This window comes from Niastella sp. OAS944 (genome assembly GCA_024809215.1).
Lineage (GTDB): Bacteria > Bacteroidota > Bacteroidia > Chitinophagales > Chitinophagaceae > Niastella.
In genome coordinates this window covers 1,384,116-1,592,743 of sequence record JANUBW010000001.1, presented here as the reverse complement: position 1 = coordinate 1,592,743, position 208,628 = coordinate 1,384,116, and the positions used below count along the sequence as shown (strand labels likewise).

The 208,628-nt window shown below is 42.8% G+C and carries 176 protein-coding genes, 4 tRNA genes and 1 riboswitch (1 of these 181 only partly in view); of the genes, 103 read left to right on the top strand and 77 right to left on the bottom strand.

Going from position 1 to position 208,628, the window contains the following annotated elements:
* Positions 1-1,519 (top strand): glycoside hydrolase family 28 protein (locus GGD38_RS06250; RefSeq protein WP_375303780.1); only part of this gene is annotated, 1,519 nt, incomplete at its 5' end.
* 98 nt (positions 1,520-1,617) lie between these two features.
* Positions 1,618-2,868: an erythromycin esterase family protein gene (locus GGD38_RS06245; protein ID WP_375298877.1), complete on the top strand. Its 1,251-nt coding sequence runs from the start codon at positions 1,618-1,620 to the stop codon at positions 2,866-2,868.
* Between the two features lie 47 nt (positions 2,869-2,915).
* Here GGD38_RS06245 and GGD38_RS06240 read toward each other — a convergent pair whose 3' ends face one another.
* From GGD38_RS06240 to GGD38_RS06225, 4 genes are all read right to left on the bottom strand, one after another.
* The gene (locus GGD38_RS06240) at positions 2,916-3,464 is read right to left on the bottom strand and encodes a carboxymuconolactone decarboxylase family protein (protein ID WP_375298878.1); all 549 of its coding nucleotides are present in this window, start codon (positions 3,462-3,464) and stop codon (positions 2,916-2,918) included.
* Between the two features lie 122 nt (positions 3,465-3,586).
* The gene (locus tag GGD38_RS06235) at positions 3,587-4,438 is read right to left on the bottom strand and encodes a helix-turn-helix domain-containing protein (RefSeq protein ID WP_375298879.1); all 852 of its coding nucleotides are present in this window, start codon (positions 4,436-4,438) and stop codon (positions 3,587-3,589) included.
* A gap of 87 nt (positions 4,439-4,525) precedes the next feature.
* The gene (locus tag GGD38_RS06230) at positions 4,526-5,023 is read right to left on the bottom strand and encodes a DUF6496 domain-containing protein (protein ID WP_375298880.1); all 498 of its coding nucleotides are present in this window, start codon (positions 5,021-5,023) and stop codon (positions 4,526-4,528) included.
* Positions 5,024-5,066: 43 nt separating this feature from the next.
* Complete coding sequence (locus GGD38_RS06225; RefSeq protein WP_375298881.1) at positions 5,067-5,699, bottom strand: DUF4142 domain-containing protein; 633 nt, start codon at positions 5,697-5,699, stop codon at positions 5,067-5,069.
* A gap of 144 nt (positions 5,700-5,843) precedes the next feature.
* Between GGD38_RS06225 and GGD38_RS06220 the strand changes: the two genes are divergently transcribed.
* Positions 5,844-6,032 carry a hypothetical protein gene (locus GGD38_RS06220; RefSeq protein WP_375298882.1) on the top strand — a complete coding sequence of 63 codons (189 nt, stop codon included), beginning with the start codon at positions 5,844-5,846 and terminating at the stop codon, positions 6,030-6,032.
* An 88-nt stretch (positions 6,033-6,120) separates the two neighbouring features.
* Here GGD38_RS06220 and GGD38_RS06215 read toward each other — a convergent pair whose 3' ends face one another.
* Positions 6,121-6,657, bottom strand: coding sequence for a GNAT family N-acetyltransferase (locus tag GGD38_RS06215; RefSeq protein WP_375298883.1), 537 nt, complete (start codon positions 6,655-6,657; stop codon positions 6,121-6,123).
* Positions 6,658-6,685: 28 nt separating this feature from the next.
* A complete protein-coding gene (locus GGD38_RS06210; RefSeq protein ID WP_375298884.1) occupies positions 6,686-7,513 on the bottom strand; it encodes an SDR family NAD(P)-dependent oxidoreductase in 828 nt (275 codons plus the stop codon).
* Positions 7,514-7,631: 118 nt separating this feature from the next.
* On the opposite strand from GGD38_RS06210, the gene GGD38_RS06205 reads away from it, so the two are divergent.
* The 3 genes from GGD38_RS06205 (at position 7,632) to GGD38_RS06195 (ending at position 9,266) form a co-directional block, all read left to right on the top strand.
* Complete coding sequence (locus GGD38_RS06205) at positions 7,632-7,847, top strand: YwbE family protein (RefSeq protein WP_375298885.1); 216 nt, start codon at positions 7,632-7,634, stop codon at positions 7,845-7,847.
* Positions 7,848-7,959: 112 nt separating this feature from the next.
* Entirely contained in the window at positions 7,960-8,994 is a 1,035-nt protein-coding gene (locus GGD38_RS06200) for a RagB/SusD family nutrient uptake outer membrane protein (protein ID WP_375298886.1), read from the top strand.
* Positions 8,991-9,266 carry a RagB/SusD family nutrient uptake outer membrane protein gene (locus GGD38_RS06195; RefSeq protein WP_375298887.1) on the top strand — a complete coding sequence of 92 codons (276 nt, stop codon included), beginning with the start codon at positions 8,991-8,993 and terminating at the stop codon, positions 9,264-9,266. Before GGD38_RS06200 ends, GGD38_RS06195 begins: the two co-directional genes overlap by 4 nt.
* A 40-nt stretch (positions 9,267-9,306) precedes the next feature.
* On the opposite strand, the gene GGD38_RS06190 is transcribed toward GGD38_RS06195, so the two are convergent.
* Together GGD38_RS06190 and GGD38_RS06185 are read right to left on the bottom strand one after the other, a co-directional pair.
* A complete protein-coding gene (locus GGD38_RS06190) occupies positions 9,307-10,041 on the bottom strand; it encodes a hypothetical protein (protein ID WP_375298888.1) in 735 nt (244 codons plus the stop codon).
* Positions 10,042-11,268: 1,227 nt separating this feature from the next.
* Positions 11,269-11,667 (bottom strand): response regulator, encoded by a 399-nt coding sequence (locus tag GGD38_RS06185; RefSeq protein WP_375298889.1) that lies wholly within the window; start codon positions 11,665-11,667, stop codon positions 11,269-11,271.
* Between the two features lie 104 nt (positions 11,668-11,771).
* Here GGD38_RS06185 and GGD38_RS06180 point away from each other — a divergent pair, with 104 nt between their 5' ends.
* Positions 11,772-13,112 (top strand): serine hydrolase, encoded by a 1,341-nt coding sequence (locus GGD38_RS06180; protein WP_375298890.1) that lies wholly within the window; start codon positions 11,772-11,774, stop codon positions 13,110-13,112.
* Between the two features lie 60 nt (positions 13,113-13,172).
* Here GGD38_RS06180 and GGD38_RS06175 read toward each other — a convergent pair whose 3' ends face one another.
* The 3 genes from GGD38_RS06175 to GGD38_RS06165 all read right to left on the bottom strand — a co-directional run bounded on the left by GGD38_RS06175 (position 13,173) and on the right by GGD38_RS06165 (position 16,005).
* Positions 13,173-13,754, bottom strand: a complete 582-nt coding sequence (locus GGD38_RS06175; RefSeq protein WP_375298891.1) for a CAP domain-containing protein — start codon at positions 13,752-13,754, stop codon at positions 13,173-13,175.
* A gap of 56 nt (positions 13,755-13,810) precedes the next feature.
* Positions 13,811-15,349 (bottom strand): S41 family peptidase, encoded by a 1,539-nt coding sequence (locus GGD38_RS06170; RefSeq protein ID WP_375298892.1) that lies wholly within the window; start codon positions 15,347-15,349, stop codon positions 13,811-13,813.
* Between the two features lie 80 nt (positions 15,350-15,429).
* Positions 15,430-16,005 carry a sugar O-acetyltransferase gene (locus GGD38_RS06165; RefSeq protein ID WP_375298893.1) on the bottom strand — a complete coding sequence of 192 codons (576 nt, stop codon included), beginning with the start codon at positions 16,003-16,005 and terminating at the stop codon, positions 15,430-15,432.
* 160 nt (positions 16,006-16,165) lie between these two features.
* Here GGD38_RS06165 and GGD38_RS06160 point away from each other — a divergent pair, with 160 nt between their 5' ends.
* The 5 genes from GGD38_RS06160 (at position 16,166) to GGD38_RS06140 (ending at position 21,992) form a co-directional block, all read left to right on the top strand.
* Positions 16,166-18,043, top strand: a complete 1,878-nt coding sequence (locus GGD38_RS06160; protein ID WP_375298894.1) for a 3-oxoacyl-[acyl-carrier-protein] synthase III C-terminal domain-containing protein — start codon at positions 16,166-16,168, stop codon at positions 18,041-18,043.
* Positions 18,044-18,075: 32 nt separating this feature from the next.
* Positions 18,076-18,966: a hypothetical protein gene (locus tag GGD38_RS06155; RefSeq protein WP_375298895.1), complete on the top strand. Its 891-nt coding sequence runs from the start codon at positions 18,076-18,078 to the stop codon at positions 18,964-18,966.
* An 18-nt stretch (positions 18,967-18,984) separates the two neighbouring features.
* Positions 18,985-19,746: a DUF72 domain-containing protein gene (locus GGD38_RS06150; protein WP_375298896.1), complete on the top strand. Its 762-nt coding sequence runs from the start codon at positions 18,985-18,987 to the stop codon at positions 19,744-19,746.
* A 57-nt stretch (positions 19,747-19,803) separates the two neighbouring features.
* On the top strand, positions 19,804-21,042 hold the full coding sequence (locus GGD38_RS06145; protein ID WP_375298897.1) for a PQQ-dependent sugar dehydrogenase: 1,239 nt from the start codon (positions 19,804-19,806) through the stop codon (positions 21,040-21,042).
* 164 nt (positions 21,043-21,206) lie between these two features.
* A complete protein-coding gene (locus GGD38_RS06140; RefSeq protein ID WP_375298898.1) occupies positions 21,207-21,992 on the top strand; it encodes an acetolactate decarboxylase in 786 nt (261 codons plus the stop codon).
* A gap of 73 nt (positions 21,993-22,065) precedes the next feature.
* On the opposite strand, the gene GGD38_RS06135 is transcribed toward GGD38_RS06140, so the two are convergent.
* Complete coding sequence (locus GGD38_RS06135) at positions 22,066-22,500, bottom strand: PepSY-like domain-containing protein (RefSeq protein WP_375298899.1); 435 nt, start codon at positions 22,498-22,500, stop codon at positions 22,066-22,068.
* 181 nt (positions 22,501-22,681) lie between these two features.
* Here GGD38_RS06135 and GGD38_RS06130 point away from each other — a divergent pair, with 181 nt between their 5' ends.
* Complete coding sequence (locus GGD38_RS06130) at positions 22,682-23,077, top strand: winged helix-turn-helix transcriptional regulator (protein WP_375298900.1); 396 nt, start codon at positions 22,682-22,684, stop codon at positions 23,075-23,077.
* Here the strand turns inward: GGD38_RS06130 and GGD38_RS06125 are convergent.
* The 3 genes from GGD38_RS06125 to GGD38_RS06115 form a co-directional block, all read right to left on the bottom strand.
* Positions 23,074-23,961 (bottom strand): NAD(P)-dependent oxidoreductase, encoded by an 888-nt coding sequence (locus GGD38_RS06125; protein WP_375303812.1) that lies wholly within the window; start codon positions 23,959-23,961, stop codon positions 23,074-23,076. The genes GGD38_RS06130 and GGD38_RS06125 overlap by 4 nt on opposite strands.
* Positions 23,962-24,118: 157 nt before the next feature.
* The gene (locus GGD38_RS06120) at positions 24,119-26,215 is read right to left on the bottom strand and encodes a cellulase family glycosylhydrolase (RefSeq protein ID WP_375298901.1); all 2,097 of its coding nucleotides are present in this window, start codon (positions 26,213-26,215) and stop codon (positions 24,119-24,121) included.
* A gap of 268 nt (positions 26,216-26,483) precedes the next feature.
* Complete coding sequence (locus GGD38_RS06115; RefSeq protein WP_375298902.1) at positions 26,484-27,080, bottom strand: WG repeat-containing protein; 597 nt, start codon at positions 27,078-27,080, stop codon at positions 26,484-26,486.
* A gap of 293 nt (positions 27,081-27,373) precedes the next feature.
* Between GGD38_RS06115 and GGD38_RS06110 the strand changes: the two genes are divergently transcribed.
* The 8 genes from GGD38_RS06110 (at position 27,374) to GGD38_RS06075 (ending at position 45,354) form a co-directional block, all read left to right on the top strand.
* Complete coding sequence (locus GGD38_RS06110) at positions 27,374-28,891, top strand: FecR family protein (RefSeq protein ID WP_375298903.1); 1,518 nt, start codon at positions 27,374-27,376, stop codon at positions 28,889-28,891.
* A gap of 10 nt (positions 28,892-28,901) precedes the next feature.
* Positions 28,902-32,327: a TonB-dependent receptor plug domain-containing protein gene (locus GGD38_RS06105; protein WP_375298904.1), complete on the top strand. Its 3,426-nt coding sequence runs from the start codon at positions 28,902-28,904 to the stop codon at positions 32,325-32,327.
* A 23-nt stretch (positions 32,328-32,350) separates the two neighbouring features.
* The gene (locus GGD38_RS06100) at positions 32,351-33,715 is read left to right on the top strand and encodes a RagB/SusD family nutrient uptake outer membrane protein (protein ID WP_375298905.1); all 1,365 of its coding nucleotides are present in this window, start codon (positions 32,351-32,353) and stop codon (positions 33,713-33,715) included.
* Between the two features lie 83 nt (positions 33,716-33,798).
* Positions 33,799-36,336 (top strand): M1 family aminopeptidase, encoded by a 2,538-nt coding sequence (locus tag GGD38_RS06095; protein WP_375298906.1) that lies wholly within the window; start codon positions 33,799-33,801, stop codon positions 36,334-36,336.
* Positions 36,337-36,573: 237 nt separating this feature from the next.
* The gene (locus GGD38_RS06090; RefSeq protein WP_375298907.1) at positions 36,574-37,521 is read left to right on the top strand and encodes a T9SS type A sorting domain-containing protein; all 948 of its coding nucleotides are present in this window, start codon (positions 36,574-36,576) and stop codon (positions 37,519-37,521) included.
* 320 nt (positions 37,522-37,841) lie between these two features.
* Positions 37,842-40,265: an AsmA-like C-terminal region-containing protein gene (locus GGD38_RS06085; protein WP_375298908.1), complete on the top strand. Its 2,424-nt coding sequence runs from the start codon at positions 37,842-37,844 to the stop codon at positions 40,263-40,265.
* A 377-nt stretch (positions 40,266-40,642) separates the two neighbouring features.
* Positions 40,643-43,651 carry a SusC/RagA family TonB-linked outer membrane protein gene (locus GGD38_RS06080; RefSeq protein WP_375298909.1) on the top strand — a complete coding sequence of 1,003 codons (3,009 nt, stop codon included), beginning with the start codon at positions 40,643-40,645 and terminating at the stop codon, positions 43,649-43,651.
* An 11-nt stretch (positions 43,652-43,662) separates the two neighbouring features.
* A complete protein-coding gene (locus GGD38_RS06075) occupies positions 43,663-45,354 on the top strand; it encodes a RagB/SusD family nutrient uptake outer membrane protein (protein ID WP_375298910.1) in 1,692 nt (563 codons plus the stop codon).
* A gap of 193 nt (positions 45,355-45,547) precedes the next feature.
* Here the strand turns inward: GGD38_RS06075 and GGD38_RS06070 are convergent, their stop codons facing one another.
* Positions 45,548-46,018 (bottom strand): DUF2335 domain-containing protein, encoded by a 471-nt coding sequence (locus tag GGD38_RS06070; protein ID WP_375298911.1) that lies wholly within the window; start codon positions 46,016-46,018, stop codon positions 45,548-45,550.
* Complete coding sequence (locus tag GGD38_RS06065; protein ID WP_375298912.1) at positions 46,005-46,268, bottom strand: hypothetical protein; 264 nt, start codon at positions 46,266-46,268, stop codon at positions 46,005-46,007. Before GGD38_RS06065 ends, GGD38_RS06070 begins: the two co-directional genes overlap by 14 nt.
* Positions 46,269-46,658: 390 nt before the next feature.
* On the opposite strand from GGD38_RS06065, the gene GGD38_RS06060 reads away from it, so the two are divergent.
* A complete protein-coding gene (locus GGD38_RS06060; RefSeq protein ID WP_375298913.1) occupies positions 46,659-47,186 on the top strand; it encodes a hypothetical protein in 528 nt (175 codons plus the stop codon).
* A 172-nt stretch (positions 47,187-47,358) separates the two neighbouring features.
* On the opposite strand, the gene GGD38_RS06055 is transcribed toward GGD38_RS06060, so the two are convergent.
* The 6 genes from GGD38_RS06055 to GGD38_RS06030 form a co-directional block, all read right to left on the bottom strand.
* Entirely contained in the window at positions 47,359-47,652 is a 294-nt protein-coding gene (locus tag GGD38_RS06055) for a hypothetical protein (RefSeq protein WP_375298914.1), read from the bottom strand.
* A 179-nt stretch (positions 47,653-47,831) separates the two neighbouring features.
* Positions 47,832-49,160: a glycoside hydrolase family 105 protein gene (locus GGD38_RS06050; protein WP_375298915.1), complete on the bottom strand. Its 1,329-nt coding sequence runs from the start codon at positions 49,158-49,160 to the stop codon at positions 47,832-47,834.
* A gap of 57 nt (positions 49,161-49,217) precedes the next feature.
* Positions 49,218-52,145, bottom strand: a complete 2,928-nt coding sequence (locus GGD38_RS06045) for an SBBP repeat-containing protein (RefSeq protein WP_375298916.1) — start codon at positions 52,143-52,145, stop codon at positions 49,218-49,220.
* Positions 52,146-52,465: 320 nt separating this feature from the next.
* Positions 52,466-52,530, bottom strand: a tRNA-OTHER gene (locus GGD38_RS06040).
* A gap of 1 nt (position 52,531) precedes the next feature.
* Positions 52,532-53,998, bottom strand: coding sequence for a hypothetical protein (locus GGD38_RS06035; RefSeq protein WP_375298917.1), 1,467 nt, complete (start codon positions 53,996-53,998; stop codon positions 52,532-52,534).
* A gap of 96 nt (positions 53,999-54,094) precedes the next feature.
* Positions 54,095-54,298, bottom strand: coding sequence for a hypothetical protein (locus GGD38_RS06030; protein WP_375298918.1), 204 nt, complete (start codon positions 54,296-54,298; stop codon positions 54,095-54,097).
* A gap of 225 nt (positions 54,299-54,523) precedes the next feature.
* Here GGD38_RS06030 and GGD38_RS06025 point away from each other — a divergent pair, with 225 nt between their 5' ends.
* On the top strand, positions 54,524-54,763 hold the full coding sequence (locus tag GGD38_RS06025) for a hypothetical protein (protein WP_375298919.1): 240 nt from the start codon (positions 54,524-54,526) through the stop codon (positions 54,761-54,763).
* Between the two features lie 99 nt (positions 54,764-54,862).
* Here the strand turns inward: GGD38_RS06025 and GGD38_RS06020 are convergent, their stop codons facing one another.
* Positions 54,863-55,252 carry a hypothetical protein gene (locus GGD38_RS06020; protein ID WP_375298920.1) on the bottom strand — a complete coding sequence of 130 codons (390 nt, stop codon included), beginning with the start codon at positions 55,250-55,252 and terminating at the stop codon, positions 54,863-54,865.
* A 272-nt stretch (positions 55,253-55,524) separates the two neighbouring features.
* On the opposite strand from GGD38_RS06020, the gene GGD38_RS06015 reads away from it, so the two are divergent.
* A complete protein-coding gene (locus GGD38_RS06015) occupies positions 55,525-55,935 on the top strand; it encodes a hypothetical protein (RefSeq protein WP_375298921.1) in 411 nt (136 codons plus the stop codon).
* A gap of 416 nt (positions 55,936-56,351) precedes the next feature.
* Here GGD38_RS06015 and GGD38_RS06010 read toward each other — a convergent pair.
* A tRNA-Met gene (locus GGD38_RS06010) sits at positions 56,352-56,425 on the bottom strand.
* A 642-nt stretch (positions 56,426-57,067) separates the two neighbouring features.
* On the opposite strand from GGD38_RS06010, the gene GGD38_RS06005 reads away from it, so the two are divergent.
* From GGD38_RS06005 to GGD38_RS05955, 11 genes are all read left to right on the top strand, one after another.
* Positions 57,068-58,924, top strand: coding sequence for a UvrD-helicase domain-containing protein (locus tag GGD38_RS06005; RefSeq protein ID WP_375298922.1), 1,857 nt, complete (start codon positions 57,068-57,070; stop codon positions 58,922-58,924).
* 83 nt (positions 58,925-59,007) lie between these two features.
* Positions 59,008-59,595, top strand: a complete 588-nt coding sequence (locus tag GGD38_RS06000) for a TetR/AcrR family transcriptional regulator (protein ID WP_375298923.1) — start codon at positions 59,008-59,010, stop codon at positions 59,593-59,595.
* Positions 59,596-59,666: 71 nt separating this feature from the next.
* Positions 59,667-60,413, top strand: a complete 747-nt coding sequence (locus tag GGD38_RS05995) for an SDR family oxidoreductase (protein WP_375298924.1) — start codon at positions 59,667-59,669, stop codon at positions 60,411-60,413.
* 99 nt (positions 60,414-60,512) lie between these two features.
* Complete coding sequence (locus GGD38_RS05990) at positions 60,513-61,397, top strand: oxidoreductase (RefSeq protein ID WP_375298925.1); 885 nt, start codon at positions 60,513-60,515, stop codon at positions 61,395-61,397.
* 34 nt (positions 61,398-61,431) lie between these two features.
* On the top strand, positions 61,432-62,229 hold the full coding sequence (locus GGD38_RS05985; protein ID WP_375298926.1) for a helix-turn-helix domain-containing protein: 798 nt from the start codon (positions 61,432-61,434) through the stop codon (positions 62,227-62,229).
* Positions 62,230-62,346: 117 nt separating this feature from the next.
* A complete protein-coding gene (locus GGD38_RS05980; RefSeq protein ID WP_375298927.1) occupies positions 62,347-62,787 on the top strand; it encodes a hypothetical protein in 441 nt (146 codons plus the stop codon).
* A gap of 675 nt (positions 62,788-63,462) precedes the next feature.
* Positions 63,463-64,707, top strand: a complete 1,245-nt coding sequence (locus GGD38_RS05975) for an exo-beta-N-acetylmuramidase NamZ domain-containing protein (protein WP_375298928.1) — start codon at positions 63,463-63,465, stop codon at positions 64,705-64,707.
* A gap of 32 nt (positions 64,708-64,739) precedes the next feature.
* Positions 64,740-66,734 carry a TonB-dependent receptor gene (locus GGD38_RS05970; protein WP_375298929.1) on the top strand — a complete coding sequence of 665 codons (1,995 nt, stop codon included), beginning with the start codon at positions 64,740-64,742 and terminating at the stop codon, positions 66,732-66,734.
* Complete coding sequence (pnuC, locus tag GGD38_RS05965; RefSeq protein ID WP_375298930.1) at positions 66,731-67,363, top strand: nicotinamide riboside transporter PnuC; 633 nt, start codon at positions 66,731-66,733, stop codon at positions 67,361-67,363. Before GGD38_RS05970 ends, pnuC begins: the two co-directional genes overlap by 4 nt.
* Complete coding sequence (locus GGD38_RS05960) at positions 67,356-68,342, top strand: AAA family ATPase (protein ID WP_375298931.1); 987 nt, start codon at positions 67,356-67,358, stop codon at positions 68,340-68,342. The genes pnuC and GGD38_RS05960 overlap by 8 nt, the downstream gene beginning before the upstream one ends.
* A 524-nt stretch (positions 68,343-68,866) precedes the next feature.
* The gene (locus tag GGD38_RS05955) at positions 68,867-69,079 is read left to right on the top strand and encodes a hypothetical protein (RefSeq protein WP_375298932.1); all 213 of its coding nucleotides are present in this window, start codon (positions 68,867-68,869) and stop codon (positions 69,077-69,079) included.
* An 80-nt stretch (positions 69,080-69,159) separates the two neighbouring features.
* Here the strand turns inward: GGD38_RS05955 and GGD38_RS05950 are convergent, their stop codons facing one another.
* The 3 genes from GGD38_RS05950 to GGD38_RS05940 all read right to left on the bottom strand — a co-directional run bounded on the left by GGD38_RS05950 (position 69,160) and on the right by GGD38_RS05940 (position 71,505).
* The gene (locus GGD38_RS05950) at positions 69,160-70,353 is read right to left on the bottom strand and encodes a pyridoxal phosphate-dependent aminotransferase (protein ID WP_375298933.1); all 1,194 of its coding nucleotides are present in this window, start codon (positions 70,351-70,353) and stop codon (positions 69,160-69,162) included.
* A 232-nt stretch (positions 70,354-70,585) separates the two neighbouring features.
* Positions 70,586-71,041 carry a DUF1573 domain-containing protein gene (locus tag GGD38_RS05945; protein WP_375298934.1) on the bottom strand — a complete coding sequence of 152 codons (456 nt, stop codon included), beginning with the start codon at positions 71,039-71,041 and terminating at the stop codon, positions 70,586-70,588.
* A 14-nt stretch (positions 71,042-71,055) separates the two neighbouring features.
* The gene (locus tag GGD38_RS05940) at positions 71,056-71,505 is read right to left on the bottom strand and encodes a DUF1573 domain-containing protein (RefSeq protein WP_375298935.1); all 450 of its coding nucleotides are present in this window, start codon (positions 71,503-71,505) and stop codon (positions 71,056-71,058) included.
* Positions 71,506-71,732: 227 nt separating this feature from the next.
* Here GGD38_RS05940 and GGD38_RS05935 point away from each other — a divergent pair, with 227 nt between their 5' ends.
* The 3 genes from GGD38_RS05935 (at position 71,733) to GGD38_RS05925 (ending at position 75,366) form a co-directional block, all read left to right on the top strand.
* A complete protein-coding gene (locus GGD38_RS05935; RefSeq protein WP_375298936.1) occupies positions 71,733-74,126 on the top strand; it encodes a thiamine pyrophosphate-dependent enzyme in 2,394 nt (797 codons plus the stop codon).
* 137 nt (positions 74,127-74,263) lie between these two features.
* A complete protein-coding gene (locus tag GGD38_RS05930) occupies positions 74,264-75,055 on the top strand; it encodes a PhzF family phenazine biosynthesis protein (protein WP_375298937.1) in 792 nt (263 codons plus the stop codon).
* Positions 75,056-75,066: 11 nt separating this feature from the next.
* Complete coding sequence (locus GGD38_RS05925) at positions 75,067-75,366, top strand: hypothetical protein (protein WP_375298938.1); 300 nt, start codon at positions 75,067-75,069, stop codon at positions 75,364-75,366.
* 299 nt (positions 75,367-75,665) lie between these two features.
* Here the strand turns inward: GGD38_RS05925 and GGD38_RS05920 are convergent, their stop codons facing one another.
* The 3 genes from GGD38_RS05920 to GGD38_RS05910 all read right to left on the bottom strand — a co-directional run bounded on the left by GGD38_RS05920 (position 75,666) and on the right by GGD38_RS05910 (position 78,671).
* Positions 75,666-76,076, bottom strand: a complete 411-nt coding sequence (locus GGD38_RS05920) for a thiol-disulfide oxidoreductase DCC family protein (protein ID WP_375298939.1) — start codon at positions 76,074-76,076, stop codon at positions 75,666-75,668.
* A gap of 80 nt (positions 76,077-76,156) precedes the next feature.
* On the bottom strand, positions 76,157-76,879 hold the full coding sequence (locus GGD38_RS05915) for a YebC/PmpR family DNA-binding transcriptional regulator (protein ID WP_375298940.1): 723 nt from the start codon (positions 76,877-76,879) through the stop codon (positions 76,157-76,159).
* A gap of 97 nt (positions 76,880-76,976) precedes the next feature.
* Complete coding sequence (locus tag GGD38_RS05910; protein WP_375298941.1) at positions 76,977-78,671, bottom strand: amino acid permease; 1,695 nt, start codon at positions 78,669-78,671, stop codon at positions 76,977-76,979.
* 201 nt (positions 78,672-78,872) lie between these two features.
* Here GGD38_RS05910 and GGD38_RS05905 point away from each other — a divergent pair, with 201 nt between their 5' ends.
* From GGD38_RS05905 to GGD38_RS05890, 4 genes are all read left to right on the top strand, one after another.
* Positions 78,873-80,381 carry a dicarboxylate/amino acid:cation symporter gene (locus GGD38_RS05905; protein ID WP_375298942.1) on the top strand — a complete coding sequence of 503 codons (1,509 nt, stop codon included), beginning with the start codon at positions 78,873-78,875 and terminating at the stop codon, positions 80,379-80,381.
* A 140-nt stretch (positions 80,382-80,521) separates the two neighbouring features.
* Entirely contained in the window at positions 80,522-81,496 is a 975-nt protein-coding gene (locus GGD38_RS05900) for a DedA family protein (RefSeq protein WP_375298943.1), read from the top strand.
* Positions 81,497-81,499: 3 nt separating this feature from the next.
* Positions 81,500-82,720 carry an MFS transporter gene (locus tag GGD38_RS05895; protein ID WP_375298944.1) on the top strand — a complete coding sequence of 407 codons (1,221 nt, stop codon included), beginning with the start codon at positions 81,500-81,502 and terminating at the stop codon, positions 82,718-82,720.
* A gap of 21 nt (positions 82,721-82,741) precedes the next feature.
* Entirely contained in the window at positions 82,742-83,755 is a 1,014-nt protein-coding gene (locus tag GGD38_RS05890) for a glycosyltransferase family 9 protein (protein WP_375298945.1), read from the top strand.
* A 4-nt stretch (positions 83,756-83,759) separates the two neighbouring features.
* On the opposite strand, the gene GGD38_RS05885 is transcribed toward GGD38_RS05890, so the two are convergent.
* The 5 genes from GGD38_RS05885 to GGD38_RS05865 all read right to left on the bottom strand — a co-directional run bounded on the left by GGD38_RS05885 (position 83,760) and on the right by GGD38_RS05865 (position 88,271).
* Positions 83,760-85,046, bottom strand: a complete 1,287-nt coding sequence (locus tag GGD38_RS05885) for an RNA polymerase sigma factor (protein WP_375298946.1) — start codon at positions 85,044-85,046, stop codon at positions 83,760-83,762.
* A gap of 3 nt (positions 85,047-85,049) precedes the next feature.
* The gene (locus tag GGD38_RS05880; RefSeq protein WP_375298947.1) at positions 85,050-85,412 is read right to left on the bottom strand and encodes a YciI family protein; all 363 of its coding nucleotides are present in this window, start codon (positions 85,410-85,412) and stop codon (positions 85,050-85,052) included.
* A 238-nt stretch (positions 85,413-85,650) separates the two neighbouring features.
* On the bottom strand, positions 85,651-86,436 hold the full coding sequence (locus tag GGD38_RS05875; RefSeq protein WP_375298948.1) for a T9SS type A sorting domain-containing protein: 786 nt from the start codon (positions 86,434-86,436) through the stop codon (positions 85,651-85,653).
* 278 nt (positions 86,437-86,714) lie between these two features.
* Positions 86,715-87,644 (bottom strand): malate dehydrogenase, encoded by a 930-nt coding sequence (gene mdh, locus GGD38_RS05870; protein WP_375298949.1) that lies wholly within the window; start codon positions 87,642-87,644, stop codon positions 86,715-86,717.
* 111 nt (positions 87,645-87,755) lie between these two features.
* Positions 87,756-88,271 (bottom strand): TlpA family protein disulfide reductase, encoded by a 516-nt coding sequence (locus GGD38_RS05865; protein WP_375298950.1) that lies wholly within the window; start codon positions 88,269-88,271, stop codon positions 87,756-87,758.
* Between the two features lie 202 nt (positions 88,272-88,473).
* Between GGD38_RS05865 and GGD38_RS05860 the strand changes: the two genes are divergently transcribed.
* From GGD38_RS05860 to accC, 5 genes are all read left to right on the top strand, one after another.
* Positions 88,474-88,842, top strand: coding sequence for a BlaI/MecI/CopY family transcriptional regulator (locus GGD38_RS05860; RefSeq protein ID WP_375298951.1), 369 nt, complete (start codon positions 88,474-88,476; stop codon positions 88,840-88,842).
* Positions 88,843-88,989: 147 nt separating this feature from the next.
* On the top strand, positions 88,990-90,945 hold the full coding sequence (locus GGD38_RS05855) for a M56 family metallopeptidase (protein ID WP_375298952.1): 1,956 nt from the start codon (positions 88,990-88,992) through the stop codon (positions 90,943-90,945).
* 101 nt (positions 90,946-91,046) lie between these two features.
* Positions 91,047-91,613: an elongation factor P gene (gene efp, locus GGD38_RS05850; RefSeq protein ID WP_375298953.1), complete on the top strand. Its 567-nt coding sequence runs from the start codon at positions 91,047-91,049 to the stop codon at positions 91,611-91,613.
* Positions 91,614-91,788: 175 nt separating this feature from the next.
* The gene (accB, locus tag GGD38_RS05845; protein ID WP_375298954.1) at positions 91,789-92,283 is read left to right on the top strand and encodes an acetyl-CoA carboxylase biotin carboxyl carrier protein; all 495 of its coding nucleotides are present in this window, start codon (positions 91,789-91,791) and stop codon (positions 92,281-92,283) included.
* A 95-nt stretch (positions 92,284-92,378) separates the two neighbouring features.
* Positions 92,379-93,716, top strand: coding sequence for an acetyl-CoA carboxylase biotin carboxylase subunit (gene accC, locus GGD38_RS05840; protein ID WP_375298955.1), 1,338 nt, complete (start codon positions 92,379-92,381; stop codon positions 93,714-93,716).
* Between the two features lie 35 nt (positions 93,717-93,751).
* On the opposite strand, the gene GGD38_RS05835 is transcribed toward accC, so the two are convergent.
* Positions 93,752-94,048 carry a hypothetical protein gene (locus tag GGD38_RS05835; RefSeq protein ID WP_375298956.1) on the bottom strand — a complete coding sequence of 99 codons (297 nt, stop codon included), beginning with the start codon at positions 94,046-94,048 and terminating at the stop codon, positions 93,752-93,754.
* A gap of 52 nt (positions 94,049-94,100) precedes the next feature.
* A complete protein-coding gene (locus GGD38_RS05830) occupies positions 94,101-95,330 on the bottom strand; it encodes a 4-hydroxy-3-methylbut-2-enyl diphosphate reductase (RefSeq protein ID WP_375298957.1) in 1,230 nt (409 codons plus the stop codon).
* Between the two features lie 307 nt (positions 95,331-95,637).
* Between GGD38_RS05830 and GGD38_RS05825 the strand changes: the two genes are divergently transcribed.
* Complete coding sequence (locus GGD38_RS05825) at positions 95,638-96,909, top strand: alpha-amylase family glycosyl hydrolase (RefSeq protein WP_375303779.1); 1,272 nt, start codon at positions 95,638-95,640, stop codon at positions 96,907-96,909.
* 298 nt (positions 96,910-97,207) lie between these two features.
* On the opposite strand, the gene GGD38_RS05820 is transcribed toward GGD38_RS05825, so the two are convergent.
* The gene (locus GGD38_RS05820; protein WP_375298959.1) at positions 97,208-98,704 is read right to left on the bottom strand and encodes a trypsin-like peptidase domain-containing protein; all 1,497 of its coding nucleotides are present in this window, start codon (positions 98,702-98,704) and stop codon (positions 97,208-97,210) included.
* A gap of 269 nt (positions 98,705-98,973) precedes the next feature.
* A complete protein-coding gene (locus GGD38_RS05815; protein ID WP_375298960.1) occupies positions 98,974-99,972 on the bottom strand; it encodes an acyl-CoA reductase in 999 nt (332 codons plus the stop codon).
* A gap of 81 nt (positions 99,973-100,053) precedes the next feature.
* On the opposite strand from GGD38_RS05815, the gene GGD38_RS05810 reads away from it, so the two are divergent.
* The 6 genes from GGD38_RS05810 to GGD38_RS05785 all read left to right on the top strand — a co-directional run bounded on the left by GGD38_RS05810 (position 100,054) and on the right by GGD38_RS05785 (position 105,008).
* On the top strand, positions 100,054-100,401 hold the full coding sequence (locus tag GGD38_RS05810; protein WP_375298961.1) for a 4Fe-4S dicluster domain-containing protein: 348 nt from the start codon (positions 100,054-100,056) through the stop codon (positions 100,399-100,401).
* A 385-nt stretch (positions 100,402-100,786) separates the two neighbouring features.
* Positions 100,787-101,134, top strand: a complete 348-nt coding sequence (locus GGD38_RS05805; RefSeq protein WP_375298962.1) for a 4Fe-4S dicluster domain-containing protein — start codon at positions 100,787-100,789, stop codon at positions 101,132-101,134.
* A gap of 113 nt (positions 101,135-101,247) precedes the next feature.
* Positions 101,248-102,240 (top strand): D-alanine--D-alanine ligase, encoded by a 993-nt coding sequence (locus GGD38_RS05800; RefSeq protein WP_375298963.1) that lies wholly within the window; start codon positions 101,248-101,250, stop codon positions 102,238-102,240.
* Between the two features lie 660 nt (positions 102,241-102,900).
* A complete protein-coding gene (locus GGD38_RS05795; RefSeq protein ID WP_375298964.1) occupies positions 102,901-103,647 on the top strand; it encodes a PASTA domain-containing protein in 747 nt (248 codons plus the stop codon).
* 19 nt (positions 103,648-103,666) lie between these two features.
* Positions 103,667-103,975, top strand: coding sequence for a rhodanese-like domain-containing protein (locus tag GGD38_RS05790; protein ID WP_375298965.1), 309 nt, complete (start codon positions 103,667-103,669; stop codon positions 103,973-103,975).
* Positions 103,976-104,210: 235 nt separating this feature from the next.
* Positions 104,211-105,008: a PASTA domain-containing protein gene (locus GGD38_RS05785; protein WP_375298966.1), complete on the top strand. Its 798-nt coding sequence runs from the start codon at positions 104,211-104,213 to the stop codon at positions 105,006-105,008.
* An 89-nt stretch (positions 105,009-105,097) separates the two neighbouring features.
* On the opposite strand, the gene GGD38_RS05780 is transcribed toward GGD38_RS05785, so the two are convergent.
* Complete coding sequence (locus GGD38_RS05780; protein ID WP_375298967.1) at positions 105,098-107,524, bottom strand: TonB-dependent receptor; 2,427 nt, start codon at positions 107,522-107,524, stop codon at positions 105,098-105,100.
* A 131-nt stretch (positions 107,525-107,655) separates the two neighbouring features.
* A riboswitch (TPP riboswitch) is annotated at positions 107,656-107,761 on the bottom strand.
* Between the two features lie 103 nt (positions 107,762-107,864).
* Here GGD38_RS05780 and GGD38_RS05775 point away from each other — a divergent pair.
* Positions 107,865-108,575 (top strand): head GIN domain-containing protein, encoded by a 711-nt coding sequence (locus GGD38_RS05775; protein ID WP_375298968.1) that lies wholly within the window; start codon positions 107,865-107,867, stop codon positions 108,573-108,575.
* A gap of 261 nt (positions 108,576-108,836) precedes the next feature.
* The gene (locus GGD38_RS05770) at positions 108,837-109,241 is read left to right on the top strand and encodes a hypothetical protein (RefSeq protein ID WP_375298969.1); all 405 of its coding nucleotides are present in this window, start codon (positions 108,837-108,839) and stop codon (positions 109,239-109,241) included.
* 57 nt (positions 109,242-109,298) lie between these two features.
* Here the strand turns inward: GGD38_RS05770 and GGD38_RS05765 are convergent, their stop codons facing one another.
* A complete protein-coding gene (locus GGD38_RS05765) occupies positions 109,299-109,562 on the bottom strand; it encodes a helix-turn-helix domain-containing protein (RefSeq protein WP_375298970.1) in 264 nt (87 codons plus the stop codon).
* Positions 109,563-110,089: 527 nt separating this feature from the next.
* Between GGD38_RS05765 and GGD38_RS05760 the strand changes: the two genes are divergently transcribed.
* Both GGD38_RS05760 and GGD38_RS05755 read left to right on the top strand, forming a co-directional pair.
* Positions 110,090-110,353 carry a type II toxin-antitoxin system HicA family toxin gene (locus GGD38_RS05760; protein ID WP_375298971.1) on the top strand — a complete coding sequence of 88 codons (264 nt, stop codon included), beginning with the start codon at positions 110,090-110,092 and terminating at the stop codon, positions 110,351-110,353.
* The gene (locus GGD38_RS05755) at positions 110,346-110,711 is read left to right on the top strand and encodes a type II toxin-antitoxin system HicB family antitoxin (protein ID WP_375298972.1); all 366 of its coding nucleotides are present in this window, start codon (positions 110,346-110,348) and stop codon (positions 110,709-110,711) included. Before GGD38_RS05760 ends, GGD38_RS05755 begins: the two co-directional genes overlap by 8 nt.
* 113 nt (positions 110,712-110,824) lie before the next feature.
* Here the strand turns inward: GGD38_RS05755 and GGD38_RS05750 are convergent.
* A tRNA-Met gene (locus GGD38_RS05750) sits at positions 110,825-110,896 on the bottom strand.
* A gap of 124 nt (positions 110,897-111,020) precedes the next feature.
* Positions 111,021-111,092 (bottom strand) — tRNA-Met (locus GGD38_RS05745).
* Between the two features lie 274 nt (positions 111,093-111,366).
* Here GGD38_RS05745 and era point away from each other — a divergent pair.
* From era to GGD38_RS05730, 3 genes are all read left to right on the top strand, one after another.
* Positions 111,367-112,236, top strand: coding sequence for a GTPase Era (gene era / locus GGD38_RS05740; protein WP_375298973.1), 870 nt, complete (start codon positions 111,367-111,369; stop codon positions 112,234-112,236).
* Positions 112,237-112,255: 19 nt separating this feature from the next.
* Complete coding sequence (gene der / locus GGD38_RS05735; protein ID WP_375298974.1) at positions 112,256-113,572, top strand: ribosome biogenesis GTPase Der; 1,317 nt, start codon at positions 112,256-112,258, stop codon at positions 113,570-113,572.
* Between the two features lie 137 nt (positions 113,573-113,709).
* Positions 113,710-115,572 (top strand): hypothetical protein, encoded by a 1,863-nt coding sequence (locus GGD38_RS05730; protein WP_375298975.1) that lies wholly within the window; start codon positions 113,710-113,712, stop codon positions 115,570-115,572.
* Positions 115,573-115,634: 62 nt separating this feature from the next.
* Here the strand turns inward: GGD38_RS05730 and GGD38_RS05725 are convergent, their stop codons facing one another.
* The 4 genes from GGD38_RS05725 to mgtE form a co-directional block, all read right to left on the bottom strand.
* Positions 115,635-117,878: a DUF4954 family protein gene (locus tag GGD38_RS05725; protein WP_375298976.1), complete on the bottom strand. Its 2,244-nt coding sequence runs from the start codon at positions 117,876-117,878 to the stop codon at positions 115,635-115,637.
* A 182-nt stretch (positions 117,879-118,060) separates the two neighbouring features.
* Positions 118,061-119,902 (bottom strand): glutamine--fructose-6-phosphate transaminase (isomerizing), encoded by a 1,842-nt coding sequence (gene glmS, locus GGD38_RS05720; RefSeq protein WP_375298977.1) that lies wholly within the window; start codon positions 119,900-119,902, stop codon positions 118,061-118,063.
* Positions 119,903-120,209: 307 nt separating this feature from the next.
* A complete protein-coding gene (locus GGD38_RS05715; RefSeq protein WP_375298978.1) occupies positions 120,210-122,582 on the bottom strand; it encodes a prolyl oligopeptidase family serine peptidase in 2,373 nt (790 codons plus the stop codon).
* Between the two features lie 79 nt (positions 122,583-122,661).
* Complete coding sequence (gene mgtE / locus GGD38_RS05710; protein ID WP_375298979.1) at positions 122,662-124,044, bottom strand: magnesium transporter; 1,383 nt, start codon at positions 124,042-124,044, stop codon at positions 122,662-122,664.
* A gap of 147 nt (positions 124,045-124,191) precedes the next feature.
* On the opposite strand from mgtE, the gene GGD38_RS05705 reads away from it, so the two are divergent.
* The gene (locus tag GGD38_RS05705; protein ID WP_375298980.1) at positions 124,192-124,575 is read left to right on the top strand and encodes an SET domain-containing protein; all 384 of its coding nucleotides are present in this window, start codon (positions 124,192-124,194) and stop codon (positions 124,573-124,575) included.
* 51 nt (positions 124,576-124,626) lie between these two features.
* Here the strand turns inward: GGD38_RS05705 and GGD38_RS05700 are convergent, their stop codons facing one another.
* The 3 genes from GGD38_RS05700 to GGD38_RS05690 all read right to left on the bottom strand — a co-directional run bounded on the left by GGD38_RS05700 (position 124,627) and on the right by GGD38_RS05690 (position 128,272).
* Positions 124,627-126,117 (bottom strand): outer membrane beta-barrel protein, encoded by a 1,491-nt coding sequence (locus tag GGD38_RS05700; protein ID WP_375298981.1) that lies wholly within the window; start codon positions 126,115-126,117, stop codon positions 124,627-124,629.
* A complete protein-coding gene (locus tag GGD38_RS05695) occupies positions 126,098-126,688 on the bottom strand; it encodes an RNA polymerase sigma factor (RefSeq protein ID WP_375303778.1) in 591 nt (196 codons plus the stop codon). The genes GGD38_RS05700 and GGD38_RS05695 overlap by 20 nt, the downstream gene beginning before the upstream one ends.
* Before the next feature lie 162 nt (positions 126,689-126,850).
* On the bottom strand, positions 126,851-128,272 hold the full coding sequence (locus GGD38_RS05690; RefSeq protein WP_375298983.1) for a DUF4403 family protein: 1,422 nt from the start codon (positions 128,270-128,272) through the stop codon (positions 126,851-126,853).
* A 163-nt stretch (positions 128,273-128,435) separates the two neighbouring features.
* Between GGD38_RS05690 and GGD38_RS05685 the strand changes: the two genes are divergently transcribed.
* Positions 128,436-129,521, top strand: coding sequence for a M48 family metallopeptidase (locus GGD38_RS05685; protein ID WP_375298984.1), 1,086 nt, complete (start codon positions 128,436-128,438; stop codon positions 129,519-129,521).
* A 6-nt stretch (positions 129,522-129,527) separates the two neighbouring features.
* On the opposite strand, the gene GGD38_RS05680 is transcribed toward GGD38_RS05685, so the two are convergent.
* The 4 genes from GGD38_RS05680 to GGD38_RS05665 all read right to left on the bottom strand — a co-directional run bounded on the left by GGD38_RS05680 (position 129,528) and on the right by GGD38_RS05665 (position 134,084).
* The gene (locus GGD38_RS05680) at positions 129,528-130,409 is read right to left on the bottom strand and encodes a bestrophin family protein (RefSeq protein ID WP_375298985.1); all 882 of its coding nucleotides are present in this window, start codon (positions 130,407-130,409) and stop codon (positions 129,528-129,530) included.
* A 154-nt stretch (positions 130,410-130,563) separates the two neighbouring features.
* On the bottom strand, positions 130,564-131,895 hold the full coding sequence (locus tag GGD38_RS05675; protein WP_375298986.1) for a hypothetical protein: 1,332 nt from the start codon (positions 131,893-131,895) through the stop codon (positions 130,564-130,566).
* Positions 131,896-132,459: 564 nt separating this feature from the next.
* Positions 132,460-132,921, bottom strand: a complete 462-nt coding sequence (locus tag GGD38_RS05670; RefSeq protein ID WP_375298987.1) for a hypothetical protein — start codon at positions 132,919-132,921, stop codon at positions 132,460-132,462.
* A 95-nt stretch (positions 132,922-133,016) separates the two neighbouring features.
* Positions 133,017-134,084 (bottom strand): TolB family protein, encoded by a 1,068-nt coding sequence (locus tag GGD38_RS05665; RefSeq protein ID WP_375298988.1) that lies wholly within the window; start codon positions 134,082-134,084, stop codon positions 133,017-133,019.
* 204 nt (positions 134,085-134,288) lie between these two features.
* Here GGD38_RS05665 and GGD38_RS05660 point away from each other — a divergent pair, with 204 nt between their 5' ends.
* The 6 genes from GGD38_RS05660 to GGD38_RS05635 all read left to right on the top strand — a co-directional run bounded on the left by GGD38_RS05660 (position 134,289) and on the right by GGD38_RS05635 (position 139,415).
* A complete protein-coding gene (locus GGD38_RS05660) occupies positions 134,289-135,299 on the top strand; it encodes a tetratricopeptide repeat protein (RefSeq protein WP_375298989.1) in 1,011 nt (336 codons plus the stop codon).
* Positions 135,300-135,647: 348 nt separating this feature from the next.
* Complete coding sequence (rpe, locus tag GGD38_RS05655; protein ID WP_375298990.1) at positions 135,648-136,298, top strand: ribulose-phosphate 3-epimerase; 651 nt, start codon at positions 135,648-135,650, stop codon at positions 136,296-136,298.
* A gap of 4 nt (positions 136,299-136,302) precedes the next feature.
* The gene (locus GGD38_RS05650) at positions 136,303-137,049 is read left to right on the top strand and encodes a class I SAM-dependent methyltransferase (RefSeq protein WP_375298991.1); all 747 of its coding nucleotides are present in this window, start codon (positions 136,303-136,305) and stop codon (positions 137,047-137,049) included.
* A 137-nt stretch (positions 137,050-137,186) separates the two neighbouring features.
* Positions 137,187-138,269: a Gfo/Idh/MocA family protein gene (locus tag GGD38_RS05645; protein WP_375298992.1), complete on the top strand. Its 1,083-nt coding sequence runs from the start codon at positions 137,187-137,189 to the stop codon at positions 138,267-138,269.
* Positions 138,270-138,343: 74 nt separating this feature from the next.
* Positions 138,344-138,931, top strand: coding sequence for a hypothetical protein (locus tag GGD38_RS05640; RefSeq protein ID WP_375298993.1), 588 nt, complete (start codon positions 138,344-138,346; stop codon positions 138,929-138,931).
* 124 nt (positions 138,932-139,055) lie between these two features.
* Positions 139,056-139,415: a hypothetical protein gene (locus GGD38_RS05635; protein ID WP_375298994.1), complete on the top strand. Its 360-nt coding sequence runs from the start codon at positions 139,056-139,058 to the stop codon at positions 139,413-139,415.
* A 180-nt stretch (positions 139,416-139,595) separates the two neighbouring features.
* Here the strand turns inward: GGD38_RS05635 and GGD38_RS05630 are convergent, their stop codons facing one another.
* Positions 139,596-139,952, bottom strand: a complete 357-nt coding sequence (locus GGD38_RS05630; RefSeq protein WP_375298995.1) for a hypothetical protein — start codon at positions 139,950-139,952, stop codon at positions 139,596-139,598.
* Between the two features lie 916 nt (positions 139,953-140,868).
* Between GGD38_RS05630 and GGD38_RS05625 the strand changes: the two genes are divergently transcribed.
* From GGD38_RS05625 to GGD38_RS05610, 4 genes are all read left to right on the top strand, one after another.
* Positions 140,869-143,355 (top strand): carboxypeptidase-like regulatory domain-containing protein, encoded by a 2,487-nt coding sequence (locus tag GGD38_RS05625; protein WP_375298996.1) that lies wholly within the window; start codon positions 140,869-140,871, stop codon positions 143,353-143,355.
* A 423-nt stretch (positions 143,356-143,778) separates the two neighbouring features.
* On the top strand, positions 143,779-144,045 hold the full coding sequence (locus tag GGD38_RS05620) for a T9SS type A sorting domain-containing protein (protein WP_375298997.1): 267 nt from the start codon (positions 143,779-143,781) through the stop codon (positions 144,043-144,045).
* Positions 144,046-144,410: 365 nt separating this feature from the next.
* On the top strand, positions 144,411-144,674 hold the full coding sequence (locus GGD38_RS05615) for a hypothetical protein (protein ID WP_375298998.1): 264 nt from the start codon (positions 144,411-144,413) through the stop codon (positions 144,672-144,674).
* Between the two features lie 87 nt (positions 144,675-144,761).
* On the top strand, positions 144,762-145,478 hold the full coding sequence (locus GGD38_RS05610; RefSeq protein ID WP_375298999.1) for a pyridoxine 5'-phosphate synthase: 717 nt from the start codon (positions 144,762-144,764) through the stop codon (positions 145,476-145,478).
* A gap of 65 nt (positions 145,479-145,543) precedes the next feature.
* Here GGD38_RS05610 and GGD38_RS05605 read toward each other — a convergent pair whose 3' ends face one another.
* Complete coding sequence (locus GGD38_RS05605) at positions 145,544-145,822, bottom strand: GNAT family N-acetyltransferase (RefSeq protein WP_375299000.1); 279 nt, start codon at positions 145,820-145,822, stop codon at positions 145,544-145,546.
* A gap of 434 nt (positions 145,823-146,256) precedes the next feature.
* Here GGD38_RS05605 and GGD38_RS05600 point away from each other — a divergent pair, with 434 nt between their 5' ends.
* The 14 genes from GGD38_RS05600 (at position 146,257) to GGD38_RS05535 (ending at position 158,978) form a co-directional block, all read left to right on the top strand.
* Positions 146,257-147,690, top strand: coding sequence for an anthranilate synthase component I family protein (locus GGD38_RS05600; RefSeq protein ID WP_375299001.1), 1,434 nt, complete (start codon positions 146,257-146,259; stop codon positions 147,688-147,690).
* A gap of 33 nt (positions 147,691-147,723) precedes the next feature.
* Complete coding sequence (locus tag GGD38_RS05595; RefSeq protein ID WP_375299002.1) at positions 147,724-148,293, top strand: anthranilate synthase component II; 570 nt, start codon at positions 147,724-147,726, stop codon at positions 148,291-148,293.
* A gap of 40 nt (positions 148,294-148,333) precedes the next feature.
* On the top strand, positions 148,334-149,326 hold the full coding sequence (trpD, locus tag GGD38_RS05590) for an anthranilate phosphoribosyltransferase (protein WP_375299003.1): 993 nt from the start codon (positions 148,334-148,336) through the stop codon (positions 149,324-149,326).
* Between the two features lie 83 nt (positions 149,327-149,409).
* The gene (gene trpC, locus GGD38_RS05585; RefSeq protein WP_375299004.1) at positions 149,410-150,195 is read left to right on the top strand and encodes an indole-3-glycerol phosphate synthase TrpC; all 786 of its coding nucleotides are present in this window, start codon (positions 149,410-149,412) and stop codon (positions 150,193-150,195) included.
* Between the two features lie 44 nt (positions 150,196-150,239).
* On the top strand, positions 150,240-150,878 hold the full coding sequence (locus tag GGD38_RS05580) for a phosphoribosylanthranilate isomerase (protein ID WP_375299005.1): 639 nt from the start codon (positions 150,240-150,242) through the stop codon (positions 150,876-150,878).
* An 11-nt stretch (positions 150,879-150,889) separates the two neighbouring features.
* Positions 150,890-151,408: a GNAT family N-acetyltransferase gene (locus tag GGD38_RS05575; RefSeq protein ID WP_375299006.1), complete on the top strand. Its 519-nt coding sequence runs from the start codon at positions 150,890-150,892 to the stop codon at positions 151,406-151,408.
* Positions 151,409-151,429: 21 nt separating this feature from the next.
* Positions 151,430-152,155, top strand: coding sequence for a hypothetical protein (locus tag GGD38_RS05570; RefSeq protein ID WP_375299007.1), 726 nt, complete (start codon positions 151,430-151,432; stop codon positions 152,153-152,155).
* An 11-nt stretch (positions 152,156-152,166) separates the two neighbouring features.
* A complete protein-coding gene (gene trpB / locus GGD38_RS05565) occupies positions 152,167-153,414 on the top strand; it encodes a tryptophan synthase subunit beta (RefSeq protein WP_375299008.1) in 1,248 nt (415 codons plus the stop codon).
* A 76-nt stretch (positions 153,415-153,490) separates the two neighbouring features.
* Complete coding sequence (gene trpA / locus GGD38_RS05560) at positions 153,491-154,261, top strand: tryptophan synthase subunit alpha (protein WP_375299009.1); 771 nt, start codon at positions 153,491-153,493, stop codon at positions 154,259-154,261.
* An 11-nt stretch (positions 154,262-154,272) separates the two neighbouring features.
* Positions 154,273-154,869, top strand: a complete 597-nt coding sequence (gene hisH, locus GGD38_RS05555; RefSeq protein WP_375299010.1) for an imidazole glycerol phosphate synthase subunit HisH — start codon at positions 154,273-154,275, stop codon at positions 154,867-154,869.
* 1 nt (position 154,870) lies between these two features.
* Positions 154,871-156,004 carry a 1-(5-phosphoribosyl)-5-[(5-phosphoribosylamino)methylideneamino]imidazole-4-carboxamide isomerase gene (hisA, locus tag GGD38_RS05550; RefSeq protein ID WP_375299011.1) on the top strand — a complete coding sequence of 378 codons (1,134 nt, stop codon included), beginning with the start codon at positions 154,871-154,873 and terminating at the stop codon, positions 156,002-156,004.
* A 248-nt stretch (positions 156,005-156,252) separates the two neighbouring features.
* On the top strand, positions 156,253-157,014 hold the full coding sequence (hisF, locus tag GGD38_RS05545; protein WP_375299012.1) for an imidazole glycerol phosphate synthase subunit HisF: 762 nt from the start codon (positions 156,253-156,255) through the stop codon (positions 157,012-157,014).
* 271 nt (positions 157,015-157,285) lie between these two features.
* Entirely contained in the window at positions 157,286-157,888 is a 603-nt protein-coding gene (gene hisIE / locus GGD38_RS05540; protein ID WP_375299013.1) for a bifunctional phosphoribosyl-AMP cyclohydrolase/phosphoribosyl-ATP diphosphatase HisIE, read from the top strand.
* Position 157,889: 1 nt separating this feature from the next.
* Entirely contained in the window at positions 157,890-158,978 is a 1,089-nt protein-coding gene (locus GGD38_RS05535; RefSeq protein WP_375299014.1) for a redoxin domain-containing protein, read from the top strand.
* Between the two features lie 384 nt (positions 158,979-159,362).
* On the opposite strand, the gene GGD38_RS05530 is transcribed toward GGD38_RS05535, so the two are convergent.
* The 3 genes from GGD38_RS05530 to GGD38_RS05520 all read right to left on the bottom strand — a co-directional run bounded on the left by GGD38_RS05530 (position 159,363) and on the right by GGD38_RS05520 (position 166,350).
* Entirely contained in the window at positions 159,363-160,472 is a 1,110-nt protein-coding gene (locus GGD38_RS05530; RefSeq protein WP_375299015.1) for a DUF2911 domain-containing protein, read from the bottom strand.
* A 145-nt stretch (positions 160,473-160,617) separates the two neighbouring features.
* Positions 160,618-163,017, bottom strand: coding sequence for a transglycosylase domain-containing protein (locus tag GGD38_RS05525; protein WP_375299016.1), 2,400 nt, complete (start codon positions 163,015-163,017; stop codon positions 160,618-160,620).
* Between the two features lie 234 nt (positions 163,018-163,251).
* The gene (locus tag GGD38_RS05520) at positions 163,252-166,350 is read right to left on the bottom strand and encodes a tetratricopeptide repeat protein (RefSeq protein WP_375299017.1); all 3,099 of its coding nucleotides are present in this window, start codon (positions 166,348-166,350) and stop codon (positions 163,252-163,254) included.
* Positions 166,351-166,487: 137 nt separating this feature from the next.
* Between GGD38_RS05520 and GGD38_RS05515 the strand changes: the two genes are divergently transcribed.
* From GGD38_RS05515 to GGD38_RS05500, 4 genes are all read left to right on the top strand, one after another.
* The gene (locus GGD38_RS05515) at positions 166,488-166,883 is read left to right on the top strand and encodes a hypothetical protein (RefSeq protein ID WP_081149241.1); all 396 of its coding nucleotides are present in this window, start codon (positions 166,488-166,490) and stop codon (positions 166,881-166,883) included.
* A 19-nt stretch (positions 166,884-166,902) separates the two neighbouring features.
* Positions 166,903-167,343, top strand: coding sequence for a polymer-forming cytoskeletal protein (locus GGD38_RS05510; RefSeq protein ID WP_375299018.1), 441 nt, complete (start codon positions 166,903-166,905; stop codon positions 167,341-167,343).
* 421 nt (positions 167,344-167,764) lie between these two features.
* On the top strand, positions 167,765-168,169 hold the full coding sequence (locus tag GGD38_RS05505; RefSeq protein WP_375299019.1) for a hypothetical protein: 405 nt from the start codon (positions 167,765-167,767) through the stop codon (positions 168,167-168,169).
* Entirely contained in the window at positions 168,162-168,776 is a 615-nt protein-coding gene (locus GGD38_RS05500; RefSeq protein WP_375299020.1) for a SprT-like domain-containing protein, read from the top strand. Before GGD38_RS05505 ends, GGD38_RS05500 begins: the two co-directional genes overlap by 8 nt.
* Positions 168,777-168,926: 150 nt before the next feature.
* On the opposite strand, the gene GGD38_RS05495 is transcribed toward GGD38_RS05500, so the two are convergent.
* A complete protein-coding gene (locus GGD38_RS05495) occupies positions 168,927-169,412 on the bottom strand; it encodes a GNAT family N-acetyltransferase (RefSeq protein WP_375299021.1) in 486 nt (161 codons plus the stop codon).
* Positions 169,413-170,937: 1,525 nt separating this feature from the next.
* Between GGD38_RS05495 and GGD38_RS05490 the strand changes: the two genes are divergently transcribed.
* The gene (locus tag GGD38_RS05490; RefSeq protein WP_375299022.1) at positions 170,938-171,399 is read left to right on the top strand and encodes a hypothetical protein; all 462 of its coding nucleotides are present in this window, start codon (positions 170,938-170,940) and stop codon (positions 171,397-171,399) included.
* A gap of 187 nt (positions 171,400-171,586) precedes the next feature.
* On the opposite strand, the gene sucC is transcribed toward GGD38_RS05490, so the two are convergent.
* Positions 171,587-172,798 carry an ADP-forming succinate--CoA ligase subunit beta gene (gene sucC, locus GGD38_RS05485; RefSeq protein WP_375299023.1) on the bottom strand — a complete coding sequence of 404 codons (1,212 nt, stop codon included), beginning with the start codon at positions 172,796-172,798 and terminating at the stop codon, positions 171,587-171,589.
* A gap of 224 nt (positions 172,799-173,022) precedes the next feature.
* On the opposite strand from sucC, the gene GGD38_RS05480 reads away from it, so the two are divergent.
* Positions 173,023-173,844: a purine-nucleoside phosphorylase gene (locus tag GGD38_RS05480; RefSeq protein ID WP_375299024.1), complete on the top strand. Its 822-nt coding sequence runs from the start codon at positions 173,023-173,025 to the stop codon at positions 173,842-173,844.
* A 75-nt stretch (positions 173,845-173,919) separates the two neighbouring features.
* Complete coding sequence (locus GGD38_RS05475; protein WP_375299025.1) at positions 173,920-175,977, top strand: putative porin; 2,058 nt, start codon at positions 173,920-173,922, stop codon at positions 175,975-175,977.
* On the opposite strand, the gene GGD38_RS05470 is transcribed toward GGD38_RS05475, so the two are convergent.
* The 6 genes from GGD38_RS05470 to GGD38_RS05445 all read right to left on the bottom strand — a co-directional run bounded on the left by GGD38_RS05470 (position 175,974) and on the right by GGD38_RS05445 (position 181,036).
* Entirely contained in the window at positions 175,974-176,657 is a 684-nt protein-coding gene (locus tag GGD38_RS05470) for a hypothetical protein (protein ID WP_375299026.1), read from the bottom strand. The two genes, GGD38_RS05475 and GGD38_RS05470, sit on opposite strands and share 4 nt — an antisense overlap.
* A gap of 250 nt (positions 176,658-176,907) precedes the next feature.
* The gene (locus GGD38_RS05465; protein WP_375299027.1) at positions 176,908-177,786 is read right to left on the bottom strand and encodes a LytR/AlgR family response regulator transcription factor; all 879 of its coding nucleotides are present in this window, start codon (positions 177,784-177,786) and stop codon (positions 176,908-176,910) included.
* Between the two features lie 4 nt (positions 177,787-177,790).
* On the bottom strand, positions 177,791-178,108 hold the full coding sequence (locus GGD38_RS05460) for a cupin domain-containing protein (RefSeq protein WP_375299028.1): 318 nt from the start codon (positions 178,106-178,108) through the stop codon (positions 177,791-177,793).
* Between the two features lie 15 nt (positions 178,109-178,123).
* On the bottom strand, positions 178,124-179,317 hold the full coding sequence (locus GGD38_RS05455; RefSeq protein ID WP_375299029.1) for a hypothetical protein: 1,194 nt from the start codon (positions 179,315-179,317) through the stop codon (positions 178,124-178,126).
* Between the two features lie 138 nt (positions 179,318-179,455).
* Positions 179,456-180,301, bottom strand: coding sequence for a GMP synthase (locus tag GGD38_RS05450; RefSeq protein ID WP_375299030.1), 846 nt, complete (start codon positions 180,299-180,301; stop codon positions 179,456-179,458).
* Between the two features lie 63 nt (positions 180,302-180,364).
* The gene (locus tag GGD38_RS05445; RefSeq protein WP_375299031.1) at positions 180,365-181,036 is read right to left on the bottom strand and encodes an SGNH/GDSL hydrolase family protein; all 672 of its coding nucleotides are present in this window, start codon (positions 181,034-181,036) and stop codon (positions 180,365-180,367) included.
* Between the two features lie 231 nt (positions 181,037-181,267).
* Between GGD38_RS05445 and eat the strand changes: the two genes are divergently transcribed.
* The 3 genes from eat to eutC are packed head-to-tail and all read left to right on the top strand — an operon-like array spanning position 181,268 to position 184,687.
* Positions 181,268-182,557, top strand: coding sequence for an ethanolamine permease (gene eat, locus GGD38_RS05440; protein WP_375299032.1), 1,290 nt, complete (start codon positions 181,268-181,270; stop codon positions 182,555-182,557).
* Complete coding sequence (locus GGD38_RS05435; protein ID WP_375299033.1) at positions 182,557-183,933, top strand: ethanolamine ammonia-lyase subunit EutB; 1,377 nt, start codon at positions 182,557-182,559, stop codon at positions 183,931-183,933. Before eat ends, GGD38_RS05435 begins: the two co-directional genes overlap by 1 nt.
* On the top strand, positions 183,926-184,687 hold the full coding sequence (gene eutC / locus GGD38_RS05430; RefSeq protein WP_375299034.1) for an ethanolamine ammonia-lyase subunit EutC: 762 nt from the start codon (positions 183,926-183,928) through the stop codon (positions 184,685-184,687). Before GGD38_RS05435 ends, eutC begins: the two co-directional genes overlap by 8 nt.
* 23 nt (positions 184,688-184,710) lie before the next feature.
* On the opposite strand, the gene GGD38_RS05425 is transcribed toward eutC, so the two are convergent.
* The 3 genes from GGD38_RS05425 to GGD38_RS05415 all read right to left on the bottom strand — a co-directional run bounded on the left by GGD38_RS05425 (position 184,711) and on the right by GGD38_RS05415 (position 187,621).
* Positions 184,711-185,244 (bottom strand): hypothetical protein, encoded by a 534-nt coding sequence (locus GGD38_RS05425; protein WP_375299035.1) that lies wholly within the window; start codon positions 185,242-185,244, stop codon positions 184,711-184,713.
* Between the two features lie 177 nt (positions 185,245-185,421).
* Entirely contained in the window at positions 185,422-186,534 is a 1,113-nt protein-coding gene (locus GGD38_RS05420) for a carboxylate-amine ligase (RefSeq protein ID WP_375299036.1), read from the bottom strand.
* A 100-nt stretch (positions 186,535-186,634) separates the two neighbouring features.
* Positions 186,635-187,621, bottom strand: a complete 987-nt coding sequence (locus GGD38_RS05415) for a RimK family alpha-L-glutamate ligase (RefSeq protein WP_375299037.1) — start codon at positions 187,619-187,621, stop codon at positions 186,635-186,637.
* Positions 187,622-187,762: 141 nt separating this feature from the next.
* Between GGD38_RS05415 and GGD38_RS05410 the strand changes: the two genes are divergently transcribed.
* The 3 genes from GGD38_RS05410 to GGD38_RS05400 all read left to right on the top strand — a co-directional run bounded on the left by GGD38_RS05410 (position 187,763) and on the right by GGD38_RS05400 (position 192,475).
* Positions 187,763-188,575: an alpha/beta hydrolase gene (locus GGD38_RS05410; RefSeq protein ID WP_375299038.1), complete on the top strand. Its 813-nt coding sequence runs from the start codon at positions 187,763-187,765 to the stop codon at positions 188,573-188,575.
* A gap of 1,063 nt (positions 188,576-189,638) precedes the next feature.
* Positions 189,639-190,499 carry a hypothetical protein gene (locus GGD38_RS05405; RefSeq protein ID WP_375299039.1) on the top strand — a complete coding sequence of 287 codons (861 nt, stop codon included), beginning with the start codon at positions 189,639-189,641 and terminating at the stop codon, positions 190,497-190,499.
* A complete protein-coding gene (locus GGD38_RS05400) occupies positions 190,496-192,475 on the top strand; it encodes a T9SS type A sorting domain-containing protein (protein ID WP_375299040.1) in 1,980 nt (659 codons plus the stop codon). Before GGD38_RS05405 ends, GGD38_RS05400 begins: the two co-directional genes overlap by 4 nt.
* Before the next feature lie 78 nt (positions 192,476-192,553).
* On the opposite strand, the gene GGD38_RS05395 is transcribed toward GGD38_RS05400, so the two are convergent.
* Positions 192,554-195,859, bottom strand: coding sequence for a carboxypeptidase regulatory-like domain-containing protein (locus GGD38_RS05395; RefSeq protein WP_375299041.1), 3,306 nt, complete (start codon positions 195,857-195,859; stop codon positions 192,554-192,556).
* A 667-nt stretch (positions 195,860-196,526) separates the two neighbouring features.
* Here GGD38_RS05395 and GGD38_RS05390 point away from each other — a divergent pair.
* Positions 196,527-197,729, top strand: a complete 1,203-nt coding sequence (locus GGD38_RS05390) for a bifunctional 3,4-dihydroxy-2-butanone-4-phosphate synthase/GTP cyclohydrolase II (RefSeq protein ID WP_375299042.1) — start codon at positions 196,527-196,529, stop codon at positions 197,727-197,729.
* A gap of 162 nt (positions 197,730-197,891) precedes the next feature.
* On the opposite strand, the gene GGD38_RS05385 is transcribed toward GGD38_RS05390, so the two are convergent.
* From GGD38_RS05385 to GGD38_RS05375, 3 genes are all read right to left on the bottom strand, one after another.
* A complete protein-coding gene (locus GGD38_RS05385) occupies positions 197,892-202,592 on the bottom strand; it encodes a translocation/assembly module TamB domain-containing protein (protein WP_375299043.1) in 4,701 nt (1,566 codons plus the stop codon).
* A gap of 481 nt (positions 202,593-203,073) precedes the next feature.
* Entirely contained in the window at positions 203,074-203,199 is a 126-nt protein-coding gene (locus GGD38_RS05380; RefSeq protein WP_375303811.1) for a type II toxin-antitoxin system RelE/ParE family toxin, read from the bottom strand.
* A gap of 35 nt (positions 203,200-203,234) precedes the next feature.
* Entirely contained in the window at positions 203,235-204,596 is a 1,362-nt protein-coding gene (locus tag GGD38_RS05375; RefSeq protein ID WP_375299044.1) for a T9SS type A sorting domain-containing protein, read from the bottom strand.
* A 14-nt stretch (positions 204,597-204,610) separates the two neighbouring features.
* On the opposite strand from GGD38_RS05375, the gene GGD38_RS05370 reads away from it, so the two are divergent.
* Entirely contained in the window at positions 204,611-204,754 is a 144-nt protein-coding gene (locus GGD38_RS05370; protein ID WP_375299045.1) for a hypothetical protein, read from the top strand.
* 79 nt (positions 204,755-204,833) lie between these two features.
* On the opposite strand, the gene GGD38_RS05365 is transcribed toward GGD38_RS05370, so the two are convergent.
* Together GGD38_RS05365 and ggt are read right to left on the bottom strand one after the other, a co-directional pair.
* Complete coding sequence (locus tag GGD38_RS05365; RefSeq protein WP_375299046.1) at positions 204,834-205,379, bottom strand: DUF1572 family protein; 546 nt, start codon at positions 205,377-205,379, stop codon at positions 204,834-204,836.
* Between the two features lie 234 nt (positions 205,380-205,613).
* Positions 205,614-207,326, bottom strand: a complete 1,713-nt coding sequence (gene ggt / locus GGD38_RS05360; protein WP_375299047.1) for a gamma-glutamyltransferase — start codon at positions 207,324-207,326, stop codon at positions 205,614-205,616.
* 451 nt (positions 207,327-207,777) lie between these two features.
* Here ggt and GGD38_RS05355 point away from each other — a divergent pair, with 451 nt between their 5' ends.
* Positions 207,778-208,628: the 5' portion of a M14 metallopeptidase family protein gene (locus GGD38_RS05355; RefSeq protein WP_375299048.1), read on the top strand. The gene runs 1,684 nt beyond the window's last position; the window shows 851 of its 2,535 coding nt (coding positions 1-851); the start codon lies at positions 207,778-207,780; its stop codon lies beyond the right edge, outside the window.

Genomic DNA, 208,628 nt, shown 5'->3' with positions numbered 1-208,628 from the left:
CACGTTTTACGTTTCGCGAGGCCATTCACGATTCACGATTGCCGATTGCCGAATGATCAAGCTGCCTATTATGAAAATAATCGTTTACATCTTTTTGTTTCTGGTGATCACCTCACCCGTAACCGCACAATACAACATTATTGACTATGGCGCCAAAAACGACACCAGCCAGTTAAGCACAGAGGCTATCAATAAAGCAATTGCAGCATGTAACAGCCATGGGGGTGGCAGGGTAGTGGTGCCTGCGGGCAATTATAAAAGCGGCACCATCATAATGAAAAGCAACGTGGAATTGCATTTAGAAAGCGGATCGGTTATATATGCCAGTACCGATACCAACGATATTACCCGAAGGGCGCAACCGGCATACCGTTCGCAAAAAGACCCCGGCGGCTGGTATGCATTGCTATACGCCGAAGGGGAAACAAATATTCGCATAACAGGTTATGGGACCATAGACGGACAAGGGGCAACACAAATACCACGATCTCACTCTGGCGGCGACCTCGATGGCAGGCCAAGGAACTTACTATTTATATCGTGCAACAATGTACTGGTAGATGGAATTACCATGCTGAATGCCGGCATATGGAATCAGCATTACCTCAATTGTGAAGATGTACAGATAAGTAATATCAGGGTGTATAATCACTGCAACCGCAACAACGACGGATTGGATATAGACGGTTGCCGCCGGGTAGTGGTATCCAATTGTATCATCGATTCAGACGACGATGCCATTGTACTGAAAAGCACCGGTAAGGCCGGTTGCGAAAATGTGGCCATCATCAACTGCATTGTAAGCAGTTTTACCAATGCCATTAAATGTGGCACCGAATCAACAGGAGGTTTTAAAAATATAAACATTGGTAATTGTATTGTAAAGCGATCGAAAAGTAAAGTGCCGCCAATTTTCGGCAGAACGAATATTGGCATAAGTGGTATTTCGTTGGAGATTGTAGATGGCGGTATTATGGAAGGGGTGCAGGTGCACGATATTGTTATAGAAGAAACAGAGTGCCCCATATATGTTCGGTTGGGCAATAGGGCGCGTAAACATAATCCTGATGCACCGGCGCCGCCATTAGGTACCATGCGCAACATCAGCATTACAAATATTACAGCTTATAATACGGGCAATTATACTGCATCCATAACAGGGGTAAGCGCCGCTAAGATCGAAAACATTTCGTTGAGCCGCCTTCGCCTGGTGAACAGGGGTGGCCTGAAGCCGGGCGAATTTATTTCAAAGGTCGATAGCGTGGCAGAAGATGAAAAAGGATATCCCGAACCCACTGTTTGGAAAAATTTACCCGTGTACGGGTTGTTTATGCGGCATGTAAAAAATATTTCAATAACAGATATTTCGTTGGTTAATATGCAGTACGACCCAAGGCCGGCCTTTGCTGCTATTGATATCGATCACCTCAGCATGCAGCAGGTGAAGGTAGAAGGTAGCAGCAGGCCACCAGGCCTTATAACAAAAGATGTGAAGAAGCTTGAAGTTCGCGATTACTGAAAGGTCACGAAAATCTGCATCCCTTGCCAATTGCAAATTGCCCATTGCCTATTGGCTTAAGGTGGCGCAATAATTGCGGCAATTGCTTAAATAAGAAGATGTATAATTTAAGCAACGCAAAAGATCTGGATGCATTGATAAATGCTGCTGGTGAACGAATGGTGGTAATGCTTGGAGAAGCATCGCATGGCACACATGAATATTACACATGGCGAACAGCCATTTCAAAAAGATTGATAGAAGAACATGGTTTCAACTTCATTGCCGTGGAAGGCGATTGGCCAGATTGCTACAAAATAAACCGCTATGTAAAAGGCTATAAAGATGCCGGAAACAATACCCGGGATGTACTGCAGGCCTTTGATCGCTGGCCTACCTGGATGTGGGCCAATTGGGAAGTGGCAGCCCTGGCCGAATGGTTACGTGAATATAACAGCCATAAAAGTATAGATAAGAAAGCCGGTTTTTATGGTTTGGATGTTTACAGCCTTTGGGACTCCATGGAGGCCATGGTAAACTACCTCGATAAAGAAGATCCTGCCGCTTCCGCTTCAGTAAAAAATGCTATCCATTGTTTTGAGCCATTTAGGGAACGTGAACATACATATGCTTATTCGCTAAAAGAGCATAATTGTCGCGATAAGGTTTTGTCAATGCTTAAAGAGGTTAGTATGAAGGCGCAATTTCTCGATGGTGATCGCGAAGCAGGTTTTAATGCAGAACAAAACGCTCTTATTGCAGTAAATGCCGAAAAATATTACAGCAGCCTGATAGGCTTTGATAATGAAAGCTGGAACATCAGGGATACCCATATGATGGAAACGCTGGAGCGGTTAATTGAGTTTCATGGGCCGGGAACAAAAGGTATAGTGTGGGAACATAATACCCATATTGGTGATGCAAGAGCCACAGATATGATGCATGCAGGTATGATAAATATTGGCGAACTGGCCCGTAAAAAATATGGCGATGATGACATTTATCTTGTTGGCTTTGGAAGTTATAAAGGTACTGTTATAGCGGGCGATGCATGGGGCGCACCCATGGAAGAAATGGATGTGCCGCCGGCCAAAAAAGAAAGTATAGAAGAACGGTTACACCGGCTTGGTACAAACGACAGGTATATGCTTTTTGACGAAGAAACGGATGAAATGTATGATACGGAAACAGATCACCGGGCCATTGGCGTGGTATATCACCCCGGCAGAGAAAAATATGGCAACTATGTGCCTACTGTTATGAGCCAGCGATACGATGCATTTATATACATTGACTCAACAAAAGCCCTGCATCCATTGCATTTATCTACGGGGCATCAAATGCCGGAGACATATCCGTTTGGAGTGTAAGAAGGAAAAGGGTGAGCCCCCTTGAAGGGGGACCCACCTTTATCGTATTACGCAACCTCACCCACCAACGCTGGCGCCGCAGGAAAATCAACCGGAACTTTGGTGGCGCCATACAGATAATTGGTGATGGTTTTATCGCCAATTAATATAATGGTATCAACCAGGTTCTCATTGGTATAACCCACTTCAAAAAAGTTATTCAATATTGATGCATTGGGTTTACCAAAGTTCTCAACAAAGCTTTTGGCAAGTGCAGCCAGTGCATTGTATTTATCATTGAAAGAAACGGCGCCCGATCTGATCTCGAGTATTTGCTCATTGGTAAAACCATTTAACTTACCAATGGCAGTGTGGGCCGCTAAACAGTACTCACAATTATTAGCCTGGCTGGTAGCCAAATTCACTACTTCTTTTTCTTTGGCAGTAAGTGAAGAGGGGCCATTGGCCAGGGTAAGGTAGTTGGCCAATCCGTTATTTGAATAAGCCATAGTGGCAAACAGGTTTGGTACCACGCCTAATTTCTTTTTCAGGGTATCGAAAATAGCTTGGTTGGCTGGTGAAACTTCTTCTCTTGTAGGAACTGTGAACGTTTTCATTTTATTTAGTTTTTTGATTTGCTTGTCGTTATTGACGATGTAAAATTGCAAATCAAAAGGCCTTGTAAAAATGGACACATTTCCCGAAGACTTGTAGTTTTTTCCCTTGACCTGGTTTTTTGTTAGGAAACTACCCCGTTACTGCGAAAATCGGAGGGGGTAAACTCGGTATTCTTTTTAAAAAAGTTGCTGAAGTAGGCTGCATCTTCAAAACCCAGGTCATAAGCTATTTCTTTGGCCGATTTATCGGTATACAGCAAAAGTCGTTTAGCTTCCAGTACAATGCGGTCCTGTATAATGGTGAGGGGCGATTTGTTATTATATAAAGCAAACAGGTTCGAAAGGGTTTTGGGCGAGCGGTTTATTTGGTCGGCATAAAACTTAACGCTATGTTCTTTTTTGTAATGCGTTTCAACCAGCACGTTGAACTGGCGAATGATATCCAGCTTGGGGTCGTTTATAACCTGTGCGGGAACATACTGGGTCTTGGCCAAACGGGTGGCAATAATGATCAACCTTTTTAACAGCATGCGAAGCATGTCTTCCTGGATGTTGTCAACAGTTTCAAATTCCTCAATGAACATTTGTTGTAGCAGGTCTGTCTTATGGGTGTTCTCTGGGTTCAGGTTAATGAACATCTGTTGTTGCGTGTTAAAGAATAAAAAACCAACACAACTAACTTCCTTATCGTGGTCGATGATACAATAAAATTCCCGGTTGAACTGCCAGGCAACGATATCGGTTGAATGCGAAAAATGAAAGGTTTGATTGACCATCAAACTCAGGATGGTATTGGCGGGGAAATCATATTCAATATTGTCGATGGTAATCTTTTGCGCCTCGCCTTTATTCCAGGCTATTGTGAGTAGTATGTCCTTGCGGTCTCTTCCATAGAACTGCCAGTCAAATGCCGGTTCTTCAAATATCAGCCGGCATTCGCCGGTGGTCTTAAAATTCTTGTACGACAGTTTCATGTGTGGTAGAATAGGGGAGCAAATTAAGTAAAAAAGATGGGTCATTCACCAATTGGTAAATGACCCGCTTTTTTATATTGATAGCCCTTATGACAATCTACGCTTCCTGGTACGGGCGGCTTTCTTTGCAGCAGCTGATCGTACACGAGGTCCTTTTGTTCGGGCTGCTTTTTTTGCGGCAGCAGAACGGGAGGTGGCCGAGCGTTTCTTCGCTGCTGTTCTTGCCTGTTTTGAAAGCGCATCATGCGAAACGGTAGACGTTGGCTCGCGCTTCAACGCTTTTACTCTTGCTTGTGACCGTTTCCTGGAAATAGGTTCGTGTTTCTGACCTTTTTCATAGGCACGTTCTGCACTCTTACGGGTTTTTTCTGAAGTGGTACCCTTTTTTGGTGGCTTCAGATCAACACCCGCACGCCGTGCTTCCGACAAGCCAATAGCTATTGCCTGCCTGGCCGATCTGGCGCCATGTTTGCCTTTTCTTATCTTTTTTATTTCATCATGCACAAACTCGCCCGCCTGCGTGCCTGGTGATTTGCCCTGGCGTTTATCACGTTGCGCACGTCTTATCGTCTTCTTCTCTGGCATAACTATGTTTTAAATAATGGATTGCAATTGATATGCCATTGCATTATTTATAATAAGGCACTGGTGTAGGTTCCTGAGTTCCTGTAACAAACAATTTGTCGAGGGCGTTGGCTGAATCACGATGTTTCTTTAGTATAGGTAATGTTTCTGTAATGAAACTTTTCAATGCCGGGTCTTTACAATCCTTTGCCATGTTCTCAAACTTGTCAATGTCATTTTTATGATCGGTAACCATCATGTTTATATACGCTCTGTCAAAGTCTGCCTTATCTTTTTTACTAAGCTTTTCTATATCATTTTTAGCTTCATCGCTTAGAGCTTGCGGTAACGTAATGTTTTTAGCTGTTGCTATTCTTTTAAGTTCCGCATTGATCTTATTATGGTCTTCTATCATCATGGCTGCAAAATTTCTAACTCTTTTATTTACTGCTTTTGTTTTAGCCAGTGCTGCCAATTGAACTTCTATCATATTACCATTGGCTGCTTCAACTGAAAAATCGGCTTCTTTTTTTTCAACAGCTAAAGTGGTTGACTCCTTATCCTCATTCATGGAGATGTTTGAGCCTGTGTCGGCTTTGTCTTTATTAACTTCCTTGGCAATTCTGACACTGTCTTGCTGTTTGTCCTTACATGCCACAAAACCGGCTATAAGCATTATACAAATTAATTGTCTCATAGTTAAACATTTTAATAGTATAAAATAGCGTACAATTCTCCTTGTATAACCCTCAAAAGCCAGGCCATATGAATGGCGGAACTATGAATAATGGCAGTAAGTGTATGGCAAATAAATTGATACAATAATATAAATGAATATTGTATGAAAAAGAATGAAACAATGCCATCGCCTAACGCTAAAGTGCAAAAAGACAGGCATATGCGACCGGAAAATAAAGATAATCTTGATAGTAGGAAAAACGAAGAGCAGGAGACAAAAGGTGATGATACTACCCACAATAAGAAAGACCATAGAAGCGAGAAACCATCGCAAAATAAAGATCATCAATAACGGTTGGAAATATTACCCCGTATTGAGTAATTAAGGCAACCTTTAAAACTAAGTAAAGGGGCAGTCTTCGTGCAACGACTGCCCCTGTTTATTTACGTTCAAAAGTTACGCGATCAATTTTATACCAGTTACATGGAATGTTATGGTGTACAAATGATTCTATAAATATCAGCCCGGTTCGGGTTAGTATTTTATTGGAAGCAACATTGTCAATGTGAGCATGCGCATATACTTCATTAGCCTGCATTTCATTAAACGCATACGCAACTGATGCTATTGCTGCTTCGGATGCGTAACCCTGTCCCCAGTGTTTCTTTATAAACCGGTAACCCAGGTCGAGGAAATTATTGTGGTTGTTGATTGGTTCGGTAATAAGTTTAAGGCCGGCCCACCCCAGGAATTCATTTGTTTTTTTATTGATCACTGCCCAGCGGCCAATGCCATTATCAATATATTGCTGCCTTATAAATTGAATAGCAGCTGCTGCCTGTTCTTTCGTTTGTAAAGGCTCGTTACCTACATAAGTATGCACGTCGGGGTCGGAGTCCATTTCAAAAAATCCGTCAACGTCAGAGGGGAGTATTTCTCTTAAGATCAGTCTTTCTGTTTCGGCAAAGGTTTTCATTGAGGCAAAGTTAGCAGAAAAGCCTTATTTACGAAGCAAGGGTTTGGCTATTGCGGGCATTGGTTAAAGCACTAACCCTGTAGTTAAGAGCGGCAGTGGTGCCACAGGTAACATCAATAGTAACGCCGGTTATACCGGCAGCCATGTCAGAAGATAGAAATACCGCAACGTTGGCAATGTCGGCCATCAGGGGCATTTTTTTCAGCATCGTATCTGCTTTCATTTTATTGAGAACAAGCTCCATTCCTTGCGGGTCGTTGCTAATTGCATCTTTAAAAACCTGGGAATCGGGTGAGCCGCCGGAACGCATATTTACGACACGAACGCCATAAACGCCTAATTCGGAAGCCAGGTTTTGTGATAGCGTTTCAATGGCGGTGCATGCCGGCGCGAACCCACCGGTATAAGGATAACCAATGCCGCCGGGCGTTGCAGTGAGCGATAATATAACGCCTGAGCTCTGTTGCATCATGATCTTCCCTGCGGCAACAGCGGTCATAAACCGTGTTCGCATCATATTGGTAATGGGATCAATAAAATCATTTACGGTCATATTTACCAGGGGAATATTCTGCACCACCTTTGTGGCGGTTGCGTTAAAAGAGATGTCTACAGTGCCTGCCTGTTGCAGCACTTCATTCAAATGATTGGTAATAGCAATTTCATCGAGCGCATCAACAAGAGCCACTGCGGCTTTGCCGCCTGCCGAACGAATTTCGCCGGCAATTTTCTCCAAGGGCCCTAATGTGCGGCCGGTTAAAAATACATGGGCGCCGGCCCGGGCAAGTGCTTTGGCAACGGTTCCGCCCAATGAACCGCCGGCTCCGTATATTACGGCATTTTTATTTTGAAGCATAGCTAAGATTATCTACGTAAACCTACAATTTAAACGTTTTTTAAAAAGGGCATATCCCGACAATCGCAGGGGGATATTGCGACAAACTGTATTTTTGCGGTTGTTAAAAACAATTATCATGAACGGTCAATATAGAAAAGACATTTATCCAGGTTTGGAAGTGGCGATCATTCTCAAAAAAGACCAGCGCAGTGGAAAACTAACTTATGGCATCGTAAAAGACCTGTTAACCTCCGCAGCTTATCACTCAAGAGGAATAAAAGTGCGGTTGGAAGATGGGCAGGTTGGCCGCGTGGCAGAGACAGACGTTGTTGATCCTGATGGTGAAGATTAACGGTTGCGGGTATTGGCAGTTCATGACAACTTTTTATAAATCACTCAAAAAACAGTAACGAAGCTGCAACGAAATACCCTATTTTCAGCATCAGGTAATCAAACCATTCTCTATGCAAAAAAATTATCCTGTACTCAAAACGCTGGTGGCAACGGCGTTGTTGGTCTTAGGCCTGCAGGCATGTAAAAAAGATAAAAAAGCAGATCCACCACCACCTCCGGCACCCCCGGCGCTAAATCTTACCAAAGAACAGCTGAATGAATTAACTACCAGCATGGTCCTCGACATGCGTCTTTCACTGGATACTTATTTTGATGCTACAGGTATAACAGGCCGTGAGATATACCGTTTTTCACCTACTGAAGTACGATATACAACAGACCTGTTAGGTAGTGGCAGCGTAACGCTAAGTAATAATCAATTTTATATTACGGCTCCCTGGCAGGCCCGCTATAAAGTGGTAAAAGAAGCTGTGAATATAATTGTAGAAGCTGGCCGGTCAACCAGAATTACAGATGCAGAAAAACGGGGGTATACTGGCATTGCAAAAACCATTCTTGCGCATGAGTTGCTCATGAATTTAAATCTCACGAATACCAATGGCATTTACATAAATCTGTTGGGCGGCAGGCCCGATTCGGCAACTGTGGTACCAGCACCGGCAGCACTTGATTCAGTAGCCCGTTTTCTTGATGAAGCTAAAGTTGTGTTAACAGGTTCTGCTTTACCTCCCTTACCAACCGGCTTCCAGGATTATAGCGATGCATCAGGATTTATTAAGATCAATCGGGCGCTGGCCGCAAGAGTGGCCGTTTATCGTCAACAATGGGCAGCTGCATTAACTGCATTAAATGAATCGTTCTTTAATTTAAATGGTGATCCTAATGCTGGCCCAAAACATGCGTTTGCAACTTTCCAGGGCGATATATTGAATCCCTGCTTTATTACAAAGAACGAAACGGAGAATGTTCGTTTGGCACATCCATCGTTTGCTACAGGTATAACTGCCGGCGATGACCGCATAGGAAAAACAAGTTTACGCACTAGTACAAAGAGCCAGGACGGATTAAGTTCCAATCGCGACATCTGGATCTATCCTGTTAATGTAACAAGCATACCGGTCGTTCGAAATGAAGAGTTGTATTGATATATGCGGAAGCAAAAATTCAAAACAATCAGTTTACAGATGGATTAGTTGCGCTTAACAGGATAAGAACAGGCCATAACCTCTCACCATATGCCGGCGGTATATCGCAGGCTTCATTAATAAATGAAATGTTAAACCAGCGCCGTTATTCACTTGCATTTGAAGGGCATTATTGGGTTGATATGCGTCGTTACAACCGGTTAAATACTTTGCCTATAGACAGGCCGAATGATGATGTGTGGGAGAAGTTTCCGGTGCCGGGGGTGAATTAGAAGAAAATAATTAATTAAAAGGCTCCATATAAGGAGCTTTTTAATTGGGTTTAAATGTAACTTTCACCACCGAAAAAACGGCTTCAATTTCATTTTGAGCTAACGTTATGTATGGATATTTATTGGTTTCCGCCATCAGTCGATATGTTCCATCTCCATTATGATAAATTCTTCTTAGATGCGTATGATTGTCTATATCGATGATATAATGATATTTTCCCCACTCGCAGTTTTTTATATCAATCCTTTTGATAGCGATCTTCCACCCAGCCCTAATTTCGGGTTCTGCGGACGACTCTTCTGTTAAAAACTGGCAATCTGCATCTTTAAATTGATCAGAATCAATAGGCTCGCCAATAATTGCTTTATACCCGTTAAACACAAAGGGAACTCCCAATATTTTCCATTCACCATGATAAGGCTCTAATGCTTTGTCTAATTGTAAAGGAACCAGCACCCACGATAATAATTCCTGTTCTTCAACCCGGGAGGGAGGTTTTGATTTAAGCCCCCGGTTGGTAGCCCTGATTGGATCTTTTTCCAATTTTTTTTCATTTTCCAATTTTTGCAGATCAAGCGCCATTTGTCTAACCAGCTCAGGTTTAGTTTCGGGCAGCTTTCCTATTGCGTATTTAAAGAAAGAAGTAGCTTTTACTCCTATTTTATATGCTATCTGGCTGGTAGTCATTTTATAATGAGCCTCCAGGCGTTTTGTTGTAGATACAATTATATTCTTCAGCTCTTCAAAATCAGGGAATTCCTTTCTTTTGGCCATGTTGAGATTTGCTGATTTGGAAATCGGTTTTATTGAGAAAAATCAATTATTTTCCAATTATTCTAAACGTGTTTTGGAAAATGGAAAACTTTCTTATCTTTGAAATACTGGTAAAGCCAGTAGCTCCAATAGGGCGCCGGTCCAGTTTGTCAGTTTTCTCTGCGTTTACCATACTCAAAAGTTTGGTAGGTGACCTTTTATAAGATCACCCCAATAAACACATGAAAATAAATAATTGATTGCTTTTAAAAAAGAGCAATCAGGTTTGTCATTAATAAAACAGGAAAAACACCTGAAGAAACGATCTCCAGGTGTTACATAACTATAAAAAAGTAGTATCCTTTACTACCAACGCTCGATCATCCTTGCCAGGATGCATAATATAATTATGACCATGGCAATGCGCATGAATTTCTTCATGGTAATTGTTTTAAGTATTATAAATGTGGTTGTGTTGTTTCCCGGGAGTATTGTAAATATCGCTTTCCCTTCTTTCTCGTACAAAAAAACACCGCGTTGTTTTGAAACTTATTGATGCTTGTCAATGTGAGCGTATTTTCATTACCGTTTTATCAGCGTTTTACTGTTTCCGTTAGCGCAGATTTGCTGTACTAATTTGTTGTGCAGGTTATGTAGTTCAAGTTTTAAACTATTCGCTTTATTATTGCACCCGTGTTTCCAAACATTGAATCGTCCTCTGACTTTATGCGCCATCAGTAACCAAGAATGATCCGTTAGTAGCTTATGATGCAACGTTAGTAACTTATGATGCATCGTCGGTAACTAACTATGAGTTACCAGTAGCTTTTTGGGGAGTATTTGTATCTAATGTTAGTTCATTGGTGCGCAATTTCAATTCATCAATTTGATTTTATGCCACATAAATAGCCAAATAAGATCGTAAGGTGGGAACATACGATCGTAAATTAATTACCAAAGAGCCATAATTTGCCCGCGAACGTATAATGTTTGCTACTGACGACTCATAGTAAGTTCCTGATCCATTTTTTAAATTAGGGAAATACTATACTAACTGCGGAGCGATCCATAATAAACAACGAATAACTTATAATTAGCCAGGGAAATTGTATAAATAGCAACCGGTATGGAATAAATAGCAACTTAAGAAAAGCGTATGTGACCCGACTAAAAAATATTAAGGCTCCATTACGGAGCCTTTCTTGCTTATATTGGTGTAACTAATAGTACGAAATTAATACTGCCAGCTTACGCAGTTTGTTTTTCGTTATTCAAAACTTCACTTACCGATTTAAACAACTCAGCGCGCGTAAACGGTTTTTTGAGGAACACATCGGCGCCATTCTCAAGGGCAACGTCGCAGGCTGCTGCATCAACCCCGGAGATCATAATTATCTTCGTTGACGGATGTTGTTTTTTTATAACACTTATATAATCGATCCCGAACCCGTCGGGTAAACGATTATCGAGTAATACCAATGAGGGTTGTTCCTGTTGCAGAAATTCTTCGGCTTTGGCCAGGCTTTGCACATGCTCCACTTCCATCCCTTTTCCATCGAGTAATATGTTCAGTAATAAACAAAGATCGCCTTCGTCTTCAACGATCAGTACTTTTTTGGGGGCAGCTTTTGCAGTTTTAGCTTTCATATGCTTAAGAATGTGGTTTGTAAAGTACCCAATTAAAAAAGTGTGCCAGGGACTGTAACAACATTGGGGAATTTGCGTCGAATAGGTACGCTTAAATATTTCATATGAAAAAATATACTATTGTATTGGTTGCCCTCTGCAGTTCTTTGGTGAGTTTCTGCCAGGATATATCCCCACGGTTAGATACGCTACTACAGGCTTATACTGCTCTAAATAAATTCAATGGCACCGTGCTGGTATCAAAAGGCGGTACCGTTTTGCTTGACAAGGGTTACGGTTACCGGAATGTTGCCAACCACGTTTTGCACGACAAAAACTCCATTTTTCAAATTGGGTCGGTTACCAAACAGTTTACTACGGCCATTATTCTCAAATTGCAGGCAGAAAAAAAGCTGAATGTTCAGGATCACATTAGTAAATACTTTCCAAAATTCCCCAAAGGCGATAGTATTACCATCGAAAACCTGATGCTGCACACTTCCGGTATTTATAATTATACCAATGACGGAATGTTTATGAAGAACGAGGTCACCAAACCGGCCAGTAAGGAAAAGTTGATGCCGCTGTTCCAGGATAAACCACTCGATTTTTCGCCCGGCACCAAATGGAGTTATTCAAACAGCGCTTATTTGTTGCTTGGTTATATTATTGAATCGGTAACCAAAAAGCATTATGAGCAGGTGGTGCATGATTACATCTTTACCCCACTTAAAATGACCCACAGTGGTTTTGATTTTACTCACTTACAGAGTAAAGAAAAATCAACCGGTTATTTTGCCGTAAATGAAAAAGATACCCTCACTGCGCCCATCGTTGATTCCTCAGTGTCTTTTGCGGCCGGAGCCATTTATTCAACAACAGGTGACCTGCTACGCTGGCACCAGGGTTTGATGAAGAATATAGTGCTTACCAGCGCCCAACAGGAAAAAGCGTATACGCCTGTAATGAACAAGTATGGCTATGGCTGGGGAATTGACAGTTTATATGGAAAAAGAGTGATGATGCATGGCGGTGGCATTCATGGGTTCACCTCTAATTTCAGCCGCCTGCCTGCAGATGATATTTGCATCGTATTATTATCAAATAACTCTTCACCAGCCCTTACTGAAATAACAAATAATATTTACGCCATTCTGTACAACAAACCATATACAATACCCCAGGCCAAAAAGGCGATCACCTTACCCGAAGAAAAACTGAAACAATATGTTGGCGAATATACCATCAAAGAAGGATTAGATCTTTCCATAACATTAAAAGATGGGCAGCTGATAGCCAGTCCAACCAATCAGCCGTCATCTGTTTTAAATGCCGAAAAGGAAGATCATTTTTTTGTAAAAGAACATGATATCCGCCTTAAATTCACCCGTAACGATAAACAGGAGATAGATGGGTTTATTTTATACCAGCGTGGAATGGAAGTAAAATGCCCGAAGATCAAATAGATTATGATAAAAAAATCCCCGGTACAGCCGGGGATCTTTTTATCATGTAAAAAGAATTTATTAGCGTTTGGCGGGCCTTGCGGGTTCACCCTCCTTATCGATTTCATGACCAAACCATATGACCGCATAATTATTATAAATGCCAATTCCCATGGCATTCCATTTTGTTTTATAGGGGCCTGCATTTAAAAGGGCGGCATTATGAAACTGGCTAGCTTTCCACAGGTCGAGCGCTCTTTTTGCATCCATACCTTCTGAATACTGCGCAGCTATTTCAAAACCCTTACCCGTATAAGAAGTGAGTTCTGCCGGCTTATTCCACATGCAAAGTTTTTGCGCATGATCGGCTGTGTAGCAACAGCTTTGCCATTTGCCTTTGTTAGACCAGCTGTGCATGGTGCAGTTGCCTGTATCAGGACGATTCTCATCAAGATCTTTGGCGTGTATTTGAGCAACAAATGTTAATGATGTTGAAAGCGGAATGGCGGGTAACCCATTGGCCGATCTGTAAGCTGTTACAAGATTATACAGTTTCAATTCTTCTGCGGTCAATTGAGCTTTATCGGTTACCTGTACCGGTTTACCGCTCAGTAAAAAAGCGGTACTAATGATCAATAGGCAATATGCCAGCATTTTTTTCATAGTTGCCGGTAAAATAAAATAAGATCCTGATACAGGCAATAGGGAATAGTTAAAATTTATTTATGTTCATTGATCAGCTTCAAAACAAACTCCATTTGTGTATCGCGGTTCTGCATAAAATCATCAAAGGTGGGCCATACTTCGTGGTCAGGCATAGTTCCTCTTCCTTCGGGTTGATCGGGTTTTACCACCGCATCCTGCACCACGTATACGATGGAAAACTTGGTTTTTATTTTTGAGTTGGGCAGCTCATAAATAAGCGACATATGACCATTATGATAATAATAACCGCCAATGGTCTCAACCCCAACAATGGTTGTGTTACGACCATAGGCTTTTACCAATGAAGCCAGGTGCGAAGCGGCAGAAGCGGTGTTTTCATCTATCAATAAATACAGCCTGCCATTAAACGCCGGGCTTTTGGGGTGGTAAACAGGATTGTATTTTTCGTTCTGTACATTTCTGCCGTTTTGTAAAGAAGGAAAATAATCTTTGAGCATCTTTTTTCCTTCTGTTAATTCCTGTGCGGTTATTCTTGAAGCTGTTGAGGTGCCCCAGAAGTACTGTTGGTAAGGTAAGCTATCAAATATGATATACGCCAGATTGTTTTCTTTAAACGTTTTATCTGTAAGGTACATCATCGGTTGCTCAAAAGTAGGATCGCTGCCACCGGGATTGCTTCGTATATCCATAATAAGGTTATACACCCCGTTCTTATTTAGTTCATTGAAAACACTATCAATAAAACGAACATATACGGCAAATGCAGGGTCATCACTACCGGTTGCCATGCTGAAAATGCGTAAGTTCAGCAAACCCGTTGTAGGGTTTATCATTCGAAAGCTATACTTGGGCTGTACTCTGTAATCAATAACACTGTCGACCCGGGCGCTATAACGCTGCACCAAATTTTTCTGGCGTTGTTCAAGCGATACGCTGGGAACAGTAACCGTTTTCTTCAAAGTAGAACCGGGTGCCTGAAAGGTGATGGCAAAACTGTCTTTAAGGCCATATTCCAATAGATAGCGAAGCCCATAGCTGCCGTTAACACTACCTGTTAATTTTTGCGATACGGTAAAACCATCGGCCGGCATATATTTATAGAATGACTTCATAAGGTCGGTATCAGCAATGCCATTGATGCTTGTAATACGGCTGCCTACCGGTATTTGATCGGTAATGCTATTGAAGATCATTTTGCTTTCAATATATTTCACTGCATAAGGAAAAAATGCGCGCTGCCGGTTTAAATAACTTACCAGCGAGGCTTCTACCTCGGTATAATTGTGACAACTGCCTTCAATATCGGTCAGTTGTAAAATGATCTTGTAAAAGTCTAGTGTAGAAAGTGGCTTTTTTATTTCTTTAAAAGCCCATTGGTAAATGCTGTCAATTTGTTTTTTAGTTCTGTAGCGGTATAAACCGGAGTTCGCCTTTTCCCTGATGTCCCTGAACAACTTCAGGTCCTGTTTCATTTGGTCGGCCGACAGTTGTTTATTAAAGATGGTAAGGCTGTCAACCGGTTTGGTATTTTCAGTTTTTGGTTGTGCCCATACCTGTTGGCCTATGAATAAGAGAAGCAGTAGCTTTTTCATGTGACTGTGATATGTCTTGTAATTGATATGCGTTTACGCAAACGCGTTCGCATGAAATTACGGAAATATCATCAGTAATATTATTTCGCCTGTTCCTCCTCCGTCAAATGCCTGATCACCTTGCATGGATTACCTGCTGCAAATACATCGGCGGGAATATCCAGGGTCACTACGCTTCCGGCGCCAATTACGCTTCTGTCGCCAATGTTTACACCCGGGCAAATAACCGCACTACCGCCAACCCATACATCTTCACCAATGGTAATGGGTTTGGCAAATTCAAGTCCCGAAGCTCTTACTTTATGATCTATGGGGTGGGTGGCTGTATAGATCTGTACATTGGGGCCAAACAGGGTACGGCTGCCGATGGTTACCTGTGCTACATCGAGCACCACACAATTGAAATTGAAAAATACTTTTTCACCCAGTTTGATATTATAACCATAGTCGCAATAAAATGGTGGTTGTAGCCAAAGGCCTTCCCCGGCATTGGGAATAAGTTCTTTTAAGAGCCGAAGGCGTTCTGTTGTTTGGTCTTCACGCGAGTCGTTCAATTCTTTAATGAGCAGTCTGGCTTTTAGCCTGTCTTCAGAAAGTTGTGCATCCAATGCATCGTACAACTCGCCCGCAAGCATTTTTTCTTTTTCTGTTTTCATGTTGTTTTATCCGTAAAAATCGTGCCCGCTTAATTATGCAGAACGCTTAACATTTATTTAAGTAATACCCCCGGCTTTTTTCGACTTATATCAGATATTGCTGCAATATATTCTTTCTTAATAAGTTAATAGCAGCGGTATCTAAAACACTATTTAATTTATGAGCTCCCAAAACCCTGTTTATATTACAGCGGCCGGCGCCTATTTGCCCGGTGCGCCCATTTTAAATGATGAAGTAGAGGAATACCTTGGTTATCTGTTTGGCAAACCCTCTCGTACCAAACAAAAAATGCTGAAACAAAATGGAATTACCACCCGCTATTATGCCATCGATAAAAATCAGCAAACTACGCATACCGTAAGTGGTATGACTGCCACCGCCATTCAAAGCTGTTTACAAAAAGCCGGTATTGCAAAAAAAGACATCCGGTTTTTGTCCGCTGCTACCACTCAGGGCGATCTTCCTGTGCCCGGTTTTGCCAGTATGGTACATGCTGATGCGCAATTGGAGCAATGCGAAATTGCCAGTCACCAAAGTGTATGCGCAGCCAGTATGATGGCCATAAAAAATGCCTGGCTGCATGTAAAAACAGGTGAGGCTGCCAAAGCCATTGCCTGTGCCGGCGAATTGCCCAGCCGCATGTTTAAGGCACAGCGTTTTGAACAACAGGAATTGGTGAAAGAGAAAAATGCGTTGGACCTGGAAACAGATTTTTTGCGCTGGATGTTGTCTGATGGTGCCGGCGCCCTGTTGCTGGAAAGCCAGCCTTCGCGGCATCAATTAAGTTTGCAAATTGACTGGATAGATATTCGTTCGCATGCGCATTTGTTCGATGTGTGTATGTATGCGGGTATTAATAAGAAAAATGGAAAAGGAAGCTGGATGAACTACAACTCATTCAGCGCTGCTGATAATGATTCGGCCATAAACCTTAAGCAGGACCTGAAATTGGTACAGAACATTGTACCATTGGGTGTACAACATTTCTTTCAACTGATCGATGAAGGGCGGATAGATCCTAACCAGCTGGATTGGTTGCTTTGCCATTATTCATCAGAATACTTCAGACCACAGATCGTTGACCTGTTACAAAAAGGCGGTTGCACTATTGCGCCCGAAAAATGGTTTACCAACCTGCATACAAAAGGCAATGTAGGTGCTGCAAGTATTTTTTTGATGCTGGAAGAACTGTTGTACTCGGGCAAACTAAAGGCCAACCAAAAACTCATTTGCATGGTGCCTGAAAGCGGGCGCTTCATTACCTCCTATATGCAATTAACGGTAGTTGCACCTGCGGCGGCCGTGCCTGCTGTTTCAATACATACCACTGATGTTATTGAAGCGCCTGTTATTCGCACTGCGGGGCAACCTGTGCAGGAATGGCTGGTACGCCAACTAACTTCGGTATGGGTTGATTTTGAATCCAGCTTACGGCAGGTGCCCATTGTACAAAAGATCTACAACGGTTCGCTAACCCTCGATGATTATAAATTATTACTGGTGAACCTGCGGCAACAGGTTATTGACGGTTCGCAATGGATTGCCCGCGCTGCTTCGAATATCACTATAGAATACTTCGACATTCGCTCTGCATTCATTACCCATTCGCGCGATGAGCACCGCGATTACCAGATATTGGAGAAGAATTATCTTGCATGTGGCGGCACCAATGAAGAATTACGCCAGGGCGAAAAGAATATTGGCAGCGAAGCATTAAGCGCATTTATGTTTCATAAGGCCAGTCAACCCAATCCATTCGATCTGTTGGGCGGTATGTTTATCATTGAAGGCTTGGGTAACAGGCTGGCTGGTAAATGGGGAAGGGCCATTCAGGAGCAGTTGCAATTGAATGACGACCAGGTGTCGTTCTTTATTTACCACGAAACAAGCGATGCCAACGATAACCATTTTGAACGTTTTGAAAAAGCCATTCAATCTGATCTGTTACAGGAAGCCATAGCTGCTAAAATTGTAAAGACCGCTAAAATAACTGCCCGGTTATACACCATGCAATTGCAGGAGCTGGGCAATTATTAAGTTTGAGCAGCGTTAACAAAAAACAATTCTTTATGCTACATAAACGCGAATACTTTGAGAAACTGGTAAACGATCCCCGGGACCCCAGTCACTGGCATGCCCTGTTCCTTGATAAAAGCATTCCGTTCAGTCCCGATGCCAAAGCGGCGTTCCTCTACGATTCAAGTCGCAAAACAAAGCAATTCCTGTATCCATTTGTACGGGTGTTTGCGCGGTTGGGCATTATGTTGCTGCAGGTGTTCAAAGCCATTGTGCCCAATGTGATAAATGCGCCAAAAATGTTGCACCGGAGTTTGTATGTGGGTATGAAATACTTTATAACGCCCGAAGCAAATTACCTTATCCTGCGCCATTTTGTATTGGGGTCAGAAGTGTTGCGGTTTATAAAGGATAACGTAAAGAATATAGAGGATATACCCATGCATCCTTTAAAACCGATGGACCTGAATGCGGTAAAAGATAACCTGTTCCTGCAGCACGATCTGAATTTGTATAATTTCATTATCAATCTCAATAAGGCCATGGAGAGTAGTGGTACCACTATTCAAAAAGTTGAAGCGCCCGATTACAGCGCCATTACCACCGACGATAGTTTTCCCTTTGCACACTTTCGCGATAAATGGACCAACTGTCTTGATCTGGCAAATGCCATTGAGATCTTCACCCCGGTGTATCAATTTTTTTTAACGGATAATGATTTCTGGCGCGCGTCAAACTCATTGCAGCTCGATGAAGTGATTGGGTTATATGCTGCTACTATATTGAACTGTCCTGAGAAATTGGTGGCGTTAAATAACAAACATCCCATGATCCCTTTGCCTACAACAACGGCAGCGTTCAGGCTTACGCTACATGGACTGTCAACAGAAGTGTTACATGCATTATTGGTGCAGAAGAAATTGGAAGCGCAGCGGATGGCATAGTTTTTTTGTGTTTATTATATGGCCAGAGCGAGCATATTCATAGGCACATCGGGATGGCATTATAAACATTGGCTGGGGACATTTTATCCCATTGGTACCAATGTAAAACATCAGTTCGAATATTATACCAATCACTTCGATACGGTTGAAATAAACAATTCATTTTACAAGCTGCCGCCCAGGGAAGTGTTTGAAGGCTGGTATAAAAATTCTCCGCGGAACTTCTTATTCGTCATAAAAGCAAACCGGTTCATTACCCATAATTTAAAACTGTTAAGGCCAAAAGAACCATTAACAAGACTATTCAACAGCATTCTGGCGCTAAAAGAAAAATTAGGCCCCATTTTATTTCAGTTGCCACCAAAGTGGAAAGTTAATCATGAACGGCTGAGGGAGTTCCTTGCGGCGTTGCCAAAGGGATATGATTATGTATTTGAATTTAGAAATGAAACATGGTACACTGAAGAGGTTTATAAACTGTTACAAGACTATAATTGTGCTTTTTGCATTTATGAATTGGGTGGGCACATATCGCCGGTAAAAGTTACAGCCAATTTTGTTTATGTGCGTTTGCATGGCCCTGCCGAGAACAAATATCAGGGAAGTTATAGTAAAGCCGCCCTCAAAAAGTGGGCTAAACAATGTTGGGAATGGCAAAGGCAGAAAAAGACCGTGTATGTTTATTTTGATAACGACCAGGAAGGATATGCGGCGCTAAATGCCGTTACCTTAAAAGCGCTGGTCAAAAAGCTTTCTGCCCCTGCACATAGTAAGGTGTAAACATTGATGCTAAATACATTACCTTTAAATATCGCCCTCAAATAAAAAATCATTAATATGTTTAAACTCGGACTAACGATCGGTTTTGCAATAGCAGTGGCCTGTAGCGATGGTAGCCAGCCAAAGGTTGAAGGCGCCAATCCTGATGCTGTGAATGGCAGCGATACGCTGTCGCCTGTGGAAACCCAAAAGCCCAATTCAACTTACAAACCTGCCTTTAAGGGACAAACGCGTATTGGCCGCGTGATCACAAAAACGCCGTATGAAGGAGTGGTGATCACTTCTGATCTTAAAAATCCGTGGGGTATTGCAGTAATGCCCGATGGGCGTTTCCTCATTACCCAAAAGGGGGGCACTATGCGCATTGTAACAACTGAAGGAAAAGCGGGTAACCCCATTACCGGTATACCGGAAGTGAACAGCAGGGGACAAGGCGGTTTGTTGGGTATAACGCTCGACCCTTCTTTTGCCAAAAACAGAATGGTGTATTGGGTATTTTCTGAAAATGCTGGTAATGGAACACAAACAAGTGTTGCAAAAGGCAAGCTGGCCAATGACGAACAAAAAATTGAAAATGCTACAGTCATTTATCGTGCTACTCCCTCGCATAATAGCAATCTGCATTATGGTGGACGCATTTTATTCGATAAATCAGGTAACCTGGTAGTAAGCACCGGCGAACGCTCAGATCTTGAAACAAGACCGCAGGCGCAATGGCTTAATTCGGGACTGGGTAAAATAGTTCGTATAACTACAAACGGGCAGCCGGCGAGTGGAAATCCTTTTGCGGGTAAGAAAGATGCAAGACCAGAGATCTATTCGTATGGGCATCGCAATGTACAGGGACTGGCCTGGAACCCTGTAACCGGTGATTTGTGGGAGAATGAATTTGGTCCCCGTGGCGGCGATGAAGTAAACCGTATTGTTCCCGGAAAAAATTACGGCTGGCCAACCATCACCTATGGCATTGAATACAGTGGTGAAAAAGTAGGCGAAGCCAAAACCCAACAGGCAGGGCTTGAGCAACCGGTTTATTACTGGGACCCGGTTGTATCGCCCAGCGGCATGACCTTTTACACCGGCAACAATATGCCCGAATGGAAAAACAATTTGTTTATTGGCGCATTGAGCGGTAATCACATTGTGCGACTGGTTATTAAAGACAACAAAGTGGTTGGTGAAGAAAGGATCCTTGACAAGGAAGGTCAGCGTTTTAGAGATGTTACTGTTGGTAAAGACGGCGCATTATATGCGGTTACTGATGCGGGTAGAATGTACCGGATAAGAAAGAAATAATTCTTTTTATAGAAGGTGGGTCTTCTTGATAGCGACGCTGTCGAGAAGACCCACCTTTCTTTATTTAAGGAATGTCTACTTTGTTTATCAGCCGCCGCCAAACCACTATAACTTCAATTTATATTATCAGCGATATATTTGCGTTCTAAAATATTACTGTATACATGCGTGTAACAATAACTTTATTAGCAGCGATCTTTTTTACTGCTGTTTCATATGCTCAGGTAGCTCATAACAATCTGTTTACAGTAGGCATTGGCGCCGGGTTAATAGGCGGGCTTTACGATGGTAACTATCCTTATAGCTCACTTAAACAGCATGGTAATTTTGGCCTTGGTGCGCCTGATAAGCTCGATGGGGAGTTGGTGGTATTCCAGGGCAGGATCTATCAAACCCAGCATTCAGGCAAGACTTTTCCCGTAGATGACCGTCAGTTAACGCCTTTTGCTATGGTCAACTTCTTTAAGGCCGATAAAAAGATCGCCATCAACAGCGCCCTTAACAAAGAAGGGCTTTTACATTTATTAGATAGTGTTCTTACAAATGTAAATGGTATGTATGCTATTCATATTAGCGGTAAGTTTAATTACATAAAAACGAGGGCCTTCCCACCGGTAAAGGCACATGATCATACGCCACTTGCTGCTATGTTACCTTTGCAACATTTTTTTGAGTTCAACAATGTACAGGGCGATCTGATAGGTTATCGCCTGCCTTCATTTATGGATAACACGAATATCTCGGGTTATCATTTCCATTTTTTAGCTGCACAAAAAGATGCCGGCGGACATATCATCGATGTAAAGGCTGAAAACATCACCATTGAAATTGATGTGCTCGACAGTTATACGGTACATGTACCACCGAGCAGAGATTTTGAGCAATTCGATTTTAAAAAGAACAGGGCGGAAGATATCAAAAGTGTAGAACGCGGCGATAAGAAGCAATAAAGACCATAAATAACAAACTCCGGGGATGTGAAACCTCCCGGAGTTTGCTTAAGTAATTTTTTAGCTGTTGTACTTAGTCCATTTTTGCTACCTGGCCATCAGCGGTATATAAAACCTTTGTTTCAGGATCTCCTTTCAATTTCACCAGGTAAAAAGCTGCGCCGTCTTTATCTACTCTGTATACATCATCAACCATTCTTGCTGCATAAGCCTCTTTTACGGCTGCTGATACGGCATTAGGTATTTCAGATGTTCTTATCTTCATTCCTTTGGCAATTAGCTTACCATCGGCGCCATACTTTGCAAAATGGTCAAGACCGTTTACTTCAAACTTAGCTTTGTATTTGCCATCCTTCAGTTTCCACTCAACATCTTTGGCATTGGGGAAGCCGCTTTTAAAACTTGATTGAATGCCCGCAGGAACATCTTTTTCTTTCACGTTATCCTGAGCATATGCACCGGCCATTAAACCTGCAGTCAACAGGCCTGCAAAGAATATCTTTTTCATACGCATCTTTTTACTGATTTGAATTACAAATAGTAAGCCAAGGAAACAGGAGAGTTGATGATAATTTTACACACTAATGAATTAAATGATATATGTTAAAAATAAGGAGGGACAGGGAAAAATTTTTCCCTGTCCTTTCCCTGAATAGCAGATATTATCTTTGATGCAAATAGATGATCTTATGTACCAGAGAAAAATACCCGAATTGCTGGATTGTGGGCTGGCAGTTTCCATTAAGGTAATTGGCGGAAAATGGAAGGCCTGGATACTTGATTGCATCAGGCGCGACATCAGGCGGCCGAGCGCCATTCACCGTGAAATGCAGGAGGTAAAGCCAAGGATCATTAATCTGCACCTGAAAGAACTTGAGGACTACGGAATAATTTACAAAGAGATCTATGCCGAAGTGCCTGCCCGGGTAGAATACTATTTTACCGAAGTAGGTAAAAGTCTGTTACCTGTTATTGACGTGCTTGAGCTATGGGGTAACACGAATAAGGAATATATTAACCGAAAGCACGCTGATTATAAGGAAGGGTCCTGTGTAATGCTTCCTGAATCGCAACGGCAGAATTAACTGGCGCTGCGCATTACTTTTATAATGGCGGCGTGTTCTTCTTGTCCGAATCCGGCATCTATTGCCCGTTGAAAAATATTTGCTGCAAATTGAGGAAGCTCTTTACTGATCCCTGCTTCTTCAGCTTGTTGCACAAGCAGGTGAAGATCGAGACCAGTAGTGTTGATGGTGCTTTCGGGGTCGGTAAATTTATTATTTTGGATCACCTGACCCATATGTTTTGATTCTGTTGCAAGAATGGGGGAGATGTTATGGATGAGCTCGCCAAATGCATCTGGCCTAAAGCCTTCATTTTCGCAAATAAGCGCACCGTGACAAAAGCCAATCCAATTGCCTGCGAGGTAAGCCATTACTGCCGAAAACAGGACTGCGGAAGTGCCAGGTTCTTCGCCTACGAAGTTTATATTTCCGGCGAGACCTTGTAATTCGGTTACATGTTGACTGAAAATTTCATTATCGCCGCTAATAGTAATGGTGGCCTCATTGGTACCAATCTGGCGGGGCCATGCAAGAATATCTCCGTTTAAACAATTGGCGCCATTTTGTTTTGCCCAGGCATCCAATTCCCGTGCTTCCTTTGGTGTGCCGGTGCTAAGCTGTACAATTGTACGCCCTGCTAATAATTCTTTAACGCCGGCTTCTGCAAATATTTTGATGGTGGCTTTATAGTCCGATACACAAACCAGCAATAGCTGACTGGCTTTAATAGCATCTGTAATGCTTTCTGCAACAAACGCGCCTTTTGCAGCGAGCGAGGCAGCTTTTGATTTGTTCCTGTTCCACACCGTTACTTTAAATTGTTTTGCCAGCATAGCGTTTGCTAAAGCAGAACCCATTGCTCCAAGCCCTATTACGGTTACGCTCTTACTTGTCATTGTATTGATTTTTGATGTTATGATTGAGGCGGCAAATTAGCGCCCCTTGTATTCATCATCAATACGGGATAAAATATTCAGGTAGGGGATAATATTTATCTATATGAGAAGAGGCGCCTGGAAAGGCGCCCCTATTGTGAGAATTCTACTGCAAATAAAGGCTGAACTATTTTTTTACGATCCTTTTAATGATCTTTTGATTTCCGTTAATAAGCTGTACTACATATATACCTGCAGGATATTTGTTGATATGCAATTTGTGCACACTGCCCGATGCAACTCCTGTGTAATATGTTTTGCCGGTAAGGTCTGTTACTACTACCTGCGTTTTTTGTGTTAACTGAGGCAGGGTTATAGTTACTTCATCTTTTGAAGGAACAGGATACACCTGGATCTGCTGCGCCAGTTTGCTTTCTTCAGCAGCTACAGACGTTGTTGTGGCCATACGGGTAGTAGCCGCTGTTCCATACACTTCCAGTTCATAAATAGAATAACCATAAGCCGAACCACGGGCGGTACCGTACATACGAACATACCTGCCTGTAGCCGACAAACCAGTATGGTCATTAGTGAGTGATGTGTTGCCGGTGATCGTTTTTATAGTCGTCCAGTTGGCATTGTCTGCTGATACCTGCACCAGGTAATCTTTGGCAAAGGCGGCTTCCCATACGAATTTGATACGGGAGATGTTATACGACGCGCCCAGGTCAACAGTGATCCACTGCGGATCAACATACATGGTGGCTGACCAGCGGGTGGAGGTATTACCGTCAACCGCATAGTTCCCTTCGAGCCCGGGTTCTTCAACAGACGATACGGTTACGTTCTTATTGAGTGCGATATTGGTTGAAGCGCCTACCAGGGTGCCATATACTTCAAGATCATAAATAGAATAACCATACGTAGTGCCACGGGCGGTACCATATATGCGTACATAACGGCCAGTGCCGTTCAAACCTGTGTAGTCGTTGCTTAATGATGTATTGTTTTGTATATCTTTTAATGTGGTCCAGTTGCTGTTATCGGTAGATACCTGCACCAGGAAGTTTTTACCATAGGCCGCTTCCCAATTGATCTTAATGCGGTTGATGGTATATGTATTACCCAGGTCAACAGTTATCCATTGAGGATCTACACCCAGGGTGCTGGCCCAACGGGTAGTGCCATTACCGTCCACTGCATTGGAGCCGGTAAGCGTACCATCTTCAATAGAAGAAACCGTAACGGTTTTGTTCAGCGCTATATTTTGAGTTCCTGGTGTTCCGCCAAAATCATCGGCAGGGCTAAGCATGTTGTTACGAATGAATAAACCTGCTTCTTTCAGACGGCTGGTTGTCCAGTTGGTGCCAGAACAGGTGCCGCTTGTCCATACAGCGCCGCTTCTTGCATCATCACTGAAATTCCAGTTTGCCCAGCTGATCTTTTTGGTACGCATCAGGTCCATATACCGTTGCGACATGGCAAGGTCATTGGGGCCGTCGCCCGATGCTTCCTGTGTTCCAAATTCAGTAACGAAAATAGGCAGGCGATCGCTGGCCCAGTCGAGGTGGCTTAGGTAAGAATCGCGGTGGTCCTTGGCGTAAAAGTGAAAAGTATACAGCACGTTTGAAAAGGTTAGCGGATTGTTTAAGATCTCCTGGGCGGTGCTGCCTTCCGACAAACCAAGCGAAGACCAGGCGCGGGTGCCTACAATGACAGGTGCATCGTTATCGATGGCCCTTATAACGGGGATCACCTGATCTGCATAGTTCTTGATGGTATTCCAGGTTACGTTGCCATTGGGTTCATTGCAGATCTCATAAAGGATGTTGTTATTGTTCTTGAAGGTGTTTGCCATCTCTGTAAAAAAGGTAATGGCGCGGCTGGTGTTGTAATTAGGATCGCCAGGGGTAAGCATGTGGAAGTCGATCAACGCGTACATACCACGGGCGGTTACTTTGTTCACCAGTGTTTTTACCAGGTTGGTGTAATAGGTGGGATTGGTTTCGTAACCATCTTCCTGAATATACATGGAAATACGGAATACATCTGCGCCCCAATTATACGCCACGGCATCGAGTGAGGCATCGGTAAGGCACTGGTTGTACCATTGTATCCCGTGCGAGCTCATACCGCGCAGCTGAATAGGATAGCCGTTTTGGTTGGTTAATTTAGTGCCAACTACTTTTAGCTGGCCATTGATGGAAACGGGTGTTTGTGCAAACCCCCAGGCACATAGGAAAAGGCTTACAAGCAGGACAATTGGTTTCTTTGGTGTTTTCATGAATCGTTTTATTTACATGGTTCGGAAAAAGACATAGGGGTTGGCCTATCCGGTTAAGGAAAGCGAACAAGTGTGCAAGGGGGTATTAGTGTAAAGGCTGTGAAGAAGGTAACAGTTTGAGAATACAGCTTAGTTTGGCTGTAGGGGTTATAGGGAGCACAAATGTAAGTAAACAGTGCTTACTAACTTTATCTTGTGGATAATAAAAAAATAAAAACGGGCATATTCAAAACAAATTGAATATGCCCGTAAGGCGTGTTAGGATCGTTTATTGCATAACGAATGTTTTGGTTATATTTCCCTCCTTATCTATTGTATGCCAGGTGGTATTTATTAAAACACGTGCAGTACCCTCGGCAAATGAGGTGGCATAATTGTAACGATAGGGGATCACTTCTTTGCCCGCTTTATCAATGTATCCCCATTTCCCTTTTTTGTTGCAAACCGATGCAAAGCCGTCGGCGAAACCATGAGCGTTTGTATAAAGTATGGGTATAACAACAGTGCCCACAGAATCGATGAAACCAAATTCATGTCCGGTGCTAACTACAGCAAGCCCTTCGTGAAATGAATACACTTCAGAATAAGTGGGCTTTACGATCTCATTGCCATGCTTGTCAATAAACCCCCATTTGCCGCCAACTGATATGGCTGCGCGATCTTCGTTAAATGCCAGCGCTTCGTCGTAGATCAGTGGAATAATTACTTTTCCCTGTTCGGTTACAAAACCAAACTTACCGTCTTTTTTTACAAGAGCCAGACCGCAATTGCATGCGTCAACACGGTCGTAATTTTTAGCCCAGGGCTGCGCAACGGCGTAAATGCTTGTTGCGAACAAACATATAAGCAGATAATATTTTTTCATACAATGTGCTTTAAATGCACAGGGAAGTTACTCTGCAAATAAAAGGCAGGGCATGATTTGAAGCAGGAGGTAAGTTGATTGTGGTAAGGCGTAATAATGACATAGTGTTATCGTTACGTAGTTTTAAATTTTCCTCATTTATAGGTTATTTGTAAATATTGTTGTTGATTTGTGGGTCGGACTTTTTGGCAGTATGCCCTCCCAACCATCTAATCGCAACGACTCCCATTTTGTGTCTGCTACACATTAATTATCCCAAGTTTAAGTAAACCAAAACCAAGATCATAAATTATATGTTCTGGAAAAACTCGGCCTATAAAGATTTTTGTTCTAAGTATTATTTGTGCTACATCTATGCCCAATGTCTGCTGCAAAATCAGCATGATGCTGAAGAAGTTGCGCTTCATACATTGTTAGAGATAAGTTTTAATGAGGGGTTGCGCAACGAGGAGGCCATCACTGCGGCGATACGGCGGATCGTTACCAATAAATGCTTTGAAAAAAAGCCCCACCTGAAGGCGTATTATGAAGATGACCTGGCCAATAATACGCAGAGTACAGGAAAGCTTGCAGGCAAATATGAAAACGCCCTTCGGATGGAAAAGAAGTTAACGGCCTGGAAACTATTATCGCGCGCTGAACAAAAAGAGAAAATAAGGGAGTATGCTTCACAATTTAATAATACTGTTAGCCAATACAGCGATCCATACATCACGGATACATGCTTTGAAGAAGACCTGATGACTACTGAGAATGAAGGGGGGCATTTCATTAAAGAGGAAGTAATAATAAAAAGGTTACAGGACCTCGTAAAAATTAAACCTGGTTGCCATTGGAAACGTTTTAAAGAGCAATGCGATTCAGCGAACCCCAAAAAAGTGAATTACCTTAGTATGGCTGCGGCAGCGGCAGCGATAGCAGCGGTAGTAATACCAGTTGTATATCATATATCCATTCAACGGCAGTTTACCCATACCGAATCTGCGATACCGGTTAAACAATATGCTGCCACAGAGCAAGAACCTGAACTTATTTTTCAGGATGGATCTGTCATTAAACCTGATAGGTTGCCTGACGACGCCTTTATTGCTGCAGGCATGCCATTTAAGAAACATGGATCAACATTGGCGTATGTGCCATTTGTACTTAGTGATGAAGTCGCAGACCCGGGCATCATAATATTATCTATTCCGCCATGCAGGCAATATCAGATAACGCTTGCAGATGGTTCTGTGGTAGATCTCAATGCTTCGAGTCAACTACACTTTCCTCTTAAATTTTCTAAAAATGAACGGCGGGTAGAGATGAATGGCGAGGCCTTTTTTAAGGTAAAGGCCAATCTTGAAAACCCATTTTTCGTTAAGTTAAAAGATCAGGTGACTATTAAAGTAACCGGCACCTCGTTTAATATTGATGCATATCGCGAAACCGATTATATAAGAACATCTCTGATTGAAGGGCGTTTACAAATTATCTCAAACGGCAGCAGGGAATCTAAGTTATTACTGCCAGGGCAGCAGGCCAGTTATTCAAAAGGAAGATTTTCAGTTAATAACAGGTTGAATGAAGACCAGATAACGGCGTGGAAAGAAGCGTGGTTTTATTTTGACGATAAATCTATTCCTGAAATTATAGAGGAAATTGAGCACTGGTATAACGTGAAGATTATATACAATGGCATACTGCCTACTGGGCATTTTACTGGTAAGTTTCGAAGGTCAACGCCTCTCCAGGATTTAATTAAGAAGATTTTAAAAGACAGGGAAATTAAAATCGGAAAAACCAGCGACACACTAATCGTTTCAAAGTAATATTAGAAACATGCGTGTGCGTTATATTTTAGGTGTTTTGTTTATGCACTTTTTCATTACAGGAATATCACAACCGATAATTACCGAAAATGAAAACAGAAGAATTACGCTTTCATTCGAAAATGTGCCCCTTTATAAAATCGTTAAGGAGCTGAAATGCGCTTTTTACGCACCTGCAGAGCTGATGGACATTCCCGTGAGTATTCATGTAAAAGATACAAAATTACAGGATGTGCTTGATCTTTTATCGGCCAGGCTTCCGGTTAGATTTTCTTATGCTGATGACATGTTAAGCATGCAATGGAAGCTACTCAATGTTACGGGGGTGGTAGTGGATGTAAATGGCGATCCGTTGCCGGAGGTAATGGTTAGTAATTTAAGAAACCGGGAAAGCGTATATACCGGTTCGAAGGGGCAATTTGAATTGCAGCGTGTTTGTCCGCTTGATACACTGTTAGTTACCCATTTAAATTATGGAAGTAAAAAATATCTGATAGGAGATCACTCAACTATCATAATCGAACTTTCAAAGGTCGTTAATGAACTACCTCCTGTTGTTGTTGTGCATACCGGTTACCAGGAGATACCTCAGGAAAATGTTACCGGTTCCTATATGGTGCTTAGAACGCCTCCGTTTGTTGCTGCACAAGTGCCGACTTTTAATGTGCAAGAAAGTTTTAAATATGGCTTCAGTGGCTATTTACCTGCATTACAAACAAATCCGGGAACAATTGTGAATATGGGCTCCATTCGTGGCCGTAGTACCATTTACAGCAATGCACAGCCATTGGTGGTCCTTGACGATTTTCCTTTTTACGGTGATCTGTATATGCTGAACCCAAATGATATTGAAAGCATCACCATCGCCAAAGATGCATCTGCAACCGCCATTTATGGTACCCGAGCTGCGAACGGTGTTTTTATAATTAAAACTAATAAGGCCAGCAAAAATCAACCTTTAGAGTTTTCGGTCAACAGTTTTTTAACCTATAGTCACCGGCCTGATGTTAATTATATGCCTGCTGTGCAGGCGAAAGATTATGTTTTGCTGGAAGAAAATATGTTCGAAGATCACGTTTATAGAGCTATTGAGAGGTTTAATTTGAATGTACCTGTTACTCCGGTAATAGAAACATTAATTAAGTATAAAAAAGGATACTTTACTGCCGAACAGAAAGATGCCATTCTAAACGATTTCAAAAGCAATGACATCAGGAAGGATATAAAAAAATATTTTTATCGGCCTGCCTTTACGAATCAAAATGCAGTAAGTGTATCAGGTAGCTGTGATAGTTTTACTTATTATGGTTCTATGAGTTATGGCCGCTCTTTCTACAATGAAAAGGGGAATGAGCACAGACGTATAACAGTGCAGGGAAATATGCAGTACCGCAACAAGGCATTTTCCTATAGCACCAGTGTATCTTATTCAGGTAATCGTATCCTGGATAACTTTGTATCACCTCCTGATGGCCCTTCTTATCTGCGGTTGGCAGATGCTGATGGAAGACCTTTGCCTGTGCCTTATCAGTTTCGGAGCACCTATATAGATACGGTAGGAAATGGCAATTTGCACGATTGGCGCATGCGCCCTTTACAGGAATTACGTCTTGCCAATAATGTAAGCAGGAATCAATACTTAATGACCAATGCAAAGGCCGGCTATAAAATTTTTCCTGCACTGCAATTACAGACCTTATACCAATTCAGCCAGTTAAAACTCGATCACGAAATAGAACATAATGCCAGTTCTTATTATGTGCGCAACCTGCGGAATCAATTTGCCCAGGTTACACCATCAGGTATTGTAATGCCCATTCCGGCGGGGGCTATACTTGATGAATATAAATCAAACACCAATGTTAATAACTTACGGGTACAACTGAATTATAATCCCCGATGGAAGAATAATGAATTCACCATTATTGGGGGAACTGAATCGCAAAGATTGAATAGCCGGATCAATACAAGTCGCTTTTATGGCTATAATTTGCCTTACACGCAAACGCCCATCGATTTCAAAACGTATTTTCCACAATATACAAACCCGGCTACACGCAATCAGGTACCCGCAGCTGCGGGACGAAAAGATTCAGTCGATTATTATGTCAGCTATTTTGGTAATGCTTTTTATAACTGGTCAAAGAAAATAACGGTATCATTTTCTTTTCGCCGCGACAAATCGAACCAGTTTGGTAGCAATACTAATCGACACTTTATTCCATTATGGGCTGCAGGGGCGCTGGTACATCTTCATGAATTTAGTTTTTATCCGGAAGAATTTCCTTATTTAAGGCTGCGCGGCTCAATTGGCAAAACCGGCAATGGCAGCTTGCAAACACCATGGAGCGCTACAATCAGCATGGTGAACGATCCTGCAAGCGATCTGCCAATAGCATATATTAATAATCCCGGTAATGCAAACCTGCAATTTGAAGAAATGCGTATGCTCAATATAGGGATCGATATAGTAAACCACCACCATCTTATAAAGGTAAGTATTGATGCTTATAGGAAAAGGGGAAATAAGCTGTTAGATTATTTTAATGCTGACCCAACTTCAGGTATGGGGCTGATAAAAAGTAATACCGGCCGTTTAAGCGGATTTGGTATCGATGTGAATATATATACCATTAATCTGCGAAGCGGGAATATCAGTACATCGAATAAAATAAAAAGGGGATTTGAATGGGAAACAAAGGGGTGGATGAGTTATACTACCAACAAGGTGCAATCGCGGGAACTACTGTTGAATGAAGCCTGGCAATATGTTAACCCTGCTACTTATATTCCGCGTAAGGGATATCCGGTAGATGCCATTTTTGCTTTTCCAATGCGAGGCCTTGATGGCTGGGGCGACCCAATTGGTTATATTGACAATATGGCGAGTGAGGATTATTTGCGTATTATCACTTCGCCTGATCCCCGATCATTAAAGTATATAGGACCCGGTACGCCAAATTTTTTTTGCAGCATTACGAATACCTTACGTTATAGGGACCTAATGCTCTCATTTCAAATAACCGGTAAGTTCAAATATTATTTCAGGCGTACTTCTCTAAATGCTTTTGACCTGTTGAATGGCGCCAGTATACACGGAGATTTTTATAAACGCTGGAAGACGCCAGGTGATGAAAGAATTACTACTGTTCCAGCCTTAAAACCTTACTTTGACGCAAATAGGGAGTTTTTTTATCAATACAGTGAAACTTTAATAGAACGCGGAGACCATATCAGGTTGCAATACCTGCAGTTGATGTATAATTGGAGAAGCCAAAAAAGCAGACAAAACAATACCCGGTTGCAATTGGGAATTACATTGAGCAACGTTGGTATTCTGTGGAGCGCAAATAAGAAACAGCTTGATCCTGATGTCGTAACGGGCATGCTGCCCGATCCCCTCAATGTAAGTTTGTCTGTTACAGCTCATTTTTAACCTGTCATACTTTTAAAACCACAATGAATTACTTCCAACCCATTTTGCTGCTTATCTGTACGTTTGCTATTATCGCCTGTAGCAAGAGAAAATACCTGGAGATTGATCCTAATTCATCAACCATCAAAACCCTGGCCGATTGTCAAAGCCTGTTAAATAATAAAGCTGTTTTTAACGAAACGCCTGTATTGGGTGAAACTTCGACGGATAGCTATTATATAGAAACCCGCCTTTTTTCGTATGTAAGCAAACCAGAGCAAAATGCATATACCTGGAAGGTTGATATTTTTGAAGGGCAGAACAATGTTCCTGATTATTCCATCCCATATTCGCAGGTATACATTGCCAATGAAGTGATAAATGCACTATTGGATATAAATGTGAGCGACATAGAACAAGCTGAAAAGAATAATATTGAAGGCTCAGCCTGTTTTTTACGGGCTTATGCCTTTTATAATTTGTTACAGGTGTTTGCAGTGCCCTACGAAAGTACCACCGCATTGAGCGATAACGGCATTGCACTACCTCTTACGCCCGATATCAATTCTGTATACTCAAGGGCTTCCATGAAGGCCAGTTACGAGCAGGTGATCGCCGACCTGCTACAGGCAAGAAGGTTGCTAAGAGATAAGGTATATCCCAGCCAACCCTCTAAGCCGGCAGCCTATGCTATGCTGGCCAGGGTATTTCTTAGTATGAGAGACTATACGAAAGCTGGTGCTTATGCTGATAGCTGCTTACAACAGTACTCTAAACTTATGGATTATAATTCGCTGAATTATGCAGTAGTTTTTCCAATTTCAAATTTGAATGACGAGATCCTGTATAACAGCAACCTGCTGAGTAGTAATGGGTTTATAGTTGCAAGAACGGGATATGGTTGTATGGTAGATAGCGCCTTATACGCGTCCTACGCTGTTGACGACCTTCGAAGAAATGCTTTTTTTAAGCCATACTCCAATAATCAGCATATATACAGTTCCAGCTATACAGGAAACCAGTTTTCTTTCAGCGGTCTTGCCACCGACGAAGTATACCTGATCAGAGCAGAGTGCAGAGCCCGGATCGGTAACATACAAGGGGCATTGGAAGATCTAAATATCTTATTAAAGAACAGGTACGCAACAAACTCATTTCAACCTTATAGCGCAGCTTCCATAAGGAACGCTGTACAACTGATCCTTGAAGAACGCAAAAAAGAACTCGTATTTCGTGGACTCCGCTGGACAGATCTGAGACGCTTAAACAAAGAAGGCGCCGGAATATGGTTACGCCGCAAAGTGAACGATAATTTATATCAGCTTCCGCCAAATGATCTTCGATATACTTTACCAATACCTGAAGACGCTATCACCGGTAGTAAGATCGTTCAAAACCCAAGAGAATAAAGAATTGTGTGTATTAACGGGGTATTACGTTTTGAAATAATGCCCAAACCGGCTAATATTGCTGCTGGCAACTTAAATTACACATGATCCAGATTTTGAGAAATATATGCCTGATGCTCGTCATCGGCTCTTCTGCTATTGCACAGCAAACCGTAACCACAGGCGTTTCAAGCGAATTGGCAATCCACCGTCGTGCAGAGATAACTGATATTCGTTACCAGCTCGACTTTACAATTCCCGCTACCCAAAACGAAAGTATACAGGCTGCAGAAACTATATACCTGAGTTTGAAAACTAACACACAACCGCTACAGATCGATTTCAAACAGCCGGCCGATCATTTACAAGCATTGACCGTTAATGGCAAAACGATTACGCCGAAGCTCGAAAATGAGCATATTGTTATTGCGCCCACGCATTTGCATAAAGGCAATAATACCATTGGGCTACAATTTACCGCTGGCGATGCTTCGCTGAACCGCAATGCAGATTACCTGTATGCACTGTTCGTTCCCGATCGTGCCCGTACCGTTTTTCCCTGTTTCGATCAGCCCGATCTGAAAGCACGTTTTGCATTGACCTTGCGTGTACCAGCCGACTGGAAAGTATTGGCCAACGGTAAATTGAAAGACAGCGCCCGCAACGGTTCACAAACCATTTATAATTTTACCGATTCAGATCCATTACCTACATACCTTTTCTCTTTTACCGCCGGAAAATATACCCGCGCGCAAAAACAGGTGGGGCGGTATAATGCAGAATTTCTTTATCGCGAAACTGACCCCGGTAGCAATGTAGATTCCATATTTCAGGCTCATGCCGATGCGCTTCGTTTTTTGGAAGCATGGACGGGTATTCGTTATCCTTTTCAGAAAGTTGGTTTTGTGGCCATTCCCGATTTTCAGTTTGGCGGTATGGAGCATCCCGGTGAAGTGCAATACAAAGCGGTATCACTGTTTTTGAAAGAACCTACGAAAGACCAGCTGCTTGCACGCACCAATCTTATTTCGCACGAAACAGCGCATATGTGGTTTGGCGATCTGGTAACCATGCAATGGTTCAATGATGTGTGGATGAAAGAAGTGTTCGCCAATTTTATGGCCGATAAAGTGATTGAGCAATTGATGGGGAAAGAAACGTTCAATTTACAATTTCTGCAAGATCATTATCCCGCCGCTTATGGCGTTGATCGTACGCCTGGCGCCAATCCCATTCGCCAGCAACTCGATAATCTGCAGGAGGCGGGTAGTATGTATGGTAACATCATCTATCATAAAGCTCCCATTATGATGCGGCAGATGGAATTACTGATGGGGAAAGAGAATTTTCAGAAAGGTATAAAAGAATATCTTCATAAATATTCCTACGCCAATGCTACCTGGAACGATCTTGTGCAAATCCTTGCCAAATACAGTAAGTACGATCTTATAAGCTGGAACAAGGTATGGGTAAATCAACCCGGTCGCCCCGTTTTCGATTATACAGTAAGTTATAAAGGCGATAAGATTGATAAACTCAATATAACTCAACGTCCCGAATCGGGTGCGGCGCGCATTTGGCCACAGGCTTTTGCGGTAACGCTGGTGTATGCTGATAGTATTAGCACCATTCCCGTTCATATGAATACTGCCAACATGCAACTGAAAGCTGCGACAGGACTGGCTAAGCCACAGTTTATATTGTTCAATGCAGATGGAATAGGGTATGGACTTTTTCCGGCCGATAAGATCATGCAGGAGCAGATCTTCAGTCTGAAGAGTGCGGTGAGTCGTGCATCTGCTTATGTAAATGTTTATGAGAATGTATTGTCGGGCCGGTATTTGTCGCCCAAAGAATTGCTTGCATTGCTCACCAAAGGTTTAATCAGTGAAAAGGAAGAGACCAATCTCAGAATTCTTACCAGTTACATCACCAGTCTTTATTGGGCGTTTAGTAAGCCCAATGACCGTGCCGCATTTGCGTCGCAGTTAGAAGAGGCATTGTGGAAAGCTATGGAAGAACAAACGCAGCCGAATAATAAAAAGTTATTGTTCAGGGCTTATCAAAATGTGTATACCAGTGAAGTAGCAGGCAAGCGCATGTATGAGGTGTGGAAACAACAGCAGCCGCCTGCAGGTATTAAACTGGCAGAAGAGGATTATATTTCACTGGCGCTTACTATTGCATTGAAGAATGATACTGCATCATCGGTTATAACGCAACAGTGTGACCGCCTGAAAGATGCCGATAAAAAAGCACGCTTAGATTTTCTGTTGCCGGCATTATCGGCCAGCGTTGCAGATAGGGACAGTTTCTTTGCCAGCCTTGCTGAGCGAAAGAACAGGGCAAAGGAAGCCTGGGTAGGAACTGCGCTGGCATATCTTCATCACCCATTACGCCAATCAACCTCATATAAGTATTTGCCTCAAAGTCTTGAACTGGTTGAAGAGATCCAACGCACGGGCGATATCTTCTTTCCGCAAAACTGGTTGAGTTCCACGTTCGGTTCATACCAAACAAAGGAAGCCTGGCAGGTGGTGCAGCAATTCCTGTTAAAGTATCCCAACTACAATCCGAAGCTAAAGGCGAAGATCCTGCAGTCGACCGATAATTTGTACCGGGCGCAGAAGTTGTTGCCATAAGCTATTGCGGGTGGGCGATGGATAATTTCCGATGGGAATATATAGGGCGCCTGTAAGCCACATATGTTGGCGGGTAAGCGTATTTAAACTATTTCGCCGGTTTACAACAGGGCTCTAAATGATCTACACGATTATTGGCTAAATCTGCACGCCTATTGCTAAAACTGCACGCTTGTTAACTCAACCTGCCCTGTAAAACTGATGTAATTACCTTTAATAAAAAACTGGAATTACATTATGAAAACATCTATACTTTATTCTAAAGCCAGAACAGCATTGGTTTTGCTCTCAGGCATTTTTCTTTCACAAGCTGCACAGGCACAATGGGGCACAAATGGTAGTAATGTTTATTATAACAGCGGTAGTGTAGGTATTGGCACAACCAACCCTGTTAGATTACTGCACATTGCTAATAACGGGTATTATCCCGATGCGAATTTGGCGCTTACCGGTTCGGGACCATCTATATTGTTTTCTGCAACACATACCTTGCCGCCCTCTAATTGGGCCAAAATTGGTCTTGCTACTGCATCAGGACATTATAGCCCCACCGCAAAGTCGGGCGATTTTATAATTCAATCTATCACTCCGGGTGGCAATATCCTGCTTACTACAGGTCCTAACACCACCGAAGCATTTCGGGTTACCAGCGATGGTTATATTGGCATCAATACCATTGCACCTACCGCCAGGTTACATACTAACGGCAGTGTTCGGTTCGAAAATTTGCCGGCCGGTACTGGTAATGCGCTGGTTGTTGGCAACGATGGTAATGTTTATGTTAGCAGTCAAACTGCAGTAACTAATGCAAGTACAATAACTGCGTTGCAGGAAAGAATTGAAAAGCTGGAAAACACTTTGCAACAACTGCAACAGCTGTTAACCATTACCAATGGCCGTATAGAAATAGATGTTGTAAAAACCAGCAGCCTGGATGTAAGCCCCAACCCGGTAACATCAGGTACTACTATCAAGTATAGCTACCCCTCAGGAAGCACCAATGCTTTTATAAATATCAGCGATCAGGCAGGCAAGGTGATCAGGCGGTTTGATGTTAAACAGGCAAACAGCAGCAGCATAACCTTTACGCTGGGAGAAAGTACAGTGGTTTCCGGTATTTATATTGTCTCCCTTGAAGTGAATGGTAAAACAGTTCAGAGCAAACAGATTGTTTTGGCTAAATAGTTTAGTCGACATAAACGAAAATGCCGCTTCGAAATAGATGGGGCGGCATTCTAATTTTACAATTCCTTACCTTGAATAAAAATAAAACTATACCATGTTGCCATTGACCGCACCTGATATTTGGAAACAACTTGAAACCCCATATGGCGCCCCCGAAGAGGTGCCTGCTTTAATTGAAGAATTTAATGGCGTGAGCGGGCCATTGGCGTAAAAGATAAACCAGGCGGGCATGGTTTTTTATATTCTTAGAGGTAATACATTATCACCTCTAAATTTTCCGTCTGAAAAAACATCTTACATATCTTGTTAGGATATTAAAATTGTTTCTGGCGGTTGTATTGGTACTGGTTATTACTGTTGTTATATATGTATCGGCCAATAAACAAAAGATCATAAGGCAGGTTACCCTGGAAATTAGTAACCAGATAAATGGTCGGGTAAATATTGGAAATATTGAACTAAGCTTTATCAGGAACTTCCCACATGTATCGGTTTTACTTCAGAATGTTAATATAACAGACTCGCTTTTTAATCTTCATCATTATACGTTTTTTAAAGGGAAGGAGATATTTGTCAGCATAGATGTGTTAAAACTGATCGATCATCGGCCGCCCATAAAAGGCATCTGGCTTAGGAACTGCGAATTATATTTATACACAGATTCAACAGGTTATACCAATAATTATCTGCTTCAGGTAAAAAAGGATTCGGCAAATAGTAATGAGCAAAGCGAAGTAAGAAATGAATTAAAGAACATAGTTTTAAAAAATGTTCGCTTTACTGTTGATGACAGGAAGAAGAAAAAATTGTATGACCTGGTCATTAATCAGCTTAAGGCAGGAGTTTATAGTAAGGAAGATGGTATTGTATTCTCCACCAAAACCAACATCCTGGTAAAAAGCCTTGCCTTCAACACAGTAAGGGGAAGCTTTTTGAAAGACAAGGTTTTCGTTGGCCATTTTAATGTGTTATATCAAAAAGAACCAAAAATCCTTTCCTTCGATAGTATTAACATCCAAATATCCGGCCATCCTTTTAATGTGAGCGCACAATTGGAATTGGCAAGCGCGCAACCGCAATACAATCTGCGCATACATACAAGCAGGGTTTCATACGATTTTATAAGATCGGCCCTGCCACAAAAGCTGGCCAACGCTCTTTCCATTGTTGATATCAATAAGCCACTGAACGCAAGCGCGGCTATAAACGGTGCGCTTAAAGGTGGCGACCCTAAAGTTTACGTAACATGGCAGGCGCGGGATGTTAATTTAAAAACTCTGTTCATGGATTTTGAACAGGCTAACTTCAATGGCTTTTACAGCAATGAAGCGGTAGCAGGCCTGCCCCGAAAAGATCCAAATTCAGAAATTGAATTAAATGACTTTACAGCGAACTGGCATGGGCTGCCTGTTCAATCAAAAAATATTAAGATCCTCGATCTGAATGAACCTTTGCTTAGCTGCGATCTCACTTCCAATTTCCCGCTTACCCAATTAAACGAACTAATAGGAAGCAAGACCTTGTATTTGAACAAAGGCGAAGGAAACGTACAATTGAATTATGTTGGACCGTTGGTGAAAAACGATAATACAAACTCTTTTTTAAACGGTACAGTTTCATTTAAAGATGCACTCATTGAATATATTCCGCGAAAGGTAGAAATGAAAAAAGTGAATGGCAGGCTGGTTTTTAAAAACTCGGATGTGTTTGTAGAAAACCTTCAATGCGAGGTGTTAAACAATGCCATAACTATGGATGGACAGGCCAAAAGCCTGCTTACACTCATTAATACCCAACCCGATAATGCAAATATCAACTGGAACATTCATATGCCCGTCATGAACCTGGGCCAGTTTTTATACATGTGCAAATCAAAAGAATCGGGCAGGCGGCAATCGGCAAAAAAGTCTACGTTGCAAACCATTGCCGATAAGCTCGATGATTTTATAGAAAGGGGAAGGTTTCAGGTGAAATTAAATGCAGGTAAGCTTATTTATAAAAATTTTGAAGGAAGAAATGTCCTGGCCGATGTTACACTCCTTAATGATCGCTACATTATCAATAACGTAAGCATGGACCATTCAGGTGGGCATTTCGCCGTTAAAGGTGACCTGTTAAGCCGAACAAATTTTTATCAGGCTAACCTGGAAGTACACATGGATAATGTGGATGTTAGTAAGGTATTTGCCGGGTTTAATAATTTTGGACAGGATGGCCTTACGGCCCAATGCCTCGAAGGAAAGCTAAGTACAGATATTGAGGCTTCCATGAAAATTGACAATGACGGCCATGTTATTCCTTCCACCATCGTGAGCCAGGTAGATTTCTCCCTTAAAGATGGCGCCCTCAATAATTATGAACCTATAAAAAAATTACAACGGTTTATATTTAAAAAAAGAAATTTTGACAACATCAGGTTTGCTGAATTAAAGAACCGGCTTGAAATAAGTAACCAGGAAGTAAAGATCAACCGAATGGAAATTCAGTCCAGTGTTATGTCGATATTCATAGAAGGCATATACAACAAAAAAGGCACTACCGATTTAAGTATACAGGTGCCTTTGAGCAACCTTAAAAAACGTGATGACGATTATAACCCGGAGAATATTGGCGTTGATAAAAAGGGAGGTAAAAGCATTTTTATACGCGGGAAGCCGGGTGAGGATGGAAATATAAAATTCAAACTTGACCTTTTTAAAAAGTACAACAAAGAAAAGAAAACCGATAGCAGTTCCGGGGTATAACTCATTCTGCCTCAATCGCGCCAGACATGGATTATCTTACGAAATCGGTTTCGTAAAATATCCCTGCTGAAATGTAAAAAAGGCTATATTAGTAGTGCGATTGTCAGTTCATTCTAAAACTGCTTGCTATGATATACACACCAGAGCATAACTGCATTATCTCTCCCTCTGTATTCTATTGTCCATTCATTAATGCCTCTTCATAAAATATTGTATCATACCGGTCCGGTTAATACCCCATGCATAACTATTAATTTGTTGTGAACCTGATCCTGTTGAATTAATTACCTGCTTACTTCTGGTTAACTATCCGCAACGCTGAAAACGGATTGCTTTTTTGCGCGCTTTTATTCTATTACCAAAATTAACTGCTACAAATGAACAGACTTTATCAATCAGGCTACTGCTTACAGCTTCTATGTATATTGATGCTTGGCAGTATTTGTTTAATTATCCCCGACCGTGCAGCCGGTCAGGAGGCTGCTATAAAAAGATCGGAGGTCTCGGGGTCCGTTAAAGACGTTAACGGGCAGGGCCTGGCGGGTGCAACCGTCAGATCGAAAAACGGCCCACAGGCTACAAGTACCGATGTAAATGGCAAGTTCAAGTTAAATGTAACCGGTGCCAATCCAATACTGATAATAAGTTTTATAGGGTATTTATCTAAGGAAGTGCCGGTAGAAGGCAACGCTGCCTCACTTGATGTGATCCTGAGCGCCGACCAGGGCGAGTTGGCCCAGGTTGCTGTTGTTGGTTACGGAACGCAAAGTAAAAAAGATGTTACAGGTTCTATAAAAACATTAAAAGCTGAAGGGTTTAATAAAGGCATCATCAATTCACCGCAACAATTGCTGCAAGGTAAAGTGTCTGGAGTGAACGTGACTTCTGCAACTGGCGAACCTGGCGGCGCATTGTCAATCACTATTCGCGGCCCAGGTGGTATCAGGACCAACAGTACGCCGTTGTTTGTGGTAGATGGATTACCGCTCGACAATTCAGGCACCGGTGGCACTGGCGACCCGCTCGCTTTTATCAATCCGGCCGATATAGAAACCTTTGACGTTTTGAAAGATGCATCTGCTACCGCTATTTATGGCGCCCGTGGCGCTAATGGCGTGGTCATTATTACCACTAAAAAAGGAAAGGCCGGCAGTTCAATAGCAGAAGTTTCTACCAGTTACGGCATTTCTAAAATAGCACGGCCAATAGATGTGTATTCAGCCGACGAGTTCCGCAATAAGGTAGTTGAATCGGGTGGGGTACTTGATGATAAAGGCGCCAATACCGATTGGATGGATGAAGTGACCCGTACCGCCCATACAGAAAACTATAACCTCGGTTTAAGAGGTGGTTCAAATAAACTCATCTATTACGCTTCCTTTGGTGCGCAAAAGCAGGAAGGTATTTTGAAGAAAAATTTCATGGACCGTTATTCAGGACGCTTCAATGCCACACAAAAACTGTTAGATGACCGGTTGGTGATCGATGCAAACCTGAATGTTAGCTATACACGCAATGAGCGCCCGCCCATTACCACATTGATTGGTGATGCGCTGGCTAATAACCCAACCTATGCACCTTATGGCCCCGATGGTAAACCGGCCACTTTCATCTCTATGAATAACCCGCTCCTTAATTTGGATCTCGATAAAGACATATCCTCCATAACGCGGGTGATCGGTAACATTACGCCCTCCGTTACCATTATAAAAGGGTTGGTGTTTAAGCTGAACTTTGGTATAGACAGGTCAGATGGTGCACGGGATGTGGAATCATTGCCCTTTGTACAACCGGCACGGGATGGAAGGCTTGAAACCTTTAATACTTATAACAGGAACACGCTGCTTGAAAATTACCTGACCTACAATACGATCAGGGGCAAACACAATATTTCTGCACTGGCTGGTTACAGCTATCAGAAAATATTCCTGCAGGGCAGGAACTATAGCATCAACAAGCTGCCTATTATACCAATAGATCCTATATATAATCCAGGTGTAGGTACAGAGCTCACACTTGCCAATAACCGCCCCGGTGGTTATGCCGTGAACAGTGAGCTGCAATCTTACTTCGGCAGGGTCACTTATCAGTATGATAACAAATACCTGCTTACTGTTAACTTCAGGGCCGACGGCTCAACCAAGTTCGGTGGTAACAACAAGTATGGTTATTTCCCTTCTTTCTCTCTCGGCTGGAAGATCTCTGAAGAAGAATTTATGCGCAACTCCATTTTTAGCACCCTGAAATTAAGAGCAGGCTGGGGTGTAACCGGAAATCAGGAGATCCCGCCCCGGCAAACGCAGGGATTGTTCGTTTCTTCTACCGGCGCCGGCTTCAGCTATCCACTCTATGCCACAGGCGCTTACCCATCGGGCATCGTTTACAACAGGCTTGCCAATCCCGATCTGCAATGGGAAGAAAGCAAACAAACTGATATCGGGTTGGACTATGCACTATGGAATGGTGAGCTCTCTGGTTCTGTCGATGTGTTCAGTAAAGTATCCACCAACATCCTGATGCTGGTGAATCCCGCCGATCCCATTCAACCAGCTGTTACCGGTTACACCAATGTAAAGGATATGGAAATCGTTAACAAGGGGCTTGAATTCGATATCGATTACCGCAAAAAATCAAGCTTCGGTGTTACTTTCAATGTAGGCGGTAATTTCACTTATATTAAAAACGAAGTAAGGAATTCTCCTTATTCTATTATTCCGTCTGGTTCAGCCCAGGGCTCTGGACTTACATCGGCTACTATTAACGGTTATTTGAATGGCGAACCCATCGGTACTTTTTACTTACTGCAATGGACGGGCATTGACGACAATGGTTTAAGTACCTTCTTCGATAGAGACAAGGATAACATTACATCCGATAAAGACAGGATGGCGCTGGGAACTGCTTTGCCGAAAGTATTGTACAGCTTCTATGGCGGTGCTTCCTGGAAGGGATTCGATTTGAACGTAAACTTTAATGGAACTGGTGGTAATAAGATATATGATAATACGGCCAACTCATTTTTCTATAAAGCGAAAATTGCAAAGAACGTAAATACTACTTCAGCGGCCAATGAGTTTCCCAATGAATCTATTAACAACCCTGCCCGGGTAAGCAGCCGTTATTTGAAGAATGCCAGCTATCTGCGTTTGAACAATGCCTCGCTCGGCTACCAGGTAAACCCCGATAAACTGGGCATTGGCAAGTGGGTAAATGCTTTGCGTTTGTCTGTAACGGGACAGAACCTGTTTGTGATCACCAAATATGATGGATTTGATCCGGAAGTAAATATCGACCGGCAGATTGATAACGTGTTTTCCTATGGCGTCGATTATCTCAGCTATCCTAAAGCACGGTCATTTATTTTCAGTTTAAATGTTACATTCTAAGATCTTGAATTATGCAAAATAAAATATTCATACTGTTCATGGTTCTTGCTGCAGCCACCATCAACAGTTGTACTAAATTAAATGAAACAGTGCTGGATGAGTATTCGCCCACCAGCCTTACCGATCAACAGGTTGCAGAAGGTTTGATAGCCCCCGTATATGCCAAGCTGGAGGACATCTTCCTGCACACCAACTATCTGGCATTACAGGAGATCTCTACCGATGAGGCCATTTTACCCTACCGTGGTGGTACCGATTGGGGCGACAATGGTATTTATATCTCACTGCATCAACACGTAACTACCAGTACAGACCCCAACGTGCGTAATACATGGAACAATCTTACCGTGGCCATTTCAAGAGCGCTTACTGCGATATCGGGATTGAAATCGAATGTTGATCCCAGCGCCAAATTGTTCATTGCAGAGGCCAGGGCTATGCGGGCGTACTACAACCTGATGCTGCTTGATATGTTTGATGTAGTGTTCCAAAAAGAAGATCCTAACGGCATATCTAAGGTCTTGCGTGGTGAAGATGCCGTTGAATACATCCGCGATGAACTGGAAGCTGCGGAACCTGTATTGGAAACTACTTCTACTGGTCCGGGTCGTTTGACAAAGGCCGGGGTATGGGGTCTGTTGGCGCGTTTACACCTGAACGCTGCTGTTTACCGTAACCGTTATGCCGCTACTTTCGATTTCAGGAAAGAAGACATGGATAAAGTGGTTGAGTATTGCGATAAGATCATCGGCACTGGCCAATACCAACTGGCTACTGAATATTTTTCATTGTTCGATGATAATAACCATACTAATAAGGAGCTGATCTTTGCTGTTGACCAGCGTGCAGACCTGGCCGGCCATAATCGTATGGCTTATTTCTCGCTGAGTGGCGACCAATGGCCATTGGCAACAAATACCAATGCCAACGGTACCGACGGTCCGGCCATTACACCTGATTTTTACCAGAGTTGGGCAAATGCTTATGCACCTACCGACCCGGCGGCGGCTGATCCGCGGTTCTTTAAACAAAATATGAGTGTGTATACAAACCCTGTTGATAGTTGTGTGGATGCACCCCAATACAATATCAATCGCGGTATCTTACGTGGGCAGCAATACGGCGTAAGAAAAGTGGGCGGGGTGTTTGTAAAATGCGCCAGCGGAAAGTATAAACTTGACAAACTATATCATGATAGCCGTAGCAAACCAAACCTGCCGGTTGACTTTACTTTGCAGGTAGATTTTACGGTGGCTGGCAGCAATTACAATACCGGTTACCGCGTGTCGAAATACGAGTTCAGCAAAACAACAGTGAATGGCCGAAACTTCGGTGAGCATGATATTGTGATCCTTCGTCTGGCTGATGTATACCTGATGCGTGCAGAAGCTAAGCTGAGAAGGGGAGATGCAGCAAGTACAGCTTTGAGCGACGTAAATACTGTTCGCGCTGCCAGAACTGCAAGGGTAGTACCACCTGCGCTGGGTGCTATTACACTCGATCTGTTGTTCCGCGAAAGAGGATTCGAACTGTATTGGGAATGTTTGCGCCGGACCGATATGGTGCGTTTTGGAAAATATGAAGGCACATGGACAGAAAAAAGCAATGCAGACCCAACCAAACGCATTTTCCCTATTCCGCAAACCGCCATTGATGGCGCGTCTAATATTGAGGGGTATATATCGCAGAATGAGGGGTATTGATAACGCGCATCGCTATTATAACAAAAAAGCTTTAGGTGAGGGCCTAAAGCTTTTTTTGTAATCTTATAAATCCAACGCTATAACAACATGTTACCTAATTCTAAGATAAATCTTGTATCTTGGAATAAACAACGTATTAATGGATAAAGTGAGAATCACAGCGTAAAGCATTCGCGCATTACATAATGCTTCGCTATTCTTGCTTGTCCTTTTTCTTATTGCTAAGGGCCTTGCCTATGACGAATACGCTAATTACGGTACCAATACTTCCTGCAATTATTGCCCCTTGCGTGGCATAACCATTGATCATAAACAGATATGATAATATTCCTAAAGCTATCAGTGCACCAAATCCAATAAATGTATTAGTAGTATTGGATCTAAAACTTCGTTTGATAATAGTATTTTCTACCTGCCTTCTATGGGCAGCTTCATCTTCCATTGCTTTTACAAGCCTCTTTGGCAATTCAGGATCAATCTCCTTATATTCTTTCATCATTTCAGGAGAAGGAATAATTCCTTGATAAGATTGGCCAGTAATTTCTTGAGTGCCTTTATGATGGTCTTTATGCACTTTCACTTGGCTACTTCTATTCATAGCAGCAACCGTAGTTTTAAGGGATTTTGATTTTTTGGCTGTCGATCTACCTCTATTTACAGGCATCCACTAAATGTTTGCCTGGCGAACTCACGCCAAAAAGATTGTAATTTTTTGTACATGCGTTTTGGAAATCTCTATGGAGCTGTTGGGCATCTGACTTAAAGGCTTCATGAATATCCTTTTTTTGGATTTCATCAATGGCCTCATTGTATGGGGAACTCTGTGTGAAGAATGCAATTATACTGGACCAAAAACCAACATGGTAATGAAACCTTTTTTCAAGATTCTCTTTATATAATTTTACGTCTTCCATGTTAAGGCTTTCGTATTAATAACGCAAATTCAATGCAAATGTTTTGGAAAAGCTGCAAATGATTACTAATCAGAGGATAAGAAAAGATAACTAACTTTTTCGAATCGTAATTATTTGCAATATAAATTTAAAACAGCAAATTTTGTAGACCTTAGGCTACAAAATTTACATCTAAGGTATTTTCACCTTTGGTTTAATATGCTGTTAATGAATTATTCTTTGTAACTAGAAGGAATGCAAAACACTTTACCCATCTATTGATGGTATTTCAATTGATTGTGTTATTTTGTGATGGTCAGCAAATATATATAGAAAATACAATACTAAAAATAATAATTATTGCTTTTCGCAATATTTTAATATTGTTTAATGCAATATTCATTTAGCTAAATGAATTTCAAAAAAGACATAGAAGATTTATTAGAGTTATTAAAAAACAATGGAATAGAGAGAGGGGAAATAGAGAAAGCACTTGGCTATTCTGACAATTATATAGACCAGGCATTATCCAGGGGTGGCACTAAAAAATTCCTTAAAGCTATTGAAAATTACGCTAAGGGATTAGGGTTGCAAAATACAACATCGGATGAACCATTTTCAAAAGTCGAGGAAGATGTGGTGTTGTACACAAAGGATTATGATAGGTTATTAAATCAAATTCTTTCTGATCGTCAGGTGATAATAGACTTACATAAAGAGCGTAGCAAGCAAGCTGAAGATTTGGCAAGAAAGATGGAAGCGCATTATGAAGATGCTAAAAAATTAAACTCAAGATTGCTCGATATAATTGATAATAGTCTAAAGGATATCACAAGGAATTTAAAAGAGACTGCAGCTAGTTTAAATCAAAATAACCAACAAATTGCGCAATTAAAGAATCAAGCGCTTACAGTCTCGGGTGAGCATAAAACCACCTAAGCTTTATTTAGATCTAACCGCTTAATATTATAAAGAGGCTGTCACGTAGGCAGCCTCTTTTTTAATCTGTAGTCTGGTAATATAGGGGGATCAGAACAATTGTTAAATAAAATAAAAGAGCTTCACTTGCGTGAAGCTTTATAGGATGTGTGAAGTATCGCGTGGAAGAACGCTAGTTTTTATTATCGAAAACACTTTGCTTGCTGGCTTCGTTTGAGCGAGCCTGATTATCTATTAATTTGAAAACTATAGTGATGTCAATCTCGAATAAACTGCTTAAGTTCTTAATATCTTTATACGTCATGTTTTCAATTCCAGTGAGCCGTGTGCTATAACGTCCTTTATGTTCACCCAGATCTTCTGCTACAATTGATTTAGGAATAATATTGAAGCACTGATTTAACATTGTGATATCACCGGCCTGGATCATTCTTCTTACTGCGATGTATCGCTCATCTGTTCGCATAACATTAAAGTTGCATAAAATCATGGATGATCCTTGCTACGGAATGTAACTTTATTAGTTCTGGATTAGAACTTTTTTAGTTACAAAGTGTACTTTGCTGTTCCGTTTGGCGGTAATTAAAGGAAAGTTTTGGCTGAGTTTGAAAAATGTAATTGGTTAAAGAGAACTAGGTGTCGTAATTAATTGATTTTTAACTCATATTCTAAACTAGCCAGAATGAAGGGCCCTATAGCTTTTCCTTCATTCTGTGTTACAATTACATCTGTTCCGCATAGATAGTAATTTACAGTTCCTGTACGGGATTTATCTTTTGCCGGTCCTAAACCCGCCGAAGCGCAGGATTGGATAATATCCATTTCTCCATTTTGTCCGTCACGTATGAATGTTGTTAACAATCCCTGATAGGCTTTCTTAGCTACGGACGTGTACTTATTTTTATCTAACAGACCTAAGCGGATACCTTTTAAATAAGCATAAGTAAACATAGATGAAGCAGACGCTTCAAGGTAGTTGGCACTACTACATTTATTATATATTTCTCCCGAAATAGAATCACCTTTTCCATCGGCTTTCTTAGTTTCATCATACTGCAACAATTGATACCAAACGCCACTACGTTGATCCTGATAACGGGCTAATCCAGCCGCAACCTGGTTTATAATATCGGTTAATGCTTTATAGTCGGGATGGTTTTTAGGCATTAATTCGAGTACATCTGCCAGCGCCGCAAAGTACCAGCCCATTCCTCTACCCCAAAATTCAGACGAGCAACCTTTAAATTCACCCTCTTTTCGAGCCCAGAACGAGTTCTCATCTGTAGGATCGGCGCTCCAGGCATGATAATTCAATTGCTTTTGCGGGTCGTAGGTGTGTTTGTTAAGGATCTTAAATTGCAATGCAATATCTGACCATGAGTCAAAATTATCTGCAGTCTCTTGCCCGAAAGCATTTTGCCAGCCGGCATATAAGGCAGGTCCCATGTATAAACCATCCAGCCACATTTGGTTAGGATACTGTGCTTTGTGGTAAAAACCGCCAGCCCCTGGTTTGGGAGCATCAATACGACTGTGGTTATATTTCAGCTTATTCCTTAAAAAAGTAACACAGTTCCTATATCTATTGGCATCTGCCGTGTACCCCTTTTTTAATTCAGTCTTATATAATGTAAAAAATATCTTACCTGCTGCAAGATCATCAATATTGCTTTGGCCAACTTTTACAGTATCCTGTCCCTGTAATACATGATCGGCATAGGCTTTTACTACCCGGTAGTATTCTTCTTTTTCAGGATATTGCTCCCAGGCTTTCAACACGCTAAAAGCCACTAAGCCTGGTACATAATCCCAGTGAGCCTTATCCAGTTGTTGAACATTACGATTAGAAGCGAAGCTTTTTAATGCACGGTTTTCAACCGCCTTTTGCGAGTAGAGCAGGCGGTTAGCAGGCGTTTTTTTAGATGTTGCACAAGCCGCAAAGCCGCAGGCAATAAGTAACAAAAACTGTTTCATAGTACGGCAAATTACAACAAAAGGCCTCACTTTCGTGAAGCCTTTCGTGCAGTCTGCTTAATTTTTTATCAATTTCATTACCACCCTTTCAGCACCCTGTATTATTTCAGCAAAATATACACCCGGCTTAAAGTTATGGCCAATCTTTATAATGCCATTGGAGGCAAGACCCGTTCCTTTTTCAACCAATTTACCCTGCATATCTGTAATAATAATTGTAACCGGTTTGCCGGTGCCATTCCATTGCAGATTGGTGAATTGGGTAAATGCGTTTGGAAATGCTTTCGCATTTAATGTAGCAGAGCCTTGTTCGTTAGTAACAAGCGGTTTCTCTGCTGCGTTAGCAGATATAGTGGAAATGGGAGGTGTTTGTGCATACCTGATGGTGACGTAATCGCTGGAGCTACCGATGCCTTCGCTGGATCCCGTTACATACACATTGCCCGTATTGTCTACTGCAATATCTGTAGCTCCATCTGTTCCTGCAGCCGGGCCGTCGTACCTGGCCAGCCATTGCTGAATACCTGCTGCATTGTATTTAATGGTGGCGATGTCTGCGAAGAGAAATATGCTGGTACTGCTGCTTCCTGTTACATACACATTACCCTGGTCATCCAATGCCAGCGCCATAGCTTCATCGGCGTTACCGCCGTCGTATGTTGCCACCCACTGTTGGGCGCCCGCTGCATTGTACTTTAGCGTAGCATAATTGCCCGCATTTGACCCTGTTATAAACACATTGCCCGAAGCATCTATGGCTATATCGTTGGCGGGCGAGCCTGTTCCTTCGAATTTGGCCGTCCACTGCTTCGCGCCGGCAGCATTGTATTTAATAGTGGTAAAGGCTTTTATTCCGTTGCTGCCAGTGCCCGCACCCGTAACATATACATAGCCCATTGCATCTATTGCTATGGCCTGTGCATGATCTGCGGCGTTACCCGGCCCGTTGTACCTGGCCACCCACAGTTGATTACCATTGGCAGCGTATTTAATGGTTGCATAGTCGTCACCTGTTCCACTGCCAAAGCTTTGCCCTGTCACATACACATTGCCTGCATTGTCAACGGCGATGGCTGTTGGCCGGTCAATACCGTTACCTGGACCATCATAGCGTTTCACCCATTTTGTATTTCCATCTTTATCGTACTTAATGGTGGCGTAATCGCCGGTTGGTTCAAATTCACCAGGGTTGTTCACACTTCTTCCCGTAACATATACATTGCCGTTTTGATCTACTGCAATGGCGGTTGCCTCATCTAAAGAATGGCCGGGGCCATCATATCTTTTTATCCATTTCGTTTCTCCATCTTTGCTGTATTTAATGGTGGCGTAGTCGCCCCCATCACTTGTTCCTGTTACATAAACATTTCCCTTGGTATCCACTGCTATATCCCTGGCAAAGTCGGGGCCCATGCTGAAACCGTTGAATGTTTTTTTCCAGATCCTGTTTGCATTTTCATCATACTTATAGGTGGTATAATCCAATCCGGTATTCAATCTTGACATGCCACCTGTTACATACACGTTACCAGCAGTATCTAATGCAAGGGCAGATGCGACATCGGCACCTCCTTTTATCTGGTCGTTTACGCCGTTAAATCTTTGTATCCATTTTTGCATGCCATCGGCATTGTACTTAATAGTGGCATAATCAAAATAGTTAGACTCATCAAGCCTGCTCATGCCGGTGATATATACGTTACCATTCTTATCAACACCTATGGCGCTTGCCCTGTCTAAACCATTTCCGGGGTCGTTGTAGAATGCTATCCACTGCTGTACGCCGTTGGTATTATACTTAATGGTAGCATAATCTATTTCACGCTCAATTGAAATACCGCCTGTAATATATACGTTGCCGGCTGTATCAAGCACAAGGTCAGCGGCTAATGCGCCCAGTTGCCCGTCTGCGCCGTCGTATATGGCTTGCCACTGCAGTATGCCTGCTGTGTCATACTTAATGGTTATAAAATTATTGTCAGGATCATCATCAGGAGGGCCGCTTGCCAGGGTTATGTACACATTGCCTGACGCATCTATGCCCATCGCATTCGCTTTATCGTACCATCCGCCGCTATAAAACACTGCCCATTGCTGTTGGCCCGATGCATTGTATTTAATGGTGAGAACGTCGGTTTCGTCAAACTCGCCAATGTTAGCGAGGCCTGTTACATACACGTTGCCATTGTTATCCAGGGCCAGGTCTTTTGCCCCATCGTATTTATTTACAGGACCATTATACCGGTTTATCCATTCCTGATTACCATCCTCGTCATACTTAATGGTTGTAAAATCACCACGCGTTCCGCTTCCTGTACTATATCCAGATACATATACATGCCCGTTATCATCTACAACAATTGCACTTGCTTCATCGAAAGAATTTCCCGGGCCGTTATACCTTCTTACCCATTTTGTAAGTCCATCATTATCGTACTTAATGATCGTAATGTCGCTTTCCGTACCGTTTCCTGTACTATATCCTGTTACATATACATTGCCGTTTTTATCAACTGTAATGGCAGATGCTATATCGAAAGAACTGTCGGGACCATTATACCGGTTTACCCATTCCTGATTACCATCCTCATCATATTTTATAGTGGTTATGTCTCCGTCGGTTCCGTTCCCTGTACTCCAACCTGTTATATAGATATTGCCACTGCTGTCTGTTGTTATGGCCTTTGCTTCATCACTACTATTAGCAGGGCCGTTATACCTTTTTACCCATTGTATATCACCATCATCGTTATATTTAATAGTGGCCCAGTTGGTGCCGGAAGAATTGTTATCGCCATCGCAAAGACCGGTTACAATAACATTCCCATTATGGTCCACTACCAACCCATTTGCTTTGTCCATAACATTTGCGTCTCCGTTTTGACGCTTTACCCATTTTTCAGTAACCTGGGCAAAACCAACTGTTGAAGCAAAAAGGAAGCCGGCAAGAAATAGTGATTTCCTGAAGAGTAGCATTTTCTTCATAACCTATGTATGTATTTGTTAAATAATCAATTTGAGAGTTTAAGTATTAAAAACTCACCACATAGGAGATTTGGAAAATTTTGAGATTTAGATAGAGGGGGAGGGGGAAATAGAAGCTGAGAAATATTACTTTAAGTTACATCAATTTTAGTTATCCAATTCTGTTTTATAAATATTTCTTTCAGGCAATTAATGTTCGATTGTTATTTAGAGTTAGTCGGAATATGAAATCGGGGCAGCTTAAGATTATTGGTTTAACATGGAATATGCTCCAATCAGGTCAGTGCAATTATTTATGAATGTCAATCTATAAATTAAATAGGGCAGTGGCGGATTCGAACCGCCACCTTCGCGAAAGCGCTATTCTACATTAAAATAACTGCCCATCATACAATTTTATGATTATCCCATTTGATAGACTTTTGTTTACGGATCTTATTCGTCCACTCTTTGCTCCTCCATTTAGAAATCCGCAGCATTAATTCTTTGTTTTCATACCTTACTCCGGTAAAATAAATACTTTCATCAGAATTATCTTCCGCAAATTGAAGGTCGCAAAATTCTACCAGGGTGTTAAGTTCATTACCGTCATAACGAAGACAAAGTATGGCTGCAAGATCTAACAATCTATAATCGTTCAGCCTGATGAATTTTTGAGAGGTTACAGATTTTACCAAAAAATCCACGGCCTGTTTTTTCTTGCCAGCTTTTAAAAGAAAAAATGTGTACTGCTCGATATGCCAACTGTGACTTCTGTATTTAAAAGCAAAAGAGCCATCAAACAAGTTATCAGTTTCCTTTACAGGTAGCAGATGTTTTTTGAAAGAAGTGAGGTGATCTTCATTCTGAATATCGATAAATGTAATAGAGTAATGGTTAGGATCGAAGAAATACAAGTATTTTACCTTATCCTTATTTTTGGGGTGAGGGTTCCTGTAATACAAGCCTTCTGCAATATCGCCACCATTTTTACACTTCTTTTTATTTTTCTGTTTAAGAAACCGCTTTGCATTAAGCCCGTAGAAGTTTGAAATTCGATTTTTATTGCTAAGGAGAAAAGCGGATATGAGAGCCGAAGCTGTTATTCCAATAAAGACCTTCCTGCTAATATTATTTCTGGGCGATTCAGCGTTGTAATGGTCCTCTACTTTAATTGGAACAAACCAGATGAGGGTCTGGAAGAGTGATAAAAGAAATAAAATGGCACTCAAAGTAAAAATAAAATCAAAGCGTCCTGGGGTGTTGGAATAAATGCAGATATAAAAGAATCGTATCTGCAGTAAAATGAGCACCAGCATGAAGCAGGCAACAAAGAAAGCGGGTTTCCGTTTGCTAGGAAAAAAGCCAAGCACTTTTAGTAGTTCTTCCTGATGCACCCTGTTTTTACTTGTGACTTTCTTTTTATTATCAATTGGGAAGGGCGCAAGCCAAAATGGTGCAGGAATTGCAAGGTCGTTGTAAGGTTCATTGTTATGTGAAATTTCCTTATAGATACGCATTGCTCTTGCAAGATAATGCAACGAAAGCCATCTGACCATAAACGCAAAAGTTAACGTGAACATGATCAGTCCCATTAAATAAAGAGTACCATCTTTTGGATTGGAGGCGACGATAAAAATAAAGCGAATAAGAGACTTCCAATCGTAATCTTTTAGGTTTTCATTTAATGATGCGCTCTTCAGTGTATTAAGCTCCAACCTTTTTTGCTTTACACGTTTAATGCTATCTCTGTATAGGTCCATTTTATCCTGCAAAAATGAACGGCGGGCAGAGTCAAAACGGTAAAAACTAATATGCTCTTCAAGACTATCAATGGTTTGTTGAAGTGAATTATTTTTAGGGTGTATTAACAACTGTTTTTTTAGGGTATCAACATTTGCTATGTTACGAAGATTCGTAAGTGAATCATTTGAGTAGCGGTAATGATAACGGTTTAACCGGTCAGAGAATTATATCAGTCTTTTTTCAGCTGCTTTGATTTGGCTTTTGTATTGCTTGCGAGAATAGGTTATGGCCTGATACCCTGGCTCTACTGCAAATAGCCAGTTGACCAAAAGCAAAACGAGAACAATAAGTAGTGTGACATTGGCAAAACGTACCGTTTTCCGATATCGTTCAAGGTAATATTCAGCAATGTCTTTTGCTTCAGCCATAAATTCTTTATATACTGCAATGAATTGTATTCGAAATATTAGTTCTCGAGATTACAAAAATTTAAAGAATAAATGGGAGGGTGTTTTTCACGTTTTTTATGCTTCAATACTGAAGCTTTTACCAGGTATCGGGAGGGGAAGGGCCAGCCAGGGTTTAATAATAAATTGATTTCCAAAGAAGTTTAGAGTTTATTACATTTAACTAAGCGTATCAATCATTTATCTATGGACGGATTAACTGTCATTTCTGAGAGCATCGGCTCCTTATACAAACTTTCAACTAAAACTCCCATATTTCTGGATGATGTGCAGAAAGAGTTTAGAGCTGATTTGCAAAGTTTCATTGTAGGCGAGACGTTAACTATGCAAGATGGTAAAATTGTTATTGGAAATAATCTATATAATAGGTGGCTTAGGAAATTGAATACTAAGGGATTTGATTATGAAATAGATTTTAAAAAATGAGTATAGCTGAGAAGCTTGAAGCTTATAGATAAGCTTAAAAGCAAGATAGACCCGATAAAGCCTCGAAAGGACTGGGATGATGCATTCTTTAGAGAAGTGCTACCCTCTTGGGGGATACATAGCTAATATCTCATCATATTTTAAAGAGAGATTCATCATTCGATCTTCCCCATGATCCCATTTGTTCTTACCTACAACATAGTTAGCTGCTACAATATAGTGGTTAGCATTTGGTGTAATTTGAAACACTCTATATCGTGATGAGTTTTGATATTTAGCGAATTTTTCAGGTAGATTTTCTTTTATTTCTTCAATTGAAATACCATGGAGGGTAATAGGGATGTCCAGATAATCAACACCTGTGAACTCTATATCAATATTAAATTTGCCTGTTTTTTCCTCCTTACTATAAGAACTTCGCAACAATAGAAATGAAAGACTAACAGAGTATTTCCAAATTCTAAATTTTCTAATTGAAGTGTAAGACATATTAAAAAGGGTTCGAGGCAGGTTTATATCTGCCGTTTTTAAATTTATAGAATATTGTTCGATTTAATGCACTTGGCGTGTTTTTAAGTGTAGATAATTCCGGCTTCTTTCTCTGTAGCGGGATCTGTAGTTGAAACCGCCAGTGGGCGGTCGCAGCCCGAGCCCGCCAGCTGGCGGATATGAATCCAACGCTTAATTCTGGTATTCCAAACGGGAGTTCAGCCCAATAAAAAAAACTCCTCTGTATATTTACTTAGAAAAATGAACAAAGGATGTCATACGAATATTTTTTACAGGCCCATCTGCATCAGGATTCTCAGGAAATTTCGACAGAAAGTATATTAGCTATATTTAGTAAGTACATTATAGCAAAAGATGAAACTTATATTGATTTACAATTTGACGAAGAAAATAGATGTACGATTTACATTGATACAATTGATTCGACTGTGAGTGGTTTTATGGTCAGTAGACCCTGTGGAAGTAAGCAGTTGGGTGAATGTCTTTATAATGTGATGTTATTGGGTAACTTCGTATTTTTTGAGCCAGATGGTAAACAACCAATATTAGTAAACACTGCCGCAGAATCTCATCTGCCAGAAGATATGATTGAAGCTTTAGGAAGGCCAGCAGTGGCAAAAAGCATGGACGAGTTTTTGGAGTTATATTTTAATAATAGGTAAAATCGACGGTTCCATTTCGCTAAATGATGTCATACTTCCACCATAAAGTGTAAGCAATCGGGGCTGCCGTTTCTGTCCCGCCAACTGGCGGAAATGAATCAACGCTAAATACAATAAAAAAGCACTCACTTTCGTGAAGGCTTCTCTTTGTAGCGGGATCGGGAGTTGAAACCGCCAGTGGGCGGTCGCAGCCCGAGTCCGCCAACCGGCGGATATGAATCCAACGCCAAAATTATTTTGAGGCACCGGGACGGGAGTTGAACCCACACTCCCGAAATGCAAAAAGGCCTCACTTTCGTGAAGCCTTCTCTTTGTAGCGGGATCGGGAGTTGAACCCGAGTCCGCCAGGTGGCGGATATAAATCCAACGCTTAATGCCAATAAAAAAGGCCTCACTTTCGTGAAGCCTTCTCTTTGTAGCGGGATCGGGAGTTGAACCCGAGACCTTTGGGTTATGAATCCAACGCTCTAACCACCTGAGCTATCCCGCCGTATTTACGCTGTCCGTAAATAATGGGGTGCAAAAATATAAAAAATTAGCATTCCGGGAAATTTTATTAGCCATTAAAGCACAATTATTTACTCGAAAATCAGATTTTGCCCGCCTGGCGCGGCTCCGAAGCCTCAAAATTATTCCTTTTATCATGGAAAAGGCTCTTAAAAAGTGCAATTTCCGGTTTCCATGTTTTCAAATCCTATTAAATAATACAGTCAACCGCCGCACCGGGTTTTTGGCGCTGTAAAATCGCGGGGTAGGGCAATCTGGCCGTTTTTGAAAACCAGATCTGCATCCGTTTCCCACAACCAAACTACTCCCTTCGTGGGCCTTCATATTCCCCGTTATTCTAATCGCCGCATCTTAGGAACGGCCAGGGTAAGGGGCAGAAGAAAATTCGTCCATTCAAACATTTAGGCTTCATCCGTCCCTTGCAAGTAAAGCCCGAACGCTCGCGAACCCTCTTACTTCCTACCTCTTAGGTCTGCCGTTTCACGACCACCTACTTTGTCACTAACCTTAATAAAATCATGAATCAACATCCCACTCTTTTTTGCCCAATTTCCAAAAATCACCCATATTCGCATCCTGGTAAAAGGCTTCGGTGTGGGAGCCTTTTATTTTTTAAATCCGTGTTATGACTGCTGCAAGTACAAATTCCGAACGTGTGAGTAAACAGGTGCTTACAAAACAGCAAACTGCTATCATTAATTCCAACGGCGACCTTCGCATCAATGCAGTTGCCGGCTCCGGAAAAACCACTACCATTATTGAGTATGCGGCATCGCGCCCCGGCAATGCCCGTATCCTGTATCTCGCATTTAACAAAAGCGTGAAGTTAGAAGCCGCACGCAAGTTTGCCGAATATGGACTAAACAATGTAAAGGTTGAAACTGCTCACTCGCTTGCCTACAAGCATATTGTTTTCAAACACAACTATAAAATAAAAGCAAAGGGTTATACGAATAGTGAAATTTGCCAGGTGCTTGGCATAAAAGGCAATGGCGAAAAACATGCTGAGTTTGTTGTTGCCAACCACATCGCCAAATTTGTTTCCTACTTCTGTAACAGCGACAAGGCAAAGGTGCAGGACCTGAACTATCTCGATACTATAATCGATGATAATGCAAAGGCCTTTGTTGATTCATACTATACATTCATTCAGGACGGTACCCGCCTCTTCCTGGCTAAAATGGATAGGGGCGAAGCGGAGATCACCCACGATTTTTATCTGAAGAAATTTCAGTTATCGAACCCCATACTGCCGTATGATTATATTCTCTTCGATGAAGCACAGGATGCTTCCGCGGCCATGCTCGATGTTTTCAAAAAACAAAAAGCTACTAAAATAATTGTTGGCGATACCCACCAACAGATCTATGGCTGGCGGCATGCCGTAAACTCATTAGATAAAGCCGATTTCAATACATTACATCTTTCTACCAGCTTTCGTTTTACCCAGGATATTGCCAACCTGGCTACCGATATTCTTTCCTGGAAAAACCATTTGTTCGAATGTTCACCGGTTGCCATTACTGGTAGAGGTGCGGCAAAGAAAGAACTGGTGAAAGCCACCATTGCGCGTACCAACCTGGGGCTGCTGCTGAATGCCATTGATTTTATTACAGACAATAACAAGGTTAAACATATTTATTTTGAAGGCAACATCAGTTCCTATACCTATGCCGATGATGGCACTTCTTTATACGATGTGCTGAGCCTGCATAATGGCAATCGCGATCGTATTCGCGATGAACTGGTGAGCACCATGAAAGACCTGGAAGAGCTGGAAGAATATGTTGAGAAAACCGAAGACCACCAGCTGGCTACCATGATTGAAATAGTGCGAGAGTATGGCAATGAAATTCATGGCATACTGAAATCGCTTAAAGAACTTCAAACCACCGATGAGAACAGAAGCAAGGCTGAAATGATCTTTTCTACCGTTCACCGCGCCAAGGGAATGGAGTATGATGTGGTCCATCTGGTAAATGATTTTCTTACGGAGAGTAAATTGAAGGAATTAAAAGAAAAACAAAAGAACGACAAAACCGGCGCATTCGACCCGGCCCGACTCAATGAGGAGATCAATTTGTTATACGTTGCAGTTACCCGCACAAAGAACAAACTGCATATTCCCGAAACACTGTTGCCAAAAGACTTCCCTGTTTCCCCCTATATAATAAAAGTAAAAACCCGCGAAACCGGCTTCGACTATAACAGTTATTTCACCGAGAAAGCAAAGAGCAAATCAACACCTGTTAAAAAGAAAACCGTTGTTACCGGTTCCAGGGAAAAGACCTATCCCACCGTTTTTAATAAGAGAGAAGTAAATAAAGATGTAAACAAAGCCTGGACGGAAGAACTTGACGAAGAACTGAAACGCCATTATGATAATGGCACCTCCATCAGCAAAATAGCTGCACACCTTGGCCGCACCAAGGGCGCCGTTATTTCCCGCCTAAAGAAATTAAACCATTACTGGGACGAATAATAATCAACCGGTTATGACCTTAAGAAAACATTAAGGAAAAAACATTTGGTAAAGAATACCGATCGGTATATTTTTGTGTCGTTATGACAAAAGCAGAGCGTACAAGACATTTTATTGTAGAGAAAGCGGCGCCCCTCATTAATAAGAAGGGAATGGCCGCCACCTCCATCAATGACATAGTGGAGGCTACGCAGCTTACCAAAGGCAGCGTATACGGCAATTTCGAGAGTAAAGAAGAAATTTGTTACGAAGCTTTTGATTACCTGGTAAAAAGAGTTGGTTCCGATATGGCTATGGCCATGAGCCGCGCTACAACCAATGAAGAAAAGTTATATGCCTTGTTCGATTATTATTTAGGCACCTTAACACAGGAGAATAATTTTGGTTGTCCGCTCATGAACTTTGGCACCGAGGCCGACGATACCAATCCCATTGTAAAACATAAGGTCAACAAGGCCATCAACGTCACTGAAAGCCTTATTGCAAAAGTGGTTCGTGCCGGTATTGAAGCCGGTGAATTTCAGAAAACATTCGACGCAGAAACTTTTTCTATAAAAGCCTTCGCTATGATCGAAGGCGGTATGTGGATGGCCCGTGTACAAGGCAACACAAAACAGGTACAGATCATTTTCGATTCTCTTAAAAAAGAAATTAAGGACTATTGCAAGTAGTCATTTTTTTTCACTAAAAATATACCGATCGGTATAAAATAAAGAAGCACACTCACATTAAAACATACAATATGAACATTGAAAACAAAACCATCCTTATTACAGGAGGCGGTACCGGCATTGGCTTTTCAATAGCCAAAAAATTATCAGGAAATGGTAACAATATTGTTCTTGCCGGTCGTAGGGAAGACAAGTTAAAAAGCGCAGCAGCCCAGTTGCAAAACACATCGTACATTGTTGCCGACGTTACAAAAGAAGCCGATGTAGAGAACCTGGTGAAGCAGGTGAAGCATCAATTTGGCGGGCTCGATATTCTGGTGAACAATGCAGGCGTAGTAACGGCTTATCCGCTCGATAGCGAAGAGGGCGTTTATGAAAAAGCCAAATTCGAAATGGACCTGAACTATCTGTCTGTGGTTAGGTTAACAGAAAAGCTTTTACCATTGCTAAAAGCCAGTAAAGATGCAGCCATCATCAATATTGAATCTATTGTTTCGTATTTGCCTGCAACGGTTATAGCAACCTACAGTGCAACTAAAGCGGCATTGCATTCTTATTCGCAATCATTGCGGTTGGTACTGCAAAAAACAAATCCATCGGTAAAGGTGTTTGAAGTATTTCCGCCCTTTGTTGATACCGATATGACCAAAGGTTTCGATGCCGATAAATTATCACCCGATGAAGTGGCCCAGGATATTTACACTGCTTTACAGAACAACGATTATTCGGTAAGACCGGGCAGAACGAAAGAAGTATACCAGTCATTTTTGCAATCGCCTGAAGTTACTTTGAAGAAATTCAACGGGGTAGAAGCCTAAAAACAGGTGAGCTTTTAAACAAACCACCTTTGAGCTTTTAAACAAAACGGGCAGCGGCTGAACAGACCAACTTTGTGGTATCAAAAAACAAAAAATACCATGACAAAGATTTGGTTTATCACAGGCAGCTCCCGCGGATTGGGAAGAAATCTTACAGAAGCCGTACTTGCTAAAGGAGATAAAGTGGCCGCTACCGCACGCCAGCCACAACAGTTAGATGACCTCGTAAAAAATTATCCTGGTCAAATACTTCCTCTTCAGTTAGACGTAACAAAAAAAGACGAGATCATTAACGCCGTTGAACAGGCGGTCAATCATTTTGGCCGTATAGATGTTCTGGTGAACAATGCCGGTTTTGGCATCATTGGTGCCACCGAAGCATTTACCGACGAGCAGGTGCGTAGCCAGCTCCATACGAATCTCTATGCCGTTATTGATATAACAAGAGTTGTATTACCATATATGCGTAAGCAAAGAAGTGGTCGCATTTTACAGATCAGTTCTATTGGCGGTCGTGTAGGTAATGCAGGCTTAGCTATGTACCAGGCAGCAAAATTTGGCGTAAGCGGTTTTACTGAAGTGTTGGCAAAAGAAGTGGCGCCACTGGGCATCAAGGTTACTTCTGTTGAACCCGGTGGTTTTCGTACCGATTGGGCCGGTGCATCTATGACATACGCACCAGCTGTAGAAGGCTATGAGGATACGGTAGATAAACGGGTAGCGTATTTTAAAAGCGGCCAGTTTGTGCCGGTAGGCGATCCCGTGAAAGCGGCGCAGGTAATGATCAACCTGGCTGCTCATCCCGAGCCACCCGTTCACCTGGTGCTGGGTAGTGAAGCTGCGGGTATTTTAAAAGGGGCAGATGAAGCAAGAAAAGCAGAGTTTGAAAAATGGTTGCCGGTAACCCTTTCCACAGATCATGATGAGGCTGTTGATTTCAGCAAAACAGTCTATGGTAAGGAATTACTTGGCCAAAAAAGTTGAACTTTGTCCCAAAGCATTTTTAATCTGAATTATTATGGCTCAACAGCCGTCAAAACCTGAAATTGTTTACTCCTGTTACCACCAGGTGAGTCGCGGGGGTGAACAATTTATTCAGGACCACGTTTTCAGTTATCACATTGCCGGTACATTAACGGTGAATGATGGTAACCACGAACATATATTTAAGGAAGGCGATTTCAGGTTTGTAAAAAAGAACCAGCTGGCAAAGTTCTTAAAGCAACCTCCGCCAGGTGGTGAGTTTAAATCGCTGTCTATTATACTCGACCAGGAAACATTAAAAAGCCTGAGTATTGAGCATGGTTATACAGCCGATAAAACCCATACCTCGCCCAATTTGGTGCAGCTAAAACCGCATCCTTTGTATAAGAGCTTTATGGAATCGCTGATCCCCTATGGCAATATGCCGCCCGATGAGAATATGGCCTTATTGTCGTTGAAGGTAAAGGAAGCGGTATTGCTGTTGTTGAAGTATGAACCTGCATTAAAAGATGTGCTGTTCGATTTTACCGAACCGGGCAAGATTGACCTGGAAGCCTTTATGCTGCAACATTATCAGTTTAATGTTGGGCTCAACCGCTTTGCTTATTTAACGGGTAGAAGCCTGGCTACATTCAAACGGGATTTTGAAAAAGCATTTCATACATCCCCCGGTAACTGGTTGTTGCAAAAGCGGTTGGAAGAAGCCTATTATCTTATCAAGGAAAAAGGTAATAAACCTTCTGATGTATATCTTGAAGTTGGCTTTGAAGACCTGTCGCATTTTTCGTATGCGTTTAAGAATGTATATGGTGTAGCGCCTTCCAGGATTTAACAAACTTTAACGATCCTCTATATACTAAGAGCCACCTGCTACGCGTATATTCAGCAGGCGATAAACCCACGCCAGTATTTATTATATCGGATAATATTACACTTTAATATTTCTTGTATGATAATGCACCGCACAAAATTCTTTTTGGCGCTCATCTCTATTTGGGTAATTCCATTAGTGGCATACAAATGTATCTGGCTGATGCAATCGCGCAAGGTGAATGGGATCTTTGCGTTTGAAAGCCTTGGCCCGGCGCTTGACCAGATCAGGTTTCCGCACTCAGAATTTTGGTTTAGGAACGGTAAAGATACTGTTTGGGTTATTGGCCCCGGTGGTTTGCATTTACAGACAGGCGAGGTTATTCCCATACGCTATATTCCCGGTTACGAAACCAAAGCTAAGGTGGATAACTTTAAAGGCATCTGGATGGGCACTGTTATTTATGGTGGAATTATTTTGTTACTGCTGCTTGTTATCTTTCTTCACCCTGAAATTATTCCTTACCGGAAGAGGGTAAAACTAACGGTAAGGCAGCCATTTGTACAAGTTATTTCATAAAATCGTTTTGCTAAACGCGACATTGCAACCTTTCCTGCTTGCAATGACCACTGCTGGTTGCAACGGTACCGTTGTTTGATGCAACAGGATCGTTGTTTGATGTTTTTTCATTATTGCCTGGCTGCAAGTGATGGTGATTGATTGAAATTGCCTTATTGCTCGCTGATCTTTCTCTTCGTTACAGCGTTGTATGATCATTGTCGTTGGCTCAACCCTTAACAGCAGCCTGCAACGATCCAATGTCAGCCAACAATGGATCGTTGCAAAATGAAATGGTCATTGCAAGCCGAGCAGTGGTCATTGCCTGCCTGAAATGACCCATTGCTCACTTGCAACAAACTAAAGCTCGCATGCAACAATAAAACTTCATCGGCTTTTGGCTCATTACAGGTGAGCCAGCAGTCATTGCAAGCGGCACACCATGTAATTTCAATGAGCAATGGTTCGTAGCAGGCTGTTTTTGACTTAAAAACAGCAGGCAATGGTCATGTATCGGCTTGCAATGGTCATTGCAGGTTTGTAACGTTCATTGCAGGTTAGCAATGATGTTAATGCAACGGGCAACGGTTCCTTACAAGCATCCCACAGTTTGCTGCAAGTGTATTATGCGTCGTTGCAGTTGTTAATAAATAATTGCAGGTAACTTATGAGCCCGCCGCAACTGCACAACCTTCAATGCAAACAAACAACGATCCCATTTCAACCAGCATTGCTTTTTTTTCACTACTTTCCCTCATGCATCGTTTACAATATGGCATTGACGTTCTGCTGAAGCAGGATCCCGACTGGAAACGCCGAAATATCGGGCTGGTAACCAACCATGCCGCAACAACCGGCAATTTTGTTCCCTCGCGGGTAGCTTTATTACAGCATGCGTTTAATGTAGTGCAATTATTCTCACCCGAACATGGTTTAGATACTACCGGCGCCGATGGTTGTGCCATGGGCAATGTTACTGATGCGCTAACAGGCTTACCTGTTATTAGTTTATACGGCGATAAACTGGCGCCAACAAAAACAGATCTTGCCGGCATCGACATTATGCTTTTTGATATCCCCGATGTGGGCAGCCGGTTCTATACATATTTATGGACGCTCACCCATGTAATGGAAGCCTGCGCCGCCAATAATATTCCGTTGATCATTGCCGATAGACCTAATCCACTTTCCGGTAATTTATCATTGGCAGAAGGCCCGTTGTTAGATGAAGCCAATTGCCACAGTTTTATAGGCCGTTGGTCAATACCTGTAAGGCATAGTTGTACGTTAGGCGAACTGGCAAGGTATTTTAATGCGTTTCGCCGTATTAATTGTTCATTGAACGTAATTGCCTGTCAGCATTGGAACAGAAGCCAGTTCTTCCCCGACTGGTCTTATTCATTTGTTCCACTGTCACCGGCTATTACAAATTTTGAATCGGCGCTTTTATATCCCGGTCTTTGTTTTCTCGAAGCTACCAATATTAGCGAGGGTAGGGGAACGGCCACACCATTTCGTATTGCCGGTGCACCCTGGTTGCAGGCAGCTGAAACGGCGCAATTATTCAATTTGCTGGTGGCATCCATTTCTGCAAACGTATATGCACGGCCCATTGTATTTACACCAACAGAAGGTAAGTATGCAATACAAAAATGTAATGGCGTTATGCTGCATGTAACCGACCCCGCGGCATTTCTTCCCGTATCGGTTGGCTGGTTGCTAATTCGCATAATTAAAGAATTGCATCCGGCTGCCTTTGCCTGGGCTGCCTATCCTACACATGTAAATCCTACAGGTAAAAAACATCTCGATCTGCTTTCGGGTATTCCACAAGCAGAACAGCTTTTCGAACTTCCTTTAACCTCTTTTGTAAATGAACTGAAGATTTACACTACACCGGGCGATTGGGTAGTACAAATGCAGCCTTTTCTGCTATATTAGCGTAGAATAATTTTCTGATTATCTTTAGCCCCATGATGATCAGATTTTTTGCGCTGCTTCTTGTAGCCTCTATATTGGTTAAGCGCTCTTTTGCCCAGGATTCCTGTAACCTTATTATCACTGTATTAGGAGAAGTTATTGTTCCATACCAGGCCGATAAGCTTACGCCTGTAACATTTCAGAATATCAGTTCAAAAGATCTAAAGGCGAAGTCTGTAGGGCAGGAGCCTTCTTTTATCTTCAATCAATTACCGGCCGTTACCAATTATTCCGATGCCGGTAATTCCCAGGGTTATTCTTATTTCAGAATGCGGGGCATTGATCAAACCCGTATAAACATCACCCTCGATGGCGTTCCTATGAACGAACCTGAAGATCAGGGCGGCTATTTCTCCAATTTCCCCGACCTCTTAAATTCTATCAGTAAAATACAGGTGCAACGCGGTGCAGGCACTACTAAAAATGGCGTGGCCAGTTATGGCGGCAGCATTGAGCTTTTCTCCCCTAACCTGTACGATACTGCCAGCACTACATTTGGTGTTGGTTATGGTTCCTTTAATAGCTTACGTGCATTTGGCGAATACAAAAGTGGTGTAAAAAATAGAAAAGCGCTTTACGTAAGAGGCTCTGAGGTCTATTCCGATGGCTATAAATATAATTCTTCTAATCACTCCCAGTCCGTTTTTGTAAGCGGCGCCTGGTTGGGCGATAAAACTTCCTGGAAGTTGAATATACTGGCCGGTCATCAACGCAATCAACTGGCCTGGATAGGTGTGGCCGATTCGCTGATAGCTATCGATCCCAAAACAAACGCCAATAGGAATGAAAAAGATAAGTTCACCCAATGGCAAACTCAATTGCTTAACCGGTGGCAGGTTGGTTATAACGCTTATTTGTATTCGGGCCTGTATTATTCAAACCTGAATGGCAATTATGATTTTAACCTGAACAATTTTTTAGGATTGCCAACCACCGATGAGTTGTACAACTACGCCTTTCAGTCGAACCTCACCGGTTTTTTTAGTAATTATAATGTAACCTGGAACCGGTTAAAATTCACGGCCGGCGTTCATGGCAATGTGTATAACCGTCAGCATACGTTTAGCGAAAAAGCATTGGGCCGGTTGTATAGGAATACCGGTTATAAAAATGAGGCAAGTGTTTTTGCTAAAGCGGTATACACCTTTAGCTGGTTTTCATTTTTTACCGATGTGCAGTATCGCTATACTCAATTTGATTATAAAGGAACTGTTCCTTTAAATAAACTGCATTGGGAATTTATAAATCCAAAGGCAGGGATAAGCGCTGAAATAAAACCCGACCTGGTTGCGTATTATAGCATCGGCCGTACCGGCCGCGAACCAACACGTAATGATATGTTCATGGGTAATGACGATCTGCTGGCCGACAGTGCTGGTAACCCCGTGCTTTCGGCTACAGCGGCTGAATACGTTGTTGAACATGAGCTGGGTATTCGCTTTCAATCAAAAACATGGAATATAAACCTGAATGGCTATTACATGAATTTTGAGAACGAAATTGTGCTGAATGGAAAATTCGGTCCAAATGGATTGGCGCTTACCAATAATGTAGAGAAGAGTTTCAGAACTGGCATAGAGCTAAGTGCTGCCTGGCAGGTAAACAGGTATTTTACGCTGGTCAACAATTCATCGTACAACTACAGCCGTATTAAAGAGCAGAAGGTGTCGTTCCATCCAGTGCTTACACCGCCGGTGATCATTAACCAGGAAGCTATCTATACATGGCGTAATTTTTCTGTAGCAGCCTCTGTACGGTACCAGCACCAATCATATATTGATTTTGCCAACACTGCCATTGTAAAAAGCTATACTTTATTAAATGCAAGAGTGGGCTATAATTTTAACCGGTTTCAGCTAACAGTTTTTGCCGACAATATCACCAACGTGCGTTACTTTAATAATGGTTATGTTGATGTTGATGGCAGCAAAAAATACTTTGTGCAGGCGCCCACTACGGTGTATGCATCTTTAAAATATACCTTATGATGCATTTGTTCGATTTAAAAAGCATAGCCTTTTCTGTGTTAAATTACCCGGTTAGCTATGTTGAGTTGATAGGTACATTGTTTGGACTTATATCAGTATACTATGCCTCAAGGGCCAATATACTTACCTGGCCAACAGGTATCATTAATGAACTTTTCCTTTTCATTCTTTTCTTTCAGGTACAGTTGTATGCAGATATGTTTCTGCAGGTTTACTTTTTTATAGTAACCATTTATGGCTGGTATAACTGGCGGATGAACAAGGTAGAAAAGAAAGTTTCATTCACCTCTTTTCGCGGCAGAATGATGTTGATAGCTGCCATGATAATGGGTACAATAGCTTTTGGTTACCTGTTCCGTAACATTCATACATTACTACCGGCGTATTTTGCAACCGCGGCTTCTTATCCATTCGCCGATTCTTTTATAATGGTGTCGAGTATTTTGGCCACCATATTACTGGCAAGAAAGAAAATTGAGAACTGGGTTTTATGGATAATTGGCGATGTGGTATGCGTAGTATTGTATTTTAAAAAGCAGGTTTATTTTCTTTCACTTGAATACCTGGTATTTTTAGGCCTTGCATCTTACGGACTGTATCACTGGAATCAAAAACTAAAACATGGTTAAGGCCTTTGTATTTGGAAAGTTTATGCCTTTTCATAAAGGGCATGAGGCAATGATCCGTTTTGCACTGAGCAAATGTGATTTTCTTACCGTACTGATTTGCGTGAGTGATAAAGAAACGGTGCCAGGCGAGCTGCGGCAATCATGGATCAGCGAAACATTCGCAGGCCAACAGAATATACAGGTGCAGGTATTCGATTATATTGAATCGGAACTGCCCAATTCTTCCGTTTCTTCCACTGCCATATCCGAAGTATGGGCAAAGGTATTTATGCAATTGTTACCCCATCATTCACTATTGATCACTTCTGAGCCTTATGGCGATTATGTGGCCGGGTTTATGCAAATACAGCACATTCCTTTTGATCTGTCAAAGACCGAAGTACCGGTTTCGGCCACGGCTGTTCGAAATAACCTGGTGGCAAACTGGTCATTTGTACCCAGGGCTGTACGGCGCCACCTGGCATTGAAAGTAGTGATACTGGGAACCGAATCAACCGGTAAAACAACGCTGACCGAAAACCTGGCCGCCTATTTTAATTGCAGTAAGGTGCTGGAAGCGGGCCGCGATCTGATACCCGATTCCAATGTATTCAGCATCGATGATCTGTACCTGGTTGCCCGTGAACACGCAAAACGTATTGATGAAGCGGCTGCTGGTAACAGTGCGCTGGTTATTATTGATACCGATATTCATATAACAAGGTCTTATTGTAAATATGCTTTTGAAAAAGAACTGGAAGTAAGCGAAGATATTTATCGTTCCAATAAAGCACAGCTGTACCTGTATTTGAATAATGATGTGGAGTACTACCAGGATGGAACAAGGTTGAGCCAGGAGGAGCGGGACAAATTAGATGCCTTCCATCGACAGGTAATTAAAGAAGCCAACCTGCCCGTTGTAGAAATAACCGGAAGTTGGAAAGAACGGTTTCAACAGGCTGTAGACCATATCACGCTATTGATTGGCGCAGATTCATAACATTAAGTTCATAGGTAACGGCAGGCTAGTCAACAGGCTTGATGAGTTTAAAAGCCCGGGGCTTCGTAATAATACGATGTTTGAAAGCCGCGTAGAATAAGAAATAGCGTTAGTAAGAAATTACTTTAAAGAAAGAGTAGAAATGCAATACAGTTGGTATGTAATTTGGATTGTAAGGTGCAGGATATTCAAAGGATATTGGATTTAAAACGGGGGTGTTATTTTTATCAGCCCCCTCTTTTAAAATTCATCATCCTTTCAAAATATAATAATGCTTACTTCCTGAATCCGTACCCGCATCATGCATTCACCTTGGTTAAGTTTAATGCATGATGCCTGGTACTTTTTTGTTAATGTAGAATGAAGCTGGCATGCATATGCGATGCAGGGCTTTTTTATATTATACTACAGGGGCTTCTTTCTTTTCTTACAGGTAAATGTTTATTGTTTTTAGAATAAATACAGGCTGAAAGGCCAGCCGCTTACTTATAAATAATTTAGGTAACAAAATCAATACCTGAATTATGGCTTATTTTATTGTTACCGTTAAGGAAAGTAAGGCGGGCGCCAAACGGCGCAGAAAGCTGGTAGTGGCTTCAAAAACCAAACCCGAAGCAATGATATCTATACAGGAAATGTGCCGCGGAACGGGTTTTGCGCCCGATTATAAAACGGTGAATGAAATAAGTAGTAACCGGTATTACAAGGTAGTGGGAACGTTGTTGGGGCGGCCTTGATCTTCGACAACAAATAGTCACAAAAAAAGCGGCGCCATAGTTCATCACTATAACGCCGCTGATAAATATAACAGGTATGCTTATTTCTTTCCCGGATACACCTTCAACGCCTCTTGTAAACAATCCATAGCCTTATTAAGATCATTTACATTCAACACATAGGCCAAACGAACTTCGTTCTTACCCAAACCTGGTGTGCCATAAAAACCTGTTGCAGGTGCAAGCATCACCGTTGCTCCGTTGTAAGAAAAATCTTCCAGCAGCCATTGACAGAACTTATCGCAATCGTCGATGGGTAAACGCGCCATGGCATAAAATGCACCGCCCGGGTTAGGGCAGGTTACACCTTCCATTTCGTTCAACCGTTTTACCAGCACGTCTCGGCGCTTTTTATATTCCGCTTTTGTACCATCGAAATAATTGTCGGGCAGGTCAACAGCAGCTTCACCTAAAATCTGGGCAAATGAGGGCGGACTTAACCTTGCCTGGGCAAATTTCATCACACCATCCAGTACATGCTGGTTCTTTGTTACCAATGCACCTATACGGCCGCCACAGGCGCTGTACCTTTTTGAAATGGTATCCATCAATATTACATTCTCCTCAATACCGGCCAGCTGCATAGCGCTCATAGGCTCACCTACATAGCTGAATTCGCGGTAGGCCTCATCGGAGAACAGATAAAGATTATGTTTTTTAACGATCAGCTTCAGCGTTTCCATTTCCTCACGGCTATATAAATAACCGGTAGGGTTGTTGGGATTGCATATAAGGATCGCTTTGGTTTTGGGTGTTACCAGTTGCTCAAATGCAGCAATAGGCGGTAACGCAAAACCACTTTCAATATGTGAAGTTACCGGCACTACCTTAACACCGGCAGCAACGGCAAAACCATTATAGTTGGCATAAAAAGGCTCAGGGATGATCACTTCATCGCCGGGGTCGAGGCAGGCCATAAAGCCAAATAAAATGGCCTCAGAGCCACCGGTGGTTACTATGATCTGGGTATGATCTACTTCAATACCCGCTTTTTTGTAATACGTTACCAATTTCCGGCGGTAACTTTCATTCCCTGCGCTGTGACTGTATTCAAGCACCTTAAAGTCTGCATGGCGTACTGCATTCAGAATTTGCTCAGGTGTTTCAATATCGGGCTGGCCGATATTCAAATGATACACCTTGAACCCCTTCTTTTTAGCGGCTTCAGCATAAGGCACCAGTTTACGAATAGGTGATGGCGGCATCAATTGGCCGCGACTACTAAGTGTTAGCATTTCGCAAATATAGGGTACTGGTTTTATGTTCAAAATGCTTTGTTTCTGATTGAGAATGTGGTATTTACAAAAAATACTGTTCTGGTAGACTGGTTTATTTCAGCATGGGTGAAATTCAACAGGTTACAACCAGCAAAACAATGCATCAACAACAATGGGTTATAAAAAAAATCCTCACAGCTTTCGCCGTGAGGACCGTATCTTGATTGATTATTACTTTTTGTGTGGAGGACTATCCTTTTTTGTTGCTTTTTGTTTGCTCAAATTTGGCGTATTCCTCTGCATTCAGCACTTCACCAGTAATTTTCAATTCCATAGGTTGATCTACCCCGGCTACTTTTACATATATGGTTTTATTAAAGGGGCCGGCGGCCGCCGCATTGAAACCAGCAGTGATCTTGTCTTCTTTACCTTTTGCAACAGGAGCTTCAGGCTTAACTGGAGTTGTGCAACCGCAAGAAGCAGTAGCTGATTCAATAACTACGGGTTTATCGGTAATGTTGGTGAATACGAAGTTGTATGTAACAGGTGAATTTTGTTTGATCTTTCCAAAATCGTGTGCTACATCTTTAAATTTAACAAAGCTGTCGGCCTTTTTAACGGTTGCAGCTGGAGTTGTTTGAGCTGTTTGGGCGAATATTCCGGTTGTCACGAACAACGCTGCAATGGCTAGTACAAAACTTTTCATGTGTTTATGTTTTTTTAGTTGTTTTTCAATATTGATAAAGACGCATTAGCAGGTGCAGAGGTTGTAGGCGCTTTAAAAACTGAACCCGAAATGTTCATTGTTTTCACTTGTACACTATTATAATGTATAGTAATAGTTTTGTTAAAGTCACCTTCAGCTGCAGCATTGTAACCAACCTTGATGGTTGTAGAAGCGCCAGGTTGAATGGCTTCTTTGCTCCATTCTGGTGTGGTACAACCGCATGATGCCTGAACGTTATCGAGCATCAATGGTTCTTTACCAATATTTACGATCTCAAAATTATGGGTTACAGGCCGTCCCTGTTGAATTTTTCCGAAATTGTAAGAAGTTTCCTTTAGCTGCAATACCTCTGGCGCTTTAGCAGTAGTGGTATTTGCAGTTGTTTGGGCTTGCAACGCGAACCCGAAGGCTCCAAAGCAGGCCAGAAATAATAACTTTTTCATATCGTACAAAATTTTAAGATTTTGGGTTATCTACAGCTAAGCTACATAATATCTCCCGAATTTCTTATCTAAAAACTAGTCACAAAACATATTGATGGGAATAACATATAATAACCTAACTTGTTCAAAATTACATTTTTAACGGCCTAAAAGCCAATTAATTTGGGGGCTAATGACAATTTTTTAACACCCCCGCAAATTGGCGTGAATATTAATATTTTTGTCGCATGGAAAATAGCACTCACAATCAATCGCTTGCCGGCGAGAAGCTGTCTTTCGATAAATTTCGCGAAGAGGTACTAAAAGATTACCGCCTGGCTTGCGAAAGCCGGGAGGCCAGTTTACTGGGGCGTAAAGAAGTCCTCACCGGTAAAGCCAAGTTTGGCATTTTTGGTGATGGCAAAGAGGTGGCGCAAATCGCCCTTGCCAAATTTTTCCAGCCCGGCGATTTTTTGTCGGGTTACTATCGCGATCAAACAATTGCTTTTGCCTCAAACCAGGCTACGGTTGAACAATTCTTTTCACAATTGTATGCCGATTCCGATACTGCAAACGATCCACATAGCGGTGGCCGTAATATGAACTCGCATTTTGCTACTGCTGTTGTAGATGCACAAGGCGAGTGGCTCGATCTGGTGAACCGTAAAACCATTGCTGCAGGGCTGGCGCCTACGGCCGGACAAATGCCTCGTGCTTTAGGTATGGCCCTGGCGTCAAAACTGTTTCGCCATTCCGATGCGTTAAAGCATTTAGATCACCTGAGCAACAACGGTAACGAAGTTTGTTTTTGTACTATCGGCGACGCTTCTACCTCTGAAGGGCACTTTTGGGAAGCGCTCAATGCTGCCGGTGTGTTGCAAATACCCCTAGCTGTTTTTGTATGGGACGATGGGTATGGTATTTCGGTTCCCCGCCGTGTACAAACCATTAAAGGTTCTATTTCTGAGGCCATGCGCGGCATGCAGAAGAAAGAAAATACCAACGGTTTTGATATATATAAAGTTAAGGCCTGGGATTATGCCGGCATGTGTGAAGTGTTTGAGTCTGCTATTAAACGCATGCGCGAAACACATATACCTGCTTTATTCCATGTAGAAGAAGTAACGCAACCGCAGGGTCATTCCACTTCGGGCAGTCACGAGCGGTATAAATCGCCCGAGCGCCTTGCATGGGAGCGCGAATGGGATGGTAATAAAAAAATGCGTGAATGGATACTCGAAAATACCCTGGCCAGTGAAGAAGAGCTGGAAGATATTGAAGTAAGGGCCAAGGAAATGGTGCGTGAAAGCAAACAAAGAGCCTGGGATAAATTCGTTTTACCCATTAAGCAACAGGTACGTAAATGTGTAGAAGTGCTCGACGCTCTCATTGCCCACGGCGCCGATACTACCGGCGAAATTACTGCTGCCAAAAATGTACTGACCAGCAATCGTGAGCCTTTATACAAAGATGTGATCGTTGCTTTACACAAAGCTATTCAGGCTGCAGGAAACTCGCACCTGATTGGCGACGCAAAAGAAATGATAAAACAACTGCGTAAGGAAGGGTATAAAAATTACGGCAGCTATCTCTACGATGAAAGTCCGAAAAGCCCCATGCATGTACGCACCACGCCATTGCAATTTGCAAGTGATGCGCCCATGATGAACGGCTACGAAATACTGAACCACTATTTTGATGATCTGTTTGCCAGCAATCCGAAGGTACTGGCCTTTGGTGAAGATGTAGGCAAGATCGGTGATGTGAACCAGGGCTTTGCCGGTTTGCAAAACAAATATGGCGAGAACCGCATTTTCGATACATCTATTCGTGAGCTCACCATAATTGGACAGGCTATAGGTATGTCATACCGCGGCTTACGCCCCATTGCCGAAATTCAGTACATCGATTATATGTTATACGGTCTGCAACAGTTGAGCGACAATGCCTCAACGTTGTACTGGCGTACCAAGGGACGGCAGGCATGCCCCATTATTGTACGTACACGCGGTCACCGCCTCGAAGGCATTTGGCACAGCGGTTCACCCATGGGTATGATGTTGCATTCATTGCGGGGTATGCATATTTGTGTGCCGCGTAACATGGTGCAGGCAGCTGGTATGTATAATACTTTGTTACATGGTAACGACCCTGGTGTGGTGGTAGAATGTTTGAATGGTTACCGGTTAAAAGAGAAATTGCCAAGCAACCTGGTTGATTATAAAGTGGCATTGGGTGTACCTGAAGTAATACGCGAAGGCACCGATATTACCATTGTTTCTTATGGCAGCGTGTTGCGCATTATTAGTGAAGCGGCAGCTATTTTGGAAAAAGCTGATATCAGCTGTGAGATCGTTGACGTACAAACGCTGTTGCCTTTCGATGTCAATCATCTTATACTCGATTCATTAAAAAAGACCAACCGAATAATTTTTGTTGATGAAGATGTGCCTGGTGGCGCGGCTGGTTATATGTATAATAAGGTGTTGGAAGAGCAGGGCGGTTACCGCTGGCTCGATGTTTCACCCCGCACCATTACCGGCCAGGCCCACAGGCCCAGCTACGGCAGCGATGGCGATTACTTTAGCAAACCGAATGTAGAGCAGATCGTTGATGTGATACAAGAGATGATGAATGAGTAATTCAGCAATCATTGCTGAAAACAAAATCTTAACAAACGAACGTAAAACTTAATAATAAGAACTTATAACTTAGATCGTAGAACGATAACTATGAGCTAAGCGCCCATTTGGAACTATAAAACCCCAAAACAATACCTGTGAAGCTACATTTGTATCAGGTTGATGCATTTACCAACCATCTGTTCGGAGGTAATCCCGCGGCCGTTATTCCACTCGATCAATGGATCAGTGAAAGCCTTATGCAGCGGCTGGCTATGGAAAATAACCTTAGTGAAACTGTTTTCTTTGTACCCTCAACAAAACCTGATGCCGATTACGAGATCCGTTGGTTTACACCGGAATCGGAGATCAATTTGTGCGGACATGCTACCCTGGCTTCGGCCTTTGTACTGTTCCATGTAATGGGGTATGGTTACCCGGCCATTCGTTTTCAATCGAAAAGCGGCATACTGGTAGTAACCAAAAGCTTTGATAAGATCAGCATGGATTTTCCTGCCTGGAAACCAGAACCATTAACTTCATACCCTGCTGAGTTAGCTACTGCATTGGGAAATATTGCCATTACCAGTGTTTCTAAATATCGCGATTACCTGGTTGAAGTGGCCGATGAAAGCATTGTACAACATTGCCAACCCGATTTTACCTTGCTGAAAGCGCTGGGGCATAAAGTGATCCTTACCGCAAAAGGAAGTAAGGCCGATTTTGTATCACGGTTCTTTGCTCCAACGGTAGGCGTGAATGAGGACCCGGTAACCGGTTCTGCACACTCGCAATTAATACCATATTGGGCCGAAAAGCTGGGCAAGAAAACCTTATTTGCCCGCCAGCTTTCGAAACGCGAAGGTGAACTGTGGTGCGAATACCTGGGCGACCGCGTAACAATGGCCGGCCAGTGTGTGTTCTTTATGAAAGGTGAAATTGACTTATAAAAATATTAATAGTGCTCACAGCTTCTGAAAAACGATTTGTGAAAAGTTGGGAAGAACAGCGCCAGGGCGGCAAGGTAAAATATTACCTGCTGTATATTATCATTGGAAGTTTCCCTGCGGTTCTGGTGCTTTCTTTTCTGACCTCTTTATTCGGCGCTTTTAGCAAGCTCATTTGGATAACCATTCCGGTAAGCTTTCTTGTTTCAATAATATACACCGTACTTACCTGGTCGGGCAATGAAAAAAAGTTCAAGGGTATTATTCAAAGAGAGATAGAGGAGGGGATACGGAAGGATGAGTTGACGAGTTAACTGGGGAGTTGAAAAGGTGATGGAGGTGATAAAGTTGATAAAGGGAATACAGTTCTTAGTTTTCAGTTCTTAGTTCTTAGGTGTGGGGGCGCGTAGCTGTATTCTGTATTTGCTTTAGGCTTTTAGCTTTGGGCTTTCAACTGTATTCTGTATTCGCTTATAGCTTAAAGCTTAAAGCTGTATTTTATTTCATGTTTGCCGTTTCACGATAGCGAGGCCGCACATTCGCGAGCCATTGCCGATTGCCGATTCACGATTGCCGCCGCCACTTAGAACCAAAAAGCAACCACCAGTCAAGATCATTCTAAAAACCTTTCCCTTTCCTCAACGGTTGGTACTCTGCAAACATCTTTCTTCCCGAACAACCTGTACCGGTTACTGGCAATTAATTTATACAACCCGTCGCGTAAAACCTGAGGCAGGTAAATAAGCACATACAGGAACTGCCAGCCACGGCCAAGGTGTTTCAGCACCCGCAATACTGCGGTTGACCGCGTATACAACACATTTGCTTCAATTAGCATAAAAGAATGGAACTGGTCGGTTGGCAGGTGATACTTACGCAGGTATTCCTGACCGGTTTTTCCCTGCAGCGATCCAAAAAGGAATTTCTTGTTTCGGTCTCTTTTCAAAATGAATTGAACCGAACCATTGCACAGGTTACACACCCCATCAAAAAGAACAATATACTTTGAACCCATACTGCTCATAGAGGACAAAATTACGTGCCAGTTTAAAATAAAAGATCCCGCTTATGGCGGGATCTTTTAAATGTATTTTTGCCAATTGCTTATTGAAGATTGTGAAACACCTTTTGCACATCATCGTCCTGCTCCAGTTTATCAACCAGTTTCAGTACTTCCTGTGCGGCTTCTTCGCCTAATTGTACAGTGGTGCCGGGGATCCATTCAACCTCAGCGCTGATAGGTGTAATATTCCTTTCTTCCAGTGCTTTCTGCATACTGCCGAAATCATTGAAAGCCACCCGTAATACCAGTACGTTCTCGCCATTTTCACCGGTTCCTTCACCCATTTCCTCCAAACCGGCGTCAATGAGTTCCAGTTCCAGGTCATCCTGGTTCAATCCTTCGGGTTTTAATTTGAACACACCCATTTTTTTGAACTGAAAGCTTACGCTGCCGCTGTTACCCAGCGAGCCATTGCCTTTATTGAAAATAGCTTTTACGTTAGCTACGGTACGTACGTGGTTATCGGTAGCGGTTTCAACCAAAATGGCAACGCCATTGGGGCCGTAACCTTCATACAGGATCTCCTCATAGTTCTCCATTTCCTTACCCTGTGCACGTTTGATGGCCGCTTCTACACGGTCCTTGGGCATGTTTACGCTTTTGGCGTTTTGCATACAACGCCGCAGGGCCGGGTTGGTGTTGGGGTCGGGGCCACCGGCTTTTACAGCAATGGCAATTTCTTTTCCAATCCGGCTAAACTGTTTCGCCATCCGGTCCCACCGGGCAAACATGGTTGATTTACGTACTTCAAATATTCGACCCATATAATAGTCTTATGGTTTGTTAGTTAGTTATTCGGGCTGCAAAAATAAAACAAAACCCCGACGGTACCGTCGGGGTTGTTATATGAAGTTATTTATTTTACTTCTTTTTGGCCATTTTAGCCCCGAATAAGATAATATGGAGCACTGCAAACGCCAATGAAAAATAGAAGATGCCATTGTCATTTGGCAGATCTTCAGTTTTAACACCCTCTGCCAGTTTCTTTGCAGCGTCACTTAATGTGAATGAGTGATGCAAATAGGCAATGATTGCCAATGCAATTGATAGTACTAATCCTGAAATACCACCCACTTTATTACCCTGGGGTATGGTTTCGGGGCTATTTGAAGATAATATGCTATGGCGTACACCATAAGCCAGGTATATATCAAGGCCCAGTATCATCCATACGATCAACCTTATCCAGGTATCGAGCGGTAAGAACACCATCATGAATAAACAGGTGAAAACGCCAAGGTATGGTACTAATGGCACCAATGGCGTTTTGAATGCGCGGGGTGCATTCGGCATTGTTTTACGCATGATAACTACCCCAATACATACAAGTATGAAGGCAAACAGGGTTCCGATACTTGTCATTTCACCTACCACGCGGGCTGGTACAAAGGCGGCAAACAGGCTTACAAAGATCAGGAACAGCAAATTGTTTTTAGCCGGAGTGCGGAATTTGGGGTGTACTTCTGAGAATACTTTAGGCATCAAACCATCTTTACTCATACTGAAGAAAACGCGGCTTTGTCCCATTAACATCACCAGTATCACCGACATATAACCAGCAAGGATCGCTAATACGATGGCCTTATTCAGCCAGGGATAAGCGGCATGTACAACACCATTGGCGTCGGCGGTACCCATATGGTCAATGGCTACTTTTACCGGGGCAATACCATCCTGACCTTTAAACGTGGTGTAGTTGGTTACACCGGTCATTACGTGTGCAAACAGGATGTATAAAATAGTACAAATGGCCAGTGAACCTAAAATACCCCAGGGCATATCTTTCTTTGGGTTCTTTGCTTCCTGGGCGGCGGTACTTACCGCATCGAACCCAATGTAGGCAAAGAACACAATGGCGGCAGCCCGAATGATACCACTAAAACCAAACTCGCCAAAATTGCCGGTGTTTTCAGGAATATATGGAGTGTAGTTGGCGTTGTTGATATACTTCCAACCCATGAAAATAAAGATCAGTACAACGGTTACTTTTAAGCCTACAATGATAGCATTGATGGTAGCGCTTTCTTTGGTTCCTTTTACCAGCAGCAGGCTCATTAAGATTACGACAAATACGGCAGGAACGTTAATTACGCCGCCATCCCAGGGGCCAGCTGTTATGGCCACAGGCAAATGAATATCAAAGTCTGCAAGGAATTTTACCAGGTAGCGGCTCCAGCTGATACTTACAGTGGCGGCACCTACGGCGTATTCCAGCACCAGGTCCCAGCCAATGATCCATGCTACAAATTCACCCATGGTAGCATATGAATATGTATAAGCGCTTCCCGCAACGGGGATCATAGATGAGAATTCTGCATAACATAAACCGGCAAAGGCACAACCCAGCGCAGCAACAATGAAGGAGATTGTAATGGCGGGACCGGCCTGATTGGCGGCAGCGCCACCAGTGATAGAGAAAAGACCGGCGCCAATGATGGCTCCAATACCCAGGGCTATCAGCGACCAGGCGCCCAGGGTTTTCTTAAGAGAGTGTCCACTGCTATCCTTTGCTTCATTTAATAATGAATCCAGCGGTTTTTTAACAAATAAACTCATAAGAGCTAGTTAGAAGTTTTTTTGAATGAATAGTTTTTCTTTAATCATGTATAGGTTGGAAAGATAAGGATTTATTAAAATTACCAACTAAAACTTATTATAAATGGTGGGCGGAAAGCGGGGCAAAAGATAAAATGATCTAACAAATTGATTTATACATTTAATATTATATTGCACCCTATTACTTTTTAACCGAACTACATGAAGAAAAACAGGCTCACCCTCTATATTTTGATCGCTATGGCAGCGGGTATTATTGTGGGTTACCTGATGCATACGGTAGGAAAAGGGAACGGAATAACCTATTCGCCTGCCAAAGATTTCACAGGGAAAGACGAGATCACCCTGGTTTTGTCAGGGAAAAAGGTCATTCAGCCAATAGAAGTCGTGAAAGATTCTGCGGCCTTTCGTCAAACAACCGTAGCTGCCAATACCTGGATCGTAGTGGCCAATGCTGTTTCGAAGTTTAAAGTGGCGGATGAATATTCGCTCGATAAAGTGGAGGTAGGTCCAAAACATGGTTCACTCACCTTCACCACCATACAGTCGTTCAGCGATAATATTAAGTTATTGACTACTATTTTCCTGCGACTGGTTCAAATGATTATAGCGCCGCTTGTGTTTTGTACACTGGTGGTAGGTATTGCCAAACTGGGCGACCTGAAAACAGTAGGCCGGGTAGGCGGTAAAGCATTACTATGGTTTATTTCTGCCTCATTGGTAAGTTTGCTTATTGGTATGCTCATAGTTAACCTGGCAAAGCCGGGCCATGCGGTTGATTTGGGAAATGCCGATGCGGCAGGGGCCAAAGACCTCATTGGTAAAACACAGGAGTTTTCGCTGGCTAAATTCGTGGAGCACGTATTCCCGAAAAGCGTAATTGAAGCCATGGCTACCAATGAAATACTGCAGATCGTTATCTTCAGTATTTTTTTTGGAGTGGCTATGTCGGCCCTGGGCGATTACGCCAAAACATTGGTAAAGGCATTGGATGCCGTAGCTCATGTGATCCTGAAAATGGTGGGCTATGTAATGAACTTTGCGCCTTTAGGCGTTTTTGGCGCAATTGCAGCGGTGATCGCTACCAAGGGGTTGGAAGTATTTATTTTTTACGGTAAATATTTATTGTTCTTTTTATTAGGCATAGCGTTGTTGTGGGTAGTGTTGTTAACGGTGGGCTATTTGATCTTGGGAAAACGGGTAGGAGATTTAATAAAGCGAATAGCTTCACCCATGCTGGTTGCTTTTAGCACAACCAGTAGTGAAGCGGTTTTTCCAAAACTTACCGAAGAACTGGAACGTTTTGGATGTAAAGACAAAATTGTTTCATTCATTTTACCGTTGGGGTACAGTTTCAATCTCGATGGTAGTATGATGTACATGACCTTTGCCAGTTTGGCCATTGCGCAGGCATACAACGTGCCGCTCGATTTGGGTACGCAGTTAATGATGTTGCTGGTGTTGATGTTGACCAGTAAGGGAATTGCAGGTGTACCGCGTGCTTCACTGGTGGTTGTTACAGCAACTTGCGCCATGTTTAAAATACCACCAGAGGGAATTGCGTTAATACTGCCGATCGATCATTTTTGCGATATGTTCCGTACAATGACCAATGTAGTAGGAAACGCATTGGCAACAAGTGTGGTGAGTAAATGGGAAGGCGAGTTGAAACCCGAAACTGTAAATGAGCCGGCTTTGGCTGAAAGTTAGTTACCGGTTACCTGTTACCAGGCGCCGGTATACCATTAACGAGACTAGCTATTAATTGCGAACCAACGAAATTGAAGGAAACCCGGGAACCGGAAACTGGTAACCGGCAACCAAAGAATAACCTTTTCATTAAAATCTTTATGTTAAAACGACTGATATTTTTATTGTTGAATGTGTTGATAGTATCCGTAGCGGTAGCACAACAGCAAATAAGAATTCAATGTACCAATCAGTACGAAACAACGCTTTCATTAGTAAGCGTAACGGTTGCAGGCCAAACCACCAATTATACTACCGATAAAGCAGGCTTTACTACTATTACCGTTCCGGCAGGTGATTCGGTGACCATCTCCGCTGCACACCATAAGCCACATACACTGGCTATTGCTTCGCTGCGTGAGACCGAGATCATTGTTCTTGAAAAACAATTTACCTGGAGTGACCTGGTTAACCCCATGTTCTATATTGTATATGGTGGGTTATTCCTGTTGCTGTTTATTGTATTTGCCGAAACCGGTTTGTTCGTTGGTTTCTTTTTACCGGGCGACAGCCTGTTGTTTGTAGCTGGTATTTACAGTACCAACCTGGCCGATGACCTGTTTAGAAAATTCGGTATGGTGGGGCACCGCCCCGAATGGCTCGATCTGTTAATACTAATTGCACTTATTTCTCTTGCCGGTATCTTGGGTAATACCATTGGTTACTGGACGGGTAGAAAAATTGGGCCCACCATGTTCCACTGGCGCGACAGATTCCTTTTCAAAAAGAAGTATTTGCACGATGCCCATGAGTTTTATGAGAAGCATGGCGGCGGCGCTATCATCTTTGCCCGCTTTCTGCCTATTGTAAGAACCTTTGCACCTATTGTTGCCGGAATAGTGGAAATGGATAAAAAGAAGTTCTCGTTCTTTAATATGATAGGTAGCGTTGCCTGGGTACTCAGTATGATCCTTGCCGGCCACTTTCTGCAAAAATGGATCTATTCCCAATTCGATTTTGACCTGAAGAAACACCTCGAAATAATTGTAATAGGCATTGTTGTAGTAACTACTGCACCGGTGATTGCTAAATTATTTTTCGGAAAAAAGAAAGTGTCTCAAACCCCAACTAATTAACGAATGCAATCAAAACAAGTTTCTGTTTTTAGTTTGGCAGTATTGGTAGCTGCCCTTGGTTATTTTGTAGATATCTATGATCTGTTACTCTTTAGTATCATTCGCGTTGAATCGCTTAAAGACCTGGGTTTAACGCCCGCTGAAATTTCATCAAAAGGCCTGCTCATCATCAATGTGCAAATGGCGGGTTTATTAATAGGTGGTATTTTATGGGGCATATTGGGCGATAAGAAAGGCCGCCTTAAAGTACTGTATGCTTCCATTATCTTATACTCCCTTGGTAATATAGCCAATGGTTTTGTGCAATCGGTAAATCAATATGCCGCCATCCGTTTTATAACAGGTGTGGGTTTGGCCGGTGAGTTAGGCGCCGGTATTACATTGATAGCCGAATTGCTGCCAAAAGAAAAAAGAGGGGTGGGTACCTCGCTGGTAGCAGGTGTTGGTTTAACAGGTGCTGTTGCCGCCTTCTTTTTCAAAGAGGCCTTCCCCTGGCGTACCTGTTACTTTATAGGCGGCGGTCTTGGCTTTTGCTTATTGTTGCTGCGTGTAGGTGTATTGGAATCTGGTATGTTCGAGAACATTCAGCACAAAAATGTATCAAAAGGAAACTTCTTCATGTTATTCAATAATGGCAAACGATTAAGAAAGTACCTGTGTAGTATTTTGATCGGGTTGCCAACCTGGTATGTGATAGGAATACTGGTTTCATTTAGTAAAGAGTTTGGCGAGAAGATGGGGGTGAAAGGTGAAATAGATCCTGGTAAAGCGGTGATGTTTGCCTATGCGGCTATTTCGCTGGGCGATATTGCTGTAGGGTTGTTAAGCCAGGCGCTAAAAAGCCGTAAGAAAGCATTGTTTATATTTTATGGGTTAACGGCCATTGGTATTGTGTGGTTCTTTAACCTCAGCGGCCAATCAACAGGCAGCCTGTATGCTGCCTGTGCGTTGTTGGGTTTTGGAACAGGTTTCTGGGCCATATTTGTAACCATGGCTGCCGAGCAGTTTGGTACCAATATAAGGGCTACGGCAACCACTACGGTGCCTAACATGGTGCGCGGAGCTTTGATCCTCATCTCTATTTTATTTACCTCGTTACAGGGGTCGGTAGGATATGTACAGAGCGGCCTTATTACCGGTGTTACGGTTATGGTAATTGGTATTGTAGCCACGTTGTTAACCGAGGAAACCTTTCATAAGGACCTTAATTATGTTGAAGAATAGTGTTTGCAGAGTAAAGAAAGTATGAAAATCCTGATCATTAGATTTAGTTCCATTGGGGATATTGTTTTAACAACACCTGTTATCCGTTGCCTTAAAAAGCAGCTGCCCGGGGTGGAGGTCCACTATCTTACCAAGGCCAGCTATAAAGCGGTGCTGGAAGCAAATCCCTACATCGATAAACTGCATTTTCTGCAAGATGATCTGCAGGCGGTTATTCCACAATTGCAGGCAGAGGACTTCGCTTATGTAATAGACCTGCATCATAACCTGCGCACCATGCGCGTAAAAAAGGCATTGGGGAGGCAATCGTTCTCATTCAATAAGCTCAATATTCAGAAGTTCATCTTAACCACCATTAAGCTGAATGTAATGCCCGATGTACATATTGTAGACCGTTATTTAGATACGCTACAATCGCTGGGCGTAAAGAACGATGGACGTGGACTGGATTATTTCATTCCTGAAAAAGATAAAGTAAAAGAAAGTGATATACCAGCCGGTCACCTGGCTGGTTATATTGGCGTAGTGATTGGGGCTGCACATAATACCAAAAAGCTGCCGTTGCATAAGCTTAAGGAGTTATGTGCTGCCATCGATCACCCCATCATTTTATTAGGCGGTAAAGAAGATCGTGAGCTGGGTGAGCAAATAGCCGGTGTTGATGCCAGTAAGATCTACAACTCCTGCGGCAAGTTCAACATTAATGAAAGTGCCGACCTGGTGCGCCGCGCCAAACTCATTATTACCCACGATACCGGGTTAATGCATATTGCTTCTGCATTTAAAAAGCCTGTTATTTCTATTTGGGGAAATACGGTTCCCTCATTTGGTATGTACCCGTATTATGGCGCCCTGCCTGCGGATACACCTAAGGATAAACTGCCTTATGATATAATGGAAGTAAAGCCATTGTATTGCCGGCCCTGTTCTAAAATAGGGTATAATAAATGTCCGCTCGGGCATTTTAAATGTATGGAAAAGATCTCTATGCAGGAAGTGGTTGAAAATGTACATCGCCGCATAGGGTGGAAGTAGTTTACTAATTCAACTTCGTTCTTGCCAATGCCTCCAGCTTTCCGCTGATCAATTTCTTCTCTGCCTGTGAATGGGTGAGGGCCAATGCCTGTTGAAGAGATTTACCGGCATTATGATCATCGCCCAGCTGAAAGTATAATTCACCCAATACCGCACTGAAAATGTATTGGGTATTGATCAGTTGATCGATATTTTCTATTTGCAGGATCTCCTTTATCGCAACAGATGTTTGGTTCAATTGGGTTAGAACAACAGCCCGGTTTAGTATTACCAGCGCTGTTCTTTTTTGCTCCAACAACATATCGTACAGCATTAGCATGCGTTGCCAGTTTGTTTCGGCAAAGGAAGGCGCCAGGCAATGTTCGGCGGCAATGGCCGATTCAAGATGATAAACTGTTATTACCTCACCCTGCGACGACAGGTTAAGGTAATCATATCCTTTTTGAATAAGCGCCCGGTTCCAGGTGCTGCGGTCCTGGTGTTGTAAAAGAATGATCTCGTTGTTTTCGTTAATGCGGCTTTCGAACCGCGATGCCTGTAAACACATTAAGGCCAGCAGGGCAAAGGTGGCGGGTTGTTTACCCGTCTTATGTTCTGTAAGTATCAGGCATAGCCGCATGGCCTCTGTACATAGATCTTTACGGATCACTTCATTTTCATGCTGCGATTTATAACCCTCGTTGAAAAGCAGGTACAATACGGTATAAACCATATTAAGCCTGTTGGTAAGGTGGCGGCCCACGGGTATGTCAAGTTGAATGCGATTGTCTTTTAAGAACTGTTTCGCACGGTATAACCGTTTTTGAATAACTGCTTCATTGGTAAGCAATGCATGCGCAATTTCTGTAACCCCAAAACCCGATACCGTTTTTAAGGTAAGCGCTACCTGGTCTTCTTCTTTTAATGCAGGGTGGCAGCAGGCAAACATCATCCGCAACTGGCTATCGGCTATTTCTTCTTCTGAAAAGAATTGCTGTATTGTTTGCTCGGTTTCCAATTGCAGTTCATGCGCCAGCTCGCGGGAATATTGTTGAAAATGTTGCTGGCGGCGAATAATATCAATAGCCCGGTTGCGGGCTACCTGCATCAGCCAGCCTGCAGGGTTTTCAGGCACTTGTTTGAACGTCCACGTATGAATGGCCCTTAAAAATGATTCCTGCACTACATCCTCTATCATTTCGAGGTTGTGCATACCAAAGATGCGGGTGAGCACAGCGATCATCTTTCCCGATTGATACCGGAAAAGATGATCGACCAATTGCACCACGCTTTCCTTTTCGGGTTCTTTCATTGTTTAACTATGTGATTGTATCATTTCTTCCACCTTCATGATCTCCCTTACTTCCACCGTGCCGTTCAATGCCAGATCGGGACACCCTTTGGCTATTTCAGTTGCTTCTGATAATGACGAAGCTTTAATGATGAAGAAGCCGCCTACCAATTCCTTGCTTTCGGTAAATGGCCCATCGGTAACCAGGGCCTTGGGACCTTTAACCGTTTTACCTTCAGGTGTTAAAGGTTCACCCGCTACATACAGGTTTTTAGCTTTTAGCTCGTCTATCCAGGCAAACCATTTTTGCATGTGTTGTTGCATCTCTTCTGCTGAGAATGAGTATTGGTCTGCTGCGCCCCGAAAAATGAACATAAAATCTTTCATAAATGGTGAGTTTTAAAGATTACTTATTTAAGTTACCGGGTTTATGACGAATGGGTGGTATTGAACAGGACAGAATTGGAGAAAAGGTTTATAAATCTTGTATAAGTGAGTATGAAGTAAGAAGTAGGAGGTAAGAAGTAGGACGTAAATACAGAAGTAGGAATTATGAAGTGCGGGTTTTTCGTACTTCTTAATTCCTACTTCATACATCTTTTTGCTACGAGCAAAAATGCAACAACTACTGAATAAAAATCTTTTGCACAATATCCCGCTGCCTGTCCTGCCCCAGCACCCGTACAAAACAAATACCCTGGGCCGATGCATTTAATGTAATATCAATTCTACCCGTATTGCCATTCAGCATTTGGGTTTGTAATATTTTGCCATCCATACTAACTACCTGCAGGGTCTTAAACGTATCGTTCAAATACAAACTTACCGTACCGGTATTTATAACAGTAGGGTAAACATAATTCTGGGTTGAACCATTTGCCACCTGCGATAACAGCTCGGTATAATCAAATCGCCCATTAGCATCAGTGACCCTTATGCGGTACCACATACGGTCGCGTACATTAACCGGGTAATGCCTGAACTCATATATTCGGCCATTGAGGTAATTACCTGCCGGTAAAACACCCACCCTTTGAAAATGAATTTTATCGGTACTATATTCTACTTCATACAATTTAAGATTACCGGGTTCCCAGGTAGTACGCCAGCGGATAACGTTACCATCGTTGGCTGTAGACGTAAGGTACAGGTCGTACATGTTTACCGGTTCGGGCAAACGGGTCATATTGTTGTTGCCTTCGTAAATAAACCTTGTTTTTACCCGGGGATCAATGCTGTTAGTGGGGTAATTATCAGTGGGGATTACCTTCCCCACATTCAATGGGGTGTAATTGGCATTGGAGTAATTGGGGCCAGCCTGTGCCATGCTTTTGTTCACCAGTGCCATGCTCAGTATCAATACGCCTGTTATACAGGCTGTCTTACAACACAAACGGTATACATGTTTCATACCATACTATTTAGAAGTATAAAAATGACTTGCAGGTAATAGTTGGTGGTAACTGAAGGCTAGTAGATATGTATCAATTTCAATGCCCGGGCTGGTTAGCGGAATGTTATTGGGAGTAGAAGTAAGAGCTAGGAAGTAGGAGGTAAGAAAAGGCAGGTGGTAAAAAGAAAGAAGCAGGAGCTCAGAAAATGCGGGATCTTCTTACTTCCTACTTCTTACTTCATATTTCATTTTATTTACCCAAAAGCTACATTCTTAAGGTAAATATTCATTATGGACTACAATGTCTTCAATACATCGTTCATGCTTCTTACAGCATCGGCGCTCTTGCTGAAAAGGGCTTGTTCTTCGGCATTCAGATCAAAGTCGAGGATCTTTTCCCAACCGTTTTTACCAATAGTAACGGGCACACCCAGACAAATATCTTTTTGTCCGTATTCGCCATTCAGGCTAACGCAGCAGGTGAACAGTTTTTTCTGATCACGTACAATGCTTTCAACCAGAGCCGCTCCGGCTGCTCCGGGTGCATACCATGCGCTTGTACCAATCAGTTTGGTAAGGGTAGCACCACCCACCATTGTGTCGGCAACAATTTGTTTTTGTTTTTCTTCGCTCAGGAATTTGGTAACAGGAATACTGTTCCAGGTAGCAAAGCGAATAAGCGGTATCATAGTGGTATCGCCATGACCACCTATAACCAGCGCATTCAGGTCGGCAGGGCTGCAACCCAGGTGCTGGCTCAGTTGATATTTAAAACGGGCGCTATCGAGCGTACCGCCCATACCAATGATCCTGTTCTTGGGCAAACCGGTAGCGGTAAGCGCCAGGTAGGTCATGGTATCCATGGGGTTACTAATAACAATGATGATGGCATTGGGTGAGTGTTTCAGAATATTTTCGGCTACACCTCTAACAATACCGGCATTTGTTCCAATCAGTTCCTCACGGGTCATACCCGGTTTACGGGGTAAACCTGATGTAATCACAACTACGTCGCTGCCGGCTGTTTTGCTGTAATCATTGGTACTACCCACTATGCGGGTATCGAAACCCAGCAATGCAGCGGTTTGCATCATATCCTGGGCCTTACCTTCGGCCAGACCTTCTTTAATGTCTAACAATACCAGTTCTTCAGCCAGTTCGGCGCGAGCAATATTATCGGCGGTGGTAGCACCCACTGCACCGGCGCCTACAACAGTTACTTTCATCAGAAAAAAATTTAAGTTGTTGAGCTAATGTTTGCGCAAAAATAGTGCGCTAATAAAGAATATGAGTTTTTATTTATCGCGGCCGGGCAATTGTTGCCACCGCCCACATCTCTAATCTTTGCCCTTAAAAGCTGCCAGCAGCTTATCGATCTTCACATTGCCCTCGAAAGTGGTGACCAGGTCGCCGTTTTTGTCGTATAAGGCCTGAAACGGCAGGCTTTGTATTTTGTAAAATGTAGGCAAAAAGAACTTGGTATCGCGCCCCATTTTAATATTTGAATAGCTGGCGATCTTTTGCTCCCTGTAAAAAGATACCATTTCTTCAAACGGCTGGTAGGTAACCATCACTATCTGGTATTTCTTAAGGTCCTTCATGCGCTTCTCCATATCGGCCCACTGGTGTTTGCAATGGTCGCAATCGGGACTGAAATACATAATGATGGTAGGCTGGTGTTTTTTCAGGTGGTCTTTGGTAAGGTTGGTACTGTCGGCCTGTAAAATGGTGAATGGTGGTACATTCGGAAAGCGTTTGTAGGCCGGACTATCGGGCGGCAGTGTTTGTGCCGATGCCAGTTTTACTGCAAATACCATGGGAACCAGGATCAAAAGGAAAAACCGGTTTATCATAGCGTCTATTATTTGTTTTTGTGGTTTACGGCTGTATTCGCTTTTAGCTTTAGGCTTACAGATTTCAGCTGTACTTCCCCTCACATTTATTTTTTTTCAAAAATAGCAGTAAATGAACAGGATAGGCAACTGTTGTGTCCATTTAACAAAAAAGTTTTGGCAGTTGTTACGAATAATTCGTAGGTTTACGAAAACTTCGTAGATGATGGAAAAGCTTACCATACAGGAAGAACAGGCCATGCAGGTGATATGGAAAACGGGGGAGGGGAACATAAAGCTGTTTCTCGATAATATGGAAGGGCAAAAGCCACCCTATACCACCCTGGCCAGTACCGTAAAGAACCTCGAAAAAAAGGGACTGCTCGAAAGCCGCCTCATGGGTAATACCTACCTGTACCGGCCCGCAGTTACCGAAGAGGATTATAAAAAACAGTTTATGAACGGTGTGGTGAAAGATTACTTCGACAATTCGTACAAACAGCTGGTGAATTTCTTTGTGGAGCAAAAGAAGTTGAGCCCGAAGGAGCTGAAGGATATTATTAATATGATTGAGAATGAGGGTAAGAAATAGGTTTTAGGAAAAAGAAATAGGAGGTAGGAAGTAGGATATAAGAAAAGTCTTAAACTTAAGATCTCCTACTGTTTCCGATCCTCATACTTCTTACTTCATACTTCTTACGTCAGCAACCTTTATTCAAGTAATTTCCAATTAAACGATATGCTACTTTATATAATCAAACTATCCATTAGCTTCTCCATCGTTTACTTATTCTATCAGTTATTTCTGCGAAGGTTAACCTTTTATACCTGGAACCGCTGGTACCTGCTGATATACTCCATGGTATGTTTTATAATACCCTTAATAAATGTATTCACCATTATAGTTGAACGGCCTGCACTCCGCGAATCGGCCTTTGTAAATTATATACCTGCTATTACACAAATGTCGCCGGCTGTAGATGCAGATGCTGCTACGCAGGCAGGTAGCATTAACTGGTTGCAGGTAGGGGTGGTTGTTATTGTGAGCGGCATGTTGTTTATGGTGGTGCGTTTGCTGCTGCAATATTATTCATTGTACAAAATGCGTTCAAAGGCTGTGTTGTTGTACAATGAAAATGTAAAGCTGTACCATATTAACGAACCGGTAATGCCTTTCTCCTTTGGCCGGGGTATTTATGTAAACAAGCATCAACATAGTGAAGATGAGCTTAAAGACATTATTCGCCACGAGTTCATACATGTAAAGCAACGGCATTCGATCGATATTCTGTGGAGTGAGTTGTTGTGTATACTTAACTGGTATAATCCATTTGCCTGGCTGCTGCGGCACCACATTCGCCAGAACCTCGAGTTCATTGCCGATCAGCAGGTGCTGCAAACGGGGCTCGATCGTAAACAATACCAGTACCTGTTATTAAAAGTTATAGGAGTTAATTCATTTAGTATAGCCACCAATTTCAATTTTTCATCTTTAAAAAGAAGAATAGCCATGATGAACAAAACACAGAGTGCACGTGTGCACCTTATCAGGTTCTTATTTTTGCTACCGCTGTTGGTAGTAGTATTGTTAGCTTTTCGAAACAGCAACCAGCACCGGCGTCAGTCACAACGGGAAGAACAAATAAAGACCGACACGGTACCAACTGCAGCCAAAGAAACATCTGCCTGGAAAGATGTTGACAACCTTCATGTAATAGACAACCGTAAAGTAACCATCAGGTTAAAGAATGGTAAAGTAGAACGCTACGATATGCAGATCACCAAAGAGCGCGAGGCCTTTGAAGGCAAATATGGTTCATTGCCCGAACCACCACCTCCTCCGCCAATTCCGCTGGCGTCTGTTGAAAAAGAACACCCCGAATTGCCTGAGGCACCCGAACATCCCGAAATGCCTGAAAAGCCGGAAGCCGCTGAAATACCTGAACGCGCCGAAATGCCCGAAGCGCCTGAGGCCCCCGAAGCACCTGAGGCTCCCAAAGCCATTGAAAGAGCCACCATCAATTTGCAGGACTGCCTCAATAAAAAAGGGTATTGCATAACCGTGGCCGACAATACGGGCGAATGCATAGTGATTGTCAAAGACAAGAACAGTAAAATAGTAGAAGCCATTTTACTTACCGATTGGAACAATGACAAAAAGAAGTATGAAGATAAATATGGTGAAATAAGGCACACGCTCATAAAGCTCGCACCCATAACCAAAGAAGGCAAGCCGCTAAAACTGGCGCCTATTACCAGAGATAATAATGATAAGGAAGTGCAGATAACCAAGGATGACGGCGTGAAAGTAGAACGTGTACAAAAGAACCAGGAAGAATACACATTGTGGACGAGGGATAAGGCAGGACGCCGGGTGCCGGTTATACGCGGAAAAAAAGATATTGCAATAGCCGATAACGAGGTGGCCATTATTGAAAAGGTTGCTGTTGCCCCCAAACCCACTCCATCAGTTCGGGTGGTAGCCGACAGAGTGGTTATGGTAGATGAAAAAGCAGCGGCTACTAAACTTAAAGCAGATGAGGTAGTGGTGGTTAGAATAAAGGAAACCCCAAAAACGGCTATAAGCGTCAAAACTGCCGCGGAGGCAAAACCAAGGGTCGTTATTAAGGCTCAAAAGGTTGAACCCGCCGTGGAACCCAAACCGGCCCAGGGGCCACCCATGCAGGATAAATAATAGAAAATAGCCCATTTTGCTACCTGACAATTTTGCCATAATTTTGCTGCCACTTTTTGAATTTGGTACACGTTTTTTGACTTTTGAAATATTTATAATTTATGGCAAATACCTCAGATATCAGCCGCGGCATGATCATTAAACTGGATGGAAGTTTATACACAGTGGTTGAATTTGGTGAAAATAAAACTGCCCGGGCTGCTGCCAAGGTATGGGCAAAATTAAAAGGCGTTGACAATAGCCGTAGTATTGAAAAGACCTGGAACAGTGGTGACACCATTCACCCCGTTCGCGTTGAGCGCAAAACGTACCAGTTCTTATATAAAGACGATACCGGTTATAATTTCATGGATAATGAAACGTTTGAACAGCTTGCCCTTGCTGAGAACCTGGTCGACGCTCCCCAGTTCCTGAAAGAAGCACAAGAGGTATCTGTACTCATCAATACCGAAACCGAGCAACCGATGAGTGTAGAGCTGCCCGATAAAATTGTGTTGAAAGTAACCTATAGTGAGCCAGGTGTAAAAGGCGATACGGCTACCCGTACGTTAAAGCCCGCCACTGTTGAAACCGGCGCTACCGTTAACGTGCCACTGTTTGTTAACGAAGGCGAATTGATTCGTATTAATACGAAAACCGGTGAATATGTTGAACGTGTAAAAGAATAATACAAGAACTTACGTTATAGCAGGACAATGGAACACACTTCCATTGTCCTCTTTTTTTGGGGCAAATGCCCGGGCCTCTTTATAAAAAATGGGGTTTTGGAGATATTTAGTGTGTAATCCTTATCTTAGCCGCCTGTTCTACAGGACTTAACCGACAAACTAAAATTTTTAACAGATGGATTTTAAACAAATTCAGGAGTTGATCAAGATGATCAACAAATCTAATATTGGGGAAGTGACGATAGAAGAAAAGGGATTTAAATTAACCATCAAGCAAAAAGAAGAACCGGCCCAGAATGTCATTGCAGCTCCTGTACATACTGCTCCTATGATGACCGCTATGCACCAGCAAGCTCCTATTGCTCAGGCTGCCGCGCAAACTACTGCTTCTGCTGATAAACCAAAAGCAGCAGATCAGGTTGCTGACAATTTGATCACCATTAAGAGCCCGATGATCGGTACCTTCTATCGCAGCTCTGCACCTGGTAAACCTTCATTTATTGAAATAGGTGATGATGTTACCCCAGGTAAAGTGGTTTGTATTATTGAAGCCATGAAACTCTTTAATGAAATTGAAAGCGAAGTAAAAGGCCGTATTGTAAAAGTGCTGGTAGAAGATGCTTCACCGGTAGAATACGATCAGCCTCTGTTCCTGGTAGAACCCGCGTAACATAATTAGCTAATTCGCTAATAGGCTAATGTGCTGATAAAATAATATAAGCACATTTGCACATTAGCATATTAGCCCATTAACAATAAGATTCAATGTTCAAAAAAATATTAATTGCCAATCGTGGAGAAATTGCCCTACGGGTAATACGTACCTGTAAGGAAATGGGCATCAAAACGGTTGCTGTTTATTCAACCGCCGATAAAGACAGTTTGCACGTGCGCTTTGCCGATGAAGCTGTTTGTATAGGTAAAGCGGCAAGCTCAGATTCTTATCTAAACATTCCCCACATTATGGCCGCGGCTGAGATCACCAATGCCGACGGTATTCACCCAGGTTATGGATTTCTGGCCGAAAACGCCCGTTTTGCGGAAATTTGCGGGGAACATAATATTAAATTTATTGGGCCCACTCCTGATCAGATAAGGTCAATGGGCGATAAAATAACTGCCAAAGAAACCATGATCAAAGCCGGTGTGCCTGTGGTGCCCGGTGGCGAAGGTTTATTGGAAAGCCTGGAACAAGCCCAGTCCCTGGCTAAAGAAGTAGGTTACCCCATTATCCTGAAAGCCACTGCAGGTGGTGGTGGTAAAGGGATGCGTGTTGTATGGAGCGAAGATGAACTAGAAAAGAACTACAACACCGCTAAAGCCGAAGCAGGCGCCGCGTTCAAGAACGACGGTATTTACATGGAAAAGTTTGTGGAAGAACCACGCCACATTGAAATACAGGTAGCCGGCGATCGCTATGGTAAAGTATGTCACCTCAGCGAAAGAGATTGCTCTATTCAACGCCGTCACCAAAAGCTGGTTGAAGAATCACCTTCACCTTTTATGACACCCGAACTGCGTAAGCGCATGGGTGATGCCGCTATCAAAGCAGCTTCTGCCATTGGTTACGAAAGCGTGGGTACCATCGAGTTCCTGGTCGACAAACACCGCAATTTCTACTTCATGGAAATGAATACCCGTATTCAGGTAGAACATTGCGTAACCGAAGAGGTAACCAACTTCGATCTTATTAAAGAACAGATAAAGATTGCTCAGGGGGAAGCCATTAGTGGTTTGAACTATGAGCCGCAATTACATGCTATAGAATGCCGTATCAATGCGGAGGACCCGTATAATGATTTCCGTCCCAGTCCGGGCAAGATCACTACGTTGCATCAGCCCGGCGGTCACGGTATTCGCATCGACTCACACGTATACGCTGGTTATGTAATTCCGCCGTACTACGATTCAATGATAGCCAAGATCATTGCCGTAGCGCGTACCCGCGAAGAGGCCATCAATACTATGAGCCGTGCATTGAGTGAGTATGTAATTGAAGGTGTAAAAACAACAATTCCGTTCCATCAGCAACTGATGAAGAACGAAGACTTTATAAAAGGTAACTTCAATACCAAGTTCCTCGAGTCATTTAAGATGGTGTAACTACCAGTTGACTAGTTAACGGGTTAACTCGTTAACTAGTCAACCTTTTTATTAGTACTATCGCTTTCAATTCCGAATCTCTTCTTCTTCCACTCCTTCAACAACTCCTTCTGTTTATCGGTAAGAATGGCATCCAGCTCCTGCTGATTCATAATGTCCTGTAATCGCTGACGGCGAATAATAATAGCTATTCTTCTTTTTTGTTCATCTGTTAACCGTAAAGCGTTCATGCGTTGGCGCAAACCGGGGTCCACATTTGGGCGCCGCTGTGCAAGGGCGTTAGCCCCAAGCATTATCAGCAGTAAAAACAATAAAACATGCACCCATTTCATGGCTAATTAGACGCCATAGGGGATGCTTGGTTTAACAGTGCGTAAAAATTGATCAGCCGGCCAGTTCCTGTGTTACGGCATCGAGCTTTGTTTCAACCCCGTAAAATGTAGCCAGCTTGCGAATAACGCTTTCTACCACCGCATCGGGACAGCTGGCGCCGCTGGTAATAAGAATACGGGCCGGGTTGCCGGCAGGCAGGTAACTGGTGGCTATATATTCTTCTTTGGTGTGGAAATTATAGTGCAGAATATCTTTTTCAGAAAGCAATTTATCGGGTGAATTAATGAAGTAAGTGGGCAGCTGCAGTTCGCACAATTCGGCCAGGTGAGTGGTGTTGCTTGAATTATAACCGCCAACCACAATGGCAATATCGGCCGGGGTTTGCAACATACCGGTAACCGCGGTTTGGTTATCGTTGGTGGCATAACACAGGGTATCGCGCGTATCGGCAAAACGGCTTTCAACGTTCTCGGGCGTTAACCCGTAATGTTGCTGAATGGTTTGTTTAAGATACTCAGCAATAGCCTGGGTATCTGTTGCTAACTGGGTGGTTTGGTTTACAACACCAATCCGTTGTAAATCGGTTGCGGCATTAAAACCTGCAGAATACCTATTGGCAAATTCAATATAGAATTGCTCAACGGGCTTTTCGCCGGTAATATATTTAGCCAGGTTTTCGGCTTCCTGCATATCGTTCACAATAACAGAGGGTGCATTGCTGGCGGCATGCGAAAAAGTGGCCCTGGTTTCTTCGTGTTTGGGTTTGCCGTGAATAACAATTGTGTAGCCTTTCTTCGCTATTTGCTCGCTGCGGTTCCACACTTTTTCTACAAAGGGGCAGGTAGTATTATATTTTTCTACCGGAATACCCAGCGCGCTCAATTTTGATTCTATTTCGAGCGTTGTACCAAAGGCAGGAATGATCACTACATCATCGGAGGTGAGGTCCTCGAAGGGGATCAGCTGATGACCGTAATTATCTTGCAGAAACTGAACGCCGCGGCTTTGCAGGTCGGCATTCACCTGCGGGTTGTGGATCATTTCACTTAACAAAAAGATGCGCTTGCCAGGGTTCGATTCAATTGTGCGGAAAGAGATCTCAATGGCATTTTCAACCCCATAGCAAAAGCCGAAATGACGGGCCAGGTATATATGCAACGGGTCGAGCGACAAAAGAGTAGGCGTAAAATCCTTTTTCATTTTGTCCTGCTGTTTGCGACTGTTCTTAATGGCCGATATCAGCGGGCTACGGTAGGTAAGTGGTACATTAAATGTTTTCATGCCGGGGCAAAGGTAAGAAGAAGTTGCCGGTTACCGGGTTATGAGTTACAGGTTGCAGGGTACAGGTTGCAGGGAAGGCATGAAAATTTATGATTTCCTTGTATGTTGTAAAACAGAACCTGTATTTCCTGGTATCTGGGAATTGGTAACTGGTGGCTCATAGTTACGAGGCCGAAGAATAAAACCTGGAACATGTACCCTGAAACCTGCAATTGAAATTTAACAGGTTATAGCATCACTTAAACGTATTTCTAATTATTGAACTCTTGCCCGTAATTTTACTTAAACCAACCAGGAAATGAGATTTATGGAGCGACGATTTTCACCGGTAGCTTGGAGCGTTAACAGCAGTATTTATGAAGTAAATGTGCGCCAGTATACACCCGAAGGAACTTTTAATGCCTTTGCCAAACACCTGCCGCGCTTAAAAGATATGGGGATTGAAATTTTGTGGTTTATGCCCATTACCCCCATCAGTAAAGAAAAACGGCAGGGCACCCTTGGTAGTTATTACGCCTGCGCCGATTATAAAGCCATTAACCCCGAATTTGGAACACTCGAAGACTTTACCGCATTGGTAAAAGCGGCCCATAAACTTGGGCTTAAAGTGATCATCGACTGGGTGGCCAATCATACAGGTTGGGACCATATATGGACCCAAACCAACCCCGAGTTTTACAAAAGAGATTCAGAAGGCAAATTTTACGATACCAACAACTGGCACGATGTAATTGACCTTAATTATTACGACGGTGGTATGCGCGCCGCCATGATAGACGCCATGGCTTTTTGGATAAAGAAATGCGATATTGATGGCTTCCGCTGCGATATGTGCCACCTGGTGCCACTCGATTTTTGGAACCGCGCCCGTATTGAACTTGACCCCATAAAACCATTGTTTTGGCTGGGCGAAACCCTCGACGCAATTTATTTACAGGTGTTCGATTGTTTATATGGCTGGCGCTGGATGAGCGCCACGCAAAAATATTTCAGACAGGAAGCTACGCTTACCCAGTTAAAAGATGTGCTGAACCATTACGAGTTCGACCTACCTGCCGGCACTGTTCCCATGTTGTTCACCAGCAATCATGATGAAAATACCTGGAACGGTACTGAGTATGAAAAATATGGCGATATGGCCGCGCCACTGGCTGTATTCAATTTCACCTGGAACGCCATACCGCTTGTGTATACCGCCCAGGAATTACCGCTGCACCGGCGATTACCGTTTTTTGATAAAGATGAAATACCCTGGAACGGCACCCCGCAGTTACACGATTTCTATAAAACATTGCTACAGCTGCGTAAACAGCACCCGGCGTTGCAAACGGGTATGGCCGCCAAACCACAACTGTTGAATACAAATGATAATGACCGCATACTTGCTTTTATTCGTAAAAATGAAGGCAAGGAGCTGCTTACTATAGTCAACTTTTCGGCCCAGGATATTACGGTACAATTACCGGGCGCTCAAATACAGGGCAAATTCACCAATGTATTTACACAGCAACCGGTTACTGTTAATGGTTCTTTTTCTACCCCATTAAAAGGCTGGGAATATTTGGTTTTAACACGCTAATGTAAAGTTAGTTTTAAAATAAGCAGGCGCTCCGATGGTTCGGAGCGCCTGTTTGCGTTATGGTTGTAACCGTATTACCTGGTATTTAAAATATGTTTAAGCAAAGATTTAACTAAGATCAGAATAACACCAAATAAAGACAAAATGTCTGTTAAGTCTTTATCAGGTCTTTGTTTGGTCTTTGTTATGTCTTTGTCAAAATGCCACTTAACCTAAGCCCAGAGTAAAAGAAAAGGAGCCCCGACGTTACCGCCGGAGCTCCTTTTAATATGAAAGTCAATATTAAGCCTGCACTGAATTACTGGGCGCCATCGAGGTTGATAACGATTGGGTAAACACCATCGTAACCTGGGTAAATACCTTCGAGTTTAACGCTGCCGGTAGCACCTTCCAGAACTTTCTTCAGTTCATCAACACTGGTTACATCTTTACCATTTGCTTTGGTAATTACATAACCATCCTGAATACGCACTTTGCTTAACAAACCGCGGTTGCTGATAGATTTTATGATAACGCCACCTTTAATACCCATTTCCTTTGCATCGTCTTTGCTTACGTTTTCGAGGTCGGCGCCTAATTTATCGAGCACGCTGTTCTTTACAATATCAGTGTTGCCGGTTTTATTCTTTAATGTAATAGTACTTGTGTACTCTTTACCTGCACGTTGGTAGGTAAGAGTGATCTTATCGCCAGGGCGGTAAGTAGCAATTTGACCAATAAGATCGGCGCCGCTTACAACAGGCACGTTATTGATTTTGGTGATAACGTCGCCTTTTTTAATACCGGCGGCAATGGCTGCACCACCTTCACGAACGGTCATTACAAATACGCCACCATCGTCTTTAATACCATTTTGTTTTTTATCTTCTTCACTGAGGTTATCTCTTGGATATTCAATACCGAGGTAAGCTCTTTGTACGGTTCCGAATTTAATAAGGTCGCTAACGATCTTTTTAACAATGTTAACCGGAATAGTGAAAGAGTAACCTGCGTATGCACCGGTAGGTGAGGCAATAGCTGAGTTAATGCCAATTAATTTACCATCGGTTGCTATAAGCGGGCCACCACTGTTACCGGGGTTAACCGCAGCATCGGTTTGAATGAATGATTCAACAGGTGTATCGCTTTGACGGCGGTTGATCTCCAGTGTTCTGCCCTTGGCACTTACGATACCGGCAGTAACGGTGGTTTCAAGTGTTAAAGGATAACCTACAGCCAGTACCCATTGACCAACTTTTACTTCATCGGAGTTACCATATAACAGGAATGGTAAACCTTTTGCTTCAACCTTAATTACAGCCAGGTCGCTGCTGGGGTCAGCTGCTACCAGTTTGGCTTTAAAAGATTTTTTATTGGTAAGGGTTACAGTAATATCATCGGCACCATCAACAACGTGGTTGTTGGTAACAATGTAACCGTCTTCGCTAATGATAGCGCCCGAACCGGATGCCATTTGCGGAATAGAACGGTATTTATCGCCAAAGAAATCATCCAGATCGGGGAACAGATCGCCGAATGGATTATTACGAGGCAGGTTGTTGCTTACTGTACGGGTAGCTTTTGTTTTAATGTGTACGGTAGCGGGTATGGCTGCATCGGCAGCTGGTGAAAAATCAACCGGTCCACTTCCTCCGGCAAGGCCATTAAAGCCTGCATAGTTAGCTGGGATCTTTCCAGTATCGCCTTCCTTTTGATAAACATATGTATCATGGCTAAGATGGTTAACACCCCACATGGTAACTCCTGTAGTGGCAGCGCTAATGAGTACAATAGCCAAAATTTGTTTCCACTTCATAATCGTTATAAATTTTATGAGATTATACTTGTTTCAAATTTGATGCCTGACAGACATAACAAATTAACGTCAGGAATGATACTTAACCAGCGTTGATAAGTTGGTTTAACAATTAATTTACTAAAGTCTTCGTACTTGCCTATCAAATTTACTGAAAAGTAAGGAGTAATACTTAAATATGCACGCTTTAGCACCGGAAAGTTAAAAATTATTAAAGCTCAAATTCACAACTTATAAGTGCAATATTTTCAGGTTGTTTTGACACAATTTCATAAGTCCAGTAAAAATTTCATGACATCAACCCCATCGGCATAATCGGTAAGCGAAGGCTGCTGCGCCTTACCAAAAGGTATATGTTGTTTTCCTACTACACATTGTACATCTTCATTATTGAGCAGCGCAGCTTCGGGCGATGAACCCGGTTTATAATATTCAAAATTCAGCTGGCTAATGGGGGAGAAAAGTTCTTTGCTTTCGGTAAGCAAAATACTTGAATTGGTCATGTAGTATTGTTTGTTCAATATCAATACTGCCAGTATATAATCGTAATTGTGTTTGTATTTGTGCAGGTCGGCCAGGTGATTGTATTTATTGAATGCATCGAACATGGGAACAAAATCGTAATGCTCGGGCACATACAGTTTGGTAACGTTGCGGCAGCCTAAACCAAAATACTGGTATACATCATCGGCCAGTTTTTCCAGTTCTTCCGGGCTTTCTTCCCCGGTTAAAATAGCTACCGAGGTGCGGTTGCGGCGAATGATGTGCGGGTATTTGCTGAAATAATAATCGAAGTACCGGGCCGAGTTGTTACTGCCGGTGGCTATATAGGCGTCGCAGCCCTTTAGCATTTCAGCAAATGAGATCAGCTGGCGGGTGCTTTCGTCCCAATCATGTAATTGTTGAACCAGGTGTTTTATAAGCACATCGTCTTTGGTCGAAGGTTTTATGGTTTGGCGGTGCCCGCTCATGAAAACACATAGAAAGTCGTGAAACCCAACCAGGGGTATATTACCGGCCATAATAATACCTACATTTTTGGGGGCGGTATTTTCGGCGGGGATATTATATTGCCGGGCCCAGGCGGTGAGGGCGTCTTTTTGTAAAAAGGCCAGGGCCAGGTTGCGGGTAGCCAGTTCTATGAAGTCGGGGGTGAACCAGCTGTTGTGTATACTGGCTTTCTGTTTGGTTGCCTGCCAGTTATCGTTATCCTGTAAAATATATTCACCTAACCGGTTCAATAAAACGATGCGTTGTTGTAAATTCATTCCACCTTATATTTGTCGTGCAAAAATAGAGTTATTCAATTCACGGACCTGCCCTGGGGCAGGTTTAAAATTCAGCAAGTTATGGCTATAAAAATCACCGAAGAATGTATTAATTGCGGCGCCTGTGAACCCGAGTGTCCGAATAATGCCATATATGAGGGAGGAGTAGAGTGGAGAGTGGCAGATGGCACAACTGTAAAAGGATCGTATGTTTTGATGGATGGATCGGTTGTTGATGCCGATACAGCCAATGCACCCATTAGTGTAGATACATATTACATTGTTCCGAATAAATGCACCGAGTGCCAGGGTTTTCATGAAGAACCGCAATGTGCGGCTGTTTGTCCGGTTGACTGCTGTGTACCAGACGAAATGTATGTTGAAACAGTGGAACAACTGATGGCAAAAAAGGAAAAGCTGCACATATAAAGTTTTGGAATTTGAGTGAAAAAAATTTGATAAAAGCACTCAATTTTCCTAACTTTCTATCATAATAGTAATGTAGCCTTTGTGCTACTTGTAAGTGGCGGGTGATATTTCCTGCCGTATTGAGGTGAAGGATTAACGGCCTTCACCTTTTTTATTGGTCCCCCTGAAAGGGAAAATCACAAATCTCAAATCGCAAGGACCAAAGGAAATTCCAAATCACAATCTCAAGTTCTAAAGGTTTAATACAAAAGAATTTGAGTTTTGAGATTTATTTGGATCTTGGAATCTGGAGCTTATAACTTGGAGTTTGGAACTTGGAAATTGGAGCCTGGAACTTGGAACTTTTATTTGGTTCTTGGTGCTTGGAATTTGAAATTTTTACAAGATGGCTTTAAAGATCACCGAAGATTGTATTGTTTGTAATGCCTGCCTGCCCGAATGCCCTAATACTGCTATTTATGAGCCCGGGGTTGAATGGCGCATGGCCGATGGCACCACTATAAAAGAGAATTTTACCCTGATGAATGGCGCCAGTACCGATGGGGCTGCCAACCACACACCCATCAGCATCGATTTTTATTATATAGTTCCCGATAAATGCACCGAATGCCAGGGTTTTCATGAAGAACCGCAATGTGCCAGTGTTTGCCCTGTAGATAGCTGCGTACCCGACGAATTGTACCATGAAACCGTTGAGGAGCTGATGGTTAAAAAAGAGAGATTACACGCATAAGGCCATTCTTCCGCTTACTTTATTTTTTAACAGCGGCATACACAAATACCTGCTTCTGTAGTTTCCCCCTTCCGTTGTTTTTCGTTTATTTGCTAAAAATTTTCGAACCTTACATGAAGCCCAATATAGCCTTTGTTACCGGGGGGTACTCCGCTGAAGCAGAAATTTCCTATAAAAGCGCCCTTACAATTGAAAAAAACGTTGATACCGACAAGTACAACGTATTCAAGATAGATATTAGCCCTAAAGGGTGGTTTTATGAGGCCAATGGTCAAAAACTGACCGTTGACCGCAACGATTTTTCCCTCACCATTGATGGTAAGAAGATCAAATTTGATGCTGTTTTGATCGGTATTCATGGCACGCCCGGCGAAGATGGCCGTTTACAGGGTTATTTTGACCTTACCGGATTGCCCTATACCTCTTGTGACTCAGCCACTTCTGCATTGACTTTTAATAAAAGATATACGGTAGCTGTGGCAGCCTTTGCTGGCATAAATGTTGCCAAAAGTGTTCATATTTTTAAACACAGTCCGGTTACCCCCGACCAGATACTTGCCCAGCTGAGCCTGCCCGTGTTTGTAAAGCCGAATAATGGCGGATCGAGCATTGGTATGAGCAAGGTGAACGAGGCAAAAGACCTGGCCGGGGCCCTGGAAAAAGCGTTTAAAGAAGACGATCAAATACTGGTAGAAGAGTTTATTGCGGGCCGTGAGTTTACGATTGGCGTATTTAAATCAACCAAAGGCATTATTACCCTGCCCATCACTGAGGTGAAGTCAAAAAAAGATTTCTTCGACTATGAGGCAAAATACCAGGGCCTGAGTGAAGAAGTTACACCAGCCCAGGTTGATGAAGCCATTGCAGAGAAGGTGCGCAGCACAGCTAAAAGAATATATGAGTTGTTCAACTGCCGTGGGGTGGTACGCATTGATTTTATTTATAACGAAGCAAAACAGGCGGTATATATGTTGGAGATAAATACCGTGCCCGGGCAAAGTGAAGCAAGCATAGTACCGCAACAGGTACGCGCCATGGGGTGGACGTTGAAGGAGTTTTATTCGGCGCTGATTGAGGATGCGTTGGTTAGAAAGTTGACGAGTTAACTAGTTGACGAGTTGACTAGGAGTAGTTGACAAGTTAACATGTTGACAGGTTAACAAGGAAGTTGAAAAGGTGATAGAGGTGATGGAGGTAGTTGACGAGTTAACAAGTTGACGAGTTGACTAGGAGTTGAAAAGGTGATAAAGGTGATGGAGTTGATAGAGGAGAAGCAAGTTGACAGGTTGACAAGTTAACAAGTTGACAAGGAAGTTGAAAAGGTGATAGAGGTGATGGTGGTTAGTTGACGAGTTGACAAGTTGATAGGTTGACAAGGAAGTTGAAAAGGTGATAGAGGTGATGGTGGTTAGTTGACGAGTTGACAAGTTGATAGGTTGACTAGGAAGTTGAAAAGGTGATAGAGGTGATAAAGTTGATAGAGGAAAGGCGAGTGGGAAGTGGCTAGTGGCGAGTCTTGAAATTCGAGAGCCCTTTCACGTTTGCCTTTTCACGTTTCACGAATAGCGAGGCCCGAAGTTTCGAGAACCATTGCCGATTGCCGATTCACGATTGCCGGGAAAGCGAGTCCCGAATTCGAGAGCCATTTCACGTTTCACATTTGCCGTTTCACGACAGAAGATTACGAACTAAAATAAACAAATACTACCTTGTTTAAATTCTTGACAGGGAAACCCCTTTGGATACACATACTAACAGGCATTGTTTTGGTTTTTTTACTGATAGTTGTGTTCCTGCAATCGCTTCGCTGGATTACCAGGCATGATAAAACCCTTACCATTCCTGCCGTAACTGGTAAATCGTATGCAGATGCCCGCAAAATACTGGAAGGCAAAGGTTTTGAAGTAGAGCTGCAGGATTCAATTTATAACGATACGGCAAAGCCACTATCGGTATTAAGACAGTTCCCCGAAGCCGAAGCTGTGGTAAAGGTGAACCGTACCGTATACCTTACTGTTAACAAAGCCATAGCCCCGCTTATTGAAATGCCCAACCTCGAAGGGTTGAGCTATAGAAGTGCCGAAATAGCTATGACGCAATATGGGTTGAAATTGGAAGATACCGTTTACCGTACCGATTTTGCCAAGAACTCGGTCCTTGAACAACAATACGATGGCGAACGAATAAAAGCCGGAACAAAAATTCCGCAGGGAAGCCTTATTACCCTGGTGCTGGGCAGTGGGCTGGGACATGAAGATTTCAGTGTGCCCGACCTGGTAGGGTTAACTTATAACGATGCCAAGGTATTGTTGGAATCGAATGGACTGAATGTAGGTGCTGTAATGCCGGCTGTTGATCCCAATCAGTATGTGGGAAGGCAAAGCCCGGAGCACTTTACTCCCGATGGCCGGGTGAACCGCATAAGGCAGGGGCAGCTGGTAGATCTGTGGTTACAACCCGAAAAGCCGGTGAAGCCAACCGTACCCGAAGTTCCACCAACACAAGGACAATAAAATAACTTAAATAGCATTTATGCAAAACATAACTCCTGAAGAAGTAAAAGAGCGTCTTGACAGAGGCGAACAATTGAACCTGGTTGATGTACGTGAACCCCATGAGCGCGCCGAATTTAATATTGGCGGTGTGCATATTCCGTTGGGCCAGGTGCAAATGATGCAGGTTGATGAGTTAGAGAACCTGAAGAATGAAGAAGTGATCGTTTATTGCCGCAGTGGCAACCGTAGCGGACAGGCCGCTATGATCTTAGATACACTTGGGTTTGCCAATACCAAAAACCTGAGTGGTGGTATGCTGGCGTGGCTGCAGAAGTATGGGCAGTAGAGTTAACAAGTTGACTAGTTGGAAGAACAAAAGAATATGAGGTAGGAAGTAGGTGAAGCCGGGTAGTAAGTAGAAAAGGCGAGTGGTGAGTAGAGAGTGGCTAGTAGGAAATACAGGAAATTCATGAAGTCCGAAGCCAGTCGTGAGTATTAATTATAAGCCCCACTAGCCATTTACCACTAACACTAGCCTTGTAGATCTGTATCCTTGATTTATCAAAACTCAAATAGTACCTGTGTTTAAATTCATAACCGGAAGACCACTTTGGGCTAATATCCTGTTGGGTATTGGCATTTTATTCGTATTGTTTTTCATTTTCTTTCAGTCGTTAAGTTTTATCACCCGGCACGATAAGTCGCTGGCAGTGCCATCAGTAACCGGCAAATCGTTTGAAGAAGCCAAAAAGGTACTGGAGGCGCAGGGCTTTGAAGTGGAGATACAGGATACTGTTTATGTTGATACGGCAGCCTTGTTATCGGTGGTAAAGCAGTTTCCCAATGCCGATTCAAAGGTTAAGATGAACCGTACGGTTTATTTGATCATCAACCGCGATGCGGCGCCCGATATTGACATGCCTAATCTTGTTGGTATGAGCTTTCGCAGTGCGCAGATCACTTTGCAACAGCAAAAGCTAAAAATTGAAGATACTATTTATGTGCCTAACGTTTCCGGTGCTGTACTTGAGCAAAAATATAAAGGACAAACTATTAAGCCCGGCACCAAAATACAAATGGGAAGCGGTATTACATTGGTAATAGGACAGGGTACCGGTACTGAAGAACTGGAAGTACCAGACCTGGTTGGACTTACTCTCGGTGAAGCAAAAGTGATTATTGAATCGAATGGGTTTAACAGTGGTCTTATTCTGCCGGAAGGTTCTACTGATCCTAACCTGTTTGTGTACCGGCAATCGGTGCCCCATTTAACTTCATCTGGTAATGTAAATAAGTTACGCCAGGGCCAGGTGATAGATGTATGGGTGCAGGCCGAAAAGCCCTCTCTTATAAAGACTGATAGCGTAGCCAAACCGTAAAGGAACTATCTAAATAGCTTATAATAAAAAAGGATCGCAACGCGATCCTTTTTTATTTGCCAATTGTCTATTGCCCATAGCCTGTTGATTTACAACTTCACATTCAGCCCCACCATAAAATTGGTGCCGGCCATGGGATAGTAAAAGTTTTCAGTGATCACATTATTACCGTATTGGTAAGAATATGTATAACCATTGGGCGTATACTTTTTGTTGAAAACGTTATTAACCTGGCCAATAAGAACGATCTCTTTGAACAACACGCGGCGCAGGGTATAGCTGGCACGTGCATCCTGAACATAATAGGGATCGAGGCTGCGTGCTTTATTGCTTGTATTATCAAGGTATTGACGGCTTGCATATTTACCAAGTAAGCTGATCTCAAGATTATTTACAGGTATCAGGTTTAAAATACCTGAGCCAATTACAGCAGGCGAAAAAGCAATGTCGGTATTGCCATGCGGAATGGCTTTTTGTCCGCCGTTATCATAATCATCGTAATACTCAGTAAAATCCTTGACCTTATTTTCACTTATGGTAACATTGGCTGCCACATTGAACCAGTTGGTGATGTGTAAACCACCCTGTAATTCTACTCCCATACGATAACTGTTGGGTACGTTGCTGCGGGTATACGAACCTACGTCATTGATCTTACCGGTAAGCACCAGTTGGTCTTTATATAACATAGAATATAAGGTAATGCCCCAGTTGTAGGTTTTTGTTTTTTGTTCGGCACCCAGTTCAATATCATGCATTTTTTCCGGCTTCGGTTGCTGATCGGCGCCGGCTTCAAAATCATCGCGATTGGGTTCTTTTCTTCCTATAGAATAGGACGCGTATGCGAGATAATTGCCTTTTGAATAAGAGATGCCTATTTTAGGGTTAACAAAATCGTAGGTGTTGCGACGCAGCAGATCGGGGTTGTTTTTAAAACCACCGATATTATACAACACGCGGCGGTATTGCAGATCGGCAAAGGCGCGCAGGTTGCTCAATAAGGTTACCTGGTATTTTGCATAGGCATTGATATCAGTTTTGTAGGCTTCATTATAATACCAACGGTGCCCAAAGGGTACACCGCCCTGGGCAGCCCAAATTACATTACCATAGTGCTTGCCATCATAGCGGTTCCAGCCACCGCCAATGATCAGTTGGCTAATGTCGTCTTTGTATTGAACCGAAAATATTTGACCGTAGAAGTAATTATCCAGCCATTGCTGTTGTACTGCGTCGGTTTCACGAATGGTGTCTGTACCAAACACCAGATCGTTCAACCCATAATTAGCATATGACTGAACATTTTTAAATTCTTCATAATAACCTTTTCCACGGGTTAAGTGAAAAGCGGTGTTGGCTGTCCACCGGCCATTGAAATCGTGATTAATGAACAGCTGGTAATGGTCCTGCTGATAGTTATCGGTTTGGTTGGCGTAGGTGAAATAATTGTACTTACGTGGATCGCTGTTGAACAGGTTAACTGAATCCTGCGGCGTAAAATACAGGGAGCCTAAGTTGTTGTAATAATGTTCTAAGAGTTTGTCTTTGTCGTTACGTAGCTTGGCTTCGGGAATCCCATTCCATGCCTGGTAAGTTTTTTCGCTGCCAGAGAATACATTCAGTCTTATGGAGGTGTTTTTATTTATATAAGCACCCGACAGGTAAAATGATTTTAGCGAGCTGGTAGCGCGATCGATATATCCATCGCTGGAGATCTTCGATACACGGGCATCGATGGTGAAATGATCGTTGATGAGTCCGCTACCGGCTTTTACTGTATGCTTCCAGGTATTGAAAGAACCATAGGTATTATTTACCTCAGCATATGGTGTGGTATTGGTTTCATTGGTGCTTAAGTTAATGGTGGCGCCAAAAGCGCTGGCCCCGTTTGATGAAGTACCCACACCACGTTGAACCTGTATACTGTTTACTGATGAAGTAAAATCGGGCAGGTTAACAAAGAACGTCCCCTGCGATTCTGCATCGTTGAACGGAATACCGTTAAGAGTTACATTGGTGCGGGAGGCATCGCTGCCCCTGATGCGGATACCCGTGTAGCCTACACCATTACCAGCATCGGAATTAACGATCACCGAAGGCGTTTGGTTTAAGACAAAAGGGAGGTCCTGCCCAAGGTTAAGCTTTTCAATTTCTTTTTTCGACAGGTTGCTTTTTGTGAATGGCGCTTTATCATCAGCACGCGTAGCCTTTATTTCCACCGGCTGTAAAAACAGGTTCAGACGTTGGAGTTTAATGTCAATGGGCGAACCGGTTGATACCTGCTGGTTGGCCGACTGGTAACCTACAGAAGTAACCTGCAGGGTGTAGTTGCCTGGTTTTACTTTTTTGAATTCGAAGGACCCACTTTCTGTGGTCAATGTCGAAAGGCCGTTGCTAAGCTCAACGGTTGCGGAGGCAATAGGGGTTTGTGATGCATCTGTTACCTTACCGCTAATTTGAGCAGTGAGGTATTGAGTTAGGAACAGGTAGCAAATCCCCAAAATCATTTTTTTCATGAGTAAATCATCAATGTTTTGGCCACATAAAATGTACCTGTAAAGCAATGGTGCTTATCAGTACATTTAAGCTGTTGCACGTGTGTTTGAAAAAATGGTTTGAGAGAAATGCTGCGAAAGTGAAGCGTAGGCGAATAACGGAACTACCTTCCCTGCGCAGGCATTACCCTGATCAGGTTCTACGGGTATTATCTCAGCAAGAACGCCTCTGGCGTAAAAGCACCCCGGGAATCTGAAATTCTCTGTTTTTTAAAAGAGCTCGCAAAGATACGAACATTATTTTTTTAAGAATATTGTAACATATTGGCCTCTTGGGCCGTTTCACCAACAAATGAGCGGTATGTTCAGGTACCTTATAACTTCTATATTGTTATTAATCAACCTCATGGGGCTTGGCCAGGGGAAGGTGATCTATGATCCGAATGTGGTAAAACGCCCTGTAGAAAGTTTTCATGCAATAACCGTTTCTGATGGCATCGACCTGTATTTGTCGCAGGGCGGGCAGGAAGTGCTGGCGGTAAGCGCTGCTGAAGTAAGTCACCGCGATAGAATAAAGACCGTGGTAGAAAACGGCGAATTGAAGATCTACCTGGAGCAGGGCTGGAACTGGAGGTTCAAAAAACTGACAGCCTATGTCTCGGTAAAAGAGATCACAAAGCTAAAGGCTTCGGGCGGGTCGGACATTATATTAAATGATTCCCTTAAATGTGATAAGCTGAATATAATATTATCGGGCGGAAGCGATTTTAAAGGAAACGTAAAGGCCAACGTCTTAACAATTGAACAGAGCGGTGGTAGCGACGTTTCAATAAAGGGTAATGTAGTAGATGCAAAGATCGTGGCCAGTGGCGGAAGCGACTTCAGGGGTTATGATCTTATTGCACAAAATGCTATTGTACAAACCAGTGGCGGTAGCGATGCATCAATTACTGTAACAAAAGAGATAGCTGCTATGGCCAGCGGCGGTAGTGATGTGAAGTACAAAGGAAATCCGGTTATGAAGTATAAATCGGCCAGTGGGGGCGGGAGTGTTACTAAAACAGGACAGTAATAACCGTAATAAATAGGTTAAATACTAATAAACAGGTGTTAGTTTAACCGTTTTAGGAATACGTGTTCAAAAAACATTTATGTGATTTATTGGGGTTGGAGATCATAACTAAATTTTTACAGAACCCGCCATGCTGGCGGGTTTTAACATTTAATAGGGGCCTTTAGCACCCTGAAAACAGCGATTTGTTGGTTTTAACCAGGCAGGAATGCGCAGTATGTTTGTATCACAAAAGGAAACAAACTAATAAAACATACAATTATGAAAACTGATTCGATGAATTTTGGAAAGATGATGATCGCAGCACTTGCTTTAGTAGTTGCTTTTTCAACAACTTCACTGGCAAACGATGGCGAGAAAGGTGATAACAAGAGCGAACTGAAATTCATTGGAAACGTAGAGAATCAACCGGTATTTGAACTGAGCCTGGCAAATAAAATGGAAGACGAATATACTGTAGTATTCCGCGATGAATATGGTAATGTGTTGTACAGCGAAAAGTTCAAAGGTGCTGGAATTAATAAAAAGTTCTTATTGAAATCAGAAGAGTTGGGTGATACTGCACTGAACGTAACTGTGAAGTCTAAAAACGGAAGCACTGAAGTGTATTCAATTAACAGAAGCCACACTTATGTTGAAGAAACACAGGTGAACAAGATCAAATAATAAAGTTTAATATAAGTATACGGAAGAGCGCTCTGAAATATCAGGGCGCTTTTTTTATTATATGTCTTTAAAGAAGTCTTCGGGTTTTATATCTAATCCGTGAAGAAGTTTCAGGAAGGTGCTCAGGTACATATCGCCGCCGGCTTCGTAACGGGTCATGGCGCTTCTTGAGATATTTATTTCATACGAAAAGCTTTCCAGTGTAGTTCTGTCCTGGCGTTTATTCTTCAGTAGTTTTCCAATTTTGTTCAACATCTTCTCAGTTTCGGCAGCAGATAATTCCTGGGCTACAGGCCTCCGTGCTGTTCTACGTTTTCGCATGTACGCAATTAAGATAGGATTCCCTTATTTTAAAACCCTTGAAAAGGGGCGCTAAGTTATGTGTCTTATAATTAATGTCCTTAAAAAAGTACAGTGAGTTAAAAATATTGTAACTTCCATAACGGATAACCGCAACGTAAGTGATGAATGAAATATTTAATATCAGTTATGCTATGGTGTTTGCGGATGTTTTATTTCTTCTACATTAAAAGTATCAGAGGCTACATAGTAATAAACCAGAAAGGTGACAAGGAGCAATGCTGTTACCGGAGCTTTTAGATGTTTAAAAGGAAAAGGCGATGATTGACCTGTCTGCCAGTAGGTGGACGGGTTTTTTTGTTGCCGGTATGATCAAAAAGTAAAAAGTTATTGCTTTTTAATCAATTATTCATATATTGCAACTGAAATATAGTTGCAGTTTTAAGTAAGTCTTATTTGGTACATCGACTACCTTACCTGCAGCCTGGTCAAGTGTAATTTGTAATGCGATACTTTTTAGCTAAAGACTTATTTAAACTATTTAATCGATGTCAACAAAAGCTAAAGCATTACATAGATTATTGTCTGTACCCAGGGATTTTACTTGGGAGGAATTGATTAAACTGTTGAGTTTATTTGGATACATTGAATTGAAGAAAGGTAAGACTGGTGGTTCAAGAAGAAAGTTTGCCGATGAAAACAAAAATGTGATCATACTTCATAAACCACATCCGAGTAATATTGTTAAAGAATATGCTCTTAAGCAAGTTATAACCCAACTAAAAGATAAAGGTTACATAAAAGATGAATGACGTCTTACAATACAAGGATTATCTAGCTTCTCTTCGATATAGTACAGAAGATGAAGTGTTTTATGGAAAGATCCTTGGTATTGATGATCTGGTAAGCTTTGAAGGTTCTTCTGTAAAAGAGTTAAAAAAAGCTTTTCAGGAGGCTGTAGAAGATTATATTGAAACCTGTAAGCAAATAGGGAAGGAGCCTAATAAAACTTATAAGGGAACCTTTAATGTTCGTGTTGGTGCTGATGTGCATCGGGATGCCGCTTTGTATGCCGCCATGCAAAATATTTCCCTAAATGATTTTGTGAAAACAGCTATTAATTTTGCCCTTGTCAATAAGGAAGGTATAAATAAGTTTCTACATCGATAAAGGAAAGAAGAAGTTAGGCTTAATTATTCTGTATACCCCTGATAGCTTGTCAGGGGATTTTATTTTATATACGGGCATAAAAAAAGCTTCCTGTTACAGAAGCCTTTCCAAAGTTGCGCGGGCAAGGATCGAACTTGCGACCTTCGGGTTATGAGCCCGACGAGCTACCGCTGCTCTACCGCGCGATATGAGTTTGTTACCGCTACTTATTTCGCGATATAATGTTTTTTGTTTCTAAAGAACTGTTTCGAACTTGCGTTCAAATAAGGAAATAAAAAAAGGCTTCCTTAAATAGAAGCCTCTTTAAAGTTGCGCGGGCAAGGATCGAACTTGCGACCTTCGGGTTATGAGCCCGACGAGCTACCGCTGCTCTACCGCGCGATATAATGAGTTTACTTAATCGCGTTTTCTCAAATCCTTTAACTTTAAAAATCATTTCGAACTTGCGTCCGCCAGCTGGCGGATATGAGCCCAATGAGCTACCACTTTTATTCGCGATATAATGATTTTATAAAGTCAATTTTCTAAAGAACTTTCCAATTTTGCTTACTTTCTTGCCGTACCTTCTTCGTTAATTGGGTTGCAAAGATAAAGATATAAATCATTCCACCAAACAAATTTTAATAATTTATCTTCGCGCATATTTTAGAAGCAAATGAAAGCGGGTTTTGTTAGCATATTTGGTCGCCCCAACGCGGGTAAAAGCACTCTGCTCAACGCTCTTATGGGCGAAAAGCTGGCTATTGTATCTCCAAAAGTGCAAACTACCCGGCATCGCATTAAAGGCATTTTAACCGAACCTGAATACCAGATCATATTTTCCGATACCCCCGGTATCATTGAGCCAAAATATAAGCTCCAGGAAAAAATGATGTATGCTGTTAAACAGGCGCTCGAAGATGTTGATGTTGCTTTACTAATGGTTGACGTAAAGGAGAACCTCGAGGAAGTGAACGGCATTTTTGAAGCATTGCGCCTTAAAGTTCCCGCCATCATTGTTGTAAATAAACTCGATGATGCATCGGAAACAAAAAAGAAAGAAGTGTTCGCCTTCTTTGGGGCCAGGTCCTATTGTAAAGCTGTGGTTGGAATATCGGCGCTGAAGAAAACGGGCCTGAAGGAATTAATAGATGCCATTCTACCATTCCTTCCCAACAACCCGCCTTTCTTTGAAGGCGATGAAATGACCGACCTGCCCACCCGTTTCTTTTGTGCTGAAATGATCCGGGAAAAGATATTCTATTTATACCAGGAAGAAATACCCTATCATACAACCGTAATAGTTAACGAGTTCAAGGAAAAATCATCGCTGATAAAAATTTCCGCCGACATCATCGTAAACCGTGAAACCCAGAAAGGCATTTTGCTGGGTGTTGGTGGAAAAATGATCAGACAGCTGGGCACAGAGGCCCGGCAGGATATTGAAAAGTTCCTTGGACAGAAGGTATTTCTCGAACTCTTTGTTAAAGTGCGGCCTAAGTGGCGCGATAATGAGTTTATGTTAAAAGAATACGGCTATCACTAATAATTTTTGAGCAAACATTATGGCAGGTTTTACAGTAGCAATAGTTGGAAGGCCCAACGTAGGCAAAAGCACCTTTTTTAATCGCTTGCTTGAGCAACGCAAGGCGATCGTTGATGATGTGAGCGGCGTTACCCGCGACCGGCAATATGGTGTGGCCGAATGGAATGGTAAATCATTCAACGTTATAGATACCGGTGGTTTTGTACCGCAAAGCGAAGAGGCTTTTGAAAAAGAGATCAACAAACAGGTAATGATAGCCGTGGAAGAAGCGAACGCCATGTTGTTTATGGTTGACGCCGCTACCGGTATTACCGACCTCGACGAGTCGATGGCCGATGTATTACGTCGTACCGCCAAACCGGTTTACCTGGTTGTAAATAAAGTTGATAATCACGAACGCCTGCTGGAAGCTACCGAGTTTTACGGTTTGGGCTTTGATAATATCTTCTTCCTTTCTTCAATGAGCGGAAGCGGCACGGGCGAACTGCTTGATGCAGTGGCTGGTTTAATTACCGAAGACCAAATGGCCGCTTTAGAAGCTGAGGGTGCACTACCCAAATTTGCTATTATTGGTCAGCCCAATGTAGGAAAGTCGTCTTTACTGAATGCATTAATAGGACAGGAGCGTACCATTGTGAGTGATATTGCCGGTACCACCCGCGATACCATTCATACCCATTATAATTTATTTCAGAAAGAATTCGTGCTTATTGATACGGCCGGTATCCGCCGTAAAACAAAAGTGCATGAAGACCTGGAATTCTATTCCGTGATCCGCGCCATTAAAGCAATGGACGAAGCTGATGTGTGTATGTTGTTGTTAGATGCTGAAAAAGGCATCACTGCACAAGACCTGAACATCTTTAGCCTGGCCGCCCGTAAAGGTAAAGGCATTGTGTTGCTGGTGAATAAATGGGACAAGATGGAAAAAGCTACCAACACTGCCCGCGATTATGAAAAGGAATTGAAGACCCGCATCGCTCCGTTTAGCGATGTGCCCATCATATTTATATCGGCGCTGGAAAAGATGCGTATACACAAGGCTATTGAAGTGGCGCTTGAAGTATATGATAACAAATCACGAAAAATAGCTACATCTGAACTGAACGAGATCATGTTGAAGGCCATCGCGTCTTATAATCCACCTGTGGTGCGTGGTACACCCGTTCGTATAAAATATGTAACGCAACTGCCTACCCATGTTCCGTCGTTTGCGTTCTTTTGTAATTTGCCCGACGATGTTAAACAGCCTTATAAAAATTATCTCGAGAACCAGTTACGTCAGAATTTTAACTTTAAAGGCGTACCGGTTAGGTTGTTCTTCAGAAAGAAATAATGAACTTACTGTATATGTATAAAGCCGCCATGTGCGGCTTTTTTTAGTATAATCTTACTAAAAAATTTGGTACATATGATATATTTCTTATCTTCGATTTGTAAGGGCTCTAAGAAAGTAGCATAAACTTAACTGTTATGCGAAATATAAAACTGTTGTATTTTCTACAGCCATTCCTTCTATTTCTTCTTCTTAATTATGTTCCTGCTTTTTCTCAGCTCCGATGGGATGGTGAAGCCGGAGACGGCCAATGGATGACCGCAAGTAACTGGGTTGGCAACATTGTTCCTGGTGTTACTGATGAGGTGATACTTGATAATGTATTTGTATCCGGAACATATTCTGTTACCTTACCAGGGGGCAATAGTGTTGTGCAGATCAGATCTGTTACCATTGCACCCGGGGCTGGAAATAATATTGAACTTATATTACCGGCAACAAACACAGCCATTCCGGCATTTAAGTTATTGGGTGCGGTGTATGGGATGGTAATTGAAAATGGCGGCATCTTTAAAAATTCATCAGGAGTTGATAACGATCTTCCGGTTGAAATTGCTGACTCAATAATGATAAAGAATGGCGGCAGGTATATCCAGAACAGTGACGGCAGTCATGCCGCTAATGTAATGGTGCTATCAAAAGCTCCGGGTACAGAAGAAGGCGCATTTGAGTTTGACATTCCTTCAGCATCCAGTACTGTTTCTCTGAGCGGACGTACATATGGTAAGCTGGTGTTTTTGAGCAACGCAAGAAAAAGTAATGTTACCTATACCGCAACGGGTACCAATACTATTACCATAAAAAGCGATTTGGTTACAGGGCCGGGCGTAACGCTTAGTCTCAACTTCTCCGATACATTACATATTGGGCGCGATCTGATTCAACAGGGAAGTACTATAAACCTTGGTAACTCAACCCGGTCGCTGGTAACTGTTATCAACAGGCATTTTACGCAATCTGACACAAGCCTGATGTATGAAACGGGCACGGCATCTCCGGAATTAGTACTTGCCGGTAACACTACCCAGCAAATAGATTGCAAAGGCACTATAAAGAATAACATTTCTGTAAAAATGAATAATACCGCCGGCGCCTTGCTTATTTTTCCATGGTCGTTACCATATAAATTGAATCTTGTAACGGGGAAAATAAAAACATCCCAGGCAAATATATTAAAGCTGCTTGCCGGTTGTGAGGTAGTGGTAGATAGCTTATCGAACAACAGCTTTATTGATGGTCCTGTAAGAAAAGAGGGATTATCTTCCTCTAACCGGTTTTTGTTCCCTGTTGGAAAAGAAAACACCATGCGATGGCTTACATTAAAGATTGCTAGCGGTAATTACAATGTAGAGTATATTAACAGCAATCCTCAACAAGTAAGCAATAAGTACGGAGCAGGAATAAATCATGTTGCGCAAACCGGTTACTGGACCATACAGGCAGATGCCAGCCCGGTAGCTTCTGCATCAGTTGAACTGTCTTTTAGCGGGCTCAATAGTGGGGTGGGAACTAATCTTGCAACTGCAAGAGTTGCCAGGCTTAATGATGGCGTTTGGCTGAATTATGGCAATACGGTTTTTACCGGCACTGCCGGTTCGCGCGGTTCTGTTGCAAGTGATAACGTTGATTCATGGAGTGCTGCTGCTGATAGTTTTGTATTAGGTAGCAGTGTAGCAGAAGGCTCCTTGGCATTAGACGATACCTCGCGTAACCGAAGAAGTAATTTAATAAATAACAACAGCAGCGCACTCCAGTTACTATCAATCAATTTTAATAATTATACTAAAGTACTCGCCTGCCGTGTTGCAGAGAAAACAACCGCAAAGTTATGTGTAGTGAACAACAATGGGCAGCTTATAAAGGTCTTGAATGTGACTATCGATCGGGGTATGAACTATTTGCCAATAGATATGCCATTGTTACCATCGGGGATCTATACTATTTATGCATTGACCGCGAAAGGCGCTTCTAATACACTTCGGTTTGCAAGTTTAAGATAGGATATGTAAAAAGAAAAGGGGCAAAAGCCACTTGCTTTTTGCCCCTTTATCTTAAAAGCTTTTTATGCTGTTTTTAGCTTAGCAGGCTTTTTATCGAGCTTTAGTTTAGTAACTAACTCATGAATGGCTGCTTTGTAATCTTCCAGCGCCTTTTGTTCCTGCTTAATAAAGCTGTTGTCTTCCAACTTGCCCACCACTTTGTTCATGGCATCAGTAGTTTCATATACCATTTTACGGAAAGGATTACGATAATCCTTAGCACGTGATTCGTATATTTCTTTTACCATCCACTCTTTGGTGGTAATACTTTGGTGTAACAGCGTTTTTATAATTCCCGGGCTAGCCTTCTTCAGATTAATATCAAATACTTCTTTTACGGCAGCCATGGCATGCGCCAGCTTTTCATTAGCGTAGTTTTTACCTTGTTGTGCATAAAAAGCATGCACTGCATCCCAGTCTTTTACTTTACCGCTAACGATCTGTTTGTTGAGCTTATCAATTTCTGAGCGAAGAATTAATTGTCCGCCTACGTTCATCCATGGTGCAATAGCTGTTTTCGAAGGCAGGCTTTCAATCAGTTGCTCGTGGTTCTTTATGTTATTGGTACTAATATGTTCGAGCAATTGTTGCACCAGGTAATACATTACCAGTTCTTTGAACAGGTGATACGATCTCATTACCTTAATAACGCGTACCGGGCGGCGGGCGTTCTCAAACCCATCGGCCAATATAGGAAGTTCATTTACTACAGGGTCCTGTGTATCGAGCAGTGCCTTGCCTAGAGCAATTATATCATCATCGCTCATTTTTTTATTATTGCCTTCGCGTTTCAACCAGGCTTTGCCCACGAACTTTTGCAATAATGGCAATGACTGTAAAACATCATTGATGGTATCTGGCGCCAGGAAGTTGAACTCCAGCGATTGTGTTTTGTCAATACGTTTATCACGATCGATATACTTCCATGCGTTACGGGCCAGGGCGTACATATTGTACATGAACCAGTAACCAGGCATTACTACCAGCTGATCTTTGCTAAGATCATTACTTACAAGCGAAAATGGAATGGGAATATTTAACTCGGCCGCATAATCGCCTTTAGCCAGAATGGTATAGCAGGCAAATTTTGAATTGTGCTTCAGGCTTACGCATAAGCCGGGCCAGAAGCCACGGCCGGCAATGATCTCACCGTCCGGGCTACGGCTGTTATGGTTACTACCTACGGTAGCACCTGCAGCCATATTACTTTGTCCCTGTACCAGGGCAGCACACAAGAATGAGTTGTTATGGTGTTGCTCGTGCGAAGGGAAGATGAGTGAGTTCAATACTTCGCAACAGGAGATGGTTGAGTTATCGCCCAGGTAAGAGTTGATCAACCGGGCCCCATATTTAAGTTGCGAATGTGAAGCCAGTACAAAACGTACTGCCTTTACGCCATAGAACAAACGACAGCCGTAACCGATAATTCCATTCACCAGTTCGCAACCTTCACCCACCTGGGTGTTTGCTTCGCTGCTTGAATTGATGGTTACATTCTTTATTTTATTGGCGCCTTTCAAATAAGCATCGGTACCTATTTTTACATCTTTAAGAATGCGACAGTTTTTAATAACGGTTCTGTCGCCAATAGTACCATAGTAACCGCGTAAAGCGTCGAATTTCTTTTCAGTGAATTCTTTAAAGCGGCTTAGTAATTTTTCATCGTCCCTGAAATACGTCCATATGAAAGCATCACCGGGTAAAATGCCATCAAAGGCAAGTATGCTACGGCCGGCGTTTTCATTACACAGTTCCATCCAAATGCGAATGTTCTCAGGTTCGCCTTCTTTTAAAATGCCATTACCGAATTTAGAGTGGTCGGTAGTAGCGATCTCATTACAGTTTACCAGCATTACATCGTTGCCAATAATGTAATGTGAAAGATAATTCACATTATCTACTACTACATTGTCGCCAAAGTCGCAGCTGATAACCGTGCTGTTATAGAAGCCTACGGGGCGGCGCAGGTTATGATATTCCAGGTAATATGGTTCCAGCTTACCAATACGAACAAGGCCAAAGAACTTACAGTTCTGCACCAGCTCGGGATTGAACAGGTCGGATACCAGTAAGTTATTCCAGTTATCGGACGTATTGCGATTGCGTACCAGTACTTCAATTTCATATGCCGACAAATGCCGGTATTGTATTCCGTTCTTTACTTGTTTATTGCGCAGGTAATATTCATCTTTTCCTTTGGGTAAATACTGGTCAGGAATGAAGTCGTATCCTAATGTAAAGAGGGGTCTGCGATTAATTTCATTCATGGGTGATAATTATGAATGTGAGAAGTGAGTTGTGTGTAGTTGGTTGCGATAAGCATCGTTATTATTGAAGCAGGCTAGTAGCTAGTGGGAAATGGCTAGTGGGTATTCCTACTCGCCATTCGCCACTGACCACTCGCCTGTTCCTTATAAAAACTTATCACTCGTCTTTTCAGATTACTTAACTATTCAACTGTAACAGACTTAGCCAAATTCCTCGGCTTATCAACATCCAATCCTTTAGCAACGCCTATATAGTAAGCCAGCAACTGCATGGGAATAACACTGAGCATGGGGGCAACGAGCTCGTCGGCTGCGGGTACTACAATTACATCATCGGCCATTTTTGTAATTACATCATCGCCTTCAGTGATCACAGCAATCACTTTTCCTTTACGGGCTTTAATTTCCTGAATATTGCTGATGATCTTTTCGTGGTATGAGTCCCTGGTGGCAATGAATACAACCGGCAGGTTCTCATCAACCAATGCAATAGGGCCATGTTTCATTTCTGCTGCGGGGTAGCCTTCAGCATGAATATATGAAATTTCTTTCAGCTTTAACGCGCCTTCGAGGGCAATAGGGAAGTTATAACCACGGCCCAGGTACAGGAAGTCGCGGGCGTCTTTATATTTATATGCCAGTTGTTTAATTTGTTCGGCCTGTTGTAAAGCTGCCGGTATTTTTTCCGGAATGGCCTCCAGCTCATTCAACAAATGCAGGAAGCGTTTATTATCGAGCGTGCCTTTTGCATAACCAAGTTTCAGTGCAATGATGGCTAATACAGCCAGCTGTGCGGTGAAGGCTTTTGTACTGGCAACACCAATTTCCGGACCGGCATGGGTATAAGCACCGGCATCTGATACGCGGGCAATAGAGGAACCTACTACGTTCACAATACCGAAGATGATTGCGCCTTGTTCTTTTGCTTTTTCAATGGCTACCAGTGTATCGGCTGTTTCACCACTTTGCGAAATGGCAATGATCACATCGCCTTTATGGATCACCGGATTTCTGTAACGGAATTCAGATGCATACTCCACTTCAACCGGGGTGCGGCATAATTCCTCAATAATGTATTCGGCCAGCAAACCGGCATGCCAACTGGTTCCACAGGCAATAATGAGAATGCGCTGGGCATTTTTCAATTGCTCAATATTGGCTTCAACACCAGCCATTGTGATGGTCCCTTTGGCTGCATCAACACGGCCGCGCAAACAATCGAACACTGTGCTGGGCTGTTCAAAGATCTCTTTCAACATGAAGTGATCGTAACCTCCTTTTTCAATAGCAGCCAGTTCAAGATCGAGCTGTTGAACGAACGGTGTTATCTTTTCGTTACCCAGGTTCTTTAGGATCAGTTCATCGGGTTTTATGATAGCCAGTTCGTAGTCGTTTACGTACACTACAGTTTTTGTATACTCGATAATTGGCGAGGCATCGGATGCGAGGAAATGCTCATCGCGGTTCTTGCCAATACCAATTACGAGCGGACTGCCTTTACGGGCTGCAATAAGTGTATCGGGGTTATCCTGATCGATGAGGATAATTACATAAGCGCCTACAACACGTTTCAGGGCAATACGTACCGCTTCTTCAAGGCCGCATTTATTGTTCAGTTGAATATCCTCAATGAATTTCAATAATACTTCAGTGTCGGTATCGCTGACAAAATTGTAGCCTTTTTTCTGCAATTCGCTTTTCAGCTGGTTATAGTTCTCAATGATGCCATTGTGGATCATTGCCAGTTTTCCATTTTCAGAAAGGTGGGGGTGGGCATTGCGATCGCATGGTTCGCCATGGGTAGCCCAACGGGTATGGCCAATACCAATGTTGGCATGCAGGTCTTTACCTACCAGGGTATCTTCAAGCTCAGCTACTTTACCTTTTTTCTTATATACATTCAATCCGCCATTTAAGAGCGCAACACCGGAGCTATCATATCCACGGTATTCAAGACGTTTCAATCCTTTTAAAATGATCGGGTAAGCTTCCTTATTACCTATATATGCTACAATTCCGCACATAATTACAGGGGTTTAAGTTTTATTTTATTAAGTGTTGAGTTAACAGATGATCTGTTATGTTGATTTTCTATATTTTAAGATGCCGAAAAACGCAAACGGTTGCGCAATATTATCAAAAAATATACCATGCCCCATGCAAAAACATGCAGGTTAACGTACCATTTTAGTGGTAGCAGGCTTAACGCTTAACGCCAAATGCTCAACGCCCCTTTCCGCAATGCGGCATTTTCGAATAAGCTCAGGCTGACCGACATTCGGTCAAGCGTTGCGCGTTCTGCGTTTAGCTTTTAAATAAAGGAAAAATGGATTATTTTTTTAACACGGTTTCAAACAGCCGGAAGATCCTTTTGTATTCGTCTGTCCAGCTTTCAGGTTCTATAAAGCCGTGATCCTCCATGGGATAAATGGAAAGTTCCCAGTTGTCTTTGCCTAATTCTATAAGGCGTTGTGATAGACGTACAACATCCTGAAAATGAACATTTACATCAATCATTCCGTGGCAAATCAGTAGATGGTCCTGTAAGCCTGCTGCAAAGTTTATTGGAGAACTGCGACGATACGCAATGCTGTCACTAAAGGGTTCATTTAAAATATTGGAGGTATAGCCATGATTGTAATGGGCCCAGTCGGTAACGGGCCTTAACGCGGCTCCGGCCTCAAAGATAATAGGTTTTTTGAATAATGCCATTAAAGTTATAAAACCACCATATGAGCCGCCATACAATCCTATGTGCTTGGCATTCACGCCACAAGCTTGTACAAGATAGCGGGCCCCGTCCTCAATATCGTCGAGGTCTTTACCTCCCATGTGGCGATAAATACCCGTGCGCCAGTTGCGCCCATAACCCGCGCTGCCGCGATAGTCGATATCGAGCACCGTATACCCATTATCAACTAGCATATTATTGAACATGTATTCCCTGAAATAGGAGCTCCACCACTTATGGGCATTTTGTAAATAGCCGGCACCGTGTACAAAAATAACTGCGGGTTTATTGGCATGTGCCTGGGCTGGCTTATATAACCGGGAATATACCTGCGCCCCATCACGGGCAGTAAAAGAAACCAGTTCGGGATCGCGCCAGGGATATGATTTAAATTCTGCACTTTGCGCCTGCGTAGTTATTTGAATGGGTTTACCCGATGCACTGTTGGGTTGCAGGTAAAGTTCCCAGGGTTTATTGCTGTAAGAATACAAATAGGCAATCCATTTTTCGTCGGGCGACAGGCTTACCTGGTTACTACCGGTGAGGGTAGTAATACGTTCTGCTTTACCACCAGTTACCGGCAGGCGATAAAAATGCTGTTCTCCGGGATGTACTTCATTAGTGGTGAGATAAAAGTATTTTTTATTGTTCGAAAGCTGGGCGTTCTGCACTTCGTAATTACCAGCGGTGAGCACTTTCTTTTCCTTTGTTTTTATGTTAATAGTATATAGGTGCGAATAGCCGGTTGCTTCTGACTGAAACCAGAATGTTTCATCATTTAGCCAGCCTGAATTAAATACAGGAAAGCCGCCTGCACTGGGCCCGCCTATCCAGGCTTCATCCCGTTGCCGGTCGAGCGAGGTTAAACGGCCTGTTGCCCCATCGAGCAACAGCAGCCAGCGATCTTTATTATCCTGTGCACGGGCTTCTACAACTGCATAGTTGCCTGTTGGCGCCCAATTGGTATTTGTAAAACTAACTGCACGTATGGCCGGGGTCTTGCTTTTTTCCTTATACTGCTCAGGATATTCTTTTAAGTACTCAGGCAAATCGCGTATGCCTGGTATGGAGTCGGTTTTAACTGTAAAGATTGTATCCTTTTCGGTATCGAATACAAATAACTCCTGTTTGTTTTGGGCAGCGCCTACTTTGGTACGGGCAGAAAGATCTTCGGTATAACCACTTTCTGTAACATAGCTGGGCACAATAGTGGCTTTGCCAATGGCATTTGTGGTTAACCGGTAGGAAATGAAATGACCGTTATAACTTACAGTAAGCATCGACAGGTTTTTGCCTTCGAGGGGAATGGCGCGCAGCAACTTTTCTTTTTTGAATTGTTTGAGCGCAGAATCGGCCTGATCTTTTTTCAGCTTACGGCGTTGGAGTACTACTGAGTTTTCAAGCGCTTCTTCCTGTAGCCATTTTTCCTGTTGATTGTTGCGGGGTGTACCGCCGGCGGCCGGGGCTGTTATTGTTTGAAAATTGGTGAGCTGGGTAGTGGCGCCGGTTTGTATATCCCAGGCCCAGGCATTTTGTTCGCGGGTGTATACTATTTTTTGATCGTTGAATGCAAACTGCGGGTTGGTTTCGGTGGATAGGGTTTGCGTTACCCGGCGTCGAATCCCCGTTTTTATATTTACCAGGTAAACGTCGCCTTCCTGCACATATACATATTGATCGTGGGCTGTATTGTATTTTATCTGGTTTTCGGTGATGGTTGCTTTTCGAAATTCCCAGGTAGATTTTTGGGGAGTGTGGGCGGTTGGTGTAATATAATATAGTGAATCGGTGGTAGCTATTTCGGGGTTCCAGTTAAACAGCAGGTATTTTCCATCGGCTGTCCATTGCAGGTTAGAAGGGGAGGATCCAATCCATTTCGGATCGCGCATGATCTTTTCTACAGTTAAAGGACTGAGTTGGGCATAGGTGATAAGGGCTGGCTGTAATAAAAGCAGTAGCAGTAGTTTTTTCATGTATACAAATTAATAGAATCTGCTGAAACCAGGCAGCTGTGATTGATGAGTGTTGAACATTAAGGGTGAAGGGTAGTTTTTATAGCAGTATACCGCTTAAAAAAATATACGCTACCGAAAAGTAAATGACCAAACCCGTTACATCTACCAGGGTGGCCACAAATGGGGCCGATGAGGTGGCCGGGTCGGCGCCCAGTTTTTTTAATATGATGGGCAGCATAGAGCCCGATATGGTTCCCCATAATACTACACCTATCAACGAAATGCCTACGGTACAACCTATAAGAACGGTATGTGCGCCATAGGTATGAAAAATACTGTTCCATAAGGCTACCCGTATAAAACCAATAAGTCCTAATACGGCGCCCAGCAGCAGACCGGAAATTATTTCGCGGCGCATTACCCGCCACCAGTCTGAAATATGTATTTCGCCCACGGCCATGGCCTGAATAATAAGAGTAGAAGCCTGTGAACCGCTGTTACCACCGCTGGAGATAATAAGGGGAACGAAGAGGGCCAGCACTACAGCTTTGGCAATTTCATCTTCAAAATAGCCCATAGCAGTAGCAGTTAGCATTTCGCCCAGGAACAGCACAATGAGCCATACCACCCTTTTTTTGAAAAGCTTTACCATGGGGATCTCCAGATAGGGCTCATCCAATGCTTCGGTACCCCCTATCTTTTGCATGTCTTCGCTGAACTCCTCATTGGCCACCCACAATACGTCGTCGATGGTTACAATGCCCAGCAGGATGTTTTTATCGTCTACCACGGGCAGGGCCATGCGGTTGTTCATTTTAAAGGTTTGGTTGGCTATTTCCTGGTCGTCGTTTACATTCAGGGTTATATAGCGATTGTCGATTATCTCTTCAACTTTTCGTTGGGGGTGGGCGAGAATGATCTCCCGAATACGCATATCATCTACAAACTCGCCATGTTCGTTCACCACATAGATCACATCGATGGTTTCACTGTCTTTACCCACTTCTCTTATATGCTCCAGCACTTCCTGAACCGTCCAGTCAACCCCTACGGCAATATAATCGGGGGTCATGAGGCGGCCCACACTGCTTTCGGGGTAGCCAAGCAGCGACAGAGTTACCCGGCGCTCATCGGGGTCGAGCAGTTTTATGAGCTCTTTCACCACCTCACTGGGCAGTTCTTCTAAAAACGAAGTGCGGTCATCGGCCGGCAGTTCGTTTAGCAGTTCTGCGGTTTTAAGGGGAGAAAGTTCCTGTATAATAGCTTTTTGAGCAGGCAGATCGAGTATCTTGAATACGCTGGCAGCCCGGTGAATACTCATATTGCCAATGATCTGGCTCGAATACTCCGGAAACTCATTTATTAGTTCGGCCACTTCACTAATGTTCTGGTCATTCAGGAACTCCCGCATTTGCAGCACATCTTCCTGGCGCATCAGGTGCAGGAATTGATCTTTGGCGTTTTCTATTTCCATGCTCATGGCCCCAAATTTAGTCAATAAGCCTCAAGCTGCAAGCCGTAAGCTTTAAGCTGCAAGCCTAAACCCAACCGGTAAATAAATAGGGATGGAACTCTTATTTTTCTTCCTTTATTATTTTACATTCGACATTCATTATTCATTATTTCAATGATTTTACCTTGTCTGTTTATTGCTCCCACAAAAGAAATGGGGAGGGGCGTATTTACTTCTGAAAAATTAAAGGCGGGAACGGTGATTGAAATTGCACCGGTAATTGTTATGAGCAAACAAGACCGCCAGCTGCTTGACCAAACTTTACTGCACGACTATATTTTTGAGTGGGGCGATAACCACGACCAGGTTTGCATGGCGCTGGGGTATGTGCCTATTTATAATCATTCCTACAAATCGAACTGCGAATATGAAATGGATTACGACAGCGAGCTTATTTCCATCAAAACCGTGCGGGCTATAAAAAAGGGTGAAGAATTATTTATTAATTATAATGGGGAGTGGAATGATGAGAAGAAGTTGTGGTTTGAGGCGGTATAAAAAAAGCAGCCCCAATGACCGGGGCTGCAAGTGTTACTCTTAAAGTGGGTGCTATTTTCGGGTGTCTGATCGTTTTGAATTGAATTGAGGCTTGTACTTCAGCGTAAATAAAATGCCATAGCTGGTCATTCGGATATTACCTATACCTAAATCCTTCAACGGAACTTTCAAATATGGCTCAGCCTGAAGTGAAAGCCGCTTTCCAAACGAACGTTCCATACCTACCGATAGGTTCAAAATTGAAAACCAATAATTCGAATTGGTATTTGAATCCACATTATATGGTGGATATGGATTTCCATTATACGTATAGTAAATGTCGTAATATTCGTTATTCATAAAATAGGTCGACAAGCCAGTACTTGCAAACCAGCGCCGCTTGTCGTTGTAAGAGAAATCATAACGAATATTTACCGGTAGCTCTAACATGGAGCAGTTGCCTTCTGCATTGCTAACTTTAACGTTCCAGGGCATTTTGTAATTGAAATTTGAACTATCGGCTTTATAGAATTTTTTAGTGTATATAACACCGGTATTTACCGACAAGCGGTTCGAGAACCGGTAACCTACCTGCACACCGAAATTATAACCGGTTTTATAAACAGGGCCAAACTTCACGGTACTTAAATCGGGACCTGCCATAAGGCCCAGTTCAAATCCTTTTACCTTTTTGTCCTGTTTCTTTTCAGGTTGTTTTTTCACTACTGGCGCGGCGGGTGTTTTGGCCGAATCGGTAACTGCCGGTACTACAGCCGCGTCTTTCTTCTCAGCATCTGCTGCAACCGTGGTAGTTTGGGCAATTGATTGGTCTGGTTTATTGGTTTTTACCGGCTCATCATTTTCGGCCACCTGGGAATCTGGTTCTGCATTGTTATTCCTGCCCTGTTTTACTATTTTATTAGGTTGACCGGCTATATCGTTGTGTTTTTTGCTACCCCGTTTGCGTTTGGGGTGTTGGGCAAAGGGCGCAGAACTAATGCCAGAATTGTCTGGAGTAATGCTGGCATGGTTCAGGCTGAGTTTTAATCTATTTGTCTTTGGCGTATTAGTAGCTGGTGTTGTATTGATGGTTTTGCCCGACCGGGTAACGGGTGTTGTTGTGTTATTATCAGGCATTGTGTTCACATTGGCTGCCGGGGCAGGTTGATGGGTGCCTGCTGCAGGAACGGTTGCTGTAGTAGTTGATTCCACCGCAGGCGTTTGCGCACCAGAAGCCGGTGTTGTATTGTTGCCAGTTGTTGCCTGTTCGGTAACCGTATTGGTAGTGTTGTTGCCGGCTGGGGTATTGGTAACAACATTTGTTGCATTTTTAGCCAATGGGGATAATGGCTGGTATTTCATTATACCAATTAAAGCGCCGCCCGTAGTGGCGGTTATGAAAAACAGCCAGAACAGGAACCGCCGCTTTTTCTTCTTTTGCGGCAATTCTATATCCAGGCGCTTTTCCAGATTATCCCATCCAGAAGCGCCTGCATCCACCTCGAAGAGCTCTGCTGCTTCGCGGCTTAAACGGTCAAGGTCTTTATCGTGGAGGGGTTGCATAATCTTTAATGATATTTTTATTCTGCAATAGTTTTCTTAGGTTATCTCTGGCCTTTGAGAGATTGGATTTTGATGCGCCCACTGAAATACCCAGTGTTTGCGAAATTTCTTCATGGCTAAGCCCTTCAATTACGAATAAATTGAAAACAGCCCGGTATGCCGGCGAAAGTAATCTGATTGCTTCAATTATTTCTTTGTACGACAGCATATCAATACCGGTTTCCCCCTGATCGGCAATCGTTTCCGATTCGTGTGTAAGCACGTGGCCATTGACCGATGAGTTGGTTTTTCGGTAATGATCGATGCATGTATTAATAAGGATTCGTTTGAACCAGCCTTTTAACGATAGTAAGGTATCTTCCTGTCGGGTTTCATCAAATTGGTGAATGTTTTTAAAGAGTTTTACAAACCCTTCATTCATAATCTCTTCGCACTCTTCTGTAGCATTGGTATACCGGTAACATATCTTCATGGCAAATCCCCGAAGCAGGTAATACAGCTCCTTTTGACTGTTGCGATCATTTTTGCGACAGCCACTCAGTAACGAGGAAATGTTCGAGTTATCTAGCAAGGGTGTTGGTTTGCGGGAATGTTTCTTTGCTAACTAATTGTTTTTCATAACTCAATAGCCATTACGCAAGATTATGTCCGCCGGTTGCCTGGCAACCGGAAATTTTTTATAAAGGTAGAAAAAATGTAATATAAGTGAAATCGCTGCCAGGGTTAGGCAACTCTACTTCTTTAGCATACTTGCCGGCGGCTGGCCAATTACCATTAGCGTTCCGCGAATATATGCCTGCACCTGAATGTAGTCTTTTTGCGGAAGTAAGCCTACCAGCCTGAATTGCTGAAAGGTGCCGGCCGTGCTCATCCAGGGTGTTACCGATTGATTTAACCTTGCCTCAATGGCCGTTTTATTCTTTTCAATCAATGCCGCCAGGTCGAGTACCGACTGATTGGCCAGCTGTTTCATGATCTTTTTGCGGAACAATGCTTTGGCAATATTCACCATCATATCTTTTGTATCTACGGCAAAAGTTACATCGGGCATTGAAAGCACCTGTTTTTCTACGTCGAGCTGAGGCGTTCCTTTAAGGTGTAATACGCCTTTGCGGTTGCCGCTGAACGAAACATCCACCTGAATTTTGCCATCATTACTACCACTGATGTTTACATCTTTTATCACAAACGTTCTGCCTTCTACATCGAAAGGTTTATTGCGCAGACTATCATTTAGCAATTTGTTGAAGAAGCTATATTGGTAAACGGCATCGAGGCTGGTATTGATGCCCATGGTATAATTGCTTTCGCTTATGGGCGGCAGGGCTGCATGGGTAACCAGCCGCTGACTGTCTGACGAGAATTTAGGCTGACCGGTATACCCAATAGAAAAATACAGAGTATCCTTATACAGATTGAATTTACTTACACGCAGCATGGAAGGGTTCAGGTTTAAGAACCCATAAGTGCTAATAGGCATTACACGACTGCCGCCGCTGCGCCATTGACGTAATATTTCATTGTTATTAAGGGTTTGAACAAACTTGTCGAAGGCGCCGCAGGTTGTTTCTACCGATGCTTTAATACTATCGAGGATCTCGCCGGTGAGGTCGTTTTGCATAAGGGTTACCTCACATTTATCAAGCGCATTTATCTTGTCTAATTTGGTTGAAGTAAGCAGCTGATGATTGGGTAACAGGGTAAGGTTTGAACTTATGCCAAGATCCACCCGGCGCATAGGTTCATTGCCAAAACCGCAACTGCCGCTAACCCAGGGCGATACCTGTTTATCGAACGTACAGATGGTTTTACTGCCCGCTATTTGATAATTGCCCCTAAAACCTATGGTTACTTTATTATTAACAACGCCAAATGTAAAAGGCGACCGCACAAACCGGAATTTATAACGGAAATCGCAACCCGACTGCGTATAATTAGGCCATTTGTCGTTGGTGAATTCTTTGGCCGTACCCGAATCCATCATAGCCAGCAATGGCTTCATATAAATTTTGAAAGGAATATTGATAATAGAAGAAGGCAAAGCAGGTAAAAGCCGTGCCTGTGTTTCTGTGGCTGGTTGAATAGCTACTTTTTTGCTGCTGTTACAAGCTGTGATACAGATCAATAACGCTACTACTGGAATGATATATTTCATGGTAGGGAAAAGAAGTTTCTACTAACAAATTTAAGACCGAAGTAAGAGATTTCGCGATTTTGGGATCTCGGGATTTCGAGATTTATTGTAAAGCTCAAATCAAAAGAAATCTCAAAATCTCAAAATCTCAAAATCAGAAATTGCCATCGTAAATTGTGACATTATGAGCACTACCTATTCCGCTACTTACCATGATGCAACCGGCCGTTTTTACCAGGCCACTATATTTTTATCGGCTGTAACCATTACCATCCGGTACCAGGATGAAAACAACCAGCAAATAGATGTTAACTGGCTTACAAAGGACCTGATTGCCGTGAATAAACAGATAATAGGTAGCGAATTACAACATCGTAACAGCAAGGGCGAGGTAGATCGTCTTGGTATTCGGGACGAACAATTAATGCAGGCGCTTAATAAAACGCTTTCGCATCATAAACTTTTTGGTAACGCATCTGCCCGGGTTGCTGGTAGCGTATGGACGAAACTGGCAGTAATTGCGCTCATCATTTTGTTCTTGTTACTGGGCGCCTACCTGTGGTTTGTACCCTGGCTGGGCGAACGCATAGCCAATAGCTTTTCAAAGGAAACAGAGATAAGCATGGGGGAGAAGATGTACGAGTCAATGATACCGCAGTATACAATTGATACGGCCAAAACAGTTATTCTGAATGAATTTTATAAAGAATTGCATTACGATGTAGGGTACCCGGTTACCATTACGGTTGTTGATTCAAAAGAAATGAATGCTTTTGCCATGCCGGGCGGTCATATTGTGGTGTACAGCACCATTCTTGAAAATATGAAAACGCCGGAGGAACTGGCTGCTTTATTAGGTCATGAGGCTTCGCACATTGGACTGCGCCATTCACTGCGTAATATCTTTCGTGACCTTAGCCGCAAAATGTTTTTGGCATTGTTGTTTGGTAACGACTCGGGCATTACCGCGGTAGTGGTTAGTAATGCCAATGCCCTAAAACAGTTGGAATATAGCCGCTCGCTTGAAACAGAAGCCGATGACAATGGGCTGCAACTGATGGCAAAAAATAATATCAATGTACAGGGTATGGTAAAACTGATGCAAATGTTGCAAAAGGAAAGCGGCGGGGCCGAAACTTCTCCGTTCTTAAGTACACACCCGGTATTTAAAGACCGTATTCAGAATATAGAAACACAGATAAAAAAATTGCCGGCTGTAACAACCGGCAATGACAGACTGAAGAAATTATTTCATGCTATTTATGAATAAACTAGCCTAGTTGAGTATTTCGGCCACGTGCTTTTTAATGTTACTGGCTATTTTGGTCATAGGTAAATCGTTTTCATCGCCGCCAAAAGGATCTTCAATTTCTTCGGCAATAAGCTCTAAACTGGCCAGTACATAAAATATAAAGGCTACTACAGGTATTGCTAAATAGCCTAAGCTTATTACAAAACTGAAGGGCAGCGTCATTACATAAAAGAAGATGAACTTTTTAATGAACACACTGTACGAAAAAGGTATTGGTGTGTTCTTTATTCGTTCACAGGCGCCCATAATATCGGTAAATGATAACAATTCGCCATTTACTACGATCAGTTGATCGCCTGTTATTTTTCCTTCCTCATACAACCTGTTCACCCGGTGAAATAGTAACGATGCTACCTGGTTAGGCAAATGCCGGCTGGTATCGAGGCCGGCCAGTTCGGGATGTTCCTGTTCATCCAATGCCAGGCGGGTGCTTTCTGCATGCAGGTGATGCGCCAGTACCGAAGCATACATGGGAATTACTTTTTTAAAGAACGAACGTTGAGCGGCATCTTCAGGCTTCAGTAATCCATTCATTTTAATGGCCAGGTTACGGCTGTTGTTCACCAGCGCACCCCATAGCTTGCGGCCTTCCCACCAGCGGTCGTACGCGGTATTGGTACGAAAAACAAGCAACATGGAAATTACAAAGCTCAGAAGCGTGTGCATGGCAGTTATGTTCTTTACATGGCTGTTCTCTGATAGCTTAAATACATTCAATTCCAGAAAAGCAACAACCCAGCAGTATACGGCAATACCAATAATAAGTGGAGAAAGCTTTCGCAAGGTGTCGGCTTTGTGAAAGCGGAAAATAAAGGTAAACCAGTCTTTAGGATTATACGTGATCATATTTCTTTTAGGTTGGCAGCAAGATACGAAAACTAATAGGCTAATGAGATAATGTGCTAATGAGATAATGTGATAATTAGCTAATGGAAATACAGGGAATAAAAAAAGCCCTCCCGGTTATGGGAAGGCTTTGTATTTGTAAGTTATTTATATACTATTTAGGTTTAGTCCAGGCATCTTTACCAAACGTAGGGTTAATGTCATAACTCTCATACGTAATGGTTTGAGCATGTTTGCCGGCCTGCATGATCTCGGTATATGGTAACAGAATATTGCCTGTTTTCTTGAAATCAGAATAAGTACAGGTGGTAGTACCACTAAGCGGATCAACCATGATCAATGCTTCGAGACGGTTGTTACGGTTGTTGATGATATAACCGGCGCGCATGCTGTTCACCATTACCATTACAGACGACAGGTCGAACTGTTGTGTTTGCAGGGTAGCTGTTGATTTGGCCAGCAGGTCCGATTTAAGACCCAGCAAACCACAGAACAGGTAGCGTTTCAGTTCTGTTACACGTTGTGGCGAAAGGGGCGCATAACCATTGCCATCAAAGCTCCAGCCGCTGTTGCCTTCCATTTGCTCTAACAGGATTACATTGCCTTGCAGGGCTGATTCCAACCGTACGATCTGACGGGTATAATCGGCCTGCATGGTGAGTGTAAGGTTATTGGTGTTCATTACCGCTTTCAGGGTATTGAGGCCATCGAGGCTTTTACCACCATGTGTTTGGTTAGCTTGTTTCAACAGGTTCATACCAGCTTCCAGTACATCGTTTGTTTTTGAAACTACAACAGGAGCTGCAGCAGTTGCAGTGGTAGCAGGCTGTTTAATATCGCCGTGTTTAGCCATTTCTTCTTCATCGAGATAAAAGATATCGCCATTGATAACAACGATCGATTTCTTTTCAGCGCTGCTGAAGAAGCTTACGTTTGTGGTTTTACCACTGTTATATTTAAGACCTAACAAACCCTGGCTAACAGTATATGAACCATCGGTGCTGTTTACACCAGCCAAAGTTGTAGTGCGTTTGAAGTTTCCATTAGTGAAATAATAACCATCACCTTTGCCTGAAGATCTGTTGTATTTGTAAAATCCATTAGCAACTTCATTAGATGGGGTCAATTTAATGAAGGTAGCGGCACCCGATTGACCGGTTTCGCCGGTGACGCCTAAAAGGATGATCTTTTCAGAACCATCGTTCAGGAACTTCATTTTGATCTGATTGCCACTGATAGCATAAGTACCATCTATACGCTTTTGCCAGTCAGGTTTATCTAATCCGCTACAAAAAGAGTTATTGGGCCTAAAGTAGTATACGTAATCAGTTCTTACCATTTCACCGGCATCTGAACTTTGATCATACTCATATGCAGTACCTGCATATACAGCATTAATGGTTTGTGCAAAAAGGGTCGAACAAGAGAATAGTAAGCATACAAATAAAACGCCAGTACGGATTCTCGCCAAGGTGTAAAGTGTCATGATAACGTTTATGTATAAAATTCAAAAAGTCTGCCGAAAAAATATTTCTTATAAATTCAGTACCAATAAGTTTTCTGATAATTATTCAACAGGAGCAAGCAAGTTAAGCATATCGTTTCTCTGTATACGATAGACTCACACAATGCCACTTTTCAACATAGAAAGTAAAAAAGATGTGTCAGTGGCCTTCTGGTTTATCTATTCAATTCCGGGCCCACAAACGTATAGCGTTAAAGTCAAACGTATGTCCTGTAGTGTCCTGCTCCGGCCTGCCCGGTTTCAGATTTCACCGCATCCAAAAACGCCGGCTCAAACCTATTATTGTGTTGTAATTCATTTTGTTACATTCCCTGAAGAACTGTGATAAATGAATTGAAATGAAGCAGATAGGAGGGGTTTAGCGTTAGAAATACATTAGAAGATGCTGGTTTATAGCACATTATTTTTTAATGGGAACAGGCTAAATGGGCATTAGCAGCGCTGTCTTAAAAACAGCTTAAAAGCAAAATGCCACCCGGCAAAGCGGAATGGCATTCTGATATTAAAAGAATTGATTATTCAATGTTAAGAACCAAAGAACAATGGACGGCCAATATTTTCTCTGCCAGGCCAGGGAATAGCAGCCAGTATAAGTAACAATGCCAGCACAAAGAACCAGAAGGCTTTTTTGTATTTAATAGCATCGGGCACTGGTTTTTTAACCTGTCCACGGCCAATGGTAATGAATACAATGGCAATGATCATCATCATAGGGTGTTCTACCAAAAAGAAGCGGTATGTGGCATCTTTCATTACGCTAACACCTTCGGGTTTATTGGTAAAACTAATTCTGCCAACAAACAACAGTATTAAACCAATCAGCAGGGTAGTATGGGCACTGATCATGGTAAACAACCATATTTTTTTGTCGCCGGCTGTCAATGATCTTTTGCTATTCATACCCGAAAGAGCTTTGAATATTGAAACCAGTAACAGTATCAACAATATCCACCTGAGATAACTATGTAGTGCAACTAAAACATTCATAATGCGGAGATTTGGCGCAAAGCTAATGGTGGCGAAGGGAAATCTCAAATTTGATTCCTTATTGCCGGTTATTTATTCTCATCTATTGATCACGGTCATTCTTCTGCATAGTCGGCAATAAAAATATTAGTGTCGCGCGTGCCGCCATTGTTCCTGTTGCTGCAGAAAACGATCTTTTTGCCATTGGGGCTGAACATAGGGAAGGCATCAAAACCTTTATCGCGACTGATCTTTTGCAACCCGCTGCCATCTTCATTCATAGTATACAGGTTAAACGGAAAACCTCTTTTGTATTCGTGATTCGATGCAAAGATGATGTGTTTGCTATCGGGCATAAAGGCCGGCGCCCAATTGGCCTGCCCCAAACTGGTTACCTGGTGTGCATTGCTGCCATCGGCATCGGCAATGAATATTTCCATTTGTGTAGGCGCTACCAGGTTTTCGGCCAGCAGTTCTTTATACGATTGTAATGCTTCGGGTGTTTGCGGGCGTGAAGCACGCCAAACGATCTTTTTTCCATCGGGGCTGAACCAGGCGCCACCATCGTACCCGGGTGTATGGGTTATTCTTTTTTCTTTACCGGTTTGCAGGTCCATTATGTACAGTTCAATATCGCCGTCTTTAACGCTGGTATAGATCATCTTTTTACCATCGGGTGATAGGGTTGCTTCAGCATCGTACCCTTTACTGCTGGTAAGTTGTTTAACGATGTTTCCATTAAGATCGGCCATAAAAATATCGTAGCTGCTGTACAAAGGCCAAATGTATTTGTTACCATATTTTGAGCGATCGGGCAATGGCGGACAGCTATCGCCGCCAGCATGGGTAGATGCGTAGATGATATGTTTGCCATCTTTTGTAAAAAAGCCACAGGTAGTTCTTCCTTTACCGCTACTTATTCTTTTGTATTGAAACGGAGCGCCCGGCGCCGGTATTTTACCGGCAAAGATCTGATCGCAGGGAATGCCATCTTTAACGCTGGTGCGTTGAAAAACCAGCCATTTACCATCATAGCTAAAATAGGCTTCGGCATTATCGCCGCCAAACGTCAATTGCTGAATGTTCTTAAAATGTTTTTCTTCAGGATACAAAAGGGTATCGGCCCGTTGTGATATAACCGTTGTGGGCAATGCAAACAGCAGAAATAACATCCATTTTTTCATACACAGTTGGTTTATGAACGCGCAATACATAGTTTAATTGGTATACATCCTTACCGAAATGAAGATAATTTTGTTAAATAGTTTGCATGTCAGAATATTGTCATAAGTACTTTGTAAAAATCGGTTAGTTTTGCCCCAGATCGTGCATGGATGCAGGTATTTTATAATATGCTGCCGGCCTTTGAAAAAATATATATTACACTGATGAAAAAATGGTTCTCTTTACCAGCTATACTGGTTGTTTTATTATGTTGGGTATGTGGTTGTAATACTGAACAAAAGGAAAAGGTATCGGCCGAAAAAGTGCTGAACTCACCGCCCTTTGCCAGTTTAACTGATAGTATAAAGCAATTTCCCCAGGACCAGGCCCTGTACCTGCAAAGAGGAATTCTGTTGTCGCAGAACGACCTGCATGAGCTGGCCATGGCCGATTATAAAAAGGCCTGGGAATTAAAACCCGATGAATATGTTGCTTTGCAATACGTATCGAACCTGATGTTGGTGAACCAGCCCGAAGAAGCCATCGCATTGTTAAAGACCAGTCTGGCCAAATGGCCCACCAATCCCGATCTGCATCGTCGCCTGAGCGAGATCTATACACAAATAGGAGAGAATCAAAAAGCCATTTCTCAATACGATGAATGGGCGCGGCAAGACTCCATGAACTTTGAGGTATATTATGAAAAAGGGGTGTTACTGGCACAGCTTGCCGATACACCTGCAGCTATTCAGGCATTGGAGAAAAGCTACAAGGTACAACCCATCAATTATAACGGACTTGCACTGGCCAGTTTATATGCGGCTACATTGAATCCCAAAGTACTTACCCTTTGCGATGAGCTTATACGTAAAGATACATCGGGCATCATTAACGATGTGTTGTATTTAAAAGGCAGTTATTATTCCGATAGCAAGCAATACGACAAGGCTATGCAAATGTTCAACGATTGCATAAGCCGCGACTGGAAGTTTTCTGATGCCTATATTGAAAAAGGCATTATCCTGCACGACCTGAAGAAAAGCGATAGCGCATTAAAAGAGTTTACCATGGCCGCTACCGTTGCCAATACCAATGCCGATGCCTGGTACTGGATGGCGCGTATTTATGAAGAACAGGGGAAGAAAGAACAGGCGCTGGTAAATTATAAACGGGCCCTTGCGCTTGATAAAAAGTTTGAAGAGGCGAAGGAGGGAGTTAAAAGACTTGAGAAGTAGTTGACGAGTTGACTTGTTGACGTGGAGTTATTAAGTTATTCAGTTGTTCAGTTTTGAGTTCATGGTTCTTAGTTTTAAGTCTCAGGTCTTGAGTTTCGGGCTTTGCCCGCCGGAGCTGTAGCGTAGGCGGGTTGCTGAGCGGACGTGTATTTATTTCACGTTTCACGTTTCACGTCTCACGATATCGCGAGGGCTTAAAATTCGGGCATTATTGCCGATTGCCGATTCACGATTGCCGGTTTCAAGTTCACCATTCACCAAATAAGTTACTTTTGCAACGCAGAATACCCTGATAAGGTAAATGCTTCAAATAAATAATCAGTTAACAAATCAACATACCTTCTTGCCATGGCTATAGTAGCACCATCATTTTTATCGGCTAACTTTCTTTCTTTGGAAGCAGATTGTAAAATGGTCAATGAAAGCGAGGCCGATTGGTTTCACCTCGATGTAATGGACGGGCGTTTTGTACCCAACATCACATTCGGCCCCATGATCATCGAATTCATTCGCAAAACAACTACTAAAGTGTGTGATGTGCACCTGATGATCGTAAAACCCGAAAAATATGTAGAAGACTTTAAAAAGGCCGGCGCTGATATTCTTACCGTTCATCTGGAAGCCTGCACTCACTTACACCGCAATATTGAACAAATAAAATCACTGGGCATGCAGGCCGGTGTGGCTTTGAACCCGCATACACCTGTTGAAGCTTTAAAAGAAGTATTACACGATATTGATGTAGTGCTCATCATGAGCGTTAACCCCGGTTTTGGCGGACAAAAATTCATACCTAATACCTTAAATAAGATAGCTGCCCTGCGCCGCATGATCGATGAAAAAGGGCTGGCTACCAAAATTGAGATCGATGGTGGGGTAACACTGCAAAACGCCCCCGATATTATAAAAGCAGGCGCGCATGTACTGGTAGCAGGTAATACAGTGTTCAGATCAAAAGATCCCAAAGACACCATTGCACAGCTTAAAAAAATAGTATAAGCTTATGGCAAAAGACCTTTTCAGTAACCAGGCTTCGCTATACGCGCAATACCGCCCTGGCTATCCGCCCGGGCTGTTTGAGTATATACTTCAGCATGTAAAAAATAAACAACAAGCCTGGGATTGCGCTACCGGTAATGGACAGGCTGCTGTTGAACTGGCTAAATACTTCGATAAGGTAATGGCCACCGACATAAGCGAAAAACAATTGCAGCAGGCCCAGCCGCTTGAAAATATTACCTATTCAGTTGCCACTGCAGAGCAAACCCCTTTTGCCGATAACAGCTTTGACTGTATAACAGTAGCACAAGCTTATCACTGGTTTAAATTTGATGCGTTTGAGCAGGAAGTAAAACGCGTAGCAAAGCCCGGTGCTATAGTTGCTATATGGGGTTACAGCCTGGTTGTGTGTGAAGATGCCGCGTTGAATACGATCATCAATACCTTTTACCGCGAAACAGTGGGCGCTTATTGGGATAAAGAACGCCGGTATGTTGATGAGCATTACACCACTGTTCCATTCCCTTATGAGCCATTGCCTGCAAAGGAATTTCAGATAAAAGTTCAATGGAACAAAGCGCAACTGACAGGTTATTTCAACACCTGGTCCAGCGTACAACATTTTATAAAAGCCAATGGATATAACCCGGTAACTGAACTGGCTGCCTTAATTGACGCAGCCTGGCAGGGTGATGAATATAGAAACTTTTACTTTCCGTTGTTTATTAAATTGGGTAGGGTGCAGAAGTAGATTTTGAGATTTCGCGATTGCGGGATTTTGAGATTTGTCGCGAGGCATACGGTAAAAGAAATCTCAAAATCCCTAAATCTCAAAATCAACAATTGCTGCTTATTTAGAAAAGCAAACCTTAAAGGATAAAGCTACTTATGAAGAAAATACGGTCCGCCATAATAGGTTGTGGAAAAATGGCGCAGGTACATGCGCAGGCACTAATGAATATTGAAGAAACAGAACTGGTGGCAGTGCAAAGCCGCAATACTGAAAAGGCGGCTGCAACAGCAGCCCGCTTTGGCGTAAAAGGCTATAGTGATATTGCTGACATGATACAACGCGAGCAGGTGCAGGTGGTAGTTATATGCACGCCGCATCCGGCCCACCGCGCTGCGGCCATTATTGCAATGGAAAACGGCGCACATGTTCTTTCCGAAAAACCACTGGCGGTTTCGCTCGAAGATTGCGATGCTATGATGCAGGCAGCCGCCCAATATAATAAACAGCTGGGCATGGTAAGTCAGCGCCGGTTCTACCCAGGTTGTCTTCGAATAAAGCAGGCGATAGATGCCGGTAAGATGGGCACCCCAATGTTAGGCTCGGTAATCATGTACGGCTGGCGCGATGAAAATTATTACAAAAGCGATCCCTGGCGCGGCAGCTGGGAGCAGGAGGGCGGAGGCGTACTCGTTAACCAGGCGCCCCATCAGTTAGATCTGTTACTGTGGTACATGGGCAGCGAAATGGAAGAGCTGTATGGCGTTTGGCAAAATATTAATCACCCCTATATTGAAGTAGAAGACACAGCTACCGCTATCATTCGTTTTAAGAATGGCGCGGTTGCCAACATCATAGTAAGTAATGCACAAAAGCCAGGCATCTATGGTAAAGTGCATATACATGGTTCTAATGGCGCATCTGCAGGTGTACAAACCGATGGCGGCCTTATGTTCCTGCCGGGGCAATCGGGTATTAAAGAACCGCCTTTAAACGATATTTGGACGGTGCCGGGCGAAGAGCAGCAACTGGAAGCATATCGTGCAGCCGATACTGCCGAGTTCAATGCGGTAGATGCAGTTGAATATTATGTTCGCCAACAAAACCGCGACTTCATTGTAGCTGTAGCCGAAAACCGGACGCCGCTGGTAACCGCCAAAGAAGGCAGAAAAACAGTAGAGTTGTTTACTGCATTGTATCGTTCTTCTAAAGAACGCCAGGCTATTCGCTGGCCATTATAATAGCTGTTGCTGCGAAAAAATATCTACAGAATTACCGGTGGCATTTTTTGCATATGTAATAAAAACAATTACATATGGCAACATCAACAGGCAAATCGAAGAAGCGGATACAGAAGGAAGCCGATAAAGACCTGTCTAAAACCTATAACCAGTTTAAGGAATTTGAAGGCAAGGTGTATACCGGCATGAAAATAGGCCGTAGCCATAAATGGTATTACGACAAAGGCGAATGGAAAGAAACAAAAGTAACCCCCGACCTGTGGACCATTAGCTATGCCGTTACCAAACGCAGGGCAGGCCGCGCCCCTGAAGGATCGGGCGTACCTGTGGGAACTGAATATCATTGGTATATACTGGCCCACCAGCATGTAAGAAAGTTAAATGCAAACGATTATACTACTTCACTTACCGGCCTAAAATTTAAACTTGCACATAAGCGTGCCGACAATGAAAAATGGAATGCAAGCGATAAAGCGCAACGCAACCGGTTAATTAAATTCCTGAAAGGTATTATTGAACAATTGGAAAAGGCACCTGAGAACCTGAACCAGGCGCCAGCTACCAGGGCTGTACCTGCTCCTAAAAAGAAGGCGGTGAAAGACACTGCAATAAAGACAAGAAAGAAGGCTATTACCCGCAAAAGAAAGGCCGTAACTGCATAAAGCAAACCAGTGCTATGAGTAAATTATTCCTCAGCAACTGATGTGCTTAATTTTCAATCAATAACCTGTGAAGCGGCCATGGCAATGGTTTTGCAATACTACAAGTGTAATAAAATTGTTTGTTATGGTAATAAACGATAGAGAATTCCCGGTGGTAGTGCAGGCTTATCAACCTTCGGCCAATGGTGAATTGTTTGTGGCAGAACAAATGGTAAGAAATCAGGTTGAAGTAGATGCATTCAGTAGCCGGTACGCCGGATATGTTATAAAAGCAAGGGTTGTAAAGGAAAATGAAATGGTTCCTGAATATAGCAATGGTAACAGTAAAACACGCACTGTAGTAAACAGTGATGGTACACGACGTACAGCTATTCATCGCAGGGGTATACCCGCATGGGCAATTTTGTTACTTATAGTTGTTGTACTGGTCGTTGTGGGATTTACCACAGGCTGGATCCAAAGAACCTTTGAACTCAACTTGTAATAGAAGTTCGTTCCGTTTTCGTTTTAACCGGTGGATAGTGTAACCGAGTGAATTTCGTACCCGCAATATCCTCCGGTTTTTTTTATGCTTATTAGGAAAATAAGGATATAGGCAACAAGGCAAAAAATAATCCCGTTTCGATCAATCGGAACGGGATTGTGCTTTTTAGAATACTAACAGTTACGGTAACTTGTCGCCCGGTAAACCCATACCGGTTACAACTTCATATGTGAATACACCCGCCATGATGGCCGGATCTTTATCCATTAAACGTTTTACTTCGTCTTTATCGGTAGTATTGTAAATGGCTACGGCTGCAATGTCGGAATTGTTATCCATAACGGGCATGGTCAACACCATTTCGTTATCGCGCCGTTGCTCAAAAATGTAGGGTAGGTGTTCACTTTGAATAATACGCGGAGTATCGCTTAGTCCATAATTTTCTCCCTTGGTTAAAATTACAAGTACATAAGGTTTAATGCTGGCTAGCTTCGTTAACACTTCGGGCGAAGCAAATTGAAAAGCTGAGTTGCTCATGGTTAATTTTTGTTTTAGTGAATGGTATTAGGAATAGACACAAAAACCTTGATCTTCGGGAATGGGTGAATGGGGGTTGAGTTGTTATATGACACGAATATAATATTTACACCGGGTTTGAAGCTAGAAGGATACAATTTAGTATAAAAAAAATGGGCCGATTAGAAAATCAGCCCCTGTTTAAAACACGCCTTCCAAGTAAATATTGTAAAGTAATTTTAATAGAAGTAAGGAATCCCCCGGCCCCCACGGCCTGTTCCGATTTTATCGGTCCCACTTCAGCGGGCTTGTTTGCCCTTTGGCGGAAGCAATCAGCATCATTCTCCATTGTCGCGCTTTATGTTCCTGTTTCCTGCTCTTTTTCACTGTTTCGCTGATCGCGTTGTTGTTATAGTATTTTCCAACCAAATGCCAAAAAATAAGTTGTTAATAATCAGTTGTTTAAAGCTGTGCCAATAAGTGCCAATGTCCACCGCAGGGAATCATTTTCCAATAATAGGCAACGGGAATGGCATGGGTACAAAGAAGCACTTATTGGGTGCTACAAGTGTTAGTGTACGTTACACATTTGAAGTGAGGAATGAAGAATTAGGAACAGAGAAATGAAAAAGTAAATACAGGAATAATGAATGTTGAATATTGAATGTTCAATGGTGAAGTTGAAAAGCAGTTGAAAAGTTAACAGGACTAGGGGTTGAAAAGGTGATATAGTTGATGAAGGCGATAGAGGAAATACAACGGCGAGCGTAGCGAAGCCCAATGAAACTGAATAACTGAACAACTGAATAACTTTTAACCTATGAACAAGGAACTATAACTTTAAACAGGTGACCCTAAGAAACCTGTGAACTATGAACTAAGTACTATGAACTATCACCATTTTCAACTAATTTCGACGGCACTAAAACTTACCCGGGTGAAATTTGTCCCTTTTTTACTGGTATTCTTTGCAGTTTGTTTTTCCAGTGAGGTGGTTGCACAAAAAAAGTCGGCCTGGGTCATGGGCCGGGTGGTTGGCGAAAATGAGCAACCATTAGGAAATGTATCGGTAGTTATATTGGGACGGCTAAAAGGCGTTACCACCTCCGATTCCGGCACCTTTCGCCTCCGTGTTCCGGCCGATAAGGCCTTCGCCATCGTATTCAGCTATACCGGGTTTAAAACCGAGCAACGCAATTTCCTGCTGAACGAAAATGAAGAAGAAAATGTAGTGGTACGCCTCGAACGTGGCACCCGCGAGCTGGAACCCGTTGTTATTACCGACCAGCGCCAACGGCGCGAAGCCGGTCTTGTGGTCATCAATCCTAAGAACGCCATCAATATTCCTTCGCCCACTGGTGGAATTGAAAGCCTGATAAAAGTATTTGTTGGTTCTAACAACGAGCTTACCTCGCAGTATTCGGTACGCGGTGGTAACTATGACGAGAACCTGATATATGTAAACGATTTTGAAGTGTTTCGCCCGTACCTGGTGCGCAGCGGCCAGCAGGAAGGGCTAAGTTTTATTAATCCCGAACTGGCACGAAATGTAAGTTTTTATAATGGCGGCTTTCAGGCAAAGTATGGCGATAAAATGTCGTCGGTACTCGATATTCAATATAAGAAGCCCCGCAATTTTGGTGGCTCGGCCTATGTGGGGCTGCTTGAACAGGGCCTGCACCTCGAAGGCATTACCAAGAACAACAAGTTCAGTTACCTGGTAGGGGTTCGTAACCGTAGTAACCGCAACCTGTTGAAAAGCCAGGAAACACAGGGTAATTATGTGCCCTCATCGTGGGACCTGCAGGGATTGCTCACTTACCAGATAAACGCCAAAAACAGCATCGAGCTGTTGGGTAATATTTCCCAAACCAAGTTTACACTGATACCAGAGTTCAGTCAGCTCACCTCATCAGTATTCTCGCCTTATTTCAGCGCCAACCTGGGGCTGGATATTTATTTCCAGGGCCGGGAAGAAGACCGCTACCGCACCAACATGCTGGGCTTGTCGTTTATACAGTCGCCAAAAAAGAACCTGCGCTTGAAATGGATGCTGAGCCGTTTTGAGAACGATGAGCGGGAAGGCATTGATATTACCGGCGCCTATCTTTTTGGCGAACGCGAATTTGATAAATCAAAAGCCGATTTCGGCCTCATCAATAACCCGCTTGGGTCGGGCCTTTACCAAACCTATGCACGAAACAAACTCAATATTGAGGTTTGGAATGCTTCGCATAAGGGTATGCTCGATTTGGGAAAACATTACCTGCAATGGGGACAAAGCGCCGAACGCCAAACCATCAGCGATAAGCTGCATGAGTGGGAGTACCAGGATTCGGCAGGATATAGCCTGCCTTACGACCCGGGTAACTTTATTTTAAATAAGGTGCTTAATTCAAAGGCCAATTTGACCATATCCCGTGTTACCGGTTATATTCAGGACAATATAAACGTGGGTGGCGATTCAAGTGGTGTAATAATGCAGGCCGGTGCACGCTACAATTACAACGATCTTAATAATGAGCTGTTGATATCGCCGCGCGTTGGGTTTAGTTGGAAGCCGGCACACTGGAAAAGGGATGTTATTTTCCGTGGTGCGGCAGGTATTTATAACCAGCCACCTTTTTATCGCGAGCTGCGCCGCTACAATGGTTCGGTGAATAAAGATCTGAAGGCACAAAAGAGCTGGCAGGTATCGGCCGGGTTCGATTATAATTTCCGTTCGGGCAACCGTCCGTTCAGGTTAACAACCGAAGCGTACTATAAGAACATGTGGGATGTAGTGCCTTATGACATCGACAATGTGCGGCTGCGTTATTTTGGTGAGAACCAGGCCAGGGCCTACGCTGCCGGTTTTGAGACCCGCCTGTTTGGCGAGCTCATAAAAGATGCAGAAAGCTGGATCAGTTTGGGTTTTATGCGTACGCGTGAGGACCTGAAAGGCGATAAATATTACGACTATACTGTAGATGATAAGGGAAATGTAACCGACAGTACACAGAAAGAGATGGGTTATATCCGCCGCCCAAGTGACCGGTTGGTTACATTTGGTATGTTTTTGCAGGATTACCTCAGTACCAACAAGAACTTTAAGGTATACCTCAACTTCCTGTACGGAAGCAATTTACCTTATAATATTCCCAATAGTGTAAAATACCGCAATGCATTGATCATTGATCCGTACATAAGGATCGATATTGGCTTTAGCGCCCTGTTGCTCGACAGTGAAAAAGCCAACCGCCGCAGCCATAGCCCCTTCCGCAATTTTGAGAACATTTGGGCTACGCTGGAGGTGTTCAACCTTATTGACAGGGATAATACCATTAGCTACATGCTCATCAAAGATTTTTCAAACACCATCTTTGCCATGCCCAACCGGCTTACACCCCGTTTACTGAATTTGAAGCTGGTGGCCAGGTTTTAGGGGCCAGAGGATAATATATATTAAAGAAGGTCATTTGCCGGTTGGCAGATGGCCTTCTTTTTTACCTGTATGCCTCGTGTTTACTATGTCTTTTCTTATATTTTATAACCGTTCTACTTTCAATCTTTTACCATTCATCCTCCATTATATAATGGAAGATGAATGGAGGATGAATGGTAAATGAATGATAAATGAATATAAGATAAGACCAGAATGTTAGGTTACTGAGTAAGCCTTGTCTATAACCAGCTAGTTTTCCCATTCTCTCACCTCTATTCCAAAAAATGGAATGAAGCGTTTAAACACGATTTTGTAATTGGTTGTTTGTCAGCCGTTTGCTTTTTGGCATTTTAATCGAATACTTACCGTAACCAGACAACTGGATAAGTAGCAAAACCCTTTAACCCCCTAATTTATAAGCGTATGATGGCTGTAAACGTGATAACAACCCGACCCAACCCTTTTATTGCATCTCTTACCCTGGAGATAACTGCTTCTGAAGATCAACCTGGCGTAGTACGTATGGCCGATACTACCGGCAAGATCATTAGCCTTTTTTTGTGGAAGTTGAAGAAGGGCATAAACATAAGTAACATCAATAACCTGAACAAGCTGGGTACCGGTATGTATATGCTCGATGTAATGGATGAAGAAGGAAAGATAATGTGCAGTACTAAGGTGGTAAAGTAAGAGATAACCACCCGGCTGCAGATACAGATTTGCATAAATTAGAAAAATGGAAATATGTATAAATGCGCCCGAATAAGCGCCCGGCTTTCCCAAATTAATAAAGTTTTATCCCAAACTGAGACAGGAATAAATAATATGGCAGGATATAGGACTGATTATGAGCAGATTAAAATATGGCATCCCATTCGCAAATCTTTATTAAACCATTATTTGTGATACCATTAAGCCATAATCATAATTCAGAAAAACACAAGGCGGAGAAAAACGCTTTATCAATGCGGCAAAAGCTGAGCAGGATTTTGCAGATCGACACGACTGCGAAAAATGAGAATCAAGGTCCTTCAGATGCCCCAAATTCAGAAATTATGATCCCTAAAGTTGTTGTGCGACCAAACCCTTTCTTCTCTTCTATAACGCTCGATGTAACGTGCGCGCAAGGCAAACATGTTATAGTACGGATGTTCGATGAAGATGATAAGATCGTAAAAATGTTCAGTTGGTTTTTGGTAAAAGGAATTAACATAACCAATATAAGCGAAGTAGAGTTTTTACCTACCGGTGTTTATTCGCTCGACATAGTAGATCTGGAAGGCGATATTTTATACAGTACACATATTTCAAAAAGCTAGAAACTTATAGAGAACCCCTAACCCCAACGAGGAGCTGTTGTTATAACAGCTCTTTTTTTGTTTTTAGTTAATAGCTTAATTTTGAGCATGACTAAGCTGAGTGTAAACATCAACAAATTTGCCACATTGCGTAATAGTCGCGGTGGAAATAATCCCGATGTAGTAAAAGCAGCCATCGATGCCCAGCGGTTTGGTGCCGATGGTGTAACTGTGCATCCGCGGCCCGATGAGCGGCACATTCGTTATAACGATGTACGGGAAATAAAAAAGATCATCACCACAGAATTTAATATAGAAGGTAATTGCAGTGAGCAAAAGTTTGTTGACCTGGTACTGGAAAACAAACCTCACCAGGTAACGCTGGTGCCCGATGCCGGGGGACAGCTTACAAGTGACCATGGCTGGGATACCATTAAACATCGCGATTACCTAAAGGAAATGATACAGGTGTTTCAGAAAGCAGGCATCAGGGTATCGATCTTTGTTGATCCGGTTATTGGTATGGTGAATGGCGCTGCGGAAACCGGTACCGACCGTATTGAACTGTATACTGAAGGCTACGCCCGCGAATATGCGAACAATAAAGAAAAAGCCATTGCCGGTTATGTGGCGGCTGCTAAAAGGGCCAATGAGTTAAAGCTGGGCATCAATGCCGGCCACGACCTTGACCTTAACAACCTGGCTTATTTTTCACAAAACATTCCTGGCTTGTTGGAGGTTTCTATTGGCCATGCATTAATAAGCGATGCATTATACCTGGGGTATGAAAATGCTATTCAGTTATATAAAAGGCAGCTGAAATAATTTGTAAAATTGACGGGTTAACAATTACCTTGTTAACTCGTCAACTTGTTAACTTGTCAACTCCGTTAGGCCAGTACATCCTGCCACTCCGTCATCTTATCTAACACCGATTTTGCAAAGGGGCACAGCGGTACTATTTTAATATTGTGGGTGCGGGCATATTCAACCGCGGTATGCACCAGTTGTTTACCTACGCCTTTTCCTTCCAGTGATTCATCTACTTCAGTATGTTCAATGATCATTTTGTTAGGGGCCATAGTGTATACCATTTCGGCGAGGATGGCGCCATCCTGCCCAACATAGAACATACCTTTCCCTTGTAATTGTTTGTGTTGTATTACCATAATAAATCAATTGCTGATCTTGTGATTTAGTGATTTTGCGATTTCTTTTGATGCAGGCCTTACGATAAATCTCGAAATCCCTAAATCTCGAAATCTCAAATTAGTGGCAAGTGGTCCAGGGGTAATATGGGTTTGTTGGCTTCTTTCAGCCCAACGGAAATATAGGGCTAAAATTCGTTATTTTTATTTAAATAGTAGGCTAATCATTAGAAGAAATTGAATTCCTTTAATGAAATCGAAAAAAATTTGGTCAATTCATTTTTGCACAGCACTTTTGTAAAAATGAAAAAACAATTACAAAATAAAGGTTGGTGGTGGCATACAAACTCTAAAAGGGGCTTGTAAGCTGCTATTGATGTTTTATTAAACACCATATTCAGAGCCCCGATTAACATCGGGGCTTTTTTTTTGAATTATTTTAAGGGCTATGCTCAATGAAAAAGATAAATATTACTACCAATTGTAAAAAGCTGCTGGCTGATGTGTTCACGCCGGTAGGCATTTACCTCCGGGTGCGCGATCGTTTTCGCGATACGGTGCTCCTCGAAAGTACCGATCACCATGCCGCCGACAACAGTTACTCTTTTATTTGCATCAATGCCATCGCCGGTATTGAGATCACTTCCGCCAAAAGCATCGAATTTAAACTCCCCGGTCTTCCTCCCGAAAAAGCCGCCATCACCAACAGCGCCGAAGTACCCGAAAAAATGTGGGAATTTATGCAGCGCTTTGAAGTTATCCCGCAAAGCGGTAGTGGTAAGGAAACCAGGTTTGCACAAGGTTTATACGGCTACACTACATACGATGCCGTTCAATTCTTCGATACCGTAAAACTGGGTGTTGAACGCAAATCGCCCAACGGCCAACCCGTTATTCCTCTTATGCGGTATCGCCTGTACCAATATGTAATTGCCATCAATCATCATAAAGACGAACTGTTCATTTGCGAAAACGTGATGCCCGGTGTTGAAAGCGAGCTGGCAGTAGTGGAGTCGCTTATTCGCAGTAAAGATGTACCGGTGTATCCTTTTAAAACAAAAGGACCCGAGGCATCGAACATGACCGATACCGACTATATGGACATGGTGAAGAAAGGTATTCAAAGCTGTATGCGTGGCGATGTGTTTCAGATAGTACTGAGCCGTTGTTTTGAGCAGGGCTTTACCGGCGATGAATTTGCCGTATACCGCGCCCTGCGCAGCATAAATCCTTCGCCTTATCTGTTCTTCTTTGATTATGGTGATTATAAGCTGATGGGTTCTTCACCCGAAGCGCAGTTGATCATGAAGAACGGTAAGGCCGTAGTGCACCCTATAGCGGGTACCTTTAAACGAACTGGTGACGATGAAACCGATCAGCGCGAAGCAGAGCGCCTGTTGCTCGATGCTAAAGAAAATGCCGAGCATGTAATGCTGGTTGATCTTGCACGCAACGACCTCAGCCGTTTGTGTGATGATGTAAAGGTTGATCACTATCGCGAAGTACAATATTATTCGCATGTAATACACCTGGTAAGTGAAGTGAGTGGTAAAGTACGTGCCGGCAGCAATCCGTTTGCATTGGTAGCAAAGACTTTCCCCGCTGGTACTTTAAGTGGCGCGCCTAAATTCAAGGCCATGGAACTGATCGATGCTTTTGAACCAACTGCCAGAAGTTATTATGGTGGTGCCATTGGGTTTATGGGTTTCGACGGACAGTGCAATCAGGCTATTATGATCCGCACGTTTATGAGCAGGCAAAATAAACTCATTTATCAGGCCGGCGCCGGTGTGGTAGCTGCCAGCAAACCCGAAAGCGAATTACAGGAAGTAAATAACAAACTGGGCGCATTGAAAAAAGCCATTGTGTTTGCCCAGGAAATAATTTAATTGTACCCAGGCTCTCCCATAACATTACTGAACATGAAAATTCTTGTTTTCGATAACTACGACTCTTTTACCTACAACCTGGTACACCTGGTTGAAAAGATATTGCATCAAAAAGTGGAAGTTCATCGCAACGACCAAATACCGCTTGAAAAAGTAAAGGATTACGATAAGATCATTTTATCACCCGGTCCCGGCATTCCCGAAGAAGCAGGTTTGTTACTGCCGCTGATAAAAGAATATGCCGCTACCAAATCAATACTGGGTGTTTGTTTAGGGCACCAGGCTATTGGTGAAGCATTTGGCGGAAAGCTGGTTAACCTTAGCACTGTATACCATGGTGTGGCAACGCCGGTGCAGGTGATCAATCGCGATAAACCACTTTTTAATGGACTGCCCGATGAATTTGAAGTAGGCCGTTATCATAGTTGGGTGGTAAGTGAAGAAGGTTTTCCCAAAGAGTTGGAGATAACCGCCCGCGATGCCAATAATTTCATTATGGCATTACATCATAAGAAGTATGATATACAGGGGGTGCAGTTCCATCCTGAGAGTGTGCTTACACCCAGGGGTGAAGAAATTCTTCGCAACTGGTTAAAACAGTAGTTGATTGCAATAGTATTAAGGATCTATCATTCATAACAATATGAAAAAAATATTACAATACCTTTTCGAACATAAAACCCTTAGCCGCGAGCAGGCCAAGGATGTTTTAATGAACATTGGTAAAGGTGTATATAACGAACATGAAGTAACGGCCTTTATGACTGTTTACCTCATGCGCAGTGTAACTATTGAGGAGCTGCAAGGGTTTCAGGATGCCTTGCTCGAACTGTGTGTTAAAGTTGACCTGAACGGTTTTCCTGTAATTGATATCGTAGGCACTGGTGGCGATGGAAAGAATACATTCAATATTTCTACCCTAAGCTGTTTTATAGTGGCCGGTACCGGTCAAAAAGTGGCCAAACATGGTAACTATGGTGCTTCATCTATCAGCGGCGCATCAAACGTAATGGAACAGTTGGGGTATAAATTCAAGAACGACCAAAACAGGTTGAAGAAGGAAGTAGATGAGGCCAACATCTGTTTCTTACATGCGCCATTGTTTCATCCGGCATTAAAAACGGTAGGCGCTATCAGGAAGAACCTGGGTATGCGCACGTTCTTTAATATGCTCGGTCCCATGGTTAACCCGGCTTTTCCGCCGTATCAACTGATAGGTGTATATAACCTTGAAATGGCGCGCGTATACAACTACCTGTTACAACTAAGTGATAAGGCTTTTACCATAATTCACAGTCTCGATGGGTACGATGAAATTTCATTGACCAACGATACCAAGGTGATCACCAATAACGGTGAAAGAATAATGACACCCGTGCAGTTAGGTAAACGTATGGTAAACCCTGCCGATATTTATGGCGGCAATACCGTTGAAGAAGCCGCTAAGATCTTCACCAAAATATTAAAAGGCGAAGGTACCTGGGCGCAAAATGCAGTAGTACTGGCCAATGCAGCCATGGCCCTGCATTGCACGGGTAATTTCAAAACTTATGACGATGCATATGCCAAGGCTGTTGATAGTTTGGAGAGTGGGAAGGCGAATGAGGTGTTGGCAAAGCTGATAGCTTTGCAGTAGTTGACGAGTTAACTAGTTGACTAGGAGTTGAAAAGTTGATAGATTACCGGCAACCGATAACAAACATAACGATCAAATTAAGAATGAACATACTAGACGAAATAATTGAGCATAAAAGAACAGAAGTTGCAGAACGCAAAAAGCAAACGCCGGTAAGCGAGCTTGAAAAACAGCCTTTCTTTAACCGGCCGGTATTGTCGCTGGCGCAATTCCTGCTCGATGATACAAAGACCGGTATTATTGCAGAGTTCAAAAGAAAATCGCCTTCAAAAGGCATTATCAACGGCGCTGCCGATGTAGTAGAAGTTACTTCAGCTTATGCAAAGTTTGGCGCATCTGGTTTATCTGTGCTAACCGACGAACAATTCTTCGGCGGCAGCACGGCTGATCTGATCAAGGCAAGGGTAAACCAGATACCTATTCTGCGCAAGGACTTTATGATAGATGAATACCAGATCGTTGAAGCCAGGGCCATGGGGGCCGATGTGATCTTACTGATCGCAGCCTGTTTAACCCCGGCCGAGGTAAAACGACTGGCCTCGTTTGCCGCTTCTTTACAACTGGAGGTATTGTTGGAACTGCATGCCGAAGAAGAACTGGAACATATTTGTGATGAAACAAAACTGGTAGGCATCAACAACCGTAACCTAAAAACATTTGAGGTAGACATTGACCGGAGCCTGCGAATGGCAGAAAAGATACCCGCCGGTAAAATTAAAATTGCTGAGAGTGGCATCAGTTCTGTTGCCAACATCAGGCTTTTTAAAGAACATGATTTTCGTGGGTTCCTCATCGGGGAAAATTTTATGAAAGAAGCCAAACCAGCCGAGGCTTTTCATAAATTCATAGCGCAACTGGAAGCAAAGTAATATAGCGATTGCATGGCCACTAACACTTAAAATCTGACTACGCTATGCGAGTAAAAGTTTGCGGTATGACACTGCCCGAACAGGTTGAAGAACTAAGCACCATGGGCGTTACATTTGCCGGATTTATTTTCTATCCAAAAAGTCCGCGCTACGTTTTCAAAGGGCTCACCACCAGCCACATCAGGAAGATCAACAATATTAATAAGGTGGGTGTGTTTGTAAATGCTTCTATTGAAGAAGTATTACATATGGTTGATGAGTGCCGCCTGCACATGGTTCAGTTACATGGCGATGAAACCCCTAAGTATTGTGAAAAGATCGCCGACTATGTATCGGTAGTAAAAGCCTTCCGTATTAGTGAGAACGATAATATTGAGTGGATGGTACGGCCCTATATGGATGTGTGTGATATGTTTATGTTCGATACTATGGGCGCCGGTTATGGCGGAACAGGCAAAAAGTTCAACTGGAACATGCTGAAAGATGCAAGCATTGGCAAACCCTTTTTCCTCAGCGGCGGTATTGAACCCGGTGATGAAGAACAACTGAAAGAGTTTGAAAAACTGCCAATAGGTAAAGCATTGTTCTCGGTCGACATCAATAGTAAGTTTGAAGTAAGCCCCGGCGTTAAGGATATGGCAAAAGTAAAAGAGTTTGTAACCCAATTGAACAGCCGGTATTAAACATTTATACTATGATCAATGTACGCATCGCCCTTGAAACCGACCTGGAGACCATTCTGGAAATTTACAACGACGCTATCATGAACACCACGGCGGTGTATGATTACGAACCGCATACCCTCGAAATGCGTAAACAATGGTTTCGCATAAAAGAAGCACAGGGCTATCCGGTATTTGTGGCAGAAGACAATGGCAGAGTAGTGGGGTTTAGTTCCATTGGTCCGTGGCGTGCCTGGGCAGCGTATAAGTATTCTGTAGAGAACTCAATATATGTAGCAGCTGATCAACGCGGAAAAGGTATTGGCAAGAAATTATTGGAACCATTAATAGAAGCTGCTAAACAGTTGGACCTGCATGCTATTATTGCCGGTATTGATGCTACCAACGAAGTAAGCATTAATCTGCACAGGCATTTTGGTTTTACCGAAACAGGCACCTTTAAACAGGTTGGTTTTAAGTTTGGCCGCTGGCTCGATCTTACGTTTATGCAGTTGTTGCTAAAAACACCAGAGCAACCGGTTGATGGTTAAAGAAGATAAAAACCTCATACTATGATAAAATTAGGGATCATGGGTGATTTTGACGCTTCGAATCCAACACACATAGCCAACAACGAAGCATTGGATCATGCAACCAAACAGTTTGCCAAACCATTTCAATACGAATGGGTAGCAACAGAGATAATTGGACCAGAGTTTGAGACCATCATAAGTTCTTATAACGGATTTTTAATAGCACCGGGCAGTCCGTACAAAAGCATGACCGGTGTGCTGAAAATAATAGAATACGCACGTACACATCAAATACCTACGTTGGGTACCTGTGGTGGGTTTCAGCACATGATCATTGAATTTGCGCGGAACGTGCTCAATATAACGGATGCGGAGCATGCGGAAACAAATCCGTACGCATCAAAGCTGGTAATAAATCCGCTAACCTGTTCATTGAAAGGGCAGGCGCTCGAAATTGAAATAATACAAAAGGACTCGCTGGTATATTCCATTTTCAATACCAGCACCTTCACCGAGAATTATTATTGCAATTTTGGGTTGAACCCCGAGTACCAGCAACAAATTCACCAGGCGGGTTTTAACATGGTGGCCAGTGATAAACATAAAGAAGCCCGGATCGTTGAATTAAAAGGTCATCCTTTCTTTATTGGAACACTGTTTGTTCCCCAGGTGAATTCAAGCTTTGAAAAACCGCATCCCATTGTAACAGCATTGCTAAATGCCATGGAAAAGCACAGTAGCGTTGAACAGGGCGTAAGCAGTTAAATAGTTTAAAAATGACGACAACAACAACATATCAGCAGCCCAATGCACAGGGCTATTATGGAAAGTTCGGTGGCGCATTCATTCCCGAAATGTTGCACCGCAATGTTGAAGAACTTAAATCAAAATACCTCGACATTATTTACGATCCTGGTTTTCAAAAAGAGTTCAGGAACCTGTTGCACGATTATGCCGGCCGGCCTACACCATTGTATTTGGCACAACGGCTCAGCAAGCAATACGGCACTACCATTTACCTGAAACGTGAAGACCTGTGCCATACCGGTGCGCATAAAGTGAACAACACTATTGGTCAGATCCTGCTGGCAGAGCGCCTGGGTAAGAAACGTATTATTGCAGAAACAGGTGCCGGTCAACACGGCGTGGCTACCGCTACCGTATGTGCGCTTAAAGGTGTGGAGTGTATTGTATATATGGGCGAGAAGGATATAGAGCGTCAGGCACCCAATGTGGCCCGTATGAAAATGCTGGGCGCTACAGTGATACCCGCTACCAGCGGAAGTAAAACACTGAAAGACGCTACCAACGAAGCTATTCGCGACTGGATCAATAACCCGGTTGATACCCATTATATCATTGGCAGTGTGGTAGGGCCACACCCATACCCCGATATGGTAGCGCGTTTTCAAAGTGTTATCAGTGAAGAGATCAGATGGCAGTTAAAAGAAAAAACAGGCAGTGAATTACCAACGCATGTGTTGGCATGTGTAGGTGGCGGCAGCAATGCGGCTGGTGCTTTCTATCATTTTCTTGAAGAGCCAACGGTACAACTGGTGGCAATAGAAGCCGCGGGGCATGGCGTACACAGCGGGCTTAGCGCAGCTACCACCCAGTTAGGCAAACCCGGTGTATTACACGGCAGCAAAAGCCTGGTAATGCAAACCGATGACGGACAGGTGGTAGAACCGCATAGTATTTCAGCGGGGCTCGATTACCCGGGCATTGGTCCCCTGCATGCGCATTTGTTCGATAGCAAACGCGGAGCATTCTTAAGCGCTACCGATGAACAGGCATTACAGGCTGCATTTAACCTGGCAAAACAGGAAGGTATTATTCCGGCGTTGGAAAGTTCACATGCGCTCGCCAGCCTCGAGTTCCTGAAACCGGTTGCGCCTAAAGCGTCAGAAGCGCCGGTACCTGCCAACGCTAAATTCACCAAAGATTCGGTAGTAGTGGTTTGTTTAAGTGGAAGAGGTGATAAAGATATGGCTACGTATATGAAAGCGATGGAAGAAAAATAAATACCGTTACAGGTTTCAGGTTCCATGTTACAGGGACCTGAAACCTGTAACCTGTAACTTGAAACAAGTAATTAGAATGAATAGGATTAATGATCTTTTCAAGCGTAAAAAGAACGACATACTTAACGTTTACGTTACAGCCGGCTATCCGAAACTGGAAAGCACAGTGTCGGTAATGAAAGCATTACAGGATAGCGGGGTTGATATGATTGAGTTGGGTATGCCCTATAGCGATCCGCTGGCCGATGGCCCGGTTATACAGGCCAGCAGCACACAAGCGCTGGCCAATGGAATGACCATTGCTACATTATTCGATCAACTAAGAGATTTTCGCAAACAGGTATATGTGCCTGTTATTCTCATGGGGTATATGAACCCTGTGTTGCAATACGGCTTTGAAAAGTTTTGTCAGCATGCGGCCGATGCGCCTATTGATGGACTTATTTTACCCGACCTGCCGGAGTATGAATTTGAAACAGAGTACGGGCCTATTATGCAGCGCTATGGGTTAGATTTTATTTTTCTGGTTACGCCGGAAACTTCTGAAGAACGTATTCGCAAACTCGATAGCTTAAGCACCGGTTTCCTGTATGCCGTTTCTTCTTCTTCCACAACAGGAAAAGATAAGGATATGAATGCCGTTGAAAACTATTTACAACGGTTAAAAAGCATGCAACTAAAGAACCCGGTACTGGTGGGCTTTGGTATAAAAGATAAACCAACCTTTCAACAGGCATGTCAACACGCCAATGGCGCCATTATAGGAACGGCGTTCATTAAAGCACTTGAAAATACAGCCGATGTGGAAGGTGCTGCAAAAAAGTTTATAACCGATATTAAAAGCTGATACAACTACTAATGGAGGACCTGGTAATTATAAAATACAATGCGGGAAATATACAGTCGGTACTGTATGCGCTGGAGCGTATTGGAGTGAATGCATTGGTTACAGATGACTACGAAAAAATTCAAAGCGCTAAAAAAGTGATCTTTCCCGGGGTAGGCGAGGCCAGCAGCGCCATGCGTTACCTGAAAGAGCACAAGCTCGACACTTTGATCAAAGACCTTAAGCAACCGGTGTTTGGAATATGTTTGGGGATGCAGTTGATGTGCGCATATAGTGAAGAGAATGATACTACATGTCTCGGCATATTCGACGAACATGTTAAGAAATTCATTCCCTCTGCCGGCGCAGATTTTAAGGTTCCTCAGATCGGTTGGAACAATATCTTCAACCTGAAGTCTGAACTCTATAAAGACGTGCCCGAAAACAGTTTCTGTTATTTTGTGCATGGTTATTATGCAGCATTGGGTGAGCATACAATAGGAACTGCCGATTATATTCAGCCCTATAGCGCATCGCTACACAAAGGTAATTTTTATGGCGCCCAGTTTCACCCCGAGAAAAGTGCCAAAGCAGGAGAGCAGATACTAAAAAACTTTTTGAGCTTGTAACATGTCTATACAACCTGTTTCATCAAACGAAGTATGGGTCATGCGGCAAACAGTAATGTACCCGCATGAGAACATAGATTTTGTAAAACTGGAAGATGATGACCGGGGCATGCATTTGGGCTTGTATGATTATGGCGAGCTGGTATCGGTAGTGTCGGTGTTTGAAAAAGATGGTTCGGTACAGTTCAGAAAATTTGCTACCAAAACAAACTGGCAGGGTAAGGGGTATGGAAGCTCCTTACTAAAACATGTTATGGATTGGGCCGTGCGTAATGGAAAAAAGAACATCTGGTGCAATGCCCGGTTAAGCGCTACCGGTATTTACAGGAAATTTGGTATGCAGGCTGTAGGCATGCCCTGGCAGAAATACGGTCTGGATTTTATAAAAATGGAAAAGCAATTATTGCAATCAAAGCGTATGCAAATCATTCCGGCTATTGATATTATTGATGGAAAATGCGTTCGGTTAACGCAGGGTGATTATGAACAAAAGAAAATTTATAATGAGCATCCGTTAGAGGTGGCTAAACAATTTGAAGATGCCGGCCTTAAGCGATTGCACCTGGTTGACCTGGATGGCGCCAAAGCCGGTGCTGTAAAGAACTGGAAAGTGCTGGAAGCTATTGCCGGTAAAACTGAGCTGGTGATTGATTTTGGCGGTGGCATTAAAACCGAAAAGGATGTAAATATCGTATTTGAATCGGGCGCTGCATTGGCTACCATTGGCAGTTTGGCCGTGAAGAATGAATTTGAGTTTGTAAAATGGTTGCTGCAGTATGGCGCTGAAAAGTTTCTGCTGGGTGCCGATGTGAAAGATGAAAAAATAACCGTAGGCGGCTGGCTCGAGACCACCGATATTTCTATTTACGACTTTCTGAAAAAGTATATCGACCACGGTGTGCAACAGGTGTTTTGTACCGATGTAAGTAAAGATGGGTTGCTTGCCGGTCCGTCGGTTGAGTTGTATAAGAATATCATTGGGCGTTTTCCCAAACTGAATTTCATTGCCAGCGGTGGCGTAAGTTCGTTAAAAGATCTCGATGATCTGGAGGCGGCAGGTTGTTCGGGCGCTATTGTAGGGAAGGCGATCTATGAGAATAGAATTACGTTAGATGAATTGAAGAAGTTTAGTTAACGAGTTAACAAGTTGACGAGTTAACAAGGAGTTGAAATGTTGAGGAGAGTTGCTACAGGTAAATGCAGGGTGATAGAGTTTGGTAGCGAGTTTTGAGGTATGAGTATTTCACGTTTGCCGTTTGCCGTTTTACGATATCGCGAGGCATTAAATTTCGGACCTTATTGCCGATTGCCGATTCACGTTTTGCCGACCTTAGAATTCGATAAGTTAAAAGAACCACCAGAGGTTCAAAAAAAATAATAACAATGTTATGTAAACGTATCATCCCCTGTTTAGATATAAAAGATGGCCGCACGGTGAAGGGGACCAATTTTGTGAATCTTCGTGATGCCGGCGACCCGGTAGAGCTGGGTGCATTGTATGCACAACAGGGCGCCGATGAACTGGTTTTTTTAGATATAACAGCCACTGTTGAAAAAAGAAAAACATTGCGCGAGCTGGTGAACCGCATTGCTCACCATATCAATATTCCGTTTACTGTAGGCGGCGGCATTAGCAGTGTTGATGATGTAAGCGCATTACTGCAAAACGGCGCCGATAAGATATCGGTAAACACTGCCGCATTTAAAAATCCACAGTTGATACAGGAGCTGTCGAAGGAATTTGGCAGTCAGTGTGTAGTGCTTGCTATAGATACCCGAAAAGAAGAGGATGGCGAATGGTATGTGTACCTGAATGGTGGCCGTACCAAAACCGAGGCCCGTTGTGTTGATTGGGCAAAGCAGGCCGTTGACCTGGGCGCCGGCGAAATATTACTAACCTCTATGAACCACGATGGTACCAAGGCCGGGTTTGCTTTAGATATAACGCGTACCCTGGCCACCCAGTTGCCTGTACCGGTAATTGCATCGGGTGGTGGTGGCACCATGGAGCATTTTGTTGATGTATTTGAACAGGCCCAGGCCGATGCCGCCCTGGCTGCCAGCATATTTCACTTTAAAGAAATTGCTATTCCGGATTTAAAAGGATATTTGCAGGGCAAGAACATTAATATACGGCCGGTTTAGTTGACGAGTTAACAAGTTGACGAGTTGACTAGGGGGCTGAAAAGGTGAAAGAGGTGAAAGCCAATGTGATAATTTGATAATGTGATAATGGAAATGTATTGCAGTTTTAAGCGTGCTATTTGTGATTTGGATAAAAATCACGAGCCTTTTCACGTTTCATCCGCCAGCTGGCGGACCGTTTCACGAATAGCGAGGCTTTAAGTTTCGGGCCCCATTGCCGATTCACGATTGCCGATTGATTAAGGGTTCAATGAACTAACAAATAATGATCATGAAAGTAGATTTCAATAAATACAGCGATGGCCTGGTGCCCGCCATAATTCAGGATTTTACAACCCACAAAGTGCTAATGATGGGTTTTATGAACGAAGAGGCCCTGAAAAAAACAATGTCTGAAGGCAAAGTGACTTTCTTTAGCCGCAGTAAACAACGGCTGTGGACAAAAGGCGAGGAGAGTGGCAATCACCTGCTGGTAAAAGAAATACTGTCAGATTGTGACAACGATACTTTACTTATAAAGGCCCAGCCCCTGGGCCCCACCTGCCATACCGGCGCCGATACCTGCTGGAGCGAACGTAACCATAGCGAGGATTTTTTATATTACTTGCAGGATATCATTGAGTTACGTAAAAAGAGCGAGGACGAAAAGTCGTATGTGCGTCAGCTTTTTAACAAAGGCATTAATAAAATTGCCCAAAAAGTAGGCGAAGAAGCGGTAGAACTGGTCATTGAAGCAAAAGATAGTAACGAAGACCTGTTCCTGAACGAGGCGGCCGACCTGATGTTCCATTATTTGGTATTACTTAACGCAAAAGGTTATAATTTGCAACAGGTGGTAAGTATTTTACAAAACCGACACTCCAATAAAAAGTAATATGAAGAAGCTGATAGCAGGACTTTTTTTAATACCCGGTGCGGTAATGGCGCAGCAAAAGGGATTTGTGATAACGGGTACCGTAACCGGACTGGCTGAAAAAAGCAAGGTAAGCCTGGTTGACATGAACAAACCTACCGATACCGTGGCAAGAGGTGTGGTAAACAAGGGTACGTTTGTATTAAAGGGAACAATAGCTGAGCCCAACCTGCATCAGCTGAATTTTGATGTTGCCGGAAAAAAATCGATATTATTCATTGGCAATGAGAACATAACCGTAAAGGGTAATATTGAAAACGTGAAGGACTTTGTGGTGAAGGGTTCTGCAGTGAACAACGATTTCAACGAGTTTCAGAAGATCTTCAACCCATTGTTTCAAAAGCTTACGGCGTTGAACCAGCAGATGTATGCCACTCCGAATCAACAACCGAACGATTCTTTGGTAGCATTATCTAAAACTACATTCGATGCAACGGTAGCTGCTATTGAAAAGTTTGTTGCAGAAAAAAAGGCATCGCCTGTTGCACCGTTCCTGCTGGTGGTTACCCGCGAACTGGAGCAGGACCCGGTTATACTGGAGAAACGTTTTGCCAAATTGAGCCCCGCCAACCAACAGGGCTTTTATGGAAAAATGCTGGAAGAAGGTTTAGCCGCCAGCAAAGTTGGTACTATTGGCAGCGAAGCCATCGAATTCACCCAGAACGATACAACCGGTACACCGGTATCGTTAAACTCGTTCAGAGGTAAGTATGTGCTGATTGATTTTTGGGCCAGCTGGTGCAAACCCTGCCGTATGGAGAACCCTAATGTTGTAACCGCATTTAAAAAGTTTAAAGACAAAAACTTCACCGTATTGGGTGTATCGCTCGATAAGTCGCGCGAAAGCTGGATCCAGGCTATAAAAGACGATGGCCTTGCCTGGACGCAAGTGAGCGATCTTCAATCATGGAACAATGCCGCCGCCCGTAAATACAAAATTGAAAGCATTCCACAGAACTTTCTTGTAGACCCCAGTGGAAAGATCGTAGGTAAGAACCTGCGTGGTCAGGATCTGGAAGCGAAGTTGTGTGAGTTGTTGGGATGTAAGTAATGCCCCCGGCCCCCTAAAGGGGAAGAATTAAAATGAATAATATTACAGATAAAAAAGCTGTCTGGGTTCCCAGGCAGCTTTTTTCGTGTATGGTGACTCAACACCGGCAATCGTCAATCGGCAATCGGCAATGGCTCGCAATGCTTCGAGCCTTGCTAATCGTAAAACGTGAAACGGCAAACGTGAAATAAATACAGCTTCGCGCGACGCCGTACACCGTCGCGCCGCCTCGAAAACTGAAACTATCGACCGCCAGCTATTAATCGCGAGTTCTGAATTTAAAGGAACTAAGAACTGAAAACTAAGAACTATGAACCTGCCTTTATCAACTGTATCAACTATATCAACCTTATCAACTTTTCAACTCCCTCGTTAACTCGTCAACTAATTAATATCCTTCCCTTCCTGCAACGTCTTGATCATCTTCTCCACACTCAACTTATTCACATTATCACGGGCTTTGGGAAGGGCTTTTTGGGCAAAGCCCAATGCTTTTTTATAATCACCTATAGCTGAATAGCCACGCGCCATACCCACCTGGGTGGTGAACTCGTTGGGGTTCTTGTCGTAGTTTACCTTAAACACATCGAAGGCCTCTTTTGGTTTCTTTTGTTGTAGTAACTGCCGTGCATAACCGTGTATCTGGTTCATGGTACCTAAGTTCAATGCTTCCTTCATCAACGCATCGGCTTCTGCTTCTTTATTGAACTTTCTTAAATAGCCGGCCCTGGTTGATAGCGTGGTAAAATTCTTTTGTCCAATAAAGGGCAGGTTAATAGCATCTTCACTCCACTTCATACCTTCTTCAAGGCTAACATTGTTTTGTAAACAGAACAGTGCGGCCTGGTTAAAGCTTTGCCACCCAGGATTAAAGGCCTTTTCGCTACGCAGCTCGCGGCGGAACGATTCCAATTGCAGGTTGTTATAATCGGTTTCTACTTTAAAGGGTATTTGTAATTTTTCCCAGGTTAAAGAAATGGTAGCGCCGCTATTGGTTTCATCGGTAAAAGCATACGTTAACCACTCAACGCTTTTATCGAGTGGTTTGGGTTTTACCTTAACGCGCAACGCATCTTCTTTAGGATCGTAGTAGAAGCTGCCCCAGGAGCTTGCATTCTTTGAAAAGATAACGGTACATTCTTCGGGCTCATAGGCTATAAAGAACCCGTATTTGCCGGCTGGCAGCGCCTGTCCTTCAATGTTTACCGGTGTAGAGAATTCAATGGTCGTATTTTCGTTGGCCCCTGCCCGCCAGGGTGCTGCTTTGCTGGTGCCAAAACCCTGATCGGTAAAACCTTTCTGAATAAGCTCACCCCATATCTTTCCTTCGCGGCCTTTTACACCTGGCCGGTCGTAATGGATGGTAACATCGGTAATGCCAATGCGTTCGCCAACCATGGCTTTTTTATTACCACCAAAGGGCGGTGCGGTTAACTGTGAGTAAGAAACGATATAGCATGTCAATGCTAAACAAGCAATCAATATCTTTTTCATGTCAGTTAATTTTGAAATATAAGCTACGTAGTATTTCAAAATCGCTACATGATAATTACACCTGTTGTTTAACGGCGGGTTAGATGGTTAAAACATAGGATGGTGTAAAAGAAAAACCTTCCGGTGCATCGGAAGGTTTTTATGTTTATTCTTTATTTTCTTTTTTGCCAAAAAGCCTTCTAAAGAAACCTTTCTTTTTCTTTTGTTCATCAGGCAGTATGGAGTCTTTAGGTATCTGATTCTTTGTGCTGGTGGCTTCTTTCAATACCTTTTGTTCTTCCATAGCCTCTTTCGATTCTGTTGGAATATTCTGGGTATCGGGTTTATCGAGGTAGGCAGCTGCGTCGCCACCACCCACATCGGCGCCTTCGGCTCCGGGTGGTGGTGTTTGCTCAATGAGGTTGCCCATATCGTAATAAGATTCATTACGCAGGCTTTCAGGTCTTACGAATTTGGCCTGTCTATCGAGCCCCAGTGTTTTATCGGCAAATGCCTTTGCATAGAATGCTTCCCAAATAGGCCGGGCAGCTGCGCCACCATAACCTAATCCGCCTTCCAGTCTTATAAAGCGGTCGTCGCAACCTATCCAAACACCGGCCAGTAACTGAGGCGTATAACCAAAGAACCAGGCATCGCTGTTATCGTTGGTAGTACCTGTTTTACCGCCCATTTCGGCTACGCCTAAACGGCCACGTAAGCCGGCAGCAGTACCAAAATCAACAGGTCCCTGCATCATGCGCGCCATAGTATAAGCCGACGCGGCGCTGATCACTTCTTTACGTTCGGTATCGAAGCGGGCCAGTACATTACCGTTCTTGTCTTCAATACGGGTAATGTATACCGGTTTAATACTAAAGCCACCGGTAGGGAACATGCTGTACCCCCACATCATTTCATACAACGACAGTTCGCAGGTACCCAAACTGATGCTGGGGTAGGGCGTTACCTTGGTTGGTATATTGATCTGATGAAGGAACTCGGCAAAACGTTTGGGCGTGGTTTGTTTTATTATATAGGCCGCTACTTCGTTAATAGAATAGGCCAAACCGGTAGCCATGGTACGTGTACCCGATACTTTGGGGTTTGGTTTTGCAGGTACATAACCCGAACCGGGGAAGTATTGTTGCGTGGCCTCACACATGGTTTCTGGTGTGAAACCATATTCTTCTATAGCAAGCGCATACAAAAATGGTTTTATTGATGAACCAACCTGACGTTTTGTTTTCAGGTTTACGTGATCGTATTTATAGTTCTTGAAGTCGATTCCACCCACCCATGCTTTAACCTGTCCGCTCATAGGATCGGTAACCATAAAGGCGGTTTGCAGCATTTCGCGATGGTACTTGATAGAATCAAGCGGCGACATAATGGTATCCTTCTCGCGTTTACTGTTCCAGGCAAACACCTTCATACGAACTTTTGTCCTGAACGATTTTTTGATCTGCTCATCGCTAAGCCCTTCTGCCTTTAGATTACGCCAGCGGTCGCTGTTACGCATATTGCTTTCGAGCACATTCTCATGACCTTTCCAAACGTTGTCGTTCTTTAAGCTTCTTTGGCTGGCCAATGCACGTTGCAGTACCGGAAGGTGTTTGGCCACCGCTTCTTCTGCATACAACTGCATACGGGGATTGATGGTAGTATATACATGCAGCCCATCTTCATAAATGTCGTAGTTGTCGCCATCGGGCTTTTTATGTTCGCTGCACCATTTCTTCAGATCATCGCGAATTACATCGAGAAAATAAGGCGCTATACCATTGTTCTCGTTCAGCTTTTTATAGTTGAGCTTTATGGGATCTTTTTTAAGGCTTGTTCCCTGTGCTTCGGAAAGATAATTATTGCGCGTCATTTGATCGAGCACGGTATTGCGGCGTTCGAACGATGCTTTATAGTTGGTACGTGGGTTATATGTACCGGTAGCTTTGAGCATGCCTATAAGAACAGCGGCTTCTTCCACATTAAGACGGTCGGGTTCTTTTGAAAAGAAGGTGCGTGAAGCGTTGCGAATGCCATACACGTTATCGCTAAAAGAAACCGTATTGAGGTAAAGGGCAAGGATCTCCTGTTTGGTGAAATTCCTTTCCAGCTTTACGGCAATGATGTTCTCTTTCAACTTCTGTATTAAACGGGTGATCTTGTTCTCGGCTCTTTCATCGAACATGTTCAGGGCCAGCTGTTGGGTAATGGTACTGCCACCGCCTTCTTTACCCATATAAAATATGGCCCGGGCCAGCGACTTGCCATCGATACCGGAGTGGTCGTAAAAACGTTCGTCTTCAGTAGCTACCAGGGCGTCAACCACATGTTTCGAAATGTCTTTGTAGCCAACAAAGCTCCGGTTCCCCTTTTCTTTATAATATTTCCCAAGCAGGGTACCGTCGTCGCCAAGCACCTCAGAGGCCAGGGTGATGGAAGGATTTTCCAGTTGGGCTAGCGAGGGCATTTTTCCAAACAAGCCAACGCTTATAAGTGTGATCATTAATACAATCACCAGAAATCCAATAAGAAATACTTTCCAGAATATTTTAACTGCGCGCGTCATAGTTGGGCGTTTTGTAAACCGGAATTTTTCCCCGGGATTTTACGAATTGCAAAAATCATGCTTTATACCCGATAAAACCAGCCCCTGCTACGAAAGTATTCTTAATAATTTTTCCCAGCCAGTTTTTTAGGCCACTGGCCGGTTTTGAGCGGTAAGCAAACGGAAAAGATAATGCGTTGAAAATGAAAAAAAAGAATAATAGAATTAGAACTCCCTTAGAAGCGAATTAAAAGATTAAAATTTACCGGGATATTGTTGATTCAGGAATTGTTTAAGTGCGTTAACATCCTTGGTGTTCATCAATACCTGCAGGTTGTTATCGGTAACAATGATAAATGAGTATTTGGTTGCCGGTAACCAGGGCACTATTTCAGTGGCTGCCAGCTTTTTAGTTTTTTCAATGTAGTTCATAGCATCGCCTGCATTAGGAAAAGCGCCAATGAGCACCAGTTTGTACGCATCGCTTACGTTCTGGTTGTTAACACTTAAACCTTTGGTAGAATACTGCTCGCGGTTGTAGCGGGTAAAAGCATTGCGGGCCTCGTTTACATAAACGGGGTCTACTTTATCGAGCACAATGGCCACATAATGCGGCTGTTCTGCATTATGCGTAAGCACCAGCGGTTTGGGTTCTTCCACCTTCACCTTTGGTATGGCTGCAGAATCTTTTTTCACCGGTGGTGGCGGCAACTGGTTTACAGGTGGTTTCACTGGTGTTGTAACCGGCTTGTCGATTTTGGCCACATCTGGTTTTGGCTGATCTACCTTGGGCACAGTAGTGGCTGGCTGCTGTGTTTTGGGCATATTGGTAGCCGGCTTGGGATCGGGTTTGGACGCTACAGGCGGCTCCTGAACAGCAGGCTGTTGTACAACCGGTTGCTGCTTAACTGGCGGCGGCGTTACAACTGCTACAGGTTCTGCGGTGCTGTCTTCCACCGGGCGCTCTATTTGTAAATTGGTAAGATATTCTTCAATTTGTTTGCGACGGCTTAATACATCTATCAATGCCCTGGCTTTGGCAGCCATTGGTGAGGTGGGGAACAGGCGGGTGATATCGGTAAGGGTTTTCTTGGCCGAATCGTCCTGACGTTGTTTGATGTAATAAACAGATTGAATGTACAACAACTGGGGTGTCCAGTAGTTTTTGTTGTACATGCTATCGGCAATTTTCTTTTGCGCCTGCGCTTCATCGAAATTGCCTTCAATATATAAGTTGTAAATGTTGTCGTAGCGGCGGGTCATATCGAGTTTGGCAGTGCTGTCGGCCGAAATGCCATTGGGGTTCGATACGATCTTTTCGAAATTTGTACCTGCGTATTTTTGTTTCAGCTCACTTTGTACGGCGGCTGCTTTTGCGGCATCACCGGTTTTGTTGTAACAATAAGCCAGCAGGAACAGGGCTTCGGGTCTGTGCTTACTTTCGGGAAAACGGGTAAGGAAGGCTTCGAGGGTGTTGATGGTAGAAGCATAATCTTCCAGTCCTTCGAGATAAGCCTTACCCAGGTTGAACTGTGCTTTTTCAATAGAGTCGTTCGAGGCAGCCATTTGCGCCGGCGTAAGCGGAACGGTTTTCAACAATTCCTCGTACGATAGGGCGCCGGCGGGTGTAATCTTACCTCCGTTGACTTCGGCTTCATCGATATTGGCTGTTGCGGTTGCACTCGACTGTTTTATGGCCGCTAACCGTTGCCAGTTATCAACGTTTGGCCGGTTGCCCCATTGTCCTTTAAACTCAGTATAGCCTTTTCCTTTCAGCGAGGCATTATAAAAATACCAGTCGCCTTTGGCGTTGCTGTTGAACATATCGGTGGGCCCACTATTATCATTGAACGATAATGGACCGCCCGTAATTTCACCGGCATCATCTTCTTTAAGCCCTTGTGTTTTGCGTAACTGTTTTACCAGTTTTTTAATGTAAACCTCCCGCTCAGCATCGGGCATGGCGGCAACACGTTGCAAACTATCTTCCCGGGTAATGGTATTTTGATAAGCAACGATCTTTGAAAGCGCTGCTTTTAATTTATTAAACGATGCCAGGTCAACGAGATCGGGTTTTAAAACAGTAATGCTATCGTAAAACCGTTTGGCATCGGGGTAATTCTTTTCTTTAAAACACAGATCGCCCAGCAGTAAAAATGCTTTTGAGCGAACCGATGGATCTTCACCGGGGTTTACCGTGGCTCTTAATAAAAGCGCTTTGGCGCCTGCGATATTGTTACGCTCCAGCTCCATTTCGGCAGCGGCGAAATAAATAATATCGCGGTAGGCCACATAGCGGTCTTTACGCGCCATGTGTAACAGTTCATTGATGTTCTCCTGAATAACTTTATCGTCGCCTTTGTTCTGGCGAATGGCATTTAACCGGGCATATACTTCCAGTACCGGGTTAAGGGTATGGCTAACTGCTTTTTCATAGAACTTACCTGCATCGGCGGGATTTTTGGCCCGCTCATACATTTGTCCAATGAGGTACAGCCAGCGGCTTGTTTCCTCGCGGTTCTCTGCATTGGGTAATGCCTGCTCAAGATAGATAGCAGCGCTGTCGTATACCTGTTGTTTATAGAACCACCATGCCTGCATTTCGGCCAGGTCGGTTTTTAAACGTTGTGGAAAATTAGGATCGTGTTTAAGCGTTTCAATTAAACCCGCAGCTTCGGGCAGTTCGTCATTGGCTATATAGGTCTTTATTTGCCAAATGAGCGATTCATTGCGGCTGGGTGGCCGTGACCACACCTTATGAAGAACGCTGCTGTTTTCTTTGGTAGAAATGGTGAACACACTACCACCTTCGTCTTTATTGGCGTTGGAGCCTATGGGTTTATCGTACCCGTCTTTTTCTTTGGGTGAGAAAGCGTAATTGATGTATTGAAAACTGAAGTAGGCCGAGTCGAGCGTATTTTTAAAATAATAGGCCTGGCCCATGAGCATATACAGGTTATCGACCCAGCTGTTGCGAAGGTCGTGTAAGAGTATACCTGCATTTGCTTTATAAATAACGGAATCGAGCTCTGTTTTATCTTTTGCGGTTTGTTCGAGGCTGTAATTATAAAAAGAAAGCAGGCGGCTGTAATCGTCTTTGTGCATTGCTTTACCGCGGGCAATTACATCGGCCAGTTTCTTGTATGCGTTGAAATGATAGTTGAATTTGGTAATACCGTTTTGGGTAAAACGCCGTACTGCGTGGAATTTCCGGCTTTCGGTCTTTTCGGAAGCCAGTTTCCGGTTTTCAAATTTTTGCGGCTTCTTTAAGTCAAAAGAAAGCGAAGGCCCCTGAGCATTCAGCTTAGGAAGCGCTGTTATTAAGATAATGATTAATGCAAGTGTCCTCGTCAAGTCCTTTGAATTTCTACCACAAACTAAAATCTTATTAACTGATTTTCAAGAAAAATATTTTGTTAGAACGTTAATTTTTATACTCGTGACCACTAATTAAAATAACTTATTACCTTTAGCGTTTTGAAACTCTCTCTATGGCTAAATTCGATGCCCAATCTACCCTGAAGCGCTTGCAGAACCGGTACCGACTGGTAGTGATGAACGATGATACTTACGAAGAGGTTGTGACGTTTAAATTATCCAGACTGAGTGTTTACATCACACTTAGCACCATTTTTGTACTGCTCACCGGTTTAACGGTAGCACTTATTGTGTTTACCCCGTTGCGTATGTACATACCTGGATATGGCGATGTTAACACCATGCGTGAGTTGCGCGAGCTGAAGGTTCGTACCGATTCGCTGGAACAGGCAATGCAGTATAAGGATAAGTATCTTGATAACGTTAAAAGTGTTTTGCAGGGGAATATCAGCGTTAAGTTAGACACAACCACGCTTTCCATTCCTCAAACAGAGAATATCGAAGAATAGATAAACCAACCATTTCCGTATGTTCAATCAAAAATCCAAATCCGAAACAACCGGAGAAGTATCAGCACCCGGCTCAGGGGCTGCAACAATTATTGCTGCAGGAACAACATTGAAAGGCGATATTTCCAGCAATGGCGATATCCGTATCGATGGCCACCTTCAGGGTAATATTCAATGCCAGGCAAAAGTAGTTATTGGCTCCAATGGTTCTGTTGAAGGCGATATTTCGGGTCAGCAGGCCGATATTATGGGGAAAGTATCTGGTACCATTAAAGTGAAAGAATTGCTGCAATTAAAGGGTGGTAGCAATGTGAACGGGAACTTATATGCAGGAAAGCTGCAAATAGAGCCCAGCGCCAATTTCAATGGCCAGTGTCACATGACCACAGCTACCAATGGTCAGGTAAATGAAGTTGTTGCCGATAAAAAGGTAAGAGAAAAAGAGCTTCAGAAAGCCTGATAATTCGACCTGGTTACGCCCCTATGTACTTGTTGAACGCACCTCTTCGATAACCCCGTTGTTACCGGAACAGGGATGTCTTTTGCAAAAAATAGGTTGGTTTATTAATACCTGGAAATCATAACCTCACGTTGGTGATCTGCTTACTTTGGATACCATTATTAAATTATTTTAGTCCCGCCCACCGGCGGGACTTTTTATTGGGCCCCGGCCTCGGCCCCTGGCCAACTCCGGGCCTCCCCCCGGCCCCCTTCCCGGTAGGGGGAGGGGCTTATATCATAGGTTAGTTTTACTTTATCAAGTGATGCTAATAGCGAGGCTAATACTAATAGGTCTGCCGCACAGAGGCGAACCCTTATCAACTCGTCAACTAGTCAACATGTCAACTCCACAACCTATCTTTGCCATCCATTTTTAAACCATGAAGAAGAATCCGGTATTCAAGTCTTTCCTTCCGTTGTTATTGTTCTTTGTGATAACCACTGTGTTATTCATAACCGGCCGGCCAAGACTTAGCGATTGGAGTATTGATGTAGATGTGCTGATCATCGGCAATCTGGTGTTGTTTGCGGCAACTGCCGTTGCGTTCTACCTGTTTTCCCGTTCCATGGGCTCCAGTAATCCTGCGGCTATTGTACGCACGGTATATGGTGGGGTGTTTTCAAAAATGATGATTTGTTTGGTGACCGTGTTTATTTATATTAGCATAGTGCAGAAGGATGTAAATAAGGGCGGCATACTGGGATGTATGTTCCTGTACCTGGTATATACGACCATAGAAGTGGTGATACTGATGAAACTGAGCAAGCCAAAAAAGAATGTCTAAGCAGCAGGCGCCTTTAGAATACCTAAGTAAATTTATTCCGGCAGCGGCCGTACCACGGGTGCTTGAATTCCTGCACCAGTATAAGGTACACTTAACTATTACCCGCGAGCGAAAATCAATTCTTGGCGATTACCGCCACGCTACAACCGATAAAAATCACCGCATTAGTGTAAACGGTAATTTAAATCCCTACGCATTTCTTATTACGCTTATACACGAACTGGCCCACCTGGTAACCTTTATTCAGTTCGGGCACCGGGTTTCGCCCCATGGCCGCGAGTGGAAGGACCTGTACGCTATGTTACTGAAAGATTTTTTGGGAAAGGAGATCTTTCCACCTATAGTAGAGCAGGCGTTGAAACAATCGATGCACGACCTGCCCGCCAGTAGTTGCGCCGACGAAGGCCTTATGCGCGTACTGAAAAAGTTCGATCGTGATAATGGAATGGTAATGGTTGAACAATTACCCGAAGGACAGCTGTTCGATATTGGCGAAGGCCGCATCTTCAAAAAAGGAAAGAAACTGCGCAAGCGCTTTCAGTGTGTTGAAGTACAAACAGGGAAGTTGTATTTGTTCAGCCCTATATATGAGGTGAAGGCGTGTTAAAAGCGGCAATCGGCAATCGGCTTGAATTTTTGGCGGCACAAGTTAGTATATTAGCTTTAACATTCGCGAGCCCACTCACCACTCATCACTCACCACTCATCACTCACCACTCATCACTCACCACTCATCACTCACCATTCACCACTCACCTCACAACTCTTTCAACATCCATACATCACATCCAAAGTGACCAGTATTACCCATTGGCCCATCAAGGTATTTAAATCCAAACTTCTCGTATACCGACATCGCTTTTCTTAATTCGGGCATGGTTTCAATATAAACATTACGGTAACCGGCTTCAGCTGCAAATGCAAGGGCTTTTTCTATCAATCCTTTACCAATGCCTTTTCCGCGTGCAGCAGGTGATAAATACATTTTAACCAGCTCACAGGTACCGGTTGGTAAACCTGGTGATGGATAAATACCGGCGCCACCAATAAGCACCCCGTTTTCTTCAGCTACATAATAGATGCTGCCCGGCTGCCTGAACAGTTCGTACAAAGCATCGGTAGTAGCATCGTAATAAACGGTGCCTGGTTTATTGGCGCCAAATTCAGCCAGGGCATTTCTGATGATAACAGCAAGCGCCTGGTTGTCGGCTGGTTGAATGGTCCTAATGTTAACTGTTGACATGCAACGAAGGTAACGAGAATAAGGTACAAGGTGCAAGGCACGAGGTTCGTTTAACGTAAACATACCAATTGGGTGACGATCAACAGGGAAGTTCTACAGTTAATATCGGTTATACAGTAAGGAGAAAGTATAAACGCCTGGGAGGGTTAATGATCTTTGTAATAGGAACATGTGATACAGAAAGAAACTATGCCAATAAAGCCATTAAGCTATAAATGATAACATAGGTTACAAAGATGAATCCGAAGAATAGTCGTACGGGATTTTTCATTGCTACAGATTAATCAGGTTATTGATTTGGTTACAGTTTGTTTTGATAAAAATCTATGCCAAAAGTTAGTTTATCCACAATAGATAAGTACTAAATTTTACAATTACAGAAAATACGGTGTGTTACTAGTAACAACACCAACCAGGAAGTAGAGGTTAAATTGGGCAGAAAATGAAAACACAGATCCTTGCAATTACATAACGATAGCACTTGTGTTTTTCTTGTGTTAAGTAACGATTACAAAGATATTGGTTGATGAATAACGTAAGAATAAACTACACGTAATAAGATATCCACGATATAATGTGTTGCAGATAGTAAATGAATGTTTTACACAGTTAGTAAATGTACGAGTATGCGAATTTTCGGAATATACGCAGCATAATGGTTTCATCGTAGTGGTTTCTAAAATAATCGCAGATGTGCAATAAGTTATCTTACCGAATGCTTCCTAATTTAAAGAAATAGTTACATTTTTATGGTGGCAATGCAGGAATAGATGTTTCAGCTATTTTTGCTCATCCAACGTCCAATGCAAACCGAAAAACAAAATAATCATAACTGTTCTGTATCTATGAAAACCAGTGTTACTGTGGTATATTGTAATGCAACTAATCAACAATATTTCCCGTCTGGTAAGGGCGGGTTTTTTTATGACCATACCCGTTAGTTGGCTTATTTTTTAAAAGTGCGTATAGATATAAGGGTATATTCCTAGATACAAATAAGTTTACCAAGGAGTTGATTGAATAAGAGGCGATGAAATGAGATAAAAGCGGATAATATTTCGATCTTTATGTAAGCAAAAACGAAAACAAATTATAAGTTAATCCAAAGTCCAATAGAAAAACCAGTCCAACGTCCAGAAAAACCGATCCAAACCCTGTGAAAGAGCATCCAAACGTCCAAAGTCCGAAAAACCGAACCGTATCCAATGTAAAACCAATCCAAAATGTCCAAAGTCCGAAAAACCAAGATCCACGTCCCTTTGAAAAACTAGAACTTAAAGTCCAAGCGTCCGAATGAAAAGCTAATCCAGCTATCCTTGTGAAAACATAGAAACCGTCTCTCAAAAGTTTGCCCCCACTTTTTCCGTTGTGGGGGCATTTTCTTTTTATAGAGGGCATGATCAAAAGCAACATCTTTGTTGCGGGCCCGTAATTATGTTGAGTGGTTATTAACAATCCCTGCAATATGTTACCTTGTATAAAAGTTATGCGGCCTTTAATAATTATATGGATATCAATGGTGCTGATGTCAAAGGCCATCGGTCAAATACCCCGGGCCAATTCGGGCGAGTTTCAGTATTATGGTGAAGTAGTGGCCGAAAATACCACCCATTCCATGGAAAGGGCCAAGTCATTTTTTAATCAGCCGTTTTTGGTCCATTGGGATACGGTGGCCCGCAGGGAACAACCTGCCAACCTGCTGGTATCGGGTAAAGGTTATATAAATGTAAAGGCCAAATTGCATGGCATAGGAACTCCTTCCCTTGTACCGGTTGGCCTGCATATGAGTGTTGAAATTGTGAACGGCCGGTATCGCTATACCATCAATCACTTTGAAGTAATGGATAAAGCAGGTAACCCCCAATACGCCCTTGAAGAGAAGCCTGATACCGTAAAAAACCTTGTATACGATCAATTGCTGCAACAAACCCACAAACGTGTAAGTTTTGTTATTGGGTGGTTTAAGAAGTATATGAAAGAAGAATAAGTTCTCAATTCTTAGTTTTTAGTTCTCAGTTCTTCCATTCCCGGGCCCGCTACTTCTACATTCAGTATTCAATATTTCTTCTGTATTCCCTTCTTCATTTCTAATTCTTCATTTTTCATTTCAGGCATAAAAAAAGCCCCACTTCTATGAAATGGGGCTAGTAATATATCTTATCACTGAATTTAAACTATGCCACCGCTTTATTAACCAGCGCAGCAGCTTCGCTTAACAAGATGGCTGATTGTACTTTCAGACCACTTTCTTCGATCAGCTTTTTAGCTTCTTCGGCATTTGTTCCCTGTAAACGAACGATGATAGGAACAGTGATGTTGCCAATTGATTTATAAGCATCGATAACACCCTGAGCAACCCGGTCGCAACGTACGATACCACCAAAGATATTGATGCAGATCGCTTTTACTTTAGGGTCTTTCAGAATGATGCGGAAACCAGCTTCTACAGTAGTGGCATTAGCTGTACCACCTACGTCGAGGAAGTTAGCAGGCTCACCACCGCTCAGTTTGATCATATCCATAGTAGCCATGGCCAAACCGGCGCCGTTTACCATACAACCTACGTTACCATCGAGTTTTACAAAGTTCAGGTTGTATTTACCAGCCTCAACTTCTGTAGGATCTTCTTCGCTGATATCGCGTAAAGCTTCCAGCTCAGGATGACGCATCAACGCGTTATCATCGAGACCCATTTTACAGTCAACAGCGATGATCTTTTCGTCGGATGTTTTGAACAATGGGTTGATCTCGAGCATAGCGCAATCTAACCCAACGTAAGCATTATATAAATTGGTAACGAACTTTACGCAATTCTTGAAGGCTTCGCCTTTAAGGCCCAGGTTAAAGGCAATTTTACGTGCCTGGAAACCCTGTAAGCCACCACTTGGGTGAACCCACTCTTTGAAGATCTTGTCGGGCGTGTTGTGAGCTACTTCTTCAATGTCCATACCACCTTCGGTACTGTACATGATCACATTCTGTCCTTTTGTACGATCGAGCAGAATTGATAAGTAGAACTCTTTTACCGGGTTGGGACCAGGATAATAAACGTCCTGTGCTACCAGTACTTTGTTCACCACTTTACCGGCTTCGCCAGTTTGAATGGTAACAAGGGTGCCACCCAATAAATTAGAAGCGATAGTTTTAATTTCTTCGGCACTTTTACCTACTGCTACACCGCGTTGTTCGGTGCCCTGGATCTTGCCCTTTCCGCGACCACCTGCATGTATTTGAGCTTTTACAACCGCGAAGTTGTTGCCAAACTGAACTTTTAAATTCTTATATGCTTCTTCGGCCGCGTCGGCTCTGTCTACCGGTATTCCTTCCTGCACCGGTACATTGTATTTTTTCAATAATTCCTTTGCCTGGTATTCGTGAAGATTCATGCCGTAAAAAATTTTGGCGAAAATAAGCAAAAAAGCTATTAAGTGTAGCCTTTGTGCTCAGTTACAGACGCTCTATTTACGGGAACGATTGCGAAAAAGACATTGTTACCCGTTACCAGTCACCGGTTACCAGGGCCTGGTAACTGGCAACCGGTACCCGGAAACTCTTATATTTGCACGCATTTTCAACCAGTAATCACGCCATTAACAATTATTAATCAGTTATGCCCGATTTACTTCAACAATTACATGAAACCACTTCCTTTATTAAAAGCAGGTATGCGCACGTTCCCCAGGTAGGAATTGTTTTAGGAAGCGGACTGGGAAATTTTTCGCAGGAAATTAATGTTGAACAGGAAATTTCATACAATGAAATTCCTCATTTCCCGGTTTCTACGGTTGAAGGCCATCATGGCAAACTGATGTTTGGCGAATTAAGCGGTAAAAAAGTAGTGGTAATGGCCGGCCGTTTCCATTTTTATGAAGGCTATACGCCCGACCAGGTTACTTATCCGGTAAGAGTAATGAAACAACTGGGCATTACCCATTTGTTGTTATCAAATGCCGCCGGTGGAGTAAATCCTGCATTCAAAGTGGGCGACCTTATGATCATCACCGATCATATCAGTTTCAGTATTGTGAACCCGTTGTTAGGGAAAAACTATGCAGACCTGGGACCACGTTTTCCCGATATGAGTGAGCCTTATCCGAAAGAGATCATAAAAAAAGCAAAAAGAATAGCGTCTGACTTTGATATAAAGGTGCAGGAAGGGGTGTATTTCGGGGTAACCGGTCCAACTTTTGAAACAAGGGCTGAGTATAAACTGATACATCGCATGGGTGGCGATGCGGTAGGTATGAGCACAGTGCAGGAAGTGATCATTGCCGTGCATATGGGACTGCCAGTATTTGCAGTTAGTGTAATTACCGATATTGGTATAAGGGAAGAAGATAATATCATCACACACGAAGAAGTATTACAGGCTGCCAAAGAAGCTGAGCCGAAGTTAACAACCATATTCAAACAACTGGTTGCCGAACTGTAATACAATTAACTTTCTTATAACCGCTAACGGTTTAATAATTATTAATTTGTCGCCTTGTTTAATAATCGTTCATACGTGTTAAGGATCTGTAACATATTTATTGGCACCCTGTTGCTGCTTACCTGCTTTGTAAATACTGCAAAAGCGCAAAATAATCTCTTTCAAAAAGCACAGGGCCGGTTTAGCGGAATGTCTATGAGTGGTGGTGGCGATAGTATTGCCCACCGTACCGGTTTGGAAGATTCTATTACTATTCGTTTCCGTTTTCTTGATACAGCCCGCTTACGTAATTTTGACTCTGTATTGTACGATTTCACACAAAAGATCCCGGGTCCCTGGCATCATATTTCACTAGGGAATTTTGGTACCGCCACCCGCAGCCTGTTGTTCAATCCTGAAATGATAGCGGGGTGGGACCATGGCTTTCACGCATACGATGTATATAATTTAACGGTGAGTGATGCCCGTTTTTATAATACTACAAGGCCTTATGCCGAAATTAATTACATGCTGGGCTCACGAAGTGAACAATTCATTCGCCTGATGCATACCCAGAACCGGGGACCCAACTGGAATATGGCGTTTGAATACCGGTTGATCAACTCACCGGGCGCTTTTCAGAACCAGAATACCAACCATAATAATTACCGCTTTACAAGCTGGTACAAGACAAAGGACCTGCGGTATCAGAACTTTATAGTGATAGTTGGTAACAAACTACGCTCAGGTGAAAATGGCGGTATTAAAGATAATTCTTACTTAAGCAGCGACAGCCTTCCTGCCGGGTACGATGAACGTGCCAACATTCCTACCAAGGTAGGTCCCGATCAACCAGGGAGCAGGAACTTCTTCAGCACCGTTATTCCTACCGGTACGGCTTATACCAATGCCACGTATATGATGCGCCAGCAATACGACGTTGGACAAAAAGATTCTATAGTAGTAAATGATTCTACGGTGATCCCCCTGTTCTATCCACGTTTACGACTGGAACATACCATTGGGTTAAGCACTTATCACTACCGTTTTCAGGATGTAGCCGCCGACGCAAATTATTACAAGAATTATTATGGTATTAATCTGAGACAAGCCGTAGATACCTTTCGTAACAGGGAGCACTGGAAAGACCTTACGAACGACTTTTCGATCTATACTTTCCCCGATGCAAAGAACCCGCAACAATTCCTTAAGCTGGGCGCTTCTTTTCAATCATTAAAGGGAGAGTTTCTTGATTCTATATATTATAACGACAGTGCCTTCTCCAAAAACTATTATAACTTCTTTGTACATGGCGAGTACCGCAATCGTACCCGCAACCAGAAATGGGATATTGAAGCGTTGGGTAATTTTTATGTAGGTGGATTTAATGCCGGTGATTATAATGCATACATCAGTTTGCAACGGTTGATCAGCAGACAGATCGGTTACCTTGAATTAGGTTTCCAAAATACCAACCGTACGCCTTCTTATGTGTTCAATACTAATAGTAGCTATTACCTCGATACTACAAGTTCGCCTATAAACTTCAAAAAAGAGAACACCTCTATACTGTTTGCTTCTTTTACGCAGCCTAAACTGAGGTTGAAATTAAGCGGTAAGTATTTTGTGGTTACCAATTATGCTTATTATAAAAGCTATTTTGAAGTTGATCAGGCTCGCACACTATTTAACCTGTTACAGGTGCAGGCCGAAAAGATCTTTAAGATCGGCGGCGGCTGGAACTGGAAAACGTGGATCGTTTTACAACAGCGTTTAGGCGATGGGCCGGTTAACGTGCCTCTGCTTTCGACCCGAAACCAAATAGGTTACGACGGCAACCTGGGCTTTAAGAACCTGCGTATTAGCTTCGGTGCAGAATTGCGTTATTTCACTGATTATAAAGCGCCAAACTATTCGCCATTGCTTGGCCAATATACTTACCAGAACGAATCTAATGTAAGTTTGCGCCGGCCCGATATAAACGGGTACCTGCATTTTCGTATTAAAAGTTTCAGCGCCTATGTTCGTGCTGAGAATCTTAATGCTCTCGACGTTACTGCAGGAGGATTTACAAAGAATAACGTTCCTACGCTCGACTACCCATATCCTGGGTTACAGATACGGGTAGGCATTTTCTGGAGTTTTGTTGATTAAAGGCTGGCTGTACTAACGGCCGCTTTCTTTCCCTGAAAAAGTTTACGATAGCGCCGCAGTATAGCGCCTATCCATGTTCCAATTAAAACACCTGGCAAGATCCACAACAGCCAGGTAAGTGAGCCTATTTGCAAATTCACCACAATGAATGCGGTAACGGTTGCTGCAAATGCACCGCCCATACGGCCGCCATGCGTAAAGAACCAATGTTGTTTATCAGTTGGCCGGTGGTAAAAGCGGCGGGTATCTTTATAACCATTGATAAGGCAAAAAATACCAAATGTAAGCGGCACCGCTCCCCAGGCGCCCCGTTGGGTAAACCAGGTATAGCTGAACACTATTAAGGCAATGCCGGCTGCAATTCCGGTAATATTGATCACCCAATCGAGTGGGGCAGGTTGTTGCTGCAGATGTAATTTTTTTAAATATAAAACCCGGTAGCCTGAGCAGGCGAGGTAATAACTGAAAAAGCCTACCATTAACAAAAAGGGAATATTCCTGGCAATGGCGATAAAAGTGGCGGTAATAAATACGCCGGTCATGCCATAAAAGAAAAGCTTACCGGTAAGCCGGTGATTGCGGGCTCCCTTTTTATTGAGCATGGAGAAAAGGCCGCAGGCCAGGGAAAGAAAACCACTGATGATGTGCAGAACGAGCATAATTTTTAACAGGCTGGTCATACTTTTTGCGTTTTTGAGTTACCGGCAAAGCGTTATTGCCTACTGCAAAAATGCCTGTATATCAGTGCGTTTTCCAAACGGAAGGGACGAAATGCATGAGTTTGGGGTGAATAGAAGGTACTGTTGCCTGTTTCCTGTTACCAGGGATGAATAGCGCGCTTAAGGGGCGGTTGCAAGTGGCAGGTTTCAAGGTGTCTTAAAATAATGAGTGCTGCAGAAAAAGCCCTGCAACTTGTACCTTGTAACAGTTTTAGGTATGGTTCTGTACCTTCGTTAATACTTCGGTTAATTTGTTGTTTAGGTTCCGCGAAACCGGTATCGTCTCCTCCATATCCTTTAAATGAAGTTTATACCCCTGGGCATTGCCGCTTACATGTTCTACCTCCAACAGGTTTACAATATAGGCCCGGTGGCAGCGGAAAAACTGGGGATTGGGAGCCAGCACCTCTTCAGCTTTTCGCAGGGTGTTGCGCAAAAGGTGGGAGTTTGTTTGCAGCTCTTTTACATAAAAAATACGAACATAATTATCGGCCGAAGTAATGTACCGGATGCTATTGGGACTAACAGAAAATTGTTCTTTCCCATTATCACTGGTAAAAACAATGGCTGCCGGCAAAATGGTTGGCTGGGGCTGCGGTTCCGGCTGTTTTAATTGTTCATCGAGCCGGTGGGCACCAACCTGGTATTTTCTTAACAGGCGTTGTTGCTTTAATAATATGTTCAGCCATAAGGGAAAAATACCCACTACAAAAGTGATCCAGAAAAAGCCGAACAAGTTGTGCCACGATAGGGGCGCGCCATATAGCCAATGGGTAAGCAGCCAGTTGCCGAAGGAAATGGGCACCAGGTGCCAGCACATATGCAGAAATTCTTTGCCTACCGTCCATTTTTCCTCGCGGTAAACAGTAGGGAGAAGCCAGGGAAGTAAAAAAGTGTTTATTGAGGTGGTAATAAAAGTTACCAGGGCATATAAAGCGGCGTTCAGCACCAGCGACGTATTTTTAACCTCGTTAATGCCAAAGGGTTGAAGCAATACAAGGATCATAAATACGCACAGGGCGGCATAAAAGGTATACCGGAAACTTTTAACCGAAGGCGTATCTAAAGGGAAAGGACGGTGTATTACCATAATGCTATACTCTATAATCTTCGCGAACCGGTGAAAATGCATCTAAAACTTTAACAGCAGTGCGTGCAATAGCGCTGTGTGGCACATTCCCGGGAATAACATGTACCATGCCGGGTGTAAGCAACATTTTTTCACCACCAATAACCATTTCCAGTTCCCCTTCCATAATAAAGGTTATTTGTTCATGCGGATGGCTGTGCTCGGGCAATACCGCGCCTTGTTGTATATCAACAAAAGACAGGGTTATTTTATCGCCATGAACAAAACGGCCGTACAAACCTGGTACTATTTCTTTGCCTTTAACGTCGTTGAGATGTTGCATATAAAGATGTTATAATTATCGTTCAATAAAAGCAACGCTGCCGCCTACCCATTTTTTGTCTTTATTGTAAGCTACGCCTATCATTTTTCCTTTACTTAAACGGGCCAGGTTTATGATGGGTTGCGGACGGTGCCAGCCTTTTTTCCAGGCATACATGATCCTGAGCTCTGCTTTGGCCGGCCCGTCGGGTGTTTCAATAATATCGGCGTATTGTACTTTTCTTTGTAAGATCCAGTTTTGCGGGTCGGTTATGTTTTCGATATCAGCATGCGTTATATCTATCACCACGCCTTTGCCGCTAAATGAGAACAGCGGTTTCAGTACATAATTCTCCAGGTCGGCCGGAAGTTGTTTTATTTCATTCAGGAAATAAGTGGCAGGCACGTATGTATGATGAAGGAAGGGTAAAGTATATTTACTGATACGGTAAAACCAGTTAGGGTGCGGCACCCATTGCACATTCAGTTGCTGGGTAATATCGGTAAACCTGCCCAACGAATCTTTCTTTGCCAGTAATTCATCGAATATAACGCGGTTGTAAATACGTTTTACGGCTGTTTTATTACCGTTGCGCATATAATACAGGTCTTTTCCTTCCTGTATCAATTCAGTGATACAAACCGGTTGTATGCCCAGGTAATCGCGTGTATTATAGAAATCGATGCGGGTTTTTTGTTCGTGTGGTTTTATTTCAAGCAGAATAGTATTCTCTACAGGCACATCGTCAATGATCACTTCTTTCAACAGCTTCAAATAACTTTCGCGGGTAAGCCCGTTCAGGTATTGGCTATAGTTCTCAGGAACAGGAAAATATTCTCTGAACAGATCGGGATAAAAAACCTGAAAGCCAAACAGGGTAGGGAAGCCCTGCATTTCTATAAGTCGTGGTTCGGGTTCCTGTTCTTCATTGAGGCATACGCCAAAATCAAAACAGAACAATTCGCAATGATCGCTTTCGTTTGGAACGCGTTCGCTTGCGGGAATAGATGACTCGGTAATTTCTTTAAATGCCGGATCGGTTATTACATCAATAATATGCTCGCAGGCTTCGATGGTTTTATCGGCAAATGCTTTATCTACAAAAATGGGTGTTTCGCATAGCCTGAATTCAATGGCGCCGGGGTACTTACTGTTCAGGTCTTTTAAAAATGCTTCGTATTGCTGATCGGTAAAGGAATCGTTGAACGCTTTTCGCAAACCGGGTACCATGCTGTGACTGTTTTATGTTTGAAGGTACGGAGGAAAAGGCAGTTCTTAGTTCTGAGTTTTTAGTTCTTAGTTCTTTTATTGCCGGGCTCGCAATGAAAGGTTACCTTGCTACAATGCGAAGCTGTATTTGCTTACGGCTTATAGCTTGAAGCTTGCAGCTGTATTCTGTTTTACGCCTAACGCCATATCAAGAAAGTTAGGAAGAATATGCGAATAGGTGAACAGTATCTTATCGGGGTCATTGAGCTGTTCAATCATGGATTTCCATTTCTCTAACCCATGGTTGTTGATCACCATTTGTTTTTTATCGGGTCGTTGCAGATAGCGGCTCATGCCAGGTGCATCCGCTTCGGGATGGAACTGTGTGCCTACCATATAATCGTTAAACCTCAAACCCATAATGGCTCTTTCAAGCGGTACATGCGGGCGTTCTTTTTCTATAGCCAAAATGGCGGCGCCTTTTTTCTCAATACGCTCATGATCGGGTTCCACCACCTGATAGTTGCGACTGTCAACTGCATAAAATGGGTCTTGCAGTCCGTTGAAGATGGGCTCGCCTTCACCGCCTGGTAACACATGTACCGGGAAAACGCCAAAAGCGGTGGATTTACGTTTGGTTACTTTAGCCACATCGAAATACTGAACCGCCAGTTGAAAGGAGTGACAAATAAAATAAACATGTTTTTTAGGGCCCTGTTCGCTGCGATTATATTGCTCGAGCATAGATACCCATTCAAAATACAGCCGTTCCCATTCAAGCCCGTTCACAAGGGGTGAACCGGGACCACCTGATGAAATGTATATATCGAAATCCAGATTGGGAAACTGGCATTTTAGCCGAACGTCAAATTCTGTACATACCAGGTTGATATTGTTTGCTTTACTATACTGGCTCAAAATATCGCGGATGCATCGCATGCCCTCATTTACCTGCCCCTCGTACAGGTCCAGCAACGCCACTCTTATGGTTGTTGGTTTATTCATAGTATAGTGCAAAAATAACAAAAGGCGTCCCGATTTTATCGGGACGCCCTTAGATAGCGTTAATTATTTAACAAGAACCTTCATCATTTCTTCCGCTACCAGCGTATTGCCTTTGTCGTTCAGGTGAACGCCATCGCGGGTGAGTATTCCTTTGTCTTCGTTTTTTGTATTGTTGGCCAGGTTGTAGTCCAAAAAGATCTTGCGCAAATCAACCAAAGTACAGTTATTGTTGGCGGCTATTTTGCGAATCATGCCGGCGTATTTGTTCAGATCGCCATCCTGTTCATTTGAGAAATCGGTTTTTTCACCAATAGCGGCAGGGGTGCATATTACCACTTTAATATTGCGGGCCTGCAATTTTTTAATGATGGCATTATAGAATTGTTCAAACTTAGGAGCGTCGGTTCCGGTGCCGCTGGTCCTTTTATGCCAAACATCATTTACCCCAATCCAAATCACAACGGTTGTTGGGTTTTTGGCCAGCACATCATCTTCCATTCTTAAATAAAGATCATACACTTTATTACCGCCTATGCCGGCGCCCACCAGTTCGTATTGATCTTTTAAACCTTTTTGTGCTATAAGATTACCCAGCACTGTTATGTAACCGTTGGCCTGTACGCCAGCCTGTGTAATGGAATCGCCAAAGAAAACGATCTTTTGTTTTTGTTGCATTCCGGTAAAACTTACTAATGTAAAAGCGATGAAGGAAGAAATGTACAACAGCAGTCGCATAAATAATGGGTTTTGAAGAATAATAAAAGGAATCTCTCTATGCCATGTAAAGCGGCAGCGAATCTAAATCTAAAATTTAAGATCTATTGGCAGATGCTAAGATTATTAAATTCTTTGCCATTCTTTTTCAGCTTTTTAAGTAGTTTTTAATAACTTAAGTGCCATTTACGACCCGCGGTTGCTTTACAGAAGCTAAATATCACTTTCAGCCTTTTATTAAAAACTAATTGCATGCATAGCAACCCTTCATTAAAAAAAGTATTGAAACCCGTGCACCTATGGGCGCTGGCGGTAGGTTTGGTTATTTCAGGCGAATATTTTGGCTGGAACCTGGGCTGGGATGTAGCCGGTACAGGCGGTTTTTTAATAGCCACTATACTGGTTACCATCTTCTACATTACATTCATTTTCAGCTTTACCGAATTAACGGCGGCCATACCACAGGCTGGTGGCCCATTTACCTATGCATACAAAGCATTAGGCCCCCTGGGTGGGGTAATAGCAGGTTATGCCACCCTGGTTGAATTTTTACTGGCGCCGCCGGCAGTTGCTTTTGCGTTGGGCAGTTACGTGCATTTTTTGCATCCGGCATTACCGGTATTGCCGGTGGCCATCAGTTGTTACGTAGTGTTTACGATAATAAATTTATTGGGTATTAAAGAGTCGGCCATGTTCTCGTTGATAGTTACCCTGTTGGCGGTGGCAGAATTGTTAGTGTTCATGGGCATTGTTGCACCTGCCTTCAAATGGGATAACATTAAGCAGGATGCTATGCCATTTGGCTGGGGCGGTGTATTTGCCGCGATACCCTTTGCAATTTGGTTTTACCTGGCTATTGAAGGGGTGGCCATGGTGGCAGAAGAAGTGAAAGACCCGCAGCGTACCATTCCCAAAGGGTATATCTCCAGTATTATAACACTTACTTTGTTAGCGCTGGGTGTTATGTTCTTTACCGGTGGCGTTACCAACTGGCATAATCTTTCACGTATTGATTATCCTTTGCCTGAGGCTATAAGTATTGTGCTGGGCAAGCAAAACAGCTGGACAAAAGTATTTGCCGGCATTGGGTTGTTTGGTTTAGTGGCTTCGTTTCATGGTGTTATTATCAGTTACTCCAGGCAGATATATGCTATGGCCCGCAGTGGTTATTTGCCCCAGGTGCTGGCTCGTGTACATACCCGGTTTCGCACACCGCATATAGCCATGATAACGGGTGGCGTTGTTGGTATTATTGCGTTATGTCTTGCCGATACGGGAGAGGTTATTACTTTGAGTGCACTGGGCGCTGTTGTAATGTATATAATCAGTATGATCAGTTTGCTGGTATTGCGCCGTAAACAACCGGCTATGGAACGGCCATTCAAAGTACCTTTGTATCCCTGGTTTCCTTTAATTGCATTGGTGCTGGGCATGGTTTGTTTGGTAGCAATTGTTTACTATAATCCCGTTATGAGCTGGTGGTTCTTTGGTGTGTTGGCGTTGATCATTATTCTTTTTATGCTTTTTAAAAAAAGTTCTTAGTGTCATATCGTTATACCATACAAAATCATACTTATCACTTCAATACATTAACCACCTTGCTGGCGAAGGCAAGTCCTTTTCGTTCGGGTGATGCGTTGGCCGGTGTAGCGGCGATGGATTACAAAGAACGGGTGGCTGCTCAACTGGCACTGGCCGATGTTCCATTAAAGAACTTTCTACAGGAAGCAGTGGTCCCATATGAGCAGGATGAAGTTACCCGCCTTATTATCGATTCACATAATACAGCGGCTTTTACGCCAATAGCGCATTTTACAACCGGTCAGTTTCGCGATTGGTTATTAAGTGATAACGCCGATGGAATTACGTTACAACAACTGGCGCCGGGCTTAACACCCGAAATGGTGGCTGCTGTTTCAAAACTTATGCGCAACCAGGACCTGATAAGTGTTGCCCGAAAATGTGAAGTGATAACAAAGTTTCGAAATACGCTTGGGCTAAAGGGCCGGTTATCGGTCCGTTTGCAACCCAATCACCCTACAGACGATCCTAAAGGAATTGCAGCCAGTATTGTAGATGGGTTACTATATGGCAGTGGCGATGCGGTTATTGGTATTAACCCGGCTACCGATTCGCCCGCCCATGTGCAAACGCTGTTGCAAATGCTCGATGCAATTATTCAGCGGTTTGAAATACCAACACAAAGTTGTGTATTATGCCATGTAACCACTTCTTTACAACTTGTACAGCAGAAGGCCCCGCTCGATCTGGTGTTTCAATCTATAGGCGGTACCGAAAAGACCAACAAAAGTTTTGGTATTGACCTGGCATTGCTACAGGAAGCGTATGAGGCGGCCTTGTCGTTACAACGCGGTACATTGGGTAATAATGTTATGTATTTTGAAACGGGGCAGGGGAGCTCTTTATCGGCCAATGCGCATGAAGGCGTTGATCAGCAAACCTGCGAAGCCAGGGCATATGCGGTGGCCAGAAAATTTTCACCCCTACTGGTAAATACGGTAGTAGGGTTTATTGGTCCGGAGTATTTGTTCGATGGTAAACAGATCATAAGGGCGGCCCTTGAAGATCATTTTTGTGGCAAGCTGCTGGGGTTGCCAATGGGAGTAGATGTTTGTTATACCAACCATGCCGAGGCCGATCAGGATGATATGGATAACCTGCTTACGTTGTTAGGCGTGGCTGGTTGTAATTATATCATGGGCATTCCCGGCGCCGATGATATTATGTTGAATTATCAAAGCACTTCATTTCACGATGCTTTATATGTGCGAAAGGTATTAGGTTTAAAACCTGCGCCCGAGTTTGAGCAATGGTTGTTAAGACAAAACATTATGAATGAAGATGGACAACTGTTATCTATACAGGATCATAAGTTGTTACAATTGATAAATGAGTAACTTAAAAAAATATATCGTTCAACCAGACCCCTGGGCCGATCTAAAAGAATATACAGCTGCCCGGATCGCATTGGGTAGAACCGGAACCGCTGAACCATTGCAGGCTTTATTACAGTTCAGGCTGGCGCACGCTCATGCCCGCGATGCAGTGTATGCTGTGCTGAACCAGCAAATGTTGTTGAACGAATTACAGGCGTTGCATTGCGCCTCTTTCACTTTACAAACACAGGCAGCCAATAGAAGCGAATACCTGCAATATCCCGATAAAGGAAGAAGATTGAACGCAAAAGCGCATGATCAGCTGGGGGAGTTTAACAGCACTGGTTACGATGTGTGTGTAGTGTTGGCCGATGGCCTTTCGGCTACTGCCATTAATAACCACGCTATACCGGTATTGAAATTGTTATTACCACTTTTCAATAAAGCCAGCATGTCTGTGGCGCCTGTTTGTATTGTACAGGAAGGCCGCGTAGCCATTGGCGACGAATGCGGTTACCTGTTGAAAGCAAAGCTGGTAGTTGTGCTTATTGGCGAACGGCCCGGTCTTAGCTCACCCGATAGCCTGGGTGTTTATCTTACCTGGCGTCCTGCACCGGGACTAACTGACGAAGCTCGTAACTGCATCTCCAACATCAGACCCGAAGGATTGAACTACCAGGCTGCTGCTGAAAAGATATTCTTTTTGATCAACGAAGCATTTCGATTACAACTTTCGGGTGTTACATTAAAGGATAATGGAGGGCTAATTAGCTAATGTGATAATGGAATACAGAGAGATCACTTCGCAAACTTAACTTTAAACGACCCGTTTGAGATAATAACTGAATCGGCATTAGGATCGGTAGTGTACAAAAAAAACTTGCCTTTGAATGTACCGCTTAATGTAGTGCTGGTTATTTCGGTAAAAGTTACCTGAAACGGATCGCCTTCATCGTACCGGTTGGCATAGATCTCAGCGCCATCACCTTTGTTGGGATTGTAAATACCCCCCAGCGTATAATCATCAGTGGGATCGGTTTCTTTGTAAGTGCCTTTTGTAAATGGAACTGAGAGTTGAATGGAAAAACCAAGACTTTCAAGATTGTCGGGAAGAGCAACAGCTTTGCCAAAAACAGAATAGGTTATTTTGCCGCCGCCCAGATCTTGTTGGGATGCCAAAGCAGAATAATTGAATGTTTTATCAACGCCATCTATCTTGCATTTAAGATAGTATTGTCCAAGATCTTCTTCCCCACTTTTGTCTTTACCACACGACGCTATCAAAAAAAGCAATAGAATAGCAGGCCAGCTACTAACCAGGAATTTTTTCATACCGGAACAGATTTAACCAAGTTTTTTATTACGGGAATTCCATGTGGATATAGGGACTGGATTGAGGTTATGAACGGGCAAGTGTAATCAAATATTGTGCCCCTAAGGCCATATAGTACTATTGCTACAATTGCGCCGGTATGTTAGCGTAAAATATAATATATAACGCAAACCTAATTATACACCGGCAAGAAACTGGGCGTGAATATAATCCACAACATTCACCAGGCTGTTTGTTTGTTGAAACACTTTTAGCTGGCGATCGGCGCCGGTACCTTCTTCCATCATTTTAGTAATATAATCAATAGCATGGCGGCTGCCAAGTTCATCAACCACATCATCAACAAAATCGAGCAGTTCATATATCAGCACCCGCGTATTGATCTCTTCTTCCTTACCAAAATCAATCAACAACCCATCGATACCATAGCGGCTGGCCCGCCATTTATTTTCGTTGATGAGGGCGCGTGAGTATTGAATGAAATTGAGGTTTTGTAAACGTAGCTTGTATATCTTGGCGCATACGCCCTGAAACAGGGCGGCAATGGCAATTGTTTCCTGAACAGTTAAAGGAACATCGCAGATCCTGAACTCCACCGTATTATAAAAAGGATGTACGCGAAGGTCCCACCAGATCTTTTTAGCATTATCGATACAATTGGTTTTCACCAATAGTTTTACAAAATTGTCATAATCCTCAATAGTATCGAATGTTTCGGGAATGCCCGTGCGCGGAAACTTGTCGAATATTTTTGAGCGGTACGATTTATAGCCGGTGTTCCTGCCTTCCCAAAAAGGCGAGTTGGTGCTTAATGCATAAATATGTGGTAAAAAGTAGCGGGTTGAATTAGCTATATGATTGGCCATTTCCCGGCTTTCCATGCCTACATGCACATGTAAACCGAAAATAAGATTGCTACGTGCGGCGTCCTGTAAAATATCGAGGATCTCTTTATAGCGGGCATGATCGGTTATTAGCTGGCTTTCCCAATGACTGAACGGGTGAGTGCCCGATGCACCAACCCAAAAGCCCAGGTCGCCGGCAATATGAGAAATGGTGCGGCGCAAATGGCTAACATCTTTATAGGCTTCGTCAACATCACGGCAAACATCGGTACCTACTTCTACCACCGCCTGATGCATTTCTGCTTTTACCTTGTCTCTTATCACTTTTTGTCCTTCGGTAACGATCCGTTGTTGATGGCTTTTCAGCTCACGGTTAACGGGGTCAAGCACCATATATTCTTCTTCAATGCCAAGCGTAAATTGCGAAAAATTGATATTAGCCATTATTTAGTTCTTAGTTCTCAGTTCTCAGTTACCAATGCCGCACAAAGGTATTGGCTTCTGTTATCGGTTTTTAATTTATTTATTCATATGTATTACTTCTTCATTTCTCTGTTTCTAATTCTTCATTTTTAATTTCTCCTATTGGTGCACGATTCATACTGCGTTTGGTGAATTCACCCCAGGTAAGATTATCCTGGCCGGTTTTGTGGGTAAGCGCCCGCTCTATGGCATAGGTAGCTGCGGTGTCAACCACCCATTCAAAATTATCGTCGCCTATACTGGGGCGATCGGCATCGGGTACGGGGTTGCAAAAATCAATGGCATAGGGAACCCCATCGCGAAAGGCCAATTCAACCGAATTAAAATCATAGCCAAGGTATTGATTGAGGCGGCATACAATTTCTTCCATTTGGTGAATACGATCGGGTGATGGATGAAACTCATTCGTATAGCGCAGGTGATGTGGATTGCGCGGTTCATAAGGCATTATGTGCACATATTTTCCGCCAACACAATAGCACCGGTAATATTCTTCATATACAATTTCTTCCTGCAGCATCATAACCAGCTGCCCCGTTTCTTTATGAATATGAAAGAACTCTTGCTGGTTATGGAGTTTGTAAACATTTTTCCAGCCACCACCGGCAAAGGGCTTCATATAGGCGGGAAAACCAACATAGTTGAAGATCTTTTCCCAGTCTAAAGGCCAGGCCAGGTTGGCAAATGATTCGGCACTGGTTTCGGCCGGCATTTCGTAGGAGGGAAGGATGACGGTCCTTGGCACCGGCACCCCAATGGTGACAGCCAGGCTGTTATTGAAAAATTTTTCATCAGCGCTTCCCCAAAATGGGTTGTTAATGACGGCTGTACCGCAAATAGCGGCATTTTTCAGGTAAGAGCGATAAAAAGGAACATTGTGCGAAATGCGGTCGATAATAACGTCATATTCAGTAGAGGCGCCTTGTATTACTTTGTCAATATGAACAGGTTCCGCAATAACACCAGGTGTATTTCTGCTGTTTACACATTCAATGAAAGCCATTGGAAAAGTTCTTTCCCGGCCAAACAGAATACCAATTTTTTTCATATAAGCGCATTTGAGTGTCGCCATTATGGCAATACAAGTTCCTCGTTACCAAATTTATCGGAAGCATCGTGAATAAACAAATCGTACAATTCCTGTACATTTAACGTTACCTCTATTGCAGATTTACCTATTTTTGGCGCCATGCAAACAGAAGTTAGTACCGGGATAATGGTGGAAACGATTGAATTGCCATCAGAAGCGCTCCAACGAAATGTAACGATAAACCTTTACGGTCCTGCCAATAATACAAGCGATACGCTTGGATTATTATTGTTTAACGATGGTCAGGATATTGAGGCCATGGGTTTTGATAAAATGATTGGTTACCTGTTGCAAACAGAGACCATTACACCGCTGTTGTGTGTTGGCATTCATAGTGGGGAAGATCGCCTGCTGGAATATGGCATGATAAGCAGCCCTGATTTTAAAGGCCGCGGCGCCAAAGCCGGTTTGTACCGACAGTTTATTTTAGAAGAATTATTACCATATATTCATTCGCGTTATAGCGGTCTTGTGTTTAATGAAACCGCATTTTCCGGTTTTTCATTGGGTGGGTTAAGTGCCCTTGATCTTGTTTGGAACCACCAGGATGTGTTTACAAAAGTAGGTGTGTTCTCAGGTTCATTGTGGTGGCGCTCGAAAGACAGAAAAGACAGGGATTTTAATGAAGCCACGCACCGGTTGATGCACAACCAGATACGGCAGGGAAAATACAATCCCAAACTGAAATTCTTTTTTGAGGCGGGCGAATTGGATGAAACGGAAGACCGCAACGGAAATAATGTAATTGACTCCATTGACGATACTATAGATGTAATGCGTGAACTGATGGCCAAAGGTTGGCTTGAAGGAAAAGACATGCGTTATCTGCAACTGCCCGATGGCAAACACGATATTCGCTCCTGGGCTAAAGCATTGCCTGTATTTTTAAAGTGGGGCTGGCGGAAAAAGTAGAAAAGCGCCTGCTTAAAAATGTAATTTATTCTCCAATTAGTTTAAATAACCAACCGATAAGTTGTTTTTAACCGGTAATAAATTGTTTTTACAGAAATTAGATTGAATAGGGCACCCGTTAGTCTAAAAATAAACTTATAAGTTTTATTTCATCCTTTATAAATCATTTTTTGCGTTGTTAGATTGAAATGAGGGCGAGTTAGATTAAAATGACCACTGCGTAGATTATTTTTTCTGAAACTAAGTTTAAAAATGGAAAAAATAATCTACGTAGCAACATTCGTAACTTATAATTGGTAAAAACAATTTATAATTCCTGCATTTTAACTTATCTCCTGAAAATTTAAACTAAATCACTGCTAAAGTAATCTTCCTAGCAACCAGTTATAACTTATAATTGGGTGAAAACAATTTAGAATCCCTGCGTTTTAACTTATTTCTTGAGAATTTAAACGAATTCACCTGCTAAAATAATCTTCGTAGCAACCACTTATAACTTAAAATGGGGTGAAAACAATTTATAATCCTTCATGTTAACTTATCTCCGGAAAATTTAAACCAACTCACGGATAAATAATCTAAATAACACCATTTATAACTTATAAACGGGTAAAACAATTTATAAGCTCTTCATTTTAAATTATCTCCGAAATTTAAACTAACTCACGCTGAAATATCCAGGTAGCAGCATTTATGGCTTTTATAACCGCCGAAACAATTTAATAGCTCTTCATTTTAACCTATCACCGGAAAATTACTAAGCAATATTAATTTTATGTATTCTTGGAAAATTGTGCAAACGCAATAAATCCAATTTTTTAATTTTAGTTATTCGCATAACTCCACCAGGCGTAGAGAAGGGATACTTTTGACCAATTTCAATTTATAAACCTTATTTTATGAACTCAAATTCTACTCAAATTATTTTCTTAAACGTAAGAAAATTTCCCCAGTATAGTTCTTCTGAACATCCATGATTATCACGGCCCGATGTAATTCATCCGGGTGCTTAATTTTATCGTCTTACCTGGTATACTCCACTCTGTGGTTTAAATGAACCATTATGCAATTAAATGGAAAACACTTAAGCATTCCTTTGCTGATCTTATTGTTCATTTCAGTAAGCTGTAAAAAAGTATATACGCCTCCAAACTGCGATCCAAACAACAAGCTTAAAGCCAATTTCAAAGCTGGGTATAAATTTTTAAATGGCCGATTTGCGGAATCAGATACTGTCGTAAATTTTTCGGTTTTTTTTGAGGGCGACTCTACATACAACACTTATGAGTGGCAAATAGGAAGTGAAACATATAATACTAGAAACGTTCGACTGGTATTCCCGGCACCAGCGCTGGGTCAAAAAATACCAGTACGATTAATAGCCACAAGAGAAAGAAATTCCTGCGATTTAACTGATACCGGAATTGATACAATAGATAAAGAGCTAATTGTATTATATGCGAAAGAATTGAACAACATTAATGATTATGCTTATGACGAAAAATATTTAACCCAATTACCATTTTTTGGAAAGTGGCATGGCTATTTTGAAGATACCCCGGCGGATACTTTTACGGTAACAATTAATAATAATGGAAAGGCGCCATCTGGAATAACAGACTGGTTTTACAGGTTTAGAATTTATAATCTTCCCAAAGGCTGTTCAGTTAAGCAGGAAAATGGTGTGGCTAATTGTACACCTATTGACGATATCATACAAAAGTATTATGGTTATATGTTAGAAGAAGTTAGCTACAATGCCTTCTATGTATCAGGAAGCAGATTTTTATGCTGTCCGCGCGTTGAAATGTTTGGCAAGGTAGATGCGAAAACCAATACCATAACTATTGAATGTAACATTTATTCCGATTCTAATAATACCATTATCAAACGACTATTTGTAGGAAAAAAAACAAAAGTATGAAAAAGAAACTATTTGCTTACCTCGCCGGAATACTGATAACGTTTTCCGGCTATGCCCAGATTGCCGACAACGCACCCTGTATAACAGGAAATCCTCATGGAAGCGGTTTTATTGACTGGACGCAACAAAACTTTACAATTCATACCAACGCCCTGGGCAGTACAACCATACAATCACCTTTTTATTTAACATCACTTAACAATCCAAATGTTAATGAGTTTTCGAAATATACAAATAAAGATTTCAATACCACTGATGGCTGGGAATTATGGAAATATGATTTTGGTACTCCCACTGCAAGAACAGATGTTCCTTATTTTATTTTGTATAACCGCCATACAGGTGCGCTAAGAGTCTTCTTAGCTTTTGCCAATCTATATGGACAGAACAATGCAATAAGTATTGAATTAAAATATAAAGACAATTCATATAGATCGGCCTTATTAGAGAATTATAATAATAATACTGGAAGATATGCTACTCAGGCGTTTTCAAATAATGTAAAGCCGGTACTGAACAGCAATTATTATTTAAACAGCGTTCTGACCTGGTATCATAGTGATTTTTATTTACATTTTGATCCCTGTATTTGCAATTTTAAAAGTTCGCTGGTTTTAGAAGTAAAACTCTCCAATAATGGTGATTTTAAATTTGACATTAATGGAACTGCCATTCAAAATATTTCTGGAGGAGAAAATACTGATGGAAATGGTAGATGGGGTGAAAAAGGAATATTTTCAAGTTTCCTTGACTTTAGTAATCAACCATATAAATCAGTATCTATATTTCGAGACGTATATGCAGGACTGCAATTGGGTAAAAATATAGGGGAGTCAACATGGTTTGAAATGGAAAAGGAAAAGAGAGATGCATTTAAATTGATCTTTAACACGTTGATAGATAATGTTGCTATAGTAAGCTCTGTTGCTAACTTCTTTACAGCTCTATTTGATGGAAATTCTTCGCAGCCAGTTAAACCAATGGTATTTGATATTAAGTTACAAGGGAAGGGAACAATAACTTATACATATAATTATGCTTTTAACGAATTGGTGGTACCTGGTTCTGAACAAACACTTCTTTCAACTACTATCTTACCTTATTATAATAACCCTGCCGGTGTTTTTACTTTGCTTAAAGAACCAACGATTAATTATTATCAGTGGATAAGGTATGCTGATGAATGGACGCCTGAAAGGCATGAAACAAATATAGATACAGAATTTCAGTTAAAAGATGAGCCGCTTTTTTATTCAGTTAATCCACATGCCGGTTTCGATTTATCGCAAAGTACCATTAAAGCGTCTCTTGTATTTGAAGGCTCACAAACATATGAATCCGAAATATATGATCTGGGCTGTGTGAAAGATTACCGAAAACTTTTTTCATATTATACCTCTACCAGTCCTACAATACCAGAATGGAATTTGCAGGAGGGATGGGTGCCTTATAAAGTAATGCTCAAGATAGTGGCTAACTTTAAAGTAGCAGGATCTAATCTTCGCGTACCATACGTTGCTACTTTTAATTTAAATCAGGTCCAAGTAAACAGCGGTTTCTTGGGGGACCAGGTGCCTTCGCCATCATGTTCTGCCACCTACTCAGATGCAAACAGTGCAACTGTTAAATCTATTTGCAATAGTAGTGAGTATACTAATAAAGTATCACAGTATGCAAGGATTAGCACCGGTACAGAAAGGGAAATAGAATCACTGGTAAAAAAAGATATAAAAATATACCCTAATCCGGTAAATGATCATTTAACTATTTCGCTGCCCAAAAACAATAACTATAATAACATTCAGATTGATATAATTGATCTATTGGGCAAGTCTGTTGCCAGTAAAAAATATCAAGGAACAAATAATAGTATAAATTTTAATGGTCTTTCATCTTTATCAGGCGGATTATATTTTGTTCGCTTAACAGATGGTAATGGCCAAGTATTGCAAGTCTCAAAATTCATTAAGAAGTAAGGTTTCCTGTATCCAAATGTCACAATTAAAAAGCCCTCCCGAAACATCGGAAGGGCTTTTAACTTAGCGATTGTTGTATTAGTTGAAAATGTATCTTAAGCCAAATTGAATACCCCAGGTGCTGGTAGTAGAATAGTTTGGCTGATAACCTTTTGAAGGACCGGCAGGATCAAAAGTGAATTTAGGATTTGCTCGGGAATAAGCTTCATTACCTACATTATTGGAAGGGGTGCTGCCAGCCGCTGCGGTAGGGACACCCAGTATACCCATATCCTGGAAGGTTCCATAGCTGTATGCGTAGCGGTAGCCCCACTCGCTGTTCAACAGGTTCAGCAGGTTTGTTATGTCTATACTGAACTGTAAGCTATGTTTGGTGGTTGCTCGTCTGTAAATGAAGTCCTGCAAAATTCTCAGGTCAACCGTATGCGTCCAGGGCAATGCAGCACCATATTTTTCCATGTAACTACCTTTATGCTTTTTCAGGTATTTGTCGCTTTCAATAAACTTGAAAAAGGCATCACTTTGCTGTTGTGCAGTATAGGTGTTTGTTCCTACCTTGAAACCTTCTACAAAAGTGATCTCAGAAGGATCTTTCGGTATATACAAAACATCATTGCTTTGTCCGTCTCCGTTGATATCGGCGCCATACCGGAAGCTATAGCGTTCCTGCGGTTGCGCTGAATAGAAGAGGCTGAAGGTAGTAGCCATTCTGTTATTCAGGTATTCCAGGCGGTATGATGCATTAGCTACTATGCGGTGCGGAACAGCATAGTTGGAATGACCGATATCCGGTTTGTTGGGATTAAACGTAATATTATTGGTATTGAAACCGCTGCCGCTTTGGTCTGAGCTGCCGATGGCAACTTCTTTAGCCAGCGTATAAGTATAAGCAATACCGGCTTCCCACTTGTTTGAGAATGATTTTTGTAACTGACCGGTTAATGCCAGGCTGTATCCTTTGCTGGTATTGTCCATAACGATCATCTGATTAACAAGCGGAACCGGTCTGGAAGCTGTTGCATTGTTGAAATATGGCCGTTTATCGGCAACACCACCCAACGTACCGCTTTCAGGTCCCAGGTTAGCATTTCGGAAGTACACATTATTGATCATCTTCGTATATATAGCCTCGAAGGTGGCGGTATAATTGCCGGCGAACCGTTTGTCAACAGCCAGGTTCGAACGCCATACCTGCGGCATTTTGAAATCTTTGGCTGCTGCACTGAATGATGAGCTGTTAGGGATAGAAGTACCTACTGGTGGTGGGTCCTTGGGAATATAAGTTGTTCTATCGTTGCTATACTGGATATTGGCCAATTGTGTATTGTTGGCCTGGAATATTGCGCGTACCACGCCATCATCACCTACCTGGTTTACCAGCCAGATGAAAGGAATACGACCTGTAAAGACACCGGTACCTCCGCGTACAACAAGTGACTTATCGCCCTTTACGTCATAGTTAAAGCCAAACCTGGGTGAAAACAGTGGTTTTTGATCGGGCCATTTGCTTACATCAAACTGCTCATCGACGCCGTTCTCGTCTTTAAATACAACCTGCTCAAGGGCTGGGTTGCGCGGTGGATCGTACGGATACATGGGTATATCAACCCGCAAGCCGCCGGTGATCTTGAGTTTATTAGTAATGTTGAAAATGTCCTGCAAGTAAAAACCCAACTGCGAAAATTTGGCTTCTGGTACTTTTATGCCCAGTCGGTTGCTTGGGTCATAAGCCACGGCAAATACTGACGGCGGCTGTTTGGTAAGAAAGTCATTCAATGAATTATAGCGGTAATAGCTGGGACCTCCTGCACTAGTGAAGGAGTTTGCGAATTTCATGGCGTCGAAGCTAACACCACCCGTAAAAGTATGCTTACGCATAACATAGGTTATGTTATTAGCTATATTAAAGGCTTTGTCTTCGATCTCATTTCGGTAAGAGAACAGGTCGGTTCCAAAAGAAATATATACGTTGTTGGCATCTCTCATGATGTCGACAAACGGCATATTGCTGTTTGGTATACGCACCAGTTCATTATTGGTATAAGAGGCAATGAGCTGGTTGCTCCACCGGCTGTTGAAAGTAGAGTTCAGTTCAAGCACTGCCGACCATACTTTCACATTGTTTTTGAAATTAGAGCCTGTGTATGCCATTCCACCTGTTGCGCCGCCACGGCGGCTGTTATTGATACGATTGGCGTTCACACCGGTTACGCTGGACGCGTTTATCATGTCATCATCATCGGTTTCTGAATTGGTATAGCGTGCCGTTAAACGGTGTTTGCTGGTAATATTCCAGTCAATACGGCCCAGAAACTTGGTATTTTCTGTTTCAAAATCATATCCCTGGTAAGCACCAGGGTTGTAATTGTATCTGCTAATGAGGGTATCTCTTAATATATTCAGGTCACTGGCCAGTACAGACGTTGCATTTACATTGTTATCTGCCGCATCTTTTTTAGCCACCCAGGTTTGGCCGGGTTGTGTTCTTTTTTCAGATTCAAAGTTGAAGAAGAAGAACAGTTTATCTTTAATGATAGGGCCGCCAATGCTACCGCCAAATGTTTTTGATGAGCGTTTGGCGTTTGCTACTTCTGTTCCTTTTACTTTTTCACCAGTGAAATCCTGGTTGCGATAGTAGCCATAGGCTGTACCATACCAGTTATTCGTACCTCTTCTTGTTACAGCATTGATACCGCTGCCTACAAAACCGGCCTGGCGAACATCATAAGGGGCAATATTTACCTGTACCTGATCAATGGCGTCAACAGAGATAGCTGAGGTTGCACCCCCGGGTACCATACCGTCGCCACCGCGTCCAAAGTTATTATTGAACAAAGAACCGTCGATCATGAGGTTGTTATACCGGTTATTCATACCTGCAAAACTGTTTCCGTTGCTTTGAGGCGTAACACGTGTAAGATTTGTTATGCTACGAGAAATGTTAGGCATGTTTTGAACCAGCCTGTTGCTGATGTTGGTAGATGCACCGGTTTTTTCGTTAATGCCTTTCCGGCCAGCAGCTGTTATCACAACTGATTGTAATTCCTTATCAGACATTTCGGTTTGCAGATCGAATTTTTCACCCAATGGTATATTTACGTCGCTCTTTTTAAAAGCGGCGTAACCAACATATGTAATGGTAATTGTATAAGGTCCGCCGGGAGGAATGTTAGTGATGTCAAAAATACCACGGGTTCTTGTAAGGGTTGTAAACGTGGAGCCGGTTGGTTCGTGACGGGCCACTACGGTAGCTCCTACCAGGGGTTCTCCTTTGGTTGATTTTACAACGCCTGTTATACTACTGGATGTCACTTGTGAATACCCGGCGAGTATTCCGACACAAAGCAGTAACAGGGTTAGAAAATTAGCCTTGAAATTTCTCATATATGCGATGTTTGATTTTGTATCCATTCATTCACGGGTACAGGCAAGCAATAATCCGGTAAAGGGGTATCGTTAGAGTTAACAGGCTCACAGCAATCGGTACTGCATAATTCGTGTTGATATTGGATATATATTACTCAGGCAAACCATAGCTGGTTGTATTTCACGGCCGTATACGGAGCAGTTTCTTAAATGTTGCAGCAAATGTAATAGAATTTCAATTCAGTCACATTATCTCTATATTAAAAGCAGTACACACGTTATTAACGTTGACCGATACACTGTTTTATACCCATTCGCCTGAAACTACAAGCATACTCATTGTTCCAGGTAAGCATATGACTTTCATTCACTGTATGTTATAGAGGCAAATCAAACAATGAAAAGGCTGCATGCTGATATAAGTCAAATAATGTGATGTAAGAATCTAACATCACGCAGTGTTAGATTCTTACACGATTAAGGACGGGAAATTTGGGTTGAAATAAGAACCTATTTCGTGCTTATTTTAATTTCAAAGGCCACTTATTGAACAATTCCATCGTATACATGTTAAATAACTGTCGTAAACCGATAAATAACCAATTGATTTTAAATGATTGGGAAGGGGTGGCCGCAGGGCTGTTTGCTTCCCTGTTTTATATTAACTTTGCCGAAATTTCATACCATGCTGGATTCAATAGAAAGTGCTATAGAAGATATCAAAAATGGTAAGCTTGTAATTGTAGTGGACGACGAAGACCGTGAGAATGAAGGCGATTTTTTGACAGCAGCACGAAATGTGACCCCTGAGATAGTAAATTTTATGAGTAAATACGGGCGTGGACTGATTTGTGCACCCCTGGAAGAAGACCGTTGCGCCGAATTACAGCTCGATTTGATGGTAAATAACAATACAGCCCTGCACGAAACAGCCTTTACCGTATCGGTTGACCTGCTGGGACATGGCTGTACTTCCGGAATTTCGGCCCACGACCGCGCAAAAACCATTCAGGCATTAATTGACCCCACAATTAAACCCGAAGATCTGGGCCGGCCAGGACATATTTTCCCCCTGCGGGCTAAAAAAGGCGGCGTTTTGCGTCGCGCCGGACATACCGAGGCAGGTAACGACCTGGCCCGTTTAGCCGGTTTTGAACCTGCGAGCGTGCTGGTTGAGATCATGAACGACGATGGCTCAATGGCCCGATTGCCCGAGCTGGAGGAAATTGCCAAAAGGTTCAATCTGAAACTGATTTCCATAAAAGACCTGATAGAGTATCGCCTCAAAACCGATTCGCTGATAGAAGAAATTGTGAAGGTTGATATGCCTACCAAATGGGGTAATTTTAAACTCATTGCCTTTAATGAAAAAGGTACCAACAATGAGCACCTGGCCCTTATAAAAGGGGAGTGGCAAAAAGACGAGCCTGTGCTGGTGCGGGTACACTCTTCCTGCTTTACCGGCGATATTCTTGGCTCTATGCGTTGCGATTGTGGTGAACAATTGCACTCTGCCATGCAACAGGTTGAAAAAGAAGGTAAAGGTGTTATCCTGTATATGAACCAGGAGGGCAGAGGTATTGGCCTGGTAAATAAATTAAAGGCTTATAAGTTGCAGGAGAGCGGGTTTGATACTGTTGAAGCCAATCTGCACCTGGGCTTTCCAATGGATAAACGTGATTATGGTATTGGTGCGCAAATTTTGCGTTACCTGGGTATAAGCAAATTACGCCTGTTAAGCAATAACCCACGTAAACGCGCAGGTTTGCTGGGCTATGGGTTAGAAATTGTGGATGCAGTGCCTATTGAAGTAGAACCCAACCCGCACAATGTAAATTATCTGACTACTAAGAGAGATAAGTTAGGACACGATATTCTGAAGAAATAAAAAGCCAAATATTGAATTTCGAATGTTGAATTTTCAATGTAGAAGTTGAAATGCAAATAATAAACGCCCCTTGGTTTTACCGGGGGCTTTTTTATTGACTGACTTTACTGTATTTCCTTCAACATTCAATATCCGTTATTCAACATTCAATATTCCTGTATTCTAATTACTACCAGTATCTACTCTTGAGGTATCCACCAACGGTGGTCTAAGCTTTTTCTTTTTATCAACCCGCCACAGATCACTGATGCGTTCGAAGTCGCGGCGATAGCTGATGCCGGCGCCGGAACGGTTTTGACGGGCGCCTGTACCTGAGAGGTAATTATATGAATCGCGGTAAAAGAAGGTGAGCACCACCTTACCGTCCTGGCGTAATTTCAGGTCGGCCGAAATATCGGGCAGGAACTGCAGGTTCTTGGTGGCCTGCACCTGTTGTTGCGACAAACCAAAATCAACGGCGCTACCAAATGTAAAAGTGAGCCGTTCATTTAAAAAACTTTTACCAATATTGAAGTTAAGGTTGGTGCGGTCGATGTTCAATCCGCCACGGTCAATATTGTCTATCAGGTTGCTACCATTGTACAGCGAGGCGTTGAAATTCACCTTGATACTTTTATCGTTGAACAACTTTTGAAAAAGGCCCGAAACCTGGCGGCTAAGCGTATTACTTAACACCCCTGAAATACTGTTCACTACCACACCGCTGAACGCAATACCACCCAGTTTACTTTGGCTGGATGTAGAAATGGGTCCAAAACTATTGAACATAATAAGGAAGGCCACCTGTTTGTTCAATTCATTTTGGTCGCGCTGTATCAATTGTAAAATGGCCAGTGCATCGGGGTCATCTTTTAACGGGCTATTAGTGGGCAGCTCGATCTGGAACGAGATATCGGGTTTTGTTAGTTTGCCTTTCAGGGTGGCAATGGCAATTACATTACCACGATATTTTTTTACGTTATTGTTGGCATTGGTAACTGCATCGGTTGCCAGATCGCTAAACCGCACATCGTTGGCTATGTATTCTGCGTCGATTTTAATATCTGCATCATAAGGGTCGCCTCTCCACTGAATATAGTTTCCCGTATTCTCCCGTAATTTAAATGGCTTGCGTAAAAGCGACTGAAAGCTGAAGTTGTAATTTCCGCGATCTATATCGTACCGGCCGTTCATAACGAGCGGATCTTCGGAACCAACCTGTATTTTTAAGTTGCCATGGCCAATAGCCTGAATGATGTCGCCGGATATTTCATCCATGATCACAAACATTTTTGCATAATTGTTTGCCGCTACATCGAGCGAAACATGGAGGTTACTTGCTTCCGATGTACGTACCGCTTTCATTTCGGTACCATACTTTTTCCAAACAATAAAATTGGCTTCGCCGCTTTCGCGACCGGTTTGCGAACGAATATATAATTCAGAACTATCGGCTGGTTCACCCCTAACATCGAGGTGCATATCTTCCAGTGGTCCGCGGAAGGTGGCGTTGGCCTTTGCTATCAGCTTTCCAAAAAAGGGGTCTTTGCTGGTAGGGGGTGTATTCAGCACCTGCAGTTTATTTGCATTGAAGGCGAAGTCAAAATACAGATCGTCCCAGGCCTGATGTCTTAAAATACCTTTTGTAATATGGCCGGTATTACCCAGTTCGTCTTTGAAGTTAAAGCTGCCAAAGTCAACTGCTCCGTCTTTAAAATCGAAAGTAGCCGATGGGATCTTGTACAATACGTTTGTATAGATCACCCGCAGCTCACCATCCCGCAGCTGCATACGGCCCAGATATTTAAGGTTATTAGCCGGGCCTACAATACGCAGTTGACCTGTGGCGTAGCCATTTAGATCGGTAAATACTTCTGACAGGTATTTATCGAGCAGGCCGATCTTGGTATCTCTGAAATTTCCTGTTAGATCGAGCGGTGCTGTATTTGCTGAATCGGCCAGGTCGTATGAACCTGCCAGGTCGAAATTGTAATTATCGTTCTCTGAATTAGTACTAAAAGTTACTTTGTTGCTACGTTGGCTGTAACCTGCTTTTAATTGCAGCTTACCAATAGAGTCGTTATCGAGCCGGAACATATCAGCTTCACCTCTAAGGTCAACCTGCATTTTTCCAAACGGGTCAGCAATGTCAACCTGGGCGGTCAGCAAACCTTCGAGCCGGTAATCAGGAACAACAAATGGAGCAAAGTCGCCAATATTAACTTTGGTGAGATCTACTTTAATATCATTGGTAGTTCCAATATCAGAAGGATGGGTTGTTACCAGAATTTCCTGTTGGCCATTGTAGATCTTTACGCCATCGGCCGATATCAGTTGTTTGCTCAATACCAGTTCGCCGTTCTTTTCGATAGTCCAGTTTTTACCGTTTATATCGAAGTTCGATTCATTGAAAGTAATACGTACACCTTCGGGCATGGTTTGTACCCGGGCAAAAAGATCGGCCGAGTTAAGCGTTTGATTGGCCGCTGTTTTTAATTGTACCAGCGACATGTCGTTGGCCGAGCGAACCCGCAGATCGGTACCGGGGAAATGCAGACTGTCGTTTAAATATACATCGGCAATTGAAGTGGTCAATGACAACGTATCGTAATTGCCGGTACCTTTTAAATTTATATTATAGAAAGCAATATTCTTATAATTGAATTGCGGTATTTCGGCACTCAGGTCGAGCATGTTTTCGTTACTGTTTATGCGGCCGGTGACGGTGCTGTAATTAAAGCCACTCAGGTTTTTATCAATAAAGCTCATGTACTCATCCACCTTTTTAGTGGTGACCACAAAGCTGAAATTTTCGTTTTTCAATACGGTTTTCGAAGGCTTTATATAGCTGGGGAAGTATTTGTTCAGGAAAGAACCTACGGCGCCCGGCAGGTCCCTGATGCTGAATTCACCTACAAGCGCGGCATCGAATTCATTGCTTACTGCGGTGATCACCTTGTTATTGCCCATGGCCTTCGATTCAATGTATAAAGAATCGAAAGAAAGCGGCTTGCCATCTTTCAACACTGCTGCTTCATAAATGCGGGCGGTTCCCAGAAAGTTATCGATATTGCTGCCGGTAAAGTTCATTCTGAACTTACCTCTTACTTCAATACTGTCTTTGGTGAGTTTTACATTTCGCAGATCGGCCCTGGTGATCTCGGCGTCGAAGTTAAAGTTAGGTACCTTTTGGCTGAAGTCGACCAAACCGTTTAGGCGGGCCGTTAAATTTGGATCATTACTGATCAGTTCACCATTGAACAGTCGTTTTGCAATGGTACCTTTTACAACAATGTTTTGATAGTTATAGTTATTTACATCCAGTGAACGAATGTTACCATCGAGTTTGGCGTTCAGGGTAGTGGCTTTTAGCCCACGGCCGTTTACCGATCCCTTGAAATTGATAACGCCCACTTGGGGCACATCAACAAACTCGCCCAGTGCAAAGGAACGGGTTTCCAACCCGCCCGTGTATATGGTGGGGGCGTTGTCGGGAAACTTCATGTTCACGTCGCTTACAATTACACCCAGTTTGGTTTCAATGGTACCAAAGGTTACAAAGTCTTTTATAAAGCCGGTGAAGTTACCTCTGAACCGCAGGAATTCAAGTTTATCGAGCCTGGGTTGGGTTATTGATCTCAGATCGGGAATTATGGTGATGGCGTCGCGGTAGGTGGTCCTGAAATCGTTTGCCTCGAAGTCGATATACATTTTATCGAGGTTGGTCATGCTGTTGATGCGGATGTTACCATTCAGGTAGGTGTCTTTACCGGCTTCAACGATCAGTTTGTGGGCGCTCAGGTTTTCAATGGTACCTTTTACTTTGCCGGTTATGCGGATCTCTTTTTTCCAGGCCTGCAGTTCAGGTGCAAAGTAGGCTATGTCGTCACTATTCAAAACCGCGTTTGTAAAATCGCCTTCCATGCGCACTTTGTCAACGAAGTCGCTCATATCGTCGAAGGTGGCATAACGCATGGCGAAAAAGTTCTGCAGGTGGCTGCGATTGGTTTGAATATCGAGGCGGGCAAATTCCATGGCCTCGGGGAACCATTTAAAATTGGCCTTTAGTTTTTTAACCACCAGTCCGCTCCGTTCTTTGGTAGCCAGTTGAATGGCGGCGGTAATGGTATCCTGTTTGAATTTGACCTTATTAAAAACGGCGTTTATATCGGCAAAACGAATGTGGGCGCCATCGAAATATTCGTAGGGGAGCCTGTCGGTTTGCATATCGTTGATGAAGGTGCCCTTGTTGAGTGTGAGTTTAGTTACGGCTATGTCCCAGTTACCCGGGTTCCAGCGCAGGTTGTTGGGATCGTTTACAATGGGAATGGTATCGGGCTTGGGTCTTAAGGAATCGGGCCGGTTACCATCGTAATTGTAAATGGCAAAAATGGGTTTGTTGATCTGGATGGTGTTGATGTGGGCTATCCGTTTTTTCAGATTGATCTCTTCAGCGTCTATATCCATGGTGCCCAGTTGCAGGGTCATATTTTCCCCGCGCCAGCCATCGATCTGTTTAAGGACTATATTTTTGAATTCTACTTTTTCGAGGTCGAGATCGATATCGTCCTGCTTTTTTACCTGTTGTTTTTTGGGGCTGCTGAAATAGTCTTCAAGGAACCGGTAGTTCCAGATGCTGTCGGTACGTTTGAGTTGAACGGTGGCATCTTCAAGGCCGATATAGCTAAGCACAACACGGTCTTTGAGAAAGAACCAATCGGTAATGTTCACTTTAACGGCGCCGGCATACAGGAGGGTATCGTTGTGTTGATCGTTTACCAGGGTGCCTTCGAGCACCATTTTATTGAACAGGGCAAAGTCAACGTGTTTGATTTGAACTTTAGCGTGGAGGTTTTTGGAAAGTTTGCCCGTAACCTGTTTCACCAGCCAGTTTTGGACCAGTGAGGTTTGAATGGCCAGCCAGGCTAATATGATCAGGCCGATCAGTACCAGCAGGATGGTGCGGGATATTTTCCAAAACTTTCTCAGGGTTGAGGCATATTAAATGTAAAAGTAATAAAACAGTTTTCTTTCTGGCGCAAAATCAATACCAATGACTTGTTTTTGAGCAACTTTTCAGTGCCTTTAACATACCATGAAACGCGTATACTGCCTGTTGCTGTATAGTACATACGTAAAAAGGGCATGAAGGTTGGTTATTTCGTTGGTTTTTAACCAATAAATGGGGTAAATGGTTCAATAGCGGTAAACAGGGTAAATGGGCCGGGGAATTCGGTTGGGTAAGATAGGTAAAAGTAGTGAAGGGTGCAAGGGGAGTGGGGAGATAAATCGGCTATGGGCAATGGTTCGGCCTGCCCCGAATTCGGGGGAGTTAAACTATTCGAATTCGAAGGGTTTAAATTGTTCAATCCGCCAACCGGTTATCTATATCCATTTGTTCATGAAGAATTCTAATAATTTCTACAACGTCATTGACAATCCGATAAAAAATTAAATGAGATTTTACTTTTGAAGCACGATAGCCTTGTATGACCGTAGTAATGGTTTAGGGTTTGAAAAATTCCTTTATTCCTTCACCAAACTGATGCATTTTCCATTTTGCAGCTTCACAAAATAGGTGCCCGCGGGATAAGGTTGCATATTGATGCTGGTTGTCATTTGCGTGAGCATGATTTGCTTTAGGACCCGGCCATTGATATCATATAAATGAGCTGTAGTATACATCAGACGATGGTCAGCAATTTGTAGCGAAGCCATTTGTTTAGCGGGGTTCGGATATAACCTAAGAGCATCTCCAGCAAGATTCCGAAAAAATAACACAGTACTGAAAGTATAGTTTCCGTCTATATCCACCTGCTTAATGCGATAAAAAGCCGTTCCACTTACATTATTATCATCCGTATAAAAATATTCGTGTATGCCATTTCCTTTGGAAGCAATAGTTCCTTCGGAAGCAAAATCAACCCCGTTTAACGACCTTTCAATAACATAATAATGTACATTCAATTCATCTACCTTCCACGAGATCAGGGGCTGTAACTGGTAATTGAGCCTGGCTTCAGCCGCCAGCCAATTCAAAGGCAATGCAGCACAGTTACCTGAAATGCTAAGGTTAGACCATGAAGCAGCGGAGGTAGCCCCCCTTGCATATTTGATAACGTCGATCTTGTAAACAGGAGAGTTGGTATTTTTATAGTTCAGGTAAACATTGCGTATATTATCCCCATCAAAAAGAATATCATTTCCACGGGTTCCGGCAGCAATAACTGTTTCTGCCGCAGCAATGACAGGTTCACTACCTGCTGTAATGCCCGGGTTTACCCAAGCCCGTATCACATCGGCATTGGCCCCCCCGCCATTTGCATAATCATACCTGAGCACAATATGATAGGTTTGGTTCAGGTTCAAAACAGTAGTACCCCAGTTGATTCCTCCACCCGAGTTTCCTCCCAGGCCTGTGCCATTCCCTTCTGAAATACCAACATTAAATCCAGCTCCAGATTGTTGTACATGAAAGCGGGTGAACTCATAACTGGTGCCCCCAAAATCATTCCCAATTGAAATAATATGTGCATTGACATCGCTGCCAGCACTGGATAAATTCAACAGGAAAGACAGGTAAAATACCTGACTCGTACTTGCCAGGAAGTTGGTAGTGGGATAAGACAATCGTTCAGTGGTCAAGGCCGAGGCTGTCCCTGGTTGTACATAATTACCACTACCGCCTGTACAACCTGTTATTGGCGATGCACTGGCAACATTTATGACAAGGGTACTGCCATTGATATTAACCCATGTGCCTTTCCCCGATAAGGAACCGGTGGCAAATGCATCAAATGATTCATTCATTAATAACTGAGCGAATGCTGAATTAAAAAAACTAAAAAAACTAAAAAAAATGAGCGATAAAGAACAAATTTTTCTCATACAGTAGCAGTTTAATGAATACGATCCCAGAATCGTATAGTGGGAATACAAATATCTCTGCTACTTTTCAGGACAATATCGATAATTCAGGTTGGGAAATGAAAGATTATATAGATGTTCAAAACCGGGAATATCAGGAGTGGCTGCAACACAGCTAAGATATTCTATACATGAGATTTAAAAAAATATTATATTTTTTTGGTTGGTCAAACTATAAGAACAGGAAAATTCAGGATATTACTTATTCGCCGGATCTTTAACCCCATCACTTTTATTGTAAGCTTCCGACTTCCCTTTTTCTATACTCAGGCTTTGCCAATCGGCGTCTTTAATGAGTTTACCAATGTATATGATCTGCCCAACATGGTAAGGGTAGTGCGCCAGTTGGCGGTTGATGGCGTCTATCACCAGTAAAGGTTCTTCCCTGATGTAGATGGTTTTTAACAGGTCGTTTTCAGTAAGGCAAGTGAGCGAATCCAGAAAACAGGCCCAGCCCTTTTCCCACAGATCAAGTATTTGTTGTTTTGAATAATTGTGTACTTCAAATTCTTCATCCCGTTGCCGCCAGGGCTTCTCGCCATCTTCGGTTAAGAAGTTGGTCCATCGGCTGAGCATGTTGCCCGATACATGCTGAACGATCACTGCAATGCTGTTAGAAGCCGCATTGGGTGTTATATGCAGCTCTGAATCGCTAAGCTGGCCAAATGTTTTTTCACCCAATTCTTTATAATAGCGTAACCGTTTAATGGCTGTTTGCAGGTAAGTGGTGCCAACTGATGACATTGGTAGCTTATTTGTTGTAAAATTAATGAATGGTTCATTTAGCTAATCGCTGCAAGCCGCAAGCTACAAGCAAATACAAAATACAGCTGTAAGCCAAAAGCTTAAAGCCGAAAGCGAATACAGAATACAGCTTCGCGCCAACTTGAAACTCGAAACCCGAAATTACGAACCGCAGCGAAGTAGCCATTTATAGCAAGACTCGAATAAAGGAACTGAGAACTGAGAACTCAAAACTCAATAACTATTCGCCGAATCATCACCGCGTTTATCGGCAATTGCCTCAATAGAACCATTAGCGTTAATTCGAATTACTTCAGTTAGGCCAATGGGGCCACGTTGGGTAACCTTATAACCCATTTGCTGCAACTGTTGCCTTACAGCCTGCGGAAAGTCGGGTTCTACAAATATTTCATCGGGCAGCCACTGGTGATGGAATTTAGGTTTGTTCACTGCATCTTCGGCACTCATGTCAAATTCCAATATGTTAACCAGGGTTTGAAATACCGAAGTAGTAATGGTAGTGCCACCCGGAGTGCCCACTACCAAAAATGGTTTATTATCTTTTAAAACAATGGTTGGTGTCATAGAACTAAGCATCCGTTTACCGGGGGCAATAGCATTGACATCACCACCAACAGCGCCATATAAATTGGGTACGCCGGGTTTTATGCTGAAGTCGTCCATTTCATTGTTCAATAAAAAACCGGCGCCGCCTACTACCGTTCTGCTGCCATAAGATCCGTTGAGAGTGGTGGTTACAGATACGGCATTGCCGCTTTTGTCGTATACGCTAAAGTGGGTGGTTTCTTCACTTTCAGGAATAAGTCCGGCCTGGGTTGTCTTACTGCTGCCAGCAGTTTCGGCTTTGTAATCTTTCATTCTTTCCACCGCATATTCTTTACTGCTTAGTTTTTTCACCGGCACTTTATAAAAATCAACGTCCCCCAGAAATTTGGCCCGGTCGGCATAGGCGCGGCGCTCAATTTCCGTCATCAGTTGAACGGCCCGGGCCGATTGAAAGCCATACTGCTTCACCGGCTGGTCTTCTATCATATGCATCATCATGGGCAGCAGTACGCCGCCGCTGCTGGGCAGTGGCATGGTAACTACTTTATAAGTCTTATAGTCAAACACAACCGGTTCCCGCTCTTTTGCCTGGTAGTTCTTCAGGTCTTCGTAACTGATGATGCCGTTAGCTCTTTTCATTTCGTCAACAATAAGCCGGGCGGTTTCGCCTTCATAAAAACCGGCCATGCCTTTATCGCGAATGCGCTTGAGGGTATTGGCCAGGTCTTGTTGAACCAGGGTATCGCCTTTCTTCCAGCCGGCTGCTTTTACAAAAACAGGCGTTACGGTATTATATTTAATTAAGGCAGGTTGAATATTGTTCAGGTGCCGGGCTTCCGATTCGGTGAGCACAAAACCTTTTTCAGCCAGCTCAATGGCGGGTTGAATGAGTTTGCTAATTGGCAAACTGGCATATTGAAGGCAGCTGAACAAACCCGCAACGGCGCCGGGCACACCTGCTGCCAGGTGACCGTTTTGGCTTAATTGGGTTTGCGCATTACCTGCTGCATCGAGGTACATATCACGGTGTGCAGTAGCCGGTGCTTTTTCGCGGTAGTCAATTGTTAGATTCTTACCATTAGCGAGGTGGATAACCGTAAAACCACCTCCACCAATATTCCCTGCTGAGGGGTAGACTACAGCCAACGCCAGTTGGGTTGCTATGGCAGCGTCAATGGCATTACCCCCTTGTTTCATAATATTGATGCCTGTTTCGCTGGCCAAAGGGTGGGCGCTCGATACGGCACCATTTGAACCGGTTGCCTTTTTTTGTATAGTATATTCATATGGGTTAAACTGTACTGTTGCGGCAGAACGCGGTCCTGTACAGGCATACAGAAGAATTACTAACGGGAATGTGCACGAAAAAACTGTCTTCATATTAGAATAAGTTAGAGTAGCTAAAATTAACAAAGCAAAATTAGCTTCCAGTTTTTTTTATTATTGAGTTAAATGTTTTAATTTTAGTACACTAACAAAAACTGTTTACGGGGTCCAAACCACATGAGCTTATGAGAAAGTACCATTCCACGGAACTTATAGCAATCTTCCATTTGTCTCAGCTCCCATGTGTTTTGCGGGTTTTTGCATTCTCTTTGTTGGTTAACGGTTCACTTTTAATAGCAAGCCATATTTTTACGCAGACGTTTCATAAATAATACCTCCGGCAGGCAAGGGTTCTGCAAGGTCAAAAAATGATCACTAGTGCGCAAGATAATAGCGTTCATTATAAACTCTTAGTGGTCACATGAGAAAATAAAAGCATTTCACTTAGGTGAGGTGCTTTTTTCTTTTTCATTGATTTAGTTACTTTCACAGTACATTTTTACATATGAAGAAAGTTCCAGCAGTCCTGGCATTGTTTTTATTCATTTCCAGTGTGGCATTGGCGCAGGTAAAATCGCCCGAACAGTTCCTGGGGTATAAATTAGGCGCCCGGTATACACCTCACTTTAATATCGTAAACTACTGTAAACAAGTGGCTGAGGCGGCGCCGCAAATGGTAAAGCTGGAACAGTATGGAACTACCAATGAAGGGCGGCCCTTATTGTTATTATATGTAACGGCACCCGCAAATCTCGCCCGCCTGGAAGAGATAAGGCAGAATAATCTGCGACTGGCCGGCATGGCCAATGATAAAATGGCGCCCGATGAAAAAGCGCCTGCCATACTATGGTTAAGTTATAATGTGCATGGGAACGAAACCTCTTCTTCCGAAGCTGCCATGCTTACGTTGTATGAACTGGTAAACCCCGCCAATACAAAAACAAAAGAGTGGTTACAACATACCGTTGTTATCATCGATCCCTGTATAAATCCCGATGGCCGCGATCGTTATGTAAACTGGTTCAATTCGGTGGTAGGTAAAAATGCAAATCCGCAACCCTTTACCCGCGAGCATTCAGAACCCTGGCCTGGCGGAAGACCCAATCACTACTATTTTGACCTCAACCGCGACTGGGCATGGCAAACACAGGTTGAAACACAACAGCGTATTATTAAATACAACCAGTGGTTGCCACAGGTGCATGTTGATTACCACGAACAATATTATAACAACCCATACTACTTTGCACCGGCTGCAGAACCTTATCACGAAGTGATAACCGGCTGGCAACGCGAGTTTCAAACCATTATAGGTAAGAACAATGCAAAGTATTTCGATGAAAATGGCTGGCTGTT

What these genes read in the sequence shown, in the direction of transcription:
- GGD38_RS06245 (WP_375298877.1), top strand. Translation starts at nt 1,618, where the DNA reads ATGTATAATTTAAGCAACGCAAAAGATCTGGATGCATTGATAAATGCT.
- GGD38_RS06240 (WP_375298878.1), bottom strand. Translation starts at nt 3,464, where the DNA reads ATGAAAACGTTCACAGTTCCTACAAGAGAAGAAGTTTCACCAGCCAAC.
- GGD38_RS06235 (WP_375298879.1), bottom strand. Translation starts at nt 4,438, where the DNA reads ATGAAACTGTCGTACAAGAATTTTAAGACCACCGGCGAATGCCGGCTG.
- GGD38_RS06230 (WP_375298880.1), bottom strand. Translation starts at nt 5,023, where the DNA reads ATGCCAGAGAAGAAGACGATAAGACGTGCGCAACGTGATAAACGCCAG.
- GGD38_RS06225 (WP_375298881.1), bottom strand. Translation starts at nt 5,699, where the DNA reads ATGAGACAATTAATTTGTATAATGCTTATAGCCGGTTTTGTGGCATGT.
- GGD38_RS06220 (WP_375298882.1), top strand. Translation starts at nt 5,844, where the DNA reads ATGAAAAAGAATGAAACAATGCCATCGCCTAACGCTAAAGTGCAAAAA.
- GGD38_RS06215 (WP_375298883.1), bottom strand. Translation starts at nt 6,657, where the DNA reads ATGAAAACCTTTGCCGAAACAGAAAGACTGATCTTAAGAGAAATACTC.
- GGD38_RS06210 (WP_375298884.1), bottom strand. Translation starts at nt 7,513, where the DNA reads ATGCTTCAAAATAAAAATGCCGTAATATACGGAGCCGGCGGTTCATTG.
- GGD38_RS06205 (WP_375298885.1), top strand. Translation starts at nt 7,632, where the DNA reads ATGAACGGTCAATATAGAAAAGACATTTATCCAGGTTTGGAAGTGGCG.
- GGD38_RS06200 (WP_375298886.1), top strand. Translation starts at nt 7,960, where the DNA reads ATGCAAAAAAATTATCCTGTACTCAAAACGCTGGTGGCAACGGCGTTG.
- GGD38_RS06190 (WP_375298888.1), bottom strand. Translation starts at nt 10,041, where the DNA reads ATGGCCAAAAGAAAGGAATTCCCTGATTTTGAAGAGCTGAAGAATATA.
- GGD38_RS06185 (WP_375298889.1), bottom strand. Translation starts at nt 11,667, where the DNA reads ATGAAAGCTAAAACTGCAAAAGCTGCCCCCAAAAAAGTACTGATCGTT.
- GGD38_RS06180 (WP_375298890.1), top strand. Translation starts at nt 11,772, where the DNA reads ATGAAAAAATATACTATTGTATTGGTTGCCCTCTGCAGTTCTTTGGTG.
- GGD38_RS06175 (WP_375298891.1), bottom strand. Translation starts at nt 13,754, where the DNA reads ATGAAAAAAATGCTGGCATATTGCCTATTGATCATTAGTACCGCTTTT.
- GGD38_RS06170 (WP_375298892.1), bottom strand. Translation starts at nt 15,349, where the DNA reads ATGAAAAAGCTACTGCTTCTCTTATTCATAGGCCAACAGGTATGGGCA.
- GGD38_RS06165 (WP_375298893.1), bottom strand. Translation starts at nt 16,005, where the DNA reads ATGAAAACAGAAAAAGAAAAAATGCTTGCGGGCGAGTTGTACGATGCA.
- GGD38_RS06160 (WP_375298894.1), top strand. Translation starts at nt 16,166, where the DNA reads ATGAGCTCCCAAAACCCTGTTTATATTACAGCGGCCGGCGCCTATTTG.
- GGD38_RS06155 (WP_375298895.1), top strand. Translation starts at nt 18,076, where the DNA reads ATGCTACATAAACGCGAATACTTTGAGAAACTGGTAAACGATCCCCGG.
- GGD38_RS06150 (WP_375298896.1), top strand. Translation starts at nt 18,985, where the DNA reads ATGGCCAGAGCGAGCATATTCATAGGCACATCGGGATGGCATTATAAA.
- GGD38_RS06145 (WP_375298897.1), top strand. Translation starts at nt 19,804, where the DNA reads ATGTTTAAACTCGGACTAACGATCGGTTTTGCAATAGCAGTGGCCTGT.
- GGD38_RS06140 (WP_375298898.1), top strand. Translation starts at nt 21,207, where the DNA reads ATGCGTGTAACAATAACTTTATTAGCAGCGATCTTTTTTACTGCTGTT.
- GGD38_RS06135 (WP_375298899.1), bottom strand. Translation starts at nt 22,500, where the DNA reads ATGAAAAAGATATTCTTTGCAGGCCTGTTGACTGCAGGTTTAATGGCC.
- GGD38_RS06130 (WP_375298900.1), top strand. Translation starts at nt 22,682, where the DNA reads ATGTACCAGAGAAAAATACCCGAATTGCTGGATTGTGGGCTGGCAGTT.
- GGD38_RS06120 (WP_375298901.1), bottom strand. Translation starts at nt 26,215, where the DNA reads ATGAAAACACCAAAGAAACCAATTGTCCTGCTTGTAAGCCTTTTCCTA.
- GGD38_RS06115 (WP_375298902.1), bottom strand. Translation starts at nt 27,080, where the DNA reads ATGAAAAAATATTATCTGCTTATATGTTTGTTCGCAACAAGCATTTAC.
- GGD38_RS06110 (WP_375298903.1), top strand. Translation starts at nt 27,374, where the DNA reads ATGTTCTGGAAAAACTCGGCCTATAAAGATTTTTGTTCTAAGTATTAT.
- GGD38_RS06105 (WP_375298904.1), top strand. Translation starts at nt 28,902, where the DNA reads ATGCGTGTGCGTTATATTTTAGGTGTTTTGTTTATGCACTTTTTCATT.
- GGD38_RS06100 (WP_375298905.1), top strand. Translation starts at nt 32,351, where the DNA reads ATGAATTACTTCCAACCCATTTTGCTGCTTATCTGTACGTTTGCTATT.
- GGD38_RS06095 (WP_375298906.1), top strand. Translation starts at nt 33,799, where the DNA reads ATGATCCAGATTTTGAGAAATATATGCCTGATGCTCGTCATCGGCTCT.
- GGD38_RS06090 (WP_375298907.1), top strand. Translation starts at nt 36,574, where the DNA reads ATGAAAACATCTATACTTTATTCTAAAGCCAGAACAGCATTGGTTTTG.
- GGD38_RS06080 (WP_375298909.1), top strand. Translation starts at nt 40,643, where the DNA reads ATGAACAGACTTTATCAATCAGGCTACTGCTTACAGCTTCTATGTATA.
- GGD38_RS06075 (WP_375298910.1), top strand. Translation starts at nt 43,663, where the DNA reads ATGCAAAATAAAATATTCATACTGTTCATGGTTCTTGCTGCAGCCACC.
- GGD38_RS06070 (WP_375298911.1), bottom strand. Translation starts at nt 46,018, where the DNA reads ATGCCTGTAAATAGAGGTAGATCGACAGCCAAAAAATCAAAATCCCTT.
- GGD38_RS06065 (WP_375298912.1), bottom strand. Translation starts at nt 46,268, where the DNA reads ATGGAAGACGTAAAATTATATAAAGAGAATCTTGAAAAAAGGTTTCAT.
- GGD38_RS06060 (WP_375298913.1), top strand. Translation starts at nt 46,659, where the DNA reads ATGAATTTCAAAAAAGACATAGAAGATTTATTAGAGTTATTAAAAAAC.
- GGD38_RS06055 (WP_375298914.1), bottom strand. Translation starts at nt 47,652, where the DNA reads ATGCGAACAGATGAGCGATACATCGCAGTAAGAAGAATGATCCAGGCC.
- GGD38_RS06050 (WP_375298915.1), bottom strand. Translation starts at nt 49,160, where the DNA reads ATGAAACAGTTTTTGTTACTTATTGCCTGCGGCTTTGCGGCTTGTGCA.
- GGD38_RS06045 (WP_375298916.1), bottom strand. Translation starts at nt 52,145, where the DNA reads ATGAAGAAAATGCTACTCTTCAGGAAATCACTATTTCTTGCCGGCTTC.
- GGD38_RS06030 (WP_375298918.1), bottom strand. Translation starts at nt 54,298, where the DNA reads ATGGCTGAAGCAAAAGACATTGCTGAATATTACCTTGAACGATATCGG.
- GGD38_RS06025 (WP_375298919.1), top strand. Translation starts at nt 54,524, where the DNA reads ATGGACGGATTAACTGTCATTTCTGAGAGCATCGGCTCCTTATACAAA.
- GGD38_RS06020 (WP_375298920.1), bottom strand. Translation starts at nt 55,252, where the DNA reads ATGTCTTACACTTCAATTAGAAAATTTAGAATTTGGAAATACTCTGTT.
- GGD38_RS06015 (WP_375298921.1), top strand. Translation starts at nt 55,525, where the DNA reads ATGTCATACGAATATTTTTTACAGGCCCATCTGCATCAGGATTCTCAG.
- GGD38_RS06005 (WP_375298922.1), top strand. Translation starts at nt 57,068, where the DNA reads ATGACTGCTGCAAGTACAAATTCCGAACGTGTGAGTAAACAGGTGCTT.
- GGD38_RS06000 (WP_375298923.1), top strand. Translation starts at nt 59,008, where the DNA reads ATGACAAAAGCAGAGCGTACAAGACATTTTATTGTAGAGAAAGCGGCG.
- GGD38_RS05995 (WP_375298924.1), top strand. Translation starts at nt 59,667, where the DNA reads ATGAACATTGAAAACAAAACCATCCTTATTACAGGAGGCGGTACCGGC.
- GGD38_RS05990 (WP_375298925.1), top strand. Translation starts at nt 60,513, where the DNA reads ATGACAAAGATTTGGTTTATCACAGGCAGCTCCCGCGGATTGGGAAGA.
- GGD38_RS05985 (WP_375298926.1), top strand. Translation starts at nt 61,432, where the DNA reads ATGGCTCAACAGCCGTCAAAACCTGAAATTGTTTACTCCTGTTACCAC.
- GGD38_RS05980 (WP_375298927.1), top strand. Translation starts at nt 62,347, where the DNA reads ATGATAATGCACCGCACAAAATTCTTTTTGGCGCTCATCTCTATTTGG.
- GGD38_RS05975 (WP_375298928.1), top strand. Translation starts at nt 63,463, where the DNA reads ATGCAAACAAACAACGATCCCATTTCAACCAGCATTGCTTTTTTTTCA.
- GGD38_RS05970 (WP_375298929.1), top strand. Translation starts at nt 64,740, where the DNA reads ATGATGATCAGATTTTTTGCGCTGCTTCTTGTAGCCTCTATATTGGTT.
- pnuC (WP_375298930.1), top strand. Translation starts at nt 66,731, where the DNA reads ATGATGCATTTGTTCGATTTAAAAAGCATAGCCTTTTCTGTGTTAAAT.
- GGD38_RS05960 (WP_375298931.1), top strand. Translation starts at nt 67,356, where the DNA reads ATGGTTAAGGCCTTTGTATTTGGAAAGTTTATGCCTTTTCATAAAGGG.
- GGD38_RS05955 (WP_375298932.1), top strand. Translation starts at nt 68,867, where the DNA reads ATGGCTTATTTTATTGTTACCGTTAAGGAAAGTAAGGCGGGCGCCAAA.
- GGD38_RS05950 (WP_375298933.1), bottom strand. Translation starts at nt 70,353, where the DNA reads ATGCTAACACTTAGTAGTCGCGGCCAATTGATGCCGCCATCACCTATT.
- GGD38_RS05945 (WP_375298934.1), bottom strand. Translation starts at nt 71,041, where the DNA reads ATGAAAAGTTTTGTACTAGCCATTGCAGCGTTGTTCGTGACAACCGGA.
- GGD38_RS05940 (WP_375298935.1), bottom strand. Translation starts at nt 71,505, where the DNA reads ATGAAAAAGTTATTATTTCTGGCCTGCTTTGGAGCCTTCGGGTTCGCG.
- GGD38_RS05935 (WP_375298936.1), top strand. Translation starts at nt 71,733, where the DNA reads ATGGAAAATAGCACTCACAATCAATCGCTTGCCGGCGAGAAGCTGTCT.
- GGD38_RS05920 (WP_375298939.1), bottom strand. Translation starts at nt 76,076, where the DNA reads ATGAGCAGTATGGGTTCAAAGTATATTGTTCTTTTTGATGGGGTGTGT.
- GGD38_RS05915 (WP_375298940.1), bottom strand. Translation starts at nt 76,879, where the DNA reads ATGGGTCGAATATTTGAAGTACGTAAATCAACCATGTTTGCCCGGTGG.
- GGD38_RS05910 (WP_375298941.1), bottom strand. Translation starts at nt 78,671, where the DNA reads ATGAGTTTATTTGTTAAAAAACCGCTGGATTCATTATTAAATGAAGCA.
- GGD38_RS05905 (WP_375298942.1), top strand. Translation starts at nt 78,873, where the DNA reads ATGAAGAAAAACAGGCTCACCCTCTATATTTTGATCGCTATGGCAGCG.
- GGD38_RS05900 (WP_375298943.1), top strand. Translation starts at nt 80,522, where the DNA reads ATGTTAAAACGACTGATATTTTTATTGTTGAATGTGTTGATAGTATCC.
- GGD38_RS05895 (WP_375298944.1), top strand. Translation starts at nt 81,500, where the DNA reads ATGCAATCAAAACAAGTTTCTGTTTTTAGTTTGGCAGTATTGGTAGCT.
- GGD38_RS05890 (WP_375298945.1), top strand. Translation starts at nt 82,742, where the DNA reads ATGAAAATCCTGATCATTAGATTTAGTTCCATTGGGGATATTGTTTTA.
- GGD38_RS05885 (WP_375298946.1), bottom strand. Translation starts at nt 85,046, where the DNA reads ATGAAAGAACCCGAAAAGGAAAGCGTGGTGCAATTGGTCGATCATCTT.
- GGD38_RS05880 (WP_375298947.1), bottom strand. Translation starts at nt 85,412, where the DNA reads ATGAAAGATTTTATGTTCATTTTTCGGGGCGCAGCAGACCAATACTCA.
- GGD38_RS05875 (WP_375298948.1), bottom strand. Translation starts at nt 86,436, where the DNA reads ATGAAACATGTATACCGTTTGTGTTGTAAGACAGCCTGTATAACAGGC.
- mdh (WP_375298949.1), bottom strand. Translation starts at nt 87,644, where the DNA reads ATGAAAGTAACTGTTGTAGGCGCCGGTGCAGTGGGTGCTACCACCGCC.
- GGD38_RS05865 (WP_375298950.1), bottom strand. Translation starts at nt 88,271, where the DNA reads ATGATAAACCGGTTTTTCCTTTTGATCCTGGTTCCCATGGTATTTGCA.
- GGD38_RS05860 (WP_375298951.1), top strand. Translation starts at nt 88,474, where the DNA reads ATGATGGAAAAGCTTACCATACAGGAAGAACAGGCCATGCAGGTGATA.
- GGD38_RS05855 (WP_375298952.1), top strand. Translation starts at nt 88,990, where the DNA reads ATGCTACTTTATATAATCAAACTATCCATTAGCTTCTCCATCGTTTAC.
- efp (WP_375298953.1), top strand. Translation starts at nt 91,047, where the DNA reads ATGGCAAATACCTCAGATATCAGCCGCGGCATGATCATTAAACTGGAT.
- accB (WP_375298954.1), top strand. Translation starts at nt 91,789, where the DNA reads ATGGATTTTAAACAAATTCAGGAGTTGATCAAGATGATCAACAAATCT.
- accC (WP_375298955.1), top strand. Translation starts at nt 92,379, where the DNA reads ATGTTCAAAAAAATATTAATTGCCAATCGTGGAGAAATTGCCCTACGG.
- GGD38_RS05835 (WP_375298956.1), bottom strand. Translation starts at nt 94,048, where the DNA reads ATGAAATGGGTGCATGTTTTATTGTTTTTACTGCTGATAATGCTTGGG.
- GGD38_RS05830 (WP_375298957.1), bottom strand. Translation starts at nt 95,330, where the DNA reads ATGAAAACATTTAATGTACCACTTACCTACCGTAGCCCGCTGATATCG.
- GGD38_RS05825 (WP_375303779.1), top strand. Translation starts at nt 95,638, where the DNA reads ATGGAGCGACGATTTTCACCGGTAGCTTGGAGCGTTAACAGCAGTATT.
- GGD38_RS05820 (WP_375298959.1), bottom strand. Translation starts at nt 98,704, where the DNA reads ATGAAGTGGAAACAAATTTTGGCTATTGTACTCATTAGCGCTGCCACT.
- GGD38_RS05815 (WP_375298960.1), bottom strand. Translation starts at nt 99,972, where the DNA reads ATGAATTTACAACAACGCATCGTTTTATTGAACCGGTTAGGTGAATAT.
- GGD38_RS05810 (WP_375298961.1), top strand. Translation starts at nt 100,054, where the DNA reads ATGGCTATAAAAATCACCGAAGAATGTATTAATTGCGGCGCCTGTGAA.
- GGD38_RS05805 (WP_375298962.1), top strand. Translation starts at nt 100,787, where the DNA reads ATGGCTTTAAAGATCACCGAAGATTGTATTGTTTGTAATGCCTGCCTG.
- GGD38_RS05800 (WP_375298963.1), top strand. Translation starts at nt 101,248, where the DNA reads ATGAAGCCCAATATAGCCTTTGTTACCGGGGGGTACTCCGCTGAAGCA.
- GGD38_RS05790 (WP_375298965.1), top strand. Translation starts at nt 103,667, where the DNA reads ATGCAAAACATAACTCCTGAAGAAGTAAAAGAGCGTCTTGACAGAGGC.
- GGD38_RS05780 (WP_375298967.1), bottom strand. Translation starts at nt 107,524, where the DNA reads ATGAAAAAAATGATTTTGGGGATTTGCTACCTGTTCCTAACTCAATAC.
- GGD38_RS05775 (WP_375298968.1), top strand. Translation starts at nt 107,865, where the DNA reads ATGTTCAGGTACCTTATAACTTCTATATTGTTATTAATCAACCTCATG.
- GGD38_RS05770 (WP_375298969.1), top strand. Translation starts at nt 108,837, where the DNA reads ATGAAAACTGATTCGATGAATTTTGGAAAGATGATGATCGCAGCACTT.
- GGD38_RS05765 (WP_375298970.1), bottom strand. Translation starts at nt 109,562, where the DNA reads ATGCGAAAACGTAGAACAGCACGGAGGCCTGTAGCCCAGGAATTATCT.
- GGD38_RS05760 (WP_375298971.1), top strand. Translation starts at nt 110,090, where the DNA reads ATGTCAACAAAAGCTAAAGCATTACATAGATTATTGTCTGTACCCAGG.
- GGD38_RS05755 (WP_375298972.1), top strand. Translation starts at nt 110,346, where the DNA reads ATGAATGACGTCTTACAATACAAGGATTATCTAGCTTCTCTTCGATAT.
- era (WP_375298973.1), top strand. Translation starts at nt 111,367, where the DNA reads ATGAAAGCGGGTTTTGTTAGCATATTTGGTCGCCCCAACGCGGGTAAA.
- der (WP_375298974.1), top strand. Translation starts at nt 112,256, where the DNA reads ATGGCAGGTTTTACAGTAGCAATAGTTGGAAGGCCCAACGTAGGCAAA.
- GGD38_RS05730 (WP_375298975.1), top strand. Translation starts at nt 113,710, where the DNA reads ATGCGAAATATAAAACTGTTGTATTTTCTACAGCCATTCCTTCTATTT.
- GGD38_RS05725 (WP_375298976.1), bottom strand. Translation starts at nt 117,878, where the DNA reads ATGAATGAAATTAATCGCAGACCCCTCTTTACATTAGGATACGACTTC.
- glmS (WP_375298977.1), bottom strand. Translation starts at nt 119,902, where the DNA reads ATGTGCGGAATTGTAGCATATATAGGTAATAAGGAAGCTTACCCGATC.
- GGD38_RS05715 (WP_375298978.1), bottom strand. Translation starts at nt 122,582, where the DNA reads ATGAAAAAACTACTGCTACTGCTTTTATTACAGCCAGCCCTTATCACC.
- mgtE (WP_375298979.1), bottom strand. Translation starts at nt 124,044, where the DNA reads ATGAGCATGGAAATAGAAAACGCCAAAGATCAATTCCTGCACCTGATG.
- GGD38_RS05705 (WP_375298980.1), top strand. Translation starts at nt 124,192, where the DNA reads ATGATTTTACCTTGTCTGTTTATTGCTCCCACAAAAGAAATGGGGAGG.
- GGD38_RS05700 (WP_375298981.1), bottom strand. Translation starts at nt 126,117, where the DNA reads ATGCAACCCCTCCACGATAAAGACCTTGACCGTTTAAGCCGCGAAGCA.
- GGD38_RS05690 (WP_375298983.1), bottom strand. Translation starts at nt 128,272, where the DNA reads ATGAAATATATCATTCCAGTAGTAGCGTTATTGATCTGTATCACAGCT.
- GGD38_RS05685 (WP_375298984.1), top strand. Translation starts at nt 128,436, where the DNA reads ATGAGCACTACCTATTCCGCTACTTACCATGATGCAACCGGCCGTTTT.
- GGD38_RS05680 (WP_375298985.1), bottom strand. Translation starts at nt 130,409, where the DNA reads ATGATCACGTATAATCCTAAAGACTGGTTTACCTTTATTTTCCGCTTT.
- GGD38_RS05675 (WP_375298986.1), bottom strand. Translation starts at nt 131,895, where the DNA reads ATGACACTTTACACCTTGGCGAGAATCCGTACTGGCGTTTTATTTGTA.
- GGD38_RS05670 (WP_375298987.1), bottom strand. Translation starts at nt 132,921, where the DNA reads ATGAATGTTTTAGTTGCACTACATAGTTATCTCAGGTGGATATTGTTG.
- GGD38_RS05665 (WP_375298988.1), bottom strand. Translation starts at nt 134,084, where the DNA reads ATGAAAAAATGGATGTTATTTCTGCTGTTTGCATTGCCCACAACGGTT.
- GGD38_RS05660 (WP_375298989.1), top strand. Translation starts at nt 134,289, where the DNA reads ATGAAAAAATGGTTCTCTTTACCAGCTATACTGGTTGTTTTATTATGT.
- rpe (WP_375298990.1), top strand. Translation starts at nt 135,648, where the DNA reads ATGGCTATAGTAGCACCATCATTTTTATCGGCTAACTTTCTTTCTTTG.
- GGD38_RS05650 (WP_375298991.1), top strand. Translation starts at nt 136,303, where the DNA reads ATGGCAAAAGACCTTTTCAGTAACCAGGCTTCGCTATACGCGCAATAC.
- GGD38_RS05645 (WP_375298992.1), top strand. Translation starts at nt 137,187, where the DNA reads ATGAAGAAAATACGGTCCGCCATAATAGGTTGTGGAAAAATGGCGCAG.
- GGD38_RS05640 (WP_375298993.1), top strand. Translation starts at nt 138,344, where the DNA reads ATGGCAACATCAACAGGCAAATCGAAGAAGCGGATACAGAAGGAAGCC.
- GGD38_RS05635 (WP_375298994.1), top strand. Translation starts at nt 139,056, where the DNA reads ATGGTAATAAACGATAGAGAATTCCCGGTGGTAGTGCAGGCTTATCAA.
- GGD38_RS05630 (WP_375298995.1), bottom strand. Translation starts at nt 139,952, where the DNA reads ATGAGCAACTCAGCTTTTCAATTTGCTTCGCCCGAAGTGTTAACGAAG.
- GGD38_RS05620 (WP_375298997.1), top strand. Translation starts at nt 143,779, where the DNA reads ATGATGGCTGTAAACGTGATAACAACCCGACCCAACCCTTTTATTGCA.
- GGD38_RS05615 (WP_375298998.1), top strand. Translation starts at nt 144,411, where the DNA reads ATGATCCCTAAAGTTGTTGTGCGACCAAACCCTTTCTTCTCTTCTATA.
- GGD38_RS05610 (WP_375298999.1), top strand. Translation starts at nt 144,762, where the DNA reads ATGACTAAGCTGAGTGTAAACATCAACAAATTTGCCACATTGCGTAAT.
- GGD38_RS05605 (WP_375299000.1), bottom strand. Translation starts at nt 145,822, where the DNA reads ATGGTAATACAACACAAACAATTACAAGGGAAAGGTATGTTCTATGTT.
- GGD38_RS05600 (WP_375299001.1), top strand. Translation starts at nt 146,257, where the DNA reads ATGAAAAAGATAAATATTACTACCAATTGTAAAAAGCTGCTGGCTGAT.
- GGD38_RS05595 (WP_375299002.1), top strand. Translation starts at nt 147,724, where the DNA reads ATGAAAATTCTTGTTTTCGATAACTACGACTCTTTTACCTACAACCTG.
- trpD (WP_375299003.1), top strand. Translation starts at nt 148,334, where the DNA reads ATGAAAAAAATATTACAATACCTTTTCGAACATAAAACCCTTAGCCGC.
- trpC (WP_375299004.1), top strand. Translation starts at nt 149,410, where the DNA reads ATGAACATACTAGACGAAATAATTGAGCATAAAAGAACAGAAGTTGCA.
- GGD38_RS05580 (WP_375299005.1), top strand. Translation starts at nt 150,240, where the DNA reads ATGCGAGTAAAAGTTTGCGGTATGACACTGCCCGAACAGGTTGAAGAA.
- GGD38_RS05575 (WP_375299006.1), top strand. Translation starts at nt 150,890, where the DNA reads ATGATCAATGTACGCATCGCCCTTGAAACCGACCTGGAGACCATTCTG.
- GGD38_RS05570 (WP_375299007.1), top strand. Translation starts at nt 151,430, where the DNA reads ATGATAAAATTAGGGATCATGGGTGATTTTGACGCTTCGAATCCAACA.
- trpB (WP_375299008.1), top strand. Translation starts at nt 152,167, where the DNA reads ATGACGACAACAACAACATATCAGCAGCCCAATGCACAGGGCTATTAT.
- trpA (WP_375299009.1), top strand. Translation starts at nt 153,491, where the DNA reads ATGAATAGGATTAATGATCTTTTCAAGCGTAAAAAGAACGACATACTT.
- hisH (WP_375299010.1), top strand. Translation starts at nt 154,273, where the DNA reads ATGGAGGACCTGGTAATTATAAAATACAATGCGGGAAATATACAGTCG.
- hisA (WP_375299011.1), top strand. Translation starts at nt 154,871, where the DNA reads ATGTCTATACAACCTGTTTCATCAAACGAAGTATGGGTCATGCGGCAA.
- hisF (WP_375299012.1), top strand. Translation starts at nt 156,253, where the DNA reads ATGTTATGTAAACGTATCATCCCCTGTTTAGATATAAAAGATGGCCGC.
- hisIE (WP_375299013.1), top strand. Translation starts at nt 157,286, where the DNA reads ATGAAAGTAGATTTCAATAAATACAGCGATGGCCTGGTGCCCGCCATA.
- GGD38_RS05535 (WP_375299014.1), top strand. Translation starts at nt 157,890, where the DNA reads ATGAAGAAGCTGATAGCAGGACTTTTTTTAATACCCGGTGCGGTAATG.
- GGD38_RS05530 (WP_375299015.1), bottom strand. Translation starts at nt 160,472, where the DNA reads ATGAAAAAGATATTGATTGCTTGTTTAGCATTGACATGCTATATCGTT.
- GGD38_RS05525 (WP_375299016.1), bottom strand. Translation starts at nt 163,017, where the DNA reads ATGACGCGCGCAGTTAAAATATTCTGGAAAGTATTTCTTATTGGATTT.
- GGD38_RS05515 (WP_081149241.1), top strand. Translation starts at nt 166,488, where the DNA reads ATGGCTAAATTCGATGCCCAATCTACCCTGAAGCGCTTGCAGAACCGG.
- GGD38_RS05510 (WP_375299018.1), top strand. Translation starts at nt 166,903, where the DNA reads ATGTTCAATCAAAAATCCAAATCCGAAACAACCGGAGAAGTATCAGCA.
- GGD38_RS05505 (WP_375299019.1), top strand. Translation starts at nt 167,765, where the DNA reads ATGAAGAAGAATCCGGTATTCAAGTCTTTCCTTCCGTTGTTATTGTTC.
- GGD38_RS05500 (WP_375299020.1), top strand. Translation starts at nt 168,162, where the DNA reads ATGTCTAAGCAGCAGGCGCCTTTAGAATACCTAAGTAAATTTATTCCG.
- GGD38_RS05495 (WP_375299021.1), bottom strand. Translation starts at nt 169,412, where the DNA reads ATGTCAACAGTTAACATTAGGACCATTCAACCAGCCGACAACCAGGCG.
- GGD38_RS05490 (WP_375299022.1), top strand. Translation starts at nt 170,938, where the DNA reads ATGTCAAAGGCCATCGGTCAAATACCCCGGGCCAATTCGGGCGAGTTT.
- sucC (WP_375299023.1), bottom strand. Translation starts at nt 172,798, where the DNA reads ATGAATCTTCACGAATACCAGGCAAAGGAATTATTGAAAAAATACAAT.
- GGD38_RS05480 (WP_375299024.1), top strand. Translation starts at nt 173,023, where the DNA reads ATGCCCGATTTACTTCAACAATTACATGAAACCACTTCCTTTATTAAA.
- GGD38_RS05470 (WP_375299026.1), bottom strand. Translation starts at nt 176,657, where the DNA reads ATGACCAGCCTGTTAAAAATTATGCTCGTTCTGCACATCATCAGTGGT.
- GGD38_RS05465 (WP_375299027.1), bottom strand. Translation starts at nt 177,786, where the DNA reads ATGGTAATACACCGTCCTTTCCCTTTAGATACGCCTTCGGTTAAAAGT.
- GGD38_RS05460 (WP_375299028.1), bottom strand. Translation starts at nt 178,108, where the DNA reads ATGCAACATCTCAACGACGTTAAAGGCAAAGAAATAGTACCAGGTTTG.
- GGD38_RS05455 (WP_375299029.1), bottom strand. Translation starts at nt 179,317, where the DNA reads ATGGTACCCGGTTTGCGAAAAGCGTTCAACGATTCCTTTACCGATCAG.
- GGD38_RS05450 (WP_375299030.1), bottom strand. Translation starts at nt 180,301, where the DNA reads ATGAATAAACCAACAACCATAAGAGTGGCGTTGCTGGACCTGTACGAG.
- GGD38_RS05445 (WP_375299031.1), bottom strand. Translation starts at nt 181,036, where the DNA reads ATGCGACTGCTGTTGTACATTTCTTCCTTCATCGCTTTTACATTAGTA.
- eat (WP_375299032.1), top strand. Translation starts at nt 181,268, where the DNA reads ATGCATAGCAACCCTTCATTAAAAAAAGTATTGAAACCCGTGCACCTA.
- eutC (WP_375299034.1), top strand. Translation starts at nt 183,926, where the DNA reads ATGAGTAACTTAAAAAAATATATCGTTCAACCAGACCCCTGGGCCGAT.
- GGD38_RS05425 (WP_375299035.1), bottom strand. Translation starts at nt 185,244, where the DNA reads ATGAAAAAATTCCTGGTTAGTAGCTGGCCTGCTATTCTATTGCTTTTT.
- GGD38_RS05420 (WP_375299036.1), bottom strand. Translation starts at nt 186,534, where the DNA reads ATGGCTAATATCAATTTTTCGCAATTTACGCTTGGCATTGAAGAAGAA.
- GGD38_RS05415 (WP_375299037.1), bottom strand. Translation starts at nt 187,621, where the DNA reads ATGAAAAAAATTGGTATTCTGTTTGGCCGGGAAAGAACTTTTCCAATG.
- GGD38_RS05410 (WP_375299038.1), top strand. Translation starts at nt 187,763, where the DNA reads ATGCAAACAGAAGTTAGTACCGGGATAATGGTGGAAACGATTGAATTG.
- GGD38_RS05405 (WP_375299039.1), top strand. Translation starts at nt 189,639, where the DNA reads ATGCAATTAAATGGAAAACACTTAAGCATTCCTTTGCTGATCTTATTG.
- GGD38_RS05400 (WP_375299040.1), top strand. Translation starts at nt 190,496, where the DNA reads ATGAAAAAGAAACTATTTGCTTACCTCGCCGGAATACTGATAACGTTT.
- GGD38_RS05395 (WP_375299041.1), bottom strand. Translation starts at nt 195,859, where the DNA reads ATGAGAAATTTCAAGGCTAATTTTCTAACCCTGTTACTGCTTTGTGTC.
- GGD38_RS05390 (WP_375299042.1), top strand. Translation starts at nt 196,527, where the DNA reads ATGCTGGATTCAATAGAAAGTGCTATAGAAGATATCAAAAATGGTAAG.
- GGD38_RS05375 (WP_375299044.1), bottom strand. Translation starts at nt 204,596, where the DNA reads ATGAGAAAAATTTGTTCTTTATCGCTCATTTTTTTTAGTTTTTTTAGT.
- GGD38_RS05370 (WP_375299045.1), top strand. Translation starts at nt 204,611, where the DNA reads ATGAATACGATCCCAGAATCGTATAGTGGGAATACAAATATCTCTGCT.
- GGD38_RS05365 (WP_375299046.1), bottom strand. Translation starts at nt 205,379, where the DNA reads ATGTCATCAGTTGGCACCACTTACCTGCAAACAGCCATTAAACGGTTA.
- ggt (WP_375299047.1), bottom strand. Translation starts at nt 207,326, where the DNA reads ATGAAGACAGTTTTTTCGTGCACATTCCCGTTAGTAATTCTTCTGTAT.